Annotated in this window: 198 protein-coding genes and 2 tRNA genes (2 of these 200 cut by a window edge); 116 read left to right on the top strand and 84 right to left on the bottom strand. The window is 37.7% G+C overall.

Annotated features, from left to right (window positions below):
- The 6 genes from JR347_RS11015 to JR347_RS10990 form a co-directional block, all read right to left on the bottom strand.
- Nucleotides 1-221 carry the 5' portion of a tetratricopeptide repeat protein gene (locus tag JR347_RS11015; protein WP_205720658.1) on the bottom strand. 484 nt of this gene lie to the left of the window's left edge, so only the first 221 of its 705 coding nucleotides appear in the window; its start codon is at nucleotides 219-221; its stop codon lies off the left edge, out of view.
- 26 nt (nucleotides 222-247) lie between these two features.
- Nucleotides 248-1,669, bottom strand: a complete 1,422-nt coding sequence (locus tag JR347_RS11010; protein WP_205720657.1) for a CCA tRNA nucleotidyltransferase — start codon at nucleotides 1,667-1,669, stop codon at nucleotides 248-250.
- 57 nt (nucleotides 1,670-1,726) lie between these two features.
- Nucleotides 1,727-2,740 carry a PorP/SprF family type IX secretion system membrane protein gene (locus tag JR347_RS11005; protein WP_205720656.1) on the bottom strand — a complete coding sequence of 338 codons (1,014 nt, stop codon included), beginning with the start codon at nucleotides 2,738-2,740 and terminating at the stop codon, nucleotides 1,727-1,729.
- Nucleotides 2,740-6,522 carry a PKD domain-containing protein gene (locus JR347_RS11000; protein WP_205720655.1) on the bottom strand — a complete coding sequence of 1,261 codons (3,783 nt, stop codon included), beginning with the start codon at nucleotides 6,520-6,522 and terminating at the stop codon, nucleotides 2,740-2,742. The genes JR347_RS11005 and JR347_RS11000 overlap by 1 nt, the downstream gene beginning before the upstream one ends.
- Nucleotides 6,523-6,678: 156 nt before the next feature.
- Nucleotides 6,679-7,728 (bottom strand): PorP/SprF family type IX secretion system membrane protein, encoded by a 1,050-nt coding sequence (locus JR347_RS10995; RefSeq protein ID WP_205720654.1) that lies wholly within the window; start codon nucleotides 7,726-7,728, stop codon nucleotides 6,679-6,681.
- A gap of 17 nt (nucleotides 7,729-7,745) precedes the next feature.
- Nucleotides 7,746-21,722, bottom strand: coding sequence for a PKD-like domain-containing protein (locus JR347_RS10990; RefSeq protein WP_205720653.1), 13,977 nt, complete (start codon nucleotides 21,720-21,722; stop codon nucleotides 7,746-7,748).
- 272 nt (nucleotides 21,723-21,994) lie between these two features.
- Here JR347_RS10990 and JR347_RS10985 point away from each other — a divergent pair, with 272 nt between their 5' ends.
- From JR347_RS10985 to lepB, 7 genes are all read left to right on the top strand, one after another.
- Nucleotides 21,995-23,608, top strand: coding sequence for a CTP synthase (locus JR347_RS10985; RefSeq protein WP_205720652.1), 1,614 nt, complete (start codon nucleotides 21,995-21,997; stop codon nucleotides 23,606-23,608).
- A 14-nt stretch (nucleotides 23,609-23,622) separates the two neighbouring features.
- Nucleotides 23,623-25,434: a membrane protein insertase YidC gene (yidC, locus tag JR347_RS10980; protein WP_205720651.1), complete on the top strand. Its 1,812-nt coding sequence runs from the start codon at nucleotides 23,623-23,625 to the stop codon at nucleotides 25,432-25,434.
- Nucleotides 25,435-25,691: 257 nt separating this feature from the next.
- Complete coding sequence (locus JR347_RS10975) at nucleotides 25,692-26,462, top strand: ParA family protein (RefSeq protein WP_205720650.1); 771 nt, start codon at nucleotides 25,692-25,694, stop codon at nucleotides 26,460-26,462.
- A 10-nt stretch (nucleotides 26,463-26,472) separates the two neighbouring features.
- Nucleotides 26,473-27,357: a ParB/RepB/Spo0J family partition protein gene (locus JR347_RS10970; RefSeq protein ID WP_205720649.1), complete on the top strand. Its 885-nt coding sequence runs from the start codon at nucleotides 26,473-26,475 to the stop codon at nucleotides 27,355-27,357.
- On the top strand, nucleotides 27,357-27,968 hold the full coding sequence (locus tag JR347_RS10965) for a DUF5683 domain-containing protein (protein WP_205720648.1): 612 nt from the start codon (nucleotides 27,357-27,359) through the stop codon (nucleotides 27,966-27,968). Before JR347_RS10970 ends, JR347_RS10965 begins: the two co-directional genes overlap by 1 nt.
- A complete protein-coding gene (dapB, locus tag JR347_RS10960) occupies nucleotides 27,968-28,693 on the top strand; it encodes a 4-hydroxy-tetrahydrodipicolinate reductase (RefSeq protein WP_205720647.1) in 726 nt (241 codons plus the stop codon). Before JR347_RS10965 ends, dapB begins: the two co-directional genes overlap by 1 nt.
- Nucleotides 28,694-28,740: 47 nt before the next feature.
- A complete protein-coding gene (lepB, locus tag JR347_RS10955) occupies nucleotides 28,741-30,201 on the top strand; it encodes a signal peptidase I (protein ID WP_317192598.1) in 1,461 nt (486 codons plus the stop codon).
- A gap of 97 nt (nucleotides 30,202-30,298) precedes the next feature.
- On the opposite strand, the gene JR347_RS10950 is transcribed toward lepB, so the two are convergent.
- Entirely contained in the window at nucleotides 30,299-30,961 is a 663-nt protein-coding gene (locus JR347_RS10950) for a uracil-DNA glycosylase (RefSeq protein WP_205720646.1), read from the bottom strand.
- Between the two features lie 82 nt (nucleotides 30,962-31,043).
- Between JR347_RS10950 and apaG the strand changes: the two genes are divergently transcribed.
- The 4 genes from apaG (at nucleotide 31,044) to JR347_RS10930 (ending at nucleotide 33,683) form a co-directional block, all read left to right on the top strand.
- On the top strand, nucleotides 31,044-31,430 hold the full coding sequence (gene apaG, locus JR347_RS10945; RefSeq protein ID WP_205720645.1) for a Co2+/Mg2+ efflux protein ApaG: 387 nt from the start codon (nucleotides 31,044-31,046) through the stop codon (nucleotides 31,428-31,430).
- Between the two features lie 9 nt (nucleotides 31,431-31,439).
- On the top strand, nucleotides 31,440-32,219 hold the full coding sequence (locus JR347_RS10940; protein ID WP_205720644.1) for an O-methyltransferase: 780 nt from the start codon (nucleotides 31,440-31,442) through the stop codon (nucleotides 32,217-32,219).
- Nucleotides 32,220-32,243: 24 nt separating this feature from the next.
- Nucleotides 32,244-33,425: a hypothetical protein gene (locus JR347_RS10935; RefSeq protein WP_205720643.1), complete on the top strand. Its 1,182-nt coding sequence runs from the start codon at nucleotides 32,244-32,246 to the stop codon at nucleotides 33,423-33,425.
- Between the two features lie 63 nt (nucleotides 33,426-33,488).
- Nucleotides 33,489-33,683, top strand: coding sequence for a hypothetical protein (locus JR347_RS10930; protein ID WP_205720642.1), 195 nt, complete (start codon nucleotides 33,489-33,491; stop codon nucleotides 33,681-33,683).
- Here JR347_RS10930 and JR347_RS10925 read toward each other — a convergent pair whose 3' ends face one another.
- The 4 genes from JR347_RS10925 to JR347_RS10910 all read right to left on the bottom strand — a co-directional run bounded on the left by JR347_RS10925 (nucleotide 33,684) and on the right by JR347_RS10910 (nucleotide 41,590).
- Nucleotides 33,684-35,048, bottom strand: a complete 1,365-nt coding sequence (locus JR347_RS10925) for an NAD-dependent succinate-semialdehyde dehydrogenase (RefSeq protein WP_205720641.1) — start codon at nucleotides 35,046-35,048, stop codon at nucleotides 33,684-33,686. It lies immediately after the preceding gene.
- Nucleotides 35,049-35,052: 4 nt separating this feature from the next.
- Nucleotides 35,053-38,274 (bottom strand): DUF7948 domain-containing protein, encoded by a 3,222-nt coding sequence (locus JR347_RS10920; protein ID WP_205720640.1) that lies wholly within the window; start codon nucleotides 38,272-38,274, stop codon nucleotides 35,053-35,055.
- 65 nt (nucleotides 38,275-38,339) lie between these two features.
- On the bottom strand, nucleotides 38,340-40,901 hold the full coding sequence (locus tag JR347_RS10915; RefSeq protein WP_205720639.1) for an ABC transporter permease: 2,562 nt from the start codon (nucleotides 40,899-40,901) through the stop codon (nucleotides 38,340-38,342).
- Nucleotides 40,901-41,590 (bottom strand): ABC transporter ATP-binding protein, encoded by a 690-nt coding sequence (locus JR347_RS10910; protein ID WP_205720638.1) that lies wholly within the window; start codon nucleotides 41,588-41,590, stop codon nucleotides 40,901-40,903. Before JR347_RS10910 ends, JR347_RS10915 begins: the two co-directional genes overlap by 1 nt.
- Before the next feature lie 129 nt (nucleotides 41,591-41,719).
- Between JR347_RS10910 and JR347_RS10905 the strand changes: the two genes are divergently transcribed.
- Nucleotides 41,720-42,334 (top strand): arylesterase, encoded by a 615-nt coding sequence (locus JR347_RS10905; protein ID WP_205720637.1) that lies wholly within the window; start codon nucleotides 41,720-41,722, stop codon nucleotides 42,332-42,334.
- 69 nt (nucleotides 42,335-42,403) lie between these two features.
- Nucleotides 42,404-42,474 (top strand) — tRNA-Cys (locus tag JR347_RS10900).
- 88 nt (nucleotides 42,475-42,562) lie between these two features.
- On the opposite strand, the gene JR347_RS10895 is transcribed toward JR347_RS10900, so the two are convergent.
- From JR347_RS10895 to JR347_RS10880, 4 genes are all read right to left on the bottom strand, one after another.
- The gene (locus JR347_RS10895) at nucleotides 42,563-43,177 is read right to left on the bottom strand and encodes a hypothetical protein (protein ID WP_205720636.1); all 615 of its coding nucleotides are present in this window, start codon (nucleotides 43,175-43,177) and stop codon (nucleotides 42,563-42,565) included.
- Nucleotides 43,178-43,184: 7 nt separating this feature from the next.
- Entirely contained in the window at nucleotides 43,185-44,171 is a 987-nt protein-coding gene (locus JR347_RS10890) for a hypothetical protein (RefSeq protein WP_205720635.1), read from the bottom strand.
- Entirely contained in the window at nucleotides 44,168-44,437 is a 270-nt protein-coding gene (locus tag JR347_RS10885) for a hypothetical protein (protein WP_205720634.1), read from the bottom strand. Before JR347_RS10885 ends, JR347_RS10890 begins: the two co-directional genes overlap by 4 nt.
- A 132-nt stretch (nucleotides 44,438-44,569) precedes the next feature.
- Nucleotides 44,570-46,477 carry a RecQ family ATP-dependent DNA helicase gene (locus JR347_RS10880; protein ID WP_205720633.1) on the bottom strand — a complete coding sequence of 636 codons (1,908 nt, stop codon included), beginning with the start codon at nucleotides 46,475-46,477 and terminating at the stop codon, nucleotides 44,570-44,572.
- Nucleotides 46,478-46,593: 116 nt separating this feature from the next.
- On the opposite strand from JR347_RS10880, the gene JR347_RS10875 reads away from it, so the two are divergent.
- Entirely contained in the window at nucleotides 46,594-46,983 is a 390-nt protein-coding gene (locus JR347_RS10875; RefSeq protein ID WP_205720632.1) for an SdpI family protein, read from the top strand.
- Here JR347_RS10875 and JR347_RS10870 read toward each other — a convergent pair whose 3' ends face one another.
- From JR347_RS10870 to JR347_RS10850, 5 genes are read right to left on the bottom strand one after another with little or no spacing between them, the layout of a single operon-like run.
- Nucleotides 46,984-47,886, bottom strand: coding sequence for a histone deacetylase family protein (locus JR347_RS10870; RefSeq protein ID WP_205720631.1), 903 nt, complete (start codon nucleotides 47,884-47,886; stop codon nucleotides 46,984-46,986).
- Nucleotides 47,883-48,656: an enoyl-CoA hydratase/isomerase family protein gene (locus JR347_RS10865; protein WP_205720630.1), complete on the bottom strand. Its 774-nt coding sequence runs from the start codon at nucleotides 48,654-48,656 to the stop codon at nucleotides 47,883-47,885. The genes JR347_RS10870 and JR347_RS10865 overlap by 4 nt, the downstream gene beginning before the upstream one ends.
- 3 nt (nucleotides 48,657-48,659) lie before the next feature.
- Nucleotides 48,660-50,738, bottom strand: coding sequence for a ComEC/Rec2 family competence protein (locus tag JR347_RS10860; protein ID WP_205720629.1), 2,079 nt, complete (start codon nucleotides 50,736-50,738; stop codon nucleotides 48,660-48,662).
- Nucleotide 50,739: 1 nt separating this feature from the next.
- Nucleotides 50,740-51,177, bottom strand: coding sequence for a GNAT family N-acetyltransferase (locus JR347_RS10855; protein ID WP_205720628.1), 438 nt, complete (start codon nucleotides 51,175-51,177; stop codon nucleotides 50,740-50,742).
- On the bottom strand, nucleotides 51,174-52,124 hold the full coding sequence (locus JR347_RS10850) for a PhoH family protein (protein ID WP_205720627.1): 951 nt from the start codon (nucleotides 52,122-52,124) through the stop codon (nucleotides 51,174-51,176). Before JR347_RS10850 ends, JR347_RS10855 begins: the two co-directional genes overlap by 4 nt.
- Before the next feature lie 133 nt (nucleotides 52,125-52,257).
- On the opposite strand from JR347_RS10850, the gene JR347_RS10845 reads away from it, so the two are divergent.
- The 3 genes from JR347_RS10845 to JR347_RS10835 all read left to right on the top strand — a co-directional run bounded on the left by JR347_RS10845 (nucleotide 52,258) and on the right by JR347_RS10835 (nucleotide 53,576).
- Complete coding sequence (locus tag JR347_RS10845; RefSeq protein ID WP_205720626.1) at nucleotides 52,258-53,028, top strand: SAM hydrolase/SAM-dependent halogenase family protein; 771 nt, start codon at nucleotides 52,258-52,260, stop codon at nucleotides 53,026-53,028.
- A 78-nt stretch (nucleotides 53,029-53,106) separates the two neighbouring features.
- Nucleotides 53,107-53,400, top strand: a complete 294-nt coding sequence (locus tag JR347_RS10840) for a putative quinol monooxygenase (protein WP_205720625.1) — start codon at nucleotides 53,107-53,109, stop codon at nucleotides 53,398-53,400.
- 94 nt (nucleotides 53,401-53,494) lie between these two features.
- Nucleotides 53,495-53,576 (top strand) — tRNA-Leu (locus tag JR347_RS10835).
- 67 nt (nucleotides 53,577-53,643) lie between these two features.
- Here JR347_RS10835 and JR347_RS10830 read toward each other — a convergent pair.
- The 5 genes from JR347_RS10830 to JR347_RS10810 form a co-directional block, all read right to left on the bottom strand.
- Nucleotides 53,644-54,270: a hypothetical protein gene (locus tag JR347_RS10830; RefSeq protein ID WP_205720624.1), complete on the bottom strand. Its 627-nt coding sequence runs from the start codon at nucleotides 54,268-54,270 to the stop codon at nucleotides 53,644-53,646.
- Between the two features lie 55 nt (nucleotides 54,271-54,325).
- A complete protein-coding gene (locus tag JR347_RS10825) occupies nucleotides 54,326-54,832 on the bottom strand; it encodes a DUF1579 family protein (protein WP_205720623.1) in 507 nt (168 codons plus the stop codon).
- An 87-nt stretch (nucleotides 54,833-54,919) separates the two neighbouring features.
- Complete coding sequence (locus JR347_RS10820; RefSeq protein WP_205720622.1) at nucleotides 54,920-55,849, bottom strand: nuclear transport factor 2 family protein; 930 nt, start codon at nucleotides 55,847-55,849, stop codon at nucleotides 54,920-54,922.
- Between the two features lie 4 nt (nucleotides 55,850-55,853).
- On the bottom strand, nucleotides 55,854-56,933 hold the full coding sequence (locus JR347_RS10815; RefSeq protein WP_205720621.1) for a hypothetical protein: 1,080 nt from the start codon (nucleotides 56,931-56,933) through the stop codon (nucleotides 55,854-55,856).
- 193 nt (nucleotides 56,934-57,126) lie between these two features.
- Nucleotides 57,127-58,239 carry a helix-turn-helix domain-containing protein gene (locus tag JR347_RS10810; RefSeq protein ID WP_205720620.1) on the bottom strand — a complete coding sequence of 371 codons (1,113 nt, stop codon included), beginning with the start codon at nucleotides 58,237-58,239 and terminating at the stop codon, nucleotides 57,127-57,129.
- A 143-nt stretch (nucleotides 58,240-58,382) separates the two neighbouring features.
- Here JR347_RS10810 and JR347_RS10805 point away from each other — a divergent pair, with 143 nt between their 5' ends.
- From JR347_RS10805 to JR347_RS10795, 3 genes are all read left to right on the top strand, one after another.
- Nucleotides 58,383-58,706 carry a hypothetical protein gene (locus JR347_RS10805; protein ID WP_205720619.1) on the top strand — a complete coding sequence of 108 codons (324 nt, stop codon included), beginning with the start codon at nucleotides 58,383-58,385 and terminating at the stop codon, nucleotides 58,704-58,706.
- A 70-nt stretch (nucleotides 58,707-58,776) separates the two neighbouring features.
- On the top strand, nucleotides 58,777-60,429 hold the full coding sequence (locus JR347_RS10800; protein WP_205720618.1) for a SulP family inorganic anion transporter: 1,653 nt from the start codon (nucleotides 58,777-58,779) through the stop codon (nucleotides 60,427-60,429).
- Nucleotides 60,430-60,607: 178 nt separating this feature from the next.
- On the top strand, nucleotides 60,608-62,266 hold the full coding sequence (locus JR347_RS10795) for a S41 family peptidase (protein ID WP_205720617.1): 1,659 nt from the start codon (nucleotides 60,608-60,610) through the stop codon (nucleotides 62,264-62,266).
- Between the two features lie 93 nt (nucleotides 62,267-62,359).
- Here the strand turns inward: JR347_RS10795 and JR347_RS10790 are convergent, their stop codons facing one another.
- Nucleotides 62,360-64,519, bottom strand: coding sequence for a glutamine synthetase III family protein (locus tag JR347_RS10790; RefSeq protein WP_205720616.1), 2,160 nt, complete (start codon nucleotides 64,517-64,519; stop codon nucleotides 62,360-62,362).
- A gap of 612 nt (nucleotides 64,520-65,131) precedes the next feature.
- Here JR347_RS10790 and JR347_RS10785 point away from each other — a divergent pair.
- Together JR347_RS10785 and JR347_RS10780 are read left to right on the top strand one after the other, a co-directional pair.
- Nucleotides 65,132-65,632, top strand: coding sequence for a glycine-rich domain-containing protein (locus JR347_RS10785; protein ID WP_205720615.1), 501 nt, complete (start codon nucleotides 65,132-65,134; stop codon nucleotides 65,630-65,632).
- 54 nt (nucleotides 65,633-65,686) lie between these two features.
- Nucleotides 65,687-68,872 (top strand): ATP-binding protein, encoded by a 3,186-nt coding sequence (locus tag JR347_RS10780; RefSeq protein WP_205720614.1) that lies wholly within the window; start codon nucleotides 65,687-65,689, stop codon nucleotides 68,870-68,872.
- Here the strand turns inward: JR347_RS10780 and JR347_RS10775 are convergent, their stop codons facing one another.
- From JR347_RS10775 to JR347_RS10765, 3 genes are read right to left on the bottom strand one after another with little or no spacing between them, the layout of a single operon-like run.
- Complete coding sequence (locus JR347_RS10775; RefSeq protein WP_205720613.1) at nucleotides 68,873-69,964, bottom strand: hypothetical protein; 1,092 nt, start codon at nucleotides 69,962-69,964, stop codon at nucleotides 68,873-68,875.
- Between the two features lie 55 nt (nucleotides 69,965-70,019).
- Entirely contained in the window at nucleotides 70,020-71,117 is a 1,098-nt protein-coding gene (locus tag JR347_RS10770; RefSeq protein WP_205720612.1) for a 2-aminoethylphosphonate aminotransferase, read from the bottom strand.
- The gene (locus JR347_RS10765) at nucleotides 71,104-72,105 is read right to left on the bottom strand and encodes a CDP-alcohol phosphatidyltransferase family protein (protein WP_205720611.1); all 1,002 of its coding nucleotides are present in this window, start codon (nucleotides 72,103-72,105) and stop codon (nucleotides 71,104-71,106) included. Before JR347_RS10765 ends, JR347_RS10770 begins: the two co-directional genes overlap by 14 nt.
- Before the next feature lie 154 nt (nucleotides 72,106-72,259).
- Here JR347_RS10765 and aepX point away from each other — a divergent pair, with 154 nt between their 5' ends.
- Genes aepX through JR347_RS10740 form a run of 5 tightly spaced genes read left to right on the top strand, consistent with a single transcriptional unit; the run spans nucleotide 72,260 to nucleotide 78,266 of the window.
- Nucleotides 72,260-73,855 (top strand): phosphoenolpyruvate mutase, encoded by a 1,596-nt coding sequence (aepX, locus tag JR347_RS10760; RefSeq protein ID WP_205720610.1) that lies wholly within the window; start codon nucleotides 72,260-72,262, stop codon nucleotides 73,853-73,855.
- 3 nt (nucleotides 73,856-73,858) lie between these two features.
- Nucleotides 73,859-74,986: a phosphonopyruvate decarboxylase gene (gene aepY / locus JR347_RS10755; RefSeq protein ID WP_205720609.1), complete on the top strand. Its 1,128-nt coding sequence runs from the start codon at nucleotides 73,859-73,861 to the stop codon at nucleotides 74,984-74,986.
- The gene (locus JR347_RS10750; protein ID WP_205720608.1) at nucleotides 74,986-75,729 is read left to right on the top strand and encodes a phosphocholine cytidylyltransferase family protein; all 744 of its coding nucleotides are present in this window, start codon (nucleotides 74,986-74,988) and stop codon (nucleotides 75,727-75,729) included. Before aepY ends, JR347_RS10750 begins: the two co-directional genes overlap by 1 nt.
- A gap of 3 nt (nucleotides 75,730-75,732) precedes the next feature.
- Entirely contained in the window at nucleotides 75,733-76,386 is a 654-nt protein-coding gene (locus tag JR347_RS10745; protein WP_205720607.1) for an HAD-IA family hydrolase, read from the top strand.
- A gap of 53 nt (nucleotides 76,387-76,439) precedes the next feature.
- Nucleotides 76,440-78,266 carry an LTA synthase family protein gene (locus JR347_RS10740; RefSeq protein WP_205720606.1) on the top strand — a complete coding sequence of 609 codons (1,827 nt, stop codon included), beginning with the start codon at nucleotides 76,440-76,442 and terminating at the stop codon, nucleotides 78,264-78,266.
- Here the strand turns inward: JR347_RS10740 and JR347_RS10735 are convergent.
- Together JR347_RS10735 and JR347_RS10730 are read right to left on the bottom strand one after the other, a co-directional pair.
- A complete protein-coding gene (locus tag JR347_RS10735) occupies nucleotides 78,253-78,735 on the bottom strand; it encodes a DUF2062 domain-containing protein (RefSeq protein ID WP_205720605.1) in 483 nt (160 codons plus the stop codon). The two genes, JR347_RS10740 and JR347_RS10735, sit on opposite strands and share 14 nt — an antisense overlap.
- 52 nt (nucleotides 78,736-78,787) lie before the next feature.
- Entirely contained in the window at nucleotides 78,788-79,468 is a 681-nt protein-coding gene (locus JR347_RS10730) for a head GIN domain-containing protein (RefSeq protein WP_205720604.1), read from the bottom strand.
- 230 nt (nucleotides 79,469-79,698) lie between these two features.
- Between JR347_RS10730 and JR347_RS10725 the strand changes: the two genes are divergently transcribed.
- Nucleotides 79,699-80,094, top strand: coding sequence for a TerB family tellurite resistance protein (locus JR347_RS10725; protein WP_205720603.1), 396 nt, complete (start codon nucleotides 79,699-79,701; stop codon nucleotides 80,092-80,094).
- A 31-nt stretch (nucleotides 80,095-80,125) separates the two neighbouring features.
- On the opposite strand, the gene JR347_RS10720 is transcribed toward JR347_RS10725, so the two are convergent.
- A complete protein-coding gene (locus JR347_RS10720; protein WP_205720602.1) occupies nucleotides 80,126-81,199 on the bottom strand; it encodes an alanine racemase in 1,074 nt (357 codons plus the stop codon).
- The gene (locus JR347_RS10715) at nucleotides 81,186-82,910 is read right to left on the bottom strand and encodes an amidohydrolase (protein ID WP_205720601.1); all 1,725 of its coding nucleotides are present in this window, start codon (nucleotides 82,908-82,910) and stop codon (nucleotides 81,186-81,188) included. The genes JR347_RS10720 and JR347_RS10715 overlap by 14 nt, the downstream gene beginning before the upstream one ends.
- Nucleotides 82,911-83,118: 208 nt before the next feature.
- On the opposite strand from JR347_RS10715, the gene JR347_RS10710 reads away from it, so the two are divergent.
- The gene (locus JR347_RS10710; RefSeq protein ID WP_205720600.1) at nucleotides 83,119-83,811 is read left to right on the top strand and encodes a hypothetical protein; all 693 of its coding nucleotides are present in this window, start codon (nucleotides 83,119-83,121) and stop codon (nucleotides 83,809-83,811) included.
- 20 nt (nucleotides 83,812-83,831) lie between these two features.
- A complete protein-coding gene (locus JR347_RS10705; protein ID WP_205720599.1) occupies nucleotides 83,832-84,641 on the top strand; it encodes a hypothetical protein in 810 nt (269 codons plus the stop codon).
- A 199-nt stretch (nucleotides 84,642-84,840) separates the two neighbouring features.
- Here the strand turns inward: JR347_RS10705 and JR347_RS10700 are convergent, their stop codons facing one another.
- The 9 genes from JR347_RS10700 to JR347_RS10660 all read right to left on the bottom strand — a co-directional run bounded on the left by JR347_RS10700 (nucleotide 84,841) and on the right by JR347_RS10660 (nucleotide 91,117).
- The gene (locus tag JR347_RS10700) at nucleotides 84,841-85,647 is read right to left on the bottom strand and encodes a hypothetical protein (protein ID WP_205720598.1); all 807 of its coding nucleotides are present in this window, start codon (nucleotides 85,645-85,647) and stop codon (nucleotides 84,841-84,843) included.
- Nucleotides 85,648-85,668: 21 nt separating this feature from the next.
- Nucleotides 85,669-86,568 carry an ABC transporter ATP-binding protein gene (locus JR347_RS10695; RefSeq protein WP_205720597.1) on the bottom strand — a complete coding sequence of 300 codons (900 nt, stop codon included), beginning with the start codon at nucleotides 86,566-86,568 and terminating at the stop codon, nucleotides 85,669-85,671.
- A gap of 6 nt (nucleotides 86,569-86,574) precedes the next feature.
- Nucleotides 86,575-87,042: a DUF4252 domain-containing protein gene (locus JR347_RS10690; RefSeq protein ID WP_205720596.1), complete on the bottom strand. Its 468-nt coding sequence runs from the start codon at nucleotides 87,040-87,042 to the stop codon at nucleotides 86,575-86,577.
- 124 nt (nucleotides 87,043-87,166) lie between these two features.
- Complete coding sequence (locus tag JR347_RS10685; protein ID WP_205720595.1) at nucleotides 87,167-87,673, bottom strand: DUF4252 domain-containing protein; 507 nt, start codon at nucleotides 87,671-87,673, stop codon at nucleotides 87,167-87,169.
- Nucleotides 87,674-87,704: 31 nt separating this feature from the next.
- Complete coding sequence (locus JR347_RS10680; RefSeq protein WP_205720594.1) at nucleotides 87,705-88,217, bottom strand: DUF4252 domain-containing protein; 513 nt, start codon at nucleotides 88,215-88,217, stop codon at nucleotides 87,705-87,707.
- An 11-nt stretch (nucleotides 88,218-88,228) separates the two neighbouring features.
- On the bottom strand, nucleotides 88,229-88,738 hold the full coding sequence (locus JR347_RS10675; RefSeq protein ID WP_205720593.1) for a hypothetical protein: 510 nt from the start codon (nucleotides 88,736-88,738) through the stop codon (nucleotides 88,229-88,231).
- Nucleotides 88,728-89,243, bottom strand: a complete 516-nt coding sequence (locus JR347_RS10670; protein ID WP_205720592.1) for an RNA polymerase sigma factor — start codon at nucleotides 89,241-89,243, stop codon at nucleotides 88,728-88,730. Before JR347_RS10670 ends, JR347_RS10675 begins: the two co-directional genes overlap by 11 nt.
- 426 nt (nucleotides 89,244-89,669) lie before the next feature.
- The gene (gene pdeM / locus JR347_RS10665) at nucleotides 89,670-90,308 is read right to left on the bottom strand and encodes a ligase-associated DNA damage response endonuclease PdeM (protein ID WP_205720591.1); all 639 of its coding nucleotides are present in this window, start codon (nucleotides 90,306-90,308) and stop codon (nucleotides 89,670-89,672) included.
- A gap of 56 nt (nucleotides 90,309-90,364) precedes the next feature.
- Complete coding sequence (locus JR347_RS10660; RefSeq protein ID WP_205720590.1) at nucleotides 90,365-91,117, bottom strand: putative zinc-binding metallopeptidase; 753 nt, start codon at nucleotides 91,115-91,117, stop codon at nucleotides 90,365-90,367.
- A gap of 153 nt (nucleotides 91,118-91,270) precedes the next feature.
- Between JR347_RS10660 and JR347_RS10655 the strand changes: the two genes are divergently transcribed.
- The 3 genes from JR347_RS10655 to JR347_RS10645 all read left to right on the top strand — a co-directional run bounded on the left by JR347_RS10655 (nucleotide 91,271) and on the right by JR347_RS10645 (nucleotide 93,622).
- Complete coding sequence (locus tag JR347_RS10655) at nucleotides 91,271-91,999, top strand: DUF1223 domain-containing protein (RefSeq protein WP_205720589.1); 729 nt, start codon at nucleotides 91,271-91,273, stop codon at nucleotides 91,997-91,999.
- Between the two features lie 65 nt (nucleotides 92,000-92,064).
- Nucleotides 92,065-92,910, top strand: coding sequence for a hypothetical protein (locus tag JR347_RS10650; RefSeq protein ID WP_205720588.1), 846 nt, complete (start codon nucleotides 92,065-92,067; stop codon nucleotides 92,908-92,910).
- Nucleotides 92,911-92,953: 43 nt separating this feature from the next.
- On the top strand, nucleotides 92,954-93,622 hold the full coding sequence (locus JR347_RS10645) for an outer membrane beta-barrel protein (protein WP_205720587.1): 669 nt from the start codon (nucleotides 92,954-92,956) through the stop codon (nucleotides 93,620-93,622).
- Here JR347_RS10645 and trxA read toward each other — a convergent pair.
- Nucleotides 93,619-93,915, bottom strand: a complete 297-nt coding sequence (trxA, locus tag JR347_RS10640; protein ID WP_205720586.1) for a thioredoxin — start codon at nucleotides 93,913-93,915, stop codon at nucleotides 93,619-93,621. The genes JR347_RS10645 and trxA overlap by 4 nt on opposite strands.
- Nucleotides 93,916-94,000: 85 nt before the next feature.
- On the opposite strand from trxA, the gene JR347_RS10635 reads away from it, so the two are divergent.
- From JR347_RS10635 to pulA, 3 genes are all read left to right on the top strand, one after another.
- The gene (locus JR347_RS10635; RefSeq protein WP_205720585.1) at nucleotides 94,001-95,899 is read left to right on the top strand and encodes an AAA domain-containing protein; all 1,899 of its coding nucleotides are present in this window, start codon (nucleotides 94,001-94,003) and stop codon (nucleotides 95,897-95,899) included.
- 110 nt (nucleotides 95,900-96,009) lie between these two features.
- The gene (locus JR347_RS10630; protein WP_205720584.1) at nucleotides 96,010-96,879 is read left to right on the top strand and encodes a TraB/GumN family protein; all 870 of its coding nucleotides are present in this window, start codon (nucleotides 96,010-96,012) and stop codon (nucleotides 96,877-96,879) included.
- A 12-nt stretch (nucleotides 96,880-96,891) separates the two neighbouring features.
- Nucleotides 96,892-98,874 (top strand): type I pullulanase, encoded by a 1,983-nt coding sequence (gene pulA / locus JR347_RS10625; protein WP_205720583.1) that lies wholly within the window; start codon nucleotides 96,892-96,894, stop codon nucleotides 98,872-98,874.
- Here the strand turns inward: pulA and JR347_RS10620 are convergent, their stop codons facing one another.
- A complete protein-coding gene (locus tag JR347_RS10620) occupies nucleotides 98,875-99,126 on the bottom strand; it encodes a hypothetical protein (protein ID WP_205720582.1) in 252 nt (83 codons plus the stop codon).
- 1 nt (nucleotide 99,127) lies between these two features.
- The gene (locus tag JR347_RS10615) at nucleotides 99,128-99,511 is read right to left on the bottom strand and encodes an acyl-CoA thioesterase (RefSeq protein ID WP_205720581.1); all 384 of its coding nucleotides are present in this window, start codon (nucleotides 99,509-99,511) and stop codon (nucleotides 99,128-99,130) included.
- A gap of 64 nt (nucleotides 99,512-99,575) precedes the next feature.
- Between JR347_RS10615 and JR347_RS10610 the strand changes: the two genes are divergently transcribed.
- The 3 genes from JR347_RS10610 to JR347_RS10600 are packed head-to-tail and all read left to right on the top strand — an operon-like array spanning nucleotide 99,576 to nucleotide 101,918.
- Nucleotides 99,576-101,333 carry a sodium:solute symporter family protein gene (locus JR347_RS10610; protein ID WP_205720580.1) on the top strand — a complete coding sequence of 586 codons (1,758 nt, stop codon included), beginning with the start codon at nucleotides 99,576-99,578 and terminating at the stop codon, nucleotides 101,331-101,333.
- Nucleotides 101,333-101,617, top strand: coding sequence for a hypothetical protein (locus tag JR347_RS10605; RefSeq protein ID WP_205720579.1), 285 nt, complete (start codon nucleotides 101,333-101,335; stop codon nucleotides 101,615-101,617). Before JR347_RS10610 ends, JR347_RS10605 begins: the two co-directional genes overlap by 1 nt.
- A gap of 7 nt (nucleotides 101,618-101,624) precedes the next feature.
- The gene (locus tag JR347_RS10600; protein WP_205720578.1) at nucleotides 101,625-101,918 is read left to right on the top strand and encodes a hypothetical protein; all 294 of its coding nucleotides are present in this window, start codon (nucleotides 101,625-101,627) and stop codon (nucleotides 101,916-101,918) included.
- On the opposite strand, the gene JR347_RS10595 is transcribed toward JR347_RS10600, so the two are convergent.
- Nucleotides 101,915-104,020 carry a tetratricopeptide repeat-containing sensor histidine kinase gene (locus JR347_RS10595; protein ID WP_205720577.1) on the bottom strand — a complete coding sequence of 702 codons (2,106 nt, stop codon included), beginning with the start codon at nucleotides 104,018-104,020 and terminating at the stop codon, nucleotides 101,915-101,917. The genes JR347_RS10600 and JR347_RS10595 overlap by 4 nt on opposite strands.
- A 100-nt stretch (nucleotides 104,021-104,120) precedes the next feature.
- Here JR347_RS10595 and JR347_RS10590 point away from each other — a divergent pair, with 100 nt between their 5' ends.
- Complete coding sequence (locus tag JR347_RS10590) at nucleotides 104,121-104,540, top strand: DUF1801 domain-containing protein (RefSeq protein ID WP_205720576.1); 420 nt, start codon at nucleotides 104,121-104,123, stop codon at nucleotides 104,538-104,540.
- Here JR347_RS10590 and JR347_RS10585 read toward each other — a convergent pair.
- On the bottom strand, nucleotides 104,537-105,109 hold the full coding sequence (locus tag JR347_RS10585; RefSeq protein WP_205720575.1) for a DinB family protein: 573 nt from the start codon (nucleotides 105,107-105,109) through the stop codon (nucleotides 104,537-104,539). The genes JR347_RS10590 and JR347_RS10585 overlap by 4 nt on opposite strands.
- Before the next feature lie 38 nt (nucleotides 105,110-105,147).
- On the opposite strand from JR347_RS10585, the gene JR347_RS10580 reads away from it, so the two are divergent.
- The 9 genes from JR347_RS10580 (at nucleotide 105,148) to JR347_RS10540 (ending at nucleotide 113,980) form a co-directional block, all read left to right on the top strand.
- Complete coding sequence (locus tag JR347_RS10580) at nucleotides 105,148-105,696, top strand: hypothetical protein (RefSeq protein WP_205720574.1); 549 nt, start codon at nucleotides 105,148-105,150, stop codon at nucleotides 105,694-105,696.
- Complete coding sequence (locus tag JR347_RS10575; RefSeq protein ID WP_205720573.1) at nucleotides 105,693-106,577, top strand: 3-hydroxyacyl-CoA dehydrogenase; 885 nt, start codon at nucleotides 105,693-105,695, stop codon at nucleotides 106,575-106,577. The genes JR347_RS10580 and JR347_RS10575 overlap by 4 nt, the downstream gene beginning before the upstream one ends.
- Nucleotides 106,578-106,638: 61 nt before the next feature.
- The gene (locus tag JR347_RS10570; protein ID WP_205720572.1) at nucleotides 106,639-107,622 is read left to right on the top strand and encodes a bifunctional helix-turn-helix transcriptional regulator/GNAT family N-acetyltransferase; all 984 of its coding nucleotides are present in this window, start codon (nucleotides 106,639-106,641) and stop codon (nucleotides 107,620-107,622) included.
- Between the two features lie 102 nt (nucleotides 107,623-107,724).
- A complete protein-coding gene (locus JR347_RS10565; RefSeq protein ID WP_205720571.1) occupies nucleotides 107,725-108,117 on the top strand; it encodes a DUF1398 domain-containing protein in 393 nt (130 codons plus the stop codon).
- A gap of 9 nt (nucleotides 108,118-108,126) precedes the next feature.
- Complete coding sequence (locus tag JR347_RS10560; RefSeq protein ID WP_205720570.1) at nucleotides 108,127-108,681, top strand: YdeI/OmpD-associated family protein; 555 nt, start codon at nucleotides 108,127-108,129, stop codon at nucleotides 108,679-108,681.
- Nucleotides 108,682-108,764: 83 nt separating this feature from the next.
- A complete protein-coding gene (locus JR347_RS10555) occupies nucleotides 108,765-111,287 on the top strand; it encodes an erythromycin esterase family protein (RefSeq protein WP_205720569.1) in 2,523 nt (840 codons plus the stop codon).
- A 195-nt stretch (nucleotides 111,288-111,482) separates the two neighbouring features.
- A complete protein-coding gene (locus JR347_RS10550) occupies nucleotides 111,483-111,977 on the top strand; it encodes a GNAT family N-acetyltransferase (RefSeq protein WP_205720568.1) in 495 nt (164 codons plus the stop codon).
- A 549-nt stretch (nucleotides 111,978-112,526) separates the two neighbouring features.
- The gene (locus JR347_RS10545; RefSeq protein WP_205720567.1) at nucleotides 112,527-113,114 is read left to right on the top strand and encodes a hypothetical protein; all 588 of its coding nucleotides are present in this window, start codon (nucleotides 112,527-112,529) and stop codon (nucleotides 113,112-113,114) included.
- Nucleotides 113,115-113,263: 149 nt separating this feature from the next.
- A complete protein-coding gene (locus tag JR347_RS10540; protein WP_205720566.1) occupies nucleotides 113,264-113,980 on the top strand; it encodes a porin family protein in 717 nt (238 codons plus the stop codon).
- A 133-nt stretch (nucleotides 113,981-114,113) separates the two neighbouring features.
- On the opposite strand, the gene JR347_RS10535 is transcribed toward JR347_RS10540, so the two are convergent.
- The 3 genes from JR347_RS10535 to fdhD form a co-directional block, all read right to left on the bottom strand.
- Nucleotides 114,114-116,384, bottom strand: a complete 2,271-nt coding sequence (locus JR347_RS10535; RefSeq protein WP_205720565.1) for an FdhF/YdeP family oxidoreductase — start codon at nucleotides 116,382-116,384, stop codon at nucleotides 114,114-114,116.
- A gap of 149 nt (nucleotides 116,385-116,533) precedes the next feature.
- Nucleotides 116,534-116,890 (bottom strand): DUF7009 family protein, encoded by a 357-nt coding sequence (locus tag JR347_RS10530; protein WP_205720564.1) that lies wholly within the window; start codon nucleotides 116,888-116,890, stop codon nucleotides 116,534-116,536.
- 63 nt (nucleotides 116,891-116,953) lie between these two features.
- Complete coding sequence (gene fdhD / locus JR347_RS10525) at nucleotides 116,954-117,805, bottom strand: formate dehydrogenase accessory sulfurtransferase FdhD (RefSeq protein WP_205720563.1); 852 nt, start codon at nucleotides 117,803-117,805, stop codon at nucleotides 116,954-116,956.
- A gap of 112 nt (nucleotides 117,806-117,917) precedes the next feature.
- Here fdhD and JR347_RS10520 point away from each other — a divergent pair, with 112 nt between their 5' ends.
- The 14 genes from JR347_RS10520 to JR347_RS10455 all read left to right on the top strand — a co-directional run bounded on the left by JR347_RS10520 (nucleotide 117,918) and on the right by JR347_RS10455 (nucleotide 129,974).
- A complete protein-coding gene (locus tag JR347_RS10520; protein WP_205720562.1) occupies nucleotides 117,918-118,793 on the top strand; it encodes a MerR family transcriptional regulator in 876 nt (291 codons plus the stop codon).
- A gap of 117 nt (nucleotides 118,794-118,910) precedes the next feature.
- The gene (locus tag JR347_RS10515) at nucleotides 118,911-119,417 is read left to right on the top strand and encodes an RNA polymerase sigma factor (protein ID WP_205720561.1); all 507 of its coding nucleotides are present in this window, start codon (nucleotides 118,911-118,913) and stop codon (nucleotides 119,415-119,417) included.
- A gap of 5 nt (nucleotides 119,418-119,422) precedes the next feature.
- Nucleotides 119,423-120,895 carry a phytoene desaturase family protein gene (locus JR347_RS10510; protein WP_205720560.1) on the top strand — a complete coding sequence of 491 codons (1,473 nt, stop codon included), beginning with the start codon at nucleotides 119,423-119,425 and terminating at the stop codon, nucleotides 120,893-120,895.
- Nucleotides 120,892-121,728: a phytoene/squalene synthase family protein gene (locus tag JR347_RS10505; protein ID WP_205720559.1), complete on the top strand. Its 837-nt coding sequence runs from the start codon at nucleotides 120,892-120,894 to the stop codon at nucleotides 121,726-121,728. The genes JR347_RS10510 and JR347_RS10505 overlap by 4 nt, the downstream gene beginning before the upstream one ends.
- Nucleotides 121,729-121,732: 4 nt before the next feature.
- A complete protein-coding gene (gene idi, locus JR347_RS10500) occupies nucleotides 121,733-122,254 on the top strand; it encodes an isopentenyl-diphosphate Delta-isomerase (RefSeq protein ID WP_205720558.1) in 522 nt (173 codons plus the stop codon).
- Between the two features lie 47 nt (nucleotides 122,255-122,301).
- Complete coding sequence (locus JR347_RS10495) at nucleotides 122,302-122,475, top strand: DUF6435 family protein (RefSeq protein WP_205720557.1); 174 nt, start codon at nucleotides 122,302-122,304, stop codon at nucleotides 122,473-122,475.
- Nucleotides 122,472-123,779 (top strand): cryptochrome/photolyase family protein, encoded by a 1,308-nt coding sequence (locus JR347_RS10490; RefSeq protein WP_205720556.1) that lies wholly within the window; start codon nucleotides 122,472-122,474, stop codon nucleotides 123,777-123,779. Before JR347_RS10495 ends, JR347_RS10490 begins: the two co-directional genes overlap by 4 nt.
- The gene (locus tag JR347_RS10485) at nucleotides 123,776-125,233 is read left to right on the top strand and encodes an SDR family oxidoreductase (protein WP_205720555.1); all 1,458 of its coding nucleotides are present in this window, start codon (nucleotides 123,776-123,778) and stop codon (nucleotides 125,231-125,233) included. Before JR347_RS10490 ends, JR347_RS10485 begins: the two co-directional genes overlap by 4 nt.
- Before the next feature lie 31 nt (nucleotides 125,234-125,264).
- The gene (locus JR347_RS10480) at nucleotides 125,265-125,675 is read left to right on the top strand and encodes a hypothetical protein (RefSeq protein WP_205720554.1); all 411 of its coding nucleotides are present in this window, start codon (nucleotides 125,265-125,267) and stop codon (nucleotides 125,673-125,675) included.
- Between the two features lie 34 nt (nucleotides 125,676-125,709).
- On the top strand, nucleotides 125,710-126,168 hold the full coding sequence (locus JR347_RS10475; RefSeq protein WP_205720553.1) for an SRPBCC family protein: 459 nt from the start codon (nucleotides 125,710-125,712) through the stop codon (nucleotides 126,166-126,168).
- 1 nt (nucleotide 126,169) lies between these two features.
- Nucleotides 126,170-126,658 carry a sterol desaturase family protein gene (locus tag JR347_RS10470; protein ID WP_235689637.1) on the top strand — a complete coding sequence of 163 codons (489 nt, stop codon included), beginning with the start codon at nucleotides 126,170-126,172 and terminating at the stop codon, nucleotides 126,656-126,658.
- Between the two features lie 59 nt (nucleotides 126,659-126,717).
- A complete protein-coding gene (gene crtD / locus JR347_RS10465; protein ID WP_205720552.1) occupies nucleotides 126,718-128,187 on the top strand; it encodes a 1-hydroxycarotenoid 3,4-desaturase CrtD in 1,470 nt (489 codons plus the stop codon).
- Nucleotides 128,180-128,842, top strand: a complete 663-nt coding sequence (locus JR347_RS10460) for a carotenoid biosynthesis protein (RefSeq protein ID WP_205720551.1) — start codon at nucleotides 128,180-128,182, stop codon at nucleotides 128,840-128,842. Before crtD ends, JR347_RS10460 begins: the two co-directional genes overlap by 8 nt.
- A complete protein-coding gene (locus JR347_RS10455; protein ID WP_205720550.1) occupies nucleotides 128,823-129,974 on the top strand; it encodes a lycopene cyclase family protein in 1,152 nt (383 codons plus the stop codon). Before JR347_RS10460 ends, JR347_RS10455 begins: the two co-directional genes overlap by 20 nt.
- Nucleotides 129,975-130,047: 73 nt before the next feature.
- Here the strand turns inward: JR347_RS10455 and JR347_RS10450 are convergent, their stop codons facing one another.
- A complete protein-coding gene (locus tag JR347_RS10450) occupies nucleotides 130,048-132,441 on the bottom strand; it encodes an ABC transporter permease (RefSeq protein ID WP_205720549.1) in 2,394 nt (797 codons plus the stop codon).
- A gap of 146 nt (nucleotides 132,442-132,587) precedes the next feature.
- Between JR347_RS10450 and JR347_RS10445 the strand changes: the two genes are divergently transcribed.
- The 3 genes from JR347_RS10445 (at nucleotide 132,588) to JR347_RS10435 (ending at nucleotide 134,622) form a co-directional block, all read left to right on the top strand.
- Nucleotides 132,588-133,586: a beta-ketoacyl-ACP synthase III gene (locus JR347_RS10445; protein ID WP_205720548.1), complete on the top strand. Its 999-nt coding sequence runs from the start codon at nucleotides 132,588-132,590 to the stop codon at nucleotides 133,584-133,586.
- A gap of 50 nt (nucleotides 133,587-133,636) precedes the next feature.
- On the top strand, nucleotides 133,637-133,861 hold the full coding sequence (locus tag JR347_RS10440; RefSeq protein WP_205720547.1) for a hypothetical protein: 225 nt from the start codon (nucleotides 133,637-133,639) through the stop codon (nucleotides 133,859-133,861).
- 68 nt (nucleotides 133,862-133,929) lie between these two features.
- Complete coding sequence (locus tag JR347_RS10435; protein ID WP_205720546.1) at nucleotides 133,930-134,622, top strand: hypothetical protein; 693 nt, start codon at nucleotides 133,930-133,932, stop codon at nucleotides 134,620-134,622.
- 46 nt (nucleotides 134,623-134,668) lie between these two features.
- Here the strand turns inward: JR347_RS10435 and JR347_RS10430 are convergent, their stop codons facing one another.
- From JR347_RS10430 to JR347_RS10415, 4 genes are all read right to left on the bottom strand, one after another.
- A complete protein-coding gene (locus JR347_RS10430; protein WP_205720545.1) occupies nucleotides 134,669-135,298 on the bottom strand; it encodes a response regulator transcription factor in 630 nt (209 codons plus the stop codon).
- A 12-nt stretch (nucleotides 135,299-135,310) separates the two neighbouring features.
- Complete coding sequence (locus tag JR347_RS10425; protein ID WP_205720544.1) at nucleotides 135,311-138,262, bottom strand: ligand-binding sensor domain-containing protein; 2,952 nt, start codon at nucleotides 138,260-138,262, stop codon at nucleotides 135,311-135,313.
- A 67-nt stretch (nucleotides 138,263-138,329) separates the two neighbouring features.
- On the bottom strand, nucleotides 138,330-143,360 hold the full coding sequence (gene porU2 / locus JR347_RS10420) for a putative type IX secretion system sortase PorU2 (RefSeq protein WP_205720543.1): 5,031 nt from the start codon (nucleotides 143,358-143,360) through the stop codon (nucleotides 138,330-138,332).
- Nucleotides 143,357-144,424: a putative type IX sorting system protein PorV2 gene (locus tag JR347_RS10415; RefSeq protein WP_205720542.1), complete on the bottom strand. Its 1,068-nt coding sequence runs from the start codon at nucleotides 144,422-144,424 to the stop codon at nucleotides 143,357-143,359. Before JR347_RS10415 ends, porU2 begins: the two co-directional genes overlap by 4 nt.
- Before the next feature lie 277 nt (nucleotides 144,425-144,701).
- Between JR347_RS10415 and JR347_RS10410 the strand changes: the two genes are divergently transcribed.
- From JR347_RS10410 to JR347_RS10375, 8 genes are all read left to right on the top strand, one after another.
- Nucleotides 144,702-145,040: a PadR family transcriptional regulator gene (locus JR347_RS10410; RefSeq protein ID WP_205720541.1), complete on the top strand. Its 339-nt coding sequence runs from the start codon at nucleotides 144,702-144,704 to the stop codon at nucleotides 145,038-145,040.
- 27 nt (nucleotides 145,041-145,067) lie between these two features.
- Complete coding sequence (locus JR347_RS10405) at nucleotides 145,068-147,518, top strand: PspC domain-containing protein (RefSeq protein ID WP_205720540.1); 2,451 nt, start codon at nucleotides 145,068-145,070, stop codon at nucleotides 147,516-147,518.
- A gap of 115 nt (nucleotides 147,519-147,633) precedes the next feature.
- Nucleotides 147,634-147,897 (top strand): hypothetical protein, encoded by a 264-nt coding sequence (locus tag JR347_RS10400; RefSeq protein WP_205720539.1) that lies wholly within the window; start codon nucleotides 147,634-147,636, stop codon nucleotides 147,895-147,897.
- Between the two features lie 86 nt (nucleotides 147,898-147,983).
- Nucleotides 147,984-148,553: an RNA polymerase sigma factor gene (locus JR347_RS10395; protein ID WP_205720538.1), complete on the top strand. Its 570-nt coding sequence runs from the start codon at nucleotides 147,984-147,986 to the stop codon at nucleotides 148,551-148,553.
- A 2-nt stretch (nucleotides 148,554-148,555) separates the two neighbouring features.
- Entirely contained in the window at nucleotides 148,556-149,329 is a 774-nt protein-coding gene (locus JR347_RS10390) for a hypothetical protein (protein ID WP_205720537.1), read from the top strand.
- Nucleotides 149,313-150,383 carry a hypothetical protein gene (locus tag JR347_RS10385; protein ID WP_205720536.1) on the top strand — a complete coding sequence of 357 codons (1,071 nt, stop codon included), beginning with the start codon at nucleotides 149,313-149,315 and terminating at the stop codon, nucleotides 150,381-150,383. Before JR347_RS10390 ends, JR347_RS10385 begins: the two co-directional genes overlap by 17 nt.
- Before the next feature lie 84 nt (nucleotides 150,384-150,467).
- Nucleotides 150,468-151,223 carry a hypothetical protein gene (locus tag JR347_RS10380; RefSeq protein WP_205720535.1) on the top strand — a complete coding sequence of 252 codons (756 nt, stop codon included), beginning with the start codon at nucleotides 150,468-150,470 and terminating at the stop codon, nucleotides 151,221-151,223.
- Between the two features lie 67 nt (nucleotides 151,224-151,290).
- Nucleotides 151,291-152,337, top strand: coding sequence for an ArsO family NAD(P)H-dependent flavin-containing monooxygenase (locus tag JR347_RS10375; RefSeq protein WP_205720534.1), 1,047 nt, complete (start codon nucleotides 151,291-151,293; stop codon nucleotides 152,335-152,337).
- Nucleotide 152,338: 1 nt separating this feature from the next.
- On the opposite strand, the gene JR347_RS10370 is transcribed toward JR347_RS10375, so the two are convergent.
- The gene (locus JR347_RS10370) at nucleotides 152,339-152,893 is read right to left on the bottom strand and encodes a thioredoxin family protein (RefSeq protein ID WP_205720533.1); all 555 of its coding nucleotides are present in this window, start codon (nucleotides 152,891-152,893) and stop codon (nucleotides 152,339-152,341) included.
- Between the two features lie 67 nt (nucleotides 152,894-152,960).
- Between JR347_RS10370 and JR347_RS10365 the strand changes: the two genes are divergently transcribed.
- On the top strand, nucleotides 152,961-153,455 hold the full coding sequence (locus JR347_RS10365; protein WP_205720532.1) for a metallophosphoesterase family protein: 495 nt from the start codon (nucleotides 152,961-152,963) through the stop codon (nucleotides 153,453-153,455).
- A 50-nt stretch (nucleotides 153,456-153,505) separates the two neighbouring features.
- Here JR347_RS10365 and JR347_RS10360 read toward each other — a convergent pair whose 3' ends face one another.
- Nucleotides 153,506-153,829: a hypothetical protein gene (locus tag JR347_RS10360; RefSeq protein ID WP_205723963.1), complete on the bottom strand. Its 324-nt coding sequence runs from the start codon at nucleotides 153,827-153,829 to the stop codon at nucleotides 153,506-153,508.
- A 184-nt stretch (nucleotides 153,830-154,013) separates the two neighbouring features.
- On the opposite strand from JR347_RS10360, the gene hisS reads away from it, so the two are divergent.
- From hisS to JR347_RS10335, 5 genes are all read left to right on the top strand, one after another.
- Entirely contained in the window at nucleotides 154,014-155,624 is a 1,611-nt protein-coding gene (gene hisS, locus JR347_RS10355) for a histidine--tRNA ligase (protein ID WP_394369452.1), read from the top strand.
- Entirely contained in the window at nucleotides 155,624-157,114 is a 1,491-nt protein-coding gene (gene hutH / locus JR347_RS10350; protein ID WP_205720531.1) for a histidine ammonia-lyase, read from the top strand. Before hisS ends, hutH begins: the two co-directional genes overlap by 1 nt.
- Nucleotides 157,098-159,026: a gliding motility-associated C-terminal domain-containing protein gene (locus JR347_RS10345; protein ID WP_205720530.1), complete on the top strand. Its 1,929-nt coding sequence runs from the start codon at nucleotides 157,098-157,100 to the stop codon at nucleotides 159,024-159,026. The genes hutH and JR347_RS10345 overlap by 17 nt, the downstream gene beginning before the upstream one ends.
- Nucleotides 159,027-159,096: 70 nt before the next feature.
- Nucleotides 159,097-159,435, top strand: coding sequence for a YbaB/EbfC family nucleoid-associated protein (locus JR347_RS10340; RefSeq protein WP_205720529.1), 339 nt, complete (start codon nucleotides 159,097-159,099; stop codon nucleotides 159,433-159,435).
- Nucleotides 159,428-160,462, top strand: coding sequence for a glycosyltransferase family 2 protein (locus JR347_RS10335; protein ID WP_205720528.1), 1,035 nt, complete (start codon nucleotides 159,428-159,430; stop codon nucleotides 160,460-160,462). Before JR347_RS10340 ends, JR347_RS10335 begins: the two co-directional genes overlap by 8 nt.
- Here JR347_RS10335 and JR347_RS10330 read toward each other — a convergent pair.
- Entirely contained in the window at nucleotides 160,446-160,664 is a 219-nt protein-coding gene (locus tag JR347_RS10330; protein ID WP_205720527.1) for a PspC domain-containing protein, read from the bottom strand. The two genes, JR347_RS10335 and JR347_RS10330, sit on opposite strands and share 17 nt — an antisense overlap.
- A 221-nt stretch (nucleotides 160,665-160,885) precedes the next feature.
- Here JR347_RS10330 and JR347_RS10325 point away from each other — a divergent pair, with 221 nt between their 5' ends.
- Together JR347_RS10325 and JR347_RS10320 are read left to right on the top strand one after the other, a co-directional pair.
- Nucleotides 160,886-162,652 (top strand): tetratricopeptide repeat protein, encoded by a 1,767-nt coding sequence (locus tag JR347_RS10325; protein ID WP_205720526.1) that lies wholly within the window; start codon nucleotides 160,886-160,888, stop codon nucleotides 162,650-162,652.
- A gap of 354 nt (nucleotides 162,653-163,006) precedes the next feature.
- Nucleotides 163,007-163,984, top strand: coding sequence for a pyruvate dehydrogenase complex E1 component subunit beta (locus tag JR347_RS10320; protein ID WP_205720525.1), 978 nt, complete (start codon nucleotides 163,007-163,009; stop codon nucleotides 163,982-163,984).
- Nucleotides 163,985-164,048: 64 nt separating this feature from the next.
- On the opposite strand, the gene JR347_RS10315 is transcribed toward JR347_RS10320, so the two are convergent.
- The 4 genes from JR347_RS10315 to JR347_RS10300 all read right to left on the bottom strand — a co-directional run bounded on the left by JR347_RS10315 (nucleotide 164,049) and on the right by JR347_RS10300 (nucleotide 168,258).
- Nucleotides 164,049-164,894 carry an HAEPLYID family protein gene (locus JR347_RS10315; RefSeq protein ID WP_205720524.1) on the bottom strand — a complete coding sequence of 282 codons (846 nt, stop codon included), beginning with the start codon at nucleotides 164,892-164,894 and terminating at the stop codon, nucleotides 164,049-164,051.
- 84 nt (nucleotides 164,895-164,978) lie between these two features.
- Nucleotides 164,979-165,314, bottom strand: a complete 336-nt coding sequence (locus tag JR347_RS10310) for a hypothetical protein (RefSeq protein ID WP_205720523.1) — start codon at nucleotides 165,312-165,314, stop codon at nucleotides 164,979-164,981.
- A gap of 357 nt (nucleotides 165,315-165,671) precedes the next feature.
- Nucleotides 165,672-167,003 carry a signal recognition particle protein gene (ffh, locus tag JR347_RS10305; RefSeq protein ID WP_205720522.1) on the bottom strand — a complete coding sequence of 444 codons (1,332 nt, stop codon included), beginning with the start codon at nucleotides 167,001-167,003 and terminating at the stop codon, nucleotides 165,672-165,674.
- A gap of 58 nt (nucleotides 167,004-167,061) precedes the next feature.
- On the bottom strand, nucleotides 167,062-168,258 hold the full coding sequence (locus JR347_RS10300) for a molybdopterin molybdotransferase MoeA (protein ID WP_205720521.1): 1,197 nt from the start codon (nucleotides 168,256-168,258) through the stop codon (nucleotides 167,062-167,064).
- Nucleotides 168,259-168,275: 17 nt separating this feature from the next.
- Between JR347_RS10300 and moaC the strand changes: the two genes are divergently transcribed.
- Both moaC and JR347_RS10290 read left to right on the top strand, forming a co-directional pair.
- On the top strand, nucleotides 168,276-168,761 hold the full coding sequence (gene moaC, locus JR347_RS10295; RefSeq protein ID WP_205720520.1) for a cyclic pyranopterin monophosphate synthase MoaC: 486 nt from the start codon (nucleotides 168,276-168,278) through the stop codon (nucleotides 168,759-168,761).
- Entirely contained in the window at nucleotides 168,718-169,317 is a 600-nt protein-coding gene (locus tag JR347_RS10290) for a molybdenum cofactor guanylyltransferase (RefSeq protein WP_205720519.1), read from the top strand. The genes moaC and JR347_RS10290 overlap by 44 nt, the downstream gene beginning before the upstream one ends.
- Before the next feature lie 133 nt (nucleotides 169,318-169,450).
- Here the strand turns inward: JR347_RS10290 and JR347_RS10285 are convergent, their stop codons facing one another.
- Both JR347_RS10285 and moaD read right to left on the bottom strand, forming a co-directional pair.
- Nucleotides 169,451-169,861, bottom strand: coding sequence for a molybdenum cofactor biosynthesis protein MoaE (locus JR347_RS10285; protein ID WP_205720518.1), 411 nt, complete (start codon nucleotides 169,859-169,861; stop codon nucleotides 169,451-169,453).
- Nucleotides 169,861-170,100, bottom strand: coding sequence for a molybdopterin converting factor subunit 1 (gene moaD, locus JR347_RS10280; RefSeq protein WP_205720517.1), 240 nt, complete (start codon nucleotides 170,098-170,100; stop codon nucleotides 169,861-169,863). The genes JR347_RS10285 and moaD overlap by 1 nt, the downstream gene beginning before the upstream one ends.
- 67 nt (nucleotides 170,101-170,167) lie before the next feature.
- Between moaD and moaA the strand changes: the two genes are divergently transcribed.
- From moaA to JR347_RS10265, 3 genes are all read left to right on the top strand, one after another.
- Nucleotides 170,168-171,145 (top strand): GTP 3',8-cyclase MoaA, encoded by a 978-nt coding sequence (gene moaA / locus JR347_RS10275; RefSeq protein ID WP_205720516.1) that lies wholly within the window; start codon nucleotides 170,168-170,170, stop codon nucleotides 171,143-171,145.
- Nucleotides 171,145-171,906 carry a sulfite exporter TauE/SafE family protein gene (locus tag JR347_RS10270; protein WP_205720515.1) on the top strand — a complete coding sequence of 254 codons (762 nt, stop codon included), beginning with the start codon at nucleotides 171,145-171,147 and terminating at the stop codon, nucleotides 171,904-171,906. The genes moaA and JR347_RS10270 overlap by 1 nt, the downstream gene beginning before the upstream one ends.
- A 61-nt stretch (nucleotides 171,907-171,967) precedes the next feature.
- A complete protein-coding gene (locus JR347_RS10265) occupies nucleotides 171,968-174,430 on the top strand; it encodes a YfhO family protein (RefSeq protein WP_205720514.1) in 2,463 nt (820 codons plus the stop codon).
- Here JR347_RS10265 and JR347_RS10260 read toward each other — a convergent pair.
- The gene (locus tag JR347_RS10260; protein ID WP_205720513.1) at nucleotides 174,398-175,630 is read right to left on the bottom strand and encodes a M48 family metallopeptidase; all 1,233 of its coding nucleotides are present in this window, start codon (nucleotides 175,628-175,630) and stop codon (nucleotides 174,398-174,400) included. The two genes, JR347_RS10265 and JR347_RS10260, sit on opposite strands and share 33 nt — an antisense overlap.
- 401 nt (nucleotides 175,631-176,031) lie before the next feature.
- On the opposite strand from JR347_RS10260, the gene JR347_RS10255 reads away from it, so the two are divergent.
- The 7 genes from JR347_RS10255 to JR347_RS10225 are packed head-to-tail and all read left to right on the top strand — an operon-like array spanning nucleotide 176,032 to nucleotide 182,189.
- Nucleotides 176,032-176,703, top strand: coding sequence for a succinate dehydrogenase cytochrome b subunit (locus JR347_RS10255; protein WP_205720512.1), 672 nt, complete (start codon nucleotides 176,032-176,034; stop codon nucleotides 176,701-176,703).
- 23 nt (nucleotides 176,704-176,726) lie between these two features.
- Nucleotides 176,727-178,661 carry a fumarate reductase/succinate dehydrogenase flavoprotein subunit gene (locus JR347_RS10250; protein ID WP_205720511.1) on the top strand — a complete coding sequence of 645 codons (1,935 nt, stop codon included), beginning with the start codon at nucleotides 176,727-176,729 and terminating at the stop codon, nucleotides 178,659-178,661.
- Between the two features lies 1 nt (nucleotide 178,662).
- Entirely contained in the window at nucleotides 178,663-179,412 is a 750-nt protein-coding gene (locus JR347_RS10245) for a succinate dehydrogenase/fumarate reductase iron-sulfur subunit (protein WP_205720510.1), read from the top strand.
- Nucleotides 179,413-179,416: 4 nt separating this feature from the next.
- Nucleotides 179,417-180,124 (top strand): hypothetical protein, encoded by a 708-nt coding sequence (locus JR347_RS10240; protein ID WP_205720509.1) that lies wholly within the window; start codon nucleotides 179,417-179,419, stop codon nucleotides 180,122-180,124.
- The gene (gene yidD / locus JR347_RS10235; RefSeq protein WP_205720508.1) at nucleotides 180,105-180,548 is read left to right on the top strand and encodes a membrane protein insertion efficiency factor YidD; all 444 of its coding nucleotides are present in this window, start codon (nucleotides 180,105-180,107) and stop codon (nucleotides 180,546-180,548) included. The genes JR347_RS10240 and yidD overlap by 20 nt, the downstream gene beginning before the upstream one ends.
- Entirely contained in the window at nucleotides 180,548-181,405 is an 858-nt protein-coding gene (locus tag JR347_RS10230) for a TM2 domain-containing protein (RefSeq protein ID WP_205720507.1), read from the top strand. The genes yidD and JR347_RS10230 overlap by 1 nt, the downstream gene beginning before the upstream one ends.
- Nucleotides 181,368-182,189, top strand: a complete 822-nt coding sequence (locus tag JR347_RS10225) for a tetratricopeptide repeat protein (protein WP_205720506.1) — start codon at nucleotides 181,368-181,370, stop codon at nucleotides 182,187-182,189. The genes JR347_RS10230 and JR347_RS10225 overlap by 38 nt, the downstream gene beginning before the upstream one ends.
- Nucleotides 182,190-182,239: 50 nt before the next feature.
- On the opposite strand, the gene JR347_RS10220 is transcribed toward JR347_RS10225, so the two are convergent.
- Nucleotides 182,240-182,647 carry an NINE protein gene (locus tag JR347_RS10220; RefSeq protein WP_205720505.1) on the bottom strand — a complete coding sequence of 136 codons (408 nt, stop codon included), beginning with the start codon at nucleotides 182,645-182,647 and terminating at the stop codon, nucleotides 182,240-182,242.
- 94 nt (nucleotides 182,648-182,741) lie between these two features.
- Between JR347_RS10220 and JR347_RS10215 the strand changes: the two genes are divergently transcribed.
- The 4 genes from JR347_RS10215 to JR347_RS10200 all read left to right on the top strand — a co-directional run bounded on the left by JR347_RS10215 (nucleotide 182,742) and on the right by JR347_RS10200 (nucleotide 190,823).
- Nucleotides 182,742-183,842: a hypothetical protein gene (locus JR347_RS10215; protein WP_205720504.1), complete on the top strand. Its 1,101-nt coding sequence runs from the start codon at nucleotides 182,742-182,744 to the stop codon at nucleotides 183,840-183,842.
- 61 nt (nucleotides 183,843-183,903) lie between these two features.
- Complete coding sequence (locus JR347_RS10210) at nucleotides 183,904-185,067, top strand: THUMP domain-containing class I SAM-dependent RNA methyltransferase (RefSeq protein WP_205720503.1); 1,164 nt, start codon at nucleotides 183,904-183,906, stop codon at nucleotides 185,065-185,067.
- Nucleotides 185,064-187,370, top strand: coding sequence for a patatin-like phospholipase family protein (locus JR347_RS10205; RefSeq protein WP_235689635.1), 2,307 nt, complete (start codon nucleotides 185,064-185,066; stop codon nucleotides 187,368-187,370). Before JR347_RS10210 ends, JR347_RS10205 begins: the two co-directional genes overlap by 4 nt.
- A gap of 72 nt (nucleotides 187,371-187,442) precedes the next feature.
- Nucleotides 187,443-190,823, top strand: a complete 3,381-nt coding sequence (locus tag JR347_RS10200) for a methylmalonyl-CoA mutase family protein (protein ID WP_205720502.1) — start codon at nucleotides 187,443-187,445, stop codon at nucleotides 190,821-190,823.
- A gap of 120 nt (nucleotides 190,824-190,943) precedes the next feature.
- Here JR347_RS10200 and JR347_RS10195 read toward each other — a convergent pair whose 3' ends face one another.
- Entirely contained in the window at nucleotides 190,944-191,531 is a 588-nt protein-coding gene (locus JR347_RS10195) for an LON peptidase substrate-binding domain-containing protein (RefSeq protein WP_205720501.1), read from the bottom strand.
- A gap of 111 nt (nucleotides 191,532-191,642) precedes the next feature.
- Here JR347_RS10195 and JR347_RS10190 point away from each other — a divergent pair, with 111 nt between their 5' ends.
- A complete protein-coding gene (locus JR347_RS10190; RefSeq protein WP_205720500.1) occupies nucleotides 191,643-192,074 on the top strand; it encodes a response regulator in 432 nt (143 codons plus the stop codon).
- Here JR347_RS10190 and JR347_RS10185 read toward each other — a convergent pair.
- Nucleotides 192,071-192,604, bottom strand: coding sequence for an adenine phosphoribosyltransferase (locus tag JR347_RS10185; RefSeq protein ID WP_205720499.1), 534 nt, complete (start codon nucleotides 192,602-192,604; stop codon nucleotides 192,071-192,073). The two genes, JR347_RS10190 and JR347_RS10185, sit on opposite strands and share 4 nt — an antisense overlap.
- Nucleotides 192,605-192,619: 15 nt before the next feature.
- Between JR347_RS10185 and JR347_RS10180 the strand changes: the two genes are divergently transcribed.
- Both JR347_RS10180 and JR347_RS10175 read left to right on the top strand, forming a co-directional pair.
- Nucleotides 192,620-193,021: an OsmC family protein gene (locus JR347_RS10180; RefSeq protein WP_205720498.1), complete on the top strand. Its 402-nt coding sequence runs from the start codon at nucleotides 192,620-192,622 to the stop codon at nucleotides 193,019-193,021.
- Nucleotides 193,022-193,041: 20 nt separating this feature from the next.
- Complete coding sequence (locus JR347_RS10175; protein WP_205720497.1) at nucleotides 193,042-193,395, top strand: DUF202 domain-containing protein; 354 nt, start codon at nucleotides 193,042-193,044, stop codon at nucleotides 193,393-193,395.
- On the opposite strand, the gene JR347_RS10170 is transcribed toward JR347_RS10175, so the two are convergent.
- The 3 genes from JR347_RS10170 to JR347_RS10160 all read right to left on the bottom strand — a co-directional run bounded on the left by JR347_RS10170 (nucleotide 193,361) and on the right by JR347_RS10160 (nucleotide 197,535).
- A complete protein-coding gene (locus JR347_RS10170; RefSeq protein WP_205720496.1) occupies nucleotides 193,361-195,145 on the bottom strand; it encodes an SLC13 family permease in 1,785 nt (594 codons plus the stop codon). The two genes, JR347_RS10175 and JR347_RS10170, sit on opposite strands and share 35 nt — an antisense overlap.
- 61 nt (nucleotides 195,146-195,206) lie before the next feature.
- Nucleotides 195,207-196,436: an imidazolonepropionase gene (gene hutI, locus JR347_RS10165; RefSeq protein WP_235689633.1), complete on the bottom strand. Its 1,230-nt coding sequence runs from the start codon at nucleotides 196,434-196,436 to the stop codon at nucleotides 195,207-195,209.
- 64 nt (nucleotides 196,437-196,500) lie between these two features.
- Nucleotides 196,501-197,535, bottom strand: coding sequence for a hypothetical protein (locus JR347_RS10160; RefSeq protein WP_205720495.1), 1,035 nt, complete (start codon nucleotides 197,533-197,535; stop codon nucleotides 196,501-196,503).
- A gap of 213 nt (nucleotides 197,536-197,748) precedes the next feature.
- Between JR347_RS10160 and JR347_RS10155 the strand changes: the two genes are divergently transcribed.
- Nucleotides 197,749-198,879, top strand: a complete 1,131-nt coding sequence (locus tag JR347_RS10155; RefSeq protein WP_205720494.1) for a DUF3667 domain-containing protein — start codon at nucleotides 197,749-197,751, stop codon at nucleotides 198,877-198,879.
- Here JR347_RS10155 and hemL read toward each other — a convergent pair.
- The 3 genes from hemL to guaA are packed head-to-tail and all read right to left on the bottom strand — an operon-like array spanning nucleotide 198,876 to nucleotide 203,434.
- The gene (hemL, locus tag JR347_RS10150; RefSeq protein ID WP_205723881.1) at nucleotides 198,876-200,162 is read right to left on the bottom strand and encodes a glutamate-1-semialdehyde 2,1-aminomutase; all 1,287 of its coding nucleotides are present in this window, start codon (nucleotides 200,160-200,162) and stop codon (nucleotides 198,876-198,878) included. The genes JR347_RS10155 and hemL overlap by 4 nt on opposite strands.
- The gene (locus JR347_RS10145; protein ID WP_205720493.1) at nucleotides 200,143-201,891 is read right to left on the bottom strand and encodes an ABC transporter substrate-binding protein; all 1,749 of its coding nucleotides are present in this window, start codon (nucleotides 201,889-201,891) and stop codon (nucleotides 200,143-200,145) included. Before JR347_RS10145 ends, hemL begins: the two co-directional genes overlap by 20 nt.
- 13 nt (nucleotides 201,892-201,904) lie before the next feature.
- Nucleotides 201,905-203,434, bottom strand: a complete 1,530-nt coding sequence (gene guaA / locus JR347_RS10140; protein ID WP_205720492.1) for a glutamine-hydrolyzing GMP synthase — start codon at nucleotides 203,432-203,434, stop codon at nucleotides 201,905-201,907.
- Nucleotides 203,435-203,555: 121 nt separating this feature from the next.
- Here guaA and JR347_RS10135 point away from each other — a divergent pair, with 121 nt between their 5' ends.
- A complete protein-coding gene (locus tag JR347_RS10135; RefSeq protein ID WP_235689631.1) occupies nucleotides 203,556-204,365 on the top strand; it encodes a M48 family metalloprotease in 810 nt (269 codons plus the stop codon).
- Here the strand turns inward: JR347_RS10135 and JR347_RS10130 are convergent.
- Nucleotides 204,362-205,735: a S41 family peptidase gene (locus tag JR347_RS10130; protein WP_205720491.1), complete on the bottom strand. Its 1,374-nt coding sequence runs from the start codon at nucleotides 205,733-205,735 to the stop codon at nucleotides 204,362-204,364. The two genes, JR347_RS10135 and JR347_RS10130, sit on opposite strands and share 4 nt — an antisense overlap.
- A gap of 164 nt (nucleotides 205,736-205,899) precedes the next feature.
- Between JR347_RS10130 and JR347_RS10125 the strand changes: the two genes are divergently transcribed.
- The 5 genes from JR347_RS10125 to ade all read left to right on the top strand — a co-directional run bounded on the left by JR347_RS10125 (nucleotide 205,900) and on the right by ade (nucleotide 211,968).
- Nucleotides 205,900-207,357: a hypothetical protein gene (locus tag JR347_RS10125; RefSeq protein WP_205720490.1), complete on the top strand. Its 1,458-nt coding sequence runs from the start codon at nucleotides 205,900-205,902 to the stop codon at nucleotides 207,355-207,357.
- A 66-nt stretch (nucleotides 207,358-207,423) separates the two neighbouring features.
- Nucleotides 207,424-208,506: a sensor histidine kinase gene (locus tag JR347_RS10120; protein ID WP_205720489.1), complete on the top strand. Its 1,083-nt coding sequence runs from the start codon at nucleotides 207,424-207,426 to the stop codon at nucleotides 208,504-208,506.
- Complete coding sequence (locus JR347_RS10115) at nucleotides 208,506-209,555, top strand: histidine kinase (RefSeq protein ID WP_205720488.1); 1,050 nt, start codon at nucleotides 208,506-208,508, stop codon at nucleotides 209,553-209,555. The genes JR347_RS10120 and JR347_RS10115 overlap by 1 nt, the downstream gene beginning before the upstream one ends.
- Nucleotides 209,555-210,322: a LytR/AlgR family response regulator transcription factor gene (locus JR347_RS10110; protein WP_205720487.1), complete on the top strand. Its 768-nt coding sequence runs from the start codon at nucleotides 209,555-209,557 to the stop codon at nucleotides 210,320-210,322. The genes JR347_RS10115 and JR347_RS10110 overlap by 1 nt, the downstream gene beginning before the upstream one ends.
- A gap of 20 nt (nucleotides 210,323-210,342) precedes the next feature.
- Entirely contained in the window at nucleotides 210,343-211,968 is a 1,626-nt protein-coding gene (gene ade / locus JR347_RS10105; protein WP_205720486.1) for an adenine deaminase, read from the top strand.
- On the opposite strand, the gene floA is transcribed toward ade, so the two are convergent.
- Both floA and JR347_RS10095 read right to left on the bottom strand, forming a co-directional pair.
- Nucleotides 211,946-212,869: a flotillin-like protein FloA gene (floA, locus tag JR347_RS10100; protein ID WP_205720485.1), complete on the bottom strand. Its 924-nt coding sequence runs from the start codon at nucleotides 212,867-212,869 to the stop codon at nucleotides 211,946-211,948. The genes ade and floA overlap by 23 nt on opposite strands.
- Nucleotides 212,870-213,005: 136 nt before the next feature.
- Nucleotides 213,006-214,274 carry a hypothetical protein gene (locus tag JR347_RS10095; protein ID WP_205720484.1) on the bottom strand — a complete coding sequence of 423 codons (1,269 nt, stop codon included), beginning with the start codon at nucleotides 214,272-214,274 and terminating at the stop codon, nucleotides 213,006-213,008.
- Nucleotides 214,275-214,497: 223 nt separating this feature from the next.
- On the opposite strand from JR347_RS10095, the gene JR347_RS10090 reads away from it, so the two are divergent.
- Complete coding sequence (locus JR347_RS10090; RefSeq protein ID WP_205720483.1) at nucleotides 214,498-215,235, top strand: carboxypeptidase-like regulatory domain-containing protein; 738 nt, start codon at nucleotides 214,498-214,500, stop codon at nucleotides 215,233-215,235.
- Between the two features lie 8 nt (nucleotides 215,236-215,243).
- Here the strand turns inward: JR347_RS10090 and JR347_RS10085 are convergent, their stop codons facing one another.
- From JR347_RS10085 to JR347_RS10065, 5 genes are all read right to left on the bottom strand, one after another.
- On the bottom strand, nucleotides 215,244-215,993 hold the full coding sequence (locus JR347_RS10085) for a LytR/AlgR family response regulator transcription factor (protein ID WP_205720482.1): 750 nt from the start codon (nucleotides 215,991-215,993) through the stop codon (nucleotides 215,244-215,246).
- A gap of 4 nt (nucleotides 215,994-215,997) precedes the next feature.
- Nucleotides 215,998-217,008: a sensor histidine kinase gene (locus JR347_RS10080; protein ID WP_205720481.1), complete on the bottom strand. Its 1,011-nt coding sequence runs from the start codon at nucleotides 217,006-217,008 to the stop codon at nucleotides 215,998-216,000.
- 31 nt (nucleotides 217,009-217,039) lie between these two features.
- On the bottom strand, nucleotides 217,040-218,302 hold the full coding sequence (locus JR347_RS10075; RefSeq protein ID WP_205720480.1) for a hypothetical protein: 1,263 nt from the start codon (nucleotides 218,300-218,302) through the stop codon (nucleotides 217,040-217,042).
- Between the two features lie 107 nt (nucleotides 218,303-218,409).
- Nucleotides 218,410-218,760, bottom strand: a complete 351-nt coding sequence (locus tag JR347_RS10070; protein ID WP_205720479.1) for a translation initiation factor — start codon at nucleotides 218,758-218,760, stop codon at nucleotides 218,410-218,412.
- A gap of 12 nt (nucleotides 218,761-218,772) precedes the next feature.
- Nucleotides 218,773-219,816, bottom strand: a complete 1,044-nt coding sequence (locus JR347_RS10065; RefSeq protein ID WP_205720478.1) for a PorP/SprF family type IX secretion system membrane protein — start codon at nucleotides 219,814-219,816, stop codon at nucleotides 218,773-218,775.
- Between the two features lie 357 nt (nucleotides 219,817-220,173).
- Here JR347_RS10065 and JR347_RS10060 point away from each other — a divergent pair, with 357 nt between their 5' ends.
- From JR347_RS10060 to JR347_RS10050, 3 genes are all read left to right on the top strand, one after another.
- The gene (locus JR347_RS10060) at nucleotides 220,174-224,589 is read left to right on the top strand and encodes a T9SS type B sorting domain-containing protein (RefSeq protein ID WP_205720477.1); all 4,416 of its coding nucleotides are present in this window, start codon (nucleotides 220,174-220,176) and stop codon (nucleotides 224,587-224,589) included.
- A 77-nt stretch (nucleotides 224,590-224,666) separates the two neighbouring features.
- Nucleotides 224,667-225,023, top strand: a complete 357-nt coding sequence (locus JR347_RS10055; RefSeq protein WP_235689630.1) for a carboxypeptidase regulatory-like domain-containing protein — start codon at nucleotides 224,667-224,669, stop codon at nucleotides 225,021-225,023.
- Between the two features lie 2 nt (nucleotides 225,024-225,025).
- Nucleotides 225,026-225,574 carry an NUDIX hydrolase gene (locus JR347_RS10050; RefSeq protein WP_205720476.1) on the top strand — a complete coding sequence of 183 codons (549 nt, stop codon included), beginning with the start codon at nucleotides 225,026-225,028 and terminating at the stop codon, nucleotides 225,572-225,574.
- Here JR347_RS10050 and JR347_RS10045 read toward each other — a convergent pair.
- Entirely contained in the window at nucleotides 225,558-225,719 is a 162-nt protein-coding gene (locus JR347_RS10045; RefSeq protein ID WP_205720475.1) for a hypothetical protein, read from the bottom strand. The genes JR347_RS10050 and JR347_RS10045 overlap by 17 nt on opposite strands.
- 136 nt (nucleotides 225,720-225,855) lie before the next feature.
- On the opposite strand from JR347_RS10045, the gene JR347_RS10040 reads away from it, so the two are divergent.
- From JR347_RS10040 to JR347_RS10030, 3 genes are read left to right on the top strand one after another with little or no spacing between them, the layout of a single operon-like run.
- On the top strand, nucleotides 225,856-226,809 hold the full coding sequence (locus tag JR347_RS10040) for an L-threonylcarbamoyladenylate synthase (RefSeq protein ID WP_205720474.1): 954 nt from the start codon (nucleotides 225,856-225,858) through the stop codon (nucleotides 226,807-226,809).
- 11 nt (nucleotides 226,810-226,820) lie between these two features.
- Nucleotides 226,821-228,008, top strand: coding sequence for a phosphoglycerate kinase (locus JR347_RS10035; RefSeq protein ID WP_205720473.1), 1,188 nt, complete (start codon nucleotides 226,821-226,823; stop codon nucleotides 228,006-228,008).
- Nucleotides 228,009-228,046: 38 nt separating this feature from the next.
- Nucleotides 228,047-229,645 (top strand): hypothetical protein, encoded by a 1,599-nt coding sequence (locus JR347_RS10030; RefSeq protein WP_205720472.1) that lies wholly within the window; start codon nucleotides 228,047-228,049, stop codon nucleotides 229,643-229,645.
- Here the strand turns inward: JR347_RS10030 and JR347_RS10025 are convergent.
- On the bottom strand, nucleotides 229,632-230,054 hold the full coding sequence (locus JR347_RS10025; RefSeq protein WP_205720471.1) for a winged helix-turn-helix transcriptional regulator: 423 nt from the start codon (nucleotides 230,052-230,054) through the stop codon (nucleotides 229,632-229,634). The two genes, JR347_RS10030 and JR347_RS10025, sit on opposite strands and share 14 nt — an antisense overlap.
- Before the next feature lie 93 nt (nucleotides 230,055-230,147).
- Here JR347_RS10025 and JR347_RS10020 point away from each other — a divergent pair, with 93 nt between their 5' ends.
- Nucleotides 230,148-230,686, top strand: partial view of a hypothetical protein gene (locus JR347_RS10020; RefSeq protein ID WP_205720470.1) — the 5' portion only. It continues 157 nt past the right edge of the window; the window shows 539 of its 696 coding nt (coding positions 1-539); the start codon lies at nucleotides 230,148-230,150; its stop codon lies beyond the right edge, outside the window.

The raw sequence follows: 230,686 nt of genomic DNA, 5'->3' as shown, positions 1-230,686 counted from the left end.
GAGTATAAGATTGAGTCATTCTGTGGGTTCTCCACCAATATGTTATACAGCGCGTGCTTTGCTACGCTAAAATCGTTGTATCGCATGCCAGCCTGATAAGTTCTAATGTAATGGTTCGTTAGCACCTGGCCTGCTGAGGCTTGTTTGGGCTGAGTAGCTTCATCTTGTGCAGTTACATTTAGACTTAATAATACGAATGATAGAATAGCTATATATTTCATTGGTTCAATTTTTTAAAACGCCAAAACTAGTTATTTCCAGAGACTTTATCTAACCCTTTTGTTTTGGCTAACTTGTACATTAATTCTAACGCCTCTGCTCTGTTATTTTGAATTTCTCCTTCTAAAATAGCCTCTTTGATGGCCTCCTTAATTTCTCCAATAATTCTACCCGGGGCAATGTTAAAAGCGTTCATAATTTCTTCGCCTGACACCGGTGGCTGGAAATTTCTCACCTGATCCTTCTCCTCTACTTCCTTCATCTTTCGCTCAACCTTCTTAAAGTTGCTGAGGTATTTTTGAACTTTAATATCATTCTTAGAGGTGATATCAGCACGGCACAATTTCATCAGATCGTCAATATCATTGCCAGCTTCAAAAAGTAATCTTCTTATGGCAGTATCAGTTATATCATCCTTTACCAAGGCGATTGGCCTCAAATGTAAGCGCACCAACTTTTTCACATAGTGCATCTTCTCATTCAATGGGAGCTTCAATTTTTTGAATATACCGGGCACCATTCTGGCCCCCTTATCTTCATGACCATGAAAAGTCCAGCCTACTTTTGGATCAAAACGTTTGGTTGGTGGTTTGGCAATATCATGAAGAATTGCAGCCCAACGCAACCATAAGTAATTGGATTTCTCGCAAACATTATCCAATACCTGAAGCGTATGGTAGAAATTATCTTTATGTGATTTACCATCGATGGTTTCTACGCCATGTAGATCAACCATTTCTGGGAATATTTTTTTTAATAAGCCTGAATGAAACAATAATTTGAACCCGTAAGAGGGTTTATTGGAAAGAATGATTTTATTTAATTCATCTGAAACTCGCTCCATAGAAACGATTTCTATTCTGTCTATATTCTGAACAATACCTTCATAAGTATCAGGTTCAATATCAAACTGAAGCTGTGTAGCAAAGCGAATGGCCCGCATCATTCTCAAGGGATCATCTGAAAATGTAATTTCAGGTTGCAATGGTGTGCGCATCACCTTTCTTTTCAGGTCTTTCTGACCTTCAAAAGGATCAATTAATTCACCATAATTAGCTTTATTAAGGCTAATAGCCATTGCATTAATGGTGAAATCCCTCCTGTTCTGATCATCCTGAAGCGTACCATTTTCAACTACAGGCTTTCTAGAATTTCTGTTGTACGACTCTTTTCGTGCGCCTACAAATTCCAGATCAAAACCTTTGGATTTAATATTAGCTGTTCCAAAATTTTTAAAAATTGAAACCTGTTTTTCGTTTATCTTTTCGGCCACTTTTTGAGCTAACTCAATCCCGCTTCCTACAGTTACAAAGTCGATATCCTTACTTGGTCTTTTCAACAGAATATCGCGTACAAATCCTCCAACTACATATACATCGATACCCAGCTCCTCACCAGCTTCAGAAACAACTTTAAAAATGGGGTTATCGAGATTCGACTTTAGATTCATTAGCTCTGCACACAATTTGGCGCAAAGGTAGCACTATTCAGGCTGTATAGGAAGTCATTATTTAGTAAAGGTGGGGCATGGAATATACTTATCAGGCTTCTTAGCTTTACCTCCACTCATAGCTTCAAAACGGTATTGTAAGGATACTTCATGTGCACCACCTGATATTGTGCCTAATTCTGAAACAGTAAAATCGTAACTATAGCCTATTTCAAAATCTTTCAACTGCATACCTAGTATAATCACTACGGCATCCTGACTAATATTATCGCTTACATTTTGCTGCACCGGTATGCCTCTGTACCATAGACCTATCATTACAGGTTCGTATAGAAAGTGCAGACCTACATCTAATTGGTCAAATTCACCTTGTGTTTTGTAGATAAATGAAGGTGCTATGCTGGATACCCTGGCGCGTTTCATTAATCCATGATACAATGGAATTCTAAATCCTGCATGGACAGAGGTTTTCATAGGTACCTCGCTTTCTTCATCTAATAATGATCGATTCGGTTGATTAATATGTGCTGTGGAAACACCCGCCCAGAAATTCTTACTGTAAAGAAGAAAACCTGCCCCAAAATCAAAATAATTAGCGTTGCCCAGTGAATTAACACTTTGGTCTGTAGTTGGCACTTGTCCGTCACTGTCAAAATCTAATTGATCGCCAAATACAAGTTTATCAAAATCGATGCTCCTATTAGCATAGCCAAACGATAAACCTGGCGTAAACACCCATTTATTAGCTAATTGGACTTTATAACTATACACAAAATTAAAATTGGTGGAAGTTAGGTTAGCGGAACCTGCTTTATCAACTGTCACTAAAGCCCCTATTCCACTTTTAAGGTGATCCAGGTTGTAGTCATAAGAAAAGGCATACGTGACAAAGCCATTATTCAGATTAGGCCATTGATTTCTATAGTTTAAAATGAAACGATGCCCGACAGATGTTCCCGCAAAGGCAGGATTTAAATACAAAGGTGCCGCATAGTATTGTGAGAATTGTGGGTCTTGACCTTTCGACTGAAAGGCAACTAATGTTAATATGATTGCTAATACCTTTCTCATTACCTTATCAAGTTAATATCGCCTGTTCTCGTTGATTTCTGTCCATTTTCAAAGACTAGGTTCAGTTTATAGACATACACATCTTGTGGGCAAAGCCTGCCATTGTAATAGCCATCCCAACCAATAGTTTTATCTCTCGTTTTGAACAGTAGCTCGCCCCACCTATTGAACACTAACATTTCAAATTCTGCCACACCTTGTGTAATCGGTAGGAATACATCATTCACTCCGGATGTACCTATATCTCCCCCATTTGGCCCATTTAAGTTGGGTGTGAATGCGTTAGGCACCAGAAGCCTTCCGTTCATCTGCCCTTCAATAATACCTTCTCTGGTGAGCGTATCTGCGCAACCAAAAGAGTTGGAAGCTATGAGTGTTATATCATAAAAACCCTCTTCCTGATAGTAATGTATCGGTTCAGCTTCAGTGGACGTGGCACCGTCCCCAAAATCCCAAAAGAAATTGTTAGCTCCTACACTTTGATTATTTGTATACACCGGATTATCGGGAACGAAAACAATGGTAGGACGGGCATTGAATTGAGCTATAGGTGTCTCAAAAACTTCTATTATGTCCTGCTTCACTTCGGTTGATGACTGATTAAATGCATTTGATGCTGTTAATGACACACTATATAAGCCAGGTTCAAAATAGGTATGTACCGGATTCACTGCGTTTGAGGTAGTGCCATCACCAAAATCCCATTCGTATGAATCATTCAATGCGAATTGACTGAGGTTTGTAAATGTTACTTGGAGCGGTGCACATCCGGATGCTGGGTTATAATCAAAATCCACTATCGGTGGAATAGGATTAATGGTAATTGATTTTATTTCTGTAACAGTACATTCACCAAAACTGGCTGTGAGAGATACAGAATAAGTGCCTGCCTGAGTATAAGTATATTCTGATAAATTAGGATCTGTGCTTGTGTTTCCATCACCAAAGCTCCATAGGTACTCCCATGGACCAACGTTAGTTGTATTAGTTAAAAATATTGTTGCATCGGGCAACGTTTGAACCAGAGGAGAAACATCAAACCCAACAGCTATATTTTGCTCTTCCTCAACAGTTATCAACTGAACTTCGGCCGGACCTGAACAACCTGCAAAATTGGTAGCCACCAATTGAATTTCCACGTCTAATGGCATACCTGTTTTATTAACAGTATATTCAATGTTGTCCTGCGCACCAGATGAAGCAAAAACTATTGTCCCCTCTATACTCACTTGCCATGCATAATCGGCCAAGCCTTTCTGATTGGCTTCAGCATAGAGGCGCATGATTTCGCAGGTTACTTCTAATGTATCAACCTCAAAAGTTGAAACCGGCACTGGGTTAACTCTTATTGTAATCGTACTATCACCAGAACAGCTACCTCCTATTGAAGACTCAAGAGTAACAAAGTAATCTTTTATAGTCTGTGTATTATTTTCAAACTCATAATTAAATGAAGGTGTGATTCCGGTACTTTGCTGATCTACCTGACCATTATTATCCGAAATCGTCCAGGTGTAATTACTCGGCATTTGACTCTGGGTTAAAGCATCCACTTGAAAGTCTACATCCAGTGGAGAGCAGTTATCATTAAATGGTGAATAATTGATAGAATTAAAACCTGATAAGGGAGCCGGAAATACTGTAATCTGTTGAACTCCACTAACAGTTTCGCAATTGTTAACGGTAATAGCTCTAAGTCTTACATCAAAAGTGATATTGGAATTTGTATTATTCGTAAAGCTCCTGGTAAATACAGCATTAAATGAAGGGTCAGACGGATCTTGAGTTGCATCTGTAACAAACCCACTGCCATCATCAATTTCCCATACATATTGTGAAATTACATCGGGCTGTGAGCCCACAGAATTATTGGTAAAGTTTACTGTTAATATACTGCAACCTTCTGTTACATCTGGAGTGAAATTGGCAACAGGTAATGGGTCAACATTTACTGTTTGAACAAGCATTTCTGCACATGAATTTTGATCTGATGTAACTAATAAGGCTACGTTATAGGTACCTGCAGCAGGGTACAAATAATCAAAATTCAATTGATTATCAAATGTCGCCTCTTTGTTGAAGGTCACACCATCATAATCCAGATCCCACTCCCACGAAACAATAGCCTCCCCATTTATAGCAGCGATAGTGGAGTTGTCTGTAAAATTGGTAAGCTCACCTTCACAGACACGTGTAGCGGTAAAATCAGGCTCAGGAGCAGGATATACATAGACAAACTCCTCATCTGTACTTTCACATGATGTGGCATTGTCTCGAATAGTAAGAACTGCTCTATAAACACCGGGATTAATAAAATTGCGATCGAAAGGCCCCAGTTGTGTGGATGAAAATGCTCCTGCGGCAGGAACTTCTAACATCAGAGTGTTATTTTCATCATAAAACTCCCAGCGCCATCGGGTATTGGCTGTAGCAGTACCCGTAGAATTGTCTGAAAAGCGAACATCGAAATTCAGGCTATTGGTAGCATCCTGGCAGAATTCCGGTGTTATTGGATTGTTGGATAAATCGGTTAGTTGAATATCTGCCACCAAAGAAGGTGATATATCCAGAAGCAATTCATATACCTCATCACAGCTTCCCTGCGCTGTTGGATCAGAGGCAGTTAATCTCACCAATTTTTGCCCAGGTGTGGTGTAAGAAAAAGTAGGGTTTATATCTGTACTAGTAGAAAGTAAGGTTGCTCCTGTATTATCATCGAAAAATTCCCATGTGAATCCCAATCCGCCTAAACCAGGGGTTTCGTTATCGAAATAAATATTTTCATCCAGGCAGAATGTTGTGGTTATAGCTCCCGATGCATCATTTCTACGCGTTAAAAAATCAGGCGCAGGTGCGTCTACAATTATAAGGTAAGCAGTCGTTGCAATGGCATCTGCATAATTTGGGGCAAGTGGATTGCCATTATAAGGATTACAGAAGTTCCAGTTGTAAAGTGTTATTTCAAATGTGTTGCCAATTAAGTTGGCAGCATCAGCAGGTGCATTCATTGGAAAGGTGACGGCTGCAGGGCCAAGTGCTGGTGTTGGTACAGTAACGATAGGGCCAAAATAAGCGGCTGTTACTCCACTTCTGGTGACTGGCGTTACAATATTTCCCGTACCATCGGTTAAGCCTTGTGTGCCCCCATCTTCAAGTGTGAGGTTTAATATTGTTGCTGCAGGATTATGATTAGTACCATACACAAACTGTGTATGTCTTGTGATCTGGTTAGGTCTATCCGGCTCAACTTGTATTCTACAATTAAACTCTGAGTTATCAGTAAATACGGCATTCACTATTGGGTTATTGTAACAAACATCATAGTTGATGGGGTCGATAGTAACGTCTCCATTACCATCTTCGTCTGTACCCCAAAAGGGACTCAGCTGTAATTCTTCTGAAGTTGGACAAAGAACACCATTAATGTATAAAAATGAAGTAGGCCTTATTGCACAATCATTATTAATAAAGTAGGAAAATGCTGGTGCAGACGCTGTAAATTCCGTGTTACCGCCACCTGCAATCAGCCCATTACCAATATTTATGAATGAAACCTGGTTACCCGGATCATTCCACTCAAACCTTATCTCTATGTCAGCTGGGTTTTGAGGTGCATTAAAATAGTAGGTAACAGTAAAGTCGGTAACCGTTACGGGCGCGCAGTCCTGATCTGTATTAAATGATACGTCAATCTGCGACCTCAATAAATTACATTGAGACATAGCATCATTCACTGATGCTATAAGAAAAAAGATAATGAAAATTATCGCCTGTTTAGACATTGCTTTACACCTGTAGAGTTATAAAGCCACATAGACAAGATTAAATACTACAAAGTACGATAATGAAACCGCTGAAAATCAGCTAATTGGATGAATAATCGCTGTAATGCTGTAATTGAAGATAAGATGCAGATTATACAGTTTAAGGGATGTGGATTAATTCCAGAATCCCTCTTTACTGTTAAATGTAGGGCATGGTAGCTGCCTGTATTTCTTTCTAACCCCTCTTCTAAATGGCTTAGTTACAAACTCATAAATGATGGATACTTCATGAGCACCACCTGCCGAAGAAGCTAATTCTGAAATGGTAAAATCGTAGCTATAGCCCACCTGAAAAGTATTAAATAGTAATGACAGCGAAAATACCAGAGCATCTTGTTGTACCTGACTATCTTCTAATCCTATGTATTGAAATGACCTTTGTAATGGAACGCCACGATACCAAACTCCAATTGAAACTGGGTCAATATGATAATTCACACCTAGATCTAGCTGAGAGAAAGTATCTCCTTGTCTTCTGTATACAAAACCTGGAGTAAGGTAAGACACCTTACTGATGGTTTTGGGTCCATTATACAAAGGAATACGCATTCCACCATGCAAATTGTATTTGATAGGTAGTCGGCTTTCATTTCCAATCAATGAAATATTGGGTTGATTCATATGATATGCTGAAATACCTAACCAAAGATTTCTGTTGTACATAATTAGGCCAGAACCAATATCAAGATAAGTGGCATTATCAATTCTACCTACTCCGGGATCATTTGATCCGGATTGATCAGATGCCAGCTCATCACCTAATTGTAGCTTACTTTGATCCAATCCCTGCTGTCCATAGCCAAAATAGATTCCTGGTGAAAATACCCAATCTTCACTTACTCGTATTTTGTAGCTATACAAAAGACCTGCCGTAGTTGTTCTCCACCCCCCAGTACCCATTTTATCGGTTGTAGCCATTAAACCAAAGCCACTTTTTAATTCACCAATGAACATTTCATACGAAATGGCATAAGTAGAAAACACTTGGGGTAGGTTTGGCCATTGCAATCTGTGGTTCGCTATCAATCTTTGCTGCGGAGTAATACCCGTAAATCCAGGATTTAAATATAATGGCGCATTATAAAACTGGGAAAACTGTGGATCCTGAGCTGATAACTTACCAGCAAGTAAGAGTCCGAAAGTAAGAAGTAATATCTTTTTCATTTCAAATCAAGCTCAAGTTATCTAATCAAAGTTACATCTCCAACACGTGTGGTACGCTGACCATTAGATAATATCAGGTCAAGCTTATACACATACACTCCAGCAGGTAGTAGGTTTCCTTTACTATCATAACCATCCCATCCTATTCTCTTATTATCACTAAAGAAAATCAGGTTGCCCCAACGATCATAAACCCACATTTTAAATTCCTGCACTCCTACGGTAATAGGAAGGAAAATATCATTGGCCAAGTCACCGGAACCTGGCACATTTGGATCAAACTCTGCACCGCCAGAAGGACCATTTAAGTTAGGTGTAAATGCATTCGGTGTTTTAGTAAATCCACCTTCTTCTACAGTTACGGTATCTAATTTTGTACTCACACAACCAAAATCATTGATCGCAGTAAGAGTTACTTCATACTCTCCTTCTAATTCATAAAAATGTTCAGGGTTTCTAGATACCGAGGTATTAAAGTCTCCAAAATCCCATTCAAAGCTAGTAGCACCCTGTGACCTGTTAGTTGGTCTGAATCCATCATCTGGTATGTATACGGTAGTTTGAGTTATAATAAACTCTGCTGTTGGCACTGGATAAGCCGTTATCACTAGGTTATCAAAAGCCTCTTGTCCGTGACCATTATCACCTTTCACTTCAACATTATAAACACCCGGCTGAGTAAATGTAAATGTTGGGTTAGGTGTCTGAATTGTCTGTCCATTAATTGTCCATACTAAATTCTCGACAACTACATTTCTGGATAAAGAAAGATCTTCCCTGTAACTTTCAAAATTCACGTTAAAAGGCGGACAGGCCTCTAAAATATCAGCAGCAGCAATAACTGTTGGCTCCGGAGGTAATACTTCTATAAAGAAGCTACTTACATCGTTACAAACATCGCCAATGGTTGGAGTAGACACTTGCAATTCTGCAACATAACCAAGAGTTCCAAATGTTGATGGCTCAGTAAATGTGTAGGTCAATGTAGGCGAAGTAACATTAATTACTTCATCACCAATTTGTAATGTGTACGTATTAGCTGGGTTGAAATTGTTAAACCTAAATTCAACTGTACCAGTGCCTGAATTAAAATCCAAATTAACTGTAGCATTTGCGTTGGTAAAACCAAATGTATTCAGAGCATCTGCACCTCGAACTTCAAAGTCAGCAATGGCCTCTTCAAAAATAACTTGCAGTGATTCCGTGGAAGTTGCAATACAGCCATTCGCATCTTCAATTTGTACTAATTCATAAGTAACAGATTCAGAAGTTAATTCTGCGTATTGAGACGGCAGGTTGTCTATAACCTCTCTTGTTGTAATACCATTTGCGTCAGTTACATCTAAGGTAAGAGTGAAAGGTGCAGAACCTGTAAAGGCAAACTGAACAGCTTCTACATTACCTGTACATCTAACACGCGTATTGGTACCATCTTGTGGATGAGGAACTATAGAAGCACTTACAGGAGGGCTCAGCGTAAGAGTCACAAAGCCTGGCACAAATCCTTCACAAGGATCATTACCTGTTAATAATGTTTTATCATAGTATGATTCTATGGTGTATCTAATAATGGCTGGGGTTGTTCCAGTATTAGTTAGAACCTGATTTATTCTAGCATTACCATCATTAACCTCTGAACCACTAGATCCATCCACTCCTGCTACACTACCTGAAATTACATCTGCACTCCACTCAAAACGTGTACCAATACCTTGAAGTGGTATATTTGACAAATCACCATCACATCTTACTACCTCGGTATCAATAATCACCACATCAGGAATTGGATTCACCGTAACAAACACTGAAACAGGGTCACCACTACAACTTGCGTCAAACAAAGACTGTGGTGTTACAATGTATTCTAAGGTCTGTGGTACATTAGAATTATTAACTAAACTAAAGAACATTGTTCTTCCTATACTACCATTATCCCCATCCACATTAGCATTATCTGCAACCGTCCATTCTGCAATAACCGAATTTATGTCCACATCAAATGACAGGGTATTAGTAAATGATTCACCGCTACATAATTCAATGTTGGTTAGTGTCGGTGTTACCACACTTCTTGGTCTTACAGTAACCACTACCGTTATAGGGTTTCCACTACATGTACCAGCAACTGTACCAAATGCTCTTGGAGTAATTGTATAAGTTACCGTTTGATTGCTCGTTGTAGGATTATCAAATGCATCCATAATCTGATCGGAGCTAGCATAAAATGTGCCTATCGGGCTAAACCCTGTTACGCCTCCGGTAGCAACTACATTGGTTATTTCAAATTGTATTGTACCAATAGACGGATTAGTAGTGCTTGTTAAATCAATTGATAAATTTTGACCTTCACATATGGTTACAAAACTACTTGAAGCTGTCACTTTTGGAACTGGTAGCACGGTAACCACAACATCTGTAAATAATGGATTCGTACAACCTGCACCGTTATTCGCACCAACTGCTTCAGGCGTAATGTGGTAAGTTACAGTTTGAGGGTCATCAGTGTTATTTATAATCGCATCGGAAATAAAACTACCGTTAGATTTATTTTGTGCAGCAACTGTATACCCTGTCAATAAAGGACTCGAAACTGTAGTAGTAAAATCGAATGTAACATTGCCCGAAGATGGGACAGTAGGTGAATCTAATAAAATACTTACAATATCACCACTACAGATATTTTGATCTGCCGGATCATTAATAGTAATTTCAGGCTCAATTGTTATTACAATTGTAACTTGAGGTCCTCTACATCCTGGTCCACTCACTGGAACAACATCATATTCTACTGTAAGAATCCCATTAGTATTATTAGTAAAAACATCCGTGCTAAGATATGCTGTATTATTTGTTAGACCAATTCCTGCATTCGAACCGCCTGGTACTAATCCGGCAGCAGGTCTAATATCAGTTATATCATAATCCGTAGCTGAAGTACTTGATGGTAACGTTGCCAATATTATTCCAACAGCAGCATCACTGCACACAACATCATTTAGATTGGCTAAAGCCGGTGACGGATTGATAGTGAATGTTACAGTTTGTGCATCTCCTTCGCATCCTGCTGCACTCACAGGCACAATGGTATAAATCACTTGTAATGGAACACTTGTTGTATTTATAAATGTGTCGTTCTGTATTGCATTTGCTCCTTGTCCATCTCCAATATTTGCATTTCCTGCACTTGCAGTTAAGCCTGCTGGTACAGAAATACCATTGATATTATAAGATACTGCTGCCACTGAACCTGCATCTTCTGACAGAATAACCCCGGAAGGAAGCCCTGAACAAACTGGTGTTGGGCTCAATAAAGGATCGAGGACAGGCTCTGGAAGAATTTCAACTTGAATTGTAACCAAGTCTCCCTGGCACCCTGATGCACTAATCGGAATCACATCGTAATCAACTGTTAAAGGTGCATTTGTCAAGTTCTCATATCTATCAAAACGTATGTAAGTTGCACTCACACCATTCTGTGGGAATACAACATTACCAGCTCTTGGTGTTAAGCCTAAAGGAATGGTTACATTCGTTAAATTGTAATTAGCAGCGTTTACCGATACACCATTCGTAGCCAGAGTCACATTGATATTTTCATCACTACAAACCGTATTGTCTAATGCCGGATTTACAACCGGCTCAGGGTTGATCTGGAATCGAACATCAAACTCTTCTCCTTCACATAAATCTCCACTGAGTGTTTCTCTTGGAGTTATTGAATACGTTATGAATACGGGAGAAGAAGTAGTATTTAAATAGGACGTATTAATAGGTGCAGCATCATATACTACCCTATCAGCGTCTGCAGGCACGTTGGCAGGGTCACTTGAAGTTACAGTATAAATGAACTCTGAAGCTAATCCATTAAAGGTATCTATATTGTCCACCTGAATATCGTATACAACAGGATCATCACTACATACAATATTATTGAGATCATCCCCTCCTCTTGGAACAGGAGTTATTTCAAAAAATACATTAAACGGAGTACCAATACACCCACCGGTATCACTAATTGGCGTAATTGTGTAAGTAACTGTTACTGGAACAGTTGATGTATTTGTAAAGGTATCCGTGATTGGAAGGTCTGAAGCTGCCGTTCTATCAAGAGATACTGGTGTTGGAATAACACCCTCATTACTTGATGAAACAACATATGTGAACCTTCCGGGTATTCCATTACCTAATGCATCCACGTTATCAGCTTGAATATCATAGTTAAGCTGCTCACCTGAACAAGTAGGTGCTGGTGTATCAGCAGCTCCCTCAGGACCAGGTATAATGTTAAACCTTACCTGGAATGGATTTCCTTCACAGTTAGTTGCGTCATTAGCAATTGGTGTAACCTCATAAGTTATTAATACAGGAGCTCCAGATGTATTTGTATACGAAGTATTTATTCCTGTTGTACTTGCACTTCCTATCGGTCTGTCAGGATCTGGAGCAACATCAGCCGGACTTGATGATGTAACTGTATAGTAAAATCTACTAGTAATACCATTTGTAATCTGCCCTTGTAAATTAAAATTAATAGCACCACCACCACATACATCAACTGTTGTATTTGAACCTAGCGGTTCTGATTGTATAGTGAATGTAACGGTGAAAGGATCGCCTGTACAATTAGTTCCCTGACTTATTGGTACAATGGTGTAAGTAATATCCACCGGAGAACCTGTGTTGTTCGTATAAGTGTCTGTGATTGGTAAAGGACTCTTAACAGTTCGGTTAGGTGCAGGTGGTACTGATCCACTTGATGAAACAACGGAATATGTGAAATCACTTACTACGGAATTACCATTAATCGCATCATTGATGTTTTGAGCTTGAATATCATAATTCAGAGCAACATCGCTACAGGTTTCATCTGTATCATCAAACCCTTTAGGTTTAGAGTTAAATGTGAAAATCACATCGAAATCATCACCCTGGCATCCATCTACCAAGTTAAATGGCGTAATTGAGTAGGTTATATTAGCAGGTGAACCTGAATCATTAATATAACCATCTGTGATTGGATCTACCGATGGCACCACCCTATTAGCAGCTGCAGCAACATCAGGATTGTCACTGGACACAGTATAAGTGAATTGACTTAATAATCCATTGTTTGCATTTATATTTTGCGTCTGAATATTATATGCTAAAGTAGCATCACTACATAAAGCTGCAGGTGTAGCCAAAGAACCCACGGGTTCCGGGTCTACAGGAACGGTAATCGTATATGGATCACCAGCACAACCATCCGCTGACGTTGGGGTGACCACATAGGTCGCATTCAGCGTGCCGCCTGTTAAGTTCTGTAAGGTCTCTGCGATATTGCCAGTGCCACTGCCGCCTACTACTTGCGTTAAGCCTGCTGGTAATGGGTTTCTTACCCACGTGTACGTGCTTGTACCGCCTAATCCATTCGTTATGTTATCCGGACTCAAACTGAACGCTACATCGCTACACTGGTCTGCTCGCGTGATTGCTGCGCCTACTGGTTCTGGGTCTACAGGTACGGTAATCGTATATGGATCACCAGCACAACCATCCGCTGACGTTGGGGTAACCACATAGGTCGCATTCAGCGTGCCGCCTGTTAAGTTCTGTAAGGTCTCTGCGATATTGCCTGTGCCACTGCCGCCTACTACTTGCGTTAAGCCTGCTGGTAATGGGTTTCTTACCCACGTGTACGTGCTTGTACCGCCTAATCCATTCGTTATGTTATCCGGACTCAAACTGAACGCTACATCGCTACACTGGTCTGCTCGCGTGATTGCTGCACCTACTGGTTCCGGGTCTACAGGTACGGTAATCGTATAAGGATCACCTGCACAACCATCCGCTGATGTTGGCGTAACCACATAGGTCGCATTCAACGTACCGCCTGTTAAGTTCTGTAAGGTCTCTGCGATATTGCCAGTGCCACTGCCGCCTACTACTTGTGTTAAGCCTGCTGGTAATGGGTTTCTTACCCAGGTATACGTGCTCGTACCGCCTAATCCATTCGTAATGTTATCCGGACTCAAACTAAACGCTACATCGCTACACTGATCTGCTCGCGTGATTGCTGCGCCTACTGGTTCTGGGTCTACAGGAACGGTAATCGTATAAGGATCACCAGCACAACCATCCGCTGACGTTGGGGTAACCACATAGGTCGCATTCAGCGTGCCGCCTGTTAAGTTCTGTAAGGTCTCTGCGATATTGCCTGTGCCACTGCCGCCTACTACTTGCGTTAAGCCTGCTGGTAATGGGTTTCTTACCCACGTGTACGTGCTTGTACCGCCTAATCCATTCGTTATGTTATCCGGACTCAAACTAAACGCTACATCGCTACACTGGTCTGCTCGCGTGATTGCTGCACCTACTGGTTCCGGGTCTACAGGTACGGTAATCGTATAAGGATCACCTGCACAACCATCCGCTGATGTTGGCGTAACCACATAGGTCGCATTCAGCGTGCCGCCTGTTAAGTTCTGTAAGGTCTCTGCGATATTGCCTGTACCGGTGCCTGCCGCTACTTCTGTTAAGCCTGCTGGTAATGGGTTTCTTACCCAGGTATACGTGCTCGTACCGCCTAATCCATTCGTAATGTTATCCGGACTCAAACTAAACGCTACATCGCTACACTGATCTGCTCGCGTGATTGCTGCGCCTACTGGTTCTGGGTCTACAGGAACGGTAATCGTATAAGGATCACCAGCACAACCATCCGCTGACGTTGGGGTAACCACATAGGTCGCATTCAGCGTGCCGCCTGTTAAGTTCTGTAAGGTCTCTGCGATATTGCCTGTACCGGTGCCTGCCGCTACTTCGGTTAAGCCTGCTGGTAATGGGTTTCTTACCCACGTGTACGTGCTCGTGCCACCTAATCCATTCGTTATGTTATCCGGACTCAAACTAAACGCTACATCGCTACACTGATCTGCTCGCGTGATCGCTGCACCCACGGGTTCCGGGTCTACAGGAACGGTAATCGTATAGGGATCACCAGCACAACCATCCGCTGACGTTGGGGTGACCACATAGGTCGCATTCAGCGTGCCGCCTGTTAAGTTCTGTAAGGTCTCTGCGATATTGCCTGTACCAGTACCTGCCGCTACTTCTGTTAAGCCTGCTGGTAATGGGTTTCTTACCCAGGTATACGTGCTCGTGCCGCCCAATCCATTCAAAATGTTTGCCGGACTCAAACTAAACGCTACATCGCTACACTGATCTGCTCGCGTGATTGCTGCACCCACTGGTTCCGGGTCTACAGGAACGGTAATCGTATAAGGATCACCAGCACAACCATCCGCTGACGTTGGGGTGACCACATAGGTCGCATTCAGCGTGCTGCCTGTTAAGTTTTGTAAGGTCTCTGCGATATTGCCTGTACCGGTACCTGCCGCTACTTCGGTCAAGCCTGCTGGTAATGGGTTTCTCACCCACGTATAGCTGCTCGTACCGCCTAATCCATTCGTAATGTTATCCGGACTCAAACTAAACGCTACATCGCTACACTGATCTGCTCGCGTGATTGCTGCACCCACTGGTTCCGGGTCTACAGGAACGGTAATGGTATAGGAATCACCAGCACAACCATCCGCTGACGTTGGCGTAACTACATAGGTCGCATTCAGCGTGCCGCCTGTTAAGTTCTGTAAGGTTTCTGCGATATTGCCTGTACCGGTACCTGCCGCTACTTCGGTCAAGCCTGCTGGTAATGGGTTTCTCACCCACGTATAGCTGCTCGTACCGCCTAATCCATTCGTAATGTTATCCGGACTCAAACTAAACGCTACATCGCTACACTGATCTGCTCGCGTGATTGCTGCGCCTACTGGTTCTGGGTCTACAGGAACGGTAATCGTATAGGGATCACCAGCACAACCATCCGCTGACGTTGGGGTAACCACATAGGTCGCATTCAGCGTGCCGCCTGTTAAGTTCTGTAAGGTCTCTGCGATATTGCCTGTACCAGTACCTGCCGCTACTTCTGTCAAGCCTGCTGGTAATGGGTTTCTAACCCAGGTATACGTGCTCGTGCCGCCCAATCCATTCAAAATGTTTGCCGGACTCAAACTAAACGCTACATCGCTACACTGGTCTGCTCTCGTGATCGCTGCGCCTACCGGCTCAGGATCTACCGTCAGCCTTACCACAATTGGTACAGCACTCGTGCTTTCACAACCAGCTGCACTTATGGGAATAACAGTGTAAGAAACTACTACGGGACCACCTGTGGTATTGATATAAGAATCATTAATAACGTAATCAAAGGGCGCACCCGCAGGAAAAGCTCCAGTGGAAGGAATAACAGCATTACCTGCCTCAGGTGTTAATCCATTAGTGTTTAATAAGGTATAATGAAAAGCAGTAGCATTAACACTTCCAGGCTGTTCATCCATTTCTAATCCCGAAATCTCTTGACTGCACACTTCCCTATCCAAACTTGTTGACAGATAAGGCTCAGGTCGAACAGTAAGTGTAATATTCACAGGATTTCCATCGCAGAATTTACCAACTGGATTTTCTGTTGTAGGTACTACAGTGTAAACTACAGAAAGATTGGTAGCAGTCAAGTTTCTAAATCGGTCATTTGCAATAAACCCAGCTGGTACATTAGCATGACTTGTTCCATTTAATGCTGCATTACCCGCATCTTCGAGTAATCCGGGGGTAACAAAAACGCTTGTAATCTGGTAAGATGTGGCAACAGGCACCCCAGTTGTTGAAAATGTAATCCCTGAAAGATCATCACTACAAACTGTCCTGCTCAGACCGGGTGTAATTGTAGGTCTATTTCGAATGGTAACAGTCTCAGGAGCTGCAGCTGGAGAGGTACATCCCAATGTATTAGTTTCAGTCACTGAAATACTTCCACCCGTAGTGCCAAAATTTATCGTAACTGTAGGATCATCTGTTGGTCCAGAAATTGAAGCTCCAGCAGGAATGGTCCAAGCATAAGAAGAAGTAGGATTAGCCGGTGAAACGGAATATATAACTCCGGCTTCGTTCGAGCAGACATCATTAGGTCCAATAATTGAAGGAGCAGAAGGAGCTGTTTCAACCACTATTTGAAGTTGGGTAACAGGTCCTGGACATCCTTCTTGAGTGGTTTCAACAATTTGTAAAAACTCATTATCTGCTAAGGTAATTTCATCATCCAATCGCACAATAACAAACTCGCTTGTCGTACTTCCTAATATTTCAATATCAGGCGTGGTAGATGACCATTGATATGTTGAGTTTGTATTCGTAGCATTATCAATTGAAAGTAAAATTGGGGTAGAACTCAAACAGAAGTTTGCTGGGCTAGCGGCTGGTGACCCACCAATTCTAATCGGATTTGGTGCTGGTAGCGAATTAACTGTAAAGTCTACTTCAGCAAAATTCACACAGCTTGTAATTGTATTTTCTACTCGGGCATAAATTGTAAGTCCATCTGAAACCTCGAAATTCTGTGTTTCTCCAACCCCTGCACCAACAACAATTGGAGAAGAGAAAACAGCCGTTGGTATATCATAGGCTAAAAACCAAGTAACATCTCTATTTGTTAAGTCTCCGTTAGCTACAGCAAGGTTGTAAGCTGTTTCTAGGTTAACACCACCATGAGTAGAAGTGCCTAAAGCGTCCTCGCAAAATGTTCTATCACCAAGAGGTGGTATGGCCGTTGCTGGCAATGTATTTACTGTAAAAGTAATTTGACCATCATTCGTGCAATTGGTGGTATTGTTTTCAATTATATAATATAGAATGTCATTATTACCTACCGGGTGATTGTTAACATCACCAGGGTTAATTGTTAACCCAGGGTTCGTAAACCAAGTTACTGTTCTATTACCTGCAGGTAATGAAGTAATCGAATTTTCATAAGTTGTTAGATCAATTATGGCATTGTCACTATTTCTTGGTTGGTCTTCACAGACCTCTGGTGTTGGATCAATCACATCAGGTAAAGGGTTTCTGGTAATGGTTACCGTACTCGTCTCGTCAGAGCACACACCCAAGGCACTACTAATGGTCCATGTAAAATCTGTGCTGCCTACCGGAAGATTAGTGACCAATGTATTTGGTAGATTAGGGTCAGCAAATACCGGGGCACTTGTTCCTGCTTCTGTGATCGCTACATTATCAAAATAAATTTCATCATTATCAGCATTGTTTTCAACCCGAATAACAATTTGCAATGTTGTACCTGTTAATCCAGAAGCAGAAGCAGTTACAGTAGCAAAATTTCCCGATTGACTACCGGCAGTAAATAAAGTTTCAACACCTCCATTAATTCGGTAAAAAACATTAATGTCATCACCTGCTTCAAGATTCCCATTATTGCTAAGGTCAACCGTCAGATCAACTCCTAAGGGAAAACCACTGATATCAATTATAGGGGTTCTCCAGATAACTTCTCCATCCACATCACGAGCCACGAATTGAGACCCATCAACTCTGAAATAATCTGTACTCGCAGTGAAACTTCCAGCGCTAGCATCCACTGTCCAGGACTCCACCACAGGATCAGTATTTACTGGGCCTGGTCCTTCAACACCTGCTCCATCATCAACAAGACTGTTGAATGAAGCTTGATAAATTACATTGCCAGTTGACCAAGTACCAATTCCTGATCCTGGAATATTCCCACTAAGAGTGTAAAAATCATTACAAGTTGCGTTGTTGCCAACACCATCGGTATCAGCATTTGCCACACTTGGTGCAGTATCCTCAGTTTGTGTTACAGCCACAGCTCCATTACTCAAACAACCAGTAGCGTCAGTTTCAATGGCTGCAAAAAAAGTGGCAGTGGAACTGGTTACAGGCGTAAACTCATTACCATTTGTTCCTCCAATTGTTCCATCTGCCCCCGTTACAGGTGAATTCGTAGTGGGATCCGTGTATGAAGTATACCATCTAACTGTAAATCCACCGGCTGGAACATCAACACTTATTGTCTGACCTGTACCTGGGTCTGAACATGCAATAGCATTAACAGGGCCTGTTGGGTCTGCTGGCCTTGGATTAAGTGTGAAATTAATAATAGTATTTAAAACTGTTAAACAACCAGCTGGGCTTTCAATGGAAACAATTTCAATGTCATGTGGAGAAGGTACTGTACTATTTAATTCAATATCATTAAATACAATAGCTGCTGTTGGATCACCTACTGCATCTGTATCAAAGTTTATAGTTCTGTTCGTACTACCATCAATTCTGTATATGAGAACAAAGCCAGATTGAGATGCGGAATTTGCATCATCTAGACTAAAAAGCAACTCTGGGTTAAATGAAGACGCTCCATCATCACACGCTACATTATTATCCAAAGAAAATGGAGTATCCAGTGAAGGTGCTGTACCGCCAACTGTAATAGATGCGGTTCCGCCTAAACTCGTTGCGTTACACCCATTATTGTCTGATAATGCAGTAATCTCATAGGTACCAGCAGTAACTAACCCTGAAAGAGTAAAAGTGTTGGTAGGTTCAGCAATAGGACCAAAGGTACTTGTACCATCTGTGTATGTTACTTGATATGGAGCCGTTCCTGTTAAGTTCCAAACAATATCGGGAGCCGGGTTACCAGAACAAACTGAACCACCACCTGTTGGCCCTGAGGCAGTTGGTAATGGATCAATAGTAATATCAATTGGTGCAGAAAGTGGACTCTCACAATTGGTTGGATTAACACCAATTACTTGGACATAGTATCTCCCTGATTGAGCAACTGTCGAACGGATTAATTGATTGCTATTTGATTGCTGAACGGGTGTAATCAAATCAGGATCTCTGTACCAAGCATATTCATCTGCATTACCATCAGTATTACTTGATTGCAGTATTATTTGATCTACACCATTGGCACAAATGTTTGTCACCCCTCCTGAGGCTGTAATTGTTGGCGTAGCGGGTATAGGATTTACAGTAATTGTAGTAACTGAACTAGTTTGTGTAAGGCAAGGACCGTTATCTACAACTGCTCTATATTCATACGTTCCTTCAGTCGCTAATATCTCACTAAAAGAAGTATTTCCATTGTTACCTATATCAATAAAACCACCACCATTGAATTGTCTTTCCCAATTTAGAATTGATCCTCTTTCACCAGTAAGTGAAATGACTCCAGTACTCTCTCCTTCACATATATCATTATCAGAGCCTGTCGTTCCTCCTTGAGTTGTACCAAAAATAGTAACTGTGAAAGTTCTATAATTAGAAGGACATGTTGGAGCTGATGAATAAATTCGTCTTACTCTTATAGTCCTCGTAACCGAAGTAAAAGAGCCTCCAATATTAAAATCGGCAGTAATACTATTACCTGAAGTGGCATCCAAATTTACCCCTCCTCCTCCGGTACTACTCCACTCATACTCTATAGCTCCACCGAAAGGATTATTACCGGGAGCTCCAGCTATTGAAAATGTAACATTGTTGGTATTGTTACAAATTGGTGATGTGCCTGTTATAGCTCCTGGTTGAGTTAAATCTTCTCTCACCGTAACTGTTATTTCTACAGGATCACTCTCACAACTATTTGTTGTCCCGATCACATAAGTAGCCCACATGGAGTATATCCCTGGATTGTTAGTATTCAAACCACCAGGAAAGCTTGTAGCAGGGAAGTTTACAGAATTATTGCCGTTTGGATTAGCCGACAAAACGCCACCGGTATTAGGGTCATCATCATACCAGTTTATGCGTGTACTACCTCCTGTTCCAGCAACCGTGAAGTTAACTCCACCTAGCCCATCACCTTCACAGATTATATCGTCTACGGCTGTTGGAGCGGGCGGGATATCTATTATTTCTAAAAAATCACTTGCGCTAACTTGGTTACCCGCAGCATTACCTAGAGAATAGGGATTACACACATTCCAATATTCTATAGTAACATAAAAACGGTCTCCAATATCACGGTTGGCTAATGCCGTTGCAGTTGAAACAGTTGTAATCTGATCTAAAGCCCCAAAAGGCAACTGATTTACAGGGTCATTGAATTCAACCACCCCAATAATGTCACCAGTGCCAATTGCACCAGTACCACCTCCGAATGTAGGAATATATTCACCCGCTATTAGCGCGCCAGTTTCATCAGTTACTTGGACACCCCCAACAAAAACGTTAGGGATTCTATCGGCATCAGCTCTTCCAGCATCCCCGTATATTACTCGCACCCACCTGTCATCATCGTTAGGTTGATCCGGATCATTAATACAGTTTAATGTTGATACATCGGAAAAAGACATGTTCGCCTCATCATTTAAACAAACAAGCTCGGTGTTAGCAATCGTTGGTTGTAAATTAATCACACCGCCACCTTCATTATCTTCATTATGAGAGGCATATGTAACGAACTGTCCTGGGTTACTAGCAATACAAGACGTTGTACCTATTCGAACTAACCATATCGATTCATAAGAACAGTCATTTTCATTATCAGGATAGTTAAATCCATCTGCAGCGGCACTTACCGTAAAAAAATTATTGGGTGAGGATGCCAGTCCGTTTTCATCAGATTCGAATGGAACTAAATCAGACCGGTTATTTGCAGGGTCATTCCACCTAGCTCTAACCACTATATTGCCCAAATTAAAATTTGATGAATTACGAACTCCGGGCACAATACTAAATGTCATTCGTGTTTGAGGGTTGACAGGAGCACAAGGTGGCGTTGGAATTCCAACTAATTCCCATTCAAAATCATCACAGTCAACTATTCTATTATTCACAGAGTTTACGGTGCTTCCTGTAGGTATATATAAAACACTGAAAGAACTAGTACCGATAGGTACGGGAGAACTGAGTGCTATAAATGCGGTATTACCAGAGACGAAAACAGATGAAACTGGAATTGTGCCTCCAGCTAACGAATAATTTGCTACAATATTGGTCGGAGGTGAGTCAAAAACAGCAGTAACTTGCAACTGATTATCCGTTTCGTGGGTAGCAGAAACTAAATTCTGACCAAATAATTCAGTGTTAACTGTTAGATAAAAAAATATAAAGACAACGAAGCGAAAGTACTTCATCATGATTTTAAGGTGGTTGACATTTTTCAAAAGGCTAAAACTAACAATAATCTTAGTAATTAATAATTAGTTTAAATAATTAATCTAATTAATGAAATCTTAGCGTTAATATGAATTTGAATAGAGTTGTAACCTTACATGCGCAGACTTTCGCACTTTTTTAAAGCTTTTTATTTTTTGAGAATAATTAGTGCTGTTAGTTTAAATAAAATCAAGTTATTCTGATACCTTTGCATCCCATAAGTTAAACAACAAAATCACAGCTATTACAACTTATGGCCTCTGCAAAATATATTTTTGTTACCGGTGGGGTAACTTCATCTCTAGGAAAAGGTATCATCTCTGCTTCTCTCGGAAAGCTGCTACAAGCCAGAGGCTATAATGTAACCATCCAAAAATTTGACCCTTATATTAATATCGATCCGGGAACACTCAACCCTTATGAGCATGGCGAATGCTTTGTAACGGACGATGGTGCTGAAACAGATTTAGATCTTGGGCATTATGAGAGGTTTCTTAACTCCCCCACATCCCAAGCCAATAACGTTACTACAGGAAGGATTTATAACAATGTAATCACCAAAGAAAGAAAGGGTGAATATCTTGGCAAAACTGTTCAGGTTGTCCCTCACATAACGGATGAGATTAAGCGCAACATCTACCAGCTTGGTGAAAGTGGAGAGTTTGATTTTGTTATTACCGAGATAGGTGGCTGTGTAGGTGATATTGAATCACTTCCTTTTATTGAAGCAGTACGACAGGTAAAGTGGGATGTTGGTATCAATAATTTTTTAGTGATTCATCTAACGCTCATCCCCTATTTAAGTGCGGCTAAAGAGCTTAAAACTAAGCCAACGCAACATTCTGTTAAACAGCTCTTAGAAGCTGGTATTCAGCCAGACATACTTGTTTGCCGATCGGAAAGGCATTTACCTCAAGATATAAGAAAGAAGCTCGCTCTTTTCTGCAACGTGCACATTAACTCGGTGATAGAAGCACTTGATGCCGAGACTATTTATGATGTGCCGATTTTAATGCGAAAGGAAAAGCTGGCAGAGAGGGTATTATCCAAACTTAAAATCAGCAATAAAGAAGAGCCTAATCTCGACCAATGGAAAAATTTCCTCGGCAAGTTGAAAAACCCAACAGATGAAGTTGAAATTGGTTTAGTTGGTAAATACGTTGAGTTACCTGATGCCTACAAGTCAATTGTAGAATCATTTATACATGCTGGTGCATATAATGAGTGTAAAGTAAACCTGCATTGGATTTCTTCTGAATCGGTAACTCCTGAAAATACAAAAGAAATACTTGGCCAAATGGATGGCGTTTTAGTGGCACCAGGATTTGGTGAAAGAGGTGTTCAGGGGAAAATTGAAGCCATTAAATACGTAAGAGAAAATAACATTCCATTCTTTGGTATTTGCCTTGGTATGCAATGTTCTGTAATAGAATTCTCCAGAAATGTACTAAATATTAAGGATGCCTCATCTACTGAAATTGATCCAAAAACTAAAAATCCAGTGATTGATTTGATGGAGGATCAGAAAATAGTTACAAATATGGGTGGAACGATGAGATTAGGTGCTTATCCTTGCAAACTGAAAAAAGGAAGTAAGGTTTACGGAGTGTACGGCAAACAAAATATTAGTGAACGCCATAGACACCGTTATGAGTTTAATAACAAGTACTTAGAGGCTATTGAAAAGGCTGGCATGAAGGCAACGGGTATTAACCCTGAAACTGGATTGGTGGAAATTGTAGAACTGGAAAATCATCCGTGGTTTGTTGGAACGCAATATCATCCTGAGTTAAAAAGTACGGTACTTAACCCTCACCCTTTATTTGTAAAATTTATAGAAGCGGCAATCGTTAAGAAAAAATCATAAAATAATTCTTTAAAATGGATAAAAATCAAGCAACAGGCTTAATTCTTATAGCCTTAATGCTCATTACATATTTCACGTTTTTTAAACCTGAAGTACCACAACAAGAGGAGTTAGTCGAAACAACTGAAGAAGTTACTCCAAATCTGGAATTACCTGATTCTACATCTGTAGGTGCTGCCCCTACCTTGCCTGACTCTCTAATAAACGTTGAAAACCAAACCAAATTTGGTGTTTTTGCAGCTGGTGCAAAAGGCGAAAGTCAATTAGTGACTCTTGAAAATGAGTTGGTTAAAATTTCAATTGACACCAAAGGTGCTGAGATAAGAGAAGTTATTCTCAAAAACTTTAACTCTAAAGATGAGAATCCTGTTCGTTTAATAACTGATAAAACCAATGAGTTTGTAACTCAAGTCACTTCAATGGGTAAATCTATTGATTTGACCGAGTTATACTATTCAGCCAATACATCAACCATATCTGAAGGTCAGAAAATTACTTTCACACTGAATCTTGGTGGTGGCAAAACAGTTAGTCATGAATACTTTCTTGCAGCTGATAGCTATGAAGTTGGCTACAACCTACGTCTAAGAGGTCTGAACAACGATATAACCAAAGATGAAGTACTGTTCAATTGGAACGAGCAGATGATCACTCAGGAGAAGGACGTAGAAATGAGTAGAATCAACTCTACCGTAAATTATTATACTCTTTCAGATGGTTTTGACGAGATCGCTGAAAGATCTATGGAATACGAAGAGGAAATTATTAACGAACCTATAAAGTGGTCTACGATCAAGCAGCGTTTTTTCCTTTCGGCAATACTAGCTGAAAAAAGCTTTTCAAAAGGTAAGTTTTCTACTGATGTAGATATGGCTAACCCGGAAATGGTTAAAAACGCGAAGGTATCATTAACCATACCAAAAGAAGATGTTACTGCCTCTGAAGGAGCTAATTTCCGCTTTTATTTTGGACCAAATGATTACCACATTACGAGTGAATTCGCAGAAGGCTTTTCTAAAAACCTTTGGTTAGGATATCCTCCAATGCTTTGGGTGAACAAATATGTGCTCATTCCATTATTCGATCTTCTAAACAACGTTCTGAACAATTACGGTCTAATCATCATACTGATTGTATTGATAATCAAACTGGTTTTATCTCCGCTTTCCTACAAGTCATATCTATCTATGGCAAAAATGAAAGTCTTAAAACCTGAGCTAGACGAAATTAAAGAAAAGCATGGTGATGACATGTCAAAGGCTCAGCAGGAGCAAATGAAGCTTTACCAGCAAGTAGGTGTAAATCCAATAAGTGGTTGCTTACCAATGCTACTTCAGATGCCAATTCTCCTGGCCATGTTCTATTTCTTCCCTCAGTCTATTGAGTTGAGAGGTGAAAGTTTCTTATGGGCAGACGATTTATCTAACTACGATTCAATTTTAAGCCTACCCTTTGAAATACCTTTTTATGGAGACCATGTAAGTTTATTTGTTCTTCTGATGACGGCATCCACTATCCTTATCACCTACTCTCAACAACAAGTGAGCACAGTACAAGGGCCAATGAAGTCTTTATCCTACATGATGCCAATTATCTTCATGTTTGTATTGAACTCATACCCTGCTGCCTTAAGCTTCTATTACTTTGTCTCTAACCTTGTAACTTTTGGTCAGCAGGTGTTAATCAGAAGGTTTGTTGACGAAGACAAAATCAGAACTATTCTGGAAGAGAATAAGAAGAATGCTGGCAGCCGGAAGAAGTCTAAATTTCAGCAAAGATTAGAAGATGCTATGAAAGCTCAAGCTCAGAAAAAGGGCAAAAAATAGCATTCTTTAACCATATTATACGAATGGATTAAGCCCTCTAATTGAGGGCTTTTCATTTTCTTTATTTGCAATCACTTTGCTCTTACATAATTCAATTAAACTTATATCTTTGTAGCCCTTATTTAATAAAGGATAGATTCCGAAAAATGCCTGAAATTGCGGCATTCAGATGGTAAAAAGCTCATTAACAGCCTATTAATGCGATAATAAAACTTCTAAGGAATCGATGAAACTAAAACCTAAAAACTACTTCGTTAATGACTAAAATACTAGCCATTGCAAATCAAAAAGGTGGAGTTGGCAAAACAACCACTGCCATTAACCTCGCTGCCAGTTTAGCAGCTTTGGAATATAAGACACTCATTGTAGATGCCGACCCACAGGCAAACTCTACATCAGGAGTAGGTCTTAATCCACGAGAAGTAGAAATTAGCATCTACGAATGCATGGTTGATGGCGTGAGTGTTAAAAAAGCAATCAGCAAAACAGATATTGAATATCTCGATATTTTACCTTCACATATCGACCTGGTAGGTGCAGAAGTAGAGATGGTGAGTATTGAGAGACGTGAGGAACGAATGAAAGACAGCCTTAAAGAAATTGCAGGGGAATATGACTTTGTAATCATTGACTGTTCGCCTTCTTTAGGTTTGATAACCATTAACGCACTAACTGCGGCTGATTCAGTAATTATTCCAGTGCAGTGTGAATATTTCGCTTTGGAAGGTTTAGGTAAATTATTGAACACAATAAAAATCATTCAAACGAGGTTAAATAAACAATTAGAAATTGAAGGGATATTACTAACCATGTACGATGTTAGACTGAGATTGTCTAACCAGGTGGTAGAAGAAGTGCAAACACACTTCAAAAAGATTGTATTTGACACAATCATCCCTAGAAACATAAAGCTAAGTGAGTCGCCAAGTTTTGGTGTACCTGCTATAGCGCATGATGCAGAAAGTAAAGGTGCCGTAAGTTATTTGAATCTGGCTAAAGAGATTCTAATCAAGAACGGCATATCATAAGAGTTAAAAGATGTCAGCAAAAAGAAAAAATGCGTTAGGAAGAGGATTAGGAGCATTGCTTGATGATTCACCCTCAATGGATAAAACCATTAAAACAGGTGATCCCAATGAAATTGGTTCTATTAATGAAATCAGGCTCGATGAAATTGAGGTAAATCCATTTCAGCCGAGAACGGACTTCGATCAGGAAGCTTTACAAGAGCTCAGCGAAAGTATAAAAGTGCAAGGTATCATCCAGCCGATTACTGTCAGAAGATTAAGTAAAGGCAAATACCAGCTGATCTCTGGTGAACGTAGATTTCAGGCATCAAAGCTTGCAGGACTAGAAGCTGTTCCTGCGTATATACGTACAGCTGACGACCAGCAGATGCTGGAAATGGCGCTCATCGAAAACATACAAAGAGAGAACCTTAATGCCATTGAAATTGCACTGAGTTATCAAAGATTGTTGACAGAGTGTGATTTAAAACAAGAAGAATTAGGAGATAGAGTTGGTAAAAACAGAACTACAGTTAACAACTACCTAAGACTACTTAAACTCCCACCGGACATTCAAGCTGCTATTAGAGACAAGCGAATTTCAATGGGACATGCCAGGGCACTCATCGGTGTGGAAGATGTGAGCATTCAGCTAGATATCTTCAAAAAGATCATAAGCCAGGATTTATCGGTTCGTAAGGTTGAAGAACTAGTAAGGCAAGAAGGTAGTACAAAAAAAGTAGCTCAAAAAGAGCCACAGGAAACCAGCAAAGAGATTATTAATCTTCAGCATAAACTTACCTCTCACTTTGGCACGAAAATTCAGGTGAAATCGGATGGTAAAAAAGGGGAAATCAAAATACCTTTTGTTTCCGTTGATGACTTAAACCGAATTCTTGAGATTTTAGATGTCTGATGAAGTTTCTAGCTCTATTTACTTTCATACTATTTTCCATCATTGACTCGTTTGGTCAGCTCACTCCCCCATCGGTTAATCCTGATTCTTCCCGAAATGATGATGAGATTATTGTTGAGAGTGATAAGGAAATAAACATTGAAGAAATAGAGACCTATGCAGATAAGTTTGTTCCGCGTAAAGCTTCATTATATTCAGCTATTTTCCCTGGTGGCGGACAAATCTATAACAAGAAATACTGGAAGCTACCGATTGTATATGGTGGTCTGATTTTCTTTGGAGCAACTGCCAATTTTTATCACAATGAGTACACTGATTTCAGAGGTCAGTTATTTCAACTTTTACAGGATGATAATTTCACTCCCCCATCAGGTGCCAATGAGGCTCAGTTGAGATCAGCTATTGACAAAGCGAGAAGAGAAAGAGATTATTACATGATACTAACTGGCATTTTCTATTTGCTTCAAATTCTGGATGCTCATATAGATGCGCACTTAAAGGAGTTTGAGCTTAACCCGGAATTGCGAGTTTCGGTTGACCCAATGCTCGAAAGAAATCAATTCTCCCGAAATAGTTTTAATACGGGACTGAGCCTTAAATTCAAATTCTAATGGACATTCTCCTTATTGGCTATGGAAAGATGGGCAAAGAAATTGAAGCCCTAGCTGTAGAAAGAAACCATACAATCGTTGGTAAAATATCAAAGACAAACGCATCTGATTTATCGAACTACAACTCTACTAATACTGATGTAGCCATAGAATTTTCCGAACCTGATTCGGCCTTTAAAAACCTGCAATATTGCGTAAATAACAACATTCCCGTATTGAGTGGAACTACCGGATGGTTAGATAAAAAGAAAGAAATTGAAACCTTAACGAAAGAAAAGGGAAGTACATTTTTTTATGCTTCTAATTACAGTATTGGAGTGAATTTATTCTTCCAACTGAATAAGCAACTGGCAGAGTTGATGAGCACTCAAAAACAATACAAAGCATCTATCAAAGAAATTCATCATACTCAGAAGAAAGATGCACCTAGTGGTACGGCTATTACTCTTGCTGAAGGTATTATAGAGAAAAGTGACTACAAAAATTGGTCGCTAGAAGAGAAATCGAATGAAATAATACCTATTGAGGCTGTTCGAGAAGATCCGGCTCCAGGCACGCATACCATCAAATACGCTTCTGAGATCGATGATATTGAAATTACTCATACAGCACACTCCAGAAAAGGATTTGCCATGGGAGCAGTATTAGTTGCTGAATGGCTACAGGATAAAAAAGGTGTGCTGAGCATGGCTGATTTTCTAAAAGATTTAAAAATTAACAATTGATGTAATAAAATCACTTTTAGTCATACTAGTGGTAAAATTGACAATATATGAACACAATTATACTCTCAGTAATTTTTGCTCCAATAATTATAAGCGCAGCAGTTGGATATTATAAATTATTCGAAAAAGCAGGAGTAGAAGGCTGGAAATCATTAATACCATTCTACAACTATTATGTGCATTTACAAATAATAGGCAGACCTTGGTGGTGGATTTTTTATATTTTCATACCAATTGTTAACGTATTTGTAGCTGCAGGAATACATATTGATTTAGCCAACTGTTTTGGAAAAACAAGTCTCAAATCTCATTTCTTAATGATTGTTGCTGGCTTTATCTATATGCCATATATGGCTTTCGATAAGAATGTTAAATATATAGGACAACTTGATACGTTGCCAGAACAAAAAAAATCTAAATCTAGAGAATGGGTAGAAGCAATAACTTTTGCAGTGGTTGCAGCTACACTTATCAGGTGGCTAGTTATGGAGGCTTTCACCATCCCTACTCCATCTATGGAGAAATCGCTATTGGTTGGTGATTTTCTATTCGTAAGTAAATTCCACTACGGTACTAGAACACCTAAAACACCATTACAAGTACCTTTAACGCATCAGAAAATCTGGTTAACGGATATTCCTTCGTATGTGGATTGGATCCAATTGCCACAATACCGACTACCAGGATTTACAGACGTGAAACAAAATGACGTGGTGGTTTTTAATATCCCTCCAATTCACTTGAATGAGGGTATTGACTATCCAATTGACCTCAAAACCAACTACATTAAAAGATGCGTGGGTTTACCCGGTGATACTTTGAAAATTGAAGACAAGCAGATATTTATTAATGGCAGTGCAATTGAAAACCCTGACCAAATGCAGTACTCCTATCTTGTGTTTTCAACGAATGTATTGAGCCAGCGTGTATTGGATAAGTTTGATATCCCTGAAATTCAGCTGCTATCAAATGACCCACCAGTACAACTATTGTATTTAACAAGTGAGCAGGTTGAAGGACTAAGTAAGGAATCATATGTGAAAGAAATAAGAGCGGCATCTAACAATCCATTTAAGCGATTTGAACCATACAATGAAGGTGAGTTGGATAATGGAATATTTCCAAATGACCCTGAGCTATTCCCATGGAATGCTGATTGGTATGGACCTATCGTAATGCCTGCAGAAGGAATGACTATTCCTATCAACAAAATTACACTCGCTACTTATGGCGATGCCATTACTCTCTATGATCACACTGAAAATGCTGTGATTAGAGATGGGAAATTATTTATTGATGGCCAGGAAGTAACTGAATACACCTTTAACCAGAATTACTACTTTATGATGGGTGATAACCGCCATAATTCTCTTGATTCCCGTTACTGGGGCTTTGTGCCTGAAGACCACATTGTAGGAAAAGGCTTCTTTATATGGCTTTCATTAGATGCTAATAAGAGTTTCTTCAACAAAGTAAGATGGACGAGATTTTTTAATTTGATTGAGTAGCATTAGTTCAATGTTTAAAGTTCTACGTTTTATGTTCGAAGTTTAATGTGCCTATTTTTAAGCAATAAACATCGAACATAGAACTTTGAACAATAATCTACCACCTCACCAGTTCCTTCCCATTATCCTTCAAATACTCATTCGCTCGGCTAAATGGTCTGCTTCCAAAAAAGCCTCTGTCCGCTGCAAATGGTGATGGATGAGCCGATTTGATAACAAAGTGCTTACTGGCATCGATGATTTCTCCTTTCTTTTGGGCATAAGCACCCCATAGAATGAAAACAACATTTTCTTTTTCCTCCGAAACAGTTCTTATAACTGCATCAGTAAACTCTTCCCAGCCCTTCTTTTGATGAGAACCAGCTGTATTTGCACGCACGGTCAGTGTTGCATTGAGTAACAGCACTCCTTGCTCGGCCCATCGTTCCAGATTCCCTGATTCCCTGATATCAATGCCCAAGTCTGATTTTAGCTCTTTAAAAATATTAAGCAAAGAAGGTGGTTTCCGTATACCATCGGCCACTGAAAAACATAAGCCATTGGCCTGTCCCGGGCCATGGTAAGGGTCTTGTCCAATTATTACTACTCGGGTATTATCAAAGCTGCAATGATCAAAAGCGTTGAAAATAAGCTTACCGGGTGGATACACTGTATGGTTCTGATATTCGGATTTAACGAACTGTGCAAGACTTTTGAAATACTCTTTTTCAAATTCATTATTCAACTTTTCTTTCCAAGAGCTCTCAATTTTTACTTCCATATTCTTTACTATTCCAATATTTTAGAATTAAATTTAAAACTAATCGATAAATTGAGGTGTTTTACAATTGTTAATAAAGAAAATGGTTACTGAAATTACTGCAGGCGTAAAAGTCAGTGTAGAAACTGAATATCAGCCGGCTTACTCAAGCCCGAGCCAGTACCATTATGTTTTCACCTATCGTGTAACAATTGAAAACCAAAGTGATAGCACACTACAATTGCTTCGAAGAAAATGGGAAATCTACGATGCAGCCCTCACTATGCGCGAAGTGGAAGGTGAAGGAGTAGTTGGTCAGCAGCCTATTTTAGAGCCCGGTCAATATCATCAATATGTTTCGGGTTGTAACCTTAAATCGGGCATCGGTAAAATGAAAGGGGAATTTCTTATGGAAAAACTTGTTGATGGCAACCGCTTTAGTGTTGCAATACCTCAATTTACTATGGTGGCTCCTTTTAAACTGAATTAATTTCTGAAATTGTCTTTCCTACACCAATTCAAAAGTCTAATCTCCTATTGGCTTAACGAGGAAAATGAGCACTCATTGCATAGCCCATTTGTCTATGATTTATATCAAAAGGTAATTAAGAAAAAGCCATTAGCGAAAAGCTGCTATGAAAAAATCGAACAAGTGCGAACCCAATTTTTGAATAGTGACAAAGAAATTGAACTGACAGATCTAGGTTCTAAGTCAACACTTAAAGGTTCGAATAAAATATCAACCATAGCTTCGCAGGGAATCACTAAAAGAAAATACTGCCATTTTTTAGATCGGCTAGCAGATTATTTGGAAGCAAAAAACATTGTGGAGCTAGGCACTTCTTTAGGCATTAACACACTCTACCTAAGCTGCGAAGCATCTAGAAAAGTAACAACCTTTGAAGGTAATCCGTCTCTGGTAGCTATTGCTCAGGCTGTATTTGAAGGTAATAAGCGAAATAATGTATCTACTATTGAAGGAGATATTAATGATACCCTTCCCAAATATTTACAGCAGGCCTCAGGTATTGATATGGTTTATTTTGATGCCAACCACACCTATGAGGCTACGATGAACTATTTTAAGCTAATTCGAAAGAAATGTAAGGATAAGGCGTGTTTGGTATTTGATGACATTCACAGAAATGCTGAAATGGAAAAGGCCTGGAAGGATATAAAAGACGATTTCGAGGTAACGCTTAGCATTGATTTATTCCAGTTTGGGTTGATATTCGTTGATCCTGAAATAAGAAAACAAAATCACATTTTAACTTTTTAGAGCATCGGCACAAAAAAGAAAATATTGTGGATAGTGGGTGTGATGCTGTTTTTGTTTTATGGATTGCCCAATATTATCAATTTTAGAGAAAGGCAGCATTTCTCCTCCACACACCATTTAGAAGAGGCACAAGAATTAAACTTACAGGACACTACGTCATATACTAAAATCAATGCGAGTGATTTTTATGATAGAGGTTGGTTAGTCAATACTTTGTTTGGAAGTCATTATAGGGAAGTATGGAGCACCCAAGTGTTACTGCCAGTTCTTCATGAATTAGATACCTTTCAATTTCATAAAGTGGGTGGCGGCATGCAAACAACCAGCATTGAGGTTCGCGATAGTGACAAACGAAGTTTCACCCTGCGCACATTGGATAAAGATCAGGCTAAAGTATTGCCCCAATGGCTCTACCCTTCTGCATTAAGACTATTATTACGTGATCAAACTTCAGCGTTAAATCCTTTTGGTTCAGAGGTAGTAGCAGGGTTTTCTGAAGCTTTAGGAATTTATCATACATCACCAAAAGTGGCGTATGTTCCTTACAACATTCAATTTCATGATAGCATCAATCATTTTCTTGCCGGAAAAGCTGTTGTTTTTGAAGAAGAACCAGGATCAAAATGGAAAAACAAACCCAGGTTTAATAACCCAAAGGATATATTAAACACGGAAGAGCTCTTTGAGTTGCTCAGCAGCAGAGAAAATAACTATGCATTTGATACTCTGGCTTTTTTAAAGTGCAGATTATTCGACCTATTAATTAGCGATTGGGACAGACATGGTGGGCAATGGAAATGGGTTTTAGAGCACGATTCCATAACTCAATCTATTAAGCCTTTTCCCATTGACAGAGACATGGCTTTCTGCCGATTTGATGATGGATTGGTGAATAAATTGGTAGTTTCAGTTACCAACAAGTTTAAATCATTTAGAAAAGGAGAAAGCATTTTTAGCATAGCTAAGAAAACGAATGACTTGGATTCTGTATTCTTAAAGAATTTGCCGCAAGACTACTTTTTAACTTCATCACAGTTGATCAAAGAGACATTGAGTGATTCATTAGTTCATTCAACTTTCACGCAAAGGTATCCTGCAGAAGTCTATGAATTAATTGGAGAAGAACACACCGAAGTTCTGCAATACCGATTGCACTTGCTGGATTCAGCCGCCATTTTATTCAAAAAACACATTGATATGATGTAAAATACCTAATAATGGGTATTGTACTGATCTAATTTTTGAGATAAGTTTCATCTTAAAAAAGACATGTTCTTTGTAAATAAAAATGTGAAGGTTATTAATTGGATAGAAGACTATTACGAAGGTAAAGTAAACTCCATACCTTACAGCGCAGGAGAAGTGGAAAAGGCCATTAATTACACAAAAAAATACAGGAGCGATTACCCTGATGAGGTCATTGAAAAATTACGCACGGTCAAGGTGATGTTAGATAACGCCTAACTACTTAATGTAAACCGTTTTAATATTTACGAATTCCTTAATTCCGAAAGGGCCTAACTCCCTGCCAAACCCACTGCCTTTTATACCTCCAAATGGTAGTCGAGGGTCAGATTTTACAAAATCGTTGACAAAGCAACTGCCCGATTGAATTTCTTCTCTGGCAATTTTTTTCCCTCTCTCAACATTTTTTGTAAAAACAGCTGCGCCAAGTCCAAAGAAACTATCATTGGCAATACTAATGGCCTCTTTTTCGCTACTGGCTTCAATAATACTGGCCACTGGCCCGAAAAGCTCTTCGTGATATGCAGGTGAACCCCATTTCACATCTGTTAATACTGTTGGTGCATAATATGCTCCTTTACCATCTTTTAGCTCCCCACCCATTAATAAAGTGGCTCCCATTTCAATACTTTTAACTACCTGGTCATGTAGTTCATCCCGCAAATCTTTTCTCGCCATTGTTCCCAGATCTACATCATTAAATGGATCGCCAAAAGTGTATTGTTTCATATTAGAAACTACCTGTTTTTCGAACTCCTCTTTGATGCTACTCACTACTATGAACCGCTTGGCTGCAATGCAGCTTTGGCCATTATTTATCAATCTACTGGTTACGCATGTCTTAGCCGCTAGTTCAATGTCCGCATCTTCGAGCACTATATAAGGATCGCTGCCACCTAATTCTAACACCGATTTCTTAATATGCTTACCTGCTATAGATGCTACCGATTTACCCGCAGGTGTGCTACCTGTTAAAGTAACTGCCTGAACATGTTCATTGCTTATGATGGATTCAACCTGATCTGAATTGATGATGAGAGTTTTAAATAAGTCTTTAGGGAAACCAGCATCAGTTATTACATCTTCTATAGCCAAGGCACAGCCAGTTACATTTGAAGCATGTTTTAATACCGCTCCGTTGCCCGCCATTAAAGCCGGAGCCAGAAATCTAAATACCTGCCAAAACGGAAAATTCCAAGGCATTACTGCCAAAACAACCCCCAATGGTTGATATGATACTAGGCTCTCGGTAGCGTCTGATTCAACATGAAGATCCGAAAGCATTTCCTCCCCTTGTTCTGCATAATATTCACAAACCCAGGCACACTTTTCAATTTCACTTTCGCCATCCTTGAGCACCTTTCCCATTTCAGATGCCATTAATTGGGCATAATCTGACTTACGCTTTCTTAAAATTTCTGCAGCTTTTACTAAGCATAGGGCACGCTCAGAATACGAAACCTTGCGCCAGCTTTCATAAGCCAAATGGCTCTTGGAAATATATTCCTTTACCTCTTTGGAAGTATGTTCCTTATATTCCTTTATGACTTGATCTGTTGCGGGATTGATTGATTTGACGCTCATAGTATCATTTTAATAAATGCACCCAACCTTTGCAAGTAGTTTCATCTGTAATTATGGCTTCGAAATAGTATAGGCCGGCAGGTTCAGTAGCTCCATCCCAAGTATCCTGATAATCTTCATTCTCATACACTAACCTGCCCCATCGGTTATAAACTTTGAGATCTACCTGAGTGCCAGAAACAATTTCAAACACATCATTATCTCCATCATCATTAGGAGTAAATACATTTGGCACTTTTATCGTACTGATGTCGATGAGCTCACTTTTTTCATATACACAGAACTCTTTTCTTCCAATAAGCTTCACTTCATAAGTTCCATCCTCTTGATAGTTATAAAGAAACTCTTCCAAATCAGAGGTGTTACCATCGCCTAAAGACCATTGATATACATCTCCTTCATTCATCTCACTTGTATTCTTTAAACCAAGTACTGACCTGCTAAAGCAATCTGTTTCCTTTTGATAGTCAAAGTCTACGTCAACGCTTGGCACAACTTCTACCCGAACTGTATCGGTGGCATTACAGCCTAGATCATCCGTGATGGTTACATTGTATACTGTAGTTGCTTCCGGGCTTACCTCTGGACTTTTTTCTTCAGATTGAAAAGTAGCATCTCTACTTATCCAGAAATAGTTGACACCGCCATTAGCGTTGAGTTCTATAGAGCTTCCTTCACAAATGGCCTGGTTATCAATTACAGTAAAAGCTGGTGTATTTACTCTAACATTAACAGAAGTAATATCCTCGCCAATGCAGGTTGTAGGGTCGATCGCCTTTAACGTTACGCGATAGAAACCTGCACGCTTATATTGGTGAAAAAATGTGGCTGTATCAGAAGTATTAATAAAAGTGCCATCACCTAAATCCCATTCGTAATCTACACCTCCTATACTTAAATTCTGAAAAGCTATTTCATCAGGAAAGCAGATATTTTCAATACCCGGTTTATCTAATGTAATACTGTTAGTTCGAATACGAGCCCTTAGCGTGGCTAAATCAAACTTAAAGGCAGCGTTATTGCAATTTGGACTGTTGTTAGTGTTAGACCAAGCGCCTTCGGTAGTTGGAAAATCAGAAACGCCACCACACCCAGCACAAACGGCATGGTATACAAATCCTCTTTTATCAAAACGACTCGTTCCACCATCAACATGTGTATTAGATTGATTACCTCCCAGATAAGTGGCATATAATAAGCTGCTGAGATCAGAAGAAATGGTCATTAAATAAAAGTCGGAGCCACTTGTTACTGACTGAAATGCATCATTGGTGATGGGCATATTTGTAGTGCCTCCACCGATGTATGGTGTCCCATTTGTACCACCACCCCAACCGCTGATATAGATATTGTCGCAATCATTAACTAAAAATGCTGTAGGCGAAATGTCAGGCGCATCCCCTGGGGCTCCAAATTTGGTCGAAGCTATTAAAGTCGTTAAATCGCTATTCCATTTCTGAATAAACTGGCCACCTCCGGAAGTAAATACGCCTCCCACCACTGGAAACGAGCCGGCAGATTGCCCATATGTGTAAATATTATCATCAATATCTAAATCAACAAAATAGAGTTGATCGTACTGTCCGGTACCTATGTAAAAACCAGTGTCCAAGGCATAAGTAGTCCCATCAATAATGGCCAGCCAACCATCGATATTACCAAAACTGGTGGATGAGAAATTAGTATGGTTATTCGCAATGTTTGATGATTGAGTGCCGCCTCCAAATATTATTTTACCTGTACTGCTTTCCTTAACTGTATAAGCAGCATCCATATCCGTACCTCCGAAATACGATGAAAAGTTGAGTGTGTTGAGATCTGGGGATAATTCAAACAATACAGCATCTGTAGTGTCACTTGCGTTAAATGGTTGCAGAGCGTTCAGGACTGGAAAATCTGAAGATAAGGTCTTTGAAGCAACTAATACATTACCATTTGAACGTATGAAGATATCACCTCTTGATTGATCTCCATAATTTGCAGTAAGCGGATCACCAACTGACATTAATCCATCATTATCACTTCCCCCAATAAAGGTGGAAGACAGTAGATTTTGGCCGTCTGCACTTAATTTTGAAATAAAAATATCAGTGCCGTTTTCAAAAAATAGGTTATCACCTTCTGACCCAAACGCAAGTGATTTTTCACCTCCATTAAAAGTAGAGCTAAAGGCGTTATTCGTAGGGAATGATGTTGAACTTGTAACACCCATGATCAACAATTCATTATTACCGTTTACTACCATACTTTGAGGCACTTCTGAATGTTCGCCTCCTAAATAGGTGGCATACAACGCATTTTGACCTAATGAATCATATTTAATGATTGCTACGTCCCAAAAACCAGCGCTACTAATTTGATAAGCACCTGAAGAAGCTGGAAAATTTCCTCCGCTATAATGATTTGTGATACCTCCAGAATACAAATTACTATTACTATCAAAAGTGGCTGTATTTCCCCAGTTATCTGCAGTCGATCCTGAATAAGTAGAGAAAATAAGTGTTGGATCAATAATTAAATCATAGCATGGATCATATTTATCAATTAAATCAAAAGAGAGAATATTATTCTCCAAATGAAAAAGGCTGCGTACTTCTACTTTTTGCCCATCTATTATTTGATAGGTGTACGGCTTTGTTTCAACTACCTTACTAACTGAAGTGATTAGGTTCAAATTACCCGATCCATCAATAAACGATTCACTCAAGCCACCCAACGCTATTCGAATATCTTCTGGTGTTCCATTAGGATGCACAATAAAATCATAGCGAATGGTACCCTCGGTTTTTGCATATCGATAATCAATTTCTGCATAAATATCTTGAAAGACTATTTCATTGAACTCTCTTGCTCCACTCACCCAGTTCGATTTATCTCCAAAAAAATATGAATGAAGTGTAGGTTCGGGTTGATAACCAGTTACCGTTGTATAAGGATTCGCATTGATGAAGCTCCAATTATAAGCATGTCCATTGACCATGTTGGACCCTGATTCATCCAATGACTGTTCAATCGCATCATTAGTGTGATGTTTGTGATAGTCAAAATCTGTAAACTCATACATTAATCCAGATTTTGAGAAGAAAACCCGACCACCAGGTATATTTCCAACAAACTCAAACTGTTCAGGGTACTGGCCTTTGTTCTCAATCAGCTTAATTTGAGCATGTGCTAAAACTGAGATCGATAATAAAAAAATAAGTGTGCAACCTTTAAAAGATAGCATAGAATTAGCATTTACATGGTTTTATTCCGACTAATTCAACCATAGAAATATTAAAGATACATAAGTCAGACCTCTTTTCTCAGTACTTCCAAAGGCGATCTGTTGATTATACTTCGGGTATTTAACCAGCCTACAATAACTGTAAGGCCAATAATTGCTAACCAAATATAGATAAGACTCAGATAGTCAGGCAGGAAGATTACTTCAAAGAAAAATGTTGCCAGCAAAAATCCGGATAGCAAAGAGAGTGTTAGGCCTGTAAGTCCTGCGAAAAAGCCCAGGTATATATATTCTAAGATGGTCATTCGCACAATTTGTTTGCTGACAGCACCAATGGTTCTAAGTAACACGTTCTCACGTAGTCTTAAATACCTGCTGTTAGTTACGGCTCCGGCCAATACTACCAGTCCGGTAAGCACACTAAACAATGCCATAAAACGAATAACAAATGAAACCTTATCAAAAAACTCGTTGATGGTTGAAAGTATTAAACTTAAATCAATCAATGATACATTTGGAAATAACGCTACTAGCTGCCGCTGATATTGGCTGGCTACACTCTGCGCATCTATTCTGGTAGTAAGAACAAAAATCTGCGGTGCTTCTTCCAGTACTCCATTCGGAAAAACAAAAATGAAGTTTGGAGGGTCTACTGGCCAATCCACATCTCTAATACCACTGATATAAGTCGTAATCGGAATTCCCTGAACATCAAAAACGATGGTATCTCCTACTCCAACCTCCAGATTTTCATGCATACCTTTGGAGATGGTGACATAAATGGAATCATTGGAAATATGCTGTAGCTTTCCTTCAACCAATTCTTCTGAGGTATGTATTGAATCTCGATACGTAACTCTATACTCACGTGTAATCGCCCAGTTTGGTATGGCATCTGTCGTATCATTCTGAATATCGGAAATGGTTTTCCCATTAATTGTACTGATGCGACACGTGACAATAGGAACCACTTGTTTAGGCTCTAAGTTGTTTTCTTTTGTGAGTTTGATAACTCCCTCTTTCTGAGAAGGTTGAATATCAAAAAGTATGGTGTTCGATTGGTTTTTATCACCCACAAACTCTACCTGATTGAGTAAACTGCTTTGCGCAATATTTAAAGTAGATATTAAAAAAGCTCCTAACCCAATGACCACTACTAGCACCAAAGTCTGATTATTCGGTCTGTATAAATTGGCCAAGCTCTGCTTCCAGACAAACCCCCAATTGGACGGGAAAAATCGTTTTACCAAATACATAATCGACCAGCCAACACCAGACAATGCTGCAAATGCCACTAAAATACCCAGAAAGAAAAACAGGCCTACTTCAAGGCTATCCGACTGGTAAGCTGCAAATAGCAATGGGAAGAGTATAATTAGAACCGTTACAAATACACGTGATTTTGAAAAGTTTTTTAAGGGCTCAAAGCCAGACCTCAATACTGCGAGAGGTGGAATGAATCGAATGGCCAATAACGGCAAGGCCGAAAACAGAATTCCTATTATTAGACCTAACAAAAGACCCTCGCCAATAGCCGGCCAAGCCAATTGCATATCTAAATCGAGCGGAATAAACTCTTGCAATAACGATGGCAACACATACTGAATGGCAACCCCTAACACCACCCCAAGAAAACTGCCGATAAAGCCTGTTACTACTGCCTGAACAAAGAATATATTAAATGACTGCCAGCCAGAAGCACCAATGCACCTTAAAACAGCCACTGACTCTTTCTTTTCCTTCACATAAATATGAACAGAGCTAGCAACACCTATACAGCCTAGAATTAGGGCAACAAATGCTAGTAGGTTAAAGAATCTGTAAAGGTTTTTAAATCCATCTCCTAAATTATCTTTTCTTCCCTCGACCGTCTCCACCCAATGCCCATACTTTTTTGCCAACGGCTCCAAGCTCGCTACGGCACTTTCTATCTGGGCAGGGTCATTAACTTTGAAATATATTTTGTAATTAACCCGGCTGCCATATTGCACTAAACCGGTAGAATCTAAATACTTTGAATTTATATATACCGAAGGTGTGAATGTAGAAGAAATGCCGCCTCCTCCAGGTATTTTAGACACCTCACCTGCCACTTTAAAAGTGAGCTTACCAACTTTTATCGAGTCATCACCAGATACATCGTATTGAGCCATGAGGTTAGCATCCATCATAGCATATTGGCCAGATTTCATCAACTCGTAAGCATTATTGGGCAGTGTTTCCAGTTCACCATAAAAAGGAAAATCACCATCTAGCGCTACTACCCGTACAAGCCGAACACCGGAGGTACTGGTCATGAACTGAACCATAGAAGCAAGGCTAGACTCACCCGCAACCTGTACCGGCAAAGTATCGAAGGTATTAAGTATCTCTTCTTCAAAGAGCTTATTTCCATTTAATACAAAATCAGCACCTACTAGCTCTCTGGCCTGGCTATCGATACTTCTTTGAAGGTTGATGTTGAAGGAGTTGATAGAAACTAATGCAGCAATACCAATAATCACCGAACTAATAAAGAGTAATAGTCTCATGGGGTTATTTCGAGCATCGCGATAAGCCATGCGCCACACCCATGGGTCGTTAAATAAGTTTTTCTTATCTCTGTTAATCTTGATTTTATATTCCATCAGGCAACAACAGATTTTTGATCATCAACGAGTTTTCCGCCTTTTATTTTGAGTATTCGCTCAGTTTTTGATGCCAATTCAAGGTTGTGAGTTACCATCACCAAAGTGGTGCCTTGCTGCTTATTCAAATCAAATAGTAATGCTTCTACTTGTGCCGCAGTTTCTTCATCTAAATTGCCCGTAGGTTCATCAGCAAACAGAATTTTTGGATCTGTAATAAATGCTCTCGCAATGGCTACACGCTGTTGCTCACCGCCAGATAGTTGAGAAGGATAATGATCGGTCCTATCTCCCAAACCCACACGTGTTAGTAAATCTATGGCCTTTTCTCTATACCCTTTTTCTCCTCTCAATTCCAATGGAACCGTTACATTCTCTAAGGCTGTAAGTGTTGGCAGCAACTGAAAATTCTGAAATACAAATCCTATATACTGATTCCTTGTAAAGGCTCTGTCATCCTCATCCAGTGCATTTAGTTTAATACCATTTAATGAAACTGTTCCGCTCGTTGCCACATCCAGTCCGGCACATAACCCTAGCAAGGTAGTTTTACCACTCCCCGATGGACCCACAATGGTGGCTGTAGAACCTTCCTCAATATCAAATGATACATTATCCAGCACAGTGAGCTCCCTGTTTCCTGACTTGAACGTTTTAGTTAAATTTTCAACTGATAGAATATCTGCCATATTTGTATAACACGAATTAATCGAATGCGTTTAGTTTACTAATATCTATCTTTTTACGTGGTTAGCTAATTTTGTTTACGTATTAACAGATTTTTTAATTTTAGGCATCTTAATTGTACCGTTAGAGGCATGGCAAAATATTATTTCATTCTCCTAAGCACTTTACTTTGTGCTTTTGCAAATCCATTAAATGAGAAAAAAACAATTCTTTTTTATGGAGATAGCTTAACTGCAGGTTATGGTTTGTCTAAAGAGCAAGCCTTCCCCGCATTAATCGAGGAAAAATTAAATGATGGCTCAAAAGAATATGAAATTATAAATGCAGGATTAAGTGGAGAAACAACTGCTGGTGGACTTAATCGGTTGGATTGGATTTTAAAAAAGCCTGTAGACATTTTTGTTCTGGAACTTGGTGCGAATGATGGACTGCGTGGTCTGCCATTAGATCAAACGAAGAAGAATCTACAGGCAATTATTGATAAAGTAAAGGCCAAAAACCCAGATGTTCAGCTTGTAATTGCAGGTATGATGGTGCCGCCCAACCTGGGTGAAGAGTATTCCAATGAGTTTAGAAGCATCTTCCCTCAACTTGCACAGAAAAACGATGCAATATTAATACCCTTTTTGCTAGATGGTGTTGCCGGTAATGAACACCTGAACCTGGCTGATGGAATTCACCCGAATGTTGATGGTCATAAAATTGTAGCAGAGACCGTTTTGAATGCGATAAGGCCAATTCTTTAATTATAAAAGAGAATAAAGTATTGATGTAAATGCAAAGAATGCATAAGTTTGCGACTTCATTTAAATAATGGCGCTGTGGCCGAGTGGCTAGGCAGAGGTCTGCAAAACCTTCTACAGCGGTTCGAATCCGCTCAGCGCCTCTAAAACCTCACTAATTCAGTGAGGTTTTTTTGTTTTTAGTTGGTTAAGCTTGCTAAGACTTTTTCAAAGTGTTGTGATATTTTAGAACTACAGGTTTTTACCAGGCTTCTTAAATCCACTTAAAATATATTTCCATCCATTTATAGCATCGGCTACAGTGTTATTCAAAGGATAATTTTGGATGGTATGATGTTTATTTAGGTGTTTGATCAAACTAATAACCCATAGTAACCATGTGATAAAGAGGAATAAACTTCCTGCAAGAAAGAACAAGCCCAAAATCTTGCTAAAGTTTGCCGAATCTTCCTGCGAACCCATGATAAGCTTTCCATTCACTCTTAACTTTTCAATTGTATTCTTAGGGGCCTCTATCTCAATTTGATTGGTAACACTTGACTGACTTAGTGAAAGTGGTAGTGACGAAGTCCAGTCAGCAGGAAGTGGATTGATTAAAATTTCATTTAGAATGTCTGCTAACGTATTTATACTGGTAAAACTCTTCACATAATGTTTATTATTTGCATAAATATCTAATAGATAAACATGCCCTTGATTAATGCTGGTAATTTCGATCCCTGATACATTTATTTTCTTGAAATTTTCGGTGCTCGCATTAAATAAAATAGTACCCATCTTATAAGTAAGAAATATGGCCATTATACCTATAGATAGTCGTAATATAATATTTATTGATTTGGTCATATCTAATTTAGATGGAAGAGAAAATATGTAAAATATTATCTTGAGTGTGTACGAACATTCTCGTTTCACTCACTTGAATACTTCCTATTGCTCCATTTTTCGGTTCAAAATCATACTTATAAACCAGTTCCTTTTTATCCCAATCTAACACACCCAATTTTGCTTTGATATCACCAATTGATTGGGTAAAGTAGAACCTACCATTTATCACATCACAGCGATGGTCATGAATACTATGAAATCCATTTTCTGAAACTATTTTATGACAATCCCATTGCTCAAGCTCTAGAGTTTTGGTATTGATCCTACAAAGTACATTCTGAAATTTTGTTGTATAGATATAATCACCATTTTTAAAAATCTCATAGCTCTCTGTATCAAACTTTTTTAAGACGGTTCCTGTCAGAATATCCAATACAAAAATCCCCCTGTTCTCATTGCCATCAATTCCAAAAAATAATTTGTCATCACTACTTAAAACCCGACTATGCAAGTTCGCTTTTTCAGCACTCGTAAGATCTGTAAATGTTTGTTGCCAAAGATTACCTTTATCTAAAGAATAAGACTTTATTTCGTTATCATTTGTCGAAATTAGATTTCTTTGCTTTGATAGCACCCGTGGCTGAGCGCCCCCAAAATCAGCAAGCCATTTAATATCTTTTAAAGAAAAATTAAATACACCATACTTGATTTCTTCTTTCTCATAATCAATGGATTTCACCAATAATTCCTCATAATCTATTATAAGTACCATTAAGGTATTTTCTTCAAAAACTGGCTCTATTTTGCCTTCTGAGTAAAATTGAGTTTCATTGATTAAATAACCATCCCTCCACGCTTCTGCAATTTCTACCCTGTTTTTCAACAATTCTTCTTTTATCCCTCCTTCATAAATACTTAATAATTTATGTGAATTCAGAAAGCTAAAACTAGACCCTGATAATTGACTAATAAACCTCCAAACACCAGATATTTCATTGGTTTTTTGCATCATTTAAATACTGAATTATAATTAGCTTCAGAATTAAATTTATTATTGAATCTATCTACATAATTCGTAGAATTCATAAATTCATCATTTGGGTAAAAGCTCTTTATTTTATCATATCCCAAATTTTCAATACTAGATTTATTCTCCGTCATCCATTGTACTAATTTTTCCTTAGTAAACTCAGTCCCTTCCGTTCTCCATTGTATTTCATCCAAACTATTCGCATTAAATAAATCCCTTAACTGACACAAGTTTACAACTTGAGTCATCTTATGATCAGGGGTTTGCAACCCGCATTTTTTGTTTGCGCTCATTTTTTCGTTTCTTTTTCATTTTGCCAAGTGACAGACTCTCGTTTTCATTTTTTAAGCACAAGTCACAGACTTGCGCTAGTATTGAGGTTAAACTTTCCTCAACAACCAATGCTCATCATACTCCAACTCCCCTGTATCAACCATCTGCCGCACTGTCTCTAAAAACTCTTCTTTATCTTTCGGGTTGAGTTGTTCAACTAATTCATCTATTGCCCAGGACTTATCTTCCATAACTGATACTATTTGATGATGGTAATGATGCATTTCTTCATCATGATCTTTCTTTTTCTTTGAAATACATATATCACATACGCCACACTCGTCATAATTTTTCTCGCCAAAATAATCTAGTAGCTGGGCTGTTCGGCATCTTTTATCATCCAGAGCATAATTAATCATTGCATCCATTTTTGAATGCGCTAATTCAGAACGCTGCTTTAACCTGCTTTTATTAATAGGCAGATTTTCTACAGAATAGCGCTGACACACAAACACAACTTGCGGACTGTCCTTCTGCTTTTCATAGGAAACAATGCCCAGCTCATTCAACTTTAGCAATGACGAAGAAATTGTTGGCTCATCCGTTTGGAGGAATTTAGCAATCTGTAATTCAGAAATTTTCAAATAGTTGGAAAATAACTCACCACCATATATTCTAAGAATGGCCTTTATAAGCGGATCGTATTTAGCATTGGCAATTTGAAACTCATAAAGTGCTTTGTTATCAACTACAAAACTTAACCGCGATGGGGCATAAAAGCCCTCATTAAATTGCAAAAGTTCTTCATCCTCCAGCTTTTTTAAGGCGTTATATACTTCAAGATGATTTAGTTTATAACTCTCAGAAAATTGATGCAAATCAAAATTATAATTTATATCACCACCACTGCCAACGGCTAACTTGTAATAATTGGCCAGTGATTGATAAACACGTTTTAACAGATCAACATCAGGATGTTGAAGTCGTACCCTTTCTTTAATTTCCAGTACATCTGCCTTATTGAGTATGATAAGTGCAAAAGCCTTTTTCTCATCACGACCCGCTCTACCAGCTTCCTGATAGTATGATTCCAAATCCATTGGAAGATTCATGTGGATCACAAATCGCACATCGGGCTTGTCTATACCCATACCAAATGCATTGGTAGCTACCATTACTCGTGCTTTATTTTGCACCCAGTTTTTCTGCTTCAGTGCTCGTTCATCATGCCTTAATCCTGCATGATAGAAGTCTGCCGAGATGCCGTTTTTGTAAAGTAAAGTGGCCGTTTCTTTTGCTGCTTTTCTGGTATTTACATATACTATTGCTGAGCCTTTCACACTTTTCAATGCTGAAATAAGCTTTCTTTCTTTGTCATCTACAACTCTTACGGAGTAACTCAGGTTCGCCCTTGCAAAGCTCTTTTCAAATACATTCCCTTTATTTTTAAATTCAAGTTTCTCGGCAATGTCTGCTCTTACTTCTGGTGTAGCAGTGGCCGTTAATGCCAGTATGGAAACTTCTGGTAACAATTTTCTAAACTCCGCTATCTGCAAATAGGATGGCCTGAAATCATAGCCCCATTGTGAAATACAATGCGCTTCATCTATAGCCAAAAGATTAATATTCATTTTTTGAGCACGTTCGATAAATAAATCGGTGCTCAACCGCTCCGGTGAAACATATAAAAATTTAACATCACCATAAATGCAATTATCAAGATTTAAATCAATCTCTCGTTTGCTTAATGACGAGTTAATAGCAATGGCTTTAATGCCACGCTTTTTCAATTGATCTACCTGATCCTGCATTAGCGCAATAAGGGGCGTAACTACAATACATATACCCTCTTTCACCAACGCAGGCACTTGAAAACATATTGATTTACCTCCACCGGTAGGTAATAAAGCCAGCACATCATTACCATCCAGTGCAGCTTGGATAATATCCTCCTGTAGAGGACGGAAGGTATCGTAGCCCCAATACTTTTTTAATATGGAGTGTATTTCTGACACTTAATCTAAATTAAGAATACTTAAAATATAGTGATATGTTTCAAGTTGGATGTTCAAAAGAATTGATAAAATTAAATTTGTTTTGTTTATTGATTTTATTCTTCAACTAATATTCAATGCATCCAGAAACAACAGAGGAAACACATATATTCATTTGGATTACAATTAGCCTAACGGCTTTATTTTTTACCATGTTAATCATTTTAATACAAAAAAAAGGCTGGGCAGATGAACGAAATGCTCTAGTTGGCTTTCGTTCAATCATGGCTTTTAGAAGTGAGAAAACATGGCAATTTGCAAATCGCCATTTCTTTGCAAGCTGGCTTTATCTTAATATTTCAGCATTCATTGCAAATAATATCCTTTTCATAGTTTATAATAACTTTTGTACTGCCTATAAGCTAACTGTGAAATACTATGCGATACTCTTTTTGCTGATGGTTTTATCGATCGAAATTATAACGTTGATCAAGTTCAATTGGAAAGGGGAATTGAGAAAGAAATAGTTACTGATACAAATTGAGGCCTATTCGCACAGTATTGCAATGCGCCTCTACCAAATTGGTGAATTTGGCAGAATAACCACCTCCCATAGTAACTGCTACTGGTATACCGTTTCGTTTGGCACAATTTAAAACAAATGAATCCCTCAGTTTTACCCCTTCTTTGGTAAGCGCCATTTTGCCAAGTCTATCACCTTCCATTACATCCACTCCGGACTGATATAAAATAAAGTCAGGGCTTACTTTCTCTATTAAATATGGAAGCACTGTTTGAAGTTTAGCTAAGTACTCATCATCTGTCACATTGTGCGGCATTTCAATATCCAGATCAGATTGCTCCTTTTTTAAAGGGTAATTGCCTTTTCCATGCATGGAAAAAGTAAAAACGCTTTCATCATTTCTAAAAATATGAGCAGTACCATTTCCCTGGTGTACATCTAAATCAACAATTAAAACTTTAGTTGCCAGATTTTGATTTAAAAGATATTTACTGCCAATGGCCAGGTCATTCAAAACACAAAAGCCTTCTCCATGACTTTCATATGCATGATGGGTTCCGCCAGATAAGTTTATGCCAAGCCCATGTTCTAGGGCTTCATTAATGGCAAAAAGAGTGCCTGCTACACTGTTTCTAGCTCGTTTTACAGATAACTCAGTAACAGGCAGTCCTATCTTCTTTCGCTCCTTTTCTGAGATAGTAAGTGTAGCCAGACTTTTCCAATATTTTTCAGTGTGAACCTGAAGTATCCATTTCTCATCAACTAACCCTGGGTCTACAACCTGACTCTCTTTGATAGTTCCTTCATACACCAACTGTTCTTTAACCGTTTCATACTTATCAATAGGAAATCGGTGTCCCTCAGGAAGTTCATAAATATACTTATCAGAAAATGCTAGTCTGATCACCAGCTCACTTGCTCTTTGTTAAGAAATGCTGCAATCCCTTTTTGACAGTCCTCACTGGCTCTGGCTTTGGCATTCATTTCAGCGGCATATTGTAGGCCTTCTTCCAAGGTCTTGCTTTGTACCTCGGCAATCATCTGTTTAGTAAATGCCATTGATTGACCACTATTATTCTCAATTAGCATTTGAGCGAATTCATTAACTCTACTCTTAATATTTTCGGCATCTGAAATTTCGTTAATTAGGCCAAGTTCTACAGCTTTTTGAGCGTCTATCAATTCACCAGTAAGCAACAGTTGTTTTGATCTGATTTCGCCAATTTTACGTAGTAAGAATACTTTAACAATGGCCGGAATAAAACCTATACGAACTTCTGTATATCCAAACTTGGCCTCTGGTAAAGTAAAGGAGAAGTCGCAGACTGTGGCTAAACCACAACCACCTGCAATGGCATGGCCTTCTATCTGTGCAATTACAACCTTATTCAAGGTGTAGATTTGATAGAACAACTCTTTTAAATGAGAGCTGTCTTCTAAGTTCTCCTCATATGTATTTTTCTGAAGTTGCTGCAAGTAAGCCAAATCAGCCCCGGCACAAAATGCAGCTCCATTTGCTTTTAAAACCACCACCTTTGCTTCTTCATCCATTGAAGCCTGACTAAATGCCTCTTTTAGTTCAGCAACAACCTGATAGTTGAGGGCATTACGCTTATCAGGGCGATTGAGTGTGATATATGCAATTCTATTTTCTACTTCGTATTGTACAAATTCCATAAGCTAAATTATTTGTTGGTACGCTCCATCATGAAAAACAGAGTATACGGGATAGTTCAATTCTTTCGCTTTTTCAAGCAGCGCATCGGCTCGGTAATATTTAAGAGAGCCATCTAAAATCAATAAGTCAAAGTTTATAATTCCTTCCAATAGTGCCAAATCACCAGAAAAGTTATCCGACAATATCAATAAATTACAATACCCAAAAACTTCCATCGACTCAAGATCAATACGATCATTGAGTATTAACACCTTTTTATCTTTCCAAACCAGCCATTCAAATGGTGTATCCGATTTTCTGGTATTGAGTACTGACCTAAAAACTCCAGATCGTAATTGGTTAGGTTCAATATGAAAACGCATTTTATCCTGATCATTAAAAAGCAATGAATCCGTATATACTTCTGATTTACCCTTTGAGATAAACTCGATTGAGAGATGATTATTCACTCTGTATATTGTAAGACTATCTTGTTGGGCATTGGTATAAATATGCGACCATTTGGATACCGAAAAACAAAATGCGAGTGCAAGCGATACATATACAAGTTGTGCTGATCTTCTCTGAGCAGCCATCAGAAGACAAAACATGACACCTATTATCAGCCAAGTTTCTAAGGTGTTAATATAAATATCTTCTACTATACTGTGGGGCAATTTCTCAATCCAGAAAACAACTTCATTTATTCCAAAAATTAACCACTTGAGTAAGCCCCCGATAAACGCTGATAATGGTGCGTAAAAACTGGTAACAATGGTGAAAATACCACCCAACAGAACCAGAAACGCTCCCGGTATTACCACTAAATTTGAAAGCAGAAAAAATGTTGGAAACTGATGGAAATACAATAACCCCAATGAAAATGTGGCTAGCTGTGCAGCAATTGAAACGCTCGTTATCTGCCATACTTTGTCAGCAATATAAGCTTTTGGAATCCATAAATGATAGATTTTAGGTTGTATGTATACGATACCAACTACAGCCAGGTATGATAACTGAAACCCAACCGACATAATCAGGTATGGATTAAACAACAACAGGACAAATGCGGAGGCCGCAAGTGTATTATAGATGTTTGTGGTCCTAAGCGATGCTTTGGAAATAGCCACGAAGGTAAACATAGTCACTGCTCTCAAAACAGATGGCGAAAAGCCCGTGACCGCTGCATAAATCCAAAGCAGAAAAACGGTAATAAAAGCAAGGTGCCACCTACCATAATTTGAGGATTGCAGTCTACCAAAAACAAGTAGTACAATGGCATAAATAATTCCTACATGGAGGCCGGAAACGGCTAGTACATGCATGGCGCCAGATGCAGAATATGCTTGCTTAATGTCATCGGTCAGGCCATCCTTTACACCAATGATCAATGCCTTGGCTATGTTAAGTTCACGTTCAGTATCAATGGCGTTGGTAAGTACCTCCACCACATAATTTCTCATTTCATACACCTTTGAGAGCATTTGATTACCATAACCCGAACCAACAATTTCCAAATTGTCGCCTGTAGAATAATACTGAAAATCGATGTTTTTAAATGAGAGAAATTGCTTGTAATCAAACTCGCCCGGGTTCATCGGTCCGGAAAGATCATTGGGTTTTCCTTTTATTAAAATAACATCACCATAGCTTAATTGAGTCTCAGAATCCTTGCTTAAATAGAGATACAGATTTCCTGTTGCATCTTGCCAGTGGTCGTCATTCACTGAATATGCTTTTAAAAGGTATCGGTACGTTTTGTCTGTTTCATACCCGATGTCATCAACCATGGCAGTAAAAGCCGAAATGTTATTAAACTTGGAGAGGTGATTGGTCTTTAGTGAATCGTCATTGAGCTTCAGATTGTAGAAACCAAAGGAAGTTATTGTAATGAATGTGAGAACGGAGAAAATGAGGTTATAGCGAACAAACCTTTCTTTTCTTAATACAATGAAACTTATAAATGATAAAAAGGAGAGAAAAAGTGTTAGATAAAAGGCTTGGTCTATTGATATAAATTCACCCACATATACCCCTAGCAGAATTCCAATAATGTAGAAGAAGGTTACCCTCACAAGTGCAAAAGGCAGCCATTTATACATTTTACAAGTATTTAATCATTTTAAGATGACGGATATCGCACTCCAGAAACTCCTCGCCTATTGTTTTAAAACCAAATTTCTTATAGAGTGGCACGGCATCAATCTGTGAATTCAGATACAGCATTTGACCAGAGAATTTGGGGTGTGTTTTGATATTTTGTAAAGTGGTTTCAACCAAGGCGCTGCCAATTTTGTTGCCTCTGAATTTCTCAAGAACAGCAAAACGCTCCAGCTTTATTCCTTCGTTGGTAAACCTCCATCGGCAAGTACCAGCAGGTTCATTATTATAAACTGCTAATAAGTGATGGGATTCATTTTCGTATTTGTCAAGCTCCTCTTCAAAAGGAACATTTTGGCCTTCTACAAATACAATTTTTCTAATTTCAAATGCCTTCTTTAATTCCTCATCGGAGGATATTTCCTTGATGATAAGGGTCATTGATTCTCAATTTTTTCATGATCGTCATAGGCTGAGATAATCTCTTTTACCAGCTTATGTCTTACCACATCTTTGCCCGACAACTCAATAAATCCAATTCCTTTTATGTCTCTCAGAATTCGTATCGACTCTATTAAACCTGACTTCTGTTTCTTTGGCAAGTCGATTTGCGAGGAGTCACCCGTAACTATCACTTTAGAATCAGGCCCCATACGCGTTAAGAACATCTTTATCTGCATAGGCGTTGTGTTCTGAGCCTCATCCAGAAGGATAAAGGCATTATTCAATGTTCTACCACGCATATAGGCTAATGGTGCTATCTCAATCACATTGTTTTCCATATAGTAGCGTAACTTCTCAGACGGCACCATGTCATGCAATGCATCATAAATAGGGCGTAAATACGGGTCAAGCTTTTCTTTTAAATCACCAGGAAGAAAACCTAAAGTCTCCCCTGCCTCCACAGCAGGTCGGGTAATAATAATTTTCTTCACTTCTTTATTCTTGAGCGCTTTAACGGCCAAGGCTACAGAAATATAGGTTTTACCTGTACCGGCAGGCCCTAGTGCAAAAACAAGATCATTTTCTTTTACAGCATAAACCAGCTTTTGCTGATTGATGGTCTTTGGCTTAATAGCAGAGCCTCTGGTTCCATAAATTAATACTTCTTCCTCGTCAGTGAGGCGTTCTTCTACTTCCTGCGCCAGATAGTTTTGTACATTCTCTTCTGTAACTTTCCCATACTTATGGTAATGCTCAATAAGAGAGTGAAGAATCTCATTGATTTTAATAATTTCAGTGGATGTGCCTTTTATGCGAATCTCATTCCCTCGTGAAACGATCTTGCTTTTTGGAAATGCAGAGGCTACTTCTTTAATGTTTTTATTTTCTACTCCCAGAAAATCCAGCAGCGATACATTCTCTAATGTGATGACTTTTTCTACCAAAGACTAAATTATTTTATATGGAATTTTTAATGGTCAAAATTTATCTAATTTTGTTCAACAAAAATAGTGGAATAACCACTGCTGAACAAACGGGAATAAATTAAGTACAAAGCCCAAATCTCCAAAAATTTATATGGCCATCATCACATTTTTATCTGACTTCGGTGAAAGTGACCATTATGTAGCAGCAGTTAAAGCCAAAATACTGACTAAGAATCCTAATCAGGGAATTGTAGATATCAGTCATCAAATTACACCCTGCGATATTGCACACGGTGCCCATGTATTAAAATCTGTTTTTCGCGATTTCCCAAAAGGTACCGTTCATTTGGTGGCAATCAATTCAGTAGGCCAGCAAGGCGACAAATACATTGCTGTAGAATTAGAAGGCCACTTTTTTGTTTGTACTGATAACGGTCTTCTCGGACTAATCAGCGACCAGGAAGCTACGGCTCAGGTAGAAATCAGTTCTGAAAACCATGCAACAACATTTCCTTCCAAAACCTATTTTGCCGAAGCTGCAGCAAAACTAGCGGGCGGAGAAAAGCTGGAATCATTGGGCAAGCCTATCGAGCATTTCAAGAAGATGCTAGGCCGGCACTTAAAGGCAAATAAGAGTTTAATTTCAGGGCATGTAATACGGGTAGATCATTATGGTAATTTAATTACCAACATCGACAAACAAACCTTTGACATTCTCAGCAAACAAAAAACGTTTAATATTAAGTTCGGCAGGGAAAATAGCCGCAGAATACACGAAAACATCTTCAGTGTAGATGCCGGTGATATATATGTTGTATTTAATGATTCAGGTTTATTAGAGGTGGGAATCAATCAAGGGAATGCATCGGAGCTACTTGGTTTAAATTATGATAGCCCGGTAATGGTTAATTTTGACGAGTAAGAATGTTTTAAGTTAAATGTTCTATGTTCAAAGTTAATAATAGCGTATTCTTTAAACTTTGAACTTTAAAGGAATTATATGTTAATAAGAGTAGTACGAATGACTTTCGAACAGAAGAATGTGGATGACTTTCTTGCCGTATTTAATGAAAGCAAAGATAGAATTCGAAATTTTCCAGGATGCCAGCATCTTGAATTATTAAAGGATTACAATCAACCAAACATTTTTAGCACCTATAGTATTTGGGATGATGAAACCGCCTTAGACGCATACCGTCATTCAGAGTTATTCGAAGGTGTTTGGGCGAAGACAAAAGCGTTATTTTCGGATAAACCAATGGCCTTTTCCTCTAAGAAATATATTGAAGTTTGATATTGTATTATATGGGATGATTAGTCATATTTGCATCCCAATTTCAAATGCCCCATCCTTCGCAAGCTTCGGCTGGCAGGCAGGTGGCGCTCAAGCCCAGGTGGCGGAATTGGTAGACGCGTTGGTCTCAAACACCAATGTCTTCGGACGTGCCGGTTCGACTCCGGCCCTGGGTACTAAAAAGCCTAATAATCAATTGATTATCAGGCTTTTATCTTTTTATGGGTAGCAAAAAAATTGAGATTACTTATTAATTGTCAAATCCAAGAAATACCAATGATCTATTTGCTCCCAATTCATGACATACTCTCCATTCAAAGTAACTTCTATACCCATCCTCCCTACGGTATTAGCTACCAATCTGTCACTAGAAGTAACATGTTTGTTATGTAAGGTAAATACAGTTCCTACACCTTTTTTGGATGGATTTATATATGCAGTACTATCGGTAATCATATAGAATTTTCCTAAGTCAAATTGCTGTTCAACTAACTGTTCAACAGCTTCAATATCTAGGTAAGCATCAACTCTACCATGGTCTTGAGCACTCTGGCGAGCAGTCTTAAACTTCAGTTCAATTGCACAGTTTATATGATTGTAAAATTCACATGTAATATCTACATACTTACTTTTGCCTCGTATATTGTCACATTTTGTTTCTAAATCAACCTTAAATAGGTCTGATTCACCAATAGAATATAAATTACCAACTGACCTTATTATTTGGGCGAAGTGATGCTGAAAGGGAGCTTCTTTATTTATTTCATGCCTCCCATGAATAAATTGGCTTTTAAATATCTTCCATGACTCATCAAGGATTTCATGAATTCTAATGTCATATGGCTTACTAATGGTCTTTCCCTCTATCATTACCCAATAATGGTAAATTTTTATTTTGCTTCATAAAATTTCATTAATGGCTTTTTTATTTCTCACTCACTTCTAACAAATGATAAGTCCAATTCCTAAGAGTTGAGTCTGTAGTAATATAAGTTCTTCTCAATAGCTTGTTATTCGTAAACTCAAGTGTATCTCGCACATATTCCGTTTGTCCATTTCCTAATGGAAATTGTGCAGCTGTAGAAAGTACATTTTGTTCAATTTTACCTTCCATCAAAACTTTCACCGGCCAGGTGGAGCTTAACCACATACTTTCATATTGATTGAAAAGTGAGTTGTAATTGAAGAACACCAAGTCAATGGCTTTCTTTTTATCGGGTCGCTCAAACTCAAATCTGCATTCTATAAAAGCTGAATCTAGAGAATAGACTGAACTCATTTTACCAGCATATTCACGTACCTTATCTGTATTAGGTGAATAGATTCTTTTCACTTTCCATTCGCCTAATAAAAAGTTTAAATCAGAAGTACCCTGACTAAAAGCTCCAGTTTTATTCAGTGTTAAAATTAATAGTATAGCAAGCTGCTTCATCGTTTTTAATCAATGATACAGCGTCAATTATTCAAACCTGTTCGAATTAATTAATTGAGGATAAAAACTGTAGGATTTTACCCTAGTTTACCTGCCCTTCTGAACTCTTATTTGCTCATTATATGAATTATAATCGGCAAAATCCCAATGTCTTAGAATTTTATCTTCTTTAATCTGTAGTATTGTTTTAATAGGTATTCTAACAAACACATCGTCTTTACCATTGGTCCAGGAAACAGGTAGCACCATTGAAAATGTGGTATTGAGCATCACATAACTACCTGAATAATATGCCCCATCTACCTGCACATTCAAATATGGAGGATTGGAGTCTACAAGAATACTTTTCCAAAAACTTTTCACTTCTTCTTTACCAGTATGCTCAAAATTAGTAGAACCAAAGGCGTCTTTTGCAGTAAGGTCTTTAAACTCCACATTATCAGCATAATAAGCTGCCATGCCCTCAGCGTTTTTATTGGAATAAGCCTCAATATAATCCCTGGCTATTTTTAAATTCTTTTCTTCTTTTCTTTCTGGGTTATGAATTCCATTCATAGCTGACTTTGTTTGTCTATCCCAAGCATAGTAATCGCCAAAATCGTACTGTTCCCTAATCTTACCATTCTCAAATTTGAATACAGTAATCATCTCACCATGAATTACATTTACTTTTCCATCCCGCGTTGTGGATGTTTCAAAAAGCTGATCTGTAACCACAAAATTACCACTGGTAAACTGCTCACGGATATCAATATTTATGTAATTGGGTTTAATACGAAATGCTTCTTTCCATAAGCTCAGAATTGTTTCTCTACCAAAGTATGTATCTTGTGTTTTAAACAAATCTCCATAAACCACATCCTGACCTCTAACTGAATCATGCCAATAGGAAGCCATTTTATCAAAATCCTGAGCTTCATAAGCTTCGAAAAACTTGTTCGCAATTTCAACATTGCTTTGGCTGTAACTTGCCACCCCTATAAATGCCAGGGCACTGATCATTATTATTCTTTTCATTCTATTATTTATTGATTTCATTTCCTTCATTATCGTATTTAATCACACTACTTCGGTTACCTGATTTGTCATATCGAATCTCAGCTCTTGCATAACCTGTTTCAGGATTTAGTACCAATTCACTCCTCGAATTCAAATATTCTACAGATTTTAACTGTCCATAATCATTCATTCTATATCGTGTTTGGTGTATTCCACTATTGTCATTAGTGGGCAAGCTATCCTCATCAAATAATTTCTGATTAAAACCTGAAGAAAGCCCTAAAGATCTATCTAACCAATCCGTTTCATAGATCCATATAGCATATCCATGGTCTAATTTACCATAGGGCTGCCTGTTGGCCAGGTTACCTTCAATATCATAGAATGCCCACCCCAGCTCATTTCCATATTGATCGAAATCAAACCATACGCGCCCAAAACCTGCAGAGTCTTGCATTGCCAGATTGCCAGATTCATCAACATTATCTATTGTTTGCAGATAACCCTGTGAATCTGTTCCAATTTTTGCATTAACAAAAGGGAAGTAGTTAGTGAGTGTTACCGCATTATCAAGGCTATCAAACTGCTGTTGAATAAATTGACTATCGTTAAGGTGTCGAGCACGATAATGATAAATATTTAGACCATTTGAAATTCGATAACCAAGGGTATCAAACATTTGTAATGAAATTCTCTGCCCTTTATCATTAAGGCGAAATAACTCTTTGTGCACACCATTTCCTTGATAATAATGTCTCCACATATTCGTCTTCTTACCATCTATTCCAAAGTATGTCCTGCTTAATTGATCATCATCATAATCATAAACTACTTTGTGGGCATAGAAGTAAGAATCATTGCTTGGTTCATTTTGCCGAAAGTATTTGATTTCCTTAATTCTGTCTTTTTCATCATAGCTTACAGCATAGTAATTGTTTTTTTGCAACTCGCTCTTATCAAGTTCACCACAAGGTTTATAATCCAAAAATGGTGATATAATTCCGGCCAGTTGTGTATAATATTTTGTTTCTACAGCTGCCTCTTTTTGACATGATGTAAGGAGTATCAACAATACTATTGTTAACAATTGTGTTCTTTTCATTCTATTAAGTTTTGATGTATCTATAGGGTTGTCTAAACACCTTAACCATAACTGAATATTCACCCTTGATTAATAGTAAAGGCAAAGGGTTTGTGATAACCTGTGTTCAAGGGTACGGAGATAAGCTAGAAAGATCTTAAAAATTATGTTTGAAGAAGTCCGAATAAATTGTTTGGACTAAAAACCGATGATTTTAGGCTATTGCGGGTTGTATTTCGCCCTGTTTATCATAGGCGGAAAAATACTCCTTAGGTGTACACCCTTTAATTTCCTTAAAAGATTTATAAAAGGTCGATTTAGTTTTAAAGCCTGCTTCCTGGGCAATACCAACAAAATTGTAATGCTTGAGCTTATCATCATTAGTAAGCTCAATAAATGCTTCTACCCTATTTCTGTTTATTAGATTAGTGAAGGTGGTATTTAATACATTATTAATTGTGTAAGATATTTTAAACTTATCTGTCTGGCATAAATCGGCAAGATCTTTCAAAGAAAACTCTTGATTTAAATAAGGCCTTTGGCTTTTTAAAATATCACAAATCTTTTCTGATAACTCATCCAAACCCTGTTTGTCATAATTATTTTGCTTATAACTCTCTGGTTTATGAATTTCAGGTTTTGCGAAATAATAATTCTTTACAATGACCATGTAGGAAAACTGAATCACAAAAAGTGACATCATTATATAGGTGATATCAATGGAAAACGGTATACACAAACCAAAGAAGCTCCAACTAAATTGATTTGACAATGATATAGCCCACACCATATTGCTCAAAAAAAGAATCAGGTTAATAATTCTGAAAGCAACACCTGATGACTCAATGGGTAATTCCCTCTTATTGAGCTTTAAAACCTTCTCGCACCGAAAAATCATGTAAAAGTTAAAAGCTATTGCTATAATATCAACTAGCATTAGATCAGCATAATCATACTCTTGCAAGCCAATTACAAGCTCTTCATTGGACATAGCATAATACTTAAACAACAGTATTTGAAATACTAACGCTGGTAAAAAATATGCCAGATGGCTCCTTTTAATTTTCCAATGAGGGTTTACAAGTGACTGAAGATAAAAGTAATAAATGGGGCAATAGAGGTAAATAAGTAAATAGCTGGTGAGAAAAAATTTAGGATATTCTCCAAAAAACTGTTGCTGAGATGTGATTACCAGAAAAAGTGATACTAAAGCAATAAACAATGCAAACACCTGATTACTTTTCTGATTGACCGGTTTTTTTATCAACAATAGGCCAATAGAAAGTATAAACCCCTGAGCACCTCCAATTAATAACAACTCTCTCATAAATCGATTCTTACGGCAATATCAGATTTGGGTTTTAACTCTTTAATCTGATCATCCATTTTGATTAAAATACCTTACTCATAAATATTATTAATTATTTACATTAACTTATCTTAATAATAATCGTTTCTTTGAGATAGGTAATGAAACATAACCTATTAGTCCATATCGTAACGCTCCTGCTGGCATTTCAAATCACTGCAATTAGTACCAATGTGTTTACCGCATTAGAAAATAAGGAGGTGGGGAAAGATGCCTGCATTCAACAAAAAGCTAAAAACAAGAAAAACCCATTACCAGTATTACCCGAGTTAGAAGAAGAGGAAGAGATAATTACTCATAGTAGAAATTGGTCTTTGATTTCTGATTCTTCTAATAGATTGTTATCAGTAATTACTTTTGGTTTTCACCTAAAGGATATTCGTGAACATACACTTGAGACATCATTACCACCACCTAAGGCTTAAATTCCATAGTAGCCTAATTTCCCTCCAATAAAGGAGACCACTGTATTAATTTTTAATTCCATTATTTCTAATGAAAGACATATTCTCTAATTTAAAAAATGACTTGCCTGCTGGTATTGTCGTATTCTTAGTAGCCGTTCCACTGTGTCTGGGTATCGCACTCGCCTCCGGAGCTCCCTTATTTTCTGGAATTATTGCAGGTATTGTTGGCGGTACTGTTGTTGCACTTATAAGTGGTTCCAATATCGGTGTTAGTGGCCCCGCTGCAGGTTTGGCCGTTATAGTGGCCGATTCTATCACACAACTTGGCACCAATTCAGATGGCGTTTATGATTTTGAAAGGGGGTTTGCTCTATTTCTTTCTGCGGTTGTACTGGGTGGTATATTTCAAATTATTCTAGCCTTTTGTAAAGCAGGTATTATTGGATATTATTTCCCCAATTCGGTTATCAAGGGCATGTTATCGGCCATTGGTATTATTATTATTTTAAAGCAAATACCACATGCTTTAGGCCACGATGTTATTCCGGATGGTGTTGAATCATTTTTCCAGTCGGATGGTGAGAATACCTTCACTGAAATATGGATTTCTTTAGGTGATATTAATCCTGCCGCAGTAATCATTACACTAATCTCAATGATTATTTTGATCCTCTGGGAACAAAATTTCATGAAAAGGATTAAGCTTTTTCAGCTTATTCAAGGGCCTTTAGTGGTAGTTGTTACTGGTATTATCTTAAGCAGGTTGCTTATTGGTATGGAAGGGTTTAATCTAGCACAAGATGAGATGGTAACTATTCCTATTGCCTCTGAACAAGGGGGCTTTACAAACCTCTTTACTACACCTGATTGGAGCCGTATTTTTTCATTTGAAATTATTTTGATAGGTATTACCATAGCTATTGTTGCGAGTCTAGAAACGCTATTGTGTGTAGAAGCAACCGACAAACTAGACCCAGAAAAGAATGTTACCCCAACCAATCGGGAATTGCTCGCACAGGGTACTGGTAATGTTATTTCCGGACTTATAGGTGGTCTTCCAATTACTCAGGTAATTGTAAGAAGTTCTGCCAACATACAATCAGGTGGTAAAACAAAGATGTCAGCCTTTTTTCATGGTATACTAATCTTATTCAGTGTGATGCTTATTCCAGGTGTCATGAATATGATCCCGCTATCAAGTTTAGCAGCAATTCTATTCCTTGTAGGCTACAAGCTTGCAAAACCATCATTATTCAGAGAAATGAAAGCCAAAGGACGTGGTCAGTTTGTTCCGTTTATGATTACAATACTGGGTATAATTTTTACTGACCTGTTAATTGGTATTGGTATAGGCATGGCGGTTGCGGTATTCTTAATCTTAAGAAAAAACCTGAATACTCCTTTTAGCTATGTAGAAAAGCATGAAGAAGGTGGTCCATTTATCATAGAATTATCAGAAAATGTTACCTTTTTGAACAAGGCAAGCATATTGCAGACCTTGAATATGATACCTGATAACAGTAAAGTGGTTATAGATATAACGAAATCAAAATATGTTCATCCTGATGTAATTGAAATTATCAGTGATTTTGAGATTCATGCTAAAAATACTGGTATCGAATTAACCATTAAAGGCAAGTTTGATGAGAACAAGGTCAATCCTGTTGCTCATTTTAGGAGCAAGGTGAATAATGGAAACAATAAGAAAAAATCTTATTGGACCACTGTTTTTAACTCATAAGATTTTAAGTTTAAAGCTATAAAATGAACATCGCGTAGTTCTATTAAAAAAACTACGCGATGTTTTTAAGAATTTTTCATAGCCAATTTTTGTTTTACACTCGGCACCTGAATTTTACATTGTGTAAAAAACATACCTTTTCAAGTGTTATATCGTATACGAAAGAAACGCGTACTGCATGAATAAATTAACTATTAAAATTAAGGCTTTAATTGCCGCAATCGTTCTTATAATTACCGCCTTTGCATTCACCAGCCCTGGTGAAAGGTATTTTGAAATAGCAAAGAACCTAGACATTTTCGCCACACTTTTTAAGGAGGTCAATGCTTTATATGTAGATGAAGTAAACCCTAATAAGGTTATAAGAACCGGTATTGATGCCATGCTATCTTCACTAGATCCTTACACCAACTACATACCTGAAGATGATATAGAAGATTTCAGAACGCAGAGTACTGGGCAGTATGGTGGAATAGGTGCTCTTACAAGCAAAATTGATGGGAAAATTAAAGTTACAATGATCGTTGAGGGCTATTCTGCTCAGAAGAATGGCCTTAAAATAGGTGATGAAGTAATAAAAATAGACAATATAGATATTACTAAACTGGAAAGAGAAGAGGCAGCAGACTTAATGAAAGGCCAGGCCAACACTCCAGTTAGTTTAACAGTAAAAAGATATGGCAAAACCGAACCTATCACACTTAATTTCACCAGAGAGAAAGTAAAAATTAATAATGTGCCTTTTATGGGCATGGTATCCGATAATATCGGTTATATAAAATTATCTGACTTTACATTAGATGCCGGAAAAGAAGTAAAAGAAGCTGTAATAAAGTTAAAATCACAAGGTGCCAATAAGATCATTTTAGATGTAAGAGGCAACCCGGGTGGTCTGCTAATGGAAGCAGTGAATATCACCAACGTGTTTATTCCAAAGGGTAAAGAAGTTGTTTCTACAAAAGGTAAAATCGAAGATCATAATCAAGATTACAAAACCCTTAATCAACCTGTAGATACTGAAATACCGCTGGTAGTATTAATTAATAGTGGCAGTGCTTCAGCCTCCGAAATTGTTGCAGGCACTCTGCAGGATTACGATAGAGCGGTGATTATTGGTCAGAAATCTTTTGGAAAAGGACTCGTTCAGATCACTCGACCTTTAACTTATAATGCTCAGTTAAAAGTAACAACGGCCAAATATTATACTCCAAGTGGAAGATGTATTCAGGCGTTAGACTACAGTCACAGAAATGAAGACGGTAGTGTAGGTAAAGTACCTGACTCACTTAAATCTGAGTTTAGAACGATAAATAATCGATCAGTTTATGATGGCGGTGGCATTGATCCTGATATTGTAGTAGAAAAATCTCCAATGTCTCCTGTTGCCTATGCATTGTACACCAAAGGCCACATTTTTGATTATGCTACTGAATTCTATTATTCTAACCCAAATATTGCCTCTGCAAAAGAGTTTTCTTTAACAGATGCTCAGTATGAAGATTATAAAAAATGGTTAAATGGCAAGGATTACTCTTACACTACCCAAGTTGAAAAGAATCTAAAGAAACTGAAAGAATATGCGCTGGAAGAAAAATACTATCAGGACATAGAACATACCATTCAAAACCTTGAAAAGACATTAGAAGAGAGTAAGGCGAATGATTTAAATGATTTCAAATCTCAAATTAAAACTCTCTTGGAAGAAGAAATCACTTCCCGTTACTATCTTGAAAGAGGTTCTATTGAGTCTTCCTTTGATGTAGATCAGGACATTTCCAAAGCCATAGAAGTTTTGAATGAACGCAGCAAATACGACAGTATTCTAGCTAAGAAATAATCTCGTTTAGCGAGAAACTGTAAATACACGAAATAGAATGATACAAAAAAAAGCGGGTTTTCACCCGCCTTTCCTAATCACTAAATCAATTGGTTATCTTAAGAATAACATCTCACGATATTTAACTAATGGCCAATCCTCATCGTCAACCACTAACTCCAGCTTATCTACTGAATATCTGATTTTTTCGAAGTATTTACCTTTCACATCATCGCAATAGGCAATTGCCTTCTTTCTTGTATCTTCTATTTTATTGATTCGCTTTCTTTCTTCGGTCATATTTTCAATTTCGGTGTGCAAAATTTCAATATGTTTCGAAATTGACTCAATCGTGGATACCACTTGCTTATTATTAACACCAACTTCTTTCAATCCTTTCGCATTTTGAATCAACTTATTCTGATAAGCTACTGCAGTAGGGATAATATGATTCTGTACAAGGTCACCCATCACTCTCGATTCAATTTGAACCTTCATGATATAATTTTCCCACTGAATCTCATTACGTGCCTCAAGCTCAATCTCATTCAAAATATTCAACTTGGCAAATAACTTTCTTGACTTCTCGCTTAAATAAGCATCAAGTGCTCTTGGAGTGTCTTTTACGTTCGCTAAGCCTCTTTTTTTAGCTTCTTTCACCCACTCTTCAGAATAACCGTCACCTTCAAAGCGAACATTTTTAGAGTCTTTAATGTATTTTCTAAGCACTCCAACAATGGCTAAACGCTTATCTGTACCCTTCTTCATTTCCTTTTGAACTGCTGAATAAAAATCATTCAGTTGATCAGCTACAATCGCATTCAAAATAGTCATTGGTGTTGCAGGGTTATCTGTGCTACCTACTGCTCTGAACTCGAATTTATTACCTGTAAATGCAAATGGAGAAGTTCTGTTTCTATCTGTATTATCAAGTATAATCGGTGGAATCTTATCGATACCCAGCTTCATATACATGTTATCCCCTTTCTCAACTTTTATATTTCCGTTTTTCTCAAGTTCGTCAAGTACACTATTCAACTGTGACCCTAAGAAAACAGACATAATAGCTGGTGGCGCCTCGTTGGCTCCAAGCCTATGATCGTTACCTGCAGAAGCGATACTTGCTCTTAGAAGTTCTGCATTGTCGTGCACCGCTTTGATTGTAGTTACCAGGAAGGTTAAGAACAATAGGTTTTCTCTGGCACTTGAACTAGGTTGGAATAAATTCACACCTGTATTGGTAATCAGCGACCAGTTATTGTGCTTTCCTGATCCATTTAAACCTGCAAACGGTTTTTCATGGAACAATACTTTTAATCTATGACGCTCAGCCACTTTAGACATCACATCCATTAAAAGTTGGTTATGATCGGTAGCCACGTTAATGTCTTCAAATACTGGTGCTACCTCAAATTGACTTGGTGCCACTTCATTGTGTCTGGTACTTACAGGAATTCCCAATTTTAAGGCAGACGTTTCAAAGTCTTTCATAAAATCATAAATCCTTGGTGGTATTGACCCAAAATAGTGATCATCTAATTGCTGACCTCTTGCAGGATTATGACCGAAAACCGTTCTGCCCGCCATTACCAAGTCAGGTCTGCTTGCGAATAAGGCTTTGTCAATTACAAAGTATTCTTGCTCACAACCTAAAGAAGCTTTAACGCGTGTAACCTTTTTATCAAAAAGCTGGCAAACCTGCGTTGCGGCTTTATCCACAGCTTCTACAGCTTTTAAAAGTGGAGCTTTATTGTCAAGCGCTTCACCTGTATACGCTACAAAAACTGTTGGAATACAAAGAGTAACGCCATATATGAACATTGGAGAACTAGGGTCCCATGCAGTATAGCCTCTTGCTTCAAATGTGCTACGAATACCACCATTTGGAAATGAAGAGGCATCAGGTTCTTGCTGCACAAGAGCAGTTCCTTTAAATTTTTCTATTCCCGCATGCGCATCAAAAAATGTATCGTGTTTCTCAGCGGTAGAGCCTGTTAGTGGTTGAAACCAGTGTGTAAAGTGAGTAGCTCCTTTACTTATTGCCCAAGATTTGGCTGCTGAAGCAACTGCATCTGCAGTGTCATCATCAATCTTAAGACCTTCGTCTATCGCTTTTTTAACTTTTTTAAATACATCAGGCGAAAGAAGTTCCTGCATCTGCTTGAGTCCAAAAACATCGGAAGCAAAATAGTCAGAAATTTTCCCCTGAGATTCCACTTTAATTTTAGACCTGTTATTAGCCAAATCAAGTGCTTTGAATCTTAAATGTGCCATGTAGTGATTATTAGTTTAAATTTTCGTTTAAAAACGGTAGCAAATATAATGATTTTGGATATCAGATATATTTTTTAACCCTATTTTGTTAAAAAAGTAGCAAAATTCGATTCATAGGGGTCATAAATCCGCCCATTTGGCTTAAAAGAGGAAAACATCATTAGAAATTAGGGTGATATTGAAATTGAAGAGTGCGTTAAAGAGATGAGTTGTAACAAAAAAAATTAAAAAAAGTTATCCACATTCGATTATAGAATTAATCAGATGCTGATTGATACAAAATAAATAATTCTACAGGATGATGTAACTATACAAATGCAATCTATTCATTGCACTTATTCAAGAATAGAGAAGTTAAGAAAGTGTTATTTGATTATTATGCAAGCATAACATAACATTGCAGCCGAATACAAAATCAACCAAAATCATACAAAAAAATGACTACTTTAAAATCAACTACATCTACTAAAGTTACAACTAAAGAAGAATTAATCAATAATTTGGTTAATAAAAACTTGTCTAAAGATAAAGCTAATTTATCTGCTTGTATCACATCGGGTTGCGGAGCAATTTAATATTAGTTTCACATCGCTCTGATATCATTTTATTAAGATGCAAATACTTGAAAAGGAGCTAGATAACGAACTTTCTCTTGCAGAAAATGAGGAGGTAGTTATTCAAGGCTTCATGGACAGATATGACGTTGATTACGAAGAAGCTAAAGAAATCTTTGAAGAGACAAAGAAGTTTTTAGAATTAGCTTCCGATATGAGTCAGGAAGGACAAAGTCTTTTTGTTGACAAACCACTACTTATCATTGATGAGATGTGGCATACTTTTATACTTCATACCAAACAATACATGCAGTTTTGTTTGGGAAAATTCAATCGTTTCATACATCATGTTCCTACAAGCAATAAGGAAAAAATGGCATTGAATGAACGATTATCTACTAATCCTTCACTGGTTTTGCAAGAACAAGAAGAGAAGTTAAAGGATCAATATTCAAGGATTTACGATAAGTTTGGTGCTGACACTTTATTAAAGTGGTATGAAACATGGCCAACTAAATATACCCCCGAATATATTGGTAAAATAAAAAAGGCTGTTTAAACAGCCTTTTTTATTTATCTCAAAATCATATTTTAGCACGACTAATCAGATAATGTGCTCAGATACCTATCAACAATATTATTTCTAACTCTATCGCTGAACTCAATTGGTCAAGTTCACGAAGGCCTTGAAATTAAAATCTATAAGAATACTGATATTAATGCTTCTAGGTCCAACATAACTATTACAGAGCACAAAAGTGGCTTATTGGTTCTGGCTAATTATGAAGGATTAATAAGCTATGATGGCAATAAATGGAGACTAGAATTTGGAGGAGAGATCGTACCTTGTATCTATTATGATTCAATACATAATTTATTACTTTATGGTGGAAAAAACCACTTTGGTTATATCTCAATTAATAGTAAAGGGTTATTTGTGCTTAATGACTTATCAAAACTGGTTCCTGAAATACCATCCTCATTTATTACATGGAGAATTTTCAGCACAGATGAATTAGTTTTATTTAGTACTAACAAAGGTATTTTTCTTTGGGAAATTAAAGAAAAAGATAGCATTGATTACTTGGGAAATGGAACACGAATGTTCTATGATCGAACTAATCTATATTACTCCCAAGGTGACTCTATATTATATCTGTTTGATGGAAATAAAAGAGTATTAAAAACTTCAATACCTCAAGAAGATATGCGACTTGCATCCGTTTTTCAACAAAATAACAGCTTTATCTTTTTATATGATGATGGGAATGTAATCGGACCAAACATTTTCAAATCTAAAGTAAATGATAAAATTCTATACCCATTCTTTTTAAAGGACTCATCACTCTTATTTACTAATGCTGAAAATGGCATTCAACTGTTTGACAAAAACTTATTAGAAATAACTTCATTAAATAAAGAAAATGGCCTTGCAGATGGCTTTACTAGACATGCCGAAGAAGATCGTCTTGGTAACATATGGGCCACATCCACAAACGGACTTTCACATGTCAAAATTGGGTCTCCATGGCAAATCCAAGACTTTAGTCAATCACAAGAATCCTTCCAAGTCACTTTTCTGCATAATAATATGTTTTTAACAGCCACTTCGAAGCATATCATAAAAATAGAAGAAGATAAACAAACGAACTTAGCTATTGATCTATTTCAAAGTATGGATGTTCTAGATAATCGAATTATTTTAGGCACAAGGCAGGGTATACAATTGCTCAATCTAAATTTAGAAATAGTTGATAGCATAAACCTTCCAATCACAGCATTTGTAAAATTTATAGACCAAAACCATTTACTTGTCAGTCAATCAAGTGACACCTATCTTTTTAAAATTAGTAATAATGAGCTGAAACAAATCAAACGATTGAACTTACCACATCCTGTTTTTTATGATTCAAAAATTCATAATGGAAAAGCATGGTTTACTACTAAATTTGGAGAGGTATTTATTGTCAATGTGGATAATGGAACATTTGAGAAATTTTCAAACATTGATGGTTTAGACTTCAAAAGAGAGTGTTCTTTACTCATTATTGATGACCAGATATTCACCACAGTAGGAAATAAATTGTATAAATTTTCTACTAAAAAGAATTCTTTCGAATATGCTTACACGTTTAAAGAGGGCATAATAAAGGCAATTCAAGAAATAGGCGATAATTATATAGTATTTGGAGAAAATAATCTAAATGAGAAGTTTTTATATGAAGTAAATTTTTCTGCAAATTCTTACCACATTGAGTCATACAAATTCAACAACTTCCCATTTCGAGAACTTGAGGATATCGATTACGATGGCAAACGATACGTTTATTTCACCACTGCTGACAATATTTACAAATTCGATACTCAAAACACTAACTACCTCAACACCAAGTTCAACACGCTGATAAGAAATGTAAGCAGCATAGATTCAACTTTATCACGAGGATACTACACTGTCTATACGTCATCAGACACGATTCCAAGAATTAGCACCAATCAAACCAAAGAGGCAATACCTAGCCTAACGTATGATTATAACTCAATCAGATTTGAATACGCTGCTACATTTTTAGAGCTACCTGAGAAAACTAAGTATTCCTACTCCTTGGAGGGCTATGATAAAACATGGTCGGAATGGACTAAGGAAACCACAAAAGAGTATACCAACCTTTCTCCGGGCCAATATACATTTAAAGTGAAATCTCTAAATGTATTTAAAGAAGAAGGAACTACAGCCACCTACACTTTTACGATTCTTCCTCCTTGGTATATGACAACCTGGGCCTATGCCTTGTTTGCTATAGGTGGTGTTTTAAGTATCTGGTTTATTGTTTTGGCTTATTCTTACCGCGTAAGGTTGCAGCGCAGAAAACTGAAGCTCATTGTAGCAGATAGAACTTTCGAAGTGCTATCTCAGAAAAAAGAAATAGAAAAGCAGAACGAAAAACTTAAAGAACAGTTTGAGGAAATCCAGCAGCAGCGAGATGATATCAATGAAAAAAATCAGGAGTTGGAATTATCGCAGGAAGAAATTCTAAGTATTAATGAACGGCTACAAGAGCTCAATTCTTCTTTAGAGAAAAAAGTGGATGAGCGTACTTCTGAAATTAGAGTCACGGTTAAAAAGTTGCAATCTACTATCGCTGAGTTAGATACTTTCATTTATAGGGCATCGCATGACTTGAAAGGCCCCATCAGTAGAATTAACGGACTAACTTCTTTAGCTAAATTAGAAGCCAGCAACCCTAATGACATTAAGTATTATAACTTAATTGAGTTGGTGGCTAAGGACATGAATAAGTTGCTAGCCAAGCTTACCCAGGTGCATGAGGTAATTAACTGCGAAGTGGAAAAGAGTGTTATTGACCTACCTGTAATGATTTCAGATGTTAGAAATACCATCAAATTTCTAGATCCTGAGGATACAGCCAAATATTCCTTCAACCTCGAAACCACATTGCAGGTAAAAACTGATCCTTTTCTGCTCGCCATAGTACTTACCAACCTGATGGAAAACTCACTCATTTTTAGACATAGCGGAAAGCCGTGTGAAATAAATATCACTACGGCTCAAAGTGAGACTGAATACACCATCACTTTTACTGATAATGGTGCTGGTATACCCCCAGAACATATAGATAAGGTATTTAATATGTTCCATCGTGGGTCAGACCAGTCCAAAGGAAGTGGACTAGGATTATACTTATCGCAAATGGCTATCGAAAAATTAGGTGGAAGTATTAAAGTTGAAAGTGAATATAATGTTTATACGAAGTTCACTATAATAATTCCAAAGTAGTTAATTGATAATAAATTGAACTTCTAAGGTTCTTATATCATTGGGAACAAAAGGCGTTAGATTACTTAAGTCTATGAATTCATTAGAAAATCCAGCTGGCTGATTATCCAAACCTGAAGTAATAAATCCCTGAACATCGTTAAAATAAGCAGGAGAATTAGCTTCTGCCAAAATATCATCAATCTCTTCAGGAGTAAAGAAACCTCCAGCTACAGCATCTATTTCTCCAAAAAGAACATTGTAGACGGAATATTCTGTTAAAATATTATTAGTCGTCACATTTGATGGCGGCAACGCCAAATTTATTACCCCAATATCTGTTGTTTCATCTCCGCGACCAACAAACGCATAATTACGACCACCAGTAAAATTAGCATCAAATAATACGAATCCAGGATGGTTAGAGTTTCCAACCACATCAACAACGTTACCATTTCTACCAGCCCATAATTTTAAGTTATCAAGTCCATCCACTTCTGGATCTATACCTGATATATATACAGTCATTGTTGCTTCGTAATCAGGGTCATCTTCTGAATAGTCTATGCGTAAAAGAGCATCTGGTTCAGAGTCATCTGTATGATCAATTTGATAAGGACTAATAATGGCTATCCCTTCTATAGGCTCGGTGTTCCAAAGCATTTGCAGTGCCTGAGCATTGTCCAATACATCAAAAGTAGTCAATTCGTATGCGTATTCTTTTCCTCCTCTGGTAACATTTCTATTTATCGTTACTTCTTTATCTCGCCCGTCATCATCGCTTGTATAAATTAAAGTTTGCACATTTTGCTGTTCGAGAGCGGCAGCAATAGGAAATATCAATTCAATAATTCGTGCACTTTCTTCCCCAATAAATATAAAAAATGGCACGGCCTGATAAATTTCATTGCCCTCAATTATCCCATCACCATCACCTTCAGTTCTACCTGTTAAGCCTCCATTGGCGTCCGTACTGATAGAAGATGGTATATCAACTGTAAAGTTTTCAGGCACAACAATTTCAGTGGCTACGGTGTTTTCTTCTTCATCGTCACACGATGAGTAAGTAAATAAAATTAAGATACTAAACAGGCTTATGATTAACTTTTTCATGTTGGGATGATTTTTAGAGTTATATAAGTTAATCAAATACCCCTTAAAATAAAAATCATAAAGAGCCCATATATCTTTTCAACTCGCTCAAAAATCCATTGATATCCTCTTCGTGCAAGTCTCCTAAAACTGACAATCTGAATGTGGATTTCTTAGCTCCTTTACCGGGGTAAATTGTATAACCTTTTTCGTACAAGAAGTTATGCATCTCATCGAAATCATACTTTTCACTTTTAGGCTCTATAATGGCCAAAAGAATTTTAGATTGCTGGTCGTAAGGTAGTAAAAATGAGAAGCCTAAGTCTTGTAACCCTTCCACTAAAACATCCCAGTTGTTTTGATACCTATTCCACCTGCCCTGCTCTGTTTCTTCAAAGTATTCGTTAATAGCCTGTCTTAAGGCATAGCACACCTGCACTGGTGGTGTAAATTGCATCTGTCCCGTTTTTTCAAAGCCTACATACTGATTGTAAATATTGAAATAAAAAGACCTTTTTTGATTCGCTAATGATGGCAAAAGAGATTCCTTGAAAATCACAAATACAAGGCCTGCCATTCCCTGTATACATTTGTTTGAGGAAGAAATAATATATTCTGCATTCCATTCACGCAAGTCGATAGGAATGCCGGCATAAGAGCTCATGCAATCGACAATAACTTCTACCTTATGGTTATGGGCAATATCACAAATTTTTTGCACAGGATTGAGCATTCCTGTAGTTGTTTCATGATGAACAACTGCCAAATGACTAATTGTTTGATCCTCTGCTAACAATTTTTCAACTGTGGCAACATCAATATAATCACCATATTCCAGTTGGTAATGTACCACTTCGATGCCAAAAGTCTGCGCAATTTTTACCATTCTAGCGCCATAGGCACCATTTTCAATAACCAATAGTTTTTTACCTTCAGGCACAGCCGATGTAATTGCTGCTTCTAATCCACCGGTGCCACTAGCTGCAAATAATGCGCATTTATATGCACCTTCGCCATGTACAACCTTTACGAGATCGGTCTTAATACCTTCAATCAGACTGCCAAACTCCTCTTCGCGTGGGCAAATGTCTTCTACCACCATCGCATTTTTAACTGTATCCGTAGTAGTTGCTGGACCAGGATTCAACAATATTTTTCTATCAACTAATTTCATTTTCTAAACGAGGATTAACCCAAACCCAAAATTTACCTAAGGACTGGAATGTTCTATAAATCAATAATAAAATACTAGCTACTAAATAGATGATTAAAACTGTAAGTGTATTCCCCTCATATAGCGATGGAACTCCCATAATGATAATAAGAAACAATGGTGTAAATAGACCGGGGCTTCTTTCTATACCATCAATAAGATGACCTTGCATGATCTTACCCAGATATAACGAAGAGTATAATGTAACTACAGCTGTTAACTCTGCAACACTGAACACATAATTGCCCAGATAAGCAATTAATGATACGATTACCACGTACATCCAAATACTATAACGCACATTGGGTGTTCTTAATACTGTTTTTACAAATGTGCCTACAGCTCCAATGCTTATACCAATAAGCAGTAATTCAATGGCAGAATAACCAAAAATTAATGGGTTAACATAAAATTGATAAACAGGTTCAATGCTGGCAGCCATAATGATAAAAATAGCCAGGATGACTCCTTCTAACGATCCTACCTTTTCAAAAATAAGCCAACCTGTTTTAAATTGTTCATAGAAAACAATTACATGAGCGCAATATGATGTAACAAGTACAACGGCTACCAAATATGGGTTTGTAACCGAAAATAAGTTAAACAAAATGAGCATCAATATCCCATTATTAAATGCATCTAAATAATGATCACAAAACTCACCTAAAGCCGAACCAGTTTTAGTCCTTTTAGCTTGTGCACCGTCTAGGTGATCACCTATTAAATATAGTAGCAGCAATAAAGGAATAACAAAGAACGTGGCGTTTCCTAATAGTGAAATATCAAACGAAAAGTAAAGCGCTATATAGAAGAAGGCATTTGAGATTATAGTAATAATGTTGGCCGGTATCGCCCATGGAATAAAGCCTATTAAAGGCTCAATAAATATCTTTTTAAACAAGGGGGTAAGCAAAGAATAATCTTTACACTGATATGCATACGGCTTCATGGACTGCAAATAAAATCAAAAATGCCCTTACATCCGAATGAGATTCCAATTAGCAAGCTTATGCGAAATTAGAACAAACGATTGCATAATTATTAAGCTTCCAATCGCTATTTAATTACGCCCAAAGACTAAAATCCTTCTATATTTGTGCCCTATGAAAAAAACTACCCAGTTTAGAAAAATGCTCCTTAGCAAGGAGTTAGAATTTATAATGGAAGCTCATAATGGGCTTTCAGCAAAAATAGTTGAAGAAGCAGGTTTTAAAGGCATATGGGGCAGTGGTCTGTCAATATCAGCGGCATTAGGTGTAAGAGATAACAACGAAGCCTCCTGGACTCAGGTACTTGATGTGCTGGAGTTTATGAGTGATGCCACCACTATTCCAATACTTTTAGATGGCGATACTGGTTATGGAAACTTCAACAACATGAGAAGGCTGGTGAAAAAACTGGAGCAAAGAGATGTTGCAGCCGTTTGTATAGAAGACAAGCTGTTTCCTAAAACTAATTCATTTATAGGCGGTGAAAATCAGCCATTAGCAGATATTGACGAATTTTCCGGCAAAATAAAAGCGGCAAAGGATACTCAACAAGACCCTGATTTTTCTGTGGTGGCCAGACTTGAGGCATTTATTGCAGGCTGGGGATTAGATGAAGCATTGAGAAGAGCAGATGCCTATCATAATGCCGGAGCTGATGCGATCCTTTGCCACAGCAAAAAGGCTGATTCTTCAGATGTTGATGCATTTATGAAAGAATGGGGTGACCGTTGCCCTGTCATTATTGTTCCTACAAAATATTATTCTACGCCAACAGATCATTTTAGAGACTTAGGTGTAAGCATGGCTATTTGGGCGAACCATAATATGCGTGCTTCTATAAAGGTAATGCAAGACACCACGAAGCGGATTTACGATGATCAATCATTGATAAATGTAGAGGGCAACGTAGTGACCGTTTCTGAGGTGTTTAGAATACAAGGTGCAGATGAGTTGAAGGAAGCTGAAAAACTGTATTTACCAACAACAGGTAAAAAAGTGAATAATATAATCCTTGCCGCTAGCCAGGGTTCACTGGGAGAGTTAGTAAAAGACAAACCTAAAACCTTATTAGAGGTTAATGGTAAATCATTATTAAGTACTCAAATTGATGAATTTAATCAGGTTGGTATTAAGGATATTACGGTGGTGAGAGGTTTTGCAAAAGACAAAATAAGCCTCGGTAACATCAAGGCAGTTGATAACGATGATTTTGCCTCTACTAAAGAGTTGTATTCACTCTATCTGGCCAAAGATGAAATAAAAGAAAACACCGTTATCAGCTATGGAGACATCATTTTTAAGAAATATGTTCTTCACGAATTATTGAATGATACCAATGACATTACTTTGATTGTTGATGCAGATAGCAAAAAACCAACGGGTGACAAAGATCTGGTAAGAGCAAGTAAGAAGTATAGTAAAAAGAACTTCAGAGGCACTGCCAAATTCAAGTCCATGGGTATTGAATTAGAAAAGAAAGCGCATGGTGAATTTATTGGTTTATGGAAGGTTAATTCAAATGGATCTGAGATTGTAAGAAAGGCATTAGATACGTTGAGTAAAGACAAGAATTTCAAACAAATGACTTGCACTGATCTATTTAATGAAATCGCCAAAGAACATACAATTGCGGTAAAATACATTAGCGGTGCCTGGTTAGATGTAGATACTATGGTTGATTATCAAGAAGCAGGTAAACTCAGAATTTAAGCAATGAATACACAACAATTTGGCTCAGCTTTAAAAGATTTAGGTTTTGATTTTTACAGTGGGGTGCCTTGCTCCTTTCTTAAATACCTCATCAATTATGCTATTAATGAGTGTGACTATGTAATGGCTGCGAATGAGGGTGATGCAGTAGCTACCTCAGCCGGTGCATATCTTGCAGGTAAAAAATCTGTGGTGTTGATGCAAAACTCTGGATTAACCAATGCTACTTCTCCCCTTACCTCATTGAATTACTCATTTAAATTACCTGTACTAGGCTTTGTAAGCTTGCGTGGCGAAGAAGGACTGAACGATGAACCACAGCACGAATTAATGGGGCGAATCACAGGAAATATGCTAAGCTCTATGGAGGTTGAGTGGGAATATCTGGCTAATGATTTGAATGAAGCTAAAGAGCAACTTAAAAGAGCCAATCAAGCAATAGAAAATAACAAGACATTTTTCTTTGTAGTAAAGAAGGGCACATTTGATGAGGTGACACTTAAAACACAAAATATCTCAACAACTTTCGCCAAAGAATTAAAACATTCGGATAAAGAAGAAGTATCACCTACCAGAACCGAAGCTTTAACAGCTATTTCTAATTGGGCTGATAATAAAACAGCATTATTAGCCACAACAGGTAAAACCGGCAGAGAGTTATTCGAAATTGAAGACAAGCCTAATAATTTGTATATGGTAGGATCCATGGGTTGCATTAGCTCCATGGCTTTGGGTTTGGCACTTGCCGACAAATCCATAAAATCAGTAGCTATAGATGGTGATGGTGCGGCACTAATGAGGATGGGTAATTTTGGAACCAATGGTTACTACCACCCGAATAATCTGTTACACATCCTACTCGATAATAGCACACACGATTCTACCGGTGGTCAGGCTACCATTTCACCTAATATCGATTTTGCCACTGTGGCTCATGCTACCGGCTACCCCGTGGCTATTAAAGTAAACACCTTAGATGAGTTGAAAGATGAACTTGCCAATTGGTCATCAAACCCAAAGGCCACTTTTATTCATTTAAAAATAGCCAAAGGTTCTCCAAAAGAACTTGGCAGGCCAACTATTAAACCTCACGAGGTGAAAGAACGGCTCATGAATTTTCTTAAAAACTAATGAGTGGCGCTATTAAAACGGCTGTTATTTTGGCTGCCGGACTAGGCAGCAGATTAAAAGATCGAACAAAAGAAAAGCCCAAGGCCTTTTTAGAAATTGATGGAAAAACATTAATTCATCGCTCTATTGAAAACTTACTAAACCAGGGAATTACCCGAATCATCATTGGTACTGGCTATTTAAATGAGTTCTTTGATAATCTTAAAAATGAGTTTCCTCAAATAGAAACACATCGCAATGACGATTACGCGGCTACAGGCAGCATGTACACTCTGTACAATTTAAAATCTTTAATCAATGAAGATTTTTTACTACTCGAAGGTGATTTGCTCTATGAAAAAGCAGCTCTTACACATTTAATTACAGACACACACCAAGATATTGTTTTAGCGAGTGGTAAAACAAACTCGAATGATGAAGTGTACATTGAGGCTAATGAGCAGTCTCATTTAACCAACATGAGCAAGAAACCTTCAGAGTTAAATCACATATCAGGCGAATTGGTAGGCATTAGCAAAATATCATTAAGCACCTTCAACCTCATGTGTGATTATGCTATGAAATTATACGATAAGGGTGATCGTAGCTTTCATTATGAGGATGATTTCGTTGGTATTTCTAAGACAAAAGATATCTTTATAAAAAAAGTGGAAGGCCTCGCATGGTGCGAAATTGATGATGAAAATCATTTGAACAGAGCACTGGAAATGGTTTATCCATTGATACAGCAACGAGATCAATAATTCTTGCCTGATAAGCTTAAAAATATAGAAACCATCATATTCGACTTTGATGGAACCATTGCCGATACGCTCGAATTAGGCATAAAAATATCAAATCAATTATCTCATAAATTCCGATACAAACAAATTGCTGATAAACAGGATTTAGATTTTTACAGAAATCTATCCACTCAAAATGCTATTAAAGCTATTGGTATATCGTTGGTTAAGCTTCCGTTTGTGGCCTCCGCCTTTCGTAAGAGTTTATCAAAAAGCATAGATCAATTACATCCTTTCGAGGGAATGGTAGAGGTAATAAAAGACCTTGCTGAAAATTATAAGCTTGGTATTGTTACCAGCAATTCGTTACAAAACACTAAAACGTTTCTCGATAATCACGGACTGACAGAATCGTTTTCATATTATTCTACCGGCATCCGCTTATTCAAAAAGTACAGAACCATTAATGCTCTTATAAAAGAGTATGAATTAGATCCTCGACAAATTCTTTTAATTGGTGATGAAACCAGAGATATTGAAGCAGCACAGCAATGCGGGTTACCGATAGTGAGTGTAACTTGGGGATTCCATACCAAAAAGGTGTTAAGTTCTTTTCATCCTGATTATTTGGTGGACACTCCTCAGGAACTATCTGCTCTACTTACTGCTAATAATTAATCAATATTTGTAAGACCCATTTAATAACATTTTCTTTGCGGAAAATTTTAAGTATGGCTCAGCGCATAAAGCTATTTCTCAGCTATTTTTTATTCTGGTTTGTGTTTTTTCAAATCTCCAGAGTGTTTTTCATGGTGTATCAATATGAAAATACAGCTGCTATGGGCTTTGGTGATATTATACTATCCATGCTCAATGGGGCGAGGTTAGACTTAACAGTAGCCGGATATTTCACATTAATACCAGGACTGTTAATAACACTCACCACCTACTTTAATTCAAAAGTTCTAAAAATTAGTCTGTTGGCTTATACCACTTTAATGCTTTTTATTAGCTCTTTTATCGTGGTATTAGACATGGAACTTTACAGCCACTGGAGCTTTAGAATGGATGCAACTCCATTACTATATATAGGCAAGGAAGCGGCAGGATCAGGTGATCCGTTAACAACCATCATCATGGTTACTTTCTGGCTATTGTTCTTTTCTGCGTCAGTGTACTGTTACCATAGATTTATCGGATCGGCTATATCCAATCTTGAAAAATCTGAATATAAGTCTAGCTTGGTTATTTTATTATTGACAGGGCTTCTAATTGCACCAATTCGCGGCACCACCGGAGTGGCCCCAATAAACACAGGAACCGTTTATTTCCATGACTCCAATATGTTTGCCAATCATTCGGCAATTAATGTTGTATACAATTTTGGCTATGCCGTAAGAAAAATTAATCGATTAAAGTACCCTGAAAACTATCTTGAAAAGGATTTATCAGATAGCATTTTTGAAAATCTTATTGTGCAGGACACCACTGGCTTAAAACTTTTGAATGTTAAAAAGCCCAATGTGATGATTATAATGCTAGAAAGTTATTCTTTCAGGTTTATTGAGCCACTAGGCGGATTGCCGGGAATTACACCAAACATTAATAATCTCGTTCATGAGGGAATACTTTTTGATAATTTCTATTCTTCAGGAGATAGAACCGACATGGGCATCATTTCCGTTCTTAACGGCTACCCAAGACAACCACTTGGTTCAATCATCAAATTCCCTAAAAAAACCAGTACGCTACCATATATCAACAAAAATTTAAAGGCCAGAGGGTATGCAACTCAATTTACTTATGGCTATAATATCGACTATGCTAATTTCAAATCGTACCTCACTAACGGGCAATTTGATAAGGTAACACACAGCAAGAATTTTCCGCCAGAACATAATACCTCCAAATGGGGCGTTCATGACCATTTCGTATTCGATAAGTTTTTGGAAGAAGCCAAGGCGGTAAAAGAACCATTCTTTAAAATCATGATGACACAAAGTAGTCATGAGCCATTTGAAGTGCCAATGGAAACAGTCATTGAAGGTGATGATAATGAAAGTATGTTCAAAAACTCCGCATATTATACAGATAAGAGTCTCGGGGAATTTATTGCAAAGGCCAAGCAAACCAATTGGTGGGACAGTACATTAATTATTATCACTGCAGATCATGGACATTTTATGCCTGGCAATGAAGGTATTTCAAATCCTGACCGATTTAAAATTCCAATGCTTTGGTTAGGTGGTGCTATTAACAAACAAGATACCGTAATTCATAATTACGGAACACAAACAGACATTGCCAACACTCTGTTTGCGCAATTAGGCTTTCAGGATTCATCTTACATTTTTAGCAACAACATGCTTTCCGATAATTTAGACCCGTTTGCTATATTTATTTACAACAATGGAGTAGGTTACTTGTCTAAAAATGAGAAAGTAATTTACGACAATACAGGAAAGCAATTTATTACTAATGAAGGAGCCAACGACACCGGCAAACAAAAAGGTCGTGCTTATTTACAAAAGTTATATTTAGATTTTAATCATCGCTAGGCTTACCTGCCATTTTTAGAAAGATACTTCTTAAAATAAAGTATCCAATAAAACTAGCTGGCACAATGGTTACTAACCAGGCAAACATTCCCATAAGTGTGGCCATCCATAGCATTTCAACTGCCTTCAACCAATCTTCACTTATTAAATCCATAACTTCCTGTATGGAGTAAGGTATTGGGTTAACACCTAACATATTAGAACCAAGGTGTATTAATGGAATTAGTACAACCAATTGAAAAGGATAAACCAAATAATTGATCAACTGGATTGCCGCAAGATTCAATTTAAAGACAAAGGCGATAATGAGGCAGAGTAAAGTAGTAATACCAACTATTGGAAATAAGCCAAAACAAAACCCAAGGCTGATGGACAAAGCGAGCTTTGTTGGGGTCATCCCCTGTTTTAAGAAGCCAATGATTGGCTTCAGAATCTTTTCTTCTATCTTTTTGCGAAACTTATTGGCCATACGCCACCAAGATAGAAATAAAAAAACCCTGACGGAACCGTCAGGGTTGTAATTAATTAGACTTTCTAACAGAGCCGCCACTACTGGTATCCGATCTCGATTTACCTGGATTACCTCTATACCGAACACTGCCACCACTGCTCGCCTCAGCATCAATTTCTTTTGTTGCGTAAACTCTTGCATCCGCTCCACTGCTTACATCCACTCTAACAATTTCTGCTTCCAAATCATAGGCATCTACTCCCCCTGCACTACTGGCGTCAACTTCAAAGTATTTAGCCTTACCTGATACTTCAATATCACCCGAGCTGGAAGCATCCGCAGTTAATTCGTTCACCTCCACGTCAACCTCAATATCTGCCGCACTCGATACATCCAAAATTAACCTGTCTGACTGGATCTTATTTCTGCCTACTACATTTGCTGCACTACTTGCTGAAATTTCTTCCAGCTTTACGTAAGTTATATGAACAACTACCGAATAATCTCGCCATCTATTTCTCACCAAATGTACTTTTAAACGATCTCCAAAAACCTCAGTAAGTACATCCTCCAATGGTATGCCTTTTACTTCCACTTTTATCGATTCTTTTGTTCCTTTTTGCAGGTAAGCATCAATACCCTGAGACACTTGCACTTCATCAAAAGATGATAATTTTCTCTCCTCTACTTCCTGTGCGAAAGACCCAATTGCGAAGCTGAATATCACAAGACTTAATATGTACTTCTTCATAGTTTAAATATTTTCATTTGATCCAAAGACCAGTTAATAATCTAATGGTTGCATCTCACAATAAACAATGATAATTAAATTTCTTACAATCTTACACTAGTAATTATTTGATTCAGATTCCAAGCTTGCTGCCTCGTCTTTTTTATGTTTTTAGATTCGACAAACGAAAAATTTGATTATATTGGTCTTGACATTAATTAATTATAAAGGCACAAAATAATTAGGATAAAATGATAAAGGAACAATTAAACGTATTAATACAGTTGGCTGCCAGCGACAATAATGTTGCTGATAAAGAAGCTAAACTGATAAAAATGATAGGTGTTTCTAATGGTGTCCCTGCAGAAGATATCGATGAAATGCTTAAAAACCCAAGAAAACCTATTGGTGATTTAAGTACATTAACGGATGATCAGAAATTCGAGCACCTTTATCATGTTGTGCAGATGATGAAAATTGATGGCCAGGTATTTAAAAGTGAGATTGTATTCTGCGAAGACATTGCTTCTCGCTTAGGCTATAAAAAAGGAGTGATTGCAGAATTATCCTCTAAAATTTATAGCGACCCATCTATCACTTCAGATCGTGATGCACTCAAGAAAAAAGCACAAAAGTATTTAGCATAACAGAAAAAGCTCCGAGAATCTCGGAGCTTTTTTAATAATGATCCATTAGTTCTCCATTGAGTGTTTGATAGCTTCTCAAACATTCAGCCGTTAAGCACGAATGTATTGGAAGTACTCCAATCACATCTCCAATCTTAAATTCTGAGGTTAAGCCATCCTCTAATTGTATGATGCCATGTTCCTGAGATACCTTTATTAAGGTCGCTCCTTCTATTATTTCCCAGCCGTTATTAATGAACTCAACTACCTGTCCATAACCATATTTACCACTATGGTCTTTGGAAAAATGAACGGCTCCGCCATAAATAATTAATTGATTTTCTTCTTGCTTAATAGAGACAACGGGGCACGCAACGGTGACAGCTATATCTTGCAACTGACATGAGCCTATTTCAGACTGCATTACATCGTAAAACACAAAATTTCCAGGACTGATACGATCTATGTTCGCAAAAGAATCCAAAACACTGCATGAGGGCGTATCACCAAAACATGCGATAAGGTGAGGGTACTCAGAAAGCAGCAATTGTTTTAATGAAGATAGCTGCTCAATAGACTTATTTGCTAAGTTTTGAATCTCCGACTCACCTTTTGCTCCATACGTATGTCCGGCATGGCTATAAAGACCTTTAAACTTTAGTTTATCAGAAGCACTTATCTGATTAGCTAAATCCCTTACTTTTTCGAGTTGATGAGGTTTAATTCCTGACCTGTTACCACCCGAATCAATTTCTATGTAAACAGATATCGAATTTCGAACTTGACTATTCAGTAGCTCAGCAATATCTGAATTATCAACCAGCACTGTCAAGGCAATATCTTTGGCTAATTCATTGATAGCATCAATTTCCAATATGTTGCAAGGAAAAGCGACTGTAATATCATTCCAGCCACTAGCAGCAAAATATTGCGCCATACCCAATGAGCTGACTGTTATTTTATATACACCCAGCTCTTGAAACCACTGCCCTATTTGTTTCGACTGATGTGTTTTGAAATGAGGCTGAAGCTCTAAGCCTTGGCTTTGAGCTTTATTGACCATCCGGGCAATGTTTGCTCTGCAAACAGCCGCATTAAGAATAAGTGTTGGTTTAGTTATTTTCATAGACTACTTCACCGCCAAAAATGGTTTTTATAACTTTTGTTTTCAATATCTCATCCTCAGGTATTGTCATAATATCTTTATCAAAAACCGTGAAATCTGCCAACTTACCTACTTCGATTGAACCAAGAGCATCTTCCTGAAATGCACCGTAAGCAGCATTAATCGTATAGGATTTCAAAGCTTCTTCTCTTGTCATTTTTTGAGTGGGTTCATAACCGCCCTCGGGTGTGCCAGCCAATGTTTTTCTTGTAACACTAGCATAGAAACTGGCCAAAGGGTCAACGGGTTCTACAGGCACATCCGTACCATTTACTATAATGGCGCCTGAATCAATTAATGCCCTCCACATATAAGCGCCTTCATCTATACGCTTTTGGCCTAGCCTGTCAATAGCCCAGGGCCTGTCAGACGACATATGAATGGCCTGCATGGCGGGAATAACATTTAATTCTCCAAACCTCGGTATATCCTCCGGATGAAGGTGCTGTGCATGTTCTATTCTAAAACGGTGATCTTTTACATCGGGAAATTCAGCAAAAGCTTTTTCATAGCGATCCAGGATTTCTTTATTGGCTCTATCGCCAATGGCATGGGCACAAACCTGAAAGCCATTTGCTAAACCATTCTTTGCTGTTTCATAAACAAACTCCATAGGCAATGTTTCATGGCCATAATGCCCGGGTCTATCCGTATATTCCTCTAACAACCAGGCTCCTCTAGAACCAAGTGCTCCATCACAATTCAGCTTAACGGAGCGAATGGTGAGCAGGTAATCTGTGGTATCAATATCAGGACCTTTTTCATACCATTCATTCAATAGGTTTCTATTCCAACCACTAAGCATGGCGTAAAGCCTAAGCTTTAGTCTACCATCATTCTTAAACTTGTAAAATAGATCTACCGTATCAGGATGAATGCCGGCTGTATGAAACCCAGTAATACCGTTTTTATGACTAGCTTCAATAGCCAACTCCAGCGCCTTTTCATATCTAGCCGTTGAATTCTTTGTGATTTGGTCGCTAATCAACTCGTAAGCAGCTGGTTCGATAAATACACCGGTAGGATTACCCTGCTCATCCCTCACAATCTCTGCTCCCTCTACATTCAAGTTTTTCATAGATTCTGTAGACATAGGTAATACCCCAGCTAACTGCATAGCCTTATAATTAGCCAGTGCCGCATGACCACTTGCATGCTTTAAAAAAACCGGGTTATCAGGTGATATTTCACTTAGCCTATCATGAACTGGAAAGCCTTTAATCAATTCTAGTCCCTCATTATTCCATTTATCCTGATGCCAGCCCCTGCCTTGAATCCAATCACCAGGCTGTGATTTAGCTACCGCTTCTTTTATCTTTTCTATTAGCTCATCATAGGATCTCACCGCCAACAAGTCAACATCTAATTGATTAAAACCTAAGCCCATTAAATGCCCGTGACCTTCAATAAAGCCCGGGGTCATGGTTGCACCATTTAAATCTACTGATTGAGTTGAATTATCCTTTAGTTTATTGACCTCTGCTAGTTGACCTGTGGCTATTATCCTTCCATTTTTAACTGCCACCGCTTCAACCATGCTATTGGAAGAATCAGCCGTGTAGATATTTCCGTTGGTATAGATGGTATCCGCGTATTGTTTTTCATCTGAAGTTGTACAGCTGTATAAACCAATAATGAGGAGAGAAAGAGAAAAGGCGTGTCTTAGATTCATAAATATATTCTTAGTTTTAACTTATTGTTTTTTATTATCTCAAAATCAAATAATACTGTCATTCTGAATTAATTTCAGGATCTTTTGTTCAGGAGCAGTTCTAAATTTGAGATTCTGAAATTAATTCAGAATGACAAGTCCGATTTTGAGATAGTCAGCTATATTATCAATTCAGAAAATTACTAATTAGTTGAAGAATATTCATGCTATGAAAAAACTGATTGCCGTTTTATTATTCACTTCTTTGTTTGCATTTAGCAAACCAGCACAAGCTCAGGAAGTTGGAATTTCATTTTCATACTTTCTTCCGAAGAATGGCTACTTTTCTACACCAATAAGCCCGTTCTCACTGCGCGGATTGGGCATTCAGTTTGGTGATTTTATAGTGGTACAAAGCGGTTTTTCACTTTACAGGATGTCGGGCATGAATGTCACTGACATGGGCGACCTAAAAACGAAAGATCCTATTGTTGGACCAAACTTTACATTGCTAATACCCGCAGAGCTGGTATTACAATATGTTACTCAAAACCAGGAGTTTAAAATTAAAGGAGGCGGTTTTGGCTTTGGCACATTCGATAATAAAATTATGAATGGAAACTTAGACAAGGCGATACGTACTTTTGAAGGTTGGGATGCAGCCAATTCTGATGTTGATTTTGATAGCGGACTTGGTTTTGGAGTTATGTTTGGTGCCGAATATGTGGTGTATGTTACCAGTCAGTGGGGTTTAAGCTTTGAAGTGAACTACTACATTGGTGGTGCAGATTTTCCAATTAAAGGAAGTTATACAGGGGGTAACATGGCTGGCCCTTTAGTGACTAGAGAAGTGGATTACAAAGATGCTACCCTTGATTTCACCGGGCTGGAAATTTCTTTGGGTGTGATTATTACACAGTGATCTATTAGAGAAGAAAAAGAATGTCAAAAGGAAGAAAAAAAACAAACTTTTTATTAGCAATTGCTTTATTAATCACTTGGATTTGTTTTTCATGGATCATAGGGCCTACTCAGAAATCAATAGATGAGAATTTTATTAAAGTAAATAGTTCAAAAGAGAATGTATATTATATCATTGACTACAATCCAAAGTTAATGGCAAACGGTATTCATTTTAAGGAAGTGGGGGCAACAGAATTAGATAAAACCTCATTTACTCTGTCAGACAGAAACGTTGAAATTCAAAAATCCCTATTAAACTACTACAAGCCTTTTCTTCAACAAGCCCAACACACGGACACTTTAAAGTATATTGACAAAAATATAATTGAGAAGAAATTCTTAGAAATGAATGACAAATTTCCAGCTGACACAATCATTAATAATACGAAATACGATATTTTCAATGAGCCCTGGGCGCTCTATTACATTTTTTTAAAAGATTCAAATCATGATAGATATTATTCATTTTCTCTCAATTCATTTTCTGATATAAACAATAAATTTAGAGGTGGCGCTTCAAATTCATTTGAAAAATTTACAGATGTTTCAGATAGAATTAATGAGCTCATTGATGGAGAAATAATTTTAATTGTAGACTCTCTTGCACCGCGAAACAATGTTCATTTAAATGATATTTACAAAATTTACGATGATCAAGGGAAGGTATTATTTGAAAATGATAATATGTCTAGCGAAAAAGTTTGGTATCTAAGAGAATACTTCCTTTTAATAAGCATTTCTTTAATTATCTCCATTCTTTTATCATACTATCAATATAGAAAGGCGTAAATTATTTTTTAATAAGATTAGTAAAGGTTTATAATTCAATCACTTTAAAGACTAGAAAGAAACTAACGCTAAAAGCTATAATGTTTACACTAACGCCTTTAGAAAAGGCTCTGCTTGATTTGGAAGTTGAAGTTTAATACTTAAGAAATAAATAAAGTAGGTAACATTCCGCAATAGTGCATTTGGCCCCTTTTAAATCCTACAAATCACTACTCTTCAACTTCGCATGCACTGCATAAACAAAGAGTGCTATATACACAATCACCATCGCCACGGCATCCCAGGCTACATAGTCCTGAATTTCCTGAAACCAGTAACGCGGGAAAGGAATTTCTATCAACCTGCTTAAAACATTTAAAGGAAAGTATTCACCTAGAAATTCTAACTTCTCCGGTAGCAACCCTGCAATAGTTAATTCTATTGGTCGGTAAAGCATTAATATAAAAATGGTTAATGCCGATCTCTTTAGTATTACCGTTAGGAGAAAAGCAAATATCAAATAGCCGAATAAATCCAGAAAATAAGCAAAAACGAAACTGCTTGTTTCTAAACTCTCACCAATACTTACATCAGGTGTGTAAATCCATCCGGTAACGTAAGTAGTAATAAAAACAAGCACTGCCGAAGAAATGGATAATAATAAGATGGTAGCCACTTTTGATATAAGGAAATCTGTTCTGGAGAGTCCATCAATAATATTCTGCCTTACCGTTTTGTAAGAAAACTCATTGGAAACGGAGATAATTACCACAATAGCTAAGAAAATCTTTAAGAAAGTATATACGTAAGTAACATTTTGCCAGATATCCGGGAAATGAAGAATAGGAATCTTCATTGGGTCAAATTGATCGAACTCTGCTCCTTTTACTTTCAACCATTTTAAAAACTCAGTTACAGAGACAGGCACACTTATAATTAGTAAAGCATACAAGCCTACCAGCACGTTGAATGCCCTGTAGTTGGTAAGCTTTATTAAATCTATTTTAACTAGTTTGATAATATTCATAAAAGTGTTGTTCGGCTAGGTTTAAGCGTTATCTGACTCTGCTAAAAGTTCAAGGAATTGTTTTTCGAGGCTCTTTTTCATGGTTACCAAATGAGAAACCATTATCCCTGCATCAAAAAGGTATTTATTGAGGTCTGCTGCTAGTTTATCATCTTTCAATAATGCGGTGTATTTGCCCATATCTTCTGATACACGAGCTACAAATGGGCAAGTCTCTAATTTCTCCAACAAACTCGGGTCATCAGATGCAACTTCCACATTCACTTCACCCTTATCGATATCATCCACTAAACCGGAATAAAGTAGGTCACCCTTCTTCAATACGGCAAAGTTGGTACATACCTTCTGCACTTCATCAAGCAAATGGCTTGCGAGAATAATTGTCTTACCATCTTTAGCAATGCTTTTAATCAATTCGCGTATTTCGGCTATACCCTGGGGGTCTAACCCATTGGTAGGTTCATCTAAAATCATCACCTCGGGGTCGCACACCAAAGCAGATGCAATAGACAAACGCTGTTTCATACCCAAAGAGTAAGTCTTGAATTTATCATGCTTACGCTCAAACAGTTCTACTTTTTTAAGGGCAGGTTCAATGTTCTCCTTTGGGGCATTTTTTATCTCAGCCACAATTTCCAAATTCTTAACTGCAGATAGGTAAGGATAAAAAATGGGCGTTTCCAGAATTGCACCAATCTTCTTGCGCATTTCTTTCGTAGCAGGCTGACCAAACCATTTGAAATCGCCACTGGTTTTTCTGATAACATCCAGCAGCATCCCCAATGTGGTAGTTTTACCACTACCGTTAGGCCCAAGAATACCGAACACCTCCCCTTTCTTGATTTCCAATGTCAGGTCGTTAACGGCAACAAGTCTCCCATACCTTTTTGTAAGATTATTAATCGTCAGAACTGACTCCATAGATGGTTAGTTGAAATTTTGAACTTTTGAAATAAGTGTAGCCAATTTGCTAATGGCAACTGATCCTTTAATATCGAGAATTGACAGGCTTTCATTATCCTGCATCAACAATACGATGCCGGTGGTTACGCCATCTTCTTCCTGTATGTAGGCATTTACATTCATGCCCTCGTGGCGCATGGTCATAAGATCTTCAAAATCCTCATCGTAATAACTTGCTACAAGCTCCTTGTAATCATCCTTGTCTACATTTTCAGCGGCTTTATCCACTCTGATGAATTTCATTTTATCAATGTCCTTTATCAGCTCTTCAAACTCAGGGTTATCATCCTGATTGAGCATTTTAAGTGTATTACTGTAAAAGAATAAAACAAAGGCATCTTCATGATCATCATGAAACGCTTTGGTGGTTTTGCTTTGTGAGAAGCAAATGACGGGTAGTGCCAAAAGCAACAATGTGAGTGTCTTCATCATAGACAATTATTAATTGAGAAGTTAAATATATAAAAGATATGTCATCCTGACGAAGGAAGGATCTTACTTAATTATTCAGTAAGATCCCTCATACCTTCGGGATGACACTTATTCGATTATGATGTTACTTACTCCACTCTTTATGATGATCTGCTAAATACGCCAGGTCTTTCATTTCAAGGATACCATCCAGGTTGATCAGCACAAATTCGTCATCATCTTTGTTAGTTAGAATCAGCATATTGTTTATCTGACTTTTGTTGGTTTTAGCAAGGAAATAAACTCGCTCTCTGCCATCTCTAACGGTCATCATTTCTTCATAACCTTCTTTTTTGATATCATCTCTAAGGTTATCAATTTCCTTTACACTGATACCGATTTTGTCCATTGGTAATGCCAAAACATTCATGGAGTTGATTCCTTTGGCAATTCTGGAAACTGTTTGTGCATCTTCTTCTTCCGAGAAACCTGTGATGCTTGATATAAGCTCAAAGATGTTTCCATTAAGTGTTACTACTGAGGCATCACGGTCATCCTGGTACTTGCTGTGAAATGCTTCTACCGATTTGCTTTGGCTAAATGCACTCCCACAAATTACCAATGCTGCTACTATTAGACTTAACTTTTTCATGTTGTTGTTTATTTTGAGTTATTAATTATTATTAGTTTCCTTTATCTAGTTTGTTAAGATTATCGAGGCCATCGATATCCATGGCTTTAGAAATTTTGGCCACTTGCTTCAGATCTATTTCACCGAAGAGTGTGAGGATAAAAAATTCCTTATCACCACCCATAATCATTACCAGTTCACTGATTTTCTTATCATTTTCTTTGATCATGAACTTCATGTCTTTGTCTTCATCTTTGATAGACATCAGCTCATCAAACTCACCTTTTGGTAGAAGCCCTAAAGCTTCTTTGTACATGGCTTTACCATTCACTTCTTCCTTGGCGAGTATTTTAAGACCTTTCAACTTGCTAATTGCATCCAGAATTTCCTGATCTTCTTTAGATTCCATTTCAAGATCAGTAAACAAGCTGAACATTCTGCTTGTGATGGTTACATTCGTAAATGTCTCATCATCAGCATACTTATCGAAAAATCTTGATATTGCATCTTGTCCGTTTGCTGCAAAAGCTACCAGAACTGCCAATACTGTTAATACCTTCTTCATGTCTTTATTCTTTATAAATTATTGTCTTTTACTCTTTCTTGTGCTTCGTTAAATGTGGAAAGCTTTTTAGCCTGTTTTCTACCTTTATTGAAGTTTTTACTTATTAATTGAAGTGCCTTTTTTGTTTCTTCAAATGCCTTTTCAGGATCTTCGAATGTATCGGTTAAATAAGGCTGCTCCTTTTCTTTTATCTCCTGCTGGATAAAATACCCTGCCACCACAACTACTAATATTACAGCGGCTACTTTAGAGATATTGGTGAACATGCTCATCACCTTACCCTTTTTAGGGCTTGATGGTACGCCCTGCTCAATTTCTGCCAGAACCTGTTCATCAAACAAGCCATCTAATGAAGCCGATTCCTTTTCATTTGTATAATATTGAAATAGTGGAGCTACATCTTTAAACTTTGCATCATAGTCACCAGCTGAGAAGTAGTTTTTTAATTCTTTCTCCTCTTCCAGCGTGGTTTCACACTCCCAGTATTTCGCTATTAACTGTTCAATTCTTTTAGAGTCCATATGCATTTGCATTTAATAAATTCTCACGGACCGATTTTCTTGCTCTGAACAGGTTTACTTTTACCTGATTCATATCTATTTCCAGGATGTCACATATCTCCTGATAGGAATACCCTTCCACATCCCGAAGCTGAATTACCTGCTTCTGTTTGTCTGGTAGAGATGAAATAAATGTTCCTATTTTAATCATTGTATCACTTAACTCTGTTGATCTGTACGGTGTAATATTCTCACCCATACTAATATCATGTGTTTGATCCAGGCTATCGGTCAGCTTACGTTTTTTGGATTTTAACTTGTCTAATGAAAGGTTTCTGGTCACTCGCATGCACCAGGCTTCCATATTTTCAAGTTCATCCATTTCATTACGCTTGTTCCATACTTTTATGAAAACTTCCTGAACGATATCCCGAGCTTCATCGGCATCACCTACTAACTTAAGAGCAAATCGAAATAGCTTATCCTTAGTAGGTAATACTCTTGTTTTAAAAGCTTCCAAACTCATATTCATAGGCAAGACGACCGTGATGGGAGTATGTTACAAGGTAGTGAAAAAATAATTTGATTTTTTTTTCAAATTGTGATTTCATACTATCAAATGCTGTCATGCCGACAAAAGGAGTCCGATAGCTATCGGCCTTACTAAGTGGGTTTACGATACTTTTTACAATTGTTGTACGAACTTAGGAAGATCCTTCCTTCGTCAGGATGACTTTATTGTATAGAGTAATTTGATTTTTTAGTGATGTGACTAAAACAAATCAAAAGTTGACTCTCTGTAACTCAGTGCAAAAATCCAATAGAATGTGTCATGCCGACAAAAGGAGGCATCTTACTAAGTGAGTTTACGTTACTTTTTACAATTGTTGTTCGAACTTAGGAAGATCCTTCCTTCGTCAGGATGACCTTAAAAGAATATTTTGGGTTTTGTCTAGCCCACTTTTACTACAGTCTCTTCCATTATAACGAATACATCATCTCCTTTTTTAGGTGTGATAGTATAGGCTCCTGTAAACTCACCAAAGGCAGGCATGAGCCCCTGTTTTTCACCAAAATGAAAGCAAGGTAAACGCAAACTTTGTCGGGCAGAACCTCGAAGTTTTACTGCTGGATGAATATGGCCAGCTAAATTATAGCCCTCAAATTCTTGTAACGGCTCGTGGGACAGTAGCAGCGAACTCAATTGCAATTGATCTTTATGTACCAGAATCTTCAATTTATCATATTGATAAGGACTCATAATGTCATGATTGCCTTGAACCAACTCAAATTGCATTTCTGGAAATGCCTTAAGCACCTGACCAAATACTTCCCACTCAGAATTGTAGTGACTATGAAAAAGATCTCCTAAAAAAATAACTCGCTCAGGCTTTTGTTGTTGGAGCAGGCCAATTAATAATTCAATATTTCGATCATTCGCCTTTTGAGGTACAGGAATGCCAGACCTTCTGAAGTGATTGACTTTACCTAAATGCAAATCTGAGATTAAAAGAGTTCGGTTTTCAGGAATGAAAATAGCCTTTTCTTTCAACAGATTAAGTAATACACCATGAAGTACATATTCCTGCATGGTGTGAAATTATTAGAGAAGATCTAATGAGACAAATGACAAGACAACCCAAGATGTCAATCTAGGCTTACACCATGCATATCTAAAAAATAGGCTTCGTTGAATTGTGGGTCAATTGATTCGTAAAACTCACTAGCAACTTTGAATTTGTTCCTTAATGTTTCATGGCTTTTAATCGCTTCCCAAAACCCTGGTTTACTTACGAACAGGTTTTCCGCAAAAGTGGAAAAGTCTTCCAGTTTGTTCATAACACTGTATTTGTAAATAAAGCCTTTGTCAAATAACTCAGTTTCTAAGTTTTGCCTATAACTTTTTATATCGCCATACTTTAATGTATTGTTAGCTGTCCAGGCTTTATCATCAAACCCTTTACTTTCAAACAGAAATAATCGGTGAGAAAACTCATGATGTATCAAACGTTCCAACATTTCTGTATTAACTGAACCATCTTCCATATATTTTACAGCAAAGAAGAACCCATGCCTACCCAAATAGGTGCCCATCATAATGCGTTTCTTATCAAACTCGTCATACACATAAATCGTGGTAAAGTGTTCATTGATAACCGATGCAGGATATTTTCTGAGTGCCTTGTTAATCGTTGCCAAAACTGTTTGATGATACTTAGGATGGGTTTCTATCACATCAAACTTGCCTGATGTTCGGTGTTTATGTTCTTTAAAATCGGCCTCGTCAATATGTAAGTAAACTACAGCATTACTTGAAGAATCTTGCCAGCTTATTGTTTGAGCCTGAAGAATATCAACACAAAAAATTATAAGTAGGTAAGCAATAAGATATTTTATCATAACATTCTGATTAGTTTACAACATCAAAAGCCAGCAATAACATTGGTTCTGAAAAATAGACAAAAAAGAACCATAAGCACTTTAAATTAACAAATAACTCAGATTGTCTTTCAACTTACATAACCGCAAGATGCAATTAGAGTATACTATTGTATGAAACGATTAGCCTTACTCCTCATTATAAGTAGTTCCATTTTTATTATCTCATTCACTCATTTCGAAGAAACCAAAGCTGTTAAAAGTGAATCCATTGCCGTAGTCGAGCTATTTACTTCACAGGGCTGCTCCAGCTGTCCGGCTGCAGATGAAGTACTGAGTAAAATTGCCGGTAATGATAACGTATTTGCCCTCTCCTATCATGTGAGCTATTGGAATTACTTGGGCTGGAAAGACCCATACAGTAGTGAAGAGTTTACTAAGAGGCAGCGGAAATATGGCAACCATTTTAAATTAAATACCATTTACACGCCTCAAATGGTAGTGAATGGTAAGTATGAGTTTGTTGGTTCTTACGAATCCAAATTGAATAATGCACTTAATAAAATTGAGCTTGATCCAATCTCTATCTCAATTTCTGATTTAAAAATGCATAGTGGTAAGCTTACCTTTTCTTATTCTCTGGACAAACAACCAACAAATCTTCTTCTCAATGCTGCAATTGTTGAACGCCATGTAGAGAATTATGTGCCTAGAGGTGAGAATCATGGCAAAACATTAAATCATGATAATGTGGTAAGAAACCTGAAAACAATTAATGCTGATGATAGCGGCTCATTATCTCTCGAATTACCAGAATTTACCTCTGATGAAAAATTACTGATTCTCTACCTACAGGTTGAAAAGAGTTTGGAAGTGATGGGAGCGACAAAAACTACCATTTAACTATGATAACAAATCATTAATCTAGAATATGTTGCAAATACGTATTCTGTGAGTAATTTCATTCAATGAATGTTAAAAACCAACTACTTACTTGTCTATTAAGTCTGTTTATTTTTCCAACTATTTTCATTTCCTGCGATGATGATGACGAAAGTCCAGGTCTCACCAGTGATTGCCCAAATGCACCCGCCCTTTATTTTGAAGAAAGTAATGGTTTAGTAATTATTGAAGCCGAAGATGTACCAAATAGATCAAACATCGGTGAATGGGAGTTTCAAAGTGGATCTATAAATAATGTAAGTGGCCATAGCGGAGAAGGCTTCATTGTTTTCAAAGGTGAAGATTCATTTAGAGATGCAGGTAATTCGATTATTACATATAATGTGAAGATCAATACGCCCGGTATTTATCGTTTTTTATATGCAAGTACCATAGGGACTGGTGATAATAATACAGAACACAATGATGCCTTTGTTAATTTTCCAGATGCTGATGCTTTTTATGGCTACCGTTCCAACTCAAACACCATAGCTATTCCTAATGATGAAGGTATAGATTCGTCAAATCCGGATCGTAATGATCCGATCTTAGCTGAAACTTATCCTGGAGCAACTTATAAAGTTCCAAATGGTTCAAACCCAAGAAACATAGGGTACTTAAAAGTATATATGAACCAATTAGATGAATGGTGGTATGAAGGAAGTACCAGTGATAGTGATGCTCATGCAGTTTATGCCAGATTTGATAGTCCTGGCACGTATACCATACTTATTTCAGGAAGATCAAGCAGCTTTGCCATCGATAGATTAGTTCTTGTCATAGAAGAAGGAGATTTTACCGATTTAGGAAGTCGAAATAAAAGGAAAGAGGCTCTTTCACCTATAGAATCAGTAGATTCAACTTGTCAATAACTAATAATTGTATCTTGTTTTAACCGAACACTTTAAAATTGTCATGCGCTTAAAATCACTACTTATCTGCCTTTTTTTTATTATTTCGATAAAAGGTATTTCGCAACATAAAGTTGGTCTTAAATTCGGTGCGTCATTAAGCAATTCGTATCAAAACGAAGTTTTTGATGACACGAACAACCTCACTTCGGTTTTAGCAGGTCTGAACTACAACTATTTCTTAAATGAAAAATATCATCTTGATGCAGACCTCCTTTACTTAACTCGTGGATTTAACTTTGAAATATTTTTACGTGATGCAGAGGGCAATCAAATTGGTGTGGAAGAAGCACAATTCAATTATCGATATGTTTCAATCCCAATAAAAGTTGGGCGTCATTTTGGAAGTACTTTATCAGGATACGTTAATGTGGGAATCGTCCCCTCTATTTTGATAAAAGCTACACATGAAACCCCAGCTTTTTTAGGCAGGCCAGAAGAAAATTTAGATGTAACAGATCAAGTGAGAAGTTTAGACATTGGTGGAATAGTTGAGTTAGGTGGCAACTATAATTTATCAGATAAACTAACATTAGGTTTAATAGCGTCCTATCTGATGAGTTTCACCAGCTTATCTACCGATGAATACTTTGCAAGTGATGATATTAAGCTACGCAGTATTTTGATCTCAGCAGGAATTAGCTATTCTATTTCAAATAAAAATAACGATTAACTAAACTGCTCTATCACCAGCTTCAATTGGGCTGGTTGAACCACTCCGGACTGTTGCCATTTAATCTGACCATTCTTAAATAGAATTAGGGTAGGCACTCCCCTCACCTGATACTTTTGTGCAGCAGCCTGATTTTTATCTACATCCACTTTTACAATTCTGGCCTTATCGCCTATCTCATTTTTTAATTGGTCCAGCATAGGTGCCATCATTTTACATGGCCCACACCAGGTAGCAAAAAAATCGACCAACACGGGTTGGTCGCCATTGATCAATTCATTGAATTTAGACATTCGTATTCTGATTAATTATTTCAATAGTAACAAAACAATATAGGCTGGTGGTTCCTTTTCTATATTTGCAATTCAATATTTTTTTATGCCGGATATAGATCAGGGAATTAAGCGACTTATAGAACTTCTTAAAATCGAAAAAGAAGAAGACCTTCTCCAATATAAACTTAAAATGAGCGATACTTCTATTGCAGAGCGCAGAAAGCAAGGCGTGTGTTGGTTCCCACTCATCATAGAAAACACGAGATTCAATGCAGGTGAGCGGCTCGTAATTAGTGTTAGAAGACCTGACAAGTATCAGGAGCCTCATCTATTTTCATCGGGTAAGTTGGTGAGTTTTTTCAGTGCGGAAGGCGAGAATAAAGAAAGTATCAACGGAGTAGTTAACAATGTTTCGAAAGATCAGATGCTGATCACCTTAAATAGCGATGACGAGCCCTATTGGATGAAAAAAGGACAACTGGGCGTGCAGTTGTTATTTGATGAAAGCTCCTACAGGGAAATGAACAAGGCGCTCAAGAAGCTCATCAAAACCGAAGAAGCACATACACTAAAACTCAAAAATATACTACTGGGTAATGAAACACCCTTATTCAAAGAAAGCAAACCTTATCAATCACAAGGCTTAAATGATAGCCAGAATACCGCTTTAAATAAAGTATTAAATGCTGAAACTGTAAGTGTGATTCATGGGCCTCCCGGTACCGGAAAAACAACAACACTCATTGAATCAATCGTTGAAACACTAAAATCTGAGAATCAGGTTTTGGTTTGTGCACCAAGTAATAATGCGGTGGACTTACTTGTAGAAAAGCTTACCGAGCATCAGGTGAATGTGTTGAGAATTGGCCACCCTGCCAGAGTAACAGAGGAAATGCTGAGTTTAACCCTTGATGCCAAAATAGCCAATCATAAAGATTTTAAAGATTACAAGGCCATGCGTAAGAAGGCCGATGAGTTTTTTGGGATGGCCAAAAAGTACAAACGCTCTTTTGGCTATGCTGAGCGTGAACAGCGTAAACTTTTATATGATGAGGCCCATCAATACAAAGATGCAGCCGAGCAACTGAATTTCTATATTACGAATGACATCATCTCTAAGGCTCAGGTAATTGCAGGTACACTCGTGGCTGCCAATAATTATGCAGTAAAGGGTATCAAATTTAAAACGGTATTTATTGACGAAGCTGCTCAGGCCTTAGAGCCTGCTACCTGGATACCCATTCTGAAAGCCGAGCGTGTTATTTTCGCTGGCGATCATCACCAACTTCCGCCAACAATCAAATCGATGGAAGCAGCCAAGGGCGGTTTAGATGTAAGTTTGTTTGAGAAAGCTATGCGAAAAAATGAAGCTCAAACCTTACTTCAGGTGCAGTATAGAATGAATGAGGTCATTATGGGCTTTTCCAATAATTACTTCTACGATGGTCAACTAAAAGCACATACTTCAGTGGCAAACCACACTATTTTCCCTGAAGATGACCCCTTGGAATTCATTGACACTGCAGGCACCGGATTTTACGAATCTATTGACCCCGAAACAAAAAGCTCTTTTAATGAAGAAGAGGCCGGAATCTTACAAACACATTTAACAAACTATTTAAACCAACTTATTAGCATTGGAGGCACCAAAGAACTAAGCGTTGGTATTATTGCTCCTTACAGTGCGCAAATTACACGGTTAAAAGAAAGAATTGAAGCCCCGGAAGGCTTTGAAGGCAAGTTGTCAATTAACACCATCGATGGCTTTCAAGGGCAGGAACGTGATATTATTTACATAAGCATGGTGCGATCTAATGAAAAAGGTGAAATAGGTTTTCTTGCCAATGAGCGAAGAATGAACGTTGCCATGACACGAGCAAAAAAGAAATTAGTGGTAGTAGGCGATAGCGCCACTTTGAGCCAGAACAAATTCTACAATGCCTTTATTGAGTATGCCCAAAGTAATGGGTTATATAAAAGTGCCTATGAATTTATGTACTAATTCTACAATCTTTTAAAAAAAATTACATCGACAGTAATTTCTTAACATCTTTCTTCTACCTAAGCATTCGGCTCATTATATTGCACATCCTTAATTAATCGAATAAGCTCATGGTTGGTAGATTTATTGTTGCGCTTCTTTTTATTGCGGCATCGCTGCAAGCACAGGAAAAGTCAGTATTGTATAAGGTAACCGGAAATGGTTTGGAGAAACCCTCTTATTTGATGGGTATTATCAATTTCTTACCTGCAGATCAGTTTAAAATACCTGCAGCTGTAGATAAAGCAATGGAAGAGTGTGAAGTGTATGCTGCAAAGTTTGAGCAGAACAGAAAGACTCAAAAGAAATTCAACGAAGCTGTTAAAATACCTAATAACGGTTGGATTAACGATTATTTGACAGATGACGAACTGAACCAACTGAGATTATTACTATTGCTTGATATGGAGGTTAAAGAACATGCATATCATGATTTTTACAGCAGATTACAGCCAATTATTCTGGTACCTACAACCACGGCACTGAAGCTGGGTGATAACATTGTTTATACTGAACTCAAATTGCACGAGGTGGCAAAAAAGCACAAGCTAAAGACAGAGAGCCTAGGAACTATACAAGAGGAAATTGCAGCTTTTGAAAAATTTCCAATAGAAGATCAGGTGGAAGCCTTAAAGCATACTGTTAATAACTTTGATCAACATATTGCTGAGTACGATGAGATGGTAGCTGATTACCTAAAAAATCAGGATCTTGTAAAAGTGAAAAATGAAACTTTTAAGGCTACAAATGAAAGTCAGCAATTCAAAAAAGTGTATTACGATTCAAGAGCTTTGGGCTGGTTACCTAAAATAGAGGAAATGATGAAAGACAAGCCCACTTTTATAGCTCTTGGTGCTCCTTACTTAGTTGGTGATGTAAGTCTTTTGAACTTACTTGAAACCAAAGGCTATAAAGTCTCGCCTGTTGAAGTGAGCTTCTAATTTTTCAAATTCATGAGAAGGGTAAAATTAATTGCTGCTTTTTCAGCAATATTATTTGGCTGCAAAAATGGAGTCGAATATTCAGACTTTACCAAATACCCCTCACCAACAGAAGAAAATCTTTGGGTTGATTACACCCCTACCGCTACAACCTTCAAGCTTTGGTCGCCAACAGCCGAGGAGGTGAAGTTGTTATTTTACAAAGATGGAGATAACAGCATTAGCCATGAATCACACACATTAACTAAAAGTTCTGAGGGGGTTTGGAGTAAAAACATCCCTGGGGATCATGCCGGAACTTACTACACATTTCAGGTAAAAATCAATGGAAAATGGCTCAATGAAACACCAGGAATTTACGCTCAGGCTGTTGGTGTAAACGGTCATAGAGCAATGGTCATCGATTTGGAAAAGACCAACCCAGAAGGTTGGAATGTAGATAAAGGACCTCAAATTAAAACTCCTAATGAAGCTATTATTTATGAGCTGCATATTCGAGATATGACAATTAGCCCTTCGAGTGGAGCTTCTGCTAAGGGTAAGTATCTCGGCTTAGTTGAATCAGGAACACGTACTCCAAAAGGAATAGCCACAGGTATAGATCATATAAAAGAAATGGGTATCACTCATGTGCATCTACTACCAACTTTTGATCATTATTCAATTGATGAAACAAATTTAGATAGTGCCCAATTTAACTGGGGCTATGATCCGCAAAATTACAATGTACCTGAAGGTTCATTTTCATCTGATCCTTATAATGCCGAAGTAAGAATTAAAGAGTTTAAACAAATGGTTAAAACCTTCCATGAGGCTGGCATAGGTGTAATTTTAGATGTTGTGTATAACCATACAGGAAAAACAGCCGAATCTAATTTTAATCAGGAAGTTCCTGGTTATTACTACCGCCAGTGGGCTGATGGAAAATGGTCCGATGCTTCAGCCTGCGGCAATGAAACTTCTTCAGATAGGCCAATGACTCGAAAATTTATAGTTGAATCAGTAAAATATTGGGCCAAAGAGTATCATTTAGATGGTTTTAGATTCGATTTAATGGGTATTCACGACATAGAAACGATGAATGAGGTTGCTTTGGCAGTGAAGAAAATTAATCCTAATGCATTCGTATATGGTGAGGGCTGGACTGCCGGAGATTCTCCTCTACCCCAAGCCAATAGGGCTTTAAAGGCCAGCACCAAACAAATGCCCAACGTTAGTGCCTTTAGTGACGATATTCGAGATGGCATTAAAGGTTCTGTTTTCGATGAGAAAAGCACAGGGTTTGTGAGTGGTGACGAAAACCTGGAGGAGACTATAAAATTTGGCGTTGTTGGCTCCATTGATCATCCTCAAATTGAATATAAAAAAGTTAATTATTCTGATACTTCATGGGCCAATGAGCCTTGGCAGGCAGTTTCGTATGTTTCTTGCCATGATAATCATACATTATTTGATAAGCTCACAATCTCTCAACAGGATGCAACTCCAGCTGAAATTGAAGCCATGCATAAGTTGGCAAATGCCATTGTTTTAACCTCTCAAGGAGTTCCTTTTCTACATGCCGGAGTTGAAATGCTTAGAACAAAAGGTGGTGAACACAATTCGTATAATAAGCCAGATTCAGTAAATCAGATCGATTGGACAAGGAAAGCAGAATATAATCATATTGTTGAGTATTATAGGCAAATCATAGGACTACGAAAAAATCATCCAGCTTTTTATATGCCGAATGCCCAAATGGTAAGAGATAAACTAAGTTTTGTTTCCTCAAATCCTGGTATTGTTGCTTATCAGATACATGACAATGCCAATAGCGATTCCTGGAAGAATATTTTGGTAATCTACAACGCAAACAAATCGGCAGTAACGCTGCCTCTTACAGGCAAATGGACTATTGCGGTGCAAGGTAGTGAAATAGATGAAGCAGGAATTACAAACTTGCAAGACACATTAAATGTACCTGCCCTTTCAATGATGATTGCTTTTCAAGAGTAGTTAATAATTATCGTCCCATTCGGATTGAATTCTGAGTTTCTTGATTCTTCTTAAAACTTCAGGGTCATGTAATAATTCACTTTCCTCGCCTTTGGATGTGAAATGGTAGCCATCGCAAAACTCACATAGATAAACATTGATGGGCCCGGTTCCTTTAGCATAGCTATTTCTACCTAAGTGCTCAATAAGTGCCTCTTCGGCTGCATCCTTATTGTGGTAATAATTCTTGCCCGTTGAACAATACCCCTTCATGCTACTTGAATTGATGATACAATGACTCTTCTATTCTTTGTGGCCGCATGGTGGATGAATTAAGTGCGCACCATGTAGTTCTAGCCTGAATTACTATCTCTCCTTTGGTATTCTTTAGCACTACATTTCTTGGCATTTTAGGTCCCGAAGCCTCCTCAACCCAAGTCTCACCTGTTAGTACATCACTTTCAAATGCTGGTTTTTTATAGTCGATCTCATGACGTAGTACCACCCATAATACTTCTTTTTGTAATTCGGTGGATGCAAATGATTTCCAATGAGCTTCAGCTACTTCTTGTACATAACGCAAATACACCACATTATTTACATGACCCATTTGGTCAATATCATCAGCTTTAACGGTTATTCTGTGCGAGAATGGCATTGGTCAAAGATAAGTTTTTGTAGCACAAATATTTTAATCTAATTTGAGACCAAAATACCAATACATGCAGTTAGAATTTCTGGATTACCTGATCATTGCCGTTTTTATTGTTATTACATTATACATCGGCCTAAAGTATAAAAATCAGGCAGGTAAGGATATTAGTGAATTCTTCTTAGGTGGCAGAAACCTGCCCTGGTACATAGCCGGAATATCGATGGTGGCCACAACTTTTGCCGCTGATACACCCTTGGCTGTTACTGAGCTGGTGGCTCAAAATGGAATTGCAGGAAACTGGCTGTGGTGGAATATGCTGGCCGGTGGCATGCTTACCACATTCTTCTTTGCACGCTATTGGCGCAGAGCCAACGTACTTACTGACTTAGAACTTATCGAAATAAGGTATAGCGGTAAACCAGCGCAATTTTTAAGAGGTTTTAGAGCAATCTACTTTGGGTTGTTTATGAACGTACTGATCATAGGTTGGGTAAATGTAGCTTTAATGTCTTTACTGGAAGTATTTTTTGACATTCCGGCCAATGAACAAATTTTTTATGTTGCAGCCGCCATGGTGGTAGTAGCGTTATATTCAGCTATGTCTGGTTTGTTAGGAGTTGCCTTTACTGATGTTATTCAATTTGTAATTGCCATGGTTGGCAGTATTGTTCTTGCCATCATAGTACTTAACTCCGATGAAATTGGTGGCATACAAAACCTAAAAGCCAATCTCCCGGATGGGTCGCTTTCTTTCTTTCCGACTATCGGTTCTGAAAATTCAGGTACCGTTCTCGTGCTGGGTTTTAGTAGTTTCTTTGCATTCATCGGTATTCAGTGGTGGGCAAGTTGGTATCCGGGTGCCGAGCCCGGTGGTGGCGGATACATTGCACAACGAATGATGAGTACAAAATCGGAGAAAGATGCCATCTACTCTACCCTTTTCTTTCAAATAGCACATTATTGTATTCGCCCATGGCCATGGATAATCGTAGCACTTTGTGCTGTGATACTATACCCAGAATTAAGTGCAGAAGATAGTAAGTTGGGGTATGTGATGGCCATGAAAGACTACCTTCCCACCGGGCTGAAAGGTCTGTTGCTAGTAGCTTTTTTTGCAGCTTATATGAGTACCATCTCAACACAATTAAACTGGGGAACAAGCTATTTAATTAATGATTTATACAATCGCTTTATCAACAAAAAGGCCGACAATAAGCAACAAATTAAGGCTTCGAGAATAGTGACCGTGTTAATAATGATCATTGCCATTTTCGTTACTACACAAATTAAAACCATATCTGGCGTGTGGGCATTTATCATTGAGTGTGGTGCTGGTTTAGGTCTGGTAATGATCTTACGTTGGTATTGGTGGCGAATTAATGCATGGAGTGAAATAGTAGCTACCATTGCACCTTTTATTGGTTACGCACTCACCAAATATGTTTTCGTGATATATGACCCTTCTTGGGCCCTGGGAATTGGCGAAAATCCAAAGGGCTTTTTCTTTACTGTAGGTTTTACAACCATCTCCTGGATTATAGCCACCTACACTTCCAGAACCGATGGCGAAGTATTAAAAGCCTTTTACGATAGAATACAACCGGAAGGTGATTGGAGGCATTTCCGTAAAGACTGGAAGATTCAGCGATTGGCCATCTTGGCTGTATGTTGGTTAAGTGCTATCGTAATGGCCTATTGTATTTTATTTTCAACAGGCAGCTTAATTCTACAGAATTATATTTATGCGGCCATGTATTTATGTACGGCTATACTGTCCTTTATACTTATGAGAGTATGCGCCAGAAAAGTGGAGATATTTAAGTAATGGCTGGGGGAGCAGGTTTTATTTATGATATGATTGGTTCTATTAGAAATAATAGTGCCATAAGAAAAAAATCACATCGATTAAAAGTTAAGAAAACGTACCAAAAAGTTCTGATCAAAAAGAAATTCGTTTATAAACGTGCTACTCAAGATGATCTAAGATTAATAAGAGAGCAAGTACGTAAAGAATTTATTATACAACGATCAAAAACAATGGTTGCAGCCACAATCACATTTTTAATCGGAAGTATTTTATCTTTCTATATTTATAAAATACTAACTTGATTTAATTATGGGAGGCGGAGCAGGTGGTTTTATGCATGATGCCAATAAAAGGCTTCAGCAAAACAGAAATCTTTTAAAGAGAAATAGTTTATTCAATAACCAAGATAAATCAATTAGTCCGAAAGGTGATATAAAGCAAGAGCATGTACAACCCCTTTCCAGTGAGCAAAAATCTTATGTAAATGAGTTGCTTATAAAAAGACAAAAAGAAGAAAGAATTCGGTTTATAAAAAGACTAATTATTGCACTTATTGGTGGTTTCTTACTGGCATATATTTTATGGTCGTGGATGCAGGTTTAAACGGAGGGAATTCTTGGAAAAACCATCTTCACATCGGTACCCTCACCTACTTCGCTGTTAATTTCTATTTTACCCTTCAGGCTCTCTACCGCCACCTTAGTGATGTACAGGCCCAACCCATTGCCATGAGAACGAATATTACCTCGATAGAACATTTCAAAAATTTTCTCCAACTGATCACCTTCAATACCCACCCCATTATCACATACATGTACTAGAACTGAATCTTGTCTGCCTGTAATAGTTACTTCAACCCTCTTTTCATCTTTGTTTGGGTCACAATATTGAATACCGTTACTGATCAAATTCTCGAAGATTATTCCCAACAAATCAGGGTCTGAGTCAAATGTATTATCTACTTGTATGGTAGTTTTAATGGAAATCCCCCTATCGCTAATAAGTCTTGCTTTAGGCTTTACCACCTTTTTTACAATCTCATCAAAATCTATTTTCTGATTAGCAAGATCGCTCTTACGCACTACATTTACGTGCAGCAAATTATTCAACGTTGAATTCATTTCGTCCGCTGTTTTATTCACTCGCTCAATTATATCTTCATAGGTCTTTTCTCCATCCCTGCTACCAAGGTATGCTAGCCCCTGTAGCGTCATAATGGGCCCTTTTAAATCATGCGAGGCACGGTAAAGAAACTCTGACAATTCAGCATTCGACTTATTTAATTTTTCCGTTCTACTCAGTACAGTCTGCTCCAAGTTGGCATTAATAGTCTTAATCTCTTCATAAGCCTCATTCAACTCTTCTGATTGCGCCTGAATTTCTTCGTTGCGTTCCACAACCACTTTGTTCAACATTTTTAATTTATTATTGGCTTTACGCGATTGAATAATAAAATAAATCAGAACGACCACAAATACAGTAGTCACTATCAAAAAGGCAATGAGCATGCGCTGCCTGGAAAGCTGCTGCATCAGCAACTCATCTTTTTTTAACTGCTCTTCTTTCAACTGAATGTTTTCACGCTCTTTTTTTTCACTTTCATAAAGCGTTTGAAGTTCAACTACTTGTCGGTTTCTGTCAATATTAAAAAGACTATCACGTAGCTGAAGGTGACTTTCATAATATTTAAGTGCCTTTTTATAATCACCTTCATTTTTATAATATCGAGCCAATGAGGCTAGCACATCGCGTTGTATGTCTTTTAGACCAATGTCATTAACAATGTCATAAGCTTCATTAAAATAGTCAAGAGCCTTTGTCTTATTTCCATTTTCAAACTCCAACTGACCTAGTTGATTCAAAGTATGTGCTAGTCCATGCTGATTATCTAGTTGCATAAATAGTCGCATGGCTTTTAATAGTTCACTTTTGGCGGCTTCTAATCTTCCTGTTTTAAGGTAAATGTCACCAATATTGCGAGTGGTGATAGACTCACCTCTCGTATTATCATATTTGATGAATAAATTTCGAGATTCCATCAAATTCGACAGTGCCCGCTCATACTTGCCTTGGATAGTATATATTTCACCAAGATTATTGATGCAAACAGCCAGCCCCGTTTCATTATTTAATTCACGAAATAAACTGATAGCTTTTTCCGTGTAGCGAATGGCATTTTCATAATCTTCTAAGTCCTTATAGGTATCTCCGATATTCTGAATAAAGGAAGGGATGAGTTCCTTGATTTCTGATTCCTCGAGCACCTTTAACCCTTCGAAAAATAAATTGAGCGCGATATAATATTCGCCTTGATCGTTATGCACCACGGCCATATTATTATACAGCGTAGCTTCATGACGGTATTCTTTTAACGTAATAGCCAAATCCAAGGCTTCCTGATAATTGGCAAGTGACTCCTCTATATTCCCTTTAATCCAATGGCCGATACCAATCATTTTCAAGCTCTCTAAGATGCCTTTTTTGTAATCTAATTTTTGTGAAAGCTCTTTAGCCTTCTGGCCGTATTCGAGGGTTTTATTGGCGTTGGAGTTGTAATAAGCTAAGGCCAGCGCACATTGGGTATCTACTTTACTTGTTTCTTCAGGCAATGTTTTTAAAACAGCTTCAAGGCTATCTATCACTGAATCCTGTGCAAATGCAGTAGTGTATACTAGTGTTAAAAAGATGATACCAACTATTCTCATGGCTAAATCAAAGATTAATATAATCAATATTTCGAGATTGAGCTTACTATGGCATTAGAGTATTTGTTAATTTAATGGTTGATAATCAATGCTTAACACTATGTCCCAAAACAAAACCACCGCTAACAACCAATCTGTTGTCAAGTTTTTAGAAAGTGTGGAAGATGAAACCAGAAGAAAGGATAGCTTCCGTATTCTTGAGATTATCAAAGATATAACTCAGCTAGAACCAAAAATGTGGGGCGGAAGTATCATTGGTTTTGGCGACTATCATTACAAATATGATAGTGGCCGTGAAGGCGATTTCTTTCGAGCTGGCTTCTCACCACGTAAGCAAGCCCTCACCATTTATCTGATGGCAGGTTTTAAGGAATATGATGAGCTACTTCAAAAACTAGGAAAGCATAAGATTGGTAAAAGCTGCTTGTACATTAAATCACTGGATCAGGTGGATATGGACGTGCTGAAAAAAATGATCACCCTTTCATTCCAGAGAATGCAGGAAAAGTACCCTGATTAGGGCTTTGCTGTACCATTAAAAAAACTTATCCCAGTTGCAATAGGATTCCCATTAGCCCTTCTAAAGGCAACAATTTGACCCACGTGCCAGGTACAATCGGCAATCGGGCCATTTAATAGATGCCAGAAAGGATACTCCACTCTTCTGTTTTTACCTTCAAAAATTACGTTCATGTCGGACATATCATCGACTGACATTAGCTTGGCATGCGCCACTTCCAGGTTGGCCAGGGTTATTTTCCTCATCATATCAAAGTCAACAGTATCGGGCAGTACATTCACCTCTTTTAATGTTGCATTCTTTATCATGAATGACATCTCGTAAATATGATGTAGCGTTTCCAGAATGGTCCGACCATCTTCACTTGGTTTATAGCTTAGATCCTCGTCTCTTAATGAATCCGTAGCCCAGTAATATCGAAACCCCAACCCTTCAATCGTACGGGCAGCTGTAGTTCCGGCAGTATATTTTTTGGGATAATCTGATACTTCCCGAAATGGAAGTTCCTGTGCGTTAGCATTCATGGCAATAGATAATAATGTGAGCACGAAAAGTCTGATTAATGTCATTAGCTGATAATTTGAGTACAATTTACTAACTTACGTAGGTGATAAGCGAAAATTCACAAAGAATATTTGAATCCGAAGGGTATTCCATCCTTGTTAAGGGTTCATCGGTGTATATCACTTCCAAGAAAGTGGCAACAGGTATTTCACTGGTTGCATTTATTGCTTTGCTCATTGCCATACCCCTAACACTTATTACGCTAAATGGAGCGTTCGCTTTACTAGCTGCATTTCTATCATTGTACCCAGGTTACAAACTCTTGAAACAAACAGAGATACCCAACTCCATAACCATCAATAACCACGATAATGTTATTAGCTTCTACAAGATTTATGGATCATTTACCAAAACCTTTAAACTGAATGAGGTGAAAGATATGAGTATTTCCACTTTTGAGGAGTTTCAGGATTCCAATGCGTTTAATGATGGTGTTTCTCATACCCACTATTTTATTGATTTAGAAACGACAAGCAAAACCTACACATTATTGCGATTCGAAGACACAGAGCTAGCTCAGGTTCAAAATATTTTATCAGAACTTAAAGCAGCACTGGGGCTAAAATATTTGAACAAAAAAGCAGCTGCATGACGAAAATTATGATTGCCGGAGGTGGCACCTTGGGCTCACAAATAGCATGGCAAACTGCCATCAGTGGGTTTAAAGTGATAGTCTATGATAAAAACGAAAGCGGACTGGAGGACTGTAAAAAATTTCACCAACGCTATGCTAGAATCTATATGGATAAGGGATCGGATGAATCTCAAATTAAAAGGGCAATAGAAAACTTGTCATTTACTACAGACATACAACAAGCGAGTGAATATGTATACCTGGTGAGTGAATCAGTACCCGAAAATCCGAAAATTAAAGCCGCTTTTTACCAGGAGCTTTCTAAACATATTGATGACTCAGCCATTATCACCACCAACTCCTCTACCCTATTGCCTAGTGATTTTGTGGAGTTTGTATCTAAGCCTGAGCGGTTTTTGGCCATGCACTTTGCCAACTATATCTGGCAAAATAATATTGCCGAAATTATGGGTCATAAAAGTACTGATGCATCTGCTACCGAGAAGACCATTCAATTTGCTAAGGACATTGGTATGGTGCCTGTTCAGCTGAATAAAGAGCAGAACGGCTACATCCTCAATTCTATTTTAGTGCCGTTTGTTTCATCCGCCATGGCATTAGTAGCCAATGGTGTTGCAACTCATGAAGATGTGGATAAAACCATGCTGGTTTCCGGTTTTGCGTCTGGTCCGTTTCAGATTTTAGATGTGGTAGGACTAGAAACGGCCTACAACATAGAGCATCATTGGGGCACATTACTTAACGACAAACAGAAATTAGCCAATGCAGCCTATGTAAAAGAGCATTATCTCGATAAAGGTAAACTGGGCATTAAAACGGGCGAAGGCTTTTATAAATACCCCAATCCAAAGTTTAAAGACCCTGGGTTCTTAAAATAATTCTAACATTTTAATAATTATATAAAAGTACTTTCATATTTTTATGAAAATACTTTTATAAATGAATATACTCAATGACATTGGTTACTTATCAATTGGTTCGCGATTGCGCAGAATCTATGAAAAGCTACAAATTGATGGTGATAAAATATATTCTGAACTTGGCCTAAACTTTAAGTCAAGCTGGTTTGCCGTGTTTTATGCTTTGTCCAAACAAGACAATCAAAGCATTACCCAGTTAGCCAATCAAATTGCTTTTACGCACATAACCGTTAAAAATATCGTACGCGAATTGGAGGCTTCTAAACTGGTTAAAATCACGGCTAATAAGACCGACAAGCGATCCAAAGTAGTCTCGCTTACGCCAAAAGGGGAACAACTAAAAATAAAACTTCTTCCTGTCTGGGAGTCTTTCGGCCGAACACTAAAAGACTTATTCCAAGTTGACAATACATTTATAAATGCTCTAACAGAAATTGACCAACTACTGGAGGCCAAGCCCCTCGCCTCTCGCTTTAAAGAATCACACAATAAGGCAAGCATTATCAATGCACATCCTAAAGACTATAAGGCCATTGGTCAGCTTATGGTGGAAGTATATTCGCAATTGGATGGATTTCCTAAGCCTGATGAAATGCCTCGCTATTACGAATTCTTACAAAATGTAGGCGAGTTAACTCAAAAACCTCAAACAGAATTGTTTGCCACATACTCTAGGGACAATAAGGTGCTGGGTGCCGTAGTATTCTTTGGCGACATGCAATATTATTCATCAGGTGGGCGAGCAATGAAAGAAAAAAACTCTGCAGGCTTCAGACTACTGGCAGTGAGTCCTGAGGCTCGCGGACTTGGATTAGGTAGAGAGTTAACACAAAAGTGTATCGACAGAGCTAAAGAACTTGGTGTGAAGCAAGTTGTGATTCATACCACCAAAGCGATGGAAACTGCGTGGAGCATGTACGAAAAAATAGGCTTTATCAGAGCGAGGGAACTTGACTTTAATCAAGGTGATTTAGAGGTGTTTGGGTTTAGATTAAGTCTTTGATGCTCCCGAACGAATAGAATGAACATACCACATTCATATTCTCTATTACAAATCAGATATAACCTATTATATTGTATTAAATTATCTAAATAAGAAAATACAATGTTCACCTTAGATCAAATAAAAGCAGCTCATTCAAAGGTAAAATCGGGAGCAGATTTTCCAAACTATATCAATGACCTGAAGCAACTAGGTGTTTCAAATTATGAAACGTATGTAACGGATGGGCATACTGATTATTTTGGAAGTAACAATGATGTTGTTACTTCCCCTGCTAAATATCAACCATTAACCATTGCGAAACAAAGTGATTTCGAACAATTTAAAAATGACCTCAAGGCTCATCAAAATGGCAAAACGGATTATCCTACTTTTTGTGCTGACTGTGCCAAATCAGGTATAACAAAATGGGTAGTGGATATAAGGCAAATGACCTGTACCTATTATGACCAAAACAGGAAAGAGGCATTAGTAGAGAAAATCCCCAGTGTATAACTTTACAGAATGACTCCCACATTCTTTGCGACACCCCAGGAATTTAGAAATTGGCTTGCCGAGAACCATGATAAGGAAACTGAACTCATTGTTGGCTATTATAAAGTAGCTACCGGCAAGCCTTCCATTACATGGCCTGAATCTGTTGATCAGGCACTTTGTTTTGGTTGGATCGATGGGATTAGAAGATCAATTGATGAAGAAAGTTATTGTGTTCGATTTACACCCAGAAGGACTGATAGTATTTGGAGTGCTGTAAATATTAAAAAGGTTGAAGAACTAAAAGAAGCCGGATTGATGGAAGAGGCGGGACTTAAAGCCTATTCCTTAAAAACTAAATCTAAGATTTACTCTTACGAAAATAGACCTGAAGCACTGGCCAAGAATTATGAGAAAATCTTTAAAGAGAATAAGAACGCTTGGAAATTCCATAACAACCAGCCTCCATTCTATAAAAAACAGTGTGTTCATTGGGTAATGAGTGCCAAGCAAGAGAAAACAAGACTCTCCAGGTTAGATAAATTGATTAAAGCCAGTGAAAATCAGCAGCGGGTGAAGTGGTAGTGAAACACTTATTTATTTAATCTATTTTATATTAAAATAATTATATATTTACTGCGTTTGATATTTTTCATTAAAACCAATTCATGCGCTTATCAAAAACTCTTTTCATTGTCTGTTTTCTACTGGCTTTTAATTTTTCTTACACACAACCCAACCAACATTTCAATGAATTAGAAATTCATCCTATCAATTCGATTGCCCCACAATCAACTGACTTTAGTGATTTAGAATTCCTAAAGGAAACCTTAAAAAACAATCGAATCGTACTGCTCGGAGAACAATCGCATGGAGAAGGTGCTACCTTCGCAGCAAAAGTGCGGATCATCAAGTACCTACATGATGAATTAGGTTATGATATTTTGAGCTTCGAGAGTGGCCTTTACGATAATTACAAAACCTATCAGCAAGTAAACGGATCAAATTCTGATCCCAGCCCTATAGAAGATAGTGTTTTCAAAATTTGGTCTGACAGCAAAGAGTTTAAGCCCCTTCTTCAGTATATCCATCAACAAAAAGAGAATGGTACGCCATTAATGGTTACTGGTTTTGACTCACAAAGTGATCTCATTTTTGAAGAGGAGTTTTTAATTGACTTCAAAGCGTTACTAGGCGATAACCTCAAACTGAATGACAAGGAAAATCAAATATTAGATGAGGTTTTCTATGGTGGACCGGAGTTCCTGCTTTCGAACGAAGTTGATTCCACTTTCTTCTTCAGCACTTGCCATAAGCTAATTAAAGAAGTTGATCAATTGATCGACAAAAAAGAAACGATTGAAGCTAAAGTAATGAAACAATCATTGATTGGCAGAGTTGCTTTACTACAATGGGAAATGGATATTCTCAATGAAAATGAAGTGAAAGTTCAAAACCCGAGAGACCTTCAAATGGCAAAAAATCTAATCTTCTTATCGGAGTTATACCCGGATAAAAAGATAATTGGATGGGGAGCTTCCTATCATTTTGCCAATGAGGTGAAAAGCTACAAGAATACAGCTCTCACAAAAGATTACATATTGAAATTTGATTCCCTGCAAAAAAGTGAAGAACCGTTTGATCTTGATAAGTCTATGGAAGGTGCAGTTCCTATGGGCCAACTATTGAAAGATCATTTCGGTGATAAACTATATAGCATAGCCTTCTCATCTTTTGAAGGAGAATTCGGGATGTTAGGGTTTAATACCATCTCGTTAGATGCTTTGGAACCACCACAAGGAAGTATAGAATATGAGTTAAACGAACAAGGGTTTGAATATGCTTTTGTCGATTATAAACAACTAGCTAATAACCAGTATTTCTACTCATCAGCATTAGGCAACTTACCCGTTTACGCTCCTTGGTCGAAAGTTTTTGATGGTTTATTTTTTATAAAGACTTCCTATACACCATCATTTATCTACAAAAATGAATCAGCTCAAACAATTGCTAGAAAAGCCTCTGATCCTGTAAAATCACAGAAATTAAAGTATGTAATTAATGAAGCTGATAACACAGGTATTGGATATGCTAACATTTATGTTTTAAATACCTCGAAAGGTATTGCAACAAATGCCGAAGGAGCATTTTCCTTTTCTACAGAAGGACTAAAACCGCAGGACAGAATTGTACTATCGTGCATCGGTTTTAAGAACGACACCATATCAGTTCATGAGTTAAATACAACTGCCGAATTTAGATTAAAGCCTGAGCCTTTTCAGCTAGAAGAAGTTGTTATTCGCTCAAAGCCACTAAGTGCTAAAAAGATAGTAAAGCTGGCAGAGAAGAAAATTGAGGATAACTATTTTCAAGGACACAGCCAGCAGGAAGTCTTCTATCGAGTGAAAAAGTATCGGGAAGATTCTATTACTTTCGATGAAACCGCTTCGGTATTAGTTGGTAATCGAACAGGTTATCAATCAAGTATCAGGCCTTCAAAAAAACTGACAGGAAAAATACTTCAGTATAAAAACATTCTCAATCAGGAAGAATTGAAAAATGCCTGGGACGGTGTTGGGTCGTTATGGTTAGTTTATTCTCATGATTTAATCCTGCATAAAAACAATGTTTTACATAGGCCAGCCTATTATGATTTAGATTTGGAAGGAATAACCGCCTATAACGGTGAGCGGGTGTACAAAATAAATTTTAAATGTAAAAAACCCGGCTCATACACAACTGGATACGGCTACCCTTCGCCACTTGCTGCGACAGGAACAATTTATATTCACACAAAAAACTATGCAGTTCTAAAATTCGAAATTTTAATTGTGCGCGATAAGTACAAGTTAAAAAGATTCCCGAACTATGAATTGGACCCCTACGGTTATTCAATCACACAGACTTATACAGAGTATCAGGGAAAATATTTTCTGAATTACTCGAGTGAGCTGAGCTATTCGAGATGGAACAACACAAAAACAGATACCTCCTATCGCACGTTGGAAGTACGTGAACTGGTGTCCACAAATATTGATACTCAACCCACTGTTGAGCTTAATTTGCCGATTTCAAGCATAAAGATTAGATCAATTAAGGAAGACCCTGATTTTTGGTCGACACACAATACTAAAATTGAGGACTCTGTTACTGAAACCTATAAAAAGGTGGGGTTGGGTGATAGCGATTGAAATCCATATCGATAAGACTTAGGCAAAGATTCCTCCATTTCATTACGGAATGACCTACTATTTTTATTTCGTCATTGCGAAGGAGTCTAGCGACTGAAGCAATCTTTGATTTGAAGACTCCCACACCGCTAACTAGCAGTTCACCCACCTGACAATGAGATGCCGGATCAGGTCAGGCATGACAACTAAAATAGAATGTCATTGCCGGCTTGCTCCGCAATCCCTTTTTTAACTACTTTAGCCAAAAAAGATTTGAACCTAACCTTCAGAAAAGCACTTACATCAGACATGGGTTATCTCCTTAAATTGAGGGAGGATACCATGAATACTCACCTGGCAAAAGCTGGTTTTGAATTAAGTGCAGAAAATCACCGTAAAGGGTTAGAGTATGAATTCGAAAATGCTCAAATCATTCTGCTTGATGGCAAACAAATCGGCATGCTGAAGAGCCGAGAGTATGTAGATTATTTTGAAATCATCCAGATTCAAATTACTCCTGAATTGCAAGGTAAAGGTATTGGAAAACAGGTGGTACAAACTGTTATTTCAAAAGCATTCTCGTTGGGTAAAAACGTGCAATTGAGTGTGCTTAAGAATAACCCGGCCCAACGCCTTTATAATAACCTGGGCTTTAAAATTAAAGATGAATACAAACATTCGTTCATCATGCAGGTAACTATGCCAGATTAATTAGAGTAACTCAATAATAATCTTCATTCCGTATCTGCCTAATGGCGGAGGAGAAATCTTATCCAGTGAAACAAGTAGTTCATCTTTCTTTATGGCAAAGATTCCTCCATTTCATTGCGGAATGACGTGCTATTTTTATTTCGTCATTGCGAAGGAGTTTAGCGACTGAAGCAATCTTTAATTTGGAGACTCCCACACCGCCAACTAGCAGTTCACCCACCTGACAATGAGATGCCGGATCAGGTCCGGCATGACAACTAAAATAGAATGTCTCTGCAGGCTTAATCCACAATCTCCCAACTCACTCCTCCTCTAGCCCAAAAGCCTCCAATTTCATTTGTTAGCTAAACCATTAGTTGTCAACTGGTTAAATATTTGTTACTTCACTTCAACTCTATTTTATAATAATACCAAGACAAAATTTAATACATTAGTCCTCGATATTAAATATAACAGCACTTATTGTCCAATTATTGAAAGGTCTTAGGTTGTAACGCATATTAGCGTGTTAGTTGAATGTCCCCTTCATTAATTGCAAAGAGACATTATATGGTAAATAAGATACTTACAATTTTCATTATCTATAGCTTAATAGTTACAATTCAAGCTTGTTGTGATTGTTCTGAACCTGTTGAGCCATTTTTTGATTATAAGTCTGTTAAATTAATATTTGAAGAAGTAATAGAATCAGATGAAGCATTTAATATCATAATAAGGCCAGATTCAACTTTTTGGCTTTCGGATAATTGTTCGAAAATAGGGCAATCTTTACTTATGAATTCTGCATTTGCGTGTAGTTGCGATAACAACGGAGAAATTGAAAAGTTTAAAATAACTGAAATCAAAATAATTCCTGATTCTATTTTTAGTGAATCAATTCCTATGAATAGCTCAATAACGAGTCTATTCGAAATATCAACATATGAATATGCTTCAAGCACCGGACAGGAATATTTCCCTTTGGATCAAATGAGTATCTATAGAACATTTAACTACCCAAGAATTGATAGTGGTATAAAAATAAGGACCAATAACAGACCCGTTGACAATAAGCGTAAATATAGCTTTCGAATTGAAATTATTCGAGATAACCAAACAGTAATTGAAGGTCGAATATCAAATATAATGTGGAAATAAATGAGTTGAAAACGTGCTATGACTGAAATTGATTTTATCTATCGAGGTATTTTCATTTGGGATAGAAATTCCAACACAAATAAAGATTTCAAACAACTATATTCCCATGAGCGAGAAGGAAGGCTAGTGTTTTCTAATTCATATTTATAATGCTAGTTGTAGTAAACATTGTGAAGATTATGAACCGATTAATTATAATTTCAGTAGTCATAACATTGGGAACATTGGATGAGCTAATGGCCCAAAAAAGAATGCTAGTAAAATATGAAATAGGTGTAGCTCACACGAATTACGAATTAGTAAACCCTCAAAATAATGTTAGAATTTCAGACAATAACCATGCATTCCACGGTATAAGTGCATCATACGAAGTGAAACATAACTTCCATCTTGAAACAGGTTTGTACAGTAAGTATTACGGGGCTGATTTCTATTCAAATTCTCCAGACACGACTAACTTAATTATTGGAATTAATAAAATTCAAATCCCTTTACGAATAATTTATAGGAATAATATTTTATCAGACAGATTATATTTTACACTAGTAGTAGGGAGCTCCATTTTAATTAATCATTCTCAAAGTGGATTCATATTTTCATCAACTAATGAGTTTAAAACAATCGGAGATGAGCCGAAAAAATCTTTTGGATTGGTTGAATTAGGTTTAGGAATAGATTATGAAATTTTCAATAACTTTTCGCTAGGATTCTATATACGATCATTCTATGGGTTAAATCAAAACATCAATATACAATACGATAATATTAATTCTGATAATACAATAACAAATTATGACATTAACTCCAATGGGGATTTCCAAGCATATATGCTGGCTGTGGGATATAAATTTGGAAAAAGGAAATAAGTATACTTTAACAGCATTAACTAAGCACAATCATGGGATAAATTCTAATTTGAAATTGATTTTGCACAACAAACCTAGGTCTTAGCGGATAGGAAAGCAGAGCTAAAAGTCTGATTTCTTTGAACATTAACCGCTACATCACCCTCACCACCACACTCTTACTTATAGGCGTTTGGCTAGTATGAGCAAACTTATTGTAAGGTATTAGCACATTGGCTTCGGGAAAATAGGTGCCCAGGCACTTTCTGGGGATGTTATACGGCACTACTAAAAACTTTTTAGCCACTCGCTCTACACCATCATAATTACTGGTCAGGTTTACTTCCTGTAGCTTCTTCAGTCCGGCCACTTCCATATCATCGGGGTTCATGAGTACTACCCTGCGCTCATTGTAAATGCCACGGTAACGGTCGTGCAGGCCGTAAATAGTGGTATTGTACTGGTCGTGGCTGCGAATGGTCATCATAATGTACTCGCCCTCTTGTAGTTTGTGGTCAGGCAAATTGTTAATGGTAAAATTGGCCTTTTCGGTGTTGGTTTTAAAGTCCCCCACTCTGGCACCATTGGGCAGGTAAAAGCCACCGGGCTTTCGTACACGGGCATTGTAATCATCAAATCCAGGAATGGTCTTTTCTATTACCTCACGGATGTTATCGTAATCATTTACCAACTCATCCCAATTGGTTTTAGAGTTCTTCAACGTGGCTTTGGCCAGCTCAGCCACAATCTTAGGCTCACTTAATAGGGTATCAGAAGCAGGTGTTTTATTACCATTGGATTGGTGCACTACCCCTGTGGAGTTTTCTACCGTTACAAACTGTTTTTTGCCGTTTTGCACATCGCGTTCAGTACGGCCTAAACAAGGTAAGATCAAAGCAGTTTTGCCATGTATCAAGTGGCTGCGGTTTAATTTGGTAGATACGTGCACTGTCATGTCGCATTGCTGCAGGGCTTTGGCGGTGAGTTCGGTATCCGGTGTGGCAGAAATAAAATTGCCGCCCATGGCAAAAAAGAATTTGGCTTTGCCCTCTTTCATCGCTCCAATTGCCTCCACCACATCGTAACCTGTTTTGGTGGGTGGCTCAAAATCAAAAACCTCTTTCAGCTTTTGCCCAAACTCAGGTTTTAACTTCTCCCAAATGCCTACGGTTCTATCTCCCTGCACGTTGCTGTGTCCTCTAACCGGGCACGTTCCTGCCCCGGGCTTGCCGATGCTGCCTTTCAGCAGCAGGAGGTTAACAACCTCACGGATGTTATCGACAGCATTTTTATGCTGAGTCAAACCCATGGCCCAACAAGCGATAATTTTCTTTTTGGAAGCCAGCAATGCCACGGCCTCCTCAATATCTTTTTTGTCTACACTAGTTTCTGCAATCAGTTCATCCACATCATATTGCTGCAGATCGGTAAGAAAATCCTCGAAACCAGCAGTTTTGTCTTTAATAAACGCTTGATCGAATACGGTTCCCGGATTTTCATTCTCCTTATCCAACAGCATTTTCATAATGGCCTTTAGCAAGGGCACATCGCCATTTACTCTTACTTGTAAAAATATATCGGTGAGCTGCGTGGCCTCGCCTATTAAATCTCCCGGGTTTTGCGGATGTCTGAAACCGTTCAGTCCAGCTTCAGAAAGTGGATTCACTGTGATGATTTTCGCACCATTGCGTTTGGCTTCTTGCAAAGCAGTCAGCATTCTTGGATGATTGGTGCCGGGGTTTTGCCCCAAAATCATAATCACTTCTGTATTATAAAAATCGTCCAGCGTTACGGAGCCTTTGCCAATGCCTACCGTCTCAGTGAGTGCTGAGCCGCTGCTCTCATGGCACATATTGGAGCAATCGGGCAGGTTATTCGTACCAAACTGGCGCACAAACAATTGATATAAAAAGGCCGCTTCATTGCTCGTTCGTCCTGATGTGTAAAAGATGGCTTCATCCGGTGAGCTTAATTGATTCAGCTGATTGCCAATAGTTGCAAAGGCATCATTCCATGAAATGGGTTCATAATGTGTAGCACCCGGTTTTAAAATCATAGGATCCGTTATGCGCCCACTCTTCCCTAGCTCATAATCTGACCAGCTGGCCATTTCCTCCACAGAATACTTTTTAAAGAATTTAGCATCCACTCGCTCAGTAGTTGCTTCTTCAGCCACAGCCTTGGCGCCATTCTCACAAAACTCAACAACCGCTCGCTTTTGGTCAGGATCGGGCCACGCACAACCTGGGCAATCAAATCCATCCATCTGATTCACACGCAGCATTACTTTGGTGCCTTCCACTACACCCACCTCACCATATACATGCTTCATAGAAGAAACTACGGCAGATAAACCGCCTGCCTCTTTCTTTGGCTCTTTCAATTTAATTCCTGTATGCTCTTCCGGTGGTTGTGCTTTGCTCATGGTATTAATTCAAAGTTCAAAATTGTAAGTTCGATATTCGTCATTCACCAATCTGGTATTGTGTTGGTGTTGGTCTTGTTCTAAGTTCTAGGTTCAAAGTTCTTTAGTCAACTAACAACTTAGAACTTTAAACTTAGAACTATCAACTATCAAGCCCTCGGATTAACGTAAAGGTCAGATTCATCCTCCTTCCTCGGCACCAGGCACTGAAAATCCTTTTCTACCAATACCTCTAGTTTCTGCTTACCAAATTTTACAATGGCATCGAAACCAACCTGCACAGTTGTTGTCCATTGAGTTTTTATGGATTCAGGTACACCTATTCGAATCACATTCATTTCAAACGTGGCTGTTACATTTTTTTTATCGGTAGACTCCAGCAAATAGGTAAGCGAAGTATCACCAAATTCGGTATGTTCTTTTACCAACCCGTTCTGCGCAAACGTATCCACTTCGGTCTTACTCAAACGCAATCGCAATGTATTTCCCTGAATTCTTAATTTCATTTCCTGTCAGTTTAAAGTTCTAAGTTCTAAGTTCTTAGGTTCAATTACAATGTTGATAGTACATCAACTTTTAACTTTCAACTTAGAGCTTTGAACTCTTTGCGCCCCAGTGTAAACATTAAAACTATTATTTCTTACAAACCCCAGCAATGTGAGATTCGATTTTTCAGCTAAATCAACAGCAAGGCTAGATGGAGCGCCCACAGCTGCCATGATTGGAATACCGGCCATTACTGATTTTTGAACTAATTCAAAACTTGCCCGGCCGCTCACTAAAACAAAATGTTCTGACGAATCTATTCCTGCATTGAGTGCCGCACCTACCAACTTATCAAAGGCATTGTGCCTGCCTATATCTTCTCGTAATAAAATTAACTTACCAGAAGAGTCGAATAAACCTACGGCATGCAAGCCGCCCGTGTGCTCAAAAACATTTTGTGCTTCTCTCAATACATTCGGTGATGCGTGAATGATATGTTCATCAATAATTAAATCTGAGACCAAAGGCGCACATTTTTGATGTATCGATTCAATAGAAGCTTTGCCGCAAACTCCACAGCTCGAGGTGGTATAAAAATTTCTCTCCAACCCTTCCAGCTCAATATTCGCATCTGGTTTGAGTTCTACACGAACCACATTACCTTCTTCCTCCGGCTTTACCTGTTGGCAATGTTTAATGCTCACTACATCTTTAGGCTGAATTAAACCTTCGGTAAATAAAAATCCCAATGCCAGCTCAAAATCGTGACCGGGCGTGCGCATTGTTACTGCTACTTTCTTCTCCTTTCGCAGTGTGTCGCCAAAACCAACTCTAATTTCCAGAGGTTCTTCAACGGCCAATAAATCAGGCTTTTCAATAGAAAGACCATTCTTTACTTTAGAAATTGTTGCGTTTGTAACAGCCAGATTTCGCATAGTTAAAATTACCAAATAAGGCCGAAGAATAAATGGTTTATGAGAGGTTCTTAAATTTTCATAACATTGTGAGTATCTATTTGTTATACTGAATAAGTTAGCAAAGAAGCGCATGGGAAAGTATTCAATTAAAGAGCTTGAGGCTCTTACAGGCATTAAGGCTCATACCATAAGAATATGGGAGAAGCGCCATAATTTAATTCAGCCTCAACGTACTTCTACAAACATTCGCCTCTACAGCGATGAGGATTTAAAGCAGATATTGAATGTATCCATTTTGTACAATCAGGGGTACAAAATTTCAAAAATCGCTAACCTCTCTCAGCCGGAATTATTAGACAAGGTAACAGAGCTCACCAACGAACAGCAGCCTGAGCATGAATTGTTTATCGATCAATTCACCATTAGTATGGTGGAAATGGATGAATCTAAGTTTCACCGAATGCTCTCTCAGGCAATTATTAAGTTTGGCTTTGAAAACACGATGAATGACATCATATACCCATTTTTGAGAAAAATAGGCATATTGTGGCTATCCAATAATATTAATCCAGCGCAAGAACACTTTATCTCCAACCTTATCAGGCAAAAAATTATTGTGGCCATAGACGGGTTAGATCATGATCATACAGAAAAAAACCAGACTGCATTATTATTTCTACCTGAAAATGAAATGCACGAAATCGGCTTACTATTCTTCCATTACCTGGTAAAGAAAAAAGGATACAAAACGTATTATCTGGGCCAAAATGTACCCTTACCCGATTTAAAGAAATCTGTTGAGAAAGTAAAAGCTGATATTTTGATAAGTGCCATTTCGTATGTTGGCGATGAAAAAGAATTAGAAAAATACCTGGCAGTACTTCACGAAACATTTAGCGATAAGAAAATACTTATTGCCGGCAAACCTTTAATAGATCGTAAAAATATTCTTCCAGAATCTATTCAAACCTTCCGAAACCCCGAAGAATTAAATTCTTTGCTGTAAATCTTACATAATAGATATTTTCTGTTTAATGATAGACGAATATTATTAAACAAAATATTGCATAAGTCAATCATCTTAGTATATTTGTTTAACGTTTTAACAAAAACATTAAACATTATGACTGCTGTAGAATTCAATCACCAAATTGCCTCACTCAAAAGCACCCTTGAGTTATTTACCAGACGATTCACTACTGACAAAATGGAATCTGAGGATTTAGTGCAGGATACTGTATTAAAGGCATTAACCTATCGCGATAAGTTTAAAGCCAATACAAATTTGAAAGGATGGCTTTTTACTATCATGCGTAATACATTCATTAATAAGTATAGAAAGGCACAACGAGCTAAAACTACTACTGATGATACTCCTGAGTTGTATTATCTGAATGTAGCTGACAATTACACATTTAACACACCTGACGGCACATACGAATACAAGGACATTCAAAGATGTGTAAATGAAGTGAAGGAAGATTTACTCGTGCCATTTCAAATGCACACAGAAGGTTTCAAATACCACGAGATAGCCGAGGAGTTAGATATTCCGATCGGTACTGTGAAGAATAGAATCTTTCATGCAAGAAAAGAAATACAGAAAAAATTAGTAGCTTATTCGCGATAAGCACTATGAAGAAAAAAATAGCAGTTATTGGTTCAGGTTTCGCTGGATTATCAGCCGCAAGTTTCCTGGCCAAAGGTGGCTGTGAAGTCACCATATATGAAAAAAATGAGACCATCGGTGGAAGAGCCAGAAAGTTTTCTGCCGATGGTTTTACTTTTGATATGGGCCCAAGTTGGTATTGGATGCCCGATGTTTTTGAATCGTTTTTTCAAGAGTTCGGTCACAAAGTAGAAGACTTTTACAGGCTTGAACGCCTAGACCCCTCCTATCAGGTTTTTTTCGAAGATAAAATAGGTGTAGACATTCCCGCTTCTATGGACGAAATGTATCGCCTTTTCGATTCTATTGAATCTGGTAGCAGTGCCAGACTCAAACAATTTTTAGAAGAGGCAGCCTACAAATATGAAGTAGGCATTAATGATCTTGTTTACAAACCAGGTAGGTCTATTACTGAGTTTCTGGATGTACGATTAGCCATAGGAGTGTTTAAACTTCACGTATTTCAGTCCATCTCCAAATACATTAGAAAATACTTTTCGCACCCTAAACTGATACAGCTATTGGAATTCCCTGTGCTGTTTCTTGGTGCCAAGCCTCAGGATACTCCCGCACTTTATAGCCTAATGAATTATGCCGACATAAGCTTGGGTACCTGGTACCCTCAAGGCGGAATGAATAAAATTGTGGAAGGCATGGAGAAGGTGGCAATAGAACAAGGTGTAACAATTAAAACTTCAACAACCGTTGGAAAAATTGAAGTTGAGAATGGTGCAGTTAAAGGGATTGTCGTAAACGGCAGGTTAGAAGAATATGATTATGTGGTAGGTGGCGCTGACTATCATCATGTGGAGCAAAATCTGCTTGAGCCCAAATATCGTAAGTATGATGAAAAGTATTGGGACTCAAGAGCTATGGCACCTTCAAGTTTGATCTTTTATTTAGGTATTGACAAAGAGCTGGAGAAGCTCAGACATCATAATTTATTTTTCGATGAGTCATTCGACACCCATGCAGAAGAAATTTACGATGAACCGCAATGGCCTTCTAAGCCACTATTTTATGTGTGCTGCCCTTCAAAGACAGATGAAACTGTAGCACCCAAGGGTAAAGAGAATATTTTCATTCTCATTCCAGTAGCTCCTGATCTAAAAGATACAGAAGAAGAAAGAAAAAAATATTACAGCATGGTGATGGATCGGATGGAGCGCCTCACGGGCCAATCGATCAGGGAACATGTTGTATATCAGCGTAGTTACGCTCATAAAGATTTTATTAATGACTACAATAGTTTTAAAGGAAATGCATACGGTTTGGCTAATACTCTTAAACAAACTGCCATATTAAAGCCTTCTATTGTAAACAAAAAGGTAAAAAGATTGTATTATACAGGTCAGCTCACTGTTCCGGGTCCGGGGGTTCCGCCTTCGCTCATTTCAGGTCAGGTGACTGCTAAAGAAATATTAAAATCGATAGAATGAAAGAATTATTCGACAACGTGTCTATCCGAAGCAGCCGAATGGTTACCAGAGCTTACAGCACTTCCTTTTCACTAGGAATAAGCTGTCTGGATAAAGAGCTCAGAGACCCTATTTGCGCTATTTATGGCTTTGTTCGGTTTGCTGATGAAATTGTAGATACGTTCCACGATTTTAATAAGGCAGAATTGCTTGAGCGTTTTAAAGGGGAAACTCACTTGGCAATCAAAGAAGGTATCAGCCTCAACCCTATTCTTAATAGCTTTCAGCATGCTGTTAATGATTACAACATCAACCTAGAGTTGATCGATCAGTTTTTGTATAGCATGGAAATGGATCTCACTAAAGTTGAGCATTCACAAAGCTCTTATGAAGAATACATTCTGGGTTCTGCAGAAGTGGTAGGCCTCATGTGCCTCAAAGTATTTTGCTATGGCGATCAGGCTGAGTACGATAAATTAAGACCGTATGCCATGAAATTAGGCTCTGCTTTCCAAAAAATTAACTTTCTAAGAGATTTGAATGATGATTTTCTTGAGATGGGAAGAACCTACTTCCCAGGTGTTTCTTTGGTGCATTTTGATGAAGTAGAGAAAAAAGAAATAGAGAAAGATATTGAACAGGATTTCCAACAGGGTCTCGAAGGAATTAAAAAACTCCCTAAGTCATCCCGCTTTGGAGTGTACCTTGCCTATGTCTATTACTATGCGCTGTTTAAGAAAATTAAAAACACGCATGCATCAAGAGTATTACACAAACGTATTAGAATACCCAACCCCAGAAAGTTTTCGTTATTATTTTACACATATTTGAGACACAGGTTAAACATCATCTAGCACTATGGAAGAGGTAGTATTGGTAAATCCGAAAGACGATGAAGTTGGCACTATGGAAAAAATGGAAGCCCACCTAAATGGTGTTCTTCATAGAGCATTTTCTGTATTGGTGTACAATAGCGAAGGCCAGATGCTGCTTCAAAAAAGAGCGCAGTCCAAATACCATTCTGGTGGTTTATGGACCAACGCATGTTGCTCCCACCCAAAACCTGGAGAAGATAATGCGGCCGCTGCTAAAAGAAGGCTCATCGAAGAATTGGGCATAAATGCCGATCCGGAATACCTTTACAAATTTATCTACAAAGCAAAACTGGATAACAACCTTACAGAGCATGAGTATGATCATGTATTTACCTGCATTACCGATCAGCAACCACATTTAAACAAAGCGGAAGCTGAAGACTACAAGTATGTAGATATGAAAGAGCTTTTTGAAAATATTGATGCCAACCCTGACGAATACACGTTTTGGTTCAGGATGATTGCAGAGAACTTAAAAAACCGCTCCGAAATACCTGCAAATTAAAACCTTCCCACTTCGCTGGTGTTATTGTTTTAAATACTAACTAACTTATGTTTAATTTATTTAAGACCGATCCGGCAAAGAAATTGAGAAAGCAAGCAAATAAGCTTTATAAGGAAGCCATGGAAATTCAACGTTCAGGAGATTTGAAGCTTTATGCTAAAAAAATGAGCGAAGTAGAAGAGCTGGAAGCCAAAATAGCTGAATTGAAAAAAAGTGCATGAGTAAGCCAAAGCTTTCTATTTTCTGGTTCAGGCGCGATCTACGGCTGGATGATAACATCGGATTATACAACGCTTTAAAAGGAGATCATCCTGTACTACCCCTTTTTATTTTTGATTCGGAAATTCTAGACAAACTGGAAGACAAAGATGATGCGCGCGTGCACTTCATCCATTCTGAAATTTCCGATATTAATGACCAATTAAGGTCAAAAAACAGTGGCCTTTTGGTAAAACATGGCAACCCTTTATCCATCTGGAAATCACTAATTGATCAGTATGATATTCAGGCCATTTACGCCAACAGGGATTACGAACCCTATGCCCGATCAAGAGACAAAGAACTCTTTACTTTGCTGGATAGCAAGGGCATTAAATTTCATTCTTTTAAAGATCATGTGATATTTGAAAAAAATGAAGTGGTTAAGGAGGATGGTGATCCCTATGTGGTGTTTACCCCCTACTCCAAATTGTGGTTAAAAACTCTCACTTCAGCACATTTAGAATCAGTAACATCGGCTTTACAGTTCGAAAATTTTTATGAAGGTGATATTCCTTCTATCCCTTCTCTTAATGATATAGGTTTTCAAGAAAGTAACATTCCCATACCTGATAAAACAGTTAAAGAATCTATTCTCGCTAATTATGGACAAGACAGGGATTATCCTGATAAAAATGGAACCTCACGACTAGGAATTCATTTACGGTTTGGAACCATAAGCATCAGGAAGCTGGCTCAAAAGGCCCGTGAGAAAAGCAGCACTTATTTGAATGAACTCATCTGGCGCGAGTTTTACCAAATGATTTTGTGGCATTTTCCCAAAGTGGTCGATAACAATTTCAAATCAAAGTACGATCGTGTGCACTGGCGTAACGATGAAAAAGAATTTGAAGCATGGTGTGAAGGTAAAACAGGTTATCCCATTGTAGATGCGGGTATGAGAGAATTAAACCAAACAGGCCATATGCATAACAGAGTGCGTATGATAGTAGCCAGTTTCTTAACCAAGCATCTGTTAATCGATTGGAAATGGGGCGAAGCTTACTTTGCCAGAAAACTGCTGGACTACGAGTTAGCTTCCAATAATGGCGGCTGGCAGTGGGCTGCCGGAACCGGCACCGATGCACAACCCTATTTTAGAATCTTTAACCCGGAATCGCAGACTAAAAAGTTTGATCCTGAGTTAAAATATATTAAAAAATGGGTTCCTGAATTTCAGGAGCTGTCTTATCCAAAACCTATTGTAGATCATAAATTTGCCAGAGAACGCTGCCTCGATACATTTAAAGAAGCACTCGGAAAATGAATATTTTACTCACAGGCTCAACTGGTTACATTGGCAGGCGATTGTTGCCTGTACTTGTGAACGATGGTCATCATGTAATCTGTTTGGTCAGAGATAAAAGGCGTTTCGACTGGGAAGATTTTGATGAACATTTTCTCAAAAGTGTTACTGTTGTAGAGGCAGATTTACAGGACAAAAAGTCGCTACAGAAAATTACCATGCCAATTGATGCGGCCTATTATATGGTGCATTCACTTAGTAATTCTTATGCCAGCTTTTCAGCATTGGAACAGGAAACTGCACAAAACTTTGCCGATCTATTAAAGAATACTAACGCCAAACAGATCATTTACCTAAGCGGGATTTCTAATGATGCGGAACTATCCGAACACCTGCAATCACGAAAAGATGTAGAAGAAGTGCTTAAAAGCTCGGGAGTACCTGTAACGGTACTTAGGGCTGCAATTATTATTGGTTCAGGCAGTGCATCTTTTGAAATCATTCGGGATTTAGTTGAAAAACTACCCGTGATGATTGCCCCTAAATGGCTAAAAAGTAAATGTCAGCCTTTGGCTATTCGAAATGTAATAGAGTACTTAATGGGCGTATTGTTTAATGAAAAAACTTACGACCAGACCTATGACATAGGTGGGCCTGATATATTAACCTACAAAGAGATGCTACTACAGTTTGCTGCAGTGCGTAAACTCAGAAGGTATATTATCTCTGTTCCAGTGTTATCACCGAGGCTCTCCTCGCTGTGGCTCTATTTTGTGACTTCCACTTCTTATACCCTTGGCAGAAACCTTGTAGATAGCATGCGACATGATGTGGTAGTTAAGAATGGGAATATCAATGATGTTATAAAAATTGACCTAATCAATTATCAAGAGGCTCTAAAACTGGCGTTCAGCAAAATCAACCAGAAAAATGTGGTTTCCAGTTGGAAAGATGCCATCCAGAATGATAAAATGGACAAGAATTTCCTTGATTTTATTGACGTGCCTTCCCACGGTTGCTTCCACGATATTCGAAGGGTAATATTCACTGAAGACCCAGATAAAGTGAGAAAGAACATCTGGGAAATTGGTGGTGACAGAGGCTGGTATTTTGGCAACTGGATGTGGAAAATCAGAGGATATATGGACTTATTGGTTGGTGGTGTTGGTCTTCGTAGAGGAAGAAGAAGTCCTAATGATTTAAAACCGGGTGATTCACTAGACTTCTGGCGTGTACTCCTCGCTGATGAAAATCAAAAAAGGCTACTTTTATATGCTGAAATGCGATTGCCGGGTGAAGCATGGTTAGAGTTTAGAATAAGAAATGAGAACGGACAAAATATATTATTCCAAAAAGCCACATTTCGTCCTTTAGGCTTGTGGGGCAGACTGTATTGGTACCTCGTTCTTCCCTTCCACTTCCTTATTTTTCCTATGATGGCGAGGAATATTATAAGGTATAAGGGTAATAATTGACATTAATTAAAATGTATAGTTATTTTCACCTATGCGAAAATACCTCTTTGCGCTAATTGCCATTTGTTCGTGCATCAATTTCACTTCGTGCGTATTAGATGAAATTAATCAAACTGTAATTTACAATGGTCGAACAGAAATTATTGAAATAACTTATGACGAGACTCTTCAAGACTCTTCAGTAGTTTTCGGTAAGGTAATTTCAGCAGTTGACAATTCAACCCCAGAATTTAATGCAAGAATCTGGACTGAAAAAGATGTTTTCGAAACCGATTCAGATTTAAATGGCCTTTTTGAATTAAAACTTCCGTCTGGCAAGTATGATATAAAATGCAAAAACAGATATGCAAATAGTGATTTTACTGAAGAGATAATTGATATTGAATTGAAGCCAAACGAAAAGTTAGAGGTGAATTTTTATTTAGGTGTAAAAGCGGAATAATAAACCAACTCGAGATTACATTGTTATTTCAACAATGAAAGTTTACACTTTAAAGACAAAGCAGTTTTTACCCATCTCAATATCTGAGGCGTGGGACTTTTTCTCATCACCGAGAAATCTGAAGGACATTACACCTTCGCACATGAGGTTTGACATAAAGTACATTTCAGGAAGTGAAAAAATGTATGCAGGTCAGATTATAAGATATAAATTACAACCTGTGCCTGGCGTTCCAGTTTCATGGACAACAGAAATAACACATGTCAATGAACCTCACTTTTTTGTAGATGAGCAGCGCTTTGGCCCTTATTCCCTTTGGCATCATCAGCATCGGTTTAAAGAGGTAGATGGCGGTGTGGAAATGGAAGATGAAGTAAATTATGCCATACCATTAGGTTGGTTAGGCCAGTTAGCCAACTGGCTCTTTGTGGGCAAAAAGGTAAAGGCTATCTTTGACTATCGTTTTAAGGTGCTAGAAGAAAGATTTAATTAAAATGGACTGGATTACGATTATCATTTGTGCGGTAATAACAATAGGCACTTTCTTATTCATGGAAGGAGTAGCATGGTTTACTCACAAGTATATTATGCATGGATTCTTGTGGAGCTGGCATCGTTCACACCACAAAAAGCATAACCATACGTTAGAAAGAAACGACCTTTTTGCTCTTGTATTCAGTATACCAAGTATTCTTTTATTATACTTCTCACTAGGCATTAATCCATACCTTACTGCTGCCGGAATAGGCATCTTTCTTTATGGGTTATTCTACTTTATATTTCATGATGTTATTGTGCATCAAAGAATAAAATGGCGTCCAAAAAACAGAAGCAGTTATCTGAACCGAATGATAAAAGCCCACTACATACACCACATCGTACGGACGAAAGAAGATGCTGAGGCTTTTGGGTTTTTATATGCTCCGAAGAAATTCGAAAAGAGGGAAATAAAACCTTCAGCACTCGAAGGGGAAACTCACTAATCTCGACTTACACAAACATTTAACTCATCTGGTGGTTTTATCTATGAACAAAATCTTAGATGAAATCAGCACTAATTATAGGCTCAGGCATTGCAGGACTTGCATCGGCTTTACGACTGAAAAAAGCAGGCTTTTCTGTTAAAGTCTTTGAAGCAGCCAATCATGCCGGAGGCAAATTACATGCTTTTCAGTTAGGTGATTTTCGTTTCGATATGGGGCCATCATTATTCACGATGCCTCATTTAGTTGATGAGTTGTTTCTACTCTTTGATAAGAATCCAAAAGACTATTTTAACTACATAAAAAAAGAAACGGTTTGCAATTACTTCTGGGAAGATGGCACCCGATTCTCAGTTCCAGCCAGCGAAGATGAGTTTGTTCAAAAGGCATCAGATCAATTTAACGTTGAAGAGAACAGAATTAAAAAGTACTTAGCTCGCAATAAGGAAAAATATGACTTAACGGCTGATATCTTTCTGAACAAATCATTACACAAATGGAGTACATATTTATCGTTTACAACGCTAAAATCATTATCCCAAGCCTATAAACTCCATTTGAATGATACTCTCAATGGAGTTAACAAGAAGTATTTTGATAACCGCTATCTCGTTCAGCTTTTTAACAGGTACGCTACTTACAACGGTTCATCCCCTTTTAAAACTCCCGGTATCATGTCAATGATTCCGCATCTGGAAATGTTTTATGGCACGTTTCTGCCCAAAGGAGGAATGCATCAGATTTCACAGAGCTTGTATCAACTTGCCGTGGAGCAAAATATTGAATTTCATTTCAATGAGCCTGTCAATGAAATCATTACAGAAGCCTCTAAAGCCAAAGGCATTAAAACTAAAAAGGGAGATTACTTTGCCGACATTGTTGTTAGCAATACCGATGTATTTACTGCCTACAGCAAACTACTTAAGTCCAATAAAAAGCCTGCCAGAATATTAAACCAGGAGCGATCCAGCTCTGCCGTAATTTTCTATTGGGGCATTAGAAAAACATTCCAAGATCTAGATCTGCATAATATTCTATTTAGCGATAATTATAAAGAAGAGTTCAACGCTCTTTTTAACGATAAGACCTTATATAACGACCCAACGGTTTACATAAATATCACTTCCAAGCAAGAGAAAAAAGATGCCCCTGAAGGTTGTGAAAACTGGTTTGTTATGGTTAATGCCCCGGGAAATTTTGGTCAAAATTGGGATACATTAATAGCAGAGCTCAGAAAAAACCTAATTAACAAAATTAACAGGATACTTAAATGCAGCATAGAAGATCATATTGTTGTAGAAGAAATTTTGGACCCAAGAAAAATTGAGACAAAGACAGCCTCGCACTTAGGGTCATTATATGGCACATCTAGTAATTCCAAATTTTCGGCATTCTTAAGGCACTCTAATTTCTCGAAAGATTATAAAAACCTGTACTTCTGCGGGGGCTCAGTTCATCCTGGTGGCGGCATTCCTTTATGCCTGTTATCTGCCAAAATAGCTACAGAAAATATTACTGCTCATGATTGATTACATTCTCCATCGGTCAAAATATGTTACGCCAAAAGCACTGGTATTGGCTTTTGTATGGATAGTGCATTTGGCCGGAATAATAGGCATTACCTTAGGTTATCAAGAATGGTTCATCAGTAAAACTAACTTCAACCTCATTCTGCTATGCATTTTAAGTGTAGTCTATTTTCCTGTTGACAACTTAAAAGTACTATTGGGTCTATTTTTAATGTTTACCATCGGATTCTTCTCAGAGTGGTTGGGGGTAAATTACGGACTTATTTTTGGGGACTATCATTATGGTAATAATTTAGGGATAAAAGTTGGAGGCGTTCCGCTGCTTATTGGAATGAATTGGGCTTTACTAACGATTATAACTGGTGCATTAGCCCAAAAGATATTCACCAATAAATTGCTGAGAGTGATTACTGCAACACTTTTAATGCTTGTATTGGACGTATTTCTGGAAAATTCTGCCCCTATATTTGACTTCTGGTACTGGCATTTGGGATATCCACCATTACAAAATTACATTGGGTGGTTTGCAGTGGCATTAATTCTACAAGTCATCTATCTGAAATTGAGAATTAAAGGTGATTCCACATTTTCTTTACATCTTTATGCCGCACAACTAATTTTCTTTGTTTACTTCTATGGGTTCTACCATTTATGATTATGCTATAATAGGTGCAGGCGCAGCAGGTTTTCAGCTAGCTTTATCTCTCAGCAAGGATGCCTATTTTAAAGATCATAAAATACTTGTTATTGAAAAGGAAGACCATAGAACCAATGACAAAACCTGGTGTTTTTGGGAGAAAGGCGAAGGCAAATGGCAAGATATTATAACCAAAAGTTGGAATAATTGTCAGGTAATTGCATCGGACCAAAAAACTGAAGTTAGCCTTGGCGAGTATTCTTACAAAATGATCGAGGCCATCAACTTCTATAATTTTGCTAAAAAAGAACTAGAAGGTGTTTCTAATATAGCATTTGTTAATGCATCTGTTGAAAGAATAAGTTGTCACGATACGGTTGAGATAATAACTGATGACCAAACATTTCTAGCAAAGCATATTTTTGATAGTAGAATTAATGATGCTTTTTTTAATGAAAATGACGGGAGCATTAGAATTCTTCAGCACTTCAGAGGCTGGTTAATTAAAACCGAAAATGAGGTTTTTAATGACCATGCGTTCACCATGATGGATTTTAGTGTTAGATGGCCGGAAACTACAAGCTTCATGTATGTTTTGCCAATCTCTAAAAATGAAGCCCTCATTGAATACACCTTCTTTTCATCCACACTGGCTAACGATGAGGATTATGATAAAATGATTCGGCATTATATTGAAGATATATTAGGTGTAGGAAATTATGATGTAAGAAATATTGAAACCGGTGTTATTCCGATGAGTAACTACCCGTTTCATAAACACAATACAGAGCAAATAACGAAAATAGGAACAGCAGGAGGTTGGGTTAGACCTTCGTCAGGGTATTCATTTAAAAATGCTGAAAAGGCCTGCCAGCTAATTCTCGAAAATATTAAGAACAATAAGTTGCCTTCTCAAGGCATTTTTAAAAAGCGCTTTGCCTTCTATGATTCTATTTTTCTAAAGGTTTTAGAAGATCATAACTATCTGGGAGAAAAAATATTTCATGATATGTACTTCAAGAATGATATAGAAAAAATATTGAAGTTTCTCGATCAGGATTCCACCTTACTGGAAGAATTGAAAATTATTAGCAGCTTTGAAAAAGGTCCTTTCTCCAAGGCAATGATTCAAATACTACTATCAAGATAAGGATAAGTCACCCGCAGAGTCCAAAATCATCAATCAAGTAAATAACATAAGGCACAAAGCACTGATTCACTAACTATTCGCTCCTCAAAGTATCCACCGGATTGCTAGATGCCGCTTTGTACGACTGATAAGACACAGTAAGCATTGCAATAAGCAAAAGTACTACACCCGCTGAAATATAAATCAGCGGATTCATTTCTACCTTATACGCAAAATTATTCAACCAATAGCCTAATGCGTACCATGCTAAGGGTATTGAAATAAGAAATGATACCAATACCAACTTGGCAAAATCCTTGGTCAATAAAGATATTATTCCCGTAACTGAAGCACCTAATACTTTCCTCACCCCTATTTCCTTCTTGCGCTGTTCAGTCATAAAAGAAGTTAAGCCTAAAAGTCCCATGCAGGCAATTAAAATGGCCAAACCTGAAAATGCCGATAACATTGTTCCTGTGTTATTTTCAGCTTGATATAAACTTTCCAGATTATCATCCAAAAAGGCATAATCAAATGGATAATCTGGAGCTATCTTTTTCCACTCTTGCTCTAATAGGGCGATGCTTTCATTTATTTTTCCACCTGCTAGTTTTACGGAAATGGTATAGGCATTTCTTGGGTCATGTCTCATAACCAATGGTTGTATTGGCTGGTGCAAAGACCGGTAATGAAAATCTTTTACTACACCCACAATCTTGCCCATCGGATGCCCATCTAGCGCTTTAATGTTAGTACCAATAGGATTGGCAATCATCAATTGTTTAGCAGCTGTTTCATTAATAAGATAGGCTTCTGCCGAGTCCGTTGCATATTCTCTCGAAATATTTCTTCCCTCTACTATCTCCAGGTCATACGTATCAACAAAATCATAATCAACAATCAGTGTGTTAATATTGAAGCTTTTGTCTTTATATTCAGGCATAGCATAAGACCAGTGTGAGTGAGCAAAACCAGGAACACCATTAGATCTAGTTACAGAAACAACCGGAGATAATTTTCTAAAATTATCCATCAGCACATCCATATTCTTAGCTACTACTGAGTTTGGATGAACATAGATAATCTGATCTTTATCGAAGCCTAAATCCTTATTGTTCAGATAATTCATTTGTTGAATCACCGTGAATGTTCCAATAATTAAGAATCCGGCTATCATAAATTGAAAAACGGTAAGAACTTTACGCAAAGTAGACTTACCTGCTCTTCCATCAGTGTCTTTTAAAACTTTAGCAGCTTCAAATGATGACAAATAGAAGGCAGGATAGCCACCTGCTACAATAGCAGTAATAACTCCGGCCACGAGCAACACAGCTAAAAACTTATAGTTATCTAAATAGCTACTTGATAATGAGAAACCCATGGTAGAATTAAACCAGGGAATTAATATCTCAAGAAAAATAAGGCTGGCAACTAAGGCTATTGAAGTAAGAATGAAAGTCTCTCCAAGAAACTGATAAACAAGTTGATGTTTCTGAGCACCCATCACTTTTCTAACACCTACTTCTTTCGCTCTTCGAAGGGCCCTTGCCGTTGAAAGGTTCATAAAATTGAAACATGCAATAATTAAAATGAACAGTGCAATCGCGCTGAAAATGTAAACAGTGTTTTTATCACCATTTGCTACATCCCCCTTTATACCTTGGGTAAAATGAATTTCATCTATAGGTTGTAACCAATCAGTAATCGCATCTGGGTTGAACGTTCTATTTCGAAGCTCAGTGAAATGTTTATCGATTTTAGCCTGAAACTGCTCAGGGTTTACTCCTTTCTCAAGCTTGAAATATGCAGTATAGTTCCAACTCTCCAGATCAGTCAGAAATTTATCCTTAGGAAAACCATATTGAGTCTGATATACATCGCCCAGTGTTTCGAATGGTATGATGTATGAAAATTGCAGGTGTGTATTGGCTGGCAAATCTTCAAAAACACCCGTAATATTTAAATCAAATTGATTGTCATAATTAATTATTTGGCCTATAGGGTCGGAATTAGGAAAAAACTTTTCGGCAATAGATGATGAAATTACGATTGAGTATGGCTGTGAAAGAACCTTATCAGCCTCACCTCTTAACAATTTAAAATTAAAAATTTCAAAAAAGTCCTGGTCCCCCAGTGATAAGTTTAAAGGCGGTAAATTTTCGTCACCTTTTTTAATAAGAGGCTCATCATCTAGCGTAGTATACCTTGAAGAATGGGTTATCTCTTCGAAATAATCATCCATGGCTGGTGTAAAACCGGGAGGTGTCCAGGTTTGCATTTGCAAAATGCCGCTATCATTCACACTCCTCGGAATGTATCTATACACATTTTTGTCGTGCATGTTCTCATAGCTTAGTTCAAATTGAATAAATAGTGCTATTAGAAAGCAACATGCCAGACCAATGGCTAGACCAAAAATATTTGTTATGCTAAATCCTAAGTACTTAAATAAATTACGAAAGGCAATTTTGAGGTAGTTCTTAATCATAATAATATGGTGTTAGACAATGTATAGACTACTGAAATTACTAATTGGTTGCTTAATAGGAAAATAAGATTAGCGAAATCCGGCAATGGGAGCCTAACAAACATTCGTTTAATTAGCTATATTTGGTTCTTTTAAAATTATCATAGATGAAGTATTCTAAAATTACAGGGTTAGGACATTATGTTCCTGAAAGAGTTGTAACCAATGACGAACTTTCTCAAATGATGGACACCAACAATGAGTGGATCATTGAGAGAACAGGTATTGAAGAACGTAGGTGGATTAATCCTGAAACTGATACTGTTGCTAACATGGCAGCTAAGGCTAGTAGAATGGCATTGGATCGTGCCGGTGTTAAAGCTGAAGAAATTGATTTTATTGTTTTTGCTACCATCACTTCTGATTATTATTTCCCAGGATCGGGTGTTTTGCTACAGCGAGAACTCGGATTGGAAAGCATTCCGGCAATGGATATTAAAAATGCCTGTTCTGGTTTTATATATGCCTTATCCACCGCTGACCAGTTCATAAAAAGTGGAATGTATAAAAAAGTGCTAGTAATAGGAGCTGAAATTCAGTCCACAGCCCTAGACTTAACAACAAGAGGTAGAGGTACAGCAGTAATTTTTGGTGACGGTGCTGGTGCGGCAATTCTGGAGCCTTCTGAAGAGCAAGGTATTCTGTCTACACACCTTCATTCCGATGGTAGATTTGCTGAGGAACTATATGTAAAAGACCCTGGAAGTAGCAGGCCTCACGAAGAAAGGCAGCCTGAACAAATTTTGGATACTTCGGGATTCAAAGTTTATATGAATGGCAACTTGGTTTTCAAACATGCCGTAGTTCGATTTATGGAGGTTATTAATGAAGCCTTGGAAGCCAATAAATTAAACAAAGAAGAAATTGATCTACTAGTGCCACATCAGGCCAACTTGAGAATAAGCAATTACATCCAGCAAAAGATGGAACTGCCAGATTCTAAAGTTTATAATAACATAATGAGATACGGTAATACTACTGCTGCTTCAATTCCAATAGCTATGAGTGAGGCATTTGAAGAAGGTAAAATAAACAAAGGAGACTTAATTTGTTTAGCTGCCTTTGGAAGTGGTTTTACATGGGCATCTGCATTAATAAGGTGGTAAAGTGGATATGAAGTTTGAAATTCCTATATTATGGAAACCAAATTTCATTAATGAAAACTACCAATTATAACCCCAGTAATTTAGAGGTTCAGTTTGCCAGAGCAATTGAAGATTTACAAGAACAAATTGAAAAGCATTTACCTGATAATGACATTATAAGTATAGAAAACCGAATTTCAGAGGATAATCCACTTGTGAAGTTCTATTTGCTTGATAAAGATGGTGATCCTCATGAAATGGTCATAAAAATCATTCAAACTCCTGATAAATTTTGAATTCACCCATTTTGGGTGATTATTATAAAGCTGTTTTGAGGCTATCTTAAAGCTTAAATTATCTAACTATGAAAAAATTACTCTTTTTAATAATTTGTATCCCTACATTGAGTTTTAGTCAAAGTGTTAGTGCCGTTACAGATACAAAAAGTGCCAACCCAGGTGAAGTGATTGATCAACTTCCACTGCCACCACCTAAATTAGAAGGTACATTTTACTTAAATGAAGATTGGGTTGAAGGAGATTTATGGCTGAAGAACCAGAAGGTTTTAAGAGGGTTCCCTTTAAAGTATGATTTAAAAAATCAATTGCTGGAGATAAAAACAGAATACGGCATTAAAGTATGTCAGTTACCACTAATTGAAAAATTCGTTATTAAACAACCGTTAAAAGATTCCATTCATTATTACAATACATCAGTCGTAAACAATATTACCTTTGATGTGCCTAAAGGGATTTGTGAGATTTTAGTGAATGACAAAGTTAAGGTTATCAAGTATCAATATATGGAAATAAAAGAAGCAACCTATAATGTAGCCTTAAGTGCCGGTGAAAGAAATGACAAGGTTTTAAAGAAGGATAAGCATTATGTTATAGTTAGGGATCAAGTTTTTGAGTTAAAAAATAAGGTAAAGAAAAACGATGAAGTATTTGGACAAAAAACTTCTGAAGTAGAAGCCTTTGCTAAGAAAAATAATTTAAAACTTAAAGATGATGCTGAAATAATAAAGGTCTTCGAATATTACAACAGTCTTATCTAAATGCTACCCAAGTAATAAGTAAAAAGCTGCCAATTGGCAGCTTTTTTTATATCAGCTTTTCTTTAGTAGCTTTTGCTATGGCCTCAGATTTACTATTTACCTGAAGCTTTGAATAGATATTCTTAATGTGCGACTTTGCTGTTTCTTTCGTTACAAAAAGTTCATCAGCAATCATGCTGTAACTTTTGCCTTTAGCAAGTAATTCTAGCACTTCAGTTTCACGAGGTGACAATGGTGAGTTTGGGTTCTTTTGAAAGGATGCAACAACCATTTTAGCAATCTTAGAACTCATTGGTGCTCCCCCATTTAAAACCTCATCAATGGCATCTAGCAACTCAGAATGATTCGTGTTTTTTGTAATATATCCAGAAGCACCAGAGACCAATGCCTGAAAAACCAAATCACTATTTTCATAGATAGTATTAACTATAAACTCAACATTAGGGTGATTCTTTTTCATAATTGAAATAGCCTCTATACCATTCATGCCTGGCAATTCTAAATCCATTAACACCACATCTGGGTTGTCAGATTTTATCTTTTTAATCGCGTCTTCAGCATTTGTGTAGGTATTTACAACATAGTAATTGCTAACACTATTAATAATCAGCGAAAAGCCATCTCTAACAGCATCATTATCTTCAACAATTACAATTCTTGACTTATAATAACTCATTTGTACATAATTTTAATTAACAACATTAACCTGAGTTCTGAATCTGATTTTTGTTCCTTTTTTATTACTTTCTACTTCTAACGAAGAATTAATTTCTTTAGCTCTATTTTTCATGCTTTTCATTCCCATGCCCTTTTTAGCACCTTCATCAATACCAGAACCATTGTCCTGTAAAGTGATTTCGAACTCTTCTCCATAATGATTTAAAATCAACTCAACTTTACTTGCGCCAGAGTGTTTCAACACGTTGGTCATGGCTTCTTTAAAAATTAAAACGAGTTGCCGACTCCACCCGCTGGGTAGTGGTATTTTTGCATCACCTAATCCATTGGCGCTGGCATAAAAATCCATTGGTGCCTTTTCAAAAAGGTCTTCACCAAAATCTTTGATGTATGTATAAATCTCGTTGAGTTCGTCACTATCAGGATCCATGGTCCAGATGAAATCTTTTGTACCTGAAAACAAACTATTCGTGTGTTTCTGAATATTGGAGAGTAACCCATCAATCTCCTCAGACTTACTCTTCAATTTTAGGTTGATAAGATTTACATACACCGAAATACTAGCCAATTGATTTCCAAGGTTATCGTGAAAATCTCTTGCCATTCTCTTACGCACTTTCTGCTGCTCCTCATTCCGAATCTTTTCAACTGTTAGAAACTTATTAAGCTTAATTCTAACACGATAATCATAAAAAGATTTAAACAGTGCAGCAAACGCAGTAATTACTACAACATAAAACCACCACCTCTGCCAAAATGGAGGTGTCACGGTAAATTTAAATACTGCCGGATTTGAAGACCAGATTCCATCGCTGTTAGAGGCAATCACTTCAAACTGATATTCATTAGGTTTTAAGTTGGTATATACAACCTCACGCCTGGTAGTGCTTTCTGACCATTTACCTCCTTCTAAACCTACAAGTCTATATTTATAAAGCACTTCTTCGGGGTTTCGAAGACTTGATCCAAAATATTCGATGACAATATTGTTATCTGAATAGTTCAGTTGAATAGTTTCCGGGATATTAAACCATGCATTCAACTTTACATCATAATCTTCAATACTATTATCCTCGTACACTAATTTAAAGTCTCTAATATATACTAAAGGTTCAGCCCTATTTACTTTTTCATTCTCAGCATTATATAGAAATACTCCTTTATCGTTCCCAAACCATACCTTATTCGCATCCTGCTTAAAAATTGCTCCGTATGTTGTTTGAAGATTACTAAATCCTTCTATTCGTCCGTATCGTTTTATTTTTTCAACATCTCCATCCTCATTCAATACAATACGATCAACACCCCGTTCATTCCCAATTAACAAGTCTCCATCCTGTTCAATAATACTGTAAATGAGATCTGAGCTGAGCCCATCAGACGTAGTAAAATAGTTTACTGAATCGTCAGCAACCCTGGCTATGCCATGACCTGAATAACCAATCCATAGCGCTCCATTGGTTGATTGAATGGCAGTATTTATCCTATTGCTGAATAATGACTGTGGCAAATCGAGATTTGTTAAGCTATTATTTTTAAAAACATGAAATCCGGAACGCGTTACAATTAATACCCCGTCATTCCCATAATCAGAAACACCCCATATCACATTGTCGGACAGCCCGTTGTTTTCATTAAAATTGATAAAGTTCTTACCGTCATATTTACTTAGTCCATTTACCGTACCTATCCATAAATTGGCATTTTTATCAACATACAGTAAACGTGTGGCATCATAAACCAAACCATCCTGAGTATTGTAATTAATAAAAGTATCATTTTGGGATTCATAGATACCAGAACTTCGGGAACCAAACCAAATAGTTCCATCAGCGGCAGTTACGCTACTGGTAATATAATTCAATGATTCGTTTTGGCTGACATCTACAAAATTTTGACCATCAAAATATGATAAGCCATTTCCAAATGATCCAAACCAAATATTATCTTCAGAATCTTCGGTTATAGTTATTATTGGAAGATTAGTTAAACCATGTTCTTTCCCATAGAACAAAAAAGATTCAGACGCTAGCTTATATAAGCCATCGCCATCAGAACCAAACCAAATTGTTCCTTCTCTATCCTCGAGTATCGATGAAATACCTTTGTCTGTTAAACCTTCCCTCAGCCCAAAAGTGCGCACCTGTCCTCTTTCTACCTTTATAGCTCCAGTAGCTGTAACCAACCAATATGTGGTTGAATCAATTAATTCGACAGATTTAACAAAAACATTATTAAGTGAAAGCTCGTGCGATCTACCATTTTGAGGTTCATATTTCAGCAATCCTTTGTTAGACCCAACCCAGAGTTCATTAATTGAATCTCGCTCGATAGAAAGTAGATACCCTTTAAATATAGAGTTATCTAATTGCAACGATGCCTTTGTATTTTCCAGCATGTACAAGCCTCTAATGGCAGAAACAAACCAAATATTGCCATTACTATCCTCATCAATGTCAATTATTCTGTCTGTAGGAATTAGGCCCTGAATATCTAAAATTGACAAGGAATCATTCAAATCAATTTTTCCCAAGCCTCCGCCAGGAGCTGAAAAATATATTTCCCCATTTGAAGATTCAAAGATTACATTAACGCTATTATCATTAGATCTGGCACTATCTAGTCTAAAATTTTTAATCTGAAAACCATCCAGCTTCGATATTCCTTCCGCAGTGGCTGCCCAAATATTGCCCCTCTTATCATTGAGAATATCGCGAACATAATTGCTTTCCAGGCCATTTTTTATGGTATAATTTTCAAAGGTAATTCCATTAAACTTTGAAAGGCCACCTCCTGCGGTTGCCAACCATAAATTCCCAAACTGATCTTCACAAATATCAGTAACTCTATCATGGGCCAGCCCATCACTAATATCGTAGTTAATGAAATTGTAGGACTGTGTTAGCCCTTCCAATTTTCCTACAACACTTAGAATCAATATGAAAGCGATTTTCTTAACCATTAACTTGGTGCCAACATCGGAAGATTTCAAAAGAGCATTCTCACCTATTTAGGGGGATTTGAGTTTATTATCGTAAAATATACAATTTACCAAATCCATTTTTAAATGCCTTGTCGGCTGATGTACTTCTTTGTTTTACTGCCTCACCGCCTTTTTTTATAAAAACGCGATAGAGATAAACTCCATTAGCCAATTGATCGCCAAACTCATCTCGACCATCCCAGGCATAATCAGTTAAGTTATTACCGATAAAAATTGGCCCGATTTCGTCTTGCGTAATTTCTCTTACTACTTTACCTGTCACTGTCATAATTTGTATGATGATCTCATTGGGTATGTCTGATCCTGTTAGCGTAAAAACAAATCGTGTGCTTGTAGAAAATGGGTTGGGATACGGATAAAAGTTGGTAACTGTTGACTCATTGATCACTTCGAAAGAAATTAAATAGGGCTCATCACCACTTGAATTACCGGCTTCATCCGTTGCCTCCACTCTTAACGTATAAGTTCCATCTTCGAGTCGATCAGGTCTATATTCCACCTTAAAATCTTCCTCATCTGTTGCTGCAGTCCAGCTGATCTTGTTTGATGAAAAAGGGACTCTGGTAAAATTGCAGGTTTCGCATTCCTTCTTAAGAAAAATCTGCATAGCTGTTGTATCAGAAACCTGAATGTATGGGTTTTCATCTTTCAACCTAATAGTTATTTGTGGAGTTGGAGAAACAATGTCACCATTGAGTATGTACCTGCCATCAAAAAGAACGTCTAACAAAGGATCGATCTCATCTTCTGCTACTATGATATTGCTTCTTAAATCAAGTATATTATTGTCGTAATACTGCTCAGGCTCAACTCTCGGGTTAACACTTATTTTATAATCATTCGTACCCACCTTACCACGCGTAACCACTGAAGTACTAAATGTTGTTGTGTCTCCGGGCTCAGGAGAAAAGATGTTAAAAGTATTCATTGTATTCTGACTAGATGACCTGGTAAATACCTCTTGCCTTACTTGCAATGAATCCAGAAATGAGTGTTTAGAAATATTTACAAATTTAAATTCTCGCTCTACAGGTTGGCCTTCTTGAACATTAAGCACATCGAAGTTTGGAGATTCAGCCACCAGAACACCTTCCGCCACCGGTGTATATAATACTTGCCATTTATCTATTAATGGTGGCGTAAGACCTTGTTCATCAGAATTATTAAATCGTAATCTTAGAAAAGGATAAGTGGAAGAATTGATTGTAGAAATATCTACCGGGAAGCTTGTTAATGATGAAAACAATACAGTCTCGTTGCGATCAAGGTCAACTCCTATGATATCTAAATTAAATGCATCTGATGGCTCGTTTGTAGCTTCAAACTGTACTGAATTCCAGCTATTTGCAGGTCCAATCAATCCAGATAAAATATTGCCTGACGATTGTACACCTGTAACGGTGAGGTTAACTAACAACTGCTGTTCAGAGACTGGAGTTTCAGTCGTTTTAAACTCAACGGCACTGCCAGCGACACTTCCTTTCTTGCCATAGAGGATGTAGGGTTCACCTACCTGAAGCGATGAAATTTCTGAAGATGAAGCACCAATTTCTTCTAATTTGGCAAGTACATTAGCCGACCATGACTGCGGCATAGGATCCCCAATAGTATATAACACTACACTATCACCTTCATTTACATTATCGATATAATCAACAATATCATCACTACCAGATTCTAATTCTGCAAAAGTAAAACTGTTTATGACCTGAGGTGTACGTCCGCAAGTACGATTATCCTGAAAAATGAGCGGTAAAGCAGCATAAGGTATCGCATCGTTTTTATTAAAGGCTATGAGATTTACAGTATTATCGCGACACCTCTTTTGGTTATCAATATTGTACTCCAGATTATTGATGCGAACCGAAACATCGGCAATTGTGGCTGTATCAGCCCCAAAAGTCAAAATACTTAAGTCTCTCACCGATTTTAGGTATTCTATAATTCCCTCTGTTTCATCTACCTCTAAGCCGTTGAATATATTATCTTTAATCTGTGGGAATTCAGTTTGAGACCACCCTTCCTGCCCCTGATCTATGAAAATGAACGAACTCTGTACCCATTCATCGCTCTCTCCACTTTGGGTATTGGAGAATTTTGTCCGCCAATAATATACTAGACTATCATTTGCTGGTGTGTTGGGTAGTAACTCTGTTACCCAGCGTGCCAATAGTTTTGTATTAATGGTGGTAGTTTTTAAAAACGGACTGTCAAAATTTGCAGAGGTGTCGAGCTGAAAAAGAAAGTCTCGTGTACCTTCAATTAAATCAGACGATTGAGCAATTAATTCAACAGGCTGTTCATTTACGATAGAATAATTAATTGGATAAAGATTACTTGTTCCAAACAAAGGAATAAAAGCATCGATAGAAGTTGAGTTATTTGTTTCATCTAATTCGGGAATAGAAAAATCGCTATCTAATTGGACTGAAAATGTATTATTCCCAAATCCATTTTCCCCGTTATTTTTGATACAAAACACAAGTGTATCCAAGTACTTTACCCTTGGAAAAATCGAATCGTAATTGATAATACTGTTATTTGATAATGTGCGGTTGATAGTAACTCTAAGGGAATCATTTCGGGTTCTTCCGTAATTCCTTACGGTTAGTTTAACTGCAAATGAATCCAAACTTGAAGTAAGTACTTCATTATTGAAGGCTTCTACACTAATGTCATTTTCTGTAATTGCGTAATCAGGTACTTCAGGGCCGAAAAGTTTAACTGCAGGGTCGCCCAAGAGCACCATTTGCTGTACCTGGGTTATGTTATTGTCAGTAATTGCACTGGTTTCCATATATGTACGAGCAACTTCTTGTTGTACTTCAGCAATGGGCTTACTCACAAACACTGAATCTCCATAACCTACTTCATAAAAAAAGTCGGAATACCTTCTAAGGCTACCTGTAAACCCAAAAGAACTGTGTGCAATGAATCCCAATGCGCCTTTATTCTCTGCCAATACCCAATCCTCACCAAAAGTTATTGTAGAGTTAAAAAACTGACCTGCATTACAGCCATTAATTAAAAAAAAAGGATATCTGCCTGCGTTATTATACCCAAGCACAGGATCTGTAACAAAGCCTATATCAATATCAATAATACCAGGGGCACTATGGCCGTAAAAGGTGATCAAATTCAACCCTTTATTCACTTCATCAGCCACGTTGATAAGCTCCACAGTACTCCCTGAAGTTTTGGCGATAGTTTGTACTTCACCTCCAAGAAATTCAGCTTCCGCAACATCTTTAAAGCCATCCATAAAAGTTCTAAAATTCACCAATTCGAATTCTGAGATGCCACCACTTAAATGCAATATGTTTTTGCGCCATAGATTGTCGAATGGCGTAGACTCCATTTCCACCATTTTATTCAAATAATTCATCACCTGATCAGAGCTTCTGGCGGGCAACCTTCCTACTGGTACTGCGGGTTCATACTGTGTGCCTCCCAACCCCGCAGTAAAGGCAATGTCAGAGCCAGGGTTACCAGCTGCTGGTACCAAATCTCTAATTTGATAGTTTATACCAGATTGTGTGATATTGATGACACCTGCAGGATTACGGTAAAAATTAAGTGACGGCCCTAATCCTTTGCCAATGATAAAAAGGAATTCAGGATTACCATTATCCACCATAAAGCGCATAAAATCGTAAATGGCTAACGGACTGCTTATACCATAATTAAACTGATTATAAAGCATTTGAATTTCAACTACCAATGTATCATAATCACCGCCAGCTGTGGAAGCGCGATATCCTGCAAATGATTTAACAGGATTAGAAGAACCTGATGCAGGCTGCATCAATCTTTTGTGGCTAATAATCAAATAATCATGATTAGCGGCATTAATATCCCTGAAATTAGATCTACTTATTATTGGAGTGTTAAAAGTTGCACCATTGGCCCAAATTCTTCTTTCAGACAGTGTTCCATTAACAATTGCACTGACTCCGCCACTTATACTATTACTACCAATTCTAACGACATTATTAACATCAGTCACATCATATAACTGTGTTTGGGCAGGAGTATTAGAAATCTCAATATATGTTTTGTTAGACACCTGAGCTGGAAGAATAAATAGCTCATTTGGAGCCGAATTCATATCGAACTGTCGTGGGTAATCCAGCTTTAAATAAGAAGTACTTATTAAATCATTACCACCTGAAACACCTAAGGCTGAAACCCTAACAGTTAGCGTTCCACTGGCAGAAATATCCGTCCAAAGTAAATTAGAAGTGAATAATTGGTTATTATAATTTTCAAATTGAATAGTACCCACATTACGTAAAGAAGATGCGTTAGGCCCTACACTAATACTCACATTATGCGATAAATTATCCCTGCCCACAAGTAAAACCTCCAACCTTGGCACTCCATCACTAAGCACCTGATCAACAATACCAGAAAGCACGAAATCAGCATTTTGATTTTCCTGAATTGCTGTACTGGTCCAGCCCTCACCAATATCGAAATAAGTGTATCTGGTAAACTCTTCCGCTGAATATCCCTGGCCCGGTGAATAGGCAGTAGCATTAATCTGCAATATTTCCTCATTCTCCGATGTAAGAGCAGGTAGACCGCCTGTATTATTCTCTGAATAAGAGGTCATTCTCTTACCATTTACTGGTGTGAGGTTATAAGTTAGAAAGTAGGAAGATGTATCTGTATAGATGCTGTAATACGTATGCGGCTGTGAGCTCTCAGGTTGATAAAGCCGAGAGTCATTTTCACCATCATTGGCCACACCGAAAAACTCTATATAATCAGTCGTATTAAATACGGCATCGCCCTGACCATTTACAAAAATGGCTTGCTCTTCACCTTTGTAAAAGAGTTGTAAGCGCCTTGGGTCTACCGTAGATACTGGAAAGCCGGCATTTTGCAAGTCAGCGAATGACAGCCTATAAATCCCATCTTCAGCCAGCGATACTCGATAGTACGATTTATTAAAATCTATCCACTCAAAGCCATACGATTGACCAAAAACATTTACCCAGCTAACCAGACAAAAAACTAATAGTACTCCTCGCCACCACATCCTTTCAATCATTTATCAAATGAGGCTTTTAGTGAGAAAACATGACTATATAACGAGGCTGACTGATCTCCAATATCGGTTAAAGCATAATCCAGTTGAACTTGTTTTATTTTTACTCCTAAGCCAAAATTTGGCTGAACTGTTGTGTACGTTGACCCATCAAAACTTTTAATCTCTTGAATATTGCCCGCACCAAAACGTATGAAAAATGTTTTTAAGTAATCAAATTCAAGCCCTAAACTTGGATCTAAAGAAACAACCTCTGACTTAAGTAACACATTTCGCTTGCCATCAAACGTATTGGCTAAATCTAGAGAAGCCAGCAGGCCGAACTTGGTTTTTATTTTCTGATACCTGGCTATCCCGATTATCATTTTAGGTAAAGTTACTTCAATTGAGTTTTCAGGTATTTCATTGCCAGTTTGCAAATAAACATCTTCGACCAAAGTTGTATTATGATTCCAGGCATTGAACGTACCTGTTACGTCTCTAAACATTAAACCAAATTGCCAGCTTTTAACTTTCAGTTGAGCACCTACATCTAACCCAAAGCCCCAGGCTGTAGCAAAATCACCCGCCACACGATGAATCACCTTAAAATTTCCGCCCACTTTAAGTCCATCTAAAAAGTTAAGCCTCCTGGCGTAAGAAATTAAGAAAGCGTAATCAGCCGCTGAGAAAAATCGAATGTTATCATAATTAATCGCTCCGTTAGCATCATATAAGAAACGGGTATCTGGAATATCATCTACGGCAAATCGTATTATTGATACGGCCAAAGAACTCGAAGTATCAATTTTAGTCGCAAAACCTGCGTAATCATACTTGGCAATTCCTGCAAAATATTCTGCGTGCATTAGAGAACCCTGATAAGTTGAAGATAAATCAACCAGGCCTGCAGGGTTCCAATAGCCTGCCGTAACATCGTCTGCAATGGCGGTTTGTGAACCAAACATTCCCAATGCCCGCGCTCCTACCCCTATAGACAAAAATTCGTTACTGTATTTCGGTGTGCGCTGAGCCTCTGCTACAGCACCAATTAAAAGGAATGCTATTATGATTATAAATTGCCTCAAATTACTGGTCTAAGTATCCTGTAAATATATTGAATGCCTGCCCGAATTAAATACCCGTTTAGGGTAATTCTTTCAATTTATTCGGGCGGAAGGAATAAGGTAAACCATCCAATTAGAGTATTTAATTGATTTATTTTTATTTTTTATTATACTAAAATATGAATATTCCATACAAGCTAATATTTTTTGCTTAGTACTTGGCCATACATAGTACTTTTCCGTATACACTAACCAAAGGTCAAAAACTCAGCCTTCGGGCTTACAAAAAAATAACTATATGAACCTGGAAAATACACAAGTACAAATGCGGAAAGGTATTCTGGAGTATTGCATACTAAACATCATTTCGAGAGGTGAAGTATATGCTTCAGATATGTTGGAAGAATTAACATCTGTTAAAATTATGGTGGTTGAAGGCACTTTGTACCCATTACTCACCAGATTGCGCAAAGCAGGATTGGTAGAATATAAATGGGTAGAATCAACCGGAGGGCCGCCTCGTAAATACTACACCTTAACGAATGAGGGTAATGATTTCTTAAAAAACTTAGATAATACATGGAAAGACCTGGTGGAGTCAACGAAGAAGATTAAAGCTTCTAAAAAAAGTAAATAAGGCCACCACTCAAAAATTATATCAGACATGAAAAAGAATATAAGTATAAATATAAGCGGAATCATTTTTCACATTGAAGAAGATGCCTTTGATCAGCTAAAGGATTATTTGGATAGCATCAACAGATACTTTTCTTCCTTTAATGATAGCCAGGAGATTATCTCAGATATTGAAGGTAGGATTGCCGAAATCTTCCTTTCGAAGCTGAATGATGATAAGCAGGTTATTACTCTGGAAGATGTTGAAAGTCTGAAATCTACTATGGGTAGCATCAAAGATTTTCAATCCATAGAAGAAGATTTCGCAGAGGAAACAGCAGAAGATCAACATTCAGGTGGCAGAAGCTTTGAAGATAACACCTCAAAGAAATTGTATCGCGATGAAAAGAGAAAACTACTTGCAGGTTTATGTGCTGGAATCGCCCACTATTTTAATGTAGACCCACTATGGGTAAGGTTACTCTTCTTTATCATTCTAATTGGAACAGGCGGTATTTTAATTCCTGTCTATTTAGTAATGTGGGCTGTAGTACCAGGAAATAAAGAATTACCTGGTAATAAAACGCTTAAAAAGATGTTTCGCGATGGTGAGTCAAAAGTGATTGCCGGTGTTGCATCTGGTGTAGCTAATTATTTTGGTGTGGATGTGGTCATAGTCCGTGTGATTTTTGTGATATCACTTCTTGTTGGTGGCTTTGGATTTCTTACCTACATCCTACTCTGGATAGTTTTACCAGAAGCTAAGAGCGTAAGTGATAAAGTTCAAATGAAGGGCGATCCGGTAACACTTTCAAACATTGAAAGCAATATCAAGCAAAACTTGAATGTAAAGGAAGATGAAGACGAAAGTATTTTTGTAAAACTTCTTCTATTCCCTTTCCGTTTGGTGGCGCTAATTATTGAAGCAATCGGAAAGATTCTTGGTCCATTTGCCAGACTTTTTGTAGACATGGTAAGGATCATCATTGGAGCAGTACTAGTCTTCACGGGTATCGTTTCAATAATTTCATTGGTAATTGCACTTGGAGCCATAATTGGCGTCTTTAGTTCTGATCTGGCGGATATTTCATTCTTCCATATGGGTGATTTAGGTGTACCGCTAGAGGCTATGACAAATGGCATACCCGGCTGGACAATTGCAGCTGCCGTGGCTGCTTCAGTTATACCATTCTTCTTCATGATATTACTGGGTTCGTCAATAATTGCTCGAAGAATAACGTTCAGTTCTAACACAGGCTGGACACTATTTGCAGCATTTGTTGTGAGTTTAATTGTGCTAGCTATTAATGTACCGATGATCGCTTTCAATTTTAGTGAAGAGGGTGAATATAAAAAGATTGAAACTTACGATCTGGCTTCTAAAACCGCTGTATTGAAGTTAAACCGAGATGGTTATGACAAATACCACATGACAAATCTGAAAATCCGAGGCCATGCCGGACCGGAATACAGATTAGAGCAGGTATTTGAGTCTCAAGGCAGATCTAGATCTGATGCTGAGGAAAACGCGAGAATGGTGAAGTATAATGTAGAGCAGCGCGATTCTCTGTTGTATTTCGATTCAAACTTTAGGTTTGAAAGACATGCATCTTTCAGAGCTCAAAGATTAAACATGACATTATATGTTCCATATGGGGCCAAATTTATGATGGATGAAGATTTAAGATACATCCTTGAAAACACAATTTACAGACATGGCTATAGGATTTCAGATATGGAAAATAACATATGGACATTTAGTCCATCTGGGTTAGAATGCCTCACTTGTTCAAACTATTCAAATAGAGAAAAAGAAGAAGATTATTCAGATTCTGAAGAGGAAGAGGAAACTGTTGTATCCACTTCACCTAATTACTCCGATAGGGATTACGACAAATCGTTCAGGCTAGATCCATTTGATAGACTGGAAGTAGAGGGCGCTTATACCATGTACATTGAAAAAAGTAGCGACTATGGTGTTTACCTTGTAGGACCGGACGATTTAGTGGAAAGAATTCGGGTAGATCAGGATGGTGAAGATGTACTCATCACAATACTTGATTACAATGAGGATTTCAACATCACGCTGGATCGTGATGCTGTGAAAATAATTGTAAAAACTCCTGGTTTAACCAATTTGGAAGTAACAGGCGCTACACAAGCCTATATGAGCAATTTCAATCTTAAGAGACTAAAAATCGACTTGTTGGGAGCTTCATCACTTAAAGCAGACATACTGGTGGATGATTTAGAAATTGAACTTACAGGCGCCTCAGAGCTAGATATCACTGGTAGAGGCAATTACATGAAGGCCGATGCTATGGGTGCATCTAATATTGATGCATTCGGTTTCAAGGTTAAAGACGCTAAACTTGAGGCTGAAGGTGTAAGTAGTATCAAAGCGTATGTCACTGATAATGTGACCATGGAGGAGTCATTCATTAGTAGGATAAAAGTGAGAGGTGGAGCAAAGGTGAACGGAGATATAGATCGGTTCTAAAAAATTCAATAACAACAATTTCTAAGGGTTGCAGAATGTAATAATGGTCAAATTACATTTTGCAACCTTTTTCATTTGAACCAGATGCAAGAATATCATTATATTCGCAGTTACTATGGATAAGGGTATTTTAGATAGAACAGCACTCGCAAAGACTCTTGAAGATCTTGCTAAAAAACATCTGGAGAATCTTGAAGCCGAAGCCTTACAAGCCACAGAAGAATATCCTGAAATTCATGATCACTTGAAAGAAACATCCAGAAGGTTGAAATTAGCCAAATTGAGGGAACTTATGGATGATCATCAGACCCACTTGGCATTTAGGCTTACAGTTAGAAACATAGTTAAAGACCTTTTAAAAGAAGAGACAAAAGGTTAAATCCACTTCATTATCATTTTTATATTTTATTTTAAAGTCGATGCAACCTTGTCCGGTTAGTATGCATCTTCCGTATAGAAACTTAAATGAAGCTGAAAATTCACCGTACAGAAGAAGAGTTATTAATTCAGGGCTGCCGCAAGTTTGAAAGACAGGCGCAGCATGAATTATATCAGAAGTATGCACCAAAGATGCATGCCATCTGCTTGCGCTATGTGAAGGATCACAGCGAAGCAGAAGATGTGACTATTCAGTCTTTTGTTAAGATTTTTAAAAAAATCGATCAGTTTAAAGGGGAAGGAAGCTTTGAAGGTTGGATAAGGAGAATTGTTGTAAATGAATCGCTTGGCTTTTTAAGAAAGAACAAGAGCATGTATCTGGAAGTAGATATTGAAGCTGCCGATAAAGAGCCGGATTACAATTCATTAGACTCAACCCTGGAGGCGGAAGATTTATTAAAGTTAGTGCAGCAGCTACCTGTGGGTTATAGAACGGTATTTAACCTGTACGCCATTGAGGGCTATAGCCATCAGGAAATTGCAGAGGAATTAGGTATATCCGAAAACACTTCCAAATCACAATTGAGCAGAGCGCGAGCTTTATTACAGAAAAAACTGCTTGAAACAGAAGCGGTTCTTAAAAACAAAATTAACTAGCTATGAGCAACAAAGATTTAGATAGCTTATTTAAAAATAAACTTGAAGATTACGAAAAGCAACCTTCAAAGCATTTGTGGTCTGCTATTGACGCACAATTACCTGAGAAAAACAAGAAGCCTAGCTATTGGCTACTGGGTATTGCGGCCAGTTTATTATTACTATTTGGGGTGGGTATTGGTTTTTACATTAGCCACACTGAAATCGAGCAAAATGAACACCAGCTGACTAATAAAACTGAGAGTACTAACAAAACAGAAATAATAGAGCAGCCAAAAAAAGAGGTCCCATTAATAACTTCAGATAATGACGTGCTTGCATTGAATGAGTCTGACGAAAAGACAGCAGAAAAGACTATCCAAACAAAGCAAAAAAAGGTTGTCACTAACTCATCAAAGAAAACAGTACGCGTTGAAAAAAATGATGAGAAACCAATTACTGAAGAGAAAGTTGATGAAATAAAACCTCTGCCTTTGGAAGTAACCTCTGAAAAAAATATTGAACAATTAGATGTATCCAATGCAACCACTGTGGCTAATAAAGCATCTGAAAAGCAGGACGTAAGCAACACAATCGTTTTTGATATAAAAGAGTTTACTAAGGAGAATACGGCAGTGTTAGCTTCGGCAAATGAAGAAAAGAAAGAAAGTAAATTGAAACAACTATTTAATATAGCAAAGGACATTAAAGAAGGCGAAAGTGGACTAAGCGATCTACGTGAAGCTAAGAATGATCTTTTTGCGCTGAACTCGAGGAAAAATGAAAAGGGAAGATAGCATGTTCAGGTTCACCAGCATACTAATTATATTTTTTGTGTTGATAGGGCAAACTGCCTTTGGTCAAAACAAGCCCGACACTTTAATTATCAATGCCGGTCAGAGCAAGCTCATCTTTATCATCAACTCGCCTGAAGATTTGAAAGAGTTTGAAAAATACGACCTGAACGCAGTATTGAAAAATTTGAAGCTGAAGCTGACTTCAGACTCCGTATTGGTTTCGGAAAATACAAACGAGGCTATTAAAAAAGATACTACTGTTGTGGTGGCTGATAATGAATGGCGCGAACAGGATAATGATGATGATAGGTGGAGAAACAAAGAAGATGACAGCTGGCGAGGTGATTACAGCAGTACCAGCAAAGTAAAAAAACGTGGGGCAGGTTCAACAAGGCACTTAATCAACTTCGATCTTGGAACTAATAATTACCTGAGTGATGGAAAATTCCCTGAAGAATCTGATGCGCAATATGCTGTCAGGCCTTGGGGCTCATGGTATGTAGGCATCAATTCAATATATCAAACCAATGTTAAGGGAAGGTTTTATATTGAATGGGGACCTGGTATTAGCTGGTATAATTTCAAATTTCAGGATGACAGAACCAGAATTACCGAAGTTGATGGCGTTACAACTTTTATTCAGGACCCAGATCTGACACGAGATTATAAGAAAAGTAAGCTAACCGCTTCATTCATCAACTTTACAGCTGTTCCTATGTTCCAATTTGGACAGAAAAGAGAACGTAGATCATCCAATTTCTCCAGCTTAAGTAATTGGAATAAGATTAACATCGGCAGATCGTACGGAGGCTTTAGAATGGGTGTTGGAGGATATGCTGGATTTAGATTAGGAAGTCATTCAAAAGTAAAGTTAGAGGGAGGTGACAAGGATAAAGAAAGAGACAACTTTAACCTGAACAACTTTAGGTACGGTGTTAGGGTACAGATGGGATTTCGCGGAACAGACTTGTTTTTTAACTATGATATGAACGAACTATTTACTGAAGATAAAGGGCCCAAACTAAATGCCTTCAGTTTTGGTATAATCTTATAAATCAATAACAACAAACTATAAATAACAACTCATAGCTGAAGAGCTAAACAGGAAAATTATGTCAAATTCAAAACTCAAAATGAAATGAAAACTATTAAACTTTTAACACTTGCTTTTTTATCAGTGCTATTCATAACGCCTGTTATGGCACAAGATGATAATGACAACGACAAATGGCGTAAGAAAAACTTAGGCACACATCACGATTTTTCTATTGACCTGGGTATAAACAACTGGCTGGAAGATGGGGAATTTCCAAATGATGACAATGCACTTTATGCTGTTAGACCATGGGGCTCTTGGTATGTTGGGCTAAATGCGTTGAATGATACACATATTTCAGGACCGCTGCATCTGGAATGGGGTGTAGGTGTAAGTTGGTACAACTGGAAATTTGAAAATGAGGCTACCAGGTTAGAAGAAGGTGATGATTTCGTCATCTTCAGCGAAGCACCTGAAGAAGTGGATGCTAAAAAAAGTAAACTCACTGCCGCTTATTTAAATGCGAGCTTAGTACCCGTGCTAAAGTTAGGTGGTGGAAAAAGAACAAGGAATCACAGATGGGGTAACTTCGAACCGTTCGAAAACAAAGGTGGATTTAGAATAGGTGCTGGTGGCTATGCAGGTTATAAACTGGCAAGCTATACAAAAACTGTGGTTGACGATAGAAATCGCGATAAAGACCATGACGGCTTTTATCTTAACAATCTACGCTATGGTGTACGAGTTCAGCTTGGCTTTAGAGGTGTAGACTTTTTTGCTAATTATGACTTAAATGAAGTTTTTGTAGAAAACAAAGGTCCAGAATTAAATGCGTTTAGCTTTGGTGTGATTCTTTAACATATTTCAAATACAATCTAAGCCCGGCTATGTTTGATGAACAGGCTGGGCTTTGTATTATTGTTCGATGCAAAACGAGTTTGACGTAATTGTTATAGGCGGAGGACAGAGCGGATTAGCCGTTGCCTACTATTTAAGAAGAACTAATTTCAATTATGTCATTCTAGATGAGCAATCTAGTCCGGGAGGAGCCTGGCTTAATACTTGGGATTCATTGAAACTCTTCTCCCCTGCTGAACATAGCTCGTTGCCTGGCTGGCTAATGCCTAAAGACTCAACGGAATATCCTCATAAAAATCATGTGATCAATTACCTTACACAGTATGAGAAGCGTTATAAGCTACATGTCCATCGGGGAGTTGAAGTACAAGGCGTTACGAGAAGTAACAACTTATTTCATGTGTCATCAAACAAAGGTAATTATACCTGCAAAGCACTTGTAAGTGCTACTGGAACATGGAAAAAGCCCTTTATTCCAAATTATCCTGATATAGAGAAGTTTAAGGGTATTCAAATTCATTCAGCTAATTACAAATCGCCAGAGCTATTTAAAGATAAAAGGGTGTTGATTGTTGGAGGAGGAAACTCAGCAGCTCAAATTCTTGCAGAAGTATCAAAAGTAACCACAACCAAATGGGTGACTCTCAAAGAACCAAAATTCTTACCCGATGAAGTGGATGGCAGGTATTTATTTGAATTCGCTACTAAACAGTACAAAGCCAAACTAGAGGGAAAAGAAATTCAACCGGCTGGTTCTTTAGGCGATGTAGTGATGGTAGATACAGTGAAAGAAGCGCGAGAAAGAAATGTTTTAAATGCTGTAAGACCATTTACCTCTTTTTTTGAGTTTGGCGTTCAATGGAAAGATGGTACTAAAGAAGAATTTGATGCTGTTATCTGGTGCACTGGTTTCAAAGCTTCATTAGATCATTTAGCAGGATTGGGAATAGATACAGAAACCCGTATAAAAACCAATCAAACAAAGGCCGTTGAATATCCGGGCTTATGGCTGGTGGGTTATGGCAGCTGGACAGGTTTTGCATCCGCTACGCTCATTGGCGTGGGTAGAACTGCCAGAAGAACGGTTGAAGAAATTGCCGAATACTTAAAATAGGCTATCGCCATTTAATATTACACCCCTGACTTGGTATCTGATGATCACTTATAGGATTTCCTTTTAAATAATCATCCAATGCCCCACGTAAATCAGCACCTGTCAAAGGCTTTCCATTACCTGGGCGACTATCATCCAACTGGCCTCTGTATATGAGCTCCATTGCCTTATTGAAAACGTAGAAATCGGGGGTGCAGGCTGCATCGTACGCTCTGGCAACCGCCTGTGTCTCATCATAAAGGTATGGAAATGGATAACCCCACTTTTTTGCTTCTTCACGCATTAATTCAGGACTATCTTCCGGATAGTTCTCCACATCATTGGATGAAATAGCGATAAACTTTATTCCCTCAGGAATATAATCCTCAGCAAGCCTTACTAACTCTTCCTGAATGTGTTTTACATAGGGACAATGGTTGCATATAAACATGATTACCGTTGCAGTATCTGACTTTAACTCATCGAGGGTGAGTTCTTTCTCAGATACAACGTCAAACAATGTGAAGTTGGGTGCCTTGGTGCCCAAGGGCAGCATTGTGGAAGCAGTAAGTGCCATAGTTTCTAGTTAATCAAATCAAAATTAAGCAATAGCAATCCTGCAAAAAAGTTACCTTGGTAGTAATATGAAAATAGGCCTTTTATCAGATACACATGGACACCTGGATGATCGGGTTTTTCACCATTTTAAGGAGTGCGATGAGATTTGGCATGCCGGAGATATTGGCACAATAGAGGTACTTGAAAAATTGGAAGCGTTTAAGCCTACTAGAGCCGTATTTGGCAATATTGATGGTCAAAAGATACGAAGTGCTACCTCTGAAGATTTATGGTTCAACTGTGATGGACTAACTGTTTGGATAACCCACATTGGCGGCTATCCTCCAAAATACAATCGCAGAACCAAAGAAATATTAAAGACTAAATCTCCTGACCTATTTATTTGTGGCCATTCCCACATTTTAAAAGTAATCAAAGACCCTAATCATAATCTCTTACACATGAACCCGGGTGCAGCAGGCATTCAGGGCTTTCATAAAGTAAAAACCCTCATGAGGTTTGATATCGAACAAAAAGAAATTAAAAATTTGCAGGTTATTGAACTCGGAAAAAGAGCATAAAAAAACCTCAGGATATCCTGAGGTTCACAAATAGTATATAAACTTAAAACTTAGTCTTCTTTCTTTTTCTTAGGTGCAGCTTTTTTCTTAGGAGTAGCCTCTTTCTTTTCAGCTTTAGGCTCTTCTTTCTTTTTGTCAGCTTTTGGTGCAGCTTCTTTCTTAGCCTTAGGAGCTTTTTCTTCAGCTACTTCTTCTTTTGCCTCCTCTTTTTTGGCAGCTGTTTTCTTACCACCTTTCGCAAATTCTTCTTTTATCTTCTCCACGTCCACATTTTTCAATGTAGGCTTTGCATTCAATCGTTGAATATTTGCGTTTCTAACTTTAGCTCTTACTTTATTTCTTTTTGCTTTTCTCTTTAATCTAGTAACTGCCATTTCAGTATTATTTTTATCAAAACAGGCTGCAAAGCTAAAAGATTAATTGAAAATAAGAAAACATAAATCATAAATTATATTAGTTCAACTCAAAGCTAACCGCCACATTAAACTTGATTTTTGTAGATTTGCCGCCATGAGTCAAAAGCCTAGTTTACCAAAAGGAATGCGCGATTTTGGCCCCATGCAAATGGCCAGAAGAAATTATATCATTAATACCATTAAAAGTGTGTTTGAAAAGTTCGGTTTTATGCCACTTGAAACACCCGCTATGGAAAACCTTTCCACGCTCACCGGTAAGTATGGTGACGAAGGTGATCAACTGCTCTTTAAAGTACTCAATAGTGGTGATTATCTGGTGGAACTGGTAAAAATTCGCCATGAATTTGGTAAATTTTTAAGAGAACAATTTATACCAGAATTACAGCAACAAAAGGACCCTGATAATTACTTTAATTCTGTTATTGAATCATTAGCAAAGAAGACTAATCCTTCCAATCAAGAAATTTTTAATTCTCACTACTTACAAAAGCTTCAAAAAAAGATTACTAGTCTTATTGGAGAACTCAACTCAAAAAAGGAAGAATTTGATAAACTGGAGAAATACTTCTTAAAATTTTTTCAAAACAATGATATAGTTACCAATCAAATACTTTCGTTAGTAGATGAAGAATTAGAATCTAAAAAAACGTTACCCTTGTTGGCTGAAAAAGGTCTAAAATACGACCTAACCGTGCCTTTTGCCAGGTATGTAGTAATGAACCAGCATGACATCACTTTTCCATTTAAACGATTTCAAATACAGCCCGTTTGGCGCGCTGATCGTCCTCAGAAAGGTCGCTACAGAGAATTTTATCAGTGCGATGCCGATGTGGTAGGCACTGATTCATTAGTCTGTGAAGCCGAAATAATACTAATGATCAACGAAGTGTTTGATCAGCTAGGTTTTGATGACTACACCATAAAAATAAATCACAGAGGTATTCTCTCCGGTATTGCCGAGGTAATAGGTGCTCAGGGTAAAGAATCTGACTTATTCGTGGCTATCGATAAGCTTGATAAAATAGGGCTCGAGAAAGTTTGTGATGAATTAATCGATAGGGGAATCTCACAAGAAGCAGTCGAGAAACTGAAACCAATTTTAAAATTATCGGGCAATATCCAGCAAGTACTTGACAGCTTGACCAACCTCATTGGTAAAACAGCTGCAGGCCAAAAAGGCATCAGTGATTTAACTGAGATGTTTGATAATTTGAAATCATTCGGTCTGGAAAATTCAAATGCCGCATTGGATGTAACATTGGCCAGAGGTCTCTCCTATTATACCGGGGCTATTTTTGAAGTAAAAATCAATAATGTATCAATTGGTAGTGTTAGTGGTGGCGGTAGATATGATGATTTGACTGGTGTATTCGGTCTTTCAGGCACCTCGGGAGTTGGTTTTTCTTTTGGTATTGACAGACTTTATGATTGCCTTGAAGAACTGAATTTATTTAAAGAAAATACACAAACATTCAGTCAGGCCTTAATAGTACATTTCGATGAGGATTCTATGAAATATGGGTTGACTATTTTAAGTAAATTAAGGTCTAACGGAATAAAAAGTGAGATTTACCCGGATCAGGCTAAATTGAAAAAACAATTTGGCTATGCTGATAAAAAGAATATCCCATACACGATTACTATTGGTTCAGAGGAAATGAAATCCGGTAAATTAGCTTTAAAAGATTTACATTCGGGTGAGCAGGAAAGCCTCAGTGTCGATGAAATTATCAATAAACTCAAAGGCAAGTAATGAGTACCATTCACGAAATTTCAAAAAACCACCTTTCATTAGAAGATGCCTTTGACATCTGTTCGAATAATAAAAAAATTCAGTTAAGTGAGTCGGCAGTTGAAGCTGTCGTTAATTGTCGCAAGTATCTCGACAATAAAATAGAGACTTCTTCGAGCCCAGTTTATGGAGTAAATACAGGTTTTGGGAGTCTATATAATAGAAATATTTCAAAAGAAGACTTGACAAAGCTCCAGGAGAACCTTGTAAAGTCACATGCATGTGGTACTGGAGCAGAATTACCAAGTGAGCTTGTAAAAATAATGCTCCTGCTCAAAGTACAATCCCTTTCTTATGGGAACTCGGGTGTGCAGTTAAGCACCATCCAAAGACTGATTGATTTTTATAATGAAGGTGTTTATCCTGTTGTTTACGAGATGGGGTCTTTAGGAGCATCGGGAGATTTAGCGCCATTAGCCCATTTGTGTTTACCACTTATCGATTTAGGCGAAGTCCATTATAAAGGTGAAAGATTCAGTGGGAAAGAAATAAATAAAAAGTTCGGTTGGGAACCCATCACTTTTAAAGCCAAAGAAGGTCTAGCTCTACTTAACGGCACGCAGTTAATGGGGGCTTATGGATTATACGCCTGCATTCATTCTAAAAGAATTTTAAGCTGGGCAAATAAAATAGGCGCGCTTTCTATTGATGCTTTTGATGGTAGAATTGAAGCATTTGATCAAAAAGTGCATGCTATCAGACCGCAAGTTGGACAAAATAAAGTGGCTGAAATTATTCGTAACTATCTTGCTGATAGTGCAATTATTAATCAGCCAAAAACACATGTGCAAGACCCCTACTCATTCAGGTGCATACCTCAAGTACATGGTGCAAGTATGGATGCCATTGAATATGCGTGCAATGTATTCACCAATGAATTGAATGGTGTAACGGATAACCCGAATATTTTTCCTGAGGAGGATGAAATTATTTCAGCTGGTAACTTTCATGGTCAGCCTTTGGCGCTGGCATTAGATTTTCTGGCTTTGGCTGTTGCCGAACTTGGAAATATTTCTGAGAGGCGAACCTACCAGTTAATTTCAGGTAGCAGAGATTTACCAAACTATCTCGTTGCTAACCCAGGCATTAATTCTGGCCTGATGATTCCGCAATACACTGCCGCATCATTGGTGAGCCAAAACAAACAATACTGCACACCGGCTTCGGCTGATTCTATTGTTTCTTCAAACGGACAGGAAGATCATGTGAGTATGGGCGCCAATGCTGCCACAAAATCATACAAGGTTATTCAAAACTTATATGCGATATTGGCCATTGAATTAATCACGGCCAGCCAGGCACTTGCATTTAGGAGGCCATTAAAAAGCTCGGAACCATTGGAGAAATTGGTTAGCAATTTCCGTAAAAAGGTGACGTTTATAGAGGAAGACCGATTAATGCATACCGATATTGAAGCGGCCAAAAAGTTTTTATTTGAAACGAACCCTTAAAATATTGAGAGTACATTCTCATTATATTTTATTCTTTCTATTCACCTTTTTCAGCAAAGGCCTAATAGCTCAATGTACATTTCCTTATACAAGTAACAGTGGCACATTTACCGTAAGTCAAATAAAAGGTTGCGCTCCGTTACAAGTAAATATCTGTATAAACAGCTCTGCGCCAAGTACTTGTACAGGTGGGGAGTCGTGTGATTTTATTTATGGAGATGGTAGTGATGAAGGTGCTGATCAATTTGAAAATACCTATACAGAACCTGGTAACTACAGACTCGAAATAATCTATCCTAATCCCGCGCCATCAGATTTCATTGATATAGTAGTTACCGATAAAACGGCCCCTGAATTTGAAGTTTATGCGTGTGGCGGAAACACAGTTCGAGCGGATATAACAGATAACCAGTATGATAATTACATGATCTCATGGGGTGATGGAACAGATGTAACTATTCCTATAAATACGGCAGATCAGGAACATACGTATGCCAATACAAATACAAGAACAATTACAGTACAAGGTATTGACAACAATGCTTTAGATAACTGCGCTACAGCCTCTACGAGTTTTACACCTTTCACCAGTCTGCCAACGCCTTTAATTACTCAACTTTCTGTGATAGATAATTCTCAAGTTGAACTTAACCTTTCGCTTGCCGATAATATTTTTTATCGATTAGAAGTACAGGTAAATGGTACTGGCAACTTTAACTTTATAAAAACCATTGAATCCACTTCAACAGAGGAGATTATCGATAATCTCGATCTTGAAAACAACTATTACTGCTTTCGGGTAGGTGCAGTAGATCTGTGTTCCAGTGCCATTACGTATTCAAATGCTATTTGTAGCATCAACCTTTCGTTAGCAGTCAATGATGGTTTCAACTCATTACTTTGGGAAACCTCTGACCCCACCGGAATGTTTGATCTTGCCAGAAAAGTAACCACTGAAAATGGCAGTAGTACGACCAACCCGTATTTGCAATTCACACCTCAGGCAAGGCTTGCGGATGACTCTAACCTTGATTGCAATATTGAATATTGCTATTTTCTTGAAGCTGATTTCAATGGTGGTATTTCAATTTCCAATGAAGTATGTGGTATTGCCACAAGCTCTTTAGCTCCTGATTCCGTCTCAGATATGTCGATTTCAGTAACAGATGCTGGAATCCAACTAGAATGGGAACCTCAGACTCAGGCCATCAGCAATTACCAGATAAGGTCATTCGGTTCTTTGATTGCTAATGTTGAAGAAACTAATTATTTAGATGTCCGTAATGTGGGCACCGAAGCAGCAGTGTGCTATATTATTGTGTCTGAAGATGAATGTGGTAATAGCAACGAGTCGAAAGAATTTTGTTCTATTTACTTATCCGGGTCTATTGCACCTGATAACACCATTTCATTAGATTGGAATGATTATAACGGATTTGCTGATAGTGTAGATTTTTATCGGGTAGAGAAATTCTACAACCTAGCTCCTGCTGGCACATTCAATAGCAATACTTCCGATTTTACAGAGACAGACACCAATCCTAATGAGCAGATAATTAACTATCAGGTGACAGCTATACCTAGAAATTCTAATCTTCCACCTGCCGTTTCTAATATCATTACCATTATAAAACTTAACAACATATATTATCCAACAGCATTTACGCCAGATGGTAACGGCAACAATGAGACATTTTCAGTAAAAGGCCAATTTATTGTCGATTATCAACTACAAATCTTCAACCGTTGGGGTGAAATGATTTTTACTACCAACAATCCGGATGAAGGTTGGGATGGCACATATAACTCTTCTCCCCAGCATGAAGGAACATATGTCTTTAACCTTAGGGCTGTGGACCTGGCAGGTCAAGAAATAGAACGCAGTGGCTCATTCTTACTTCTTAGAAGGTAAATTTTTTCACTGGTAAATATTATTTCCCGCAAAGTCGGGTAAATTTGCAGCCCAACAAAACAGAAGAGATATGTTTGATATGATGAAGATGATGGGCAAAATGAAAGAGGTGCAAGCCAAAATAAAAGAAGCCCAAGACAATCTGGTAAATATCAAAGCTTCAGGCGAGGCAGGTGGCGGAATGGTAAAAGCTACCGTTAATGGTAAAAAAGAAGTGATCGAACTATCTTTTGATGATACTTTGCTTAAACCAGAAGACAAAGAAATGCTTCAGGATCTTGTTGTTGCTGCGGTAAACAAAGCGAATGCTGAAGTTGAAATTCTGGCAAAAGAAGAAATGAGGAAAAGCACCGAAGGGATGATCCCAAATATTCCCGGCCTCGATCTGGGTGGCATGTTCAATGGATAAAATAGCCATTGCAATACTTAATTATAATGGAAGTGGCTTTTTAAAGAAATTTCTTCCTTCTGTTATCGAACACTCGCCACAGGCAAGTATTTACGTGATCGATAATAATTCCACTGACGACTCGGCCCAGGTTCTAAAAGAGCAATTTCCGGAAGTAACTCTTATTTTATTATCTATTAATGGAGGTTATAGCCAGGGTTATAACGAAGGATTAAAGCAAATTAATGCAGAATATTACGTTCTACTGAACTCGGACGTTGAGGTTACGCCAAACTGGTTAGACCCCATTTTAACAATGATGGAGGCAGATGACACGATAGCAGCTGCACAACCCAAGGTTTTAAACTACAACCAAAAGGATTCATTCGAATATGCGGGTGCAGCCGGAGGATTTATTGACACACTCGGTTATCCGTTCTGCAGAGGCCGTTTGTTTTTATCGTTGGAAAAAGATCATGGTCAATATAACGACATCACCAGAATATTTTGGGCTACAGGTGCTTGTATGTTTGTCCGAGCCAAGCACTTTAAAGAACATGGTCCGTTAGATGAGGATTTTTTCGCCCACATGGAAGAAATTGATTTGTGTTGGCGATTAAACAATGCCGGTTTAAAGGTAATGTACAATGGCCATAGCACCGTGTATCATGTCGGTGGCGGCACATTACATAAATCGAACCCTAAGAAGACATATCTGAATTTTAGAAATGGCCTTGCACTACTTTATAAAAACTATCTGCGCTGGGAGCTCTGGGTTAAGTTGCCGATTAGAATAGCGCTAGATATTGTTGCCTGCATTAAATTTATGCTTTTCGATTCATTTAAAGACGGGTTGGCGGTACTAAAAGCACATTTTCACTTTTTGTTGGATCTGCCTGGGAATTTCCAAAAACGAAGAAAAATAAACCAACGAGCAGTGGGAGGCGAATATTCACCTATTTACAGAAAATCAGTAGTTCTGGAGTATTTTGTAAAAGGCAGAAAAACCTATAACAACCTAACGCCTGATTCTAGTAATACCAGATAGAGTTGTTTCTTCTTCTGAGGTGTTTTCTGATATTCATGATATAGGCTAATGCCAAATAAATAAGTACAGGAGATCCAAAAGTTAGAAAAGAGGCGTAAATAAAAAACATTCGAATACTGGATGTAGCCAAACCTAATTTTTCACCTAATCGAGTGCAAACTCCAAACGCGTATTTCTCAAAAAAATCCTGTATTTTTTTCATGGTGATGATTTATTAATCTAAAATACGAAAAGTAACCCATATAGTAACTGAACGGACTAATAATGTGACTCATCGATAAATATGTGGCTTCACAAATATATAAGTCATATTATCAAATTTCACGGGGTTAATTCTTATTTTTTTTAGCTATAATTGCAGCTATTGATATATAATTAATAATTTTACGTCCAAATTTCAACCAAGACTAAAAACAGAATCCAATGAGAAATTTATTCTACGCAGTAGCATTTTTTGGTGTACTAACCATGTCGGGTTGTGCCCTGAATCAGATGGTGAAGTTAGCCGAGGATCAAAATCTTACGGTAACTCCAAATCCGCTTGAGGTACACGCTGACTCAGTTTCATTTGAAATGTCGGCTAACCTGCCAGTTAAAATGCTTAAAAAAGGCAAAGTTTACACGTTAAACACATTCTACAAGTACGGTGATAAAGAAGAAACTTTAGAGCCAATTCAGTTTAAAGCAGAAGATTATCCTAATGCTGATTCACAGCAGCCTAAGACTACTAAAAACTACACAATGGCTTATTCTCCAGCTATGAAGAGTGGTAACTTAGAAGTGCAAGGTGTAGCTTCAGATCCTAAGAATGGTAAATCAAAAGAATCTTCAAGATTGACAGTAGCTCCTGGTGTTATTACTACATCTAAGCTTGTTCAGTCTGTATACTACCCTACTTATGCAGATCACGGATATAACAATAAAGAGGAATTAATCCCTACTAAAGTTAACTTCTATTTCGACCAAGGAAGATCAGTTTTGAAATACTCTGAGCAAAGAAGTGACAGAGGTAAGAAATTAGATGCTTTCATTGCTGCTAAAAACGTTACAAGAACTGTAACTATTACAGGTACTCACTCACCAGAAGGTGCAGAAAGAATTAACAGCGCTTTAGCAAAAGACAGAGCTGCTGCTATTGAGAGCTACTACAAAAAGCAGATGAGAAAGTATGATTACAAAGGAATGGCTGATTCTATCAACTTCATTGCTAAAGATATAGTAATGGACTGGAAAGCTTTCAAAGATTCATTAGCGCTTTATGATGGTATTTCTTCAGAAGAAAAATCAGCTTATCTAGATATCGTTAATGGAGCGGGCTCTTTCGAAGAAAAAGAAGATCAGTTACACAAACTTCCTACATACAACAAAGTTCTTAGAGAACTTTACCCTAAGTTAAGAACAGCTAAAACTGAAATCTTAACTGTAAAAGAAAAGAAAACAGATGCTGAAATATCAGTACTTGCTAAAATGGTAGCTGATGGTTCTGCTCCAGCAGACACTCTTTCTGAAGAAGAATTGATGTACTCTGCTACTTTAACTCCTTCATTAAAAGAAAAAGAAGCTATTTACAAGGCTGCAACTAAAAAGTCTGGTAGCTGGAATGCTCACAACAACTTAGGTGCAACTTATATTGCAATGGCACTTGAAGGTGACATGGCTGGTAATGCTGACAAAGCTCAGGCTCAATTAGAGATTGCTGCTAACAAAAACGCATCTGCTGAAGTGCATGCTAACTTAGCTTCTGTTGCTTTAATGAAAGGTAACGCTTACAAAGCAGCTGATCATTTAGCAAAAGCTAATGGTCTTTCTGGAGAAAAAGCTGAAGGTGTTGCAGGTGTAAGTGCATCTGTTCACATCATGATCGCTAAATACCCTGGAGCTGTAAGTGCGGCATCTAAAGCTGAAAACACTGCTACTAACCTTTTCAATAAAGGACTTGCTCAGGTATTGAACAAAGACTATCAGAATGCGCTAACTTCTTTCAAAGAAGCTGGTGAGAAAGATGCTAACATGGGTCTTGCTTATTACGGTGCTGCTATCGCAAGCGCTAGATTAGGACAAGATGCTGGTGTTATCGAAAACTTAACTAAGGCTGTAAAAGCTACTCCTTCTTTAAAAGAAGATGCTTTAAAAGACTTAGAGTTTGCTAAGTACGCTACAAACGAAGCATTCAGAAATGCGTTGAAATAAAATTCAATTAATATATATAGAAAGCCTCTCCAATGGAGAGGCTTTTTTGTTACCAGCCACCTAATAAACCTAGTCGATTAAAAAATAAGGTTATTACGGAGTGAAACGCAGAAATCCGTACCTCCTAGAAAGTCAAATAGCAACCTTATTTGTGGTAAAGATGTCTTCACTACTTACGACATGACTAACCCATAGTCATTAGTGAGCTTTTTCAACAATTGAATAATCAATGATTCATAACAATTAAAATCACTTGTACCATGAATGTAATGCAAGTATATTTTAGGTGAATCTAATTTTGGTAGTTAAACTCCCTAATGCTATTTTTACGCTCCAATTATTAAATAGAAAATAATGAGAGAAATCCAGTTTAGAGAAGCACTTGGTGAAGCCATGAGCGAAGAAATGAGAAGAGACGAAAAAGTCTTTTTAATGGGTGAAGAAGTTGCTGAATACAATGGAGCGTATAAGGTGAGTCAGGGAATGCTGGATGAGTTTGGTCCTGAAAGAGTGATTGACACACCTATTGCAGAATTAGGTTTTGCTGGAATTGGTGTTGGTGCTGCTATGAATGGCTTAAGACCTATCATAGAGTTTATGACTTTTAACTTTTCTCTTGTTGCTATTGATCAAGTAATAAACTCAGCTGCCAAAATGATGTCGATGTCTGGCGGACAGTTTAATATACCGATGGTTTTCAGAGGTCCAACTGGTAATGCCGGGATGTTAAGCTCTCAGCACTCTCAAAACTTTGAAAACTGGTATGCCAATACTCCAGGTTTAAAGGTGGTTGTGCCTTCTAACCCATACGATGCTAAAGGCCTGTTAAAATCATCTATTAGAGATGATGATCCTGTTATTTTCATGGAATCTGAATTGATGTATGGAGATAAAGGTGAAGTGCCAGAAGATGAATACTTAATTCCAATTGGAGTAGCCGATGTAAAACGAGAAGGTTCGGATGTTACGCTCGTTTCATTCGGTAAAATGATGAAGGTAGCTATGGAAGCGGCTGAAGAAGCTGCTAAAGAAGATATATCAGTAGAAGTTATAGACCTTAGATCTGTAAGGCCTATAGACTACGAAACAGTGGTTGAATCTGTAAAGAAAACAAATAGAATAGTGGTAGTAGAAGAGGCCTGGCCATTAGCTGCTATTAGCTCTGAGATTACATACCACATACAGAAATATGCATTTGATTATTTAGATGCACCTGTACACAGAGTAAACAGTATGGATGTTCCATTGCCTTATGCTCCTACCCTTATTGATGCTATCCTTCCAAATGTGAAGCGCACGATGGAGGCTATTAACTCGGTGTTGTATAGATAGCAATATTATATAGAGACATTAAAAAGCAAAGGCAACTCAATTGAGTTGCCTTTAATTATTTATGCTAGTGGTTCGGTTCCCATATTAATCTTACAAAAGAACTAAGTCTTTGATTTTCACGGCTTACCGGAATTCCAGCCACAATTCCAATCAACAGGTTGTCTGCAATTCCTAAACGCATTTGAGGCCTTATTGTCATATCAAAATCGGAATGATCAAAAGTTTTATTGAACTCAATTCCAATAAAATTTCGTGTTCCTGTTATCATGTAATGAAAACTAGTATTTATGTCATAAGTCGTATGGAATTTATTTGTTTTGAAATTTTGCTCAATCATTGGTCCTGTGTAAATCAACGAATGAAAATTATTCCCCCAACGTTTGGCAACTACTAAGAATGGATTATAAACATTACCCTTAAAAAAGGGGTTTCCAAAAGTTCTAAAGTCTGACAACTCAAACTCATTGATATAACCAATTGCCATTGAGGTGGCCATAGGTTCATTCACAAAGAATGACCATTGAGCTGCTATTTTAATACTATTCAATTGATTAGATGGAACAGAGTCTTTTTCCGTTCCATTTACTGGCGAATAAAATGTAAATGGCAGCTCCACTTCCAGTCCCAATCTATCAATAGGTGCCCATTCGTATTCTATCAAGGCTTCGTATGAGTCAAACTTTAAATTATCAGTTAAACCTAAACCTAGGTTCCATTCTTTCTCACCTTTTCGTGCACCTAAATCACGTATTAAGTCAATGTAAAGTGGTTCAGCATGTAAAACCTTATCAGGTTCTGTATGATCTTCCACTTGTTGTATGTATATACTATCCTTTTCAAAATTAGATACCTGAGCAATTGAATTTATTGATGCAGCTAATACGATTATTAGCGCTAATAATTTTTTCATTTTTATTTATGATTTGATTTTTAAACATTTTGATATTTCGTATCCGCATCTTTGGGATAAGATTTGGATAAGTTCAAAAACAAATCACATTTTGGGTGGCGGGGTATCCAGCTGCTGAAAGCCGTTTGGCAGATCACTAGTAAAGTCGAAAAATGTTTTGGTTTTTACTACAGCGAATAATTGATTACACAGGCAATCAGCTCTATGCCGATTTATTAAGTCTATTTTGATGTTTGATTTTTTATTGTGGTCTTCAGCATCGTTGTCATCATATTCTTTAATAGCATCTTCATATCCCAAAAGTTGCTCCACAATAATTTCAACAATACTTTCTTGATCGTTAATAGTCAGGTCTTCCGGAATATGGTCAGGTTTAGGGTCTGTGGTATCAACACTGATATTCAGTAGGTAAAATCCCATTAATCCCCAAAGGATTTTGGTGTGTAAGCTATTTCTTAGTTGGGATATCACGATGCAATGTCAACGTTCTTCAAACAGTTATATTTTGTATTAAACACACACGAAAAGGTATATAGCTTAATACTGATCAATAAAAATTGATTTATAAACTTCTAGCTTTTGCTTAACTAACGCAAATAATGCTGCTCTAAAGTTGTGTTATGTGAGAGTTGCTTCCCATTTTCATGCTATCTTTCTTAATGTGAAGTGCTCGATAGATACAATAATTTCTGTTCGTATAAATAATGTAAAGAAATTCAAGTAAAAATAAAGGCAACTCATATAAGTTGCCTTTTTTATTTATTAAAGTGTCACCTCTTACCTCCCAAACGGATTCAACGCAGCAAGCCCTCTTTTACCACCACCCATTTTGTTCATGGTTTTCATCATTTTGCGCATATCACCAAACTGTTTGATAAGGTTATTCACTTGCTGAACAGAAGTGCCACTACCTTTTGCTATACGAGCTCTTCGGCTTCCGTTGATAATATCCGGAGTAGCCCGTTCTTCAGTAGTCATAGATCTAATAATTGCTTCTATCGGCTTAAATGAGTCATCATCCACATCAATGTCTTTCAAGGCCTTACCCATACCAGGGATCATACCCATCAAATCTTTGATGTTACCCATTTTCTTTATCTGCTCTAACTGAGATAAGAAATCGTCAAAATCAAACTGATTCTTTCTAATCTTCTTGTTCAGCCTTCTAGCCTCTTCTTCGTCAAAGTTCTGCTGTGCTTTCTCTACTAATGAAACCACATCACCCATACCAAGGATTCTATTGGCCATCCTGTCCGGGTGGAACTTATCAATGGCCTCCATTTTCTCACCGTGTGAGATAAACTTGATAGGCTTCTCTACAACCCTTCTAATAGAAATTGCAGCACCACCACGAGTATCACCATCTAATTTGGTTAATACAACTCCATCAAAATTTAGGCGCTCATTAAAAGTTTTAGCAGTGTTTACCGCATCCTGACCAGTCATTGAATCCACTACAAAAAGTGTTTCAGAAGGATCAAGCGCTTTTTTTAGATCGGAGATTTCGTTCATCATCTCCTCATCTACTGCCAAACGACCAGCCGTATCGACAATCAGAACTTTCTTACCACCATCTTTGGCTGCTTTTATGGCATTGTTTGCAATTTGTACAGCATTCTTGTTTTCAGGCTCAGCATACACCTCTACTCCTATCTGCTCACCCAACACCTTTAACTGGTCAATGGCTGCAGGACGGTAAATATCACATGCCGCAAGCATCACTGTATTGCCCTGCTTTTTAAGCATGTTAGCCAACTTACCGGAAAATGTAGTTTTACCAGAACCCTGTAAACCTGATATCAAAATAACGGCAGGGCTGCCTTTAATATTGATATCCTCATGGCTACCACCCATCAGTTGGGTTAGCTCATCGTTTGTAATCTTCGTTAAAAGCTGACCAGGAGAAACTGCCGTAAGTACATCTTGACCTAACGCTTTTTCTTTTATCTCATCAGTGACATCTTTAGCCACTTTATAGTTCACATCGGCATCAATAAGCGCTCTACGAATTTCTTTCATCGTAGTGGCCACGTTCACCTCTGTAATACTACCCTGCCCTTTTAGCGTTTTAAACGCTTTATCTAACTTTAAACTTAAATTATCAAACATATTTTCAGTGTTCTATTTGCGACTGCAAAATTATGGATTTTGAGGTAAAGAATAAACTTTAATCTAACCTTCGGTAAGGTATAAGTGGAAACAACTCCCCAGCTTTAAAATCATACTTGTCTGGAGGAAGTTCTATAAACCCATCTGCCAACACAAGATTGGCAAGATCTCCCGAGCCTTGCCCTTTAACTGGCGTAGCTTTTAGCATGCCTTTTTCGTTATTCACTTTTACCTGAAGGAAATATGTAAGATCAGGCTTAAAGCTGAAATCTTCCTCCAATTGAGCTAATTGAATTTTTTCTTCCAATCGATAACTCTTCCTTAACCAGGGTAAAATGTATTTATTAAAACACAAAAAGGTAGAAACAGGATTGCCGGGAAGAGCAAATACTGACTTATTTTTTACGGTACCAAACCAGAATGGCTTACCTGGCCGTTGAGCGACCCGATGAAAATGTTTTGTTACACCCAACTCCTCCAATACTTCAGGTACAAAATCACTTTTCCCTTTGGATACTCCACCACTCAGAATTAATGCATCAAATTCCTCTAGGATATCTTTTATTCTGCCTTTTAATGTCTCTTTATCATCAACTATATGAAACACCTGAGCGTCCATGCCAATTTGGTCGAGACTGGATTTAAAAACATGCGAATTTGATTGCCTTATTTGATATTCTTTAGGCTCATCTTCAACAGGCACCAATTCATCACCAGTAGAAATAATTGCAAACTTTAAAGGCTTGTAAACTTTCACTTTTTCCTTCCCTACTGTTGTAATTACGCCAATTTCTGCAGGTGTAATAAGTGTGCTCGGCTTTATTATTATATGATCCTTTTCAATATCCTGACCTTGGTTATGAATATTCTGTCCTTTGAAAATTTCAATATCATTGACTACTGCTTTGTTGCCTACAATGGTTACATCTTCATATCGAATAACGGTATCAACTCCTTTTGGCAACATGGCACCCGTCATTACCTCCAAACAATTATCGGCTTGCCTTAATGTCAAACGCGGTGCACCTGCCAATTGTGTAGCTTCAACATTAAACATGCTCTGACCTGAATTATATCGATCATAGTTTATGGCTATTCCATCCATCATTACTCTATCGAAGGGAGGAAAGTCTCTATCAGCAGAAATTGGCTCTGCTAAAACCTTACCAACAGCCTCCTTAAATGAAACTTCAATAATTTCAGGCTTTGCCAAATTGGATTGAATAATGTTAACTGCTTCTTGTACCGATATCATTTAGTAAATTTGATTATATGAGTAATGGAAAATTAACACATCTGGATGAAGATGGGAACCCAAAGATGGTGGATGTTTCTGATAAAGTTGAAACTAAGCGTATTGCAGTTGCTCAAGCTATCTTATATCTGCCAGATGAAGTTGTAGCAGCATTTGATCAAAATAATGAGATAGTCACAAAAAAAGGATCCGTTACACAGACAAGCATTATCGCTGGTGTAATGGGTGCAAAAAAAACGTCTGAGCTCATTCCATTTTGCCATCAGTTAAACCTTACCAATTGTAAAATTGATATCAGGAGGGATAAAAATGAACTGGTTATTACATGCACAGCATCATGTCTGGGGCAAACTGGAGTGGAAATGGAAGCGCTGACAGGTGCCAGCATTGCTGCTTTAACCGTGTATGATATGTGCAAAGCATTATCGCATGATATTGTCATCAAAGAAACCCGATTAATTGAAAAAACCGGAGGAAAAAGTGATTTCAAAAGATCGCGTTAACGGACTTGTTTTGATGGGAGGCCAAAGCTCTCGAATGGGGGAAGACAAAGCATTCTTGAAAATTTATAACAAGCCTCTTTTTGAAATTGCTCATGACCTGCTAACCGAATTTTGTGATCAAGTTTATATTTCTTGTCATGAAGATCAGGGTAAAATGATTCCTAAAAATTTCAACTTAATTGTAGATAGCGAATCGTTCAACGGCCCGATAAGCGGTATCAGGCAAGCGTTTGCAAAAGAGATTACTAATTGGTTGATTTTACCTTGTGATATGCCCTTTCTGACAAAGAATTCTATTGAAAAGCTTCTAATGGATACGAACAAAAATGATGTTGTTTGTGCTTCTGATGCTTCAGGGCAAATCAATCCACTTGTAGGTCTTTATAAAAGTACTTGTAGTGAGAAGCTCAAGAAATATTCAGGCAATAGTCCAAAGGAGTTTGTGAAGCTGGTTAGTTTTGGGGCAATACCTTTTAGTGCTAAAGAATTGGTGAATTTGAATCGACCGGAGGATTGGGATAGGATTAATTATTCATTGAAAAAATCGTCATTCTGAAGCTCTATGTGATCGGCTTGTGCGTTGGAGGCTGAAAGAATCCCCTAATTTAAAGGTTCTCACGCCCTCTTATTGTCTATTTTTAATTGGAAGAGGGCTCAGAATGACGAGGTAGATTTTTTCATAAATAAACTCACGGATACGCTGATACCCACACTTCACCATCTTTCAAAAACTCTTTTTTCCAAATAGGTACTGTATTCTTTAAAGTATCAATAGCAAACTGACATGCCTCGAATGCCTCTTTTCTATGTGGAGACGAAACTGCAATAACAACCACAACTTCGCCAATCTCTACCCTACCAACTCTATGATGAATTGAAATCTTCTGAACAGGCCACTTTTCCTTAATTAACGAAGCAATTTTATTCATTTCAGAAATAGCCATCGACTCGTAAGTTTCAAAGAATAGATGGGTCACTTCTTTGCCTTTTGTCTGGTTTCTTACTGTACCAACAAACACGTCAATTCCACCACATGCAGGATCAATAACTTCATTAGTTATTGCATTAATATCAAGTGTATCTTCTGTAATTCGTATCATCAGCCTCCACTCACAGGTGGTATAAGAGCAATTTCGTCCGACTCTTTTAATTGAAGATCATTCTCTGCGTACTCATTATTTACTGCAATCATCAAAGAATTCAGACCGCTCAGTTTTGAATAGTTATTTAGTAAATGATCTCTCAAGTCCTTAACCGTTTCTCCCTGAATCTCAATTTGTTGAGGACTCTCGCCTATTATTTCTTTGGTAACACCAAACAGTAGCACATTCAATTTCATGAGTTAAATATAGGTTTTAGCAAGCACAGTAACATTTTTTAAGGAATCATTTAACTAACTTAGTTATATGCTAATTGATAAATTCGGTAGGAAAATTACGTACGCACGCATTAGTGTCACCGATCGATGTAATCTGAGGTGTTTCTATTGTATGCCAGCCGAAGGCATCAATTATTCACCAAGAAAAGATTTACTCTCTTACGAGGAAATCATTCGGCTAGGTAAAATTTTAGGTAAAAATGGAGTTTCAAAAATCCGAATTACAGGTGGCGAACCATTTGCCAGAAAGGATTTAATTGATTGCCTGCGATCGCTTAAGCAAATTGTAGGGATTGAAGAAGTGCATGTTACCACTAATGCAGTTTTGATAGCTCCTTTTATACATGATTTAGCTTCGATTGGCATCGACTCCATCAATGTAAGCCTTGACACAACAGACAGTGCTAGATTTTATGAAATTACGCGAAGAGATGAGTTTGAAGCAGTTTGGAACAACCTACATGCATTAATTGATTGTGGAATTCCTACTAAAGTAAACATAGTTGTGATGAAAGGAATTAATGAGGGTGATATTATTCCGATGGCCAACCTTTCAAAAACACTACCAATTTCCATTAGATATATTGAAGAAATGCCTTTTAATGGTTCTGAAGTTAAACATGAAGTGATCACTTATTCAGAAATACAAGAACGACTTAATTCTGTATATCCAAATATTGAAAGGCTAACTGAAAAACCAGGAAGTACTTCCATGAAATTCAAAATACCAGGTTCTAAAGGCGATATTGGCATTATCGCTGCTTACTCCAGAACCTTTTGCAATGATTGTAATAGAATTAGAATAACATCTAAAGGCGAGCTTCGAAATTGTCTTTATGATCATTCGGGGATAAGTTTAAGAGATTTATTGCGCGAAAACATCTCTGACGCAAAATTGATCGAAGAAATACAGGCGCATTTGAATAAGAAAATGGCTAATGGTTTTGAAGCAGAGAATAATCGATCGGAAGTTTCTTACGAATCAATGTCAATAATTGGAGGCTGATGGATAATACACTTTTACTAGTTGTCTTCTTTTTTTTAATCGCCATATTTTACTCGTCCGTTGGCTTTGGAGGAGGGTCTTCTTACTTGGCACTTCTGGTTTTAGCTGGAATTGACCTTTTTGTCTTAAGATCAACTGCATTAATGTGCAATATTATAGTTGTATCCAGCGGCACATTTATATTCTATCAGGAAGGGTATTTGAATGTTAAGCGTACACTCCCCATAATTATTGCCAGTGTGCCCATGGCATTTTTGGGTGGCTACCTTCCGTTATCAGCAGAATTTATTTTCATACTATTAGGATTTACATTATTAATAGCCTCCATTTTACTTTGGATAAAGCCATACAACCACTCTGAAAAAAACGAAGATGATTTCACCCGAAAGCAGTCAACAGGTGTGGGAATTGGTGGTGTAATTGGGTTTATATCCGGAATGGTAGGTATTGGTGGTGGTATATTTCTGTCGCCAGTACTCAACTTAATTAATTGGAGTAAACCGAAAAGAGTAGCAGCTATGGCTAGCTTTTTCATTCTGGTAAACTCACTTGCAGGATTAATTGGCCAATGGATGCAGCACCCACCTTACCTTGATTTGGAATGGTCATGGCCTTTACTTGTGGCAGTACTGTTAGGCGGGCAAATAGGTTCCAGACTAGCTGTTCAAAAATTTTCTCATGGAACAGTAAAAAGAACAACAGCAGTGCTTGTATTTATTGCCAGCCTAAAAATCCTTAATGATCATTTGTTTGGGTTTTAGAATATTCCATTTTTAATTCAAGGGCATTATTAACTAATTTGCACAGCCTTAAATACTATTTATGAATTCAATAAATTTCACTAAACATATACTGCCTCATTTAATTGCGGTGCTAACATTCTTAATAGTCACTGTAATTTTCTTTAACCCAATCTTTTTTGATAACAAATCACTCGAACAACACGATATCAATCAATGGAAAGGCGGTGCTCAGGAACTCATTGAATTTCGTGAGCAAACCGGTGAAGAAGGTCTTTGGACTAACTCCATGTTTGGTGGAATGCCAGCCTATTTAATTGATGTAGACTGGAGTGACAGTATTGTTGGCAAGTTCAAGCAAGTGCTATCTATTTTTTTACCGCACCCGATTAAAAATATATTTCTAGCGTTTGTCAGTTTTTATATTTTATTGCTCCCATTCAAAGTAAGGCCGTACTTGGCAATAGTAGGAGCATTGGGATTCGGACTCTCAACTTATATGATAATTGGTTTAGGAGCAGGTCATAATTCAAGAATCGGTGCTGTTGCTTTAATGCCAATGGTTTTGGCTGGTATCCATCTGGCTTTTAGAAAACGACTTTTTCTTGGTTGCGGGGTAACTGCCCTTGGTTTGGCATTGCACCTAAGAGAAAATCACTTACAAATTACCTATTACTTATTATTGATTGTATTGATTTATGGTGCTATAGAGTTAATTCAAGCTATTAAAGAAAAAACTCTGGCTGACTTTGCTAAAAAGCTGGCAGTACTGATTTTAGCAGCAACCATTGCACTTGGTACATTCATAGGCAAATTATGGACAACTTATGAATACAGTAAATATTCGATCAGAGGAAAATCCGAATTAACACAAGCGCAATCTTCAGGAGAAAAATCTGGCTTAAGTAAAGATTATGCTTTTCAATATAGCAACGACCCATGGGGACCAATGACTTTGTTGGTGCCAAACTTTTTGGGAGGTGGATACGGACAGTTCTTTGTTCAGGAAGAAGACAGCGAAACTTTAAAGGCTCTTCAGAGAGCTGGTGACCAACAAATGGCGAACCAATTAGCCAGGTACAGTTCAAGCTATTGGGGCGAAAAACCACCTGCGCCTTATTATGTAGGAGCTATCTTTTGCTTCCTTTTCGTGCTGGGTTTGTTCTTTGCTGAAAAGAAATATGTGATTTGGTTAAGTATTGTCTCTCTATTTGGAATTATACTTAGTCTGGGTGATAGTTTCTCATCCTTCAACTACTTCATGTTCGATTACTTTCCGGGCTACAATAAATTCCGATCCGTAACCTTTACCATGATTATGCCATTTATAGCATTTCCATTGTTAGGCTTTATTGGCTTAGAGAATATCTTAAAGTCCGATCAACATAAAGAAGTTAGAAAAAAACTATTCCTGGCATTAGGTATATCAGGCGGACTTTGTCTATTGATTGTAATTCTTGCAGGAATAGCCTCATTTACAAAAGGTGGTGAAGAACAACTGCCTGTATGGTTTACAAGTGCTTTAAAGGCAGATAGAGAAGCACTTATGAGAGCCGATGCATTGAGATCGATGCTATTTATTCTTTTGGCTGGCGTAGCTATATACCTCACATATCTGAAAAAGACAAAATTCGGAGTGCTGGCGATAGTACTTGGAGCATTAGTTCTCCTAGATGTTACGTTAATAGATAAGAGGCATTTTGGTGAAGACAATTATAGACGTTCGTCAGACCGATCATTCATCACTCCTACTGAAGCAGACAAACAAATATTAAAGGATAAATCTCAATTCAGAGTCTATAACCTTCAGGCTGATGCTATGAGTGAGGCAAGAACTTCATACCACCATCATTCCATTGGTGGCTACCATGGTGCCAAAATGAGAAGATATCAGGATTTTTATACTAACTGTATTGAAGGGCAACGATCAAATTTGATAAGTGGTGTTCAAAATGGAAATATGGACTTTTCTACTTATGGCGCCATTAATATGCTCAATGCGAAGTACCTCACATTTGGGCCGGGTAAAGGAGATTTTATTGTAAACGAAAGTGCCCTTGGAAATGCATGGTTAGTGGATCAAGTTAAAACTGTTAATTCACCAGATGAAGAATTGGAAGTTGTTTGTACTGTACCGACTGATAGCATTGCAGTGGTTGATGTGTCTAAATTTGAAGTAAGCAAAACAACATTTAGACAATCTGGCACAGTAAAGCTTGATAGCTATAGTCCGAATAAATTGGAGTACACTGCTGAACTTTCAGCCGATGGTTTTGCCGTATTTTCTGAGATCTACTACCCTCATGGTTGGGTCGCCACAATTGATGGGAATGAAGCTGAAATCATCAGAGCAAATTTCATACTGAGAGCATTGGAAATACCAGCAGGGAAACACAAGATTGTTTTTGTGTTTAAACCAAAGGCTTATGCTATAGGCGATACACTAATACTTATATCAAGTATCCTATTATTGCTGCTAGTATTAGGTTCTATTGGTTATTCCGCAAAATCATCACTTTCGAAGGTTAGCGAGTCTGGTGAGTAAAGGCGGATGTGAGTAATGAACAAAAACATAGGCCGGATGTGGGTATAAGTTACTCAGATTATCTACCGACAGCTTCTTCAGTGCTTTTTGTAGTGACAATGAATCAAATGTTGATTTAGCATAATCATCTGCTTCAAATTCATTTTTCCTACTTAGCATATTGCCAAGTATTCCTAATACAGTAGAAATTGGCGAGTACAAAATTCCAAAGGCCAGGAGATTCAGATGAATAGCCCACTGACTTCCACCGAGCGCCAATGAGGTCTCCTTATCAAAAATTAATAAAGACATGATAAAAAGCATGAGCCCTATTTGGCCTATTGAGATAAACAGACCAAATACTATATGCTTCTTTTTAAAATGACCTACCTCATGAGCCAATACAGCCACTAATTCATCAATAGTATGATTATTTATAAGTGTGTCATACAACACAATTTTCTTAGTCTTACCTAACCCTGAGAAAAATGCATTGGCCTTGCTTGAACGCTTGGAGCCATCAATCACATAAATATTGTCGAGTGGAAAATTCACAGAGTTAGCATATTGAATTATTCGATCTTTCAGCTCGCCATCCTCTAATGGAGTTAATTTATTGAACAATGGTAAAATTAAAGAAGTGTAAAAAAGATTGGTGAAAAGGATAAAAACAGCTGCTATAACCCAAAAGTAAATCCAGAAACTGTTGCCCAGGGTTTGAATGAGAAAAATAAGCGCAGATAACAAAAGACCTCCAATAATTGCTGCCAGCACATATCCTTTAACCTTATCGAGAACAAACGTTTTTAAAGTTGTCTTATTAAACCCGAAACGCTCTTCAATTACAAAAGTTGAATACAATGAAAATGGCAAAGAAAATAAATCAGCCAAAATGTAGAGTACGCCAAAATAAGCCAGCGATAATACAAGTTCTGATTCAATCATTGGCCTTAATAGCGAATCCAAATAACCAAATCCACCTAATGCTAAAATAAGAATAGAGGCAATAAAACTAATAGATGAACTTAAGAACGAGAATTTACTTCTGACTGACTGGTATTCTTGGGACCTGGCATAAGTTTCTTCATCATAAAACTCCTTGGCTTCCTCTGTGAGGTTCCTTTTTCTTGCTTTGAGATTAATTAAATCTAGCGCTTGATTAAAGAAGAAGTCAAATGTTACTATTCCTATGATAATGTAGAGGATGGATTCTGAATTCATTTTATGTTTTTCTTTCTAGGATTTAGTCTCATTTTGAACTTTATTCCCATTTTGATACTAATATAAGTTACTAAAAATCATAATTAACTGATTTTCAGCTAGTTAATATTATTGGCATTGGTTTGGCATTATTGAATGCAAAGTAATGAAGATTATGAACACCATAAAGACCGAAGCTTACAAAATCATCAAAAGTGATTTATTTTTTGTGATTGTTATCTTTTTAATAGGTTTAATAACCTTATTATTCGAGATTTTATAATCACACATTACGCATACCCACCTCTTAGCAAGATTCCTATTTAGAATCTTTCGAAATAATAATTCAGATTGTTTGATATTGCTTTCAAATGTAACTTTGACCACGTCTCATTGTTATACATTTAATAGAAATAAATCATATGAGTTGGTTCTCAAACGCAATGTCAAGTACTCTAGGAAGAAAAGTTATTATGGCTCTTACGGGGCTCTTCCTAATTACCTTTTTAATTGTCCATTTATCTGGAAATTTCCAGCTTCTGCTGGATGATGGTGGTAAGGCGTTTAACATATACGCTAAGTTTATGACAACAAACCCTATTATTAAAACAACCTCCTATTTATTGTACACCACCTTTATAGTCCACATAGTTTGGGCTATTATTTTAACTGTGCAAAATAAGGCTGCTAGACCAGTTGGTTATGCAAGTGAAGATAATGCCAGCACGTGGAGTTCAAGAAACATGGGCATTTTAGGTACCATTATTTTTATTTTTCTTGTGATCCACTTAAGAAGCTTCTGGTACGAAATGCATTGGGGTGGAATAGGTACAAAAACATATGATGGTGAAGTGTACAAAGATTTATACTCCGTTGTAAATGCATCCTTTTCTGAATTATGGTATGTTGTTCTATATACTGTAGCTATGGTGGGCCTTATGTTTCACCTATACCATGGGTTTAAAAGTGCATTTCAAACACTTGGCTTGAACCATCCTAAATATAATGGGTTAATTAAAGGAGTAGGTTATGGCTTAGCAATCATAATTCCGGCATTATTTGCTGCCATTCCAATCATTATGTTCTTAAAATAAATACAATCTAAAAACTTATATAAATGAAGTTAGATTCTAAAATACCTGAAGGACCGCTGGCCGAAAAATGGTCGAAGCACAAATTCAATGTAAAACTGGTTAATCCAGCCAATAAGAGAAAGTATGACATTATTGTTGTAGGTACTGGATTAGCCGGAGCATCTGCTGCGGCCTCATTTGGAGAATTAGGTTATAACGTAAAAGCATTCTGTTTCCAGGATAGCCCAAGAAGAGCACACAGTATCGCGGCTCAGGGAGGAATAAATGCTGCCAAGAACTACCAAAATGATGGTGATAGTGTTTTTAGATTATTTTATGATACCATAAAAGGTGGAGATTACAGATCTCGTGAAGGTAATGTTCATCGTCTTGCAGAAGTAAGTGTCAACATTATTGACCAATGCGTGGCACAAGGTGTGCCGTTCGCCAGAGAATATGGAGGATTGTTAGCTAACCGTTCGTTTGGTGGGGCTCAGGTATCACGTACATTTTATGCTCGTGGCCAAACCGGTCAGCAATTATTATTGGGTGCTTACAGTGCATTGAGCCGTCAGGTAGCTAATGGAAAAGTCAAAATGCATACTCGTGAAGAAATGCTCGACTTGGTAATGGTAGATGGAAAAGCTAGAGGCATTGTAACGAGAAACTTGATTACAGGTAAAATAGAATCCCACAGTGCTCATGCAGTGGTACTGGCTACAGGTGGCTATGGTAATGTATTTTACTTATCTACTAACGCCATGGGCTCAAACGTAACGGCCGCATGGAGAGCACATAAAAAAGGCGCATTCTTTGCCAACCCTTGCTACACACAAATTCACCCAACTTGTATTCCCGTTTCAGGTGATCATCAATCAAAATTAACCTTGATGTCTGAGTCATTGAGAAATGATGGTAGAGTTTGGGTACCAAAATCGAAAGAAGACGCAGAAAAAATCAGAAAGGGGCAATTGAAACCAACCGATCTCCCTGAAGATAAAAGAGATTACTACTTAGAGAGGAAATATCCTTCATTCGGTAACCTAGTTCCACGAGATGTTGCCTCAAGAAATGCAAAAGAAGCGTGTGATGATGGCAGAGGTGTGAACTCAACAGGCTTGGCCGTTTATCTCGACTTTGCAGATGCTATCAAACGTGATGGCGAAGATGTAATCAGTGCTAAGTATGGTAACTTGTTTGATATGTATCAGCAAATTACTGGCGAGAATCCATATAAAACACCAATGAAGATTTATCCTGCGGTTCATTATACAATGGGTGGTCTTTGGGTAGACTATAATTTAATGACTACTGTACCTGGCTTATATGCCATCGGTGAGGCTAACTTCTCCGACCATGGTGCAAACAGACTTGGCGCCAGTGCCTTAATGCAAGGTTTGGCAGATGGTTACTTTGTAATTCCTTACACTATAGGCGATTATTTGTCAGGTGTTCCTTATGATAAAGTTTCAACAGATCATGAAGCATTTAAAACTGCGGAGAAAGAAGTTTCTGACAGAATAAATAAGCTACTTTCAATCAACGGAAACAAAACTGTTGACGAGTTCCATAAAGACTTAGGCCACATTATGTGGGAGTATTGTGGAATGTCTCGTAGCGAAGCAGGACTCAAAAAAGCAAAAGAAGATATCAAGAAACTTAGAGAAGAGTTTTGGAGCAACGTAAAAGTCGTTGGAGCTAACGAAGAGCTGAACATGTCATTAGAAAAAGCCAATAGAGTGGCTGATTTCCTTGAGTTAGGAGAACTAATGATTGATGATGCTCAAAACAGATCAGAATCTTGCGGGGGTCACTTTAGAGAGGAATCTCAAACGGAAGAAGGTGAAGCGAAACGTAAAGATGATGAGTTCAGCTATGTTGCAGCTTGGGAATATACTGGCCCTGAGCAACCTGAAAAATTAAATAAAGAAGATCTCGTCTTCGAAAATGTTAAATTGACACAACGAAGCTATAAATAACATGAAGATAAAATTAAAAGTCTGGAGACAGAAAAACACTCAAGATAAAGGTGGATTCCAAACTTACAATTTGGATGATGTATCACCCGACATGTCTTTCTTGGAAATGTTCGATGTGCTAAATGAAAATCTTGTACGTGAGGGTAAAGACCCAGTTCATTTCGATCATGATTGCCGCGAAGGTATTTGTGGAATGTGCAGTATGTATATTAACGGGCATCCACACGGACCAAAACAAACTACTACTTGCCAACTTCACATGAGAAGTTTTAAAGATGGAGATACAATTACGGTTGAACCATGGAGAGCCAAAGCTTTCCCTGTTGTTAAAGACTTAGTAGTGGACAGATCGTCATTTGACAGAGTTATGCAGGCTGGTGGCTATGTTTCTGTAAATACCGGAGGGGTACCTGATGCCAATGAAATTCCTATACCGAAGAAAGTTGCAGATGAAGCGTTTGACGCGGCTACTTGTATTGGTTGTGGGGCTTGTGTTGCAGCTTGTAAAAATGCATCGGCTATGCTATTTACCAGTGCTAAAATTTCTCAATTAGCTCTATTGCCACAAGGTCAGGTGGAGAGAAAAACAAGAGCTGAGAAAATGGTAGCTCAAATGGATGCAGAAGGCTTTGGTGCTTGCACAAATACAGGTGCATGTTCGGCAGAGTGTCCAAAAGGTATTAGCTTAGAGAATATTGCACGAATGAATCGTGAATATTTAAGCGCTAAAGCTAGTTCGGATAACATCTAAACTTATGAAATATTTGTTAAGCGGGCTGCTGTTGATACTCTCAACAGCAGCTTCTTTTTGTCAGTACAACAACTTTAAAAATGTCTCGCTAGAAATGGAAACAGAGACAGCCAAAAGTGGTTACGTGAGCAACGTATTAGCCAAAATTGTATATGGCAATGACGGTAGTATGGTATCGTACTATAAATCTCCGAAAGAATATGTTGTGTTTAACAACGCAAAGGGTGAAATTAAAATCTATGATCCTGAAAAAAATACGGTGCTACAGCAACAGAATTACTTCTATAGTACGGAGACATCACAGTTTTACTTTTTCCTGAATAATAAAAAGTCTGATTTAGGTTTGAACCAAATGGGTTTCACCCAGTCAAATGTAAAGTTTGAAGAAGGGTTGATGATTACTGAGTGGCTGCCCCCTGCTCAAATGGCAACACAAGTTAGTAAAGTGGAATTGGTACATGAAAACGGAGATCCCATTTATATTGCTTATTATGATCATGAAAATAATGTATCCACGAAATCTTACTACTACAATTATGTTGATTTGGCACCTCAGTTAAATTTTCCATCATCTATCACACAAATCAACTACACAACACCTAGTGATTCTACCATCACTCGTACAAAGTACACCAATATTAAACTGGACAAAGCAGAGAACGTGGAGTCGTTGAATTACAAAATCCCAAACGATGCTAAGAATATTAACTAGTCTGGTATTTTGCCTGCTTCTCGCCTCATTTAGTGCGCAAGCTCAATCAACATCTGATTTATTGAAAATAGCAACGCATATTCCTGCTAGCGCCTTGCCAGATCATTCTTACGAAAAGCATGAGAAAAAGAAGTTAAGTGTAATTAATGCGATTAATCCGTTATACTGGACTTACAAAGGTGGCCTTGCCTTTTATCAAAAACATATTTCAGCTCAGTTATCTAGCACTTGTATTTATGAAACCAGCTGCTCAAGGTTTGGAAAAAAATTATTTGATGAGTACGGACCGATAAAAGGTGTTTTTTTGTCTGTTGATAGAATTGGTAGATGCAACAGGCTTACTCACTCGCAAGCTCTTCCAACGTCAATGAACGATCAAGGTAAGATCATTGAATCCATTGAAGATTATTCCAATAAGCATTGATGCGATTATTATTTCTTTGCGTATTTCTATTTTCAATAGCACACTCCGGCATAGGTCAGCAACTTCATAATGAACTAGAGTTTCTGAACTATTTAATGAATACGAGAAACTATAATGATGCTGAAGTATTGTTAAATAATATCAAACCTGATACTCAAAGTGAAATGGATAGTGTCTATTACTTAACAGGTAAAATCCACTACTTAAATCAAAATCTAGATTTGGCAGTCAATGAATTTAATAAGCTCAACAACAGTTTAACCAAGCCTATACATTCATACAGCAAGTTTTACAATGCACTTTGCAAAGCTTATCAAGGAAAATATGAAAGTGGACTGACTGATTTGAATTCACTTAGCTTAAACGATAGCCTGCTTATCAATCTAAGGAAATTAGAACTTGGCGGAATATACTTATTACAACGGGATTTAAAATCCTTCAACGACATTTCAACTTCTTATCAAGGTAATTATTATCAAACATCATCACAAGAAAAGTCTTTAATGCTAATTGGTGAAGACTTAAGCCAAAGAAAAGAAAAGTCACCATTCGTAGCTGGATTGATGTCTGCCATAATCCCAGGGTCTGGTAGAATGTATGCAGGAAAAACAGGTATGGGAATCGCCACTTTACTTACAACCGCTATACTCGGACTACAAACCTGGGAAGGATATGATAAAGACGGAATTGACAGCCCAAGATTTATCATATTTGGCTCATTATTTTCATTAGCCTATGTTGGCAATATTTGGGGCAGTGTGTTTACAGTTAAAATTTCTAATAATGACTTTAACAAGGCAGTTAACAATAGGATACTTATTGATCTGCATATTCCTTTGCGCAACATCATCGATTAAAGCGCAGTTCAGGCAGGCTGATAGTATTGCTAACTTAGGTAATAACAAGTTGGCCCTACTGGAGTATGAAAGAATTGTATTCAGAAACCTAAGTGTTGAAACAACGAACCAGGCACTACTGAAAAAAGCCAATGTATTAAATGAGGAGGGCGACCATGCTGCTGCATTAAATACTCTGAATAGAGCTAATTTATTTGTTGAGCAAAATGAAACTAATCTGGAAATAAGGAAACAGATAATTATTAATGCTTACCTGATTGGGGATTACCCTAACGCCCTTTCTCAACTCAAACAGACAGAGTATTTTTTTAAAGATAATGGCTATCATGATATCTTGTTTATGCACGTCTTGGTATTGAATGAAATGCGTAGATGGGAAGAGGCGAGTGAAAAATTGGTAGAATATAAACAACACAACCCTGAATTTGAATTAGAGATTGTCAAGGCGTATCACTTTCTTGAAGATACTAAATTGAAAGACCCTAAAAAGGCTGAGACACTCTCATACATTTTACCTGGAGTGGGTCAGATGTATGCCGGCTATTTTTTCAAGGGGTTGGTATCCTCTACAATTCAAGCTTCTTTAATAGCATTTGGAGCTTATAGTTTATATGAAGGCTATTTTTTTACTGGTGCTTTAACCGGCATTGGCTTGTTTTATTCTTTCTATTCAGGTGGAGTAAGACATGCAAGCTACCTCGCTAAAAAGAAGAACGAAGAGTTAACGAGGAGTTATAACGATCCAATAAAAGATTCATTATTGGAGTTTGAAATGAGTAAATAAAAAAACCTCGCTCAAAGAGCGAGGTTTTTTTATATGGTTCAGATAATCAATTACCACATGATAAATGCATCGTTATCAACATACTTGCTGATATCTTTCATGTTAATCAATAATGCGATAAAGTCACCTAAAGGCAAGAGACCGAAAATACCACCACATGTTAGTAAGTAACCAACAATTAGTACAGGTCTACCACCTAAATAAACTCTGTGAATTGCAAGACCACCAAGTACCCAGTCTAATAATAGGGCAACCCAAACGTTCTTGTCATCATTCGCAGCTTTTACAGAAGTAATGTCCATCATGTTAATGTCAGACTCCGCAGAAACTACATTGATTGAGCTTTCAAACACCTGGTCAATTGCAGCTTCGTCAACTTTGTATTTATTTGCTGAAGCAAATGAATTTGCTGATGCGATAAAGGCCATCAACATTGTAAGTAAAAGTACTTTTTTCATAATTGATTAATTTTAAGTTTTAATTCTAACCTAAATAAAAGAATAAGTAGGTTAATTCCAATAATCATTCACAATTTGTTTAGATTATAAATAATTGAAATACATAATAATCCTCTTCGTTTCATTGAGTTTTCAAACTTTCGGACAATCAAAGTTTGAATCGCAATTGCTATCCAGCCTCGATTTAATCTATCAAATGGACTTTGATAAGGCTTCAGAGGCTATAGATAGATTTTATTCGTACTATCCGGATAACACAGCCAGATTATTACTCAAAGCCTATTATACGCGATGGAAGAACTATCCTATTGTAGAAAGTGATACACAACTTTATAATCACTATACCTCAATTCTTGATTCCGCGAAAAGTGAGGCGAAAGAAAAGCTTTCTGCAAATAAGAATGACCCTGAGCAATCTTATTACTATATGGCAGCACATATCATGCAAGCTGAGCTTTATGCCACCAATGGCCACATGGTAAAAGCATCTTTCGAAGGTAAAAGTGCTTTTTCTTATATTAAAAAGGGCTTTGAGTGGTGCGAGACATACCCAGAGTTTTTGACTACTACAGGTTTATACAACTACTATATTGAGTATTATCGCGAAAAAAGTTTCTTTTATCAGTCACTACTATGGCCTTTTTCCAAGGGCGATAAGATGGCGGGATTGGAATATCTAAAAAAAGCTAGCAAGTCTGCTGTTTTCACTAAGGTAGAAGCCATACAATATCTGGCACATTTAAACTTTAAAACGGAAGTCAACCCACAAGCAGCACTAGGTTATATTGAAAAACTCGTCACTCTTTATCCTAAAAACTCTATTTTTCGAGATTTGCATGTGGAGCTTCTACTAGAATTAAAACAATTTGCTCATGCAGAGTTATCATTAAACAAATTGGATGTCTCAGGCAATGAATATCTGATACCCAGAAAAAGATTATACGAGTCTATCCTTAAATTAGAAATGCATAATGATTTAAATGAAGCCAAAAAAGGCATCATCCGAAGCATCAAAGAATTTCAAAGTTTAGAATTGGAGCAAGATCATCATCTCAGCCTGGCATATTATTACCTAAGTGCGATTGAAAAAAGACTTGGCAACAACGACTTATCTGAGGACGCATTTTCTAAATCTGATGAATATGCCAAATACCCATACGTTATAAAGAAATTGGAAAACAGCACAGTCAACTAAAGATAATCGTAATAACTTTGGTAGATTGTTTTGAATAATTTCTCATAAGTAACATCTGTACATGGCAATTGAAAATAAAATAGTTATCACATGCGCACCCAGAATTGTTCCAATACTGGCTAAGGAACTCACTAGCCTCAAGTATACAATTGTTGAAAAAGACAGGCTGAGCATTACTTTGTTTGGCAGCTTTAATGATTGCATGTATTTGAACCTCCATTTACGCACAGCCAATAAAGTACTATATCATCTCAAATCATTCGAAGCAAAGAAACCCGAAGATCTATACAACCAGATGTCAGACATACCTTGGGAAAGATATATCCGCTCCAACGGGTATGTATGCATTAACGGTTTTGTGAAAAATGATTTTATAAAAGATACCCGATTTGCCAATCTCAAAGCAAAAGATGCCATTGTTGACAGAATCCAGAAATTAAAAGGACGCAGACCAGATTCAGGTCCAGATCAAAAACAATCGATGGTTTATCTTCATTGGAAAGGCAATGAAGCAAGCGTGTATTTAGACACCTCAGGTGAAACTATATCAAAACACGGTTATAGAAAAACTCCATTTAAGGCACCTATGCTCGAGTCTTTGGCTGCTGCATGTATTTTAGAATCTAATTGGGATAGGAAATCTCCTTTTATAAACCCAATGTGCGGTAGTGGAACACTGGCAATAGAGGCAGCCCTTTTAGCAATTAATAAAGCTCCCGGCCTTATGAGATCCAATTTCGGATTCATGCACATCAACTTATATAATGAGTTCGAGTGGAAAAAAATGGTGAAAGACGCTGAAAGCCAGGTAAAAGAAAGGCCGTTGAAAATATATGCCAGTGATTTAAGCTCCTTGGCATTAAAAGCTGCAAGAGCTAATGCCGCAGATGCAGGCGTTGAGCACTTAATTAAATTTGAATTATCTGATTTCAAAGAACTTAATTTACCCGAAGAATCAGGTGTAATATTTATGAACCCTGAGTATGGTCTTAGACTTGGTGAAGTAAAAGAATTGGAAAAAACTTATTCTGAAATTGGCGATTTCTTTAAAAGTAAGGGTCAGGGTTATACCGGCTATGTGTTTACTGGAAATTTAGATTTAGCAAAGAAAATAGGTTTAAAAACGAATAGACGCATAGAACTATTTAACGCCAAGCTAGATGCACGTCTTTTGGAATATGAACTATATGCAGGAAGCAAAAAAAGTGGTAAATTACCTTCATGAGAAATAAGCTTCTGAGTTTATTGCAAGGTTTTTATTACTCCTTCCCTATTCAGTTATTCATTAATCATTTAAGAAGAAACCACATTCTTTTAATCTGTTGGTTGGTGCTATTTGCTATGGTTTCTGGCAATTTGGGTCAGTATTTGGGTATTCCGTACCTCTTTCTCGATCCTGTTTATCTGAATAAAGTAAGTTTTCTTTCCTTTTTTCTCGTTGGAGTAACTATCGCGGGATTTAGTATCGCCTTTCACATCGCTACTTATATTATTGATGGTCACCGATTCTCTTTCATTGGTACGCTGCCAAAACCATTCACAATATTCAGCTTAAACAATAGCATTATCCCATTTGGGTTTCTGGTTTGCTATGTGAGTTTCATTATTCAGTATCAGGTAAATAATGAGTATCAGGATTTTGACAGGCTAACCTTGCTGATTGGTGGTTTACTTGTAGGCTACATATCTATGACTATTCTACTTTTTGGATATTTCTGGTTTACCAATAAAGATATTTTCAAATATGTGGTATGTAAGTTGGATGAAAAGCTGAAGCAGAATATTAAAGCTACTCGTGCCAATGCAATGAAGAAGCTTGATATCGCTAAGAAAAAGCAATTACGTGTTGAGAGTTTTCTCAATATGAACTTTGCCTCAGAGCGTGTGGAAGATTACAAAGGTTTTTATGATAAGGCTACAGTATTGCAGGTTTTTGATCAAAACCACTTCAATCTTGTCATCATTCAAGTTCTCATTTTTGTAGTGATTCTGGCAATGGGAATATTTAAAGACTATGAAGTCTTTCAATTACCCGCAGCAGCCAGCGCAGTGTTATTTTTCACTGTATTTGTCATGTTTTCCGGAGCGTTTAGCTATTGGTTTGGCAATTGGTCAGCCACAGCTGGTATAGGCCTTTTAATAGTGCTGAATATGCTCGTTAAGCAAGACCTGTTTCATAAAACTTACAGAGCATTCGGACTTAACTATTCAGTAGAAAAAGCTCCCTACAATATCAAAACGATCATTGATTCGAATAACCCAACAACCAGAGAAAGAGATAAAAAGGAAACGACTCTTATTTTAGAAAATTGGAAAAATAAGTTTCCAAATGAAGCTAAACCAAAAATGGTACTTGCGTGTGTGAGCGGGGGTGGCCAGCGTGCTGCAATTTGGGCTCTGAACAGCCTCCAAACTATGGATAGCGTTACCAACGGCAAACTGATGGATCATACCATGCTTATTACAGGGGCATCTGGTGGTTTAATTGGTGCTAGCTATTTCAGGGAAATTTATCTTCGCTATAAGCAAAACGAACTTAGTAACCCTTACTCCCAAGATTATATTGAACGAATGGGGAGCGATAACCTGAATGCCATCATCTTTAGCCTTCTGATGAACGATCTTTTTTCAAGTTTCCAAAGTTTTGAATACAATGGGATTGAATACCCGCAAGATAGAGGCTATTCATTTGAAAATCAGCTGAGTAAAAACACTAATTATTTTTTAGATAAGCCCCTTAAAGCCTATTATAAACCTGAGTTTAATAGCACCATTCCTATGATGGTTCTGGCGCCTACTATCATAAACGATGGAAGAAAACTGTATATCTCGCCACAGAAAATGTCGTACATGATGAATTCACTCGACTCCAGCTACATGCGTGACAAAATAAACGGAGTTGAATTCCTGAGATTTTTTGAGAAACAAGGAGGTGAAAACCTGCGCTTTTTAAGCGGATTGAGGATGAGTGCTGCATTTCCCTATATTACACCTAACATTTCGCTCCCAAGTGACCCGCCACTCGACATTATGGATGCAGGTGTAACTGATAATTTTGGTATCTCAGATGCAGTTCAGTTTTTATTTGCCTTCAAAGATTGGATAGCGGAAAATACTTCAGGTGTGATCATTCTTTCCATCAGAGATTCAGAGAAAGATGGACCGATAGAGCGTAGAACTAACTTATCGTTAGTTGATAAATCAACCTTACCAATAAGTAGCATCTATCAGAATTTTGAAAGCTTGCAGGATATCACCAACGACAATAAAATTGAATTTGCCAGATCGTGGTTTGATGGAACAATAGATCGGGTTGACATACAGTATGTGCCGCGAGAATATATTGCTGAAAACCTTTCTAAGAAAGACAGTTTAAAGCTTGACAATGTAAGGCGGGCATCACTAAGCTGGCGATTAACAAGTAGGGAAAAGCAAAGTTTGATACAAAATATTAATACCAGAAAAAATCAGGCCGCTATAAGTAAAATGGCTCAACTTCTAGCCATTGACAGCACTTTAACTAACTAATGATTGTTAGTAAAATACTTTGAATATAAGTACCTTTGCATCCTAAATTTTGATTCATAAAAATAGATTCAAATGCAGGATAAAGCACCTTATAAACCACAAAATAAAGTACGAATTGTAACAGCAGCCAGTCTATTTGATGGCCATGATGCAGCCATCAACATCATGCGCAGAATCATTCAGGCTACGGGTTGTGAGGTTATTCACCTGGGACATGACAGAAGCGTTGAAGAGGTCGTAAACACGGCAATTCAGGAAGATGCACAGGCTATTGCCATGACTTCTTACCAGGGAGGCCATACAGAGTACTTTAAATACATGAAAGATCTTTTGAAAGAAAAAGGTGCTGATCATATTAAAATATTTGGTGGCGGAGGTGGTGTAATTCTTCCGGAAGAAATTGAAGAATTACATGCCTATGGAATAACAAGAATTTACTCTCCGGATGATGGCCGCTCAATGGGATTGCAAGGTATGATCAACGACATGATCGAGCAATGCGACTTCCCAACTGGCAAAAACTTGAATGGAGAAGTATCTCACCTTTCTAAGAAAGACGTTAGGTCTATTGCCAGATTAATTTCTGCCGCTGAAAACTTCCCAGAGGAAGCTAAAAAAGATTTTGAAGAAGTTCATAAAATAGCCGATGCCATTGAAACCCCGATTCTTGGTATCACGGGTACAGGTGGTGCAGGTAAATCATCATTAGTAGATGAATTAGTTCGCAGGTTCTTGCTTGACTTCCCTGATAAAAATATTGCTATTGTTTCAGTGGATCCATCCAAACGTAAAACAGGTGGTGCCTTATTAGGCGATAGAATTAGGATGAATGCCATCAAGAATGACCGCGTTTATATGCGTTCATTGGCTACAAGGCAGTCTAACCTTGCGTTATCAAAGCATGTAAATGAGGCTTTGCAAATACTAAAAGCAGCTCACTACGATTTAATTATTTTAGAGACTTCGGGTATCGGGCAATCGGATACGGAAATTACAGATCACTCTGATGTGAGCTTGTATGTGATGACACCAGAATACGGGGCAGCTACCCAGCTCGAGAAAATTGACATGCTCGACTTCGCGGATGTTATTGCCATCAATAAGTTTGACAAAAGAGGCGCCCTGGATGCATTGCGAGATGTGAAGAAACAATACAAGCGTAACCATAACCTTTGGGATGTAAAAGAGGAAGATATTCCTGTTTTTGGAACCATCGCTTCTCAATTTAATGACCCGGGAATGAACCGACTTTATGTTGAGATTATGCGCAAAGTTGTAGAAGTAACTAAGGCTGACTTAAACTCAACTTTTGAAATCACTGATGAAATGTCTGAAAAGGTATTTGTGATTCCACCCAATAGAACACGTTATTTATCGGAAATTTCCGAGAGCAATAGAGCTTACGATTCTTGGGCAAAGAGTCAGAGCGAAGTGGCGCAAAAGCTATTTGGAATCAAAAAATCAATTGATACGCTAAAGGAGTCAGCCATTGAAGATAAAGACAGGCTCATCAAAGGCTTAGAAGAGGCTTACGAGAAAATAAAACTTGACTTTGATCCAAGAAATCAAAAGTTACTAGAAGATTGGGAGTCGAAAAAGAAAAAATATACTGATCCTGTATACACGTTTAAAGTGCGTGATAAAGAGATCAAAATTAAAACTCACACTGAATCATTATCCCATTCGCAAATACCAAAAGTAGCCCTTCCTAAGTTTGAAGCCTGGGGTGATTTACTACAATGGAGCTTACAGGAAAATGTACCGGGTGAATTTCCGTACACAGCAGGTATTTATCCTTTCAAACGCGAAGGCGAAGATCCAACAAGAATGTTTGCTGGTGAAGGCGGCCCTGAAAGAACTAATAGAAGGTTCCATTATTTAAGTTTAGACACAGATGCCAACAGGCTTTCAACGGCTTTCGATTCTGTGACGCTTTATGGTAATGATCCGGATCACCGACCTGATATCTATGGTAAAATTGGCAACTCAGGTGTTTCTATTTGCTGTTTAGATGATGCAAAAAAGCTGTATAGCGGATTCAATCTAGCGGATCCTATGACTTCTGTGTCCATGACCATTAATGGACCAGCACCAATGCTGCTAGGATTTTTCATGAACGCTGCCATTGATCAACAATGTGAGTTATACATCAAAGAAAATGGTCTTGAGAAAGAGATCGAGAAGAAAATAGCTGCTATCTATAAAGAAAAGGGAGTTGAAAGGCCAGCTTACCAGGGTAAACTACCAGAAGGTAATGACGGACTTGGACTGATGCTTTTGGGAGTTACTGGCGATCAGGTGCTACCAAAAGATGTGTATGAAGACATTAAAAAAAGAACCCTTTCTCAGGTAAGAGGTACCGTGCAGGCTGATATTCTGAAAGAAGACCAAGCTCAGAACACTTGCATTTTCTCCACAGAATTTGCTTTGCGCTTAATGGGGGATGTGCAGGAATACTTTATTCAAAATAATGTCAGAAACTTCTACTCAGTTTCAATCTCGGGGTATCACATTGCTGAAGCTGGCGCTAATCCTATTACCCAATTGGCTTTTACCTTAGCCAATGGCTTTACTTATGTAGAATACTACTTGAGCAGAGGGATGGACATTAACAAGTTTGCCCCTAACCTATCATTCTTCTTTTCTAATGGTATTGACCCTGAATATGCAGTAATAGGAAGAGTGGCTAGAAGAATTTGGGCAAAAGCCATGCGTGATAAATATGGCGCTGATGCTCGTTCGCAAATGTTGAAATACCACATTCAGACATCGGGAAGGTCGTTGCATGCTCAGGAAATCGATTTTAATGATATAAGAACGACTTTACAGGCTCTTTACGCCATTTATGATAACTGTAACTCTCTACACACCAATGCATATGATGAGGCCATTACAACACCTACAGAGGAATCAGTGAGACGTGCTATGGCTATTCAGTTAATCATTAACAAAGAACTGGGGCTTGCTAAAAACGAGAACCCGCTACAAGGCTCTTTTATTATTGAAGAGTTAACGGATTTAGTTGAAGAGGCAGTACTCACAGAATTTGATAGAATTACTGAAAGAGGTGGTGTTTTAGGAGCTATGGAAACAATGTATCAAAGAGGTAAAATACAAGATGAGAGTCTGCACTATGAAACCTTAAAGCATACGGGTGAATTCCCTATTATTGGCGTAAATACTTTCTTAAGCTCTAAAGGCTCACCTACGATAACGCCTAAAGAGGTAATTAGAGCAACCAAAGAGGAGAAAGAATATCAGATTACTATGCTTAATCATTTACAAAAAGGCAATTCTGAGAAGTCTGAGAAGCATTTGAAGGAGATTCAACATACAGCTATTCAAAACAAGAATATCTTTGAGGAATTGATGGAAGCTTGTAAATACTGCTCGCTAGGCCAAATTACTGAAACCTTGTTTCATGTTGGTGGACAGTATCGAAGGAATATGTAACTAATTCAAGGCTCTAAAATAGCTTACACTGTATAATCAACCTTACTAAGGTTTTAAACCTTAGTAAGGTTAAGTGCACTTTCATGCTTGTTGGTGCTCCTTAGATCATAAATGTTTTTATTAGTTCAGCGTAAAGCTGTTTTTGTACTTTCGCTCCTGTTCCAGAATGTATTTATCAAACCGAAGCCTTTCCTTCAGGAATCTTTCCTTCTTCTCTTTCGCTATTAGCCTTAAATACTTGAGCCTATCAGAATTCTCAAGATTTAATGAATTAGCAATGTCGTGTATCGTCACTGCAGAATCGTAACTACTTTCAGCCACTTCCTGATATTCACGGTATGCATTTTTTAATTCATCACTCGCGTAATCACTTGAAGGTGCATCAATGGTAATGATTCTACCGCCCGCATACTGCTTATCCTTAAAGTGTTTATAATATTTATCCAGAATAAAAGTGCCATTGCATTTAACCACTATATCCGACTCGCCAGTTGAATATCTTTTTAAGATACTTTCCAGTTTTACCAACGCCCCTACTCTATCTGCATTAATTGGTGCGGCATAGAGTATCCCAAACTCAATATCTTCGGACTCCATATCCTGCAAAAGCTGGCGGTATCTAGGTTCAAAAATATGTAGAGGGATTAGTTCAGTTGGTAAAGGCAATATATTCAATGGAAATATCGGTATTATCCTTTCTTCACTCATATACGTATAAACATATTTGATCTGATTAATGTTGCGATTAATTTATATTGCTCTTTCCGAATATTTTATTTACTTTAATTTTTTCGTGATTATTTATTAAATAAAATCAGTTTGACTCTGGATGTAATCGATAAAAAATCGTTAAAAGTGGTGTTGATAGATGATGACGATATCTCAAGTTTCATCTACAGAAAAATCATTGAGAAATCGGGTGTGAGAAGTGATCACGTTAAGACCTTTCTCAAAGGTGAAGATGGATTAAACTATTTATCCAACATATTATCTGACACTGAAGAATTTCCTGATCTTATTTTATTAGACATTAACATGCCCGTTATGGATGGTTGGGGATTCTTAGAAGCATATGGCGAAAAAATATGGCCTAATCTGGAAAAAAGAGTAGTACTGTGTATGCTCTCCTCAAGTGTTTATCAGGAAGATATTAAAAGAGCTTACAGCTTTACACACGTAAACGATTATGTTTCTAAACCACTAACAACCAACACATTAGAAAAATTATTAGCGAAGCATTTCGGAGATTAATATTGAACCAACGAATTAATTTTAGTAGTATAATTCTTTAGAACATCTTTACCATTCAAGAAAGTCAGGTCAATTAAGAAAGAAAAACTCTGAACTTTCGCCCCTAATTGCTCCACTAAAGCGCCAGCCGCAGCCGCGGTACCACCTGTAGCGAGCAAGTCATCATGAATTAGTACATTCCAATTGTTTTGTAGGGCATCTACATGTATCTCCATTGATGCACTCCCATATTCCAGATCATAGGAATGTTTCAGAGTTCTAAAAGGCAGTTTACCCGATTTTCTAACAGGCACAAAAGGAATATTTAATTCGTATGCCAGTAACATCCCAAACAAAAACCCCCGGGATTCAACACCTACAATTGCGTCAAGGTTTTCATCCTTGTATCTGCTCAGTAGTTCTTCTGTTATATCTCGGCACAATTTGGAATCACTTAATACGGGAGTAATGTCTTTAAAAGTAATACCGGGCTTAGGGAAGTTCTCTACATCCCGTATTTTAGCTTTAAGTTTTTCAGATAGTGAGTTCAAAACCGAATAAGTAAAATGAAAATTACAACTACATATAACAGCGATTACGAATATACCTCTAGTACAGAAGAAGGCCAAAAAGTTAAAATTGACATGAAGGACAAAGGGAAAACTGACATGTCGCCAATGCAATTAGTGCTTAGCGCTTTATCAGGCTGTGTGGCTGTAGAAGTTGCTTTAATGATTCAGAAGAGGCGTAAGAAATTAGTCGATTTACGAATTGAGGCCGAGGGTACCCGAAGAAACGAAACACCAAAAGGCTTTACAGATATTCATTTGAAATTCATTCTGGTATCACCCGATGCTACTGTGGAGGAATTGGAAAAAGTAACTAAACTCGGTTTAGAAAACTATTGCTCTGTGGGCAATTCACTAAAGGCTAATGTAACATTTGACTGCGCTATTGAAAGACCGTAACTTAAAAGAAAGTTATAGTTATGAGGAAATTCAAAAGATTTACAAGCAACTACAGTATCAAGGAGAAGATTATTTTAAGAGATTTTCTAGCTCTGGAGCGCACTACTTTGGCCAACGAAAGAACATTTTTCGCCTACATAAGAGCTGGGATTTACTTATCACTAGCAGGTATAGCCATCCTTAAGCTGAAGAATTTTGAATCAATTACCTGGCTTGGAACTGTACTATTTGGAATTAGTGCCTTCTTTTTTGTTTTTGGCATTGTAAGATATCAGCTATTACAAAAAAAATTGAACAAGTTCTATGATTTGCTGGATGAAGAAAAAATGCTGAAGGAACTTAAAAAGAATAAATTAAAGGAATCAGAAGACTAGAAAGTATCCAGAATAATAAGTTTAGCCCACCTCCTACTCTAATAAAATCTGAGAATTTATAATTACCAGCACTGTAAATCATGGTATTAGTTTGATAACCAATTGGAGTCATAAAACTAGCGCTACCAGCAAAAGCTATTGTAAGTAACAATGGAGTTGGGCTAACATCCAAAGTACTCGCCACTGATATTGCTATCGGCACCATTAAAGCAGCAGAAGCATGATTGCTCATTGTTTCAGTTAATAAAGATGTTAAGAGATAAAACATAGAAACCATAATTACCGGCCCACTATAAACACTTAGTAAAGTAATTAATCCATCCCCTAACAAGTCTGCTAACCCGCTGCTTATCATAGCCTTACCAAGACATAGCGAACCAGCCAGCATAAAAATTACTTTCCAATCGATTGATCGGTAGGCGTCTGTCATGGTAATTACACCTAACAAGTTAAGTACAACTACACCACCGAGTGCTGCAATAACAATTGGCAGAATACCGAAGGATGCCAGTATGATGACAGATGCGATAACTGCCGACACTAACAGCAATTTCCCTTTATTTATTTTTTCTACTATCTGCTCTCTCAATGATATGAAAGGAGCATTTTCAAACTCCTGATCGGCTTGGATCAATTCATGGCCTTTATCATTGGTGAGCAATACTAGTACATCACCTGATTTTAGTTTAATATTTTTCAGGTCCTCAAACTTCCGTTTACCCCTATGACGAATTGCGATTATGGAAGAGTTGTAGCGTTTTAAAAAGTTTACTTTAGACAACCTTTTACCGATCAATTCCGAATTGGGCAGCAATACAATTTCCATCAGCCTTGTCTGTTCGTCAGGGAATTCACTATCCTCGAAAGAGTCAGATATTTTTAAAAAATCGTTTTTTACAAGCTGATGTATTTTTTTAAAGTCTCCTTCTATAATAAACACATCATCACTGGCAATTTGATGATCTGGTTTTACTTTGCTTTTTGATCCACCGGCTTGCTTCAATGCTCTCACTTCAATGCCATCAGAATTAAAAAGACTCTCCACGGATTTTTTTTCTTCTTCTGATTTTGCTGTCATCTTTACTTCAGCTAAGAATGCCTTCGCGCCTTCTTGTTCATGCAGATAATCTCTTGAAATTCTATCAGGCAGAATTTTTTTACCTACAAGTATTAAATAAATAGACCCCGCTACTAATAATATTATGCCTAGTGGAGCCATTTGAAATAAAGTAAATGCTTCATGGCCTTCCTGTACGGCCATTCCACTCACTAATAGATTAGTACTAGTTCCAATAAGTGTGCAACAACCACCAAAAATTGATACATAAGATAATACCATTAAATACCTTGATGGTGACTCACTGATTTTTCTTGAGGCATTAGTAACTACAGGAATAAATGTGGCAACTATAGGTGTATTGTTTACAAAGGCAGAAGTACCCCCAATAAAAAAGGCTAAACTAGAAACCGATGCGATATAACCTTTCTTTAAAAGCCCAACAACCATAGGTGCCAGGTATTCTATAACCTTAGTTTTAACCAACGCATGGCTTAAAATAAACATTGCCATTACGGTTAACGTGGCTTCATTTGAAAAGCCATTTAGTCCGTCCTCCACAGTAATTACCCCTGTAGAAACCAGAATAACTATGGCACTTAACGCTACCAGATCTATTGAAAAGTACTCTTTAACAAAGAGGAAGATGGTGAGCGAGATAACTAATATGGTTATGATAATGTCATAAGTCATACTACTAAAGCTAGCAAATATTAATTGGTTTAAAGACTTAAACCATTATTGTATACTTTAATTAAACAAGCTTACCATTTAAGATTACTGTTTCCACAACATCACTCCCAAATGAGTATGGAATGAAAGCATAGGATGGAATTTCTTTAGTTATAAAGAGATTAGCTGGCTTGCCCTTCGTTATGGTTCCGTGAGTATCTCCTACTTCCATAGCATAGGCTGTATTTATAGTGGCTGCATTAATAGCTTCCTCTGGGGTCATCTTCATTCTTATACATGCTAAAGACAACATGAACTGCATTTTACCGCATGGTGCACTGCCAGGATTGTAATCTGTAGCTAGTGCCAATGGCAAACCAGCATTTAACATATCTCTTGCAGGCGGATAAGTAGTGCCCAAATAAAATGCCGCCCCTGGTAATAAAGTAGGCATAACATCAGTGCCTTTTAATACATCAATAGCTTGCTGATCCATTGCCTCCAAATGATCAACACTTATGGCCTTGGTTTTTACGCCCACCTGAACACCTCCACTAATACTCAATTGGTTGGCATGTATTTTTGGTTTGAGTCCGTATTTCTTGCCAGCCTCCATTACTTTTTCTGTTTCTTCTGGCGAGAAAAATCCTTTCTCGCAAAAGGCATCAATGTAATCGGCTAATTTCTCCTCTGCCACGGCAGGTATCATCTCATTGATAACTGAATCGAGATATTTTTCTTTCGTAGTTTCCTTTGGTACGGCATGAGCTCCAAGAAAAGTGGTTTTAACAGTCAAAGGAGTTTCTTCACCAATCCTCTTCGCTACACGCAGCATCTTAAGTTCATCTTTAGTAGTAAGACCATAACCGCTCTTTATTTCAACAGCACCTGTACCGTAGGATATAATTTCATTAGCCCTCACCAAAGTTCTCTCAAATAATTCATCTTCAGATGTATTTTGAAGCTTGCGTGCTGAGTTAAGTATGCCGCCACCTTTGGCTGCTATTTCTTCATAGGACATACCTTTTATTTTATAAACAAACTCCTCCTCTCTGGTAGCAGCAAAAACAAGATGCGTGTGGGAATCTACAAAAGAAGGAAAGACAAACTTACCACTTGCATCAATTACATTATCCGCAGAATAATCAGGAAGATTGTCCATAGAACCGTAATCGGCAATAAGTCCATCTTTAACCAGCAAGAAGGAATTTTCGATTACTGGTAATTGAGCCATATCTGCCCCTGCTATCCATTTTGGCTTATCTTCTCTTACCTGAACCAGTCCTTTTATATTCTTTATGAGCATATCCATAGAACAAAAATAAAAAAGGCTAACATCTATGTTAGCCTCTTATTAATTTCTTTAACTAAATTGATTACTTACCAAACGCTTCCACCTTGTAATCAAGGTTAGTACTGTATATCGGGAAACTTATTTTTACCAACGCATAGAAACCTCTTCCTTTCAAACCTGGTCTCATACCAACCTCACCACCATAACCCCAGGAAAGTGTTCTGTTAAATTTCCCATCCATTCCTAATCTGAAACCAATAATACTGGTTTCTAATTCTTCTGAAGAATATGTAACTCCATTGTAAATGATATCATCTACACTTAAAGCGGGAGCAACAATAATGTCAAGGAAAGCTGTGAAAATTAAATCGTCAACTCCCTCCTGATACTTGTTGTCAAAATCTACAGCTACGTTTTTAATCCAGGTCATGGACCCACCAACATACACTCCGCCTACAGCCATGTTACTAAAAACCGAAATATCCTGCTCGAGTCCGTTTTCATCTGTTATAGTACTTGGTAAAACTGCACCATCTTCTGCTACTAAAACATCTGTTGTAAGATCTTGTGCCTCCAGTGCACGTCCAATATCTACTGCGGTATCAAAGTATAATCCACCTAAGCGTGCACCATAGATTTTCCTCACTTTACATGGTATTTCAACATTTAGAGGAACACGTGCAGCCCACTTATCTCCCTTGTAGCTTTTTCTGTATAAAAACATTTTGGTGCTTGAGCTCTCGTCAAAGTCCTTAACATGGTAAGTAGCCCCTAATTCAAAGTAATTAAATACATTGGGTTGGTTATCTACATTACTGTTTTTGTCAGCAATATCTCTGGTAAGATCAAATTTCTGAGTATACGTTTTACGAGCATGAACTCTAAAGTCCATCTTATCTGCCATATAATAAGAAACCTCAAGCCCAAACCCGGCATTTACGTTGGTTACAAATAACTCACCATAAAGTGGTTGAAACTGTACGAATAGTTTATTTATAGCATAAGGCTCATCATATAACTCCTCGTATGTAACTGGATTTTTGTCAGCCCTACTCTGAGCAAGCGCATTGCTGAAACAAAACAGGCAAATGATTAAAAAATAGTGTTGATACTTCACGGCCTCAAATTTAAAAAATGCAATCCAAGAAACTTAGATTGTAACGTTCTAAAGTATAAAAATAATAAAAATTGCATTACAACAATATTTCATGTACTAAAGATGCCATAATTTCATCATTTAGATCATTTATAAGTGTATAATTCAAGGATTAATGCTTAATTCACAGATTAGGTCACCGAAAACATTCATTCTTTTGGTTCACCACATCAAATGAAGATTAGGAGAAAAACGAATAACTGCCTGAATTGTGGAGCTAGCCTTGACAGCATCTACAACTATTGTCCAAAATGTGGGCAAGAAAACAACGATAGCAATGTGTCCTTCAGAACATTGCTAGGCGATTTCTTTAATACCTATCTGGCAATTGATTCGCGCTTTGCTAAATCTATTAAACCCTTTTTAATTAAACCGGGCTGGCTTACCAATAAATATATTGAGGGCAAAAGGGTGAGCTATGCTCACCCGGTAAGATTATACCTGATTATCAGTATTTTTTATTTTTTCATTGTTTCTCAAGTAGGTCAGAATATTATAATGGATGAAGATAAGGCCGTAATTGAGACCAACACAAAGAAAGAGATATCCTCATCTGACAGCTTGGAGCTGGCAAAACTGGGCTTAACACCTGATTCACTCGAGAGGCTCAGAAATACAGAGAATTACAAAAAAAATACTGGTTCTGCTGACACAATCAAGAACCAAAAGGAAGATGCTACATCAAAAGGTAAAAAGAAGAGTTCTGGAAAAAGTTTAATAAAAATTGAAAGTGGCAATGATGAGTTTATTCTGGATCGAATGGATTTCGACCTCATTGACAAGTATAAGTACAATAAAGATGTAAGTAATAACCAGCTATTTGATTCATTAAAGCTCCAAGAATTAACATTTTGGGAAGAACTTATTGCAAGGCAGTCAATTCGGGTAGTAAGGTCGGATCAGGAAGTAGTGGCTGGCTTTATCTTAAAAAACTTGCCTTTAATGATGTTGATTTTAATTCCATTGTTCGCCCTGATTTTAAAAATACTTTATATCAGGCAAAAAGGTCAGTTATACATAAAGCATATCATTCACGCTTTGCACCTACATACCTTTGCGTATTTTTTCTATGGCCTAAGTCTTATTCTTATTTTTATGATTATTGAAAACGAAGACTACAGGGTTTTACCATTTGCACTAAGCTTTATAGTGGTAACACTCTATGCCCTAATTTCCTTTAAACGAGTGTATATGCAGAAATGGCCCAAAACTATATTTAAGTTTTGGATGACCGGGGTTATTTACTTTGTTTTTATCATCTTCTTCTTCGTTGCCGAAATGGTTATTTCTCTTTTGATCTATTAGACTACTTTAAGAGAACGTTCGTTTGCCGATACAATTTGACCTACAATATCAGCCGTAATTGAAGTTGATATAAACAATGTTTCGAACTGGGATGGTGCCAGGTATATTCCGTTATTAAGCATCTGTCTAAAATACTTTCCAAATAATTGAGTATCGCAAGACTTAGCCTCTTCAAAGTTGGTCACCTTTTTATTAGTAAAGAATAAGCTAATCATTGAGCCAATTCTATTAATAGTATAAGGCTTTCCTAACTTTTTTAATGTATCCTGATACCCTTTTTCAATATCTTCAGTCGCCTTGGCAATTTGAGAGTATACCTCTGGGTGATCATTTAGGTAATTAAGCATGGCTAATCCTGCAGCCATAGCAATCGGGTTCCCGGAAAGAGTGCCTGCCTGATACACTGGGCCTGATGGTGAAACAAAATCCATGATCTCTTTCTTACCACCGTATGCACCTACGGGCATGCCGCCACCTATAATCTTACCTAAAGTAGTCATATCAGGCTTTACATTAAATACTTCTTGTGCTCCTCCTTTTGCTAATCTAAAGCCGGTCATTACTTCATCGAAAATGAGTACAATGCCGTTTTCATCACAAAGTTTTCTTAAACCCTCTAAAAATCCTTCTTTAGGAAGCACACAGCCCATATTACCGGCCACTGGCTCCAAAATAATCGCTGCCACTTGATCTTTATTTTGCTCCAGTAGTTTTACAACCGACTCAAGATTATTATATGGCGCTGTTAATGTATCATTGGCCGTTCCCTGTGTAACTCCAGGGCTATCAGGAGAGCCCATGGTAGCAACTCCACTACCAGCTGCAATCAGAAATGAATCTCCATGACCGTGATAACAACCTTCGAATTTGATGATTTTGTTTCTTCCTGTATATCCACGGGCCAATCGAACAGCAGACATGGTAGCCTCGGTACCACTGTTTACCATTCTCACTTTTTCAATAGAAGGCACCATTTGAGTAATCAACTCAGCCATTTCTACCTCTGCCTTTGTAGGTGCGCCAAAAGAAAATGAATTGGATAATGATTTTTGAACAGCCTCTTCAATCAACTCATTAGCATGACCCAAAATCATCGGTCCCCATGAGTTGATCAGCTCAATGTACTTATTCCCATCTTCATCATAAAGGTGTGCTCCCTTTGCCGATTTAATAAAAAGTGGATCTCCTCCAACTGCCTTAAAAGCTCTTACGGGAGAATTTACTCCACCTGGTATTGAATTATTTGCTCGCTCAAAAAGTGACTTACTTTTTTCTATTTTCATCATCCGCTAAAATCATTTTTATCTGTCCCTCATCAAACTGAAGTAAAGGCAGCACCAAATTATCGTTAGAGTTGGTGTAGTTAAAACCAGCCGTTAGGTGACCTTTTACAAAACCTTCATCTCTCCAGCCTAACTGAAAATATTTACCATGTTTATCTAATCCCCTACCCATAAGCTGCATTAGCTCATAACCTATTTCCGCATACTTACCAGGAATTTCTTTATGTCTCTTAATGTATTGTGTTCGAAAGGCCTGATATTCCGGACTGTCTTCTTGATTATAATTTGGGGCGTACAACATACAACCTAACTTAAAATAAGTGTCATATTTTATTACAGGAAGATTCAACCATTCTGAAGAACCGATAACTACTATGGAATCGCCTCTGGTTTCTACAGCACTCAACACTTTAGAGGAGATCAAATCATTACTAGATGCAACAAAGATATGACCTATGCTATCGAGTTTAATTTCATATTCTTCTTTAGCTTCTTCACTGGATGCATCTCTCAACTTGGCATCAGGAATTAAGAGCATATCTAAAATCAATCTGGAATTATCTTTTTTTATTTTTTTCGTTCTAATGATTTGTATGCTATCCGCAAGTATGCGCTGTTTGTAGGCAAATGCCATGGCAGAGTCATTAGGGTTGTCTTCATAGAGAATTATGCCTGGTTTATGTTTTACATTTTTACTCACAAATTCTGCACTTAAACGGCCCACTGTTTCGTTACTTGGAAAGTATAAAAACGCAAAAGGGTTCTGACCAATGACATCCGAGTTAGATGAAAGTGGGTTGATGACATTGATCTTATTTTTATAAGCAAACTCATTAACTACGGCTATTGGCTCAGAAAACAACGGGCCGATAATCAAGTCCATACCCTTTAGTTCTGGCTTAGACACAATTTCCTTTGTTACACGCTTGCTTCTTTTTGTATCATAAGCATGTAATTCAATATTGATTTTTTCTGTTTTGAGAGTATCTGCCGCAAGCTTAATGCCCTGATATAAGTCCAGTACAAACTGATTAACCTTTCTTTTAAGATTCGGCTCTAAATCTGAAGTCATGAAAGGCAGTAATACCGCCACTTTGTATGAATCTTTATAAACCGTTTTTTCTACTTCAATAGCATTGAATTCAGAAGGGTCAAAATCAAATTGTTCTATTATCTCTCGTAATAACTTCTGATCCTGGTTAACAAGGGTTTCCTGAGAAATTCTCTTAGCTAATAAGTAGCCGAGCTGCCTGTCTTCTTTATTAGCTTTAAAAAGGGACTTGAGTTCATCAATGGTCTCTATTTTTGAAAAGAAGTTATATTTTAAACCTTTCACATCTTCTTTCACCTGAGGGTCTTCAATCTCTGAAAGAACATTTAGACCTTGATTATATGATTCTTCTTCAAAGTAGATTAAACCCAACCAATAATTGACTTCATCATTTCTGCTCCATTTCGGATACTTCGATTTAATCTGGAGCAACATATCCTTGCTGAGCGGCTTGTAACCGTTGTTATAAGCAGACAGTGCATAATAGAACGAAGAATATGAGCTAAAAGCGTTTTCTTCTCCTTCAATTAAAGGTTTGAATGCCTCCATCGCCAAAGCGTACTTTCCATTATTATAGAAATCTTTGGCATTAAGATATTGTTGCTGCCAACTCGTACTTTGTGCTGCAACAAATTGTGAAAATATAAGCCCGACAAGTAGTGTGTAGATAAACTTCATTTAATCTGATTGATTACTCCCATTCTATAGTGGCTGGTGGTTTTGAACTAATATCATATACCACACGATTTACACCTTTTACTCCATTAATAATATCATTTGAAATATCTGCAAGAAACTCATAAGGCAGGTGACACCAATCAGCCGTCATTCCATCTACACTTGTTACAGCCCTTAGGCTTACCACCTGTTCATAGGTTCTTTCATCTCCCATTACACCCACAGAGTTAATTGGAAGAAGAATGGCTCCTGCCTGCCAAACATCATCGTATAATCCAGCTTTTTTAAGGCCATTGATGAATAGGTGATCTACCTCTTGCAAGATTCTAACTTTCTCAGCTGTAATGTCACCTAAAATTCTAATTCCTAAGCCAGGTCCTGGAAATGGGTGCCTACCTAATATCGTATCATCAATTTCAAGCGTTTTACCCACAAGCCTTACTTCATCTTTAAACAAAGTATTTAGTGGCTCCACTACCTTTAATTTCATAAAATCGGGCAGCCCGCCTACATTGTGGTGCGATTTGATAGTTGCTGAAGGCCCTTTTACAGAAACAGACTCAATAACATCAGGATAAATAGTACCCTGACCAAGCCATTTAACGCCATCAATTTTATGTGACTCATCATCAAATACTTCTATAAATACACGGCCTATGGCCTTTCTCTTTGCTTCCGGATCAGTGATATCTTTCAAAGCGTCATAAAACTTCTGTTTTGCATCTACGCCTTTTACATTTAAGCCCATGTGTTTGTAAGAGTCTAGCACATCTTCAAACTCATTCTTTCTTAAAAGGCCATTATCTACGAAAATACAGTACAGATTTTTACCAATAGCCTGATGAATAAGTGTAGCGGCAACAGAAGAATCCACACCCCCAGACAAGCCCATCACTACCTTATCATTACCTAGTTTGGCCTTTAATTCTTCCACTGTAGATTCCACAAAAATGTCCGGAGTCCAATCTTGTGCACAACCAGCAATATGAACAACAAAATTTCGTAATAGCTCTTTCCCTTGTGCTGAGTGTGTTACTTCCGGGTGAAACTGAATACCATAAGTTTCTTCTCCTTCAACCTTAAAAGCAGCTACTTCTACAGAAGGTGTGCTGGCAATAACTTTAAAGTTTTCAGGAAGCTCTGCAATGGTATCGCTGTGCGACATCCACACAACAGAATCAATGGCAATTTCCTTCATTAGCTCATTGTGCTGGTCCAGCTTGGCTAATTTAGCACGACCGTACTCTCTGATTTTGGAAGGCAAAACCTTTCCGCCACCCTTTTGAGCCATTAGTTGCGCTCCGTAGCAAACACCTAACAGAGGAACTTTATTTTTGAATAATGTAAGGTCTACATCAGGTGCATCGTCCTGTCTAACAGAACACGGACTACCAGATAGAATGACTCCCTTAACATCATCTGTTAATTCAGGAATATTATTATATGGATGAATTTCGCAGTAAACATTAAGCTCTCTAACCCTACGAGCGATCAGTTGGGTATATTGTGAGCCAAAATCAAGGATAAGTATTTGCTCTGCCATGCTGCAAAAATAGTATGCTCATTAAGAAATACTATTAATTACTAACAATAAAAACCCTCATGTTGGATCAATATTTGTTTAGTGCTTTCAATACCTTTGAAAATGAATTAAATTTGATGTTATGATGAAGATATTACGATACTCACTTAGTGCTATAGTTCTGTTCGGCATGATACTTTTCAGTGCCTGCGATGAAAATAATAATCTGGTCTTGTTTTCAGTGCAAAATGATATTGATTTAGGAGCACAGGTAGCGGAACAAATTAATAATGACCCGCAATACGTTAAGATGGCTCGGGCTGATTATCCTGAAGCTTATAGCTATCTGGACGCCATGGTTAATGAGATTTTGGATAAGGGCGATGTTGCTTATAGAGAAGAATTTGTTTGGGATGTAACTCTACTGGAAGGTGATGTATTAAATGCCTTTGCTACACCTGGAGGCTACATTTACGTATATACAGGCCTAATAAAATACCTTGATAATGCCGATGATCTTGCAGGCGTTATTGGTCACGAAATTGCACATGCAGACCTAAGACATACCAGTAGAAATTTACAAAAGCAATATGGGGTGCAAATTTTACTAAGCATCATTTTAGGAGAAAATGCAAGTCAGTTGGCGACAATTGCTGGTCAAATAGCAGGTTCTGTGGCTGGGCTAAGTTTCAGCAGAGAATTCGAATCTGAATCAGATGCAAGAGCCGTAGAATACAATGCTAATACCATTTATGCTTGTGATGGTGTGAAGAACTTCTTCCAAAAGCTGGAAGATTCAGGACAAACTGGTGGTACACCTGAATTCTTAAGTACACATCCAAGCCCTGATACTCGTATAGCGGATATTGTTGCCAAGGCACAAGCTCTTTCGTGTGATACAGATTTACTGGCAAATTCAGGATATGCAGATTTTCAAGCTAGCTTACCTTAATTATTGTTGATTAATTCTTGAGCTACACTCAACTCAGCATCAATCCCTTCCATGAACTGTTCTCTGGAAGGGATAACTTTTTTATGTGGTATAGCTCCACGATGTTGAGAAGTATCATAGCCATTAGCTGTTTTATAACACCACATAGGTATGGCTACTTCTATCTTGGAATTGGGTAATGTTATTCTGTCCGTACTACCACTTGTATTGCCATTATAACCGCCACCTGTTTCCTCTCCTATTAATACTCCTCGACCATTGTAGTGTAAAACAGAGACAACATCTGCGCAGGTTGAAAAACTATTGCCATTTATGAGCACATATAATTTTCCATTGAAAGCATTTTTATTGGGCTGCCAAATTGAAAGTCCTTTATGTGAAGTCATGTAACGTTTACCGTCACGGTTAACTATTCTTCCATAACTGCTATAATCTTTTGTGACTGTAATCGATTCAAAGTATTTGAAATCTTTATCCATTAAATAAGAAACTAACGTAGCGCCATAGTTATCATCTCCACCTCCATTATCGCGAAGGTCTAATATCAAATTCTCAACATTATGCGATTGAATCTTCTTAAATGTTTCATCCAAGAAATCGTAATAGTCATAACCGGCAGAATTCAGCTCACTGCTACCAAAGGTTGAAATTCTTAATATGCTATATGCTTCATGATTATTTAATGACAGTTCAGGCTCATTGCTATTGCTTTCAAATAGCGTGGCCACTTCTTCCATAGAGAACCCTGGAAACTCCTTCTTTATTTCATTTCCATTGCCATCAATTAATAAAACTTCGTAATGTGTCACTGTTGGCTCCACATACAAAGGGTATCGATATCGGAAAAGAGCTTCTGTAGACCTGAACTTGCCTGTTAGGTTATTACCATCTGTTGCGACATGAGGAAAAATTAGGTTGTTTATTTCTGAAATTGACTTTCCATTAATTGAGATTATTTCATCACCTCTGTTTATGCCATCCATTAAACTTTTGGAAATAAATAACCGATCACCCAAGTATTTTACATTAAACGGTAAGTATCGAAACGTAGAAAAAATCGAATCAGAAATGGCTGGCGGCATTCTCATTCTTGTATGCCCACACTTAACAGCTGCTGTAAGAGCTGTAATATTCTGTACTAGTTCTACATAACTTCCATCACTATAATTTGAAACTATTCGATTACAAATAGTATTAAATTCTTCTTTGGATTGATGCAGGTATAAACCAGCATGATATTTCTCCAAATTCAATTTCAAATATTCGACATCTTCTGCATATTCTTCTGGACTTAATTTTTGTGCCGGACTTTCACATCCACTTACTATTAATAATGGCAGAATTGCACAGTAATACATTAGAATTTTCATGTTGATTTATGACGCAAATGCGTGCAATGGGTTAGGTTTTTTATTTTATCGGTAAGTCAGCTACAATTCACTACATTAATTCTACAATTCAATACATCTAATTATAAAGTGTAGAAACATAGTGAGATAATTGTTTCGTAATAAGAGAAAACAACAATAACAACATGAATACAATAGGTCAAAAACTCAAATTAATAGGTCTTGTTTTAATTCTGGCGGTCAACCAGAGTTATGGGCAATTAACAATTCATGAGTCCGAAAAATATGATGCAGATGCTAAGAGTGGAAAGTACCACTCTAAGTCTGTGTCATTTAGCGGCTTAAAAAGTTTCGAACTCGAATATAGGGGCGAAATTAAAGTAAATAGTAATGACACCGATGTGACAGACATCTCGGCAGGTGGCTATTTGGAAATCAGCAAAACAACCTTTGGAAGTAAGCGCGCCATTGTTATCGAAAAAAAGGAAGGAAAGCTGGTTAAGGAATATTACGAAGGTAGACAACGCGTAGCGTTCGAACCAGATGGTAAAAACTGGTTAGCTGAAATTCTACCTGATATTGTTAGATCAAGCCCAATTGCCGCTGAGGATAGGATAAATCGCTATTTCAATCAAGGTGGCGTAAGAGCCGTAATGAATGAAATTTCTAGGCTTGATGGCAATCACGTTCAAAACGTATATGGAAAAATCCTCCTAAGTAAAAAGGATCTCACCAAAGACCAGCTGAAGAACAGCCTTGTTGAGCTCTGCAAAGAAATTTCCTCCGATTATTATAAGTCTTCTTTATTGAAGGATGTTGCCGATAGGTTTATCAAAGACAAAGAATTGAGTTTTGCCTATTTTGAAGCTGCTTCAAGAATAGATAGCGACTATTATGCCTCTACTATTTACACAGGAGCTATAAAAGAGGTAGAACTAACAGATGAAATTCTGGCCAAGATTGTAGAGGCTTCTAAAAATATAGGCTCAGACTATTATCATGCTACGGTATTAGAAGAAGCACTTGATATGCGTGATCTTAACGACTACCGAATCAGCTTAATCATAGCTTCTACTGATGACATCGGTTCTGACTATTATCAGGCCCAGGTGTTGAGTAAAGCAATGAAAACAAGAGGTTTATCTGACAAATCTTTCAACTCCATTGTAAATGCAATTGGCAACATTAATTCGGATTACTACATGGCTGAAGTATTTGAAGAAATGTTGAATAACAAAATAAAAGGTATAACTGCCAAAACTGTAGCCGAGTTACTAGACGAACACATGAGTTCAGATTATTACAAGGCAGCCGTACTCTCTAACATGCTTAAGAAACAAGAGCTTACTCTCGAAGCGATAAAAGAAGTGGCCAACACAATTAGCAATATGGGTTCTTCCAATTATGCCTGCGAGGTGATAAAAGACGGTGCAAAAAACACTCGCTATGATAAAGCAGCACTCATTGAATTGATAAGAGCCTGTGAAAGTATAGATAGTGATTATTACGCTTCTGAAGCTTTGCAATCTTTAGCAAGTCAGGTAAGAAATTCTGACGAAGATGTGAAATCTGCTTACCGTAGTGCTGCAAAATCAATTAGTTCAGACACTTACTATGGTAGAACTGTAAAGGCTATCGACTAACTCTTAATAACAACCCAGCATGCCAGGCTTCACAGTCATAAGAATTATGACTAATTTAAACCAGGCATGCAATTACCACTCAACTCACTCGTGACACTCGTTAATAAGCTAAAAATTAGCTTGCTTGCAAGCACAATTAGTGGTACTGCTGTATTCTACTTTTTACATTATAGTGAAACAGCCAACATTCCCGATCTCAGGCATACTTACCTGTGGCTTGTGTATTTTATTGTAAATGCTAATCTGATAGGGGTAGCTCTCGTATACGGCAACAAACTATTAGATAAGCGAATTAGCTGGGTGAGTAATTTATCTTCGAGGCTCACAGCTGGTTTGTTTTTGAATATTGCTGTTACCTATTTGGTTGTATTAGTAGTTGGGGTATTGTCAAAACAATTCGGGCTATTTGAAAGTGAGTTGATGAATGCGATGAAAGTAAATACCGACTTTCTGAGTAAACTTTCAATCATACTCCTTATTTCAGTGGTAATATTTACCATATTCAATTTTGCCTTTTACTCATATTTCCATTACACCTATTCTCAAGTGGAAAGTGCAAAAGCACAGCGCAATTATCTAGAATTACAATTTGACACGCTCAAAAGCCAATTGAGTCCACATTATTTATTTAACAGTCTGAATACGATATCTTCCCTTGTATTTAAAGATGCTAACCTAGCAGAAGACTTTATTAGGAGATTGGCAAATACATATCAATACATCCTTAAAAACAATACGAAAAAGTATGTTTTGTTAAAGGAAGAAGTGGATTTTGTAAAATCCTATAATTACCTACTTCAGGTTCGGTTTCAAAGTAACCTAAAACTTGAAATTAATATTCCGGACAATATAATGGATTCTAAAATTCCACCCATCACGCTTCAACTGTTAGTTGAAAATGCTGTAAAACACAATGTAATTACCGAATCTGAGCCATTATATATCTATATAGGTGCTACTGACAACACATACCTGAATGTCATTAATACGAAAACTACAGTCCCATCAGCTATTAAATCATTCCAAGTGGGGCTGAGTAATATTAAAAAGAGATATGAATACCTTACCAAGGATAAAATCAGAATCATTGACGATGCAAAGTATTCTGTTGCATTGCCAGTAGTTAAAAACCATGAAAAAATAACCTGATGAAGAAGTTGATAATCTATAACGGTTTCTTCCGGCTGCTAATACCGCCATTAACTGGTATAGTTATTTACTTATTAATTCTATTGTTGAATAATGAGGTTAGCAACCTCAGTGACATATTCATTGGACAAGAAGTGTACGTATGTATCGGCATGGCCTACCTGGTTCTTGAAGCATTGAGACTATTCTCTTTCACTTTTGAAAAATTTATTAATAATATTCTTCTTTTCATTATTACCAGCACACTCATAGGAGTGGCTATAACTACTATTAGCGTTTCTGCTTATTTCAATTATGTGCTGGAATTTAGCATTGCGGATAATCAGCTTCTCATATTCAACACTACGTTTGGTTTCTTCAGTCTGCTTTATAATCTACTTTTTGTGAGTCAAATTTATTTGCATAAGCAGAATAAAAACCGACTGTTAGAAGAGAGGTTATTGACAGAAACATTGGAAAGTGAATTCAATCAATTTAAGAATGAAGTAAATCCGGATCTTTTATATGATAGCCTAGAAACATTGATAACACTTGCTCACAAAAATGTTGAAGAAACGGAGGACTATATCGATCAATTATCTCTTGTTTACCGCTATATTTTGAGCCATAGAAAAGTGGAATTTGTAACCATTGAAGCAGACCTGAAAGCGGCAAATTCTATCGTTTATCTGCTTCAAAGCAAACATCAAAATGCCATTTCAATTACTGAGGAATTAGACGAAAATATCAAAGAGACGTTGATTATTCCGGGTACTTTGCCCAACCTAATCGAAAATATTATCCGAAGCACCATTATTTCCAGCGATTCACCTCTGGCAATCAAAATTTTATTTGACAGAGAAGAAAAATACCTTGTTGTTGAACATAAAACCAATGAGCGGCTGAATCAATCTCAATCAAATTTTAAGCGAAGCCTGGAAGAATCTTATACCATATACAGCGATAAGCCCGTGATAGAGATTATCGCTTATGGCATAAATTATTTTAAAATACCTTTGTTAGAAGTAGAAATTAACGTCTCTTCAGAAAAAGAGACCATTGAGGAATAATGCAGGCAGTAATTATAGAAGACGAAAAACCAGCAGCTGAAAAGCTTGAGCGCTACCTTCAAAGGTTACCTGAACCTGTTTCGGTCATTAATATTCTTCAAAAAGTATCGGATAGTGTAGAGTGGTTAAAAGGCAATCAGGATAGTATTGACATAATATTCATGGATATTCAGCTTTTAGATGGAAAAAGCTTCGAAATATTTAATCAACTAAAAGTATACAAACCCGTAATATTCACCACTGCTTTTGATGAATACGCATTAGAGGCTTTTAAAGTAAATAGTATTGATTATCTCTTAAAACCAATTACCTATCAGGACCTGGAGAGTTCCATTAATAAACTAAAAAACTTAAAGGCAAATTTACCAGGCAGCCAATCTCATGTTAATTTGAATGAAGTTCTTGCTCAACTCCAACAGAAAACATTCAAGACAAGGTTTATGGTTAAGCTGGGTGAACATATTCGGTCTGTGGCCACCAAAGATGTAGCTCTGTTCTATGCTGAAGGTAGAGATGTTTATTTGGTTACTAACGAGAACAGGAAGTTTATCATAGACTATAAACTAGAAGAACTGGATGATATGTTAGACCCGAAAGATTTTTATCGGGCCAATCGCTCTTTCATTTTAAATATTGAGGCCATCACCGATGTTGTTGTTTTCTCCAACAGCAGGCTAAAAGTATTTACTAAAATAGATTTAGATAGAGAAGTTATTGTCAGTCGTGAGAAAGTAAATAGCTTCAAAGAATGGTTTAATGATCAATAGATAAGGCTTACTTTCACTGAATGAAGATAATCAAAGGAAAGGTTGTAGACATTATTAATAAAACCATTTTCAATGGCGAGTTGGCCGTAGAAGATGGTTTTATCACTCACATCCAAAAAGTTGACGAAGAATTTTCTCAGTTTATCATTCCAGGCTTTGTAGACGCTCATGTACACGTTGAAAGTTCCATGCTCATCCCTTCAGAATTTGCTAGGTTGGCCGTTTGCCATGGAACAGTTGGCACCATCTCCGACCCACATGAAATTGGCAATGTCCTCGGTAAGGATGGTGTTAGATTCATGATTGATAATGGAGCTAAAACACCATTTAAATTTTACTTCGGTGCACCCTCTTGTGTTCCGGCAACAACCTTTGAAACAGCCGGAGCTGAAATTACTGCGAGTGATATTGAGGAGATTTTCTCATGGCCAAACGTGAACTATTTGGCAGAAATGATGAATTATCCAGGCGTTCTACATACCGATTCTACGGTAATGGATAAAATAGCCATCGCTAAAAAGCACAATAAACTGATTGATGGGCATGCCCCAGGGCTTAGAGGTGAAGATGCTAAAAAGTATATCTCGGCAGGTATTTCAACCGATCATGAGTGTTTTACAAAAGAAGAAGCTCTGGACAAACTCCAACATGGGATGAAAATTATCATTCGTGAAGGAAGTGCGGCTAAAAATTTTGAAGCTTTATGGGAATTGATTGATGAATACCCTGAAATGGTCATGCTTTGCTCTGACGACAAGCACCCAAACGATTTGGTAGTTGGTCACATTAATAAACTAGCAGCTAGGGCTATTGCCAAGGGTTGTGATTTGTTTAATGTCTTAAGGGCAGCATCCTACAATCCAGTTAACCATTATAAAATGGATATTGGCCTGCTCCAAACTGGTAACAAAGCTGACTTTTGTATAGTTGATAATCTCAAAGACTTCAATGTTTTGTCGACATACATTGATGGAGTTGAAGTTGCCAAAAATGGCACGTCCGAGTTTTCTTCTATAAAGGAGGAAAACCTAAATAATTTTCATTGTTCGCCTATTTCAGAAGTTCAAATTCAATTAAAAGACGAATCAAATTGTGTAAAGGTAATTGTGGTAGATGACGGACAACTCATTACAAAGGCCGCCACTTCAGAATTGAAATCGATAAATCGAAATCTTCAACCTGACATCACCAATGACATACTTAAAATTGTGGTGGTAAATAGATATAATGGCGCTCCACCAGCAGTAAGTTTTATTAAAAATGTCGGATTAAAAAAAGGTGCCATAGCTTCCTGTGTCGCACATGACAGTCATAACATTGTAGCCGTAGGAACCAATGACACAGACATTTGCAAAGCAGTTAATTTGATAATTGAAGCTAAAGGTGGAATTTCTTTAGCCGATGGAGAGAATAGCAAAATTCTTGAACTCCCCATGGCCGGCATTATGTCCGCAAAAGATGGTTACGAAGTAACCAAACACTATGAGGAAATTGACAAAGCTGCTAAAGGGCTAGGCACGAGTCTAACCTCACCTTTTATGACATTGTCATTCTGCGCTCTGTTAGTTATTCCTGAGCTTAAATTAAGTGATAAAGGGTTATTTGACGCTAATACCTTTAGCCTTACTTCTTCTTACTCGGAGTAAGAGGCTTTGGTGGAGCAAATAGAGTCCCATTTCTAAATGCTTGAGACATTGCTTGAGGCACCAACGCCTCTGCTTCAATTACGAGTGCTTTTGCTTCCTGTACTTTGGCAATCCACTCTTGCTCAAGTGCCACAGCCATTGCTCTTTTTTCTTCTGCTTTAGCCTTGGCAATTTTCAAGTCGGCTATTGCCTGATCTATTTGTAAGCCCGCACCAATGTTATGACCAATATTAATATCAGCTATATCAATTGACAATATTTCATAAGCTGTACCAGCATCCAAACCATTCGCTAAAACTGCTTTTGAAATACTTTCAGGATTTTCCAATACTTCTAAATAGCTTTTGGTAGTACCTATACAAGAAATAATACCTTGCCCTACTCTGGCTTTAATCGTTTCTTCGCCTGCACCTCCTACTAACCTCTGTAAATTCGTTCTCACAGTTACTCTTGCTTCAGCAATTAATTGAATTCCATCAATTGATACACCTGTAATTGAAGGCACAATAACCACATATGGCGTTACAGAAACCTGCACTGCATTAAGCACATCTCTACCTGCCAAATCAATAGCAGTAGCTTGTTTAAAGGAAAGATTCAATTGGGCTTTATCCGCCACTATGAGAGCTTTTATTACTGCAGTTAAATTACCATGAGCAAGAAAATGGGTTTCCAATAAATTAGTAGTGACCCCGGTTAAACCAGCTTTTGTAGCTGTAATCATAGAGTTAACAATCAACCCTGGAGGCACTTTTCTGAACCTCATAAATACCAGATCAAAGAGATTTACGCTTACTCCGGAGAAAAGGGCTGTTATCCACAGATTGATAGGGAAAATATAGAAGAAAAGCCATAATCCAACGGCCGCAATGACAATATAAATAAGAAAAGTAGTGGCCATTAGCTAGTGTATAATTTAATGCCATCCAAGTTAACTCAACTTTTCTATCATTTATTACAAAAGGCTTTATTTTTTTAAATCAAAAAAGGTATCCGCCAGCTGGCGGATACCTTTTAAGTTTTTACTGCTTAGTTTACTAGTTGAATGAAACTTCCTCCACTTTTTCCCAAACAATGTAAGTGGGGTTGTTCTTATCTTGGAACACTAAGATTCCTGTATTCTTATCCGTTACATCTTGTGATTCACCAAGATTAAAAGTCTCACCATTTTTTAGTGTGATACTACTGTTATCATAATTTTTAGGAGCAATTTTACTAATGCTTCTAAATGGTATTACATACTCTATATCATCATTCATGCCCTGAACTACTTCATAGTTGTACTCCTCATCAAGATCAAATATTAATTTTCCTTTTAAGGTTTGACCATCTGTAGTTTTGACAGTACCTGTAATCTCATTCTGATCTTTGAAGCTATCGTAAGACTTAGGTTTTTCATTCACTGAAATAAAAGTTACTTTCTTGAATTCTCTCCAAGGAATATCCACCCTACCTAGTTTTTCGCTGGTTACAACAATACCTCTATTATCAGAATTTACATCGTTGCTGCCCCTTAACTCCATTTCACGACCTGACTTAAGCACTACAACGCTTCTAAATCCTTCTCTTTCAATCGACTTTAAATTGCCGAACTCAATTGAAACATCTCCATCTTCAGTGTCTCCGTCCAGCTTGTCAGTGCTCACTCTTTCGTCATGATCCCACTGCACGAAACCTGTAAATGTTCCTCCATAAGTTTCTACCGTGCCGTATAGTGGTTCACCAAATTTGTCGTTAAGTTTTGATGGTGTACTCATAAACTCCACTATATCGATTCTTGACCAGTCTAGTTTAATTTCACCTATTTCTTTATCTCTGATTTTAACATCAGTAGCTACATCATTATAACCTTGACCATCTACTTCAAATTTTTGACCGTTTTGAAGTACCACTTCAGCTCTTTCTCTACCAGTGGGTCTCACCGATTTTAAATCGCCAAACTGGCAAACAAACTGATGCTGATGCTTATTATTGTTGTCATCCCAATTTACGTTGAACCAGTTTCCAAATTTATGTTCCCAACGGTCGCCCCATCTTTCGCCCCAACTTGTGTGAGAACGATAGTAGCGCTCCTCCAATTGATCCATCTCATCTCTGGATAGATATTTTAGATTGTTGTTTTCTTCTTTGGCTGCATTGAACATGTCCGTCCAGTATGCTTCTTCTTTTCCCCATCTGATTGGGCCTTCAAAAGTTTTACCATCTATGGTAGTAACCTTTCCATAAATAAACCCCTGGTCTTGTGCCGTAGCTACAGAAGCTAAAAACACAAGAACCAGAGCGAGAATGTTGTTAGTCGTTTTCATAATCATTTGTTGTTTTTTGACCTTTTGTTGTTTTGAGTTTATGACATTGAAAGTGCCATTGATGACTCAAATATGAGAAGCTTAACCACACATTAATATAGAAACCTGATGAGTCGGACTATGATACTACTGAATCGGGAATAAGGAGAACTGAATAATTAACTCATCTTGGTTAATCATTCCATTAAGTCATTTATTTTAGCCAAATTATAAATCATTAATAATGAGGATAATTCTATTTATATTTTTTGCCTTTACACTTTCAACAAGTGCTTTCACACAAAATAAAATTCATGGGAGAGTTTTAGACAAAGAAACAGGTGAAGCAATTAAAAACGTGAATATCGTTATAGCTGGAACGACAAACGGAACAATCACAAACTCTAATGGAGAATTCCACTTGGATTTAAAAGAGAATAAAGCACAATTAGTTCTTTCTCATCTTACCTACCAAAAGTTAAATATTGTACTTAATTCAAAAAAGAAAGTACAAAATATTGAATTAAATAAAGCCACGTACCAGATGGAAGTAATAGACATAGGATTATCTAGTTATTCTGGCCCTAGTGAATTCAAAACCCAAAAGGAAGATACCTTCAACAAAAATCTCAACGACAAAATTGATAGCTACACTAGTAAAGAAATTAATATAATTGAGGATTTCGCAGAGTTTCCAGAGGGTTTGGAAAACCTAAAAGCATTCTTTGGTATCAATTTTAGATATCCTAAATCAATTATTACTCAATCCGCAGCTGGTGTGATTTACATAGTGATTAAAATTGATGAAAATGGTCTTGTAAAACAAGATCAAATAATAGTTAATGGGGATGGGGATAAGAATGAGATCAAAAATGAAGTTGAGCGCCTCCTGTCAATTATGCCTAGATGGTACCCTGCTTTCCAAAGGGGTGTTGCAGTACCCATTAAAGTCCTTATTCCTTTAAAATATTCAGTAATTTAGAAGAAAAATCACTGATCCAACCACTTCTTAAACTCTGGTGTACGTTCGGAGCTTATTACAATTTCATCATCAGCTTCCGGTGTTAGATTTATCTTGATCCTTCCTTTAAAATAAGGGTGTATCTCGCTGATGGCTGAGAATCTGGTAATGTATTTTCTATTGGCTCTAAAAAATAATTTGGGATCAACCTGTTGATCTACTTCTTCCAATGTTTGATCATACGGATATTTTTTGCCATCCTGCGCAACAATATAGGTGAGTTTATTCTGACTGAAAAAATAAGCAATCTTATCAACAGGTACAGCTAATATTTTTTGTCCTGTTTTAATCATAAACCTCGATTTATACTCCTTCTGTTGGTTTTGGATGGCAGCGATCAACTCATCAAACGGGACATTGGCTGGTTGATTATTTTTGATCTTGCCTAGCGCCTTTTCCAACTTTTCTTTTTGCACCGGCTTCAACAAATAATCCACACTGTTTACATCAAATGCCTTAATTGCATATTGATCATAGGCCGTTGTAAAAATCACTGGATTAGAATAATCGATCTGATCAAAGATTTCGAAGCTGATACCATCAAGTAATCGGATATCGCTAATCACCAAATCAGGATTAGGGTTCTCATTAAACCATTCCAAAGCACCTTCAACAGATTTCAGGGTAGTAAGTACCTCAATGGTAGAATCAATTTCTGAAAGTAAGCTTTCAATTTTCTTACCTGCTAATGATTCGTCTTCGATGATTACTACTCTCATGATTCTATATAGTTTCTAATTCCAGCAAAGGTACCTTCACCGTAAATTCAGTTTCCGTTTTGTCAGCAATAACTTCTGAATTGGTGAAATGGCTATATCTCTTTTTAATATTTTCAATTCCACTACCATTTTCATCCACCAGCTCTTTAGGCTTCAGGTGAAGTGTATTATTTACAATGAGATAATCATCTTCTGATTTAATAGATATCCTGAGCGGTCGCTTTTCGCTAATGACGTTATGCTTTATCGCATTTTCCAGAAGCATTTGAATAGTTAACGGAGGGAGCATTTTGGATAATGCTGTTTTCTGTACGTTCAACTCAAACTGTACATTTTCTTCAAATCTTGTTTTTAGCAAATAGATGTATGAATCAATTACTTCCATCTCATCTCGTAATTCAATGAGGTCTTCATCTTTAGTTTTAAGGATAGACCGGTAGACATCTACGAATTTATCCAAAAATACCTTCGACTCTTTTGGGCTATAATCGATAAGTGATGAAAGGATATTGAGATTATTGAATAAAAAATGTGGGTCTAAATGACTCTTCAGATTATCCAGTTGAAACTTGAGTGTTTCTTTTTTGAACTGTTCAGTTTGTAATTCTGACTTTTGCCACGATTTTAAAAAATGGAAACTGAAGTAAATAGAGAATAGCGGTATGAAAATTACAATTCCATATGCGTTGGTTACTGCCAGCTGAACATCAGTAGGTGGCTCATTGGTTAACAACAGTTTAAAAGCCAGATAAGCAACATTAATAATAATCAATGAATAGATTACACCTAAAAAAAGATGAGCTATCAATCTTCTCGCTCCAAACCTCAGCCAGGGCAGCTTCTTGTCGAATAGGTAAGAAATAAGCCCATTACCTCCAATTAAAAGTGCCAGAACGGCTAACATCCAGCCTATCGTATAATACACATCTAGCGGAGCATCCGTGTAATAAAGATACCCGCCTATTATTGCTACTAAGCAGGTAACGATTATTAAGATATAGTAAAATTTTTTCAATGGACTGTGTTTCCTCAATTACTAAAATAGGCTATTCAAAGACAATTTCAGTAACATTCTTCCATTCTACGTACTCAGGCGTGCTGCTCCCATCAGTATATATAAGCAAGCCGGAATTATCAGCTGAAACATCGCGCTGATCTCCTAATAGAAGTTCTTTGCCATTTCTTAATACCACTGTTGAGAAATTATAGTTTTTGGGAGTGATACTCTTGATGTTTCTGAATGGTATTTTATATTCAATTTCATCATCCTTTCCTTCTAACAATTCAACTTCTAACGTTTCATCCAAGTCGAACACTATTTTACCGGAGACCTCACCACCCCTGTATTTCAATACTTTACCTTTTAATCCTCTAGGTGTAGTATAATTTGAGTAAGGTTGTCCTGTACTTTTAGCTTCTTCAAAATCAACCCTTACAAAATCCCTCCAGGAAACATCGATTTTACCAATTCCATCAACTGCAATAAGAATACCTCGGTTTCCGTCATTCACATCATTCGAACCAGTCATGTATAACTCACGTCCTGATTTAATATTTACAACACTACCACTGCCTCTTCTTTCTATAGATTTAATGTTGCCAAAAGCGATGGAAACATCTCCATCCCGTGTATCCCCATCTAACTTTTCCGATGAAAAACGCTCGTCATGATCCCATTCTATGAAACCTTCAAAAGTACCTTTTCTATACGTTTCTACTTTGCCATATAATGGCTTTCCAAATCCATCTTTTAAGTTTTTAGGGGTTGGCAGAAATTCCACTTTTTCCATCCTGTCCCAATTAATGCCTATTTTACCTAACTCAGCATCAATAACTTGTATTTCTGTACCCACATCATTATAACCACGGCCACTCACCTTATACTCCTCACCATTTTTGAGCTTAACAGTTACACGATCTCCACCATAGTTTCTAATCTCCTGAATATCACCGAACTGTAAGCTTATTTGATGTACTGTTTGAGCTTTGTCTTCCCAAATAGAAGATATTCTCCAGTCGATGTCTCTCCACGAGTCTTTATTTTTCTCTCTGTATCGATCTAGATCCCTGCCGTAAGGGTTTTCTATTTTAGCTGCGTTGAAATGATCATGCCAGTAGGCCTCTTCATCTCCCCATCTAATTTGCCCTTCATACTGATTATCTCTCGTATAGACCTTACCATACATGTAGCCTTCAGTATTTTGAGCGATCAAATTGGTGGTAGCTATAAGAAGTGCAACTACCAAACCTATGAATAGAAGAATGTTTTTCCTCTTTCTTTCTACAAATTCAATTATGCTGTCAATCATTTCCATACTGCTAATAACTGAAAAAGAGAGCTTAGCGGACATATATATTAGATGCACCTGACTTTTGGCTGACTGAAATGAGATATTAAACGACTGAACCTGACAACTCAACCGCCTGATTTTTTCGCTCTGTACCCTTCTTTTTGTAGAATCTCCACTACTTTTTGTCTGTGGTCTCCTTGAATAAGTATTTCACCATTCTTGGCGGAACCCCCAACGCCACACTTCGATTTTAATAATTTACCAAGATCTTTCAGGTCATCTTCAGAGCCAACAAACCCTTCAATTAACGTTACCTGTTTACCTCCTCGCGCTTTTTTATCTAAAAGTACTTTAAGGTTTTGTTCGTTGGGAGATAGTGTTTCTTGTTGTTCATCACCTTCGTAGTTATAATCGTAGTTATCGCTGGTTGAATAAACTACTCCATCTCTTCGTTTCCAATCGTTTTTTCTTCCCATACTTCTGCTTTATTAAAAATCCGGACAAGGAATTTGCATTACATGCTTAGGTGGCTTACGCGGATCCCGGTTAGACCATGAATAAGATATGGATACTTCATGTGCTCCTCCACTGCCTGCTCCTAACTGCGAAATTGTATAATCGTAACTGTAGCCGATGTTCAGTGCATCGTCTTTACCCTGTTTCGTAAAGCCTACCAGAAAAACTATCGATTCGTTATTATTAAATCCTTCTAACGACTTAGTAGGCAAGCCTCTATACCATGTTCCAAAAATCAATGGCTCTATGGTGAGGTAAAGGCCTAGGTCTAATTGATCAAACTCGCCCTGAGATTTGTATTGAAATGTTGGAGTCAAACTTCTTTCCTGCGGCCTGGCAAACATCCCTGTACCCATCACCCCGGGCTTAAATAAGATTTTATAGCCCCCATGAAATGACGTTTTTATTGGTAACTCTTTAGGATCAGCACTATCTTCAAAAGCCTGATTCGGGGTATTTATGTGATTGACGGTTGTACCAAACCATGCGTTTTTTGTATAAAGAACTCCACCAAAAGATAAATCGAAGAAATTCTTAGAAAGGTTACCAAAGGTTTCTGCTGATGGGTTTTCAATCTCTCCAGTATCAGGGTTAAACTGATCACCAAAAGTGAGATCAGCGAAGTTTACGTTTCTATTGTAAAACCCTACTTGCACTCCAGGCCTGAAGGTTAGCCACTCCGTTAAATAAAGTTGATATGCATATTGAATTCCTACCATTGTAGATTTTAATCCTGCCTGCCCCTCTGTATCTCGCATAATTAAAAACCCTACGCCACTGTTCATATCCTCCAAATAGGTATCATAGTAGGCCGAAAATGTTACGAAATTTGCCTCGATTGAAGGCCATTGATTACGGTAATTTATTCCAACACGTGATTGCTGGGTAGCACCTGCAAATGCAGGGTTTAAGTAAAGGGGTGCAGAGTAAAATTGCGAAAATTGGGGGTCTTGTCCAGTTACCTTTAACGATAAGGACAGCATACATACTAAGAAAACAGCTACGCTTTTAACCATAGGTATTGGTCTGTTTTTTTGCTCTAAATAGCAAAATAAGTCTTAATTATTAAAAACATGAGTAACATTTAAAATAATCCCTTACTAACTCACCCTAATTGGGTTAGTTAATGAAGGAAAACTCATCATTAAGATGAAAATTAGTAAGAATTTATCCTGGCAAAGCTGCGCTTTTGTCAGCCAAAGGCCATGGAACAATGGAATTGTCTCACTGGATAAACTAAGTTACTCGAACGCTATAACGGCATTTTACCGTTTATTGTATAATTTAGTAATTGGAGTTGTTAAAAAATTAATGTACAACTAAACAATCGGAACCAACTAAATCAGTTAAATATAGAAAAATCATTTGTGGGCATGCTCAATCAAAAATTACGCAGAGGTATTCTGCTCTTAGTGTTTGTAGTTGGTAGTTTAGGACAAGTTTTAGCGCAGGGTTACTCCGGCCTCAACTGGTTTTTTGGCAGTAATAATAGAAATTTCCGATTTGTTAGACCCAACTTAACCACTGAGAATGTAAATCTGCCAAACCCTTTAGGTACAGGTGGTAGTGCAGTGGCGACAGATCCTGTTTCAGGTGCCCTTCTCTTTTATACAGATGGAATCACCGTTTTTGATCCTTTTGCTAATGCCCTTTCTCCAAATTTAATTGGAAACAACACACTTAATCAAGGAGTTGTAATATGTGCTAACCCGGCAGATTCCTTGCAGTACTATATATTTACGAATGATGGATCACAGATTAGAAGGTCTGTTTTTGATCGAAGTCAGAATAGTGGCCTCACCCCTGGATTTCCGGCTCCCGGCCAGGGAAACCTAGTAACTCCGATAAATGACATAGCTAATTTACCTTCCGGTTCTTTGTCTGAGGGAATGATAGTTATTCCAAATGATGTACTAGATGGCTTTTGGCTATTAACATATGATGAAACTGCTGATACTTACAATATAACGGCCATCGACAATACCGGAGCAATTTCAACAAACACACAAGCTGTAGTAGGTGCACCTACATCGGTAGCTAACTTTTCCTTTAATAGTGCTACAAACCAGATAGCCGTGGCTCCAGCAAACCCTGCTGAAGAAGTAGCCATTTTAACTATTGATCGAACTAATGGAAATCTTGCGTTAGCTTCTACCATTGCCAACACAAATGTTAGTGGTGAATTATATAATATTTACGATACAGAGTGGAATAATAATGGAGACATCCTTTATCTATCGGGTAATTTTGGAGACCCTACAGATTCTTTAATGCAAATTAATTTCACTGATACTCCGCCAAGATTAAGGCCTGTATCCGGGCAAAACCTTTCAAGAAGCTTTGGCTTGCAAATGGGGCCAGACAGTACAATATACCACTTATATCAAGCAGCAAGCGGTCAGTTTAGGGTAGGAAGAATAAATGACCCAGACACAACCGTAGCTCAGACATTATATGACCCAACGCCTATTGGAAATGCAAATTACGCTGCACGACAGTTTCCTGCATTTCTACCTCAATATGACCCCATGACCATTCTTGATTTTGATTTTGCAGGAATCTGTGCGAATGTTCCAACACTGTTCTTTCCAGTTATTGATCCCCCTGCCGATAGTGTAGCTTGGGATTTTGGTGATGGGAATTTTTCCAGGCTATTAACCCCGGTAAATACATATGCCGCAGGTGGCCCGTTTGATGTTACGCTTGTTGCTTTTAGCAATGGAGTGGCAAGCAGCGTAACGAAGACTATTAACATGACCGATTTTGATATTCAAATAGCAGGGTTCCCTCAGATAGATACTTTATGTGCCGAAGACTTTCCTGCAACTTATACAGCACAGGCTTCCGGATCAAATGCTGCCTCTGTAACTTTTAGATGGTCAAACCAGGATACAGATGGTGCGACAACAACAATTTCAGAACCAGGAAACTACTATGTAGTTGGTACTGACCCCAATGGATGTGAGGCATACGCACCATTGCAGGTAGTGGAATACCGAGCAATTGAACAAAGAGCGTTTATCTGGTATTTTGGGAATAACGCTGGAATAGATTTTAATCCTATATCTGAAAATCCACCAGGGCCTATTGTTCCTATTCCGTTTGGAGACCCTAATGTTTACAATGGTGGTAACCAAATGCAAACGCCCGAAGGCTGTGCTATCTATTGCGATGACAATGGTAACCCGATTTTCTATACAGATGGTGAGTCCATGTACGACAGAGAAGGTAATGAATTCGCAACGGATATTGGTGGCTCTGAAGGTTCAACACAATCTTCACTCATCGTACCTGCACCGGGAGACGCAACTCTTTACTACGTATTTCTAACTCGACAAATTTATAGTGAGTCCGGTGAGTTTGAATATGAATTGGTTTATACTGTTTTTGATCTTAAAGAAAGATCAGGGTTGGGCGATTTAGTTAGAAACACAAATGGCGACATTGCCATGACAAAATTGTACAACGGGAATACTGAGCGTATTACTGGAAATCAAAACTGGGTGATTGTGCATGAATTTGGCAACAACAACTTCAGAGCCTACCCTATCACAGGAGTTGGAATTGGAAATGCTGTAGTCTCGAATGTCGGTAGTGTGCATCCTTCAACCAGTGCTACTGCTGGGCAAGGTTACATGAAGCTCTCTACATCAAGCAGATTGGCCGTTGCTCTTTCCATTTCCAATAATGAAAATTATGTAGAACTCTTCCAGTTTGTTGATTCTACAGGTGCGGTTACACGTCCCGTTACATTAGATTTAGCGCCTGAAACAGGTCAGTTATATGGAATAGAGTTTTCACCAGATGAGAACAAACTTTTTGCTACTTTAAGAAATGCAGGGGGCACTGGTACTAAGATTTTTAGATGGGAAATAGATACAACGACAGTTGTGAATGAGGTTACAGACCCTTCCCATATAATAAACTCGAGAGAAGAGCTTGTAGATGAAACAGGTGTAGACTTAGGTGCGATGCAACAAGGACCAGATGGCTTAATCTATATAGCCAATGATGGCGCTGGAAGCTTAGCAACATTGACTACTCCGGATGAAGCAGTGAACCAAGACCCGCCACAAAATGCAGGTTATAACTTATCCGGATTTACCCTTGCAGGTGGAACAACTTCTACCTTAGGTTTACCAAACTTTTTAAATCAATTTAATACTTCTCCTGGGAACCTATTATTAAGTGTGTTTAATGGTTGTTCAGGTGAGCCATTGGATTTTGCAGTAGCTAATCCAAGTTCTTTGGAGCAATACAGGTGGCGTATTAATGATAGTAACGGAAATGAAGTACTAAGAAGCTCAGTCACTGATCAAGGACAATTTAGCTTCAGTATAACTACTCCAGGTACATATACAGCCATTGTGGATGTTATTCCAGAGTGCTCAACTTTTGATGTTCCGGTAAACTCCGTCCAGTTAAACTTCGTAATAAACCCACTGCCTAATTTCAGTATTACAAATGTGGTTGACCCAACGAGCTGTGGTGGTAATGATGGTAGGTTCGATTTGGATTTAACAGATGCTGGCACCTTTGTTTATGCGGTAAATGGCCCTGTGGGTGTGAGCCCAGATACAGTTACTGCTCCAATAGTTGTTCCTGTTACAGGTCTTACAGCCGGAGGTTACACAGTAACCATCACTAATGCTCTTACTGGCTGTATAGAAACAGCGGTTACAACTTTAAATGATCCTGCCCCTTATACACTCACAGCTTCTGCTATTGGGGCAGACTGTGCAGGTCTGGGTGGTGGAATTGATGTTAGCGTCACTAATCCTGCTGTGTTAGATACAAGGTATTTAGTTCGAAATCAGAATACTTCCTCCGTAGTTTTATCGGGTTCTGAGCCAACAAGAAACTTTATTATAGCAGACGTTCCAGTAGGAACTTATTTATTGGAAATAACTGATGGCGATAATTGTACACTTTCTGAATCAGATTTAGTAATTGCTACACCACCACTGGCTAACCTAGTTATCCCGGAAGAAGTAATCGTTTGTGATGATCAGCCAGCAGATATTGTTTTCTCTTCAACCAATGCTATTTCCATTCAGGTCAGTGGCCCTGGGGCACCAACATTTATTGGTGATGACCCTACTGATCCAGATACAATAAGAGTAAATAGTGCGGGAGCTTACACAGTCACTGCTCAAGGGGATAATGCCACTATATGTGATAACATTGCTTTGGTTCAGGTCATATTCAACTCCCCCAGCCCTAACCCATTTGATTCTCGCTACGTTATCTGCCCGGATGACCCTGTAGTGGAAAACCAGACTGTTGCATTCCCTAACCCTCCTTCTGGGTTCGAGTCTGTACGATGGTTTGAACCAGATGGTGACGAGATAACAGCAAATACAGCGGATTATCAATTTAGCGATGATGGAACCGAACTTATCGTATTGGGTACAGGTATTCTCACAGCAGAACTTACGAATTTCTTTGGTTGTGTTACTGTGGCCGAGATTGCAATAATAGAAGACTGTAAGGCAAGAATCAACGCACCCAATGCCTTTAGTCCTAATGGCGATGGGATAAACGATAACTTCCTGGTTTTCCCGGTTCTTGTATCTGAAGAAGATTTTGAGATATTCATTTTCAACCGTTGGGGTGAAATGATATTTCAATCAGATCAGCTTGACTTTGAATGGAACGGTGGTTATAATAACGAAGAATCCAGACCGTTGCCAGGTGGCACTTATGCTTACAGAGTAAATTTCAAAAGTGCTGCTAAGCCTGAAGAAGGAGTGAAAGAGCAACGGGGTGGAGTAACATTAATTAGATGATTGGAAGTTCAAAGTTCTATCTTAAAAGTTAGTTTAAATCATTGAACTTTGAATTTAAAACTTTAAACAAATAAAATATGAAAAAAATATATCAACTATTCAGCATTGCTTTTATAGGTCTTTGCTTTGCGTTTAATGAAGTCCAAGTATTTGATACATCCATTAAAATTAATGTAAGAAACGAACTTGGTAATATTGAAGAAGGAGTTTCTGTTCAACTATTCGGATCTGAAGAAGATTACCGTAAAGAACAAAACCCAGTGACGGAAGTAGCTATAACGGACAAAAAAGGAAATGTAAAATTTAAAGACCTTGAAGCCAAGGTTTATTTTGTAAACGCCAAAAAAGGTGATAAAAATAACGTAGGTGCAGGCGTACAAACAGATATGCTTGAAGCTGGAAAACTCAATAAAGTGACTATTATCATAGAATAAGCATGCACCGAAAGGACCTGCTAGATAAAATCAATAATTACAGCCCTGAAGACAATGACGAACAGCTCTTCAGGGCTAATTTTTTGGAGTTCATTTCTAATAACAAGAATTGCTTTGAACGATCCCTGCTGAAAGGTCATATTACAGGTTCTGCATGGATAGTTAATCAAACCTATGATAAAGCTCTTCTCACCCATCATAGAAAATTAGATAAATGGTTGCAGCTAGGCGGCCATGCCGATGGTGAAACTGATATTATTAAAGTAGCCAAGAAAGAGGCTAAGGAAGAGTCAGGACTCAGTAATCTAAGACTTTTATCAGAAGATATTTTCGATATTGATATACATACCATCCCAGAGCGAAAGGGCATACCGGAACATTTGCATTATGATGTTCGCTTTCTTTTTCAAGCAGTCGATCATGTTCCGTTACTTATCAACCATGAGTCGAAAGCGTTAAAATGGGTTCCTTTGAAAGAGCTCAATCAATTAATTGAAGGTAATCGATCGATAATGAGAATGGTAGAGAAGACGGCTATTTACCAGCAATAAATAATAAACCAAAAGCGATTACAACCATCCAAAAAGCATGTGGTGCTAATACCGGTATAATAACAATGGACAGATTCATTAGCACACATAGTACTACAATAATGATGGCCACCAACTTTAAGACTGATCTCGTTTTATTGCTCATAGTTAATCTTTTAATACATTGGTAAATATATCAAATTCAGTTTAAGAGTGATAATTACAAGCGAAAGTCTATTTGAACTCTTGTAAATTGATCTTTTAACATCAAATTAAATAAGTTTGCAGTTCTAATTTGATCTATGGCGGAAATAGGTACAGACTTATTAAAAGCAAAGCAACTGTTAAGCGAGGGTAAGCTTGTAGCCATACCCACAGAAACAGTTTATGGTCTGGCCGGTAATGCTTTTAATCCCGATGCCGTGGCATCAATTTTTTCCGTAAAAAAGAGGCCGAGTTTCGATCCGCTTATCGTACATGTAGCTGGTTATGGTCAAGCGCTTTCTTTAACCAAAAATGTACCTGAAGTAGCTGAGAGCTTAGCCGCAAAGTTTTGGCCCGGTCCCCTTACGCTTTTATTAAAGCGTAAACCTATTATACCTGATTTGGTTACATCTGGCTTAGAAACTGTTGGCATCAGATTGCCTAACCAGTCTCTTACAAGAAAACTTATATCATCATTGGATTTTCCATTGGTTGCACCAAGTGCCAATCCATTTGGGTATATCAGCCCTACATCTCCACAGCACGTGAACGATCAGCTAGGAGATAAAATCGATTATATTTTAGATGGTGGAGAATGTCATGTAGGAATAGAATCAACCATCGTGGGCTTTGAAAATGGTAAAGTATCGGTACATAGACTTGGTGGAATAAGTGTAGAAGAAATAGAAAAAGTAGCAGGCAACGTTACGATTGAATTAAATTCAAGCAGCAACCCAAAAGCACCCGGAATGCTGGCTAATCATTACAGTCCAACAACTGCTATAGTTATTGGAAATATCGATCAATTACTAAAAGAACATTCGGGTAAGGCTGTTGGCATTTTATCATACACAAAGGAGTATGAAAATCCATTTTCAAAAACATTAGCTCCCGATGGAGAAATAAAAACTGCTGCTAAAAACTTATTTGCTCATTTGAGGTGGTTAGATCGGCAGCCATTGGATATAATTATCACAGAAACGGTTCCTAATAATGGATTAGGAATGGCCATAAATGATAGGTTAAAGAGAGCCGCAGCTAAAAAGAATTAAAACAATTTGATATGAATACAATTGACAATATTAACTTTTCGAACAAAAAAGCACTTATAAGAGTAGACTTCAATGTTCCATTGAATGACAAATTTGAAATTACTGACGACACAAGAATAAGAGCGGCCGTTCCAACCATTAAAAAGATTCTCAATGATGGTGGCTCTGTTATTTTAATGTCTCATTTGGGTAGACCAAAAAGTGGCCCTGAAGAGAAGTTTTCATTAAAGCATTTAGTCGATGACTTGAGCTCAAGGTTCAATACCCAGGTAAAATTTGCCAACGATTGTATAGGGGCTGAAGCAAAACAATTGGCCGGCAGCTTACAGGCTGGTGAGATTTTACTTTTAGAAAATCTCAGATTCTATACTGAGGAGACAAAAGGTGATGAAGGGTTCGCGAAAAAACTATCGGAACTAGGAGATGTGTATGTGAATGATGCATTTGGTACAGCTCACAGAGCTCACGCTTCAACCAGTATTGTAGCAAAGTTCTTCACTGAAAAGGTATGTGGTTATGTGATGGCAGCTGAAATTGAGAATGCTCAGAAAGTACTTGATAAAGCTGAGAAGCCATACACTGCCATTATGGGTGGAGCTAAAATTTCCGATAAAATTTTAATCATAGAAAGACTATTAGATAAGGTCGACAATCTAATAATAGGTGGTGGAATGTCTTATACTTTCTTTAAAGCTATGGGAGGCCAAATAGGATCATCATTGGTAGAAGAGGAGAAGCTTGAACTTGCAAAGGAATTAATAACAAAGGCCAAAGAAAAAGGTGTAAACTTAGAATTACCTTTCGATTCTGTAATTGCCGATAAGTTTGCGCCAGATGCAAATACCCAAACTGTAGCGAACACAAGGATTCCTGACGGCTGGATGGGGCTGGATATCGGGCCGCAGGCTAGCGAAGTATTTGCTAATATTATCAAAAAATCTAAGACTGTGTTGTGGAATGGCCCAATGGGTGTATTTGAAATGGAGAAGTTTTCTAATGGCACGAACAATATTGCTAAGGCAGTGGTTGAAGCAACTGAAAACGGTGGGTTCTCACTGATTGGTGGTGGAGATTCAGCTTCAGCCGTTAATAATTTAGGCTATGGCGATAAAGTGAGTTACGTATCTACCGGTGGTGGCGCACTTTTGGAGTACATGGAAGGCAAAGTACTACCTGGCGTGGCTGCGCTTGATGCTTAACATTCAATAAATAGCATTTTCATGTGTATATTCATGCCATGAAAATGCTATTTACTCTTCTAATTTGTATCATATCTATTAGTGCATTCGCACAAGAAAATAACTATTCTCAACTAGCTAACCTTTTCGCGGAATGGAGGGAGTTTGAAAAACCTCCACTTTTAGAGGGTGCACCTGATTACACCAAAGAAACTTTTGAAAAGCGCTGGCCTGAGTTTGAAAAGCTGAGGACTAGATTAAATGCCATAGACACAACCGGATGGTCAGTAAACAATAAGGTTGATTGGCAAATTGTATGGGCTGAAATGAATGGCTATGATTTCAATCATAATATATTAAAGCCATGGGTACGTGATCCAGCCTTTTACAAATCGGTATGGACATACAGAAGCGATGTGCCCGCACATGAGGGGCCAACCCATCACATGACTACAGAGTTATGGCAATACACCTTTCCACTTACCAAGGATCAATCAACCAGATTAATTGAAGATTTAAATGTAATTCCTCCTTTAAATGAACAGGCCCAAACCAATTTAACTGGTAATGCAAAAGACCTGTGGGTGACCGGAATTAGAGACATTAAAGCTCAAAGTTTTGAATTAAAAAATCTATTGGCATACGAAGGAGTAAGTAAAAACAAGAAGTTGGTTACGGCCATTAATGAAGCTATCAAATCTACAGACGATTTTGCAAGTTGGTTAGAATCACAATCTGAATATAAAACCGGTCCATCAGGAATAGGGAAAGAAGATTACACCTGGTATCAGCAAAATGTGCATTTGGTACCTTTAACCTGGGATGATGAAGTAATGCTGCTTAAAAGAGAGCTAGCCAGAGCATGGTCGGCATTGAAATTAGAAGAACACCGGAACAGAAATTTACCGGAAATTAAGCCGGTAGATTCACCTGAAGCTTATGACGCTCTCGCTGAAAAGTCGGCTGCCAGCTTACTTAAATTTTTGGATGAGCAAGACATTGTAACGGTGAAGGACTATTTCAAACCTGCTTTAAATGCTCATTTAGGAGCTTTTGTCCCTGAAGAAACGAGGCATTTTTTCTGGATTACGGCTCATCATGATCCGCGGCCTTTATATTCTCACTTTTATCATTGGTTTGAATTGGCCAGAATGGATACGGAACCACACTCTAGCCCAATAAGAAAGATGCCACTATTGTACAATATTTTCGATTCAAGAAATGAAGGAATGGCGACAGCCGTAGAGGAGATGTTTATGGATGCAGGATTGTATGATGATAATCCAAGAGTTAGAGAAATCGTGTACATACTAATCGCGCAACGGGCAGCAAGAGGCTTGGGCTCCTTATATGCACATGCTAATATCATGACTATGGAAGAAGCTGGTGGTATTCACTCTGAGTATACTCCTCGTGGTTGGATGAAAACTGAAAAAGAACTATTGATTTTTGAACAGCATTTGTACCTCAGACAACCTGGGTATGGGACAAGTTACATCACTGGTAAATATCTCATGGAAAATGCAATGATGGAGTTTGCACAAATAAAAGAGTTGAAAAAGGAGCCTTTTGAATTAAAGGAGTTTTTCGATAAAATGAACTCGTATGGCAATATTCCTGCTAGCTTAGCCACTAAGCAATTGATCAATTCGAATTGATTTGAAGGTGTTCTTCTCTCAACCTATTGGATTCCTGATCAATTAAATCTTGCCTGTCTCGTTTGGCCCATTCCACATAATGAGGACGGGCTACGGTGTCCGGATCATATTGAGCACTCCATAGGATAAGCTCTACCATCAGTGGCAGCAACTGAACCCCTTTTTCCGTTAGGCTGTATTTAATTCTTGACTTTTTGACTTCATCTTCTCCTTTTGAAATAATACCTCCCTCCTCTAGCAGCCGCAGTTTATCGCGAAGCACACTGGTAGATACTTTTTCAGGACCGCTAAGAAATTCATTGTAATGCCTCTTTCCTTTGAACATTAAGTCACGTAAAATTAAAAGTGACCATTTATCTCCAAAATGTTCTAATCCAAAATTTATAGGGCATGCCGATCTGAAGTCCATGATCAAAAATATATTTTAACAATTTAACTTGCAATTTAGAAGTTAATTAATTTAACTTTGATTTCACAAGTTAACATCTAAAACTCACCTAATATGACACTAGCAGCAGGTTATTTAGCACTATCAATACTGGTAACCATTTTACTGTTTGTAATTGGAGAACATACGATCAGAAAAACTTTTGAGGCTAATTATATCAAAAAGCTACTGATACTCATTTCCGGTTTATTAGGTTGGAATATCTACATCTGGTTAATGGCCAATTCAGGTTTAATTGCCGACTTTAGTTTCCCTCCAAAATTCTTCCTTACGCTTATACTGCCTGCTTTTATATTCACTGGGGCATTCATTTACACGAATAGGAATAAACAGTGGATTCAAAACATACCTACACAATGGCTAGTCTACGTTCAAACCTATCGCATTGCAATTGAGGTATTGTTTGTTTATTCTGTTACGGCTTCAATACTACCACCTCAGGTTACAATCGAAGGCTATAATTTTGATATGATATTTGCTTCTTCTGCTCCGGTCATTGCATTATTGGTCTTCCAATTTAACCAATTACCATTGAAAGCCATCTTGTACTGGAATTATGCAGGTTTGTTAATTATTTTGTCAATAATTATCTT

Origin of the sequence: Fulvivirga lutea, from assembly GCF_017068455.1 — a bacterium.
GTDB lineage: Bacteria > Bacteroidota > Bacteroidia > Cytophagales > Cyclobacteriaceae > Fulvivirga > Fulvivirga lutea.
This window is presented reverse-complemented; position numbering and strand designations above follow the sequence as displayed.

Bases quoted from the DNA above. Each gene is read 5' to 3' on its own strand.
- JR347_RS11010 (WP_205720657.1), bottom strand. From the start codon at position 1,669: ATGAATCTAAAGTCGAATCTCGATAACCCCATTTTTAAAGTTGTTTCT.
- JR347_RS11005 (WP_205720656.1), bottom strand. From the start codon at position 2,740: ATGAGAAAGGTATTAGCAATCATATTAACATTAGTTGCCTTTCAGTCG.
- JR347_RS11000 (WP_205720655.1), bottom strand. From the start codon at position 6,522: ATGTCTAAACAGGCGATAATTTTCATTATCTTTTTTCTTATAGCATCA.
- JR347_RS10995 (WP_205720654.1), bottom strand. From the start codon at position 7,728: ATGAAAAAGATATTACTTCTTACTTTCGGACTCTTACTTGCTGGTAAG.
- JR347_RS10990 (WP_205720653.1), bottom strand. From the start codon at position 21,722: ATGATGAAGTACTTTCGCTTCGTTGTCTTTATATTTTTTTATCTAACA.
- JR347_RS10985 (WP_205720652.1), top strand. From the start codon at position 21,995: ATGGCCTCTGCAAAATATATTTTTGTTACCGGTGGGGTAACTTCATCT.
- yidC (WP_205720651.1), top strand. From the start codon at position 23,623: ATGGATAAAAATCAAGCAACAGGCTTAATTCTTATAGCCTTAATGCTC.
- JR347_RS10975 (WP_205720650.1), top strand. From the start codon at position 25,692: ATGACTAAAATACTAGCCATTGCAAATCAAAAAGGTGGAGTTGGCAAA.
- JR347_RS10970 (WP_205720649.1), top strand. From the start codon at position 26,473: ATGTCAGCAAAAAGAAAAAATGCGTTAGGAAGAGGATTAGGAGCATTG.
- JR347_RS10965 (WP_205720648.1), top strand. From the start codon at position 27,357: ATGAAGTTTCTAGCTCTATTTACTTTCATACTATTTTCCATCATTGAC.
- dapB (WP_205720647.1), top strand. From the start codon at position 27,968: ATGGACATTCTCCTTATTGGCTATGGAAAGATGGGCAAAGAAATTGAA.
- lepB (WP_317192598.1), top strand. From the start codon at position 28,741: ATGAACACAATTATACTCTCAGTAATTTTTGCTCCAATAATTATAAGC.
- JR347_RS10950 (WP_205720646.1), bottom strand. From the start codon at position 30,961: ATGGAAGTAAAAATTGAGAGCTCTTGGAAAGAAAAGTTGAATAATGAA.
- apaG (WP_205720645.1), top strand. From the start codon at position 31,044: ATGGTTACTGAAATTACTGCAGGCGTAAAAGTCAGTGTAGAAACTGAA.
- JR347_RS10930 (WP_205720642.1), top strand. From the start codon at position 33,489: ATGTTCTTTGTAAATAAAAATGTGAAGGTTATTAATTGGATAGAAGAC.
- JR347_RS10925 (WP_205720641.1), bottom strand. From the start codon at position 35,048: ATGAGCGTCAAATCAATCAATCCCGCAACAGATCAAGTCATAAAGGAA.
- JR347_RS10920 (WP_205720640.1), bottom strand. From the start codon at position 38,274: ATGCTATCTTTTAAAGGTTGCACACTTATTTTTTTATTATCGATCTCA.
- JR347_RS10915 (WP_205720639.1), bottom strand. From the start codon at position 40,901: ATGGAATATAAAATCAAGATTAACAGAGATAAGAAAAACTTATTTAAC.
- JR347_RS10910 (WP_205720638.1), bottom strand. From the start codon at position 41,590: ATGGCAGATATTCTATCAGTTGAAAATTTAACTAAAACGTTCAAGTCA.
- JR347_RS10905 (WP_205720637.1), top strand. From the start codon at position 41,720: ATGGCAAAATATTATTTCATTCTCCTAAGCACTTTACTTTGTGCTTTT.
- JR347_RS10895 (WP_205720636.1), bottom strand. From the start codon at position 43,177: ATGACCAAATCAATAAATATTATATTACGACTATCTATAGGTATAATG.
- JR347_RS10890 (WP_205720635.1), bottom strand. From the start codon at position 44,171: ATGATGCAAAAAACCAATGAAATATCTGGTGTTTGGAGGTTTATTAGT.
- JR347_RS10885 (WP_205720634.1), bottom strand. From the start codon at position 44,437: ATGACTCAAGTTGTAAACTTGTGTCAGTTAAGGGATTTATTTAATGCG.
- JR347_RS10875 (WP_205720632.1), top strand. From the start codon at position 46,594: ATGCATCCAGAAACAACAGAGGAAACACATATATTCATTTGGATTACA.
- JR347_RS10865 (WP_205720630.1), bottom strand. From the start codon at position 48,656: ATGGAATTTGTACAATACGAAGTAGAAAATAGAATTGCATATATCACA.
- JR347_RS10860 (WP_205720629.1), bottom strand. From the start codon at position 50,738: ATGTATAAATGGCTGCCTTTTGCACTTGTGAGGGTAACCTTCTTCTAC.
- JR347_RS10855 (WP_205720628.1), bottom strand. From the start codon at position 51,177: ATGACCCTTATCATCAAGGAAATATCCTCCGATGAGGAATTAAAGAAG.
- JR347_RS10845 (WP_205720626.1), top strand. From the start codon at position 52,258: ATGGCCATCATCACATTTTTATCTGACTTCGGTGAAAGTGACCATTAT.
- JR347_RS10840 (WP_205720625.1), top strand. From the start codon at position 53,107: ATGTTAATAAGAGTAGTACGAATGACTTTCGAACAGAAGAATGTGGAT.
- JR347_RS10830 (WP_205720624.1), bottom strand. From the start codon at position 54,270: ATGATAGAGGGAAAGACCATTAGTAAGCCATATGACATTAGAATTCAT.
- JR347_RS10825 (WP_205720623.1), bottom strand. From the start codon at position 54,832: ATGAAGCAGCTTGCTATACTATTAATTTTAACACTGAATAAAACTGGA.
- JR347_RS10820 (WP_205720622.1), bottom strand. From the start codon at position 55,849: ATGAAAAGAATAATAATGATCAGTGCCCTGGCATTTATAGGGGTGGCA.
- JR347_RS10815 (WP_205720621.1), bottom strand. From the start codon at position 56,933: ATGAAAAGAACACAATTGTTAACAATAGTATTGTTGATACTCCTTACA.
- JR347_RS10810 (WP_205720620.1), bottom strand. From the start codon at position 58,239: ATGAGAGAGTTGTTATTAATTGGAGGTGCTCAGGGGTTTATACTTTCT.
- JR347_RS10805 (WP_205720619.1), top strand. From the start codon at position 58,383: ATGAAACATAACCTATTAGTCCATATCGTAACGCTCCTGCTGGCATTT.
- JR347_RS10800 (WP_205720618.1), top strand. From the start codon at position 58,777: ATGAAAGACATATTCTCTAATTTAAAAAATGACTTGCCTGCTGGTATT.
- JR347_RS10795 (WP_205720617.1), top strand. From the start codon at position 60,608: ATGAATAAATTAACTATTAAAATTAAGGCTTTAATTGCCGCAATCGTT.
- JR347_RS10790 (WP_205720616.1), bottom strand. From the start codon at position 64,519: ATGGCACATTTAAGATTCAAAGCACTTGATTTGGCTAATAACAGGTCT.
- JR347_RS10785 (WP_205720615.1), top strand. From the start codon at position 65,132: ATGCAAATACTTGAAAAGGAGCTAGATAACGAACTTTCTCTTGCAGAA.
- JR347_RS10775 (WP_205720613.1), bottom strand. From the start codon at position 69,964: ATGAAAAAGTTAATCATAAGCCTGTTTAGTATCTTAATTTTATTTACT.
- JR347_RS10770 (WP_205720612.1), bottom strand. From the start codon at position 71,117: ATGAAATTAGTTGATAGAAAAATATTGTTGAATCCTGGTCCAGCAACT.
- JR347_RS10765 (WP_205720611.1), bottom strand. From the start codon at position 72,105: ATGAAGCCGTATGCATATCAGTGTAAAGATTATTCTTTGCTTACCCCC.
- aepX (WP_205720610.1), top strand. From the start codon at position 72,260: ATGAAAAAAACTACCCAGTTTAGAAAAATGCTCCTTAGCAAGGAGTTA.
- aepY (WP_205720609.1), top strand. From the start codon at position 73,859: ATGAATACACAACAATTTGGCTCAGCTTTAAAAGATTTAGGTTTTGAT.
- JR347_RS10750 (WP_205720608.1), top strand. From the start codon at position 74,986: ATGAGTGGCGCTATTAAAACGGCTGTTATTTTGGCTGCCGGACTAGGC.
- JR347_RS10740 (WP_205720606.1), top strand. From the start codon at position 76,440: ATGGCTCAGCGCATAAAGCTATTTCTCAGCTATTTTTTATTCTGGTTT.
- JR347_RS10735 (WP_205720605.1), bottom strand. From the start codon at position 78,735: ATGGCCAATAAGTTTCGCAAAAAGATAGAAGAAAAGATTCTGAAGCCA.
- JR347_RS10730 (WP_205720604.1), bottom strand. From the start codon at position 79,468: ATGAAGAAGTACATATTAAGTCTTGTGATATTCAGCTTCGCAATTGGG.
- JR347_RS10725 (WP_205720603.1), top strand. From the start codon at position 79,699: ATGATAAAGGAACAATTAAACGTATTAATACAGTTGGCTGCCAGCGAC.
- JR347_RS10720 (WP_205720602.1), bottom strand. From the start codon at position 81,199: ATGAAAATAACTAAACCAACACTTATTCTTAATGCGGCTGTTTGCAGA.
- JR347_RS10715 (WP_205720601.1), bottom strand. From the start codon at position 82,910: ATGAATCTAAGACACGCCTTTTCTCTTTCTCTCCTCATTATTGGTTTA.
- JR347_RS10710 (WP_205720600.1), top strand. From the start codon at position 83,119: ATGAAAAAACTGATTGCCGTTTTATTATTCACTTCTTTGTTTGCATTT.
- JR347_RS10705 (WP_205720599.1), top strand. From the start codon at position 83,832: ATGTCAAAAGGAAGAAAAAAAACAAACTTTTTATTAGCAATTGCTTTA.
- JR347_RS10700 (WP_205720598.1), bottom strand. From the start codon at position 85,647: ATGAATATTATCAAACTAGTTAAAATAGATTTAATAAAGCTTACCAAC.
- JR347_RS10695 (WP_205720597.1), bottom strand. From the start codon at position 86,568: ATGGAGTCAGTTCTGACGATTAATAATCTTACAAAAAGGTATGGGAGA.
- JR347_RS10690 (WP_205720596.1), bottom strand. From the start codon at position 87,042: ATGATGAAGACACTCACATTGTTGCTTTTGGCACTACCCGTCATTTGC.
- JR347_RS10685 (WP_205720595.1), bottom strand. From the start codon at position 87,673: ATGAAAAAGTTAAGTCTAATAGTAGCAGCATTGGTAATTTGTGGGAGT.
- JR347_RS10680 (WP_205720594.1), bottom strand. From the start codon at position 88,217: ATGAAGAAGGTATTAACAGTATTGGCAGTTCTGGTAGCTTTTGCAGCA.
- JR347_RS10675 (WP_205720593.1), bottom strand. From the start codon at position 88,738: ATGGACTCTAAAAGAATTGAACAGTTAATAGCGAAATACTGGGAGTGT.
- JR347_RS10670 (WP_205720592.1), bottom strand. From the start codon at position 89,243: ATGAGTTTGGAAGCTTTTAAAACAAGAGTATTACCTACTAAGGATAAG.
- pdeM (WP_205720591.1), bottom strand. From the start codon at position 90,308: ATGCAGGAATATGTACTTCATGGTGTATTACTTAATCTGTTGAAAGAA.
- JR347_RS10660 (WP_205720590.1), bottom strand. From the start codon at position 91,117: ATGATAAAATATCTTATTGCTTACCTACTTATAATTTTTTGTGTTGAT.
- JR347_RS10655 (WP_205720589.1), top strand. From the start codon at position 91,271: ATGAAACGATTAGCCTTACTCCTCATTATAAGTAGTTCCATTTTTATT.
- JR347_RS10650 (WP_205720588.1), top strand. From the start codon at position 92,065: ATGAATGTTAAAAACCAACTACTTACTTGTCTATTAAGTCTGTTTATT.
- JR347_RS10645 (WP_205720587.1), top strand. From the start codon at position 92,954: ATGCGCTTAAAATCACTACTTATCTGCCTTTTTTTTATTATTTCGATA.
- trxA (WP_205720586.1), bottom strand. From the start codon at position 93,915: ATGTCTAAATTCAATGAATTGATCAATGGCGACCAACCCGTGTTGGTC.
- JR347_RS10635 (WP_205720585.1), top strand. From the start codon at position 94,001: ATGCCGGATATAGATCAGGGAATTAAGCGACTTATAGAACTTCTTAAA.
- JR347_RS10630 (WP_205720584.1), top strand. From the start codon at position 96,010: ATGGTTGGTAGATTTATTGTTGCGCTTCTTTTTATTGCGGCATCGCTG.
- pulA (WP_205720583.1), top strand. From the start codon at position 96,892: ATGAGAAGGGTAAAATTAATTGCTGCTTTTTCAGCAATATTATTTGGC.
- JR347_RS10620 (WP_205720582.1), bottom strand. From the start codon at position 99,126: ATGAAGGGGTATTGTTCAACGGGCAAGAATTATTACCACAATAAGGAT.
- JR347_RS10615 (WP_205720581.1), bottom strand. From the start codon at position 99,511: ATGCCATTCTCGCACAGAATAACCGTTAAAGCTGATGATATTGACCAA.
- JR347_RS10610 (WP_205720580.1), top strand. From the start codon at position 99,576: ATGCAGTTAGAATTTCTGGATTACCTGATCATTGCCGTTTTTATTGTT.
- JR347_RS10605 (WP_205720579.1), top strand. From the start codon at position 101,333: ATGGCTGGGGGAGCAGGTTTTATTTATGATATGATTGGTTCTATTAGA.
- JR347_RS10600 (WP_205720578.1), top strand. From the start codon at position 101,625: ATGGGAGGCGGAGCAGGTGGTTTTATGCATGATGCCAATAAAAGGCTT.
- JR347_RS10595 (WP_205720577.1), bottom strand. From the start codon at position 104,020: ATGAGAATAGTTGGTATCATCTTTTTAACACTAGTATACACTACTGCA.
- JR347_RS10590 (WP_205720576.1), top strand. From the start codon at position 104,121: ATGTCCCAAAACAAAACCACCGCTAACAACCAATCTGTTGTCAAGTTT.
- JR347_RS10585 (WP_205720575.1), bottom strand. From the start codon at position 105,109: ATGACATTAATCAGACTTTTCGTGCTCACATTATTATCTATTGCCATG.
- JR347_RS10575 (WP_205720573.1), top strand. From the start codon at position 105,693: ATGACGAAAATTATGATTGCCGGAGGTGGCACCTTGGGCTCACAAATA.
- JR347_RS10570 (WP_205720572.1), top strand. From the start codon at position 106,639: ATGAATATACTCAATGACATTGGTTACTTATCAATTGGTTCGCGATTG.
- JR347_RS10565 (WP_205720571.1), top strand. From the start codon at position 107,725: ATGTTCACCTTAGATCAAATAAAAGCAGCTCATTCAAAGGTAAAATCG.
- JR347_RS10560 (WP_205720570.1), top strand. From the start codon at position 108,127: ATGACTCCCACATTCTTTGCGACACCCCAGGAATTTAGAAATTGGCTT.
- JR347_RS10555 (WP_205720569.1), top strand. From the start codon at position 108,765: ATGCGCTTATCAAAAACTCTTTTCATTGTCTGTTTTCTACTGGCTTTT.
- JR347_RS10550 (WP_205720568.1), top strand. From the start codon at position 111,483: ATGTCATTGCCGGCTTGCTCCGCAATCCCTTTTTTAACTACTTTAGCC.
- JR347_RS10545 (WP_205720567.1), top strand. From the start codon at position 112,527: ATGGTAAATAAGATACTTACAATTTTCATTATCTATAGCTTAATAGTT.
- JR347_RS10540 (WP_205720566.1), top strand. From the start codon at position 113,264: ATGCTAGTTGTAGTAAACATTGTGAAGATTATGAACCGATTAATTATA.
- JR347_RS10535 (WP_205720565.1), bottom strand. From the start codon at position 116,384: ATGAGCAAAGCACAACCACCGGAAGAGCATACAGGAATTAAATTGAAA.
- JR347_RS10530 (WP_205720564.1), bottom strand. From the start codon at position 116,890: ATGAAATTAAGAATTCAGGGAAATACATTGCGATTGCGTTTGAGTAAG.
- fdhD (WP_205720563.1), bottom strand. From the start codon at position 117,805: ATGCGAAATCTGGCTGTTACAAACGCAACAATTTCTAAAGTAAAGAAT.
- JR347_RS10520 (WP_205720562.1), top strand. From the start codon at position 117,918: ATGGGAAAGTATTCAATTAAAGAGCTTGAGGCTCTTACAGGCATTAAG.
- JR347_RS10515 (WP_205720561.1), top strand. From the start codon at position 118,911: ATGACTGCTGTAGAATTCAATCACCAAATTGCCTCACTCAAAAGCACC.
- JR347_RS10510 (WP_205720560.1), top strand. From the start codon at position 119,423: ATGAAGAAAAAAATAGCAGTTATTGGTTCAGGTTTCGCTGGATTATCA.
- JR347_RS10505 (WP_205720559.1), top strand. From the start codon at position 120,892: ATGAAAGAATTATTCGACAACGTGTCTATCCGAAGCAGCCGAATGGTT.
- idi (WP_205720558.1), top strand. From the start codon at position 121,733: ATGGAAGAGGTAGTATTGGTAAATCCGAAAGACGATGAAGTTGGCACT.
- JR347_RS10495 (WP_205720557.1), top strand. From the start codon at position 122,302: ATGTTTAATTTATTTAAGACCGATCCGGCAAAGAAATTGAGAAAGCAA.
- JR347_RS10490 (WP_205720556.1), top strand. From the start codon at position 122,472: ATGAGTAAGCCAAAGCTTTCTATTTTCTGGTTCAGGCGCGATCTACGG.
- JR347_RS10485 (WP_205720555.1), top strand. From the start codon at position 123,776: ATGAATATTTTACTCACAGGCTCAACTGGTTACATTGGCAGGCGATTG.
- JR347_RS10480 (WP_205720554.1), top strand. From the start codon at position 125,265: ATGCGAAAATACCTCTTTGCGCTAATTGCCATTTGTTCGTGCATCAAT.
- JR347_RS10475 (WP_205720553.1), top strand. From the start codon at position 125,710: ATGAAAGTTTACACTTTAAAGACAAAGCAGTTTTTACCCATCTCAATA.
- JR347_RS10470 (WP_235689637.1), top strand. From the start codon at position 126,170: ATGGACTGGATTACGATTATCATTTGTGCGGTAATAACAATAGGCACT.
- crtD (WP_205720552.1), top strand. From the start codon at position 126,718: ATGAAATCAGCACTAATTATAGGCTCAGGCATTGCAGGACTTGCATCG.
- JR347_RS10460 (WP_205720551.1), top strand. From the start codon at position 128,180: ATGATTGATTACATTCTCCATCGGTCAAAATATGTTACGCCAAAAGCA.
- JR347_RS10455 (WP_205720550.1), top strand. From the start codon at position 128,823: ATGGGTTCTACCATTTATGATTATGCTATAATAGGTGCAGGCGCAGCA.
- JR347_RS10450 (WP_205720549.1), bottom strand. From the start codon at position 132,441: ATGATTAAGAACTACCTCAAAATTGCCTTTCGTAATTTATTTAAGTAC.
- JR347_RS10445 (WP_205720548.1), top strand. From the start codon at position 132,588: ATGAAGTATTCTAAAATTACAGGGTTAGGACATTATGTTCCTGAAAGA.
- JR347_RS10440 (WP_205720547.1), top strand. From the start codon at position 133,637: ATGAAAACTACCAATTATAACCCCAGTAATTTAGAGGTTCAGTTTGCC.
- JR347_RS10435 (WP_205720546.1), top strand. From the start codon at position 133,930: ATGAAAAAATTACTCTTTTTAATAATTTGTATCCCTACATTGAGTTTT.
- JR347_RS10430 (WP_205720545.1), bottom strand. From the start codon at position 135,298: ATGAGTTATTATAAGTCAAGAATTGTAATTGTTGAAGATAATGATGCT.
- JR347_RS10425 (WP_205720544.1), bottom strand. From the start codon at position 138,262: ATGGTTAAGAAAATCGCTTTCATATTGATTCTAAGTGTTGTAGGAAAA.
- porU2 (WP_205720543.1), bottom strand. From the start codon at position 143,360: ATGATTGAAAGGATGTGGTGGCGAGGAGTACTATTAGTTTTTTGTCTG.
- JR347_RS10410 (WP_205720541.1), top strand. From the start codon at position 144,702: ATGAACCTGGAAAATACACAAGTACAAATGCGGAAAGGTATTCTGGAG.
- JR347_RS10405 (WP_205720540.1), top strand. From the start codon at position 145,068: ATGAAAAAGAATATAAGTATAAATATAAGCGGAATCATTTTTCACATT.
- JR347_RS10400 (WP_205720539.1), top strand. From the start codon at position 147,634: ATGGATAAGGGTATTTTAGATAGAACAGCACTCGCAAAGACTCTTGAA.
- JR347_RS10395 (WP_205720538.1), top strand. From the start codon at position 147,984: ATGAAGCTGAAAATTCACCGTACAGAAGAAGAGTTATTAATTCAGGGC.
- JR347_RS10390 (WP_205720537.1), top strand. From the start codon at position 148,556: ATGAGCAACAAAGATTTAGATAGCTTATTTAAAAATAAACTTGAAGAT.
- JR347_RS10385 (WP_205720536.1), top strand. From the start codon at position 149,313: ATGAAAAGGGAAGATAGCATGTTCAGGTTCACCAGCATACTAATTATA.
- JR347_RS10380 (WP_205720535.1), top strand. From the start codon at position 150,468: ATGAAAACTATTAAACTTTTAACACTTGCTTTTTTATCAGTGCTATTC.
- JR347_RS10375 (WP_205720534.1), top strand. From the start codon at position 151,291: ATGCAAAACGAGTTTGACGTAATTGTTATAGGCGGAGGACAGAGCGGA.
- JR347_RS10370 (WP_205720533.1), bottom strand. From the start codon at position 152,893: ATGGCACTTACTGCTTCCACAATGCTGCCCTTGGGCACCAAGGCACCC.
- JR347_RS10365 (WP_205720532.1), top strand. From the start codon at position 152,961: ATGAAAATAGGCCTTTTATCAGATACACATGGACACCTGGATGATCGG.
- JR347_RS10360 (WP_205723963.1), bottom strand. From the start codon at position 153,829: ATGGCAGTTACTAGATTAAAGAGAAAAGCAAAAAGAAATAAAGTAAGA.
- hisS (WP_394369452.1), top strand. From the start codon at position 154,014: ATGCAAATGGCCAGAAGAAATTATATCATTAATACCATTAAAAGTGTG.
- hutH (WP_205720531.1), top strand. From the start codon at position 155,624: ATGAGTACCATTCACGAAATTTCAAAAAACCACCTTTCATTAGAAGAT.
- JR347_RS10340 (WP_205720529.1), top strand. From the start codon at position 159,097: ATGTTTGATATGATGAAGATGATGGGCAAAATGAAAGAGGTGCAAGCC.
- JR347_RS10335 (WP_205720528.1), top strand. From the start codon at position 159,428: ATGGATAAAATAGCCATTGCAATACTTAATTATAATGGAAGTGGCTTT.
- JR347_RS10330 (WP_205720527.1), bottom strand. From the start codon at position 160,664: ATGAAAAAAATACAGGATTTTTTTGAGAAATACGCGTTTGGAGTTTGC.
- JR347_RS10325 (WP_205720526.1), top strand. From the start codon at position 160,886: ATGAGAAATTTATTCTACGCAGTAGCATTTTTTGGTGTACTAACCATG.
- JR347_RS10320 (WP_205720525.1), top strand. From the start codon at position 163,007: ATGAGAGAAATCCAGTTTAGAGAAGCACTTGGTGAAGCCATGAGCGAA.
- JR347_RS10315 (WP_205720524.1), bottom strand. From the start codon at position 164,894: ATGAAAAAATTATTAGCGCTAATAATCGTATTAGCTGCATCAATAAAT.
- JR347_RS10310 (WP_205720523.1), bottom strand. From the start codon at position 165,314: ATGGGATTTTACCTACTGAATATCAGTGTTGATACCACAGACCCTAAA.
- ffh (WP_205720522.1), bottom strand. From the start codon at position 167,003: ATGTTTGATAATTTAAGTTTAAAGTTAGATAAAGCGTTTAAAACGCTA.
- JR347_RS10300 (WP_205720521.1), bottom strand. From the start codon at position 168,258: ATGATATCGGTACAAGAAGCAGTTAACATTATTCAATCCAATTTGGCA.
- moaC (WP_205720520.1), top strand. From the start codon at position 168,276: ATGAGTAATGGAAAATTAACACATCTGGATGAAGATGGGAACCCAAAG.
- JR347_RS10285 (WP_205720518.1), bottom strand. From the start codon at position 169,861: ATGATACGAATTACAGAAGATACACTTGATATTAATGCAATAACTAAT.
- moaD (WP_205720517.1), bottom strand. From the start codon at position 170,100: ATGAAATTGAATGTGCTACTGTTTGGTGTTACCAAAGAAATAATAGGC.
- moaA (WP_205720516.1), top strand. From the start codon at position 170,168: ATGCTAATTGATAAATTCGGTAGGAAAATTACGTACGCACGCATTAGT.
- JR347_RS10270 (WP_205720515.1), top strand. From the start codon at position 171,145: ATGGATAATACACTTTTACTAGTTGTCTTCTTTTTTTTAATCGCCATA.
- JR347_RS10265 (WP_205720514.1), top strand. From the start codon at position 171,968: ATGAATTCAATAAATTTCACTAAACATATACTGCCTCATTTAATTGCG.
- JR347_RS10260 (WP_205720513.1), bottom strand. From the start codon at position 175,630: ATGAATTCAGAATCCATCCTCTACATTATCATAGGAATAGTAACATTT.
- JR347_RS10255 (WP_205720512.1), top strand. From the start codon at position 176,032: ATGAGTTGGTTCTCAAACGCAATGTCAAGTACTCTAGGAAGAAAAGTT.
- JR347_RS10250 (WP_205720511.1), top strand. From the start codon at position 176,727: ATGAAGTTAGATTCTAAAATACCTGAAGGACCGCTGGCCGAAAAATGG.
- JR347_RS10245 (WP_205720510.1), top strand. From the start codon at position 178,663: ATGAAGATAAAATTAAAAGTCTGGAGACAGAAAAACACTCAAGATAAA.
- JR347_RS10240 (WP_205720509.1), top strand. From the start codon at position 179,417: ATGAAATATTTGTTAAGCGGGCTGCTGTTGATACTCTCAACAGCAGCT.
- yidD (WP_205720508.1), top strand. From the start codon at position 180,105: ATGCTAAGAATATTAACTAGTCTGGTATTTTGCCTGCTTCTCGCCTCA.
- JR347_RS10230 (WP_205720507.1), top strand. From the start codon at position 180,548: ATGCGATTATTATTTCTTTGCGTATTTCTATTTTCAATAGCACACTCC.
- JR347_RS10220 (WP_205720505.1), bottom strand. From the start codon at position 182,647: ATGAAAAAAGTACTTTTACTTACAATGTTGATGGCCTTTATCGCATCA.
- JR347_RS10210 (WP_205720503.1), top strand. From the start codon at position 183,904: ATGGCAATTGAAAATAAAATAGTTATCACATGCGCACCCAGAATTGTT.
- JR347_RS10205 (WP_235689635.1), top strand. From the start codon at position 185,064: ATGAGAAATAAGCTTCTGAGTTTATTGCAAGGTTTTTATTACTCCTTC.
- JR347_RS10200 (WP_205720502.1), top strand. From the start codon at position 187,443: ATGCAGGATAAAGCACCTTATAAACCACAAAATAAAGTACGAATTGTA.
- JR347_RS10195 (WP_205720501.1), bottom strand. From the start codon at position 191,531: ATGAGTGAAGAAAGGATAATACCGATATTTCCATTGAATATATTGCCT.
- JR347_RS10180 (WP_205720498.1), top strand. From the start codon at position 192,620: ATGAAAATTACAACTACATATAACAGCGATTACGAATATACCTCTAGT.
- JR347_RS10175 (WP_205720497.1), top strand. From the start codon at position 193,042: ATGAGGAAATTCAAAAGATTTACAAGCAACTACAGTATCAAGGAGAAG.
- JR347_RS10170 (WP_205720496.1), bottom strand. From the start codon at position 195,145: ATGACTTATGACATTATCATAACCATATTAGTTATCTCGCTCACCATC.
- hutI (WP_235689633.1), bottom strand. From the start codon at position 196,436: ATGGATATGCTCATAAAGAATATAAAAGGACTGGTTCAGGTAAGAGAA.
- JR347_RS10155 (WP_205720494.1), top strand. From the start codon at position 197,749: ATGAAGATTAGGAGAAAAACGAATAACTGCCTGAATTGTGGAGCTAGC.
- hemL (WP_205723881.1), bottom strand. From the start codon at position 200,162: ATGAAAATAGAAAAAAGTAAGTCACTTTTTGAGCGAGCAAATAATTCA.
- JR347_RS10145 (WP_205720493.1), bottom strand. From the start codon at position 201,891: ATGAAGTTTATCTACACACTACTTGTCGGGCTTATATTTTCACAATTT.
- guaA (WP_205720492.1), bottom strand. From the start codon at position 203,434: ATGGCAGAGCAAATACTTATCCTTGATTTTGGCTCACAATATACCCAA.
- JR347_RS10135 (WP_235689631.1), top strand. From the start codon at position 203,556: ATGATGAAGATATTACGATACTCACTTAGTGCTATAGTTCTGTTCGGC.
- JR347_RS10130 (WP_205720491.1), bottom strand. From the start codon at position 205,735: ATGAAAATTCTAATGTATTACTGTGCAATTCTGCCATTATTAATAGTA.
- JR347_RS10125 (WP_205720490.1), top strand. From the start codon at position 205,900: ATGAATACAATAGGTCAAAAACTCAAATTAATAGGTCTTGTTTTAATT.
- JR347_RS10120 (WP_205720489.1), top strand. From the start codon at position 207,424: ATGCAATTACCACTCAACTCACTCGTGACACTCGTTAATAAGCTAAAA.
- JR347_RS10115 (WP_205720488.1), top strand. From the start codon at position 208,506: ATGAAGAAGTTGATAATCTATAACGGTTTCTTCCGGCTGCTAATACCG.
- JR347_RS10110 (WP_205720487.1), top strand. From the start codon at position 209,555: ATGCAGGCAGTAATTATAGAAGACGAAAAACCAGCAGCTGAAAAGCTT.
- ade (WP_205720486.1), top strand. From the start codon at position 210,343: ATGAAGATAATCAAAGGAAAGGTTGTAGACATTATTAATAAAACCATT.
- floA (WP_205720485.1), bottom strand. From the start codon at position 212,869: ATGGCCACTACTTTTCTTATTTATATTGTCATTGCGGCCGTTGGATTA.
- JR347_RS10095 (WP_205720484.1), bottom strand. From the start codon at position 214,274: ATGAAAACGACTAACAACATTCTCGCTCTGGTTCTTGTGTTTTTAGCT.
- JR347_RS10090 (WP_205720483.1), top strand. From the start codon at position 214,498: ATGAGGATAATTCTATTTATATTTTTTGCCTTTACACTTTCAACAAGT.
- JR347_RS10085 (WP_205720482.1), bottom strand. From the start codon at position 215,993: ATGAGAGTAGTAATCATCGAAGACGAATCATTAGCAGGTAAGAAAATT.
- JR347_RS10075 (WP_205720480.1), bottom strand. From the start codon at position 218,302: ATGATTGACAGCATAATTGAATTTGTAGAAAGAAAGAGGAAAAACATT.
- JR347_RS10070 (WP_205720479.1), bottom strand. From the start codon at position 218,760: ATGGGAAGAAAAAACGATTGGAAACGAAGAGATGGAGTAGTTTATTCA.
- JR347_RS10065 (WP_205720478.1), bottom strand. From the start codon at position 219,816: ATGGTTAAAAGCGTAGCTGTTTTCTTAGTATGTATGCTGTCCTTATCG.
- JR347_RS10060 (WP_205720477.1), top strand. From the start codon at position 220,174: ATGCTCAATCAAAAATTACGCAGAGGTATTCTGCTCTTAGTGTTTGTA.
- JR347_RS10055 (WP_235689630.1), top strand. From the start codon at position 224,667: ATGAAAAAAATATATCAACTATTCAGCATTGCTTTTATAGGTCTTTGC.
- JR347_RS10050 (WP_205720476.1), top strand. From the start codon at position 225,026: ATGCACCGAAAGGACCTGCTAGATAAAATCAATAATTACAGCCCTGAA.
- JR347_RS10045 (WP_205720475.1), bottom strand. From the start codon at position 225,719: ATGAGCAATAAAACGAGATCAGTCTTAAAGTTGGTGGCCATCATTATT.
- JR347_RS10040 (WP_205720474.1), top strand. From the start codon at position 225,856: ATGGCGGAAATAGGTACAGACTTATTAAAAGCAAAGCAACTGTTAAGC.
- JR347_RS10035 (WP_205720473.1), top strand. From the start codon at position 226,821: ATGAATACAATTGACAATATTAACTTTTCGAACAAAAAAGCACTTATA.
- JR347_RS10030 (WP_205720472.1), top strand. From the start codon at position 228,047: ATGAAAATGCTATTTACTCTTCTAATTTGTATCATATCTATTAGTGCA.
- JR347_RS10025 (WP_205720471.1), bottom strand. From the start codon at position 230,054: ATGGACTTCAGATCGGCATGCCCTATAAATTTTGGATTAGAACATTTT.